This is a genomic window from Micromonospora sp. NBC_00858, from assembly GCF_045207365.1.
In the GTDB taxonomy this organism is placed as follows: domain Bacteria; phylum Actinomycetota; class Actinomycetes; order Mycobacteriales; family Micromonosporaceae; genus Micromonospora.
In genome coordinates, this window is record NZ_CP108828.1 from 280976 (window position 1) to 510667 (window position 229692).

Below are 229692 nucleotides of genomic sequence, written 5' to 3' on the forward strand. Positions count from 1 at the left end.
CCGTCACCGACGGCACCGCGGCTCGGCCCAGCGGCCAGCAGCCCAGCACGGTGCGCACCTACACCGAGCAGAACGAGAGCTACATGGGCTCCCGGGCCGGCGAGGCGCTGAAGAAGAACTCGCCCACCGGTGGGCGCACCTTCTCCGGCCCGGCCGCGGCCGCGGCGGAGACCAAGGTGACCGTCAAGACGGTGCTGGCCAAGGACCCGATCCTGCACCTGGCCCGGCGGGCCACCTTCGGGGCGACGCCCGCGGTGGTCGCCGACATCAAGAAGCTGGGCATCGACGGCTGGATCCGCGCGCAACTGGACCCGGACAAGCTCGAACCGAGCAAGGCCGAGCTGAAGCTCGCCGAGCTGCCCACCCAGAAGCTCAGCGTGCAGCAGCTGCGCGACCAGCGCGACACGCTCAACGACCAGGGCGCCCAGCCGGAGCGGGAGATGGTCGACGCCACCATCGCCCGGCAGATCTGGTCCAAGCGCCAGCTGTTCGAGGTGATGGTCGACTTCTGGAACGACTTCCTGCACGTCGCCGCCGACTTCGACGGCGGCGAGGTGTACCGCAACTCGTTCGACAAGGACGTCGTGCGGGCGCACGCGCTGGGCAGCTACCCGGAGATGCTGGTCGCCGCGAACAAGCACCCCGCGCTGCTGATCTACCTGAACCAGAAGGACTCCCGCAAGGACGCGATCAACGAGAACCTCGCCCGGGAGAACCTGGAGCTCTACTCGGTCGGCGTGGACGGCGGCTACAAGGAGCCGGACGTGCGCCAGGCGGCCCTGCTCCAGACCGGCCGCGGCGTCCAGGACGGCAAGTACGTCTTCAGGCCCGAGCAGCACTACGTCGGCAAGGTGAAGATCCTCACCTTCACGCACGCGAACAACTCGTCGGACCCGAAGAAGGCCGAAGCCGCGATCGACGCGTACATCACCTACATCGCGCTGCACCCGTCGACCGCGAAGTACGTGGCGCAGAGCCTGGCGACCCGGTTCGTCTCGGACACCCCGCCGAAGTCCCTGGTGGACCGGCTGGCCAAGACGTACTCCACCAACAACGGCATGATCAAGCCGGTGTTGATGACGCTGTTCAGCTCCTCGGAGTTCTGGGCCGCGGTGGGGCAGAAGGTGCGCCGGCCGATGGAGTACCTGGCCGCCACGTACCGCACCCTGGGCGTCTCGCCGGACGCGTCGCCGAAGCACAACAACGGTGACAGCAAGCGCACCCCGTACGCCCGCGGCCTGCGGCAGATCCACGACAAGCTGCGCGAGCTGGGCCAGTACCCGATGGGCCAGCCCACCCCGGACGGCTACCCGGACGTCTACGTCGCCTGGACCTCGGCCGGCACCATGGTCAACGGCTGGAACGAGGCCGGTGAACTCCTCGCCGGCTACCGCACCGTCTTCACGTACACCGCGCCGGAGAAGCTGGTCGCCAAGCCACCGGCCACCGCCGGGGCGTACGTGGACGCGCTCGCCCAGCGGCTGGTGAACCAGAAGTTGACCGCCCGCGAGAAGAACCTGGTCCTCGGTGTGGCCGGTGTACCGGCGAGCGCCAAGGTCGACGCCACGTTCAACGGGGCCATCACCGCCGTCGCGCGGGCGATCCTCGCTTCCCCCCAGCACCACCTCCGGTGAGGCACCCGATGGAGAAGACTGTGTACAACTCGTTCCCCCTGCACCCTGAATGCCCCGACCTGCGGCGGCTGGCCGACAACCCGGCCGAGGCGCTGCTGCGGGCGGAGGCCGACCTCGTCGCCGCCGAGAACGCCGCCGAGGCCGACCGCTACCGCACCCTGGAGGACCTGGAGGAGGCCCAGCAGGACGGTCGCGGTGTCACCCGGCGGACCTTCGTCGCCGGTGCCGCGGCCACCGCCACCGCGCTGGCCACCGCCCAGTTCGTCACCACCTCGGCGTCGTTCGCGGCGACCAAGACCGGCACCCTGATCCACGTCTTCCTCTACGGCGGGTTGGACGGGCTGAGCCTGGTCGCACCGGACGGCGACGCGGTGCTCGCCAAAGCCCGCCCCGACCTGCTGCTCGGCAACGACTCGCTGGCCCTGGGCCGCGGCTTCAAGCTGACCAGCGCGTTCAAGCCGCTGGAGCAGTGGCTCAAGGCTGGCCAGTTGGGCTTCATCCCGGCGGTCTCCGACGAGCGGCTGTCGCGCAGCCACTTCCAGGCCGCGGACGCCTGCAACCTGGGCGGGCTGCCGAACGAGACCGGCGGCCGGGGCTGGCTGGACGGCCTGGTCGACAACCTCGGCAAGGGCACCGCCTTCCGCAGCGTCGGCATCGGCAGCACGCTTCCCCGCTCGCTGGTCGGCAACAACGGCGCGCTCTCGCTGAACAACGTCGGCTCGCTGCGGCTCAACGGCGACGAGCGGTTCCGGGCCGCCACCGAAAAGGCGATCAAGGGGCTCTTCACCGGGATCAACCACCCGGTCGAGGAGGCCGTGCAGGAGGGCATGGGCGCGCTGGCCACGGCGCAGAAGCTCGCCGCCAAGCCGTACCAGCCGGCCGCGGGGGTCACGTACGAGGGCGTCGGCAACGCGTTCAAGCAGCTCGCCCAGCTGATCAAGGGTGGCGCCAACGTACGGGTCGCCACTGTCGGCATGGGTGGCTACGACACCCACGAGAACCAGGGCACCCGCGAGGGCGGCCAACTGCACCGCCGACTGAACGAGCTGGCCAGCGCCATGGCCGCGTTCTTCACCGACCTCGGCCCGCAGGCCGCCGACGTGACGATCATGGTGTCCAGCGAGTTCGGGCGCCGGGTCGGCTCCAACGGCGGCGGCACCGACCACGGGCACGGCGGGGTGGTCACCCTGCTGTCCGGCAAGAAGTTGGCCGGCTCGCTGCTCGGCACCTGGAACGGCCTGGACAAGCTGGACTCCGGTGACGTGCCCGAGTACAACAACATGTTCAACGTCTACGGCGCGGTCGCGCAGGGCCGGTTCGGGCTCACCAACGCGGAGGTGGACAAGGTCTTCCCCCGCCAGAAGTACGCCCCGATGAAGCTGTACGCGTGACGCATTCGCACACCCACGCCGCCGGCCGCCGCACCGGGACCTCGTCCCGGCACGGCGGCCGGACGGCTGAGCCCGTACCCCCGCCGATCCCGGACCGGCGCGGACCCGGCGGCCGGCGGCTGCTGGCCGTGCTGCTCCTGGTCGGCCTGCTTGCCAGCGTGCTGCCGTGGTGGCTGGGCACCCCCGCCGGCTCGTTGAAGACCACCGCGGCCACCGTGACCGCGGCCGGCCGGATCACCGGCCTGGTCGCCGGCTACCTGCTGCTGGTGCAGGTGCTGATGATGAGCCGGCTGCCGGTGCTGGAGCGGTGGATCGGCGGCGAACAACTGGCCCGCTGGCACCGCGACGTCGGTGCGACCCTGCTGGTCGCCGTGCTGGCGCACATGTCGCTGATCCTGGTCGGCTACGCGGACCTGCGTAACCACTCCGTGTTCGCCGAGGTCGGCGTACTGCTCGGCGACTACGAGGACATGGTCTCGGCGTTCGTCGCCACCGGCATCATGATGCTGGTCGGGTTCAGCAGCGTGCGGGCGATCCGCCGGGCGTTGCCCTACGAGCTGTGGCACCTGCTGCACTGGTCCAGCTATCTGATCCTGCTGCTCGGCTTCGGGCACCAGTTCAGCCACGGTGCGCAGCTGTACAAGCCCGGGCCGGTGCGTACCGGCTGGATCGCCCTCTACGTGCTGGTGGTCGCCGCCCTGCTCTGGGGTCGGGTGATCGCGCCGCTGGCGTTCAACCTGCGGTACCGGCTGCGGGTCGCCGACGTGGTCGCGGAGAGCCCGGACACCATCTCCATCTACCTCACCGGTGAGCGGCTGGGCCGGCTGGCGATGCTCGGCGGGCAGTATTTCCGCTGGCGCTTCCTCACCCGGGGCTGCTGGTGGCAGTCGCACCCGTTCTCCGTCTCCGCCGCGGCCAACGGCCGCTGGCTGCGCCTCACCGTCAAGGTGGTCGGCTCGCACACCGCCGACCTGCGCGACCTGGACCCGGGCACCCGGGTCTGGGCGCAGGGCCCGTCGGGCACCTTCACGGCGGCGCACCGGGTCGGCGACCGGGCGCTGCTGATCGCCGGCGGCAGCGGCATCACCCCGATCCGGGCCATGCTGGAGGAGTTGCCGCCGGGCGCGGCGCTGATCTACCGGGCCCGCACTCCGGCCGACGTGCTGCTCAGCCATGAGCTGGACTGGCTGGCCCAGGCCCGGGACACCTCGGTCTGGTACGTCATCGGCTCCCGCGACGACCCCGGCCCCCGCCAGTTGATGAGCCCGGACGGGCTGCGGCAACTGGTGCCCGACGTGGCCCGGCGCGACGTCTACCTGTGCGGGCCGCCTGGGCTGGTCGAGCAGTCGGTGCGCGCGTTGCGCCGGGCCGGCGTCCCCCGCCGGCAGATCCACCTGGCCACCTTCGAGTTGTAGGAAGGCATCCCCATGCGTCGCGCGTTCCTCGCGATCACCGGTCTGGCCGCCAGCACCACCGCGCTGGTGGTGCTCAAGGGCTCGCCGGGCACCTCCCAGGTCGCCCAGGACCTGCCTGCCGGCCAGTCGGTCAACCCCACCCCGCAAGGTGTCGACCCGCGCGCCGCCCCGGTGGGCGTCGCACCGACGCCGTCGGTGGCTCCCAACGCGCCGTCGTCGCCCAAGCCGAGCAAGAGCACCGCCCGCCCGTCCGGCACCCGCACCACCGCGAAGGCCCCCACCGCACCGCGGACCACCACCAAGGCGCCGCAGCCGACCACCCGCCGGGTCACCGGGCCGGGCGTGGACAACGAGTACGGGTACGTGCAGGTGCAGATCGTGGTCTCCGGCACCCGGATCATCGAGGCCATCTCGCTGTCGCTGCCCAGCGGGGGCGAGTCCGACATCCACAGCGGTGACGTCCGGGACAGGTACAACGGCACCGGTGGCGAGGTGGTGCAGAAGCAGAGCGCCAACCTCAACACCGTCTCCGGTGCCACCGAGACCAGCAATTCCTACAAGCAGTCGCTGCGAGGCGCGATCGAGGAGGCGTTCTGACGTGCCGGCGACGATGACCCGACCCGGGCTGTGCCAGGTCGAGCAGATCATGGGTACGGCCATCACCCTGGATCTCGCCGACGACCTGCCACCGGCGCGCCTGCGCGAGCTGGCCGACCAGGTCTTCGCCTGGATGCGCGAGGTGGACGCGCGGTTCAGCACGTACCGGACGGACAGCGAGGTGTGCCGCTTCGACCGGGGCGAGGTGCTGCTCTCCGAGGCGTCGGCGGACCTGCGGTTCGTGTTGGAGGCCTGCGCCGACCTGTGGGGCGCCACCGATGGGTTCTTCGACGCGTACGCCACCGGCCGGCTCGACCCGTCCGGGTTCGTCAAGGGCTGGGCGGCACAGGTCGCCTCGGACCGGCTGCTCGCCGCCGGCGCGGCGAACCACTGCGTGAACGCCGGCGGTGACGTGCGGGTACGCGGCTTCTCCCCGTCCGGCGAGCCGTGGCGGATCGGCATTCGGCACCCCTGGGACCCGATGGCGGCCTGCCTGGTGCTGGCCGGGACCGATCTGGCCGTGGCCACGTCCGGGGTCTATGAGCGGGGTCGACACGTGCTGGACCCGCGCCGGGGCGCGCTGGCCGGTGGGCTGCGATCCGTGACCGTGGTCGGCACCGACCTCGGGGTGTCCGACGCCTACGCCACCGCGGCGCTTGCCATGGGGGTCGCCGGGATCGGCTGGCTGGACCGTCTTCCCGACCACACCCACGCCGTCATCACCGACGACGCCCGCCAGTTCGTCTCCGCCGGCATGCCCCGCACGGACTAGCGGAGCGGGCGGTGGGTGCCAGCGGGACGGGAACCGGTGGGGCGGGGACGGCCGGGGCGCGAGCCGGACGGGCGGGTGCCGGCCCACCGGTGTCGTGGGTGGCTGCGCCGGGGCGGTTCGGTGCCGCCGGGATGAGGCGCTCGGTCGTCCGTGGACATCGTTCCCCCGTTCGTGGCGCGCGTTCGCGCCGTCTCACTGTCAACGAGGACCGACGCCTCGGCGACGCTGTCGGCCACCGGATGGAATCGCCCACCGGGGCCGGTTCACATGCCCCGCCGGGGCAGCGGCAGGTGACCAGGGAGCAGGTCGGGGGCGAGGGTCACCCCGGTGGCGCGCAGCGCCTCGATCAGCGTGTTCTGCACGAGGTAGGAATCCGGAAGCTGCCAGCGGGCCTGCTCCGGGGCGACCGCCCAGCGCACCGTCCCCTCTGGCAGCCGGGTGGGCGGTGCCGGGATCCACGACCCCGGCCCGTGCCGGACCACGTGGAAGCAGTGCTCCAGCTCCGGCCGGAGCGGATCGCCGGGGCGGACCAGGAACATCCACCGCCCGGTGGGGGTGACCAGCACCGGTCCGCGTACGCCGGTGCCGGCCGGGTGGGTCTGCACCGCGTCGAGCACGAGCTGGCCGAGGTGGGCGGGCACCTCCAGCACGTCGAAGGCCCGACCGGTCGGCAGCAGCACGCCGTGTGGGCGGGCCCGCCACCAGTTGGCCACCCGGGCCGGGTCGGCGCTGGCCGCCAGCTCCCAGTTCTCCAGGGCGGGATGGCAGCCCACGGTGGGGCAGCCGGCCCGGCCGCACACGAACCGGCTGCGGGCCAGACAGGCCCCCGGGGTGACCTCCCACCCGTGCGCGGCGTACCGCACGGCGACCCGGCGCAGCCGGACTCTTTCCAGCGGCGACAGTTCGGCGACGCGCGGTGCGACGTTCCCCCACATGTTTGCCATCTCCCCTCGTCGGGCCCGGCGAACGCCAGGTCGCATGTCGAGCACCGTCACTGCCGTAACCCACGATCGTTGAGGTTGACGAAACGGCTCGTGCAACTTGCACGAAAAGTACGAGGACTGGCTGTATGGCTGACGCACTAGCTGTGCGACCAGGCAAAACCTAAACATGGATGACTTTCGCCACGCCCGCGGACATCGCCCGGGCCTGATTGGCCGGGGCGGCAGGGGAGGGATGGGGAGATGGACGAGCTACCCGTAGGGCGGCGAGTGGCCTACTGGCGGGGGCGACGCAAGATGTCGCAGCAGGTCTTCGCGGACCGGTTGGGCAAGTCGAAGAGCTGGGTGGACAAGGTCGAGCGGGGCGTCCGTCGGTTGGACAAGTTCTCGGTCCTCTACGAGATCGCCGACATCCTCCAGGTGGACGTGCAGCTGCTGATGGGCAAGGACCCGGAGCGGCGTACCGATGCGCTGAACTGCATCGACCAGGTCGAGGTGCAGGAGATCCGGGCGGCGCTGGAGCGGTACGACTCGATGAGCGCGTACTTCGACGCGGCGCCGTACCCGCCGCCGCTGGACGACATGCGCAAGGCCGTCAACCACGCCTGGCTCACCTACCAGTACGGCCGCTACGGGATGCTCACCCGCGCGCTGCCGAAGCTGCTGCGCGACGCCCAGGCGGCCGACGCCAGCTACGGCGGGGAGCAGGCCGCGGAGGCGGCACACCTGCTCGGGCAGGTCTACCAGATCGCCTCCTCGGTGCTGCGCAAGCTCGGCGAGTGCGAGCTGGCCTGGCTGGCCGCGGACCGGTCGATGGCGGTGGCCCAGCGGGCCGATGACCAACTGCTGGCCGGCATCGCCACCACCCGCGTGTGCAACGCCCTGGTCGCGATGGGCCGGGCCCGCCCGGCGCTGGAGCTGAACGTCAACATCGCCAACCGGCTCGCGCCCGGAGGTGGCAACGACGCCTCCCCGGCGCGGCTCTCCGTCTACGGCATGCTGCTGCTCCAGGGCGCCATGGCCGCTTCCCGGATCGGTGACTCGGCCACCGTCGACGACCTGATCAACGGCGCCGAGGAGGCTGCCACCCTGCTCGGCGGCGACCAGAACCACTACTGGACCTCGTTCGGCCCGACCAACGTCGAGCTGCACCGGGCCGCCGCCGCGGTGGAGCTGGGCGACGGGGGTCGGGCGGTGGAGGTGCATCAGTTGCGCATCGTGGAGCCCTCCTTCAACGCGTTGCTGCCCGAACGTCGCGCGCACCACCTGCTCGACATCGCCCGCGGTTTCGCCCAGATGGGCGACGTGGCGAACGCCGGCGAGATGCTGCTGCGCGGCGACCGGCTCGCTCCGTCGGAGATCCGCTGCCGGCCGATCGCGCACGAGGTGATGTCGGACATCCTGCGTCGCACACGTGGTGCGCCGCCTTCTCCGGTAGCGGAGTTGGCTGAGCACATGGGAGTAGGGGTATGAGCGTGGAGCCGGTTTGATGGCCGGTTCACCGCACATCAGGGGGCACCGCGAGGTGCTCTATGTCATCGCCTGCGGTTCGCCGCTGGCCCGGCACGTCGGGCGCCTGGTCGACCTGGCCCAGCAGGATGGTTGGGAGGTGTGCGTGGTCGTCACACCGGACGGCGCCAAGTTCGTCGACAGGCCCGCCCTGGCCCGGCAGACCGGCCACCCGGTGCGGACGCACTACAAGAAACCCGGTGATCCGGACGTGCTGCCGCCCGCCGACGCGATGATCGTCTGCCCCGCCACCGTGAACACGGTCAACAAGTGGGCGGCCGGGATCGCCGACACGTTGGCGCTCGGGCTGCTGGTCGAGGCGCAGGGCAAGGGCCTTCCGATCGTGGCGGTGCCGTACACCAACGCCGCGATGGCCGCCCACCCGGCGTTCCGGGCCGGGATCGCCCGGCTGGCCGAGTGGGGCGTCACGGTGCTCTTCGGTGATCACGTGGTCGCCCTGCATCCGCCGGGTACCGGCGAGCAGCACCTGCACGCGTTCCCCTGGTCGATGCCGCTGACCACGCTGCGCGCCATCTCCTGGAGCGCCGCCTAGCGGTCAGACCGCCCGCCCGGCCCGCCACCCGACCGGCGCGGCCGGGCCGGGCGTCGCCGCCCGATGGCCTCCGCGCCGGTAAGCTGGCCCGCCGTGAGCGTATGCGGATCCACCCCCACGGTGACCGACGTGGTGGCCGAGCTGGAACGGCGCTACCCGCCGGTCTGGGCGGAGGAGTGGGACCGGGTGGGCCTGGTGCTCGGTGAGCCGTCCGCCCCGGTCCGTCGGGTGCTCTGCGTGGTCGATGTGGTGCCGGAGACGGTCGCCGAGGCGCTGGCCGCCGGCGTCGACATGATCGTTGCGCACCACCCGCTGCTGCTGCGCGGGGTCTCCTCGGTCGCCCCGACGACGTTCAAGGGGCGGATCATCCACCAGCTGATCCGGGCTGGGGTGGCGCTCTACGTGGCGCACACCAACGCCGACGTGGCGTCCCCGGGGGTCTCGGACGCCCTCGCCGCCCGGTTCGGGCTGACCGGCCTGCGGCCGCTGCAGCGGCCCGCGCCCGGGTCGCCCGCGCACGGCGACGACCGGGGCATCGGTCGGATCGGCGAGCTGCCCCGTCCGATGACGCTCGCCGAGCTGACCCGGCACGCCGCCGCCGTGCTCCCCGTCACGTCCTGGGGAGTTCGCGCCGCGGGGGATCCCGGGCGTATGGTTCGTACCCTCGCCGTCAGCGGCGGGTCGGGGGACAGTTTCCTCGGCGCCGCGACCGCCGCCGGGGTGGACGCGTTCCTCACCGCCGATCTGCGGCACCACCCGGCAAGCGAGCACCTCGCCGCCGACGGTCCCGCCCTGATCGACGCCGCCCACTGGGCGACCGAACGACCGTGGCTGGACGATCTGGCAGCCCTCCTGCGGGAGGCGCCGGGCGTCGAGACGCTGGTGTCCGACCTGGATACCGACCCGTGGACCGTACACGCCGCCGCACCCGCTGTGGACGACAAGGAGCCCGACCGTGAAGGCTGACCCCCAGGTGCAGCGCCGCCTGCTCGACCTCCAGGCGATCGACACCAACCTCGCCCAGCTCGCCCACCGCCGGCGTTCGCTGCCGGAGCGGGCCGAGCTGGAGGCGCAGGCCCGGGAGCTGTCGTCGCTGGAGGACGAGCGGGTCCGTGCCCAGGTGGCGGTCGACGACCTGGACCGGGACATCGCCCGGTTGGAGAAGGACGTCGAGCAGGTTCGGGCCCGCAAGGAGAAGGACCAGAACCGGCTGGCCGCGGGCACCGGCCCGGCCCGGGAGCTGGAGGCGCTCCAGCACGAGCTGGTCTCGCTGAACCGGCGCCAGGGCGACCTGGAGGACGCCGAGCTGGAGCTGATGGAGCAGCGGGAGACCGCGCAAAGCGTGCTGGACGGCGTGGAGCAGCGGCTGGCCGACACCCGGGAGAAGCGGGCCGCCACCGAGAAGCGCCGGGACGACGCGCTGGCCGAGATCGCCAAGGAGGAGGAGTTCAAGCGGGGGGCCCGTCAGCCGCTCGCCGACGACCTCCCAGGCGAACTGATCACCCTCTACGACAAGATCCGCCAGGACACCGGCCTGGGCGCGGCGCTGCTCACGGCGGGCCGCTGCGGCGGCTGCCGGTTGGAGCTCTCCGGCGCCGACCTGGCCCGGATCCGCAAGACCGCCCCGGACGACGTGGTTCGCTGCGAGGACTGCCGACGGATCATGGTCCGCACCAACGAGTCGGGTCTGTAGGTCGTGGCGCCGCGCGTGGTCGTCGTCGAGGCCGACGGCGGGTCCCGGGGCAACCCGGGCCCGGCCGGCTACGGCGCGGTGGTGCGTGACGCGGAGACCAACGAGGTGCTCGCCGAACGCTCCGAGTCGCTCGGTACGGCGACCAACAACGTCGCCGAGTACCAGGGGCTGATCGCCGGGCTGACGGCCGCCGCCGAGCTGGGTGCCGCCGAGGTGGACGTCCGGATGGACTCCAAGCTGGTGGTCGAGCAGATGTGCGGCCGGTGGCAGATCAAGCATCCCGGTCTGCGACCGCTCGCCGCCCAGGCGGCCGGGCTGGTGGGCCGGTTCGCCGCCGTCCGGTTCGCCTGGATCCCGCGCGAGCAGAACCGGCACGCCGACGCGCTGGCCAACGCCGCGATGGACGCCGCCGCCGGCCGGCCCGCGGTGGCTACCGCCGCCCCGGTCGCCGGCAGCGACCCGGCGACCGCACCGGCCTCCTGGGAGCCGCGACCGAGCTTCACCGCCACCCGGCTGATCCTGGTCCGGCACGGCGAGACCGCGTACACCGAGCAGCGGCGCTACTCCGGCCGCGGCGACGTGCCGCTCTCCGAGCGCGGCCGGGCCCAGGCCGGGGCCACCGCCGCCCGGGTGGCCGCGCTGGCCCCGTCCGTCGCGGCCGTGCTCAGCTCACCGCTGTCCCGGTGTACGCAGACCGCGGCGGCGATCGCCGGGGCGCTCGGTGACGTGCCGGTCCGCACCGAGGACGACCTGATCGAGTGCGACTTCGGGGACTGGGAGGGGCGCACCTTCGCCGAGGTGCGCCAGCAATGGCCGGGGGAGATGGACGCCTGGCTCGCCTCCCCCCGGATCGCCCCACCGGGTGGCGAGTCGTTCACCCACGTGGCCGAGCGCTGTCACCGGGTCATCGCCGGGCTGCTCCAGGCGTACCCCGCTGAGACCGTGGTGGTCGTCTCGCACGTCTCGCCGATCAAGCTGATGCTGCGCGATGCGCTCGCGGCCGGCGACGGTTTCCTGCACCGGCTCTTCCTGGACGCGGCCGGCATCTCGGTGCTCGACATGTGGCCCGACGGCGGCGTCGCGGTGCGTACGGTCAACGACACCGCACACCTCGCCACGATCGACTAATTCCCACCTGTCGGGAGGGTTTTAGCTCGGCGGCTCCAACCAGTGTGGAAACTGTTGACAGTGGATGCCGCCCGACTCAAGATCGGTTTCGTGCGAAGCGTTCATCTGACGAAGCGGGGTCACATCGACCTCCTGCGCGTCGCCAGCGCCGCCTGTCGACGCTCCATCTGACGCCGGGTTCCTCCCTTCCTCGCACGCTGCAGGCGTTTCCCTTCACCGCTGGTCTCCGGCCCCGCGGCGCGTCCGCCTGCGCGTACCTCCCGACAGGAGATCCGTCCATGTTGTCCACGAGACGTTTACCCCGGCTCACCGCGACCGTGGTGAGCGCCGCGCTGCTCGCCACCGTGGCCCTGACCGGGCCGGCGTCCGCCACCGCGCTGCCCACCGTGCCGCCGCGCGCCGTCGACCTCTCCGACGTCCGGGGCTACCCCCGGCAGAGCACCCTCCCGCTCTGGCCGGACAACCCGGCCGACGCGTCCATCCCGATCGGCGTCCTCCCGTACGACGAGATCGCGCCGAAACTGAACGCCCTCCAGCGGACCAGCGACCGGGTCTCCGCCCGGGTCGCCGGGAAGTCCGCCGGCGGCTACGACCTGTACGCGGTCACCGTGACCGCGCCGGAGAGCCGTACCGAGGCCCGGCAGCAGGAGACCTGGAAGCGGCTCATCGAGGACGAGCCGGCCCGGGCGCAGCGGGACCGGAAGCTGCTCGCCGGCTACAAGACCCCGCTCTTCGTCAACGCCAACATCCACGGCAACGAGTGGGAGGGCACCGACGCGGCGCTGCGGGTCATCGAGGACCTCGCCACCGACCGCAGCCCCGAGGTGGCCACGCTGCTGCGGCGCAACCGGCTGGTCTTCAACATCACCTCCAACCCGGACGGCCGGGTGGCCGGCACCCGGGCCAACGCGGCGGGCTACGACCTCAACCGCGACCTGACCATCGTCGCGCAGCCCGAGACCAACCTCATCCGCGACCTGATCATCGACACCAAGCCGATCATCACGCTGGACCTGCACGGGTACGTCAACCCGACCCTGCTGCACCCCAGCACCCCGCCGCACAACGTCAACAACGAGTACGACCTGTACATCAAGCACGGCCTGCCGAACGCCCTGGCGATCGAGCAGGGCCTGCGCGGTCTGGGTTACGCCGAGACCCAGCGGGCCCGGATCCCGTTCCGTGACGACGAGCCGGGCGTGTGGGACGACTTCCCGCCGATCTACGTGCCGTCGTTCGCCATGCTGCAGAGCAGCATCCCGTACACCATCGAGGCGCCGCTGAACCCGCGCGGCAGCACGCTCACCCCCGCCGAGCGGGTCCGTCGGTCCGGCATCAACACCGACGTGCACGAGGTGGCGATCCGCACCTCGCTGCGCTACATCCAGGACCACCGGGCCGAGGTGCTGCACGACCAGGCCGAGGTCTACCGCCGTGGCCTGGCCGGTGAGCCGCTGCGCGACATCCCCGACGGCTACGTGCCGGGCTGGGGCCCGGAGGACAACTACAACACCACGTTCCCCCGCTCGTACGTGATCCCGACCGGCACCGGGCAGCGCTCCGAGCCGGCCGCGGCCCGTCTGGTCGACCTACTGATCGGCAGCGGTGGCCGGGTGTGGCGGGCGAAGAAGGCGTTCACCGCCGGCGGCAAGAGCTACCAAGCCGGCTCGTACGTCGTCGACATGCACCAGCCCAAGCGCGGCCTGGTCAATTCGCTGCTCGAACCGGGCGCGGACATCACCGACCGGGTGGACGACCTCTACGCCGGCCCGGCCGCCTGGAGCCAGGGGCTGACCTGGGGCGCCACCGTGGACGTCCTGTGGAACAACCTGCCCGGGGTACGCCTGGAGCGGACCTACGACGGGCGGGCCGAGGGCACGCTGCCCGCCGGCCGGTCCGACCTGCGCCTGGACCTGCGGGACGCCGCCGACCTGCTCGCGGTGAACTCGCTGCTGGCCAAGGGCGTCGCGGTGCACCGGCTCGCGGACGGGTCGGTGGTCGTCCCCGGCACCCCGGCCAACCGCAAGCTGGCCCGCGCCGAGGTGCAGGCCCGCGCCGTCAGCTTCGAACCGGCGCCCAGGGGTTGGCGGGGCATCCCGCTGGACCGGGTCGTGGTCGGCTACCTCGGCTCGGTCGAGGAGCGGGACACCCTCGCCGACCTGGGATTCGAGGCGCGTGCGGTGACCGCCGCGACGCTGGCCGGCACGCTGACCGAGGACGTCGACGTGCTGCTGGTCGCCGACAACGTCAACCTGGCGAACCTGACCGCCGAGAACCGGGCCGCCCTGGACGGCTTCCTCGCCCGGGGCGGCGGAGTGGTCGGCCTGGGCACCGCCGGGGCGTCCTTCGGTAACGCCGCCGCGCTGCTGACCGTGACCGCCACCGCGGCGCCCAGCCTGGCCAGCGGGGTGGCCAACATCGTGAACAACGGGGGACCGGTCACCACCTCGGCCATCCCGCACGCGTTCATCAGCCAGCCCGTCTGGTTCACCAACCTCGGCGCCAACGTCGAGGTCGAGCAGTCGTACGCCGCTGACCCGCTGCTGTCCGGCTGGTGGGCCACCGACGGCGCCAACGGGCAGGCTGCGGCCGCCAACCAGGCCAGCATCGTGCGGGGCGTCTCCGCCGCCGGAAACGGCGTGGTGCTGTTCGGCACCGACCCGACGTTCCGCCTGCACCCCAAGGGCCTTCAGTCGCAACTCGGCCGGGCCCTGCTCTGGGCGGCCCGGCGGTGACCCCGACCGGGTGAGCTGACGACCGGCCGATGTGGGGCCCGGGTGCCGACCGCACCCGGGCCCCACGCCGTCGCCGGGCCCGCCAGTTCGGTCCGTCACCGGCTACTCCGGTTGATGCCGCTCGGCGCACTACGGACGCCGTTCGGCGCAGCGCTTTCCGCGCACCGATCGTGACAGCGGTCACAGGGTCGTAGCCTCCGGCCGTTACATCGCTTGTTACGACTTCCCGGAGGTGTGTCAGATGGCTGCACCCGAACCGGAGGCGACCACCACGGCGCCAACCAGGGCGAAGGACCACAGCCCCTGGAACTGGTTGCTCTTCATCCCGATCGTGGTGCCGCTGATCCCGGTCTTCTTCAATGGCGACTCACCCCGGATCTTCGGGTTCCCGCGTTTCTACTGGCTGCAGTTGGCCTGGATCCTGCTCGGCGTTTCCACCACGACGCTGGTCTACCAGTTGACAAAGAAGCGGGGTGAGCGGTGATGTGGCGTGATCATCTCACCGAGATCATCGTCTTTTCCCTGTTGTTCCTGCTGGTCAGCGCGATGGGCTTCGTGGCCGCCCGCTGGCGGGCGCCGAAGGACATGGCGCACCTCGACGAGTGGGGGCTGGGCGGGCGGAGCTTCGGTGGCTGGATCACCTGGTTCCTGGTCGGCGGTGACCTCTACACGGCGTACACCTTCGTGGCGGTCCCCGCGCTGATGTTCGGGGCCGGTGCGGCCGGGTTCTTCGCCGTGCCGTACACGATCGTCGTCTACCCGCTGGTCTTCCTGGTGCTGGTCCGGCTCTGGTCGGTCTCGCACCGGCACGGCTTCGTCACCCCGGCGGACTTCGTCCGCAAGCGCTTCGACTCCCCGGTGTTGGCGCTGCTGATCGCGATCACCGGCATCGTGGCCACGATGCCCTACATCGCGCTGCAACTGGTCGGCATCGAGGCGGTCCTCAAGACCATGGGCGTGACCGGGGAGAGCACCCTGGCCCGACACCTGCCGATCATCATCGCGTTCGCCATCCTGGCCGCGTACACCTACCAGTCGGGGCTGCGCGCGCCGGCGCTGATCGCGTTCGTCAAGGACAGCCTGATCTACATCGTGATCCTGGTGGCGGTCATCTACCTGCCCTACAAGCTCGGCGGTTGGGGAGACATCTTCGACGCGGCGGACGCGAAGTTCCAGGCGTCACCGAACCCGAACGACGGCGTCCTGCTCAACGCCAACAACCAGCTCCAGTACGTCACGCTGGCGTTTGGTTCGGCGTTGGCGCTGTTCCTGTACCCGCACAGCATCACCGGTGTGCTGGCCAGCCGGAACCGGAACGTGATCAAGCGGAACATGTCGGCGTTGCCGGCGTACAGCCTGCTGCTCGGGCTGATCGCGCTGCTCGGCTACATGGCCATCGCGGCCGGGGTGAAGCCGCTGCCGGGAGCGTCGGACGGCAGTGTGGACAACAACACCATCGTGCCGCTGCTCTTCGACCAGCAGTTCCCGGACTGGTTCGCTGGAGTCGCCTACGCGGCGATCGGCATCGGCGCGCTGGTGCCGGCGGCGATCATGTCGATCGCGGCGGCGAACCTGTTCACCCGCAACATCTACAAGGAGTACCTGAAGCGGGACGCCAGCCCGGCGCAGGAGGCGAACGTCTCGAAGATCACCTCGCTGGTGGTCAAGGTCGGCGCGGTGGCCTGCATCGTCTTCCTGGACCCGCAGTTCTCCATCGACCTCCAGCTCATCGGCGGCGTGATCATCCTCCAGACGCTGCCGGCGGTGGCGCTGGGCCTCTACACGCGCTGGTTCCACCGGACCGCGCTGATCGCCGCCTGGGCCGCCGGGATGGGGCTCGGCATGTGGATGCTCTACCAGGTGGCCAGCCCGACCCGGAAGCACTTCGGCGGCTCGGCGTTCCCGCTGGAGAAGTTCGGCTTCGACACCCCCAAGACGATCTACGTCGGCATCGTGGCGGTGTTGGTCAACCTGGCGGTCGCGGCGTTGCTGACGCTGGTCCTGAGGGCGGCCAAGGCGAACGAGGGAGTCGACGGGACCACTCCGGACGACTACTCCGCGGACGAGGGTGACCCCCGGGTCACCCCGGGTACCGAGCGCGGCGCCGACTCGGCCCGCGAACCGGTCGCCTAGCGCCCCTCGCGAAGGACGGGCCCCTCATCGACGCCAGGCGTTGATGAGGGGCCCGTCCTTTCTTGTTGGCCTGGCGCGTCTGGGGCCTGTCCCTTGTTGTCGGCCTGGCGCGTCCTGGGCCGAGCGCGTTCTGGGCCCAGCGCGTCTGGGGCCTGGCTTGCGGCGGGGCTCAGCGGGGGCGGTTGCGGGATTCCAGGGCCTCGTTGAGGCGGCGCAGCATCAGCGCCAGGGTTTCCCGGTCCTCGGTGGGCCAGTCGGCGAGCATGTCGCCGTAGAGCCGGGTCCGTGCGGCCCGCACCGCCGTCATCCGGTGCAGGCCTGTGGCGGTGGGGGAGATGACCGTGCCCCGGCCGTCGGACGGGTCCGGGCTGCGGGTGATCAGACCGTCCCGCTGTAGCGCGGACACCTGCCGGGTCACGGTCGAGCCGTCCAGGTTGAGCCGGGCGGCGAGCGCGGAGACGTTCTGCGGACCGGCGGCGTCCAGATGACGCAGGATCACGTACGCCGCCCGGTCGAGGACCCGGTGCTCGGCGGTGCCGGTGGCCCGCCGGGTCGCCTCGCCGAGGCGCAGCAGCAGGGCCACCTCGGTCTCGATCTGGCCGAGGGTGACCTCGTCGGCGTCGGCATCGCTGGCCCGGTAGGGGTCATCGCTCATAGCTGTATGATACAAGATAAGTACCTGTATCATACAGCTAGTTGAGGAGTCGGAGTGGATCGGCGTTCCGAACCGAACCGCAGTGCCATCTACGCCACCACACTGGTGGCCTTCCTCGCCATCGCCGGCATCGCCGTCGTCGACCCGATCCTGCCGGTCATCGGCGACGCGATCGGGGTCACCGCCTGGCAGGTCGAGCTGCTGTTCACCGCGTACATCGCGGTGATGGCCGTCGGCATGATCCCGGCGACGCTGGCCAGCGGCCGGTTTGGTTTCAAGCCGGTGCTGATCACCGGCGTCTCCGTGGTCGGCGTGGCCGCGATCCTCGCCTCGCTCAGCAACAACATCGTGCAGCTGTCCGTGCTGCGCGGCGTCTGGGGGCTGGGCAACGCGATGTTCTTCGCCACCGCCATGGTGGTGCTGGTCAACCTGGCCGTCGACCGGGAATGGGTGGTCGGCCTCTTCGAAACCGCCCTCGGTCTCGGCTTCGCCGTCGGACCGCTGATCGGCGGCCTGCTCGGCGAGGTCAGCTGGCGGCTGCCGTTCTTCGTCTGCGGCGTGTTCATGGTCCTGGCCCTCGGTGTGGCCGCCCGCAAGCTGCGCGAGCCGACCAACCGGCAGCCCCCGGTACGCGTCGGCCAGATCTTCTCCACCTACCGCCGGCCGGCGTTCATCGCGCTCTGCGTGGTGACCGCCGCGTACAACTTCGTCTTCTTCGTGGTGCTCGGCTACACGCCGCTCTTCCTGGGCCTGGACGTCATCCCGCTGGGGCTGGCGTTCACCGGCTGGGGCCTCGGCCTGGCCGCCGGCATCCTGGTGGTCGGCCACCGCCTGGCCCAACGGATCGGCGCGGTGCAGACCGTCGGCATCGCCATCGCCGGCCTGCTGGTCTGCATGGTCCTCTTCGCCACCTCGACCAGCACCGCCGAGGCGCTGGTGGTGCTGGTGCTCTCCGGGCTCTGCATGGGGCTGGCCAACGCCAACCTCACCGACCTGGCCCTCGGCCTCGGCTCCAGCGACCGCCGGGTGGCCACCGGCGCGTTCAACCTGATCCGCTGGGGTGCCGCCGCACCGGCGCCGATCATCTCCGGCAAGCTCGCCGAGCACTCGCTGTCCCTGCCGTACTGGGTCGGCTTCGGGGTGCTCACCGTCGGCGTGCTGGTCTACCTCGCCTTCGCGCACCTGATGGCCGCCGGCTACGGCGAGCGGGTGCTCTGGTCCCGCTGGAACCGGGCCGCCGCCGACACCGAGCACGCCCCGGAAGAGCCGGTCGGCGAGGCGTACTGATCGCCGGCAAGGGTCAGGCTGATCGCCGGCCGGGGTCAGGTCAGCGCGCGCCAGAGCAGGTAGAGCCCGATCACCGTCCCGAACACCACGATCAGCGTCTTGAGCAGCGCCGGCGGCAGCCGGCGGACCACCCGGGCGCCGGCGTACCCGCCGACCAGCGAGGCCGGGGCGACCACCGCGACGGCGGCCCAGTTCACCGGCCCGAAGAGGGCGAACACCACCAGCGTGGTGCACCCCACCACCGCCGAGAGCAGATTCTTGATCGCGCTGACCCGGGCCAGCGTCGCGTCCAGCACCAGGGCCAGCCCGGCGACCAGCATCACCCCGAGCGCCGCGCCGAAGTACCCGCCGTACACCGCACCCAGCGCGACCATCGTCTGCACCGCGACCGTCCGCTGGCGCGGCGACAGGTCCCGGGGGTGGCCGACCAGCCGGCGCAGTGGGTCCTGGAAGGCGAGCAGCGCGGTCGCGCCGAGCACCAGAAACGGTACGGCCAGCTCGAACGCGCGGGCCGGGGTGGCCAGCAGCAGCAACGCCCCGAGGATCGTGCCGACGACCGTGGTGGGCACCAGTGTGGCCAGGGCCCGACCACGCGGCAGATCCGCCCGGCTGCCCGCCACGCTGGCCAGGTACCCGGGGAATACGGCGACGGAGTTGCTGACGTTCGCCGGCACCGGAGGCAGCCCGACCGCGATCATCGCCGGAAAGGTGATAAGCGAACCGCCACCGGCCACCGCGTTGACCGTGCCAGCGGCGAGACCGGCGGCGAGCAGCAGCGCGGCGTGGGAGAGATCCATAGCCCCACGAGGCTAGCCCCCGCCTGGTCGGGCGGGCACGCCGGACTCCCCGGCCCGGCGACCTCCCCAACCGCCCCTGACCTGCGCGATCTTGCCCAGGCGGGGCGGCAATACCGGCGGACCGTTCGTCGTTAGGATGAGAGCGCGACGGACGAGTCGACCGGGCGGCCGCGTCGGCGGGCTTCGGCCCGCCGCCGAGGAACGTCCGGACTCCACAGGGCAGGGTGGTTGTTAACGGCAACCCGGGGTGACCCGCGGGACAGTGCCACAGAAAACAGACCGCCGACCCCATCGGGGACGGTAAGGGTGAAACGGTGGGGTAAGAGCCCACCAGCACCCCGGGTGACCGGGGTGGCTAGGTAAACCCCACCCGGAGCAAGGCCAAGTAAGGGCCGTCACCGCAAGATGACGACCCGCGCAGACGCTTGAGGGCTGCCCGCCCGATGTCTGCGGGTAGGCCGCTGGAGCCTGCCGGCAACGGCAGGCCGAGATGGATGGCCGCCGCCGGCGCAAACCCTTCGGGGTACGCGCCGCGCACAGAATCCGGCGTACAGGTCGACTCGTCCGTCGCCCACCAGGTCAGCCGCCCTCACATGGCGGCTGACCTGCTGTTTCTATGGGCGCTGCTGGTCATCAGCGGTCGTCGTTGGTCGGCGTTAGGCGGCCCCGGGACGGCCCGGACGGCCCCCGGACGGCCCAGGTCCGACGCGAAGTCCCGTTGCGCACCGGGTTCGACACGCCGCCGACCCGGTAATCGGACACTCACTCACCATCGTCGTGGTCCGGCAGTATGTACGCCATGGCAAACAATCCCCCGAAGCCTCGCACCCCCGGACCCGTAGCTGAGCCAGCCCTGCTGGACCGCCGATATGCGGCTTTGGTCGAGGAACTCGACGGCAACATGCAGACCGCCCTCGACGGTCTGACCACTCCCCTGAGCGATGTTCAGCGAGCTGAGCTCGAAACCATGTGGGGCCAGAAGGTCCGTCCGGCGGTGATCAAGCAACTAGACGCCCTGGTCGGTCCGGTTCGACCGGTAATCGCCGAAGCGTGCGAGGCGCTCAACATCGTTCCGACCTGGGCGCGGGGGACTGAGAAGGACTACACGCTCTGCCAGGGGGACCACGTCGCGCTGGTGCGCCGGCGCGGGAACCCGGAGACACCAGGCATCATCGAGGTGCACCACCCCGGGTGCGAGAAGCACGCGAAGCGCGGCCTGAAGTGGCTCGCGCGGGAAGAGCAAAAGCCGGGGAGGCGTCGCAAGGGCTTCCATTCGATCATGCCGCTCGGGGATGCGCGCCGCGAAATCCGTCAGCAGGAACTGGGTGGGCAGCGACCAGCCGGTGCGCTCAGCTGGCTCCGCCGAGGATGATCGGCCACCCCGACGGCATTTGCCGTCCGAGGTGCCCTGACAGCCGGAAAGACAAGCGCTTGTTGGCGAGGTTTCGCGCCCGGCCGGTTGCTGTCAGCGTTGCTGTCAGAGGCACGCCGCCGACCCTCGACGAATAGACGCGCTGGACTACGATCAACCCGTGCAGGTCGACTTAGGGGACATGCCGGCTTGGGCCGCGCTCCTCCTTTCCGCAGGATCCGCCTACGAGTCGGAACGAAGCAGGAGTGATTATTTTGGCGCCGGCCACCAACGCTCAGAAGCTTATCTTGCAGATCTTCGACGCCTGGCGTGCCGAGAGCTTTCCTAGTCTGGATGCCGGTACCGCCTTTGAAATTTTCGCATCCGAGCTGGTGCTCAGAGACTACGGCCTAAGTCTGGAAGATGTTCAATCGGGCGTTGTAGGCGGCGGCCAAGACGGTGCTATCGATTCGGTATACACCTTTTTCGACGACACGCTAGTCCGCGACGACTCGGAGATCGTGACATCCGGCACCAAGCCCAGCAGCTTCGGACAGGGCAGGACGCTGGAGCTATGGGTCATACAGACTAAGCGTTCGGCGAAGTTTGAAGAAACAGCGCTAGACAAACTGGAGAATAGCCTCCGCAGGTTCCTCGATCTCACAATAGAACTAGACGAACTTTCGGGCCTTTACAACGAAGAGGTTATTGCAAAGTTTGGGCTGTTTCGAACGTCCTGGCGGAAGTTGCTGACTCGGCGTCCGAAGATCCGCGTGAACGTCGCATATGCCACGCCCGGAAATGCACAAGGAATTAACCCTCAAGTTGAAGTCAAGGTGAACGCGCTTCGTTCGTTCATCGAAAGCGCGGTTCCTGACAACTCTGGGACGTCGGTAGAGCTTGTCGGTGCAGCCGAATTGGTAGCTCTATACAACGAGCGTCCTACATACTCTCTTCCGATGCAATATCAAGAGGCGGCAACCAGCGGAAACTCTCACGTCGCGCTGGTCAAATTGTCGGACTATTACGATCTGATCGTAGACGAGCGTGGACGATTGAGGCGGCACCTGTTCGACGACAACGTCCGCGACTACGAGGGCAACGTCTCCGTCAATCAGGACATTCGTAAGTCACTTACTAGCGAAAGCGGTCCTGAATTCTGGTGGTTGAACAACGGCGTCACGATCCTATGCAGCTCGGCTACAAGTGCCGGAAAGATCTACTCGCTGGAAAATATCCAGGTCGTCAATGGCTTGCAGACCAGCCACGAGATCTACCGAGTCCTGGCGGACGCGACCGCCATTTCACGTGACCGTATGCTTCTGGTTCGAATAATCGTCACGGATGACATCGCGACCCGGGACCAAGTAATTAAGGCAACGAATCGACAAACTGCGGTTTCTGATTCGTCGCTACGAGCAACGGACGAAATCCAGAGAAATATAGAAAACTACTTCCTAGCGAACGGCTGGTTCTACGATCGCAGGAAGAACTTCTATAAGAACGACGGAAAAGATCCATCCCGTATCATCAGCATTTCAATGCTCGGAGCCGCTATTACGGCGATGGGTCTAGCTCGGCCCGACAAGTCTCGCGGGAAGCCGTCGTCGCTACTCAAGAACAACGAGGATTACAAGAGCGTCTTCAATGACAGAATTCCGCTCGAAATCTATTATTGGGCCGCTCGGCTGCAGCGCAAGGTCGACACTTTCATTCTATCCCTGGGGGCTGAAGCGACCGTCTCTCAGAAGAGCAACCTAAAATTTCATCTCTCTATGTTGGCCGTAGAAAGGTTGAATGGAGGGTCGGTCCGCAGCCCTCAGCTTCTACGGCAACTCGCAGTGGAAGACGTTGACACGAAGGAAGACGACCTGCGGGAGCTCTTCAATAGCTTGAAGGCATGGTCAGACACATACCTGCAGGCGGAAGGGGTGATCCTTGAGCGGGCCACAAAAGCTCAACGCTTCACTGAGTATCTGCTGAATTGCGCCGCGTCGGCCCGCGTGAATAGTAATAGCGCGAGGGCTGTCCCTGAGTGAGCAGGACGGCGACTGCCATAGGCAGGAGCGACCGCGGCTGCGGCGGACCAGCGGATCAAAAGACACAGTCAGGGTCGGCCCAGACTGGAAACCTCGGCTCCCCTGGACAGCAGGTGCCCGACCTTCGGCGGTGCTGGCGGGCGGGGCTGCTGTCAGCGTTGCTGTCGACACTTGCAAGGCTCCGACATCATCGGGTGGTGCCGCTGCACAGGCCATGCCATAGGCTATGCCGCTACGATATGGCTAGTGCCTCGTCTTTGAACGTTGATCGTGTAATCCGTCGGTTCTGAGGACGTGTCGGGCAGGCTGTCTCCCAACGATTCTTGGGAGGTGGTGGCCAGTGGGTAGACGCCCGGAGGTGTTCGTCCGGCAGGTTTCGATGGCCGAGGGGCAGCGGTTGCAGCGCATCGGTCGGACGGCGAAGGATCCGGTGAAGCTGCGACGGGCGATCGTGGTGCTGATGTCCGCCCAGGGGCAGCCGGCGCCGGACATCGCCCACCTGCTCAAGGTGACCGAGGACTACGTGCGGGACGTGATCCACGCGTTCAACGAGCGGGGGTTCGACGCGCTGGACCCAAAATGGAGCGGGGGCGCACCGAGACGGATCGATGAGCAGACCCGGGACTGGATCTGCGTCATCGCCCGGTGCGACCCCCGCTTCCTCGGCCGGCCGTTCTCCTGCTGGTCACTTGCCAAGCTGCGCGACTACCTGATCGACACCGGCCGCGTGAGCACGATCAGCGTGGAGACCGTCCGGCGGATCCTGCACGAGCGCGGGGTGTCCTGGCAGGCCACGAAGACGTGGAAGGCCAGCACCGACCCCGACTTCACTACGAAGATGCGCCGCGTGTTGGACCTCTACGACCATCCACCTGCCGACGGGCGCGTGATCTGCGTCGACGAGTTCGGGCCGTTGAACCTGCAACCCCGCCCCGGCCGGGCCTGGCGACCGCAGGGCGAGCCGGTGCGGCTGCGGGCCACCTACACCCGCGACCAAGGGGTCCGGCACATGATCGCCGCCCTGGACCTGGCCACCGGCCGGCTGCATTACCGCATCCGCGACCGCAAACGGTGGCGCGAGTTCCTCAGCTTCCTCAAGACCCTGCGCCGCCGCTGGCCCGACCAGACGCTGCACGTCATCCTGGACAACTTCTCCCCGCACAAGCACCCCGAGGTCCGCGCCTGGTGCGAAGCCAACCAGGTCGAGCTGGTGTTCCTGCCGACCTACGCGTCCTGGCTGAACTGGATCGAAGCCGAGTTCGCCGCCGTGCGGTACTTCGCGCTCAACGGCACCGACCACCGGACCCACGCCGAGCAGGACGCCGCCATCGGCGACTACATCCGATGGCGCAACCAGCACGCCCGACCAAAAACCGGATATGCCACCAACTCCAAGATCCGCCACCCGGATTACCCGTTCAAGGCTGCATGACGAGGCACTAGGAGTAATAGCTTGACTCTCGCGATAGCGGTCTACGCAGCAGTTCTCTCCACTCTATCCCTTGCCTTGGCAGCCGTCTCTTTCCGGGCAGGAGGGCCCGTATTGAATTTGAGTTGGGAGTACGATCACAGCCTGCAAGAACTTATTGTGATTGTTGCAAACACTGGCCGCTCGGACGTCACGGTGGATTCTGTTGACTTACTGCTGGAGCGACGAGAGGTCTACCGTAGGGGGCGCTTTGGTGTCGCGCACCTGGAGGAGGCGGGCACCATCGCCAGGATCCCCCTGATGCAATGGGCGGATGCGGTGAGCGCCCCTTCACTTCCACTTCGAATATCTTCGAACTCGCGCGTTATGTGGCATGTGGCCCACGACGTAGTGAAATCAATGCCCTGGGAGCAGCAGTCGAGCGAACTGTCCCTAGTGTTCGAGATGGAGTCACCGCGCGGGACGGAAAGAGTCTGGTTTCAGGGCGAGTTGCTGGACGATTTTTTGCTGGCTGTCAAGCCGACGAACCCCTGACTCCCCGAGGATCTGTGGGTTGCAATATCTTCGCGTCTAGCCATCCAGATGCCGCGCATCCCTCGGTGGGTCACCCAAACCAAGTGCAGCGCAGTGATCGGCGACGGCCCAGCAGCATTCATCCAACCTGCAACAGTGAATTGATTTCGCCGACCGCTGTTGCGGCAGCAGCAGCCATTCCTCCTCAGACAGCAGTTCCGTGAGGTCGTCTAGCGCTTTCCTCTCACCCGCCGGCAATAGGTGTTCATATAGCCCTCTTGCCACAAATGCTTTACGGTAGAGAGAATGGAAGTCTCCCTTTCGTTCACTCTCTATGACGAAATGCGTGCCTTTCGCCGACCGCTTGACAGCAACATCGTGTTCATTATGCAAGTCGTCAAAGAAATGCCAGATGTCGAAGATGGTCTTTTTTAGTTCGTAGATTGCCTGACGCACTTCCTGACTTCGCGCCAATTCGAGCTGAGCGCGGCTCGCCAATTCCGCCTGACGGTACGCCGCCTTGGCGGCTCCCCGTACTTGCAGGACCGCAGCGGCAGCAGCAAAGGCCCCACCAACGACAGCTCCTACGAGAGAGGCTACGACTCCGGACCAGAAGGCATTCACGAGTGTTCATTGTGCGGCCGGAGGTCAACACCCCTTGCAACTAGCCATCCCGTCTGCCGCCGACCCGCCCTCCTGGGGAGCGGGCCGCCGCCCGGCCCGCCACGTCATCCATGAAGGAGCGGGGCCGGTCAAGGCTGGGGTTTTGACTTGCTGACGTTGTTTTGCCCGTCTTCCGGCATGGTTTTCGGGCAGGCGTGTGTGCGGCGTCGGGGTCAAGGCTGGGCCGTGGGCCCACCCCGGCAGGGGCTTGGCCTTGATGCCGGCGCCGTGGACGCCATGCTGGTGATGCCGGAAGTCGGTGTTGTGGGTGTGGTCGCGTCGCCAGGTTCCGAGCGATGCCGGAAGGGCAGGCCGAGGTTCGGCTGCCGGTCATCCATTCGCCCCGCGAGGGTTCGGGGGCATGGTGGTGTGCGACCGTGACCGGACGGGGTCAATCAAGCGGGCGGCCTCGCCGTCGGCCGACGGGGGCCAGACGTGGCACGACCACGCGTCCGGTCACGTCCGAACCTGTTCACGCCGCCGTCTGGGCCGGTGCGAGGGCACGGATGTGCCCGTCGCGCAGGCCGTAGTAGACGAGGGTGAGCAGCTTGCGGGCCACCGCGACGGTGGCGATATTGCGTCCGCGTCGCTCGGCGACGCGGGCGCGGGTGGAGGTCAGCCAGCCGGCCGTGGGCGGGACACCGTGGGCGGCCTCGACCGCGGCCCACCGCACCAGGGTGGAGCCCTGCTTGGTGATCCGTCCCCGGTGCACGACAAGGTCAGACTCCCGGTGCCGCGGGGTCAGCCCGGCCCACGAGGTCAGCTGCGCCGGTCCGCCGAACCGGTCGACCTCGCCGACCTCAGCGACGAACACCGCCGCCAGGACCGGGCCGACCCCGGGGATGGCCTGGATCGCGGTGTAACCGGCGTGCCCGGAGAGTCTGGCCCGGATCGGCCCGGCGACCGCGGCGATCTCGAAATCGACTGCGTCGATCAGCCGACACAGCGAGCTCACCCGACCCCGATACGCCCCGTCCAGCGGTGCCCGGGACAGCAACTCCCGCCCACCGACGCCGAACAGATCCGATACAGCGATGTGCACGCCCTGCTTGGCCAACACCGCGTGCACCGACGCCTTCAACCCGCTGCGCCACGCGACCAGCTTGGCTCGATACCGCACCAGCTCCCGCAACTCGCGCACCGCCGGCGGGGCCACATACGCCTCCGGCAACCTGCCCATCCGCAACAGATCCGCCAGATCCGCGGCGTCACGGGCGTCGTTCTTCACCCGCCGGTAGGCGAACCCCTTCACCCCCAACGGATGCGCCAAATGCACCCGGGCACCGCCCGCGGCCAGCACATCCGCCGCCCAGTACCAGCCATACGTGGCCTCCAGCACCACCTCCGGGTCCGGACCAGCCTTCGCGATCTCCAACCCCAACGCCACCGGGTCATTGTCAATCCGCACCGTCGCGAGCTTCTCGCCCGCCTCCGTCATCCGCACGATCACCGACCGACGGCGATGCAGATCGATACCCACGATCTGCCGACCGTCGTACTCTGCCTGCATGAGGGGCCTCCTTCGTCGTGAGACGTGAGCACCCCGAGCATCCCGCCCGGGACCCACGAGGAGCGAGGCCCCGCTCCTTCATGCCATCAAGCGGACCTTGACGGCTCGTCCGGACGCTGGCGGGCCGGGCGGTGGTTTGCTCGGCTTGCCCGGGTCGATGGCAGGCGGGATGGCCTACCGAAACCACCCCGGACCCGGCGGCTGCCGACGATCCTCGGCCATCCTGGAGCCGGAGCGCCCCCGCCGGAGGCGCAGTAACCGCAACCCCGTACCGCGCCGCAGCTCGCCGGCGTGGCCGGCTTGCGCTCCCTACGCCGCGCGAGTCCTGGCCGCGCGGCCCGGCCGGCTGCCGGCCCACCACCTCACCGTCAACGGTCTGTCGTTCTGCGGCGGCCCCTCCGGGCTTCCCAGCTTCCGAGCCAGCCGCCGGGCATCAGGCGTGGCCAGCGCGGAGCGACAGCGGAGCGCAGGGCCGCGCGCCCAGGCGGCGGCGCGTGCGGCCCCGTTCAGGGCCGCCTTGAAGACGTACAGAAACTTTGCACAACATTGCCGGCAGCCCGGCTGTCCCGTCACGGCTGATGCTTGACAGGGCGGGTTCAACCGGTGTGCGCAAGGAGCTCGGCGAGCTTTTCGGATGGTGTCATGTAGCCGAGGGTCTTGCGGGGGCGGGTGTTGAGGCTGCGGGCGAAGCGGGCGAGGTCGTCGGCGGTGTGGGCCGATAGGTCGGTTCCTTTGGGCATGTACTGGCGGAGCAGGCCGTTGGTGTTTTCGTTGGATCCGCGCTGCCATGGCTTGTGTGGGTCGCAGAAGTAGACCTGGATGCCGGTGGCGGCGGTGAATTGGGCGTGCTGGGACATCTCCTTGCCCTGATCCCAGGTGATGGTGCGGACCAGTTCGTCGGGCAGGGTGGCGATGGCCTTCCGCATCGCCTGCTCGACGCTGTGCGCGGTACGGCCGTGGGGTAGGTGCAGCAACAGCAGGAACCTGGTGCTTCGCTCGACCAGGGTGCCCACCGCGGACTTGCTGTCTTTGCCGAGGATCAGATCGCCCTCCCAGTGGCCGGGCACTGCACGATCGTCGGCCTCGGCGGGGCGTTCGCTGATCATCACCATGTCCGGGATCCGCCCGGTGTTCTCAGGCCGCTGGCGGGCACGGCGCTTGATTCGGCCGGTGCGCAGGCAGCGGGCCAGCTCTCGGCGTAGCTCACCGCGGCCCTGCACGAACAGCGCCCGATAGATGGTTTCGTGGCTCACCCGCATCAGAGGATCGCGGGGGAACTCGATTGGCAAGCGACGCGAAATCTCCTCCGGGGACCACCAGTCCTCCAGCCACTCACCGACCCTCCCGGCCAGCCGCACACAGGCCAGCTTCGGCGTCTTCGGCCGTCGGGCCCGCGCTCGCGCTCGCTGGTGAGCCCGCCAGGCACGGTAGTCATCCCGGCCACCGTTACCCGCCACTTCCCGTGACACCGTGGAGGTGGCCTTGCCGAGCCGGGCAGCGATCGCCGTAAAAGACTCGCCGCCACGAAGGCCAAGACTGATCTCCTCCCGGTCGGCAAGGGTGAGCCGCCCGGGCCCCGGCTGCCAAGAGTCGGATCGAACAGGGCGTTTCGACTCGCGGCGCACGACGGTTCGAACAATCTCATGCGAGCAGCCGACCTGGCGGCCGACCTCCCTCAACGACAGGCCCCTGGCGCTCAACCGTCGGGCCAACTGTCGTTGCTCCACCGTCAGATGGATGGTCACCAACATCTCCCTCGATCGAATCGATGCATTCTCGTCGACTCGTCGAGCGCGTTGCGCTGACCAGTTGAACCCGCCCATGCCGGCAGTCCGGTGTCGTACTTCGCTTGATGCGTTACGCGGTGGCTCCACTTGATGGGTGACACTGACGGGGAGCTGGTGGAACAGACGAGGATGCCCCGGGAAGTGGATGGGCGCCGCTAACGCTCTTCTCCCGACGCCATCTGGCGCGCTGTGTCCTGGTAGAACGACACCAGCTGCGGCAATGGAACCGCCTTCCGGGACGCTGTGGAGAGATCCTTTCCCTCCTCTGACCACGGCGGCGGCCATGCGCTGATCCCCTGATCGGCGGCGAGCGCATCGACTTCCGCTTCCCACCCCGGCCACCGCAAAGTGTCGTAGAACTCGGTCAGCGAACCATCGAGGACCGCATACAGCCAGTCGGCGTACCCCTGGTCGAGGTCCAGCCACTCAAGATCATCTGGACCGAAGTAATGGACGGTCGGCTTACCGCCAGGCTGTGCCGGCACCCACACGTACTGGCCGCCCATGACGTCGTAACCGACGACGACCCAGGGGCCTGTCGGGTCCGACTCCGTTGCTACGTCCGGCAGCCCATCGTGGCCGCTACCGAGGACGCGTAGCCAACCATGGTCCACCAGCAGTCCGCCTGTGTTGGCGACAACCGCACCAAGCCACGAACGAGTCGTGATTCCCAGCGCCGCCAGGCAGGCTTCCGCACGCGCAGGCTCGGCGGGCAGCACCTCAACCGGGTACCGGGCCTCCGTCACCGCCGCGGACACCTCAATCCATGCCGACTGCTCCACGGCCGTAGCTTGCCTGAACACAGGCATGATCGTCTAGCCGGCATTGTCACGGATCAACTGAGCGCAATCCGTCACGCATCAAGTGGAGCCCGACATTGCCGGCAGTCCAGCCGCCATTCGTGCCAACGACCGCCAGGCGCTGCGCAAGTCAGGCGGCGCTGGGCAGGAGGAGGGATCGCAGCGCGATCGCCCGAGACTCGATGAGCTGCATGCGGAGTTGCCACTCCGCGGTTGCCGTCCAGTCCGCCTGGGCGGTGATCTGGTCCGGGTGCTTCCGGTACAGCAACCCCGGTTCGTCGATGAAGTACCCGTCGGCAACTACTGAAGCTGCGAGCAGTAGGCCGGTGTCTTCGCCGCCGGGTAGGGCCATCCAGCCACCGAGCGCGAGCGAGAGGTCCCGTCGGATGCAGAGCGTTGCTGGGTGCACGGGTAGCCGGTAGCCGTTGTCGTGAGAGTAGGAAAGCACCTCGGCCCGGTCGACTCTGCCTCCCGCCGGGTCGGCATGCTGCCAACTGACCGTTGACCCGTCAGGCATTAGGTCAAGAACGCTTGAGGTTGTCCACCCAATGTCAGGGCGAGAGCTAAGAACCTCGATCTCGCGTGCGAGGGCGCCGGGTGTGAGCTGATCATCGGCATCTAGGACCCGCAGTAGCGAGCCCTGGCTCCGCGCCATCGCCATGTTGCGGGCGACTCCAGGGCCGCCAGCTTTGCCGGTCGCGCCCAGGACGCGCGAGTCTTGGGGTAAAGCGGCCGAGACCAAGCCTCTGAGCTGGGATTTCTTTGGTTGCGGTTGGCCGACCTTGGTCGCTGTTGGGCAGCCTTTGACGGCCTGGAGCCGGCCTACCGCGGTACGTCACCGGCACCGCGCCCACCTGCAGCAGCGCAACAACGTCCGAGCGGACCGTCCCGGTCAGTCGAGCACCTCCACGGTGTCACCGACGCTGACCGTGCGACCTTCGCGGGAAGGTCCGCCCGGTTCGGCCCGCACCGTCATCTGGAGACCGAAGAGGAGCTTCTGGCCGATGTTCCGCCGTGCGGCGAGCATCCATAGCGGCTCCCGCCCCCGCTCCCCGGTCTCCTGGTCGATCGTCGCGACCAGACAGCGGCCACACTCGTTGGCGCCGTGGAACACGGCCCCGCCGATCCTGATCCGCCGGCCGACCCACTCGCCCTCGGCCCACGGTGCGGCACCGCTGACCACCACGTTGGGGCGGAACTGGATCATCGGCAGCGGCCCTTCGGCGCTGCCCGACTCCAGCAGCCAGCCGTTGAACGCCTCCAGCGACGCGGTGTTGGCCAGCAGCAGCGGAGTGCCGTCGGCGAAGCTCACCTCGGCGCCGGAGCCGGCCGGAACCGGCCAGGGAACGAGGTTGCCGGTGGGGTCACCGAGCCAGACCAGCCGGGCGGTGCGCCCCAACAGCCGGTTGAGCCAGTCGTCCGCCTCGGGGCCGGCGGCGCGTACCGGTGAGGGCGGCCGCCCACGGAACACCCGGACCTGGATCGCCTCGCCGCTGGTCGGTTCGGCCAGATCGAGCGGGGCCAGGCCCGGCGCGTCCAGGGTCAGCCCGCCCGGCCGGGAAACCGCCCGCACCGTCACCAGTTCCCGGTGCTGGCGCTGGGTCAGGCCGAGCCCGTTGTCGTCCACGATCAGCCAGCGCCGGTCGCCGTCCAGGCCCCACGGCTCGACCCGCGCCGTGTCGCGGTCCATCCGGCGGCACCCCTTCACCGGGTACGTATGAATCGAGGCGACTCGCATTCGGTCAGGATGACACGACGCGGCGTGACGCCGGCACCCTCGCTCCGGTGGCCGCCCGTTACCAGGCGACCCAGGTTGTCGCCAGGTTCCGCCCCTGGCCAACGAGGGTGTAACGATCTTGGTCCGGCGTACAGGTCGACTCGTCCGTCGCCCACCAAGGCCAGCCGCCATCACATAGGGGGCGGCCCCAGCAACCTCACACCTGCTGTCAGCACGTACAGCTCTCTGCGGTCCACGGCGTCGCCCTTTTCATCTAGTTGGTAGCCGTCCAGCCAGGTCCAGCCGTGATAGGTGTGTAGATCGGTGCGGATCCTGATGAGGCGGAAGCGGATCGGCCGTACGAACTGAGGACTCGCCGCACGGGTCAGGTGCAGGACGTCACCGGCCTTCACTTCGGTTCTTCCTGTCTCGCCAAGCACGTAGGGTTTCGCCGGCAGCCCTCAGTCGAGGGCATCCGTCGTTGGAGCACTTCGAGCAGGCGTTGCGGTGATGGAAGTCGACGACGTAGCCGGCCATCTGAACCGGGAACGGCGGTTCTGGCCGCCAGTGCGGGAGCGACATGGTCACCTCTGGTTGAGGTGCTTGGCGGCGTTCCCGGAGCGCCAGAAGTCTGCTCTCGTCATCAAAGGGCGTCGTGGTGCCGGGAGTGCGGCCGCTCGACCAGCCCGCCTTCGCGGTTGACAGCCGTGTGTCGTTGGGGCCGGCGCGCCGGCTGCGCGATCGACTGTCCGGCCAGGGCTTTGGAACCAATTACATCTAGGCATGTGTAAAGAGTAAATGACTAGGGCGTGCAGATACTAGGTGTGTATCAACTTGACGCACGCCTAGTCGGCGTGTGCCTAGCGTCAGCGTCATGGGCAGGAAGCTGCGGTTGGTGGGTTCGGGCGAGATCCGAATCATGCTCGGTGGCATCTCGCGGCAGCGCGTCTACCAGATCACCAACCGGCGCGACTTCCCGGAGCCGGTTGCCTCGCTTCAGATGGGCAACGTCTGGCTTGCCGAAGATGTTGAGGCGTGGATTGCCGTCAAGCGCGGGGACCTGGACTAGCGCTAGGTAGACCGCCAAGCGAGGCGGCCTGGTCAGGGCGTACGTCCCGGCTCAATCCGACGTCCAAGTTGACTCATCCGTCGCACCCAGCCCAGAACCAACCGGCTGTCAGGCCGGCCCGGTCATCGCAGGTGTGCGCGCTCGTCGACGACCCGCCGGGGTTCGGTGAGGAAGATGCCGACGGGGACCGGGCCGTGCGCGATGTTCAACGTGTCCAGCCGGTAGTGCCAGTTACCGCTGCGATGGCCGGTGAAGCGGTAGTTGATGTGCCAGCGCGTCCACTCGCCCGGGGCGAGTCGTACGGCGGGTGGACGGCGATGGCGGCGGGGCATACCCCAGGAGGACGGGACCAGGTCGACGCGGAGCATTCCGTCGGCCAGGTCGAGGCGGACCACGTCGCGAGACGGTGGCCCGGCGCGCAGGTCGGCCTGTGGCTGGAACCCGTCCGCCTCATGCATCGTGACCTCGTGAGTGCAGGGTGCGCCGCTCTCCGGTAGGGCGAACGCGACCGGCAGACGGTTGCGGCGGACGGCCTGTTGGCCTCCGCGGGACTGCTTGGTCCACGAGGCGCGGACCCACTGGGCGACGACGTACACGGCTTGGATGTTTCAGGCTTTCCGGGCTCCTGGCAATCCGGTTACGGGCGGGGGACTGCTCGTATGGCCACGAGGCCGGGTGCGGCGTTCTAGGCTCCGAGATATGGCGGCGGCGTGCCCATCTTGAGCTGGCACATAAGTCCGGGCAGTGCCTTCACCTCATGATTCGCCTCGCGAGGCGCGAACTCAGACAGAGAGGAAGCACGCATGGCTGTCAAAACCAAGACGCGTCCAGGCACCACGGAGATTCGGCCGTTCACGGTGGAAATCCCCGAGGCGGACCTTGATGACCTGCGTAGGCGCATCGCAGCCACGCGCTGGCCGGAAAAGGAAACTGTTGACGACCAGTCGCAGGGCGTGCCGCTAGCGACGATTCAGGCCGTCGCGCGCTATTGGGAGAAGGAGTACGACTGGCGCAAGATCGAGACGAGGCTGAACGCCCTACCGCAGTTCATGACCAATATCGACGGGCTGGACATTCACTTCATCCACGTCCGCTCGAAGCACGAGGATGCGCTGCCGCTCATCGTCACGCACGGGTGGCCCGGGTCGGTGATCGAGCAAATGAAGATCATCGAGCCGCTCACCGACCCCACGGCGCACGGCGGGAGCGCGTCGGACGCTTTCCACCTGGTGATCCCATCGCTGCCCGGCCACGGCTTCTCGGGCAAGCCGACCTCGCCGGGCTGGGGTCCGGAGAAGACTGCGGCTGCCTGGATCGAACTGATGAAGCGTCTCGACTACACGCGATTCGTCGCGCAGGGTGGCGACTGGGGTGCGGTCGTGGTGGATCTGATGGGGCTGCAGGCGCCACCGGAACTGCTCGGCATTCACACCAACATGGCTGGCGCGGTGCCGCCCGAGATCGACAATCTGTTCCAGGGCGACACCACCGGAGCGAACAACGCCATGGGTTCGCTGCCGTCCAATCTGTCCGCCGACGAGATGCGTGCGGCCGAGGAGCTGGACTACGTCTGGAAGCACGTCGCCTATGCCCTCATGATGGCGACGCGCCCGCAGACGCTGACCGGCTTGGCGGATTCCCCTGTCGGCCTGGCGTCCTTCCTGCTCGACCACGATGCGGCCAGTATGGCGCTGATCGCGCGGGTCTTCGAAGGAGGCACCGAGGGCCTCACCCGCGATGACGTCCTGGACAACATCTCGCTCTACTGGCTGACGAACACGGCGATTTCCGCGTCTCGTCTCTATGCGGAGAACAAGCTGTCCTTCTTCGCCGCCAAGGGCGTCTCCATCCCGGTCGCCGTGAGCGTCTTTCCCGATGAGCTCTATGAGGCTCCGCAGAGTTGGGCCGAGCAGGCGTATCCCAACCTCATCTACTACAACAAGCTCGACAAGGGCGGGCACTTCGCGGCCTGGGAACAGCCGAAGATCTTCTCCGAAGAACTTCGCACCGCTTTCCGGTCGCTTCGCTAGATGGCGGTGTCCGACCGTCCGCACATGCCGTCGCTCGGCGGGGCGACCGGGTGGCTCAACTCCGAGCCACTCGGCCCCGCCGAGCTGGGTGGCCGTGTCGTCCTCGTGAACTTCTGGACCCTGACGTGCATCAACTGGCTCCGCCAGGAGCCGTACGTCCGCTCCTGGTCGCAGGCGTACCGAGACGACGGTCTGGTCGTCATCGGGGTGCATACGCCGGAGTTCTCGTTCGAGCACGACGTCGACTGGGTCCGCCGGGCGGTCGCGGCGCGATCAATCGACTACCCGGTCGCGGTCGACAACGACTACGCGATCTGGAGCGCCTTCGACAACCACTACTGGCCGGCGCTCTACTTCGTCGACGCGGACGGCGTCATCCGCGACGACCACTTCGGCGAGGGGCGCTACGAGCAGTCCGAGCGCGTTCTCCAGCAGCTGCTCGGCATCGAGCGCGAGCCCGTTCCCGTCGAAGGCCTCGGCCCGGAGGCAGCGGCCGACTGGGACAACCTGCGTACGCCCGAGACGTACCTCGGTTTCAGTCGCGGCGAGCACTTCGCGTCGCCGAACGGCGCCGCGCTCGACGAACGCCGCGTCTACGAGCTGCCGGAGAGCCTGGTCCTCAACCAGTGGGCCTTGGCGGGCGAGTGGACGATCGGGCCGGAGAACGTCGTGCTCGACCGGCCCGGCGGCAGCATCGCCTTCCGGTTCCACGCACGCGACGCGCATCTCGTGCTGTCTCCCGGGGCGCGACAGCCGATCCCGTTCCGGGTGCTTCTCGACGGCGAAGCACCGGGCGCGTCACACGGCGTCGACGTCGACGAAGACGGCAACGGCGTACTCCAGGACGGCCGCCTCTACCAGCTCGTACGCCAGCACGACGCGGTCCGCGAACGGAGCCTGCAGATCTCGTTCGGCGAGCCCGGCGCCGAGGCGTACGCCTTCACGTTCGGGTAGGCCCGATCAGCGACGCAGGTCGACCGTGCTGACGGTGCCTGAGAACGGTGAGATGGTACGGATCTGAGAGCCGGGGCGCAGGCGGGTGTCGGTTGCGTACCGGTCGGCGAGCGCCTTCTCCGCGGCCTCGTCGCCGTCGTCGGCGGCGAGCAGCAACGCGGCGATCTCGTCGACGAGCGTAAGGTCGGCATCGGCGAAGTCGTCGGTCATCGCGTCGAACCCGTCCCAGAGCAGCAGCTCGTCCTTCTGCCGATGGGCGAGCTCGTGCAGGACGTAGTCGTAGATGAACCACGCACCGCGGATCGGCGATTCCGGGGCCACACCGTAGACGTCGGGGTCGATCGCCCCGGCCCGGTACGCCGACCACACCCGCGCTGCCGAGTCGAAGAGCCCTGCCGCCGGGTCGATGTCGTAGCCGTCGAACCGCCAGTCGCCGGCCGGATCGATTTCCGGGTCGGCCCAGACCCAGCGTTCGCCGTTCCAGTACTCCGCCAGCACGTGATCGTGGTGCCAGCCGGGCGTGAAGTAGGAGGCGAAGCCGACCCGGCTGCGGCTGGGGATGCCGTGCTGACGGAGCACCGCGACCGAGAGCAGCGTGTGGTCCCGGCAGCAGCCGGCTACCCGGTCGGCGGTCGGACGCTCGGCGCTGAGTGGCAGGGAAAATCGGGACTGGTCGGTGTCGAGGATGCGGTCCACCCAGCGGCAGTTCACCTCGTCGAGCCGCTCGGTGGGCAGCTCGACGCCGCCGGCCCGGTAGTGGACGATCACGTTGCGGGCGGTCGCCGCCACGGTGGCGATGTCGGGGGGCACGGCGTCGAGCAGTGCGGCGTGCCGACCGGGGTCGCTGTACGGGGAGTGTCTCCGGTAGTCGTCGATGTTCATGAGACGAGTCTTCGTCCTGCCACCGTGTCAGGGTCAAGGTGCCGGGCCGGGATAGTGTCGACTGCTGTGACAGCGCCCGAGATCACCATCGCCAGCCCAGCGGACCGTGACACGGTGGTCGGCTCGCTGGTCGCCGCGTTCATCAAGGATCCCGTACTGCGGCACCTGTTCCCGGACGAGGAAACCTATCCGCGGTACGCCGCCGCCTTCTTCGGGCACCTCTTCGACAAGCGGGTGCACAAGGCGACGATCTGGACGATCGGTGGCGGTGCCTCGGTCGCCATCTGGGAGCCACCGGCAGCCGGCCACGAATCGCCGGAAGGGGATCTCGCCGCTCACTACCCCGCCGAGGTGCTAGCTCGCGTTCAGGCCTACGACGAGGCCGTGCACGCCGCACTGCCGGCGTTCCCGTTCTGGTATCTCGGCGTCCTGGGCACCCACCCCGACAGCGCCGGACGTGGTTGGGGCCGTCTCGTCATGAGGGCGGGGCTGGATCGCGCCTCCGCGGACGGCCTGCCGGCGATCCTGGAGACCAGCAACCCGGCCAACGTCGAGCTGTACCGCCGTGCCGGCTGGGAGGTGGTGCGTTCCGTGTCAGACCCGCTGCCCACCTGGATCATGCAGCAGCCGACCCGCTGACACCGGCGACTCCACGCGCACCCGACCGTTGCGGGCACCGGATGTCGGGTGGGCGGCCCGCCCCGCCGCCTAGCGTCGGTGCTCGAAAGGGAAGGAGACCCGGGTGCTGGAGCGGCTCAACGAGGCCATGGCGTACATCGAGCGGCAACTCGACCAACGGATCGAGGTGGCCGACCTGGCGCGGATCGCGCTGACGTCGGAGTACCACTTCCGACGGCTGTTCTCCGCGCTGGCCGGCATCCCGCTGTCGGAGTACATCCGTCGGCGTCGGCTCACCGTCGCCGGGGCGGACGTGCTGGCGGGGGAGCGGACGCTGCTCGACATCGCGGTGCACTACGGCTACGGCTCGGCAGAGGCGTTCGCCCGGGCGTTCCACGCCGTGCACGGCGTGGCACCCGGCGAGGCCCGGCGTACGGGGGCCGCGCTGCGCGCCCAGCCCCGGATGTCCTTCCGACTCACCGTTGAAGGGAGCGGCAGCATGGAATATCGAATCGTCAGCAAGGACGCGTTCGCCCTGGTGGGGCGCAAGGCCCGGGTTCCGCTGGTGCACGAGGGGATGAACCCGGCGATCGTCGCGTTCATCCGGAGCATCGACCGGGAGACGGCAGAGCGGATCGAGGCGCTCTCGGATCAGGAGCCGGCCGGGATCGTCAACGTCAGCGACAACCTCGCCGACAGCCGCGCGGAGGGCACCGAGTTGGACTACTGGCACGGGGTCGTCACCGCCGCCGCGCCGCCGGAGGACCTGGACGCACTGCCCGTGCAGGCCGGGACGTGGGCGGTCTTCACCACCTCCGGTGCGTTCCCGCAGGCGGTGCAGTACCTGTGGCGGGACGTGTTCACCCAGTGGTTCCCGTCCAACCCGTACCGCAGCCGGCCCGGCCCGGAGATCTCGCGGGTACGGGTGTCCGCGGACGGCGGCCAGGCGGACGCGGAGCTGTGGATTCCCGTCGAACGGGTACCCGCCCCTATGTAGAGTTCCGATACAGTGTTGGGATGCGGATCACCATTCCGGTCGCCAAGGTGCTGGCGGCGTTGCTCGCCGAGCCTGAGGCGGAGCGGTACGGGCTGGACCTGATGCGGTTGACCGGCCTGGCCAGCGGCACCCTCTATCCCGTGCTGCACCGGTTGCGGGCGGCCGGCTGGCTGGCCGCCGACTGGGAGGCGATCGATCCGGTAGCGGCGGGCCGGCCGGCCCGCCGCTACTACCGGCTCACCGCCGAAGGGGTGGCCGAAGCCCGCCGGGCGATTGCCGACCTGCGGGCCGCCATCCCCGACGTTCGTCCATCGTGGGGCGGCGCCGGGCCCACCGAGGCACCGGCATGGTGACCCGCCGCGCCGCCGAGGTGTTACTGGCGATCGCCGCGCGACGCTGGCCGGCCGACCTGCGCGACGACCTGCGCCGCGAGTGGGACGCCGAGTTGCACGTGCTCGCCGCGAGCGGTCACCGGACGAGGATGGTGGGCTTCGCCGTGAGTCTCGCCGTCAGTCGGGCCGGCGCCCCGCTCGTCGACCGCGCCATGATGCACCGGCGGGCCCGCCGTACCGCAGCCGCGTTGCTCCTGGCCCCACTCGCCTGCATCGGGATCGTGGTGGCCAGCGCGCTGGCGATGAACCCGGTCGAGACCTGGCTGATGACGATGGGAGTGAGCTGGTCGACGCGGGCGCAGAGGCCGCTCTGGGCCGCGCTCACCGTCGGGTTGGCGGTGCTGCTGGCGGTGTTCGCCGCGCGCTGGGCCCGACACACCGCGCTCGACGGCTCGCTGCGTATCGCGCTCGGCGTGGTGCTCCCCGTCGGTGCGGCCGCGGTCCTGCTCCTGTACGCCACCGACGCTGACAGCCTGGCCAGTTCCGTACCCGGTCTGCTGCTCTGGCTCGCCGGCCTGACGCTGGTCCTCTGGGCCGCGGCGGGTCTCGCCGTGCGGGACCGGGTCCGGGCCGCCTGGTGGCTGGGCGTCCTCGGCGCGCTCGTCGTCGCCGACCTCGCGGTCATCCTCGCCGTGTTGGACAGCATTCCGGGCGGCACCGGCGCCGTTGCGGGGGTCGCCGAGATGCCACCCGACACCGTCGACCGGGTCTCCGCGCCGCTGTGGCTCTTCGCCTGCTGGGCCGACTGGAACTTCGGCCTGCCCCGGCCCATCCCGTGGGAGATCTTCCTGATCACCAACGAGGTGCTGCTGGAGCCCATGGTCTACCTGGCGTGCACGCCCTACGCGCTCGCGTACACCATCCGGGCGGCCCGGTCGGCGCCCACCGCGCCGGTCGCCCTCGCGCCGGCCCCGACCTCGTCGCCGGCCTGACCCGCGCAGGCTCAGCTGGGCACGTCGTCCCACGTGGTGCCCAGCGGCAGGAAACCGGCCGACTGGTTGTCGCGCAAGGCGTAGGCGATGACCAGCAGGGCGTGCGCGTCCAGCTCGGGCAGCCGGTCCATCGGGAACCACCGGACGGCCAGCGACTCGTCGTCATTGACCCGGGCCGTGCCGGCGACGACCCGGCAGACGAAGCCGAGGTTGAGGTACTCGCAGCGGTCCCCGTTGGGGTAGGTGTGCGGGTGCGAGACGGCGCTGGACAGCCGCACCGGCACCACGTCCAGACCCGTCTCCTCCCGCACCTCGCGGACCAGCGCGGTGGCCGGCTGCTCGCCCGGCTCGACGAACCCGCTGATCACCGACCAACGCCCGTCGTCGGCGCGCTGACCGAGCAGCAGCTCACCGGCGTCGTTGCGGACCACCGCGCTGACGCTGGGCAGCCAGAGCAGGTCGTGACCGACGTGCTTGCGCATCCGCAGGATGTAGTCCGGTACCGCCATCCGGCGATCATAGGCCGCGACTCCGCGACCATCGCCGTCCCGCGACCCCGCGTCGAGTGTCAGGCCGACCAGCTGACGGTACGGCGGAAGCGCTCGTACTCCCTGGCGAGTTCGGCGTCGATCCGCTCCATTCGGGCCTCGGTGAGCACCACCGCCGGGTCCTGCCACGGTCGGCCGGTGAGCATCCGGCGGCGCAGTCCGGTCGGCGGGTGGGCGGCGAACAGCGACGCCTCGTCACGGACCGACAGTTGGCGCAGCAGCGGCAGCCGATCGGCGCTCGCGGCGCGGGCCTGGGCCAACGCCGAACGCCACCGGTCCGGGCCGTGTCCCGCCCGGGTCTCCCGGCGCACCGCCAGCGCCATCGACTCGGCGGCGAGCAGGGCGTCGAGCAGATCGGTCGCGGCGGTCGAGCCGGCCACCCGGGCGGCCAGTTCGTCGGCGAGGTACTCGGCGCGCTGGCTGTCCCGCAGCGCCACGCTCACCAGCAGCAGGTAGGCGACGAACAGAACCCGGGACACCACCCACTGGAACGCCCGGCCCAGCGCGTCGCCCACCATCTCCACCAGCCCAGCGCCGACGCTGGTTCGCACCGGCCGGAACAGGTCGGCGGCCGAGCCGAGCATGGTGAACGCGGGCTGGGTGAGCAGGCCCCGGCGCGGGTCACCGTTGACGAAGTGACCGAGCTCGTGGCCGAGCAACGCCACCCGCTCGCCGGCGGTGAGTGAGCCCCACAACGGCAGCCCGAGGCAGAGCACCTTCCGGCGGCGCAACCCGACCGCACCCGCGTACGCGTTGATGTCGCCGTCGACGCCGACCACGTCCGGCATCGGTGCCCCGATCGCCGTGGCCACCTCACCGATCAGCGCGAACAGCTCCGGCGCCCGGTCCAGGGAGAGCACCTCCAACTCGGGGTCGAGCCGGCCGAACCGGGGCCGCAGCGCGACCGCCAGGCCGACCATCGCGACCCCCGGCAGAATCGCCAGGTTGGGAAACGGGAACGCCACGATCAGCCATACGCCGGTGACCGCGAGCGCGAGTACCGCCGCGACCAGCACCAGCGACGCCACCGCGGTCACCGTCCGGGCGCCACCGGACCCGCTGGCACCCAGCGGCCGCCCGACCAGCCGGGTGAACTGCCGCCCGGTCGCCCGGAACGCCATCCGGTAGGTCCACCGGTCGACCCAGGTCCAGCCGAACTCGCGTTCGCGCCGCATCGGGTCGTACGTGTCCAGATTCCACTCGCAGTTGGGGCACCAGGGCAGCGCGTCGCGTACGGACGCCGTCGTGGCCCCACACCCCGGGCACGCCCCCGTGCCGGTCACCGTGTTGATCACGGGGACCGATCCTGCCCCGCGTCGCCGTACGCGGGAACTGGCCGTTCAGCCGACGGCCGGTGGCGGGCGAAGTGTCCCGGCCTGGGCTTTCTTTCGGTGTTCCGGCCCGGGGCGCCGTAACCGGCTCTACTGTGGAGAAGGTCGGTGACTTGCGTGATCCGGTGGCGGCCGGTCGGTTCGCGGTGCACAGTGATTCCCATGAGCGACAGCGGACGTGGTGGGCAGTTCTACTGGTGCACTCGGCACCACCGGGTTGAGACGGACGCCGACGTGTGCCCGGCGAAGCACGTCCTCGGCCCGTACGACTCGGCGGCCGACGCGGAGAACGCCCTGCAACGAGTGCAGGAGCGTAACGAGGCGTGGGAGGCCGAGGACGCTCGTTGGGCCGGGGAGGACAGGTAGACGGCGCGGGACGGCCCGCGCCGAGGTACTCAGTGCTCCGCGAGGAGACACGCGAGAGCACGTCCCCAAGGAGGGAACCGAGATGGCCGAAGCACAGCAGGCCACCACCCGCCCGGCCGCCCGGCGTACCACCGCGAAGAAGACCGCCGCGGCGGAGCGGAACACGGGAGCGAGCCGGACCACCCCCGTGCGCAAGTCCACCGCGGGTGCGGCGGCGGCGAAGGCGCCGGCCCGGAAGGCCGCCGGCGGGGCGGGGCGTGCCCCGGCCAAGAAGACCACCACGGCCGCCAAGGCCCCCGCGAAGAAGGCCACCACCAAGGCCTCCACCGCTGCCAAGAAGGCGCCAGCGAAGACCTCGACCGCCACCCGCAAGACGACCGCCACCGCGAAGCGGACCCCGGCATCCGCTGCGAAGAAGACCACCGCCGCTGCGAAGAAGACCACGGGTACGGCGAAGAAGACCACCAGCGCGGCCAAGAAGACCACCAGCGCCGCGAAGAGGACCACCGCAACGGCGGTGAAGAAGGCCACCACCGCGGCGAAGGCACCGGCGCGCAAGACCGCGACCAAGGCGTCCACCGCGAAGAAGACGGCCGCCAAGAAGGCTCCGGCGAAGAAGACGACCGCTGCGGCGAAGAAGACCACGGGTACGGCGAAGAAGACGACAGCGAAGAAGACCGCGGCCACCCGCCCTGGCGGCGGCGCACGCAAGGCCGCGGCAAAGAAGGCCCCGGCCGCGAAGCCGACCGGCACGTCGTCGACCGCCGCCCGCAAGGCGGTGGCGAAGAAGGCCCCGGCGAAGAAGACCGTCGCGGTCAAGGCGCCGGCTCGCAAGGTGACCGCCCGCAAGTCGCCGGCCCGTCCGACCGCCGCCCGGGCCACCGCCCCCCGCGGTACGCGGACCACCGCGCGGAAGGCGACCGGCTGACCGCAGGCCGTCCGGCACAGGATCGCCCGGCAGGGCCGACGCGGTTCACCGGCAGGCCGACGCGGTTCACCGGCAGGCCGACGCGGTTCACCGGCAGGCCGACGCGGTTCACCGGCAGGCCGACGCGGCTCTCCGGTGGGTCTGCCGCGGTTCGCCTGGTGCGTCGGCCGGATATCTCGGCCGGTCACCGGAAGCGGATCACCGGCGGCACTGTCAGGATTGACCCGTGGTCATCCGACGCGTACTCGCGCCCCGCATCGACTTCGGCACGCTGCGCCGCGAGCTCGGCCTGCCCGAGGGTTTCCCGGCCGCCGCGCAACACGAGGCTGACGAGGCGGCCGCCGCGCCGCCGCGACCGCCCGTCGACCGTACCGACGTACCGTTCGTCACGGTCGACCCGGCCACGTCCCGGGACCTGGACCAGGCGATGCACCTCGCCCGACGGCCGGGTGGCGGCTATCGGGTGCGGTATGCGATCGCGGACGTCGCCGCGCACGTCGGCCCGGGCGGGGCGCTGGAGGCGGAGACCTGGCGGCGAGGGCAGACCATCTACCTGCCCGACGGCCACGTGCCGTTGCACCCGCTGACGCTCAGCGAGGGCGCGGCCAGTCTGCTGCCCGACGACGACCGGGCCGCGGTGGTCTGGACCATCGACCTGGACGCCGACGGCGGCACCGTGGCCGTCGAGCTGGAACGCGCCCTGGTCCGCAGCCGGGCCAAACTCGACTACTCAGGGGTGCAGGCGGCGGCGGACGGCGGGCGGCTGCCCGACCCGATCGCGCTGCTGCCCGAGATCGGCGACCGGCTGACCGCTCGGGGACTGCGTCGTGGCGCGATCAACCTGCCCCTGCCCGAGCAGGACGTGGAACCCGACGGCGAGGGCTGGCGGCTGGTGTTGCGCGGGCCGGTGCCCATGGAGGAGCACAACGCGCAGATCTCCCTGCTGACGGGGATGGCCGCCGCCGACATCATGCTGGCCGGCCGGGTCGGCCTGCTGCGCACCATGCCGGCTCCGAAGCCGGAGGCCGTGCAGCGGCTGCGGGCCGCCGCCGCGCCGCTGGGCGTGCACTGGCCGGACGGCGTAGGCCCGGGCGAGGTGATCGTCGGGCTGGACCCCGCCCAGCCGCGCGCCGCCGCGTTCATCGACCAGGCAGCCGAGCTGATGCGCGGCGCGGCCTACACCGCGTTCGACGGGACGCCGCCGGAGCAGCCGGAGCACGGCGGGGTGGCCGCCGCGTACGCCCACGTCACGGCGCCGCTGCGGCGCCTGGCCGACCGGTACGCCACCGAGGTCTGCCTGGCCCTGCACGCGGGCCGGCCGGTGCCCGACTGGGCGCGCGCCGCGCTGCCTCGGCTGCCCGAGGTCATGGCCACGACCGACCGGACCGCCTCGGCGGCCAGCCGGGGTGCGGTCGAGCTGGCCGAAGCGGTGCTGCTGGCGGACCGGGTGGGGGAGACCTTCGACGCGGCGGTACTGGACGTGGACGCCCCGCCCAACGGCCGCTCCCGCCCCCGCCCGCCCGGCGGCACGGTCGCCCTGGACGCCCCGCCGGTACGCGGCCGCTGCCTCGGCCAACTGCCGCTCGGCGAACGAGTCCGGGTCCGGCTGGTAACCGCCGACCCGGCTACCCGCACGATCCTGTTCGAGCTGGCCTGAAGGGGTTGCCGGCGGCCCTTTTCGCGTTGGCGTAGACCGAACCGGCTACCGGCACGATCCTGTTCGAGCTGGTCTGAACGGATTGCCAGCAGCCCTTTTCGCGCTGGTGGGCCGGCTGCCGGCGGGTCCTGTTCGAGTTGGCCTGGAGCGGCAGTTCGCTCCCGGCTTGGGTCGTCGTCGGGGCGCGTAGGCGGGGTCGGCCGGTGGTGGCGTCCGGGTCGGATCCCGAGCCGACGAGTTGGCAGCGCGGCGGGCGGGCAGCGGGAATTGTCACAGCGGCTGACGCTGCTGCCGGACCGGGCGGTTTGCGAGGATGAGCCCATGGCATACGACGCGAGCACGCTGCCCGACGTGTCCGGGCTGACGGTCGGCATCATCGGTGGCACCGGCGATCAGGGGCGGGGTCTCGCCTACCGCCTCGCCCGGGCCGGGCAGACGGTGCTGATCGGCTCCCGCTCCGCGGAGCGGGCCGCCGAGTCCGCCGCCGAGATCGCCGCGCTGCCCCGGATGCCGGCCGATGTCAGTATCACCGGCGCGGCCAACGACGAGGTGGCCCGGCGCAGCGACGTCGTGATCATCGCGGTGCCGTGGGACGGGCACGCCGCTACCGTCGCCTCCCTCGCCGAGCCGCTCGCCGGCACGATCGTCATCGACTGCGTCAACCCGCTCGGCTTTGACAAGCAGGGCCCCTACGCGCTGACCGTCGCCGAGGGCAGCGCCGTGCAGCAGGCCGCCGCGCTGCTGCCCGACTCCCGGGTCTGCGCGGCGTTCAACCACGTCAGCGCCCCGCTGCTGGCCGACCCCGAGGTCGACCGGATCGACCTGGACGTGCTGATCTGCACCGAGGACCGCGAGCTGGTCGACGTGGTCGGCGCGCTCGCCGCCCGGATCCCCGGGATGCGCGGCATCTACGCTGGCCGGCTGCGCAACGCCCACCAGATCGAGGCGTTCACCGCCAACCTGATCGCCATCAACAAGCGCTACAAGGCCCACGCCGGCATCCGCGTCACCGACCTCTGAGCCTGTCTGCCGGCGTGCCTGCGCACGGGTGAGCCCGCCAGCTCTGGGCGCGCTTGCCGGTGCGCCCGCTCGTGGACCGCTGAGTCGGTCCGACCGCGAGGGCTCGTCTTCGACGGGCGGTGTCCGGAGCATTGGCCTGCGAAGGTGTGAGCGTTGCTGAACGGTTGTGCTCACGTCCGCCGGTGGTACTGGTTGCGCCTGGGGAGTCGGTCGGGATCGAGCCAGGCTGGCGGGACGAACTCCGGGTGACCGTCGCCGCCCAGAAGGACGGTCCAGTCGCCGCGATGGATGTGCCGGTGGTGGTGTGCACAGAGCAACACCGCGTTCTGCAGGCTCGTCTCGCCGCCGTTCGCCCAGTGCCGGATGTGGTGGGCGTCGCACCAGCGGGGCGGGCGGTCGCAGCCCGGGAAGGCGCAGCCGCGGTCCCGTAGGACCAGCGCGCGCCGGAGAGGCCCGGTGACGAGTCGGCGTTGCCGGCCCACGTCGAGCACCTGGCCGGCGCTGCCAAGGACGGCGGGCAGGATGGCCGCGTCGCAGGCGAGCCGGCGGACCGCCTCCGGGGTGAGCTGGAGGCCGGTGTCAAGGGCTCCGGCGTCGAGCTGCCGGAGCAGGCTGTCGAAACTGGTGGTGACGACGATCTGGGCCGGCTCGCCGCCATGCTCGGGTAGCTCCCCGGTGCGCAGGGTGAGCCGACAGAGGTCGGCGAGCGCGTCGTGTCGGCGTTGCCCGGGGCTACGCGGGTCGTCCGGGCCCGACGGTGCGGTCAACGGCTCGATCGCGGCGCGCAGCAGGCCGGCCGCCTCGGCGTCCAGGCTGCCGGTCAGCCGGAGGCGGCCATCGTGCAGCTCGGACAGGGTGACGTGACGGTCTCGGGCCGACCGGTGGGCCTCGGCCTCCAACGCGGCTTGGGCGGCAGCCTCGGCGACCTCCGGAGCGACGTGGTCGAGAATCCGCGTGCCCAGCCTGCGGAGCAGTGCCGGATCGAACTGTCCCGCCCACTCGACCAGCACGCCGACGGCCTTGTCGGCAGCCTCGGCGCCAGCGGCGGCGTGCACCGTGCTGACGGTGTCGCCGATGACCCGGGCCTGATCCAGGCTGATGTCCCCGTCGGCCAACGCGCGACGTATCCCTGGGGCGGCGGCGTCCAGAGTGCCGGCGAGGTCGACCAGCCGACGGGCGGCGGGGACGGTGAGCCGCAGTCGGTCGCGCAGCCAGACCGCCGTCGAGGACGCGCCCTGTGCGACGGCGGTGCCCCGACCGTCCAGCTCGCGCACCAGGGCCAGCTGCACCGCCGCCAGGCGCTGCTCGAGCCGGTGCGCGGCGTCGAGCGCCGCGACCAGCTCATGCTCCGCGACGGCCCAGGTGGCCACATCGAGGCACGCCGCCACCGCGCCCTCCGCCTGCGCCAACTCCTCGACCACGACTAAAGACTAGAACAGGTGTACGACAGTTCCAGTGGTGGTGATCGATCGGCGGCCCGGCAGCTTCCGCCCGTCGGCGGTGCCCGTTAGCGGTGCGGCGGCGGCGGCGGGGCCGGCCGGCCGACTGAAGCGTCGTACCGGCCGGCCCTGCCGCCGTGGACCGTCCGAGCCGCTGACCTACGCGAGCCGCGGACCTACGCGAGCCGCGGACCTACGCGAGCCGCGGACCTACGCGAGCCGCGGACCTACGCGAGCCGCGGACCGTCCGAGCCGCGGACCTACGCGAGCCGCGGACCGTCCGAGCCGCGGACCTACGCGAGCCGCGGACCGTCCTAGAAGGTGTGCTCGGCGGCTGGGAACTCGCCGCCGCGGACCTCGTCGGCGAACCGGCGGGTGGCGTCGGTGAGGGCGCCGGACAGGTCCGCGTACCGCTTCACGAAGCGTGGCGCCTTGCCGGTACGCAGGCCGGCCATGTCCTGCCAGACCAGCACCTGGGCGTCGGTGTCGGGGCCGGCCCCGATGCCCACGGTGGGGATCGACAGTTCGTGGGTGATCTGCTTGGCCACCTCACCCGGCACCATCTCCAGCACCACCGCGAACGCACCCGCCTCGGCAACCGCCCGAGCGTCGGCCAGCACCTCGGTGGCCGCGTCGCCCCGGCCCTGCACCCGGTAGCCGCCCAGGGTGTGCTCGCTCTGCGGGGTGAAGCCGATGTGCGCCATCACCGGAATGCCGGCGCCGACGATCGCGGCGATCTGCGCGGCACAGCGGCGGCCACCCTCCAGCTTCACCGCGTGGCAGCCACCTTCCTTCATGAACCGCACGGCGGTACGCAGCGCCTGCGTCGGGCCTTCCTCGTACGAGCCGAACGGCAGGTCGCCGACGATCAGCGACTGTCGGGTCGCCCGTACCACCGCCCGCACCAGCGGGAGTAACTCGTCGGCGGTGACCGGCAGGGTGGTCTCGTAGCCGAACACGTTGTTCGCGGCTGAGTCGCCGACCAGCAGCACCGGGACGCCGGCCTGGTCGAAGATCGCCGCCGTGTACTGGTCGTACGAGGTGAGCATCGGCCACCGTTCGCCGCGCTCCTTGGCGGCGATCAGGTCGCGGGTACGGACCCGTCGGGTGGCCGGGCCGCCGTACAGCGCGGTCACCTCGTTGGGCGTGGACTCCACCATCACTGTCTCCTTCCTCGAGGCCGCCTGCGCGGTCCCCGGGTTCTGTCGCGATCGTCGCATCGCAGGCAGGGATGACGGCAGGGCGCAGTGGAAGATGTCACTCCACCGCGGCGAGGGCGCCGGACCGGCCCACCGACCCGGCGCCCACCCCGGACGGCTCAGCCGTGCTCGCGCCACCGGTTGGTGATCGGCAGCCGGCGGTCCCGACCGAACGCCTTCATCGAGATCTTCGTGCCCGGCGCCGACTGCCGTCGCTTGTACTCGGCGGTATCCACCAGCCGCAGCACCTTGTCCACCACGGCCGGGTCGTGGCCCGACTCGATCAGCCCGTCCCGGCCGAGGTCGCCGTCGACGTAGCCGATCAGGATCGGGTCCAGTACGTCGTAGTCGGGCAGGGTGTCGCTGTCCAGTTGGCCCGGGCTCAGCTCGGCGCTCGGCGGTTTGCCGATCGAGTTCTCCGGGATGGGTGGGGTCGCGCCCCGCCGGGCTGCATCCGCGTTGCGCCACTTCGCCAGCCGCCAGATCAGTGTCTTCCACACGTCCTTGACCGGGTTGAAGCCGCCCACCGAGTCGCCGTACAGCGTGGAGTAGCCGACCGCCAGCTCGCTCTTGTTGCCGGTGGTCAGCACCAGGTGGCCCTCCTGGTTCGACAGCGCCATCAGGATCACGCCGCGTACCCGGGCCTGGAGGTTCTCCACCGCCACCCCGTACAGCGACAGGTTGGCCAGGAAACCGTCCACCATCGGCTGGATCGGCTCGGTGCGGTAGTCCAGCCCGGTGCGCTTGGCCAGGTCGGCGGCGTCCTCCCGGGAGTGCTCGGAGGAGTGCTGGCTGGGCAGCGACACCCCGACCACCCGGTCCGGACCGAGCGCGTCGACGGCCAGCGCGGCCACCACCGCCGAGTCGATGCCGCCGGAGAGGCCGAGCACCACCGACGGGAACCTGTTCTTGTTGACGTAGTCGCGCAGGCCGAGCACCAACGCGTGCCACACCTCGGCCTCGTCGGCCACCGGCTCGATCAGCCCGCCGGTGGCGGCCGGGCCGGACGGCGTGGGCGGGATGCCGTCCAGGGTGCTGTGCACCACCCGCATGCCGTCCGCGACGGTCTCCTCGGCCGGCGGCGCGCCGGCGGCCGGCAGTTCCACGTCGTGCACGAGCAGGTGCTCGACGAACTGCGGGGCCCGGGTGAGCAGCTCACCGTCGGCGGCCACGATCATCGAGTCGCCCTCGAAGACCAGCTCGTCCTGCCCGCCGATCATGTTGACGTACGCGATGGCGGCGCCCGCCTCGGCGGCCCGCCGGCGGACCAGCGGCAGCCGGATGTCGTCCTTGTTCAGCTCGTACGGCGAGCCGTTGATGTTGACCACCAGGCCGACCCTGGCCTGCCGGGCGGCGGCGAACGGGCCGCCGGCCTGCCACAGGTCCTCGCAGATGGTCAGCGCGACGTCCACCCCACCGATCCGCACCACGGTCAGCATGTCGCCGGACAGGAAGTAGCGGTCCTCGTCGAAGACGCCGTAGTTGGGCAGATGGTGCTTGAAGTAGCGGGCGGCCACCACGCCCCGGTGCAGCAGCGCGGCGGCGTTGCGGGCGCCCCGACCCGGCTCGGCGTGCTCGCTGACCTGGGGCGGCCCGTCGGCGTCCAGGTAGCCGACCACCACCGGCAACTCGCCGAGGCCGTCCGTGGCGAGGTCGGCGGCGAGCTGCTCCAGGGCGGCCCGGGACGCGGCGACGAAGGAACGCCGGAAGACCAGATCCTCGACCGGGTACCCGGTCAGCATCATCTCGGGGAAGAGCACCAGTTGGGCGCCGGCATCAGCGGCCTGGCGGGTCCAGCTGCGGACCAGGTCGGCGTTGCCGGCGAGGTCGCCGACGCTCGGGTTGACCTGGGACAGGGCGAGACGCAGGGTGGGCATGTCCTCATTTTGCCCCAGCCCGTCGGGGCGGACACGATGCCAACGGGAGACGGTGGCCACCCTCGCGCCGGGCCGGCCGACCGCCGGTGGGCCAGCGCTCGTGGCCAGGCCGCCGCCCGCCCGAGGGCACCTGCGGCGCTGCCGCCGCAGCAGGACGACCGCCGCAGCAGGACGACCGCCACAGCAGGACCACCGTCACAGCAGGACCACCGCCGCGGCAGGACCGTCGCCGGTCCGGCCGCCGCCGCGGCGGGCAGCCGGGACGGCAGGCGGGCGTTGGCGTAACGTCGGCGTAACCAGGCACATGAAGACTGGTCGGTCAGGCCGGGCCGGCCCGGCAGGCGATGGCAAACAGGTGTTGCGAGGGGTGGAAGTGGACCGTCAGCAGGAGTTCGTCCTCCGTACGCTGGAAGAGCGGGACATCCGGTTCGTCCGGCTGTGGTTCACCGACGTGCTGGGCACGCTCAAGAGCGTCTCGGTGGCACCCGCCGAGCTGGAGGCGGCCTTCGAGGAGGGCATCGGCTTCGACGGCTCGGCGATCGAGGGCTTCGCCCGGGTCTTCGAATCGGACATGGTGGCCATGCCCGACCCGACCACCTTCCAGGTCTTCCCGTTCGAGGGCGGGGTCAGCGGCGAGAGCGCCCGGATGTTCTGCGACATCCTGCTGCCCGACGGCGGGCCGTCCTGGGCGGATCCCCGGCACGTGCTGCGCCGCGCGCTGTCCAAGGCCGCCGAGAAGGGCTTTACCTTCTACACCCACCCCGAGATCGAGTTCTTCCTGTTAGAGAACGGCCCGCAGGACGGCTCGGTGCCCATCCCGGTGGACACCGGCGGCTACTTCGAGCACACCACCCACGCCGTCGCCCGGGACTTCCGCCGGCAAGGGGTGCTGGCGCTGGAGCGGATCGGCATCTCGGTGGAGTTCAGCCACCACGAGGTCGCCCCCGGCCAGCAGGAGATCGACCTGCGCTACGCCGACGCGCTCACCACCGCCGACAACATCATGACCTTCCGGCACGTGGTCAAGGAGGTAGCGCTCTCCACCGGCGTGCAGGCCAGCTTCATGCCGAAGCCGTTCACCGACCAGCCGGGCAGCGGCATGCACACCCACCTGTCGCTGTTCGAGGGGGAGCGCAACGCCTTCCACGACGGCGGCGACCCGATGAAGCTCTCCAAGGTGGCGAAGTCCTTCATCGCCGGCCTGCTGGTGCACGCGCGGGAGTACACGGCGGTCACCAACCAGTGGGTCAACTCGTACAAGCGGCTCTTCCCGCAGGCACTGCCCGACCGGATCACCGAGAGCCCGGCGTACGTCTGCTGGGGTCACCTGAACCGGTCCGCGCTGGTCCGGGTGCCCGCGTACGGCAAGCCCAACTCGGCCCGCGTGGAGGTCCGCTCGCTGGACTCGGCGGCCAATCCGTACCTCGCCTTCGCGGTGCTGCTCGGCGCCGGCCTGAAGGGCATCGAGGAGGGCTACGAGCTGCCGCCGGGCGCCGAGGACGACGTCTGGTCGCTGACCAGCGCCGAGCGGCGCGCGATGGGGTACGAAGCGCTGCCGGAGAACCTCGCCGAGGCGATCGACGTGATGGCCGGGTCCGAACTGGTCGCCGAGGTGCTCGGCGAGCACGTCTTCGACTTCTTCCTGCGCAACAAGCGGGCCGAGTGGGAGCAGTACCGCCGCGAGGTCACCCCGTACGAGCGGCAGCGTTACCTGGCGCTGTAACCGCGGGGCTGACGCGGTTGCGTGCTGCCGCTATCGTCTCGATCACCGCGCCGGTACCCCTCCGGGCGGAGATTCGGGAGGCAGTCGGTGCTGGAGGATCTGCTCAGCGGTGCCTGGCAGAGCGTCGTGTTCGGGATCGTCGGCGTAGGGCTGATGGCGGCTGGCTTCGTGCTGGTCGACCTGCTCACACCGGGGCGGCTGCGGGAGCTGATCTGGGTGCGCCGCAACACCAACGCGGGGCTGCTGCTGGCCGCCAACCAGCTCGGTATCGCCGGGATTGTCTTCACCGCGATCCTCACCAGCTACAGCGACTTCGGCAAGGGGCTCGCCTCCACCGTGGTGTTCGGGTTCGTCGGGCTGGCCATCATGGCGCTGGCCTTCTTCGTGCTCGATCTGCTCACCCCGGGCAAGCTCGGCGAGATCATCTGCTCGGATGAGCCGCATCCGGCGGCCCGGGTCAGCGCCGCCACCCATTTTGGAGCGGCGCTGATCGTCTGCGCCTGCATCGCCTGAGCGCGGTCGTCGTACCCCGTCCGTAGCGTGCGGGCCATGAACCGCACGGACCGCCTCTACGCCCTGGTCGAGGAGCTGCGCGCGGTCTCGCCACGCCCGCGCAGCGCCCGCTGGCTGGCCGCGCGCTTCGAGGTCAGCAGCCGGACCATCGAGCGCGACATCGGCGCGTTGCAGGAGGCCGGGGTGCCGATCTGGGCCGAGCCCGGGCGCACCGGGGGCTACGTGGTGGACCGCGCCCGCACCCTGCCCCCGGTCAACCTGACGCCCGGCGAGGCGGTGGCCATGGCCGTCGCGCTGCACCGGCTCGCCGGCACGCCGTTCGCCGCGCCGGGTGCCACCGCGCTGCGCAAGCTGGTGGCGGTGCTGCCGGCCGCCGACGCGGCCGAGGCGCACCGGCTCGCCGGCCGGGTGCACCTGATCGGCGACGGGCCGGCCACGCCCGTCCCGGCCATCGTCGCCGACGCGGTCGTCGCGCGGCGGGTGCTGCGCATCCGGTACGCCGACCGGGACGGCGCCGATTCGGTACGCGACGTCGAGCCGCTCGGCTACCTGGGCAACCCCCGACACTGGTATCTGCTCGCCTGGTGTCGGCTGCGCGACGAGCTGCGCTGCTTCCGCACCGACCGGATCCGGAGTGTCCGGGCGTTGCCCGAGGTGGTGGCCCGGGAGTTGCGCCCGGCCGACCTGGACATCCCGCGCGAGCGGGTCCGGGCGCTGAGCCTGGTCTGAAACTGGTGGTGGATCCGTCCGCACTGCCGGGGAAACACCGACAGGGCGGTGTCGCGGGCGGGGTCGAGGCTGACTCCTGACGGCGCCGCCGACCGGCCGGCGCGCGGAAACGAGAGGCCAGACATGACCACCAGCAGCGGGGTGACCTGGTTCGAGATCGGCACGGATCGGCCAGACGTGGCGCAGCGGTTCTATGGCGACCTGTTCGGGTGGAGCTTCACCGAGGAGGGCGCCGGCGGCGCGTCGTACCGGACGACCGAGGGTGGTGCCGGCGAGGGGATCGGCGGCGCGATTCGGGGCACCGGCGGGCAGGGGCCGAACTACGCGATCTTCTATGTGCAGGTGAACGACGTGGCGGGGACCTGCCAGCGGGCCGAGGCGGCCGGCGGCAAGGTGCTGGTGCCGGTGAAGGTGAACGACAACGGGCTCACCTTCGCCCACCTGCTCGACCCGGCCGGCAACCACGTCGGGGTCTTCACGCCCCCGCCGGTGCCCGCCGGATCCTGACAGTCGGGACCGGCGCCGGTTCGGCGTAATGGCGGTGTCCGGGTAACCCGGACACCGCCATGCCACCGCAACTGGTCCGGCTGGGGCGGCGCCGCCCGATGTCGGGGCGGCGCCGCCGCCGATCACTTGCCGGTCGTACCCTCGGGGTTGTCGGTGCCCTCGGGGCCGTCGGTGCCGCCAGGGCCGCCGTTGCCACCAGGGCCGCCGTTACCCGGTCCGCCGTGACCGCCCGGTCCGCGGTGACCGTCGCCACCGGGGAAGACGCCGGCCTCGACGGCCTTGGTGATCGCGTCGGCCTGCTCCTGGGTGAGCTTGCCGTCCTCGACCGCCTGGTCCAGGCGCTCCTTGAGCGCGGCCTGGCGGTCCTCGGTGGACGGCCGCTCCGGCCGCTCCGGACGGTCGGCGTCCTTCTGCTCGCGGACCTTGTCCAGCGCGGCGGTCACCTTGTCGGTGGAGACGCCCAGCTCCTTGGCGAGCGCCTCGGCGAACTCGCCCTGCCGGTCGGCCTTCGACTCCTGCTTCTCGGCAGTGCTGCTGGCACTCGGGGTCGGCGTGCCGGCGTCCGCGGCGAACGCCATCGTCGGGGCTGCGATGCCCACGCCGAGGACGCCAGCGGTGGCCAGGCCGGCCAGCAGGTGCTTCTTGCGGATGGTGCGGGACATGCTCTCCTCCAGGTGTTCGGTGGTGTTGCGATGTCGTTACCGACCGTGACCGGCTGGGCTGGGTGCAACCCGTGGCGAACCTGTCCGCAGGCTGGCAATTCGGCGGGGGAAATGGGACAAACCTGTTGCCCCGGTACGGCCGGTGGGCAAAGGTGATTGCTCGCCGTGCCCGGCTGGCCGAGCCGCGCGGGCCGGTCGACCGGGAACCCATCGACGGAAGGCAGCTCTCGTGACATCCACCGTGATCCGGGAAATCCCGCTCAGCGATCCGCAGGCCGGGCCGTACGGCATCACGACCGGCCCCGACGGGGCGCTCTGGCTGACCCTGGTCCACGCTGGCGCGCTCGCCCGGGTGGCCGCGGACGGTTCGGTGCGCCGCTGGCCGGCCGGTGGTCCGGGTAGCCGGCCGTTGATCGTCACGCCCGGCCCGGACGGCGCACTCTGGTTCACCCGCTCCGGGGACGACCGGATCGGCCGGATCACGACCGACGGAGAGCAGAGCGAGGTCGTTCTGCCGGCCGGCACCGGCCCGTGCGGCATCGCCGCGGGCCCGGACGGTGCCCTCTGGTACGCCGGCATGAGCTCCGACACCGTCGGCCGGGTGAGCACCGACGGCGTGGTCACCGAGGTGCGGCTACCGGTCTCCGGCGCGTTCGCCTCGATGGTGGCGGCCGGGCCGGACGACGCCGTCTGGTGCACGCTCAACCAGGCGAACGCGATCGCCCGGGTCGGCATGGACGGGGTGGTGCGTGTGCATCCGCTGCCCACCGAGGGTGCCGCGCCGGTCGGTATCACCGCGGGCGTGGACGGGGCGCTCTGGTTCGTGGAGATCGCCGCCGGTCAGGTCGGCCGGATCACCCCGGACGGCCGGATCGAGGAGTACCCGCTGCCGGACCGGACGGCCCGGCCGCACGCCATCGTCGCCGATCCGGCCGGCGGCGCCTGGTTCACCGAGTGGGCCGGCAACCGGATCGGCCACGTCGACCCGACCGGCCGGGTCGACACCTACGAACTGCCCACCCCGAACTCCGAGCCGCACGGCCTGACGGTCGCGTCCGACGGCACAGTCCACGCCGCGCTGGAAGTCGGCCGCCTGGCCTGCCTCACCCCCTGAGCACGTCGCCGGCCCACGGGGACCAGGGAAGTCAGACGACTGCGGGGGCCACGGTGAGGGTGCCGGCGTCGGTGTCGAGGGTGGCCGGGGTGCCGACGGGGACGGTGAGCTGGCCGGGGCCGTGGCCGATCGGCAGCCCGCCGAGCACCGGTACGCCGAGGTCGCCGAGGCGTTCGGTGAGCACGTCGGCGATCGTGGTCTCCCAGCCGTCGGCGCAGTCGGTGAACTGCCCGACCGCGACCCCGGCCAGGCCGTCCAGCGCGCCGGCCCGGCGCAGCTGGGTGAGCATCCGGTCGACCTTGTACGGGGGCTCCTGCACGTCCTCGACCAGCAGCACCGCTCCGGTCAGGTCGGGCAGGTCCGGCGTGCCGATCGACGCGGCGATCATGCACAGGTTGCCGCCGAGCAGGGTGCCGGTGGTGCGGCCCGGTACGCGTACCGGGAAGGTCTCCTCGCCGGGTACGGCGGTGACCGTCACCGGCTCGGTCGTCATCAGCGCGGCGTGCAGCGACTCGGCCGAGCGCAGCGGGGTGCGCTCGTCCCGCCAGGCCGCTCCCGGGCCGTGCACGCCGGCCAACCGGGCACCCCGCCAGAGCGCGAACTGCAGTGCGGTGATGTCGGAGAAGCCGGCCACCACCTTCGGGTCGCGGCGGACGGCGGCCATGTCGATGGCGTCCACCACCCGCTGGACGCCGTACCCGCCGCGCGTGCAGATCACCCCGCGCACCTGGGGGTCGGCGAATGCCGCGTTCAGGTCGGCGGCGCGCAGCTCGTCCGCGCCGGCCAGGTAGCCCTGCCGGGCGTACGCGTTCGGCGCCGGCACGGGCCGCAGGCCCCAGCCGGTGAGCAGCTCCATCCCGCGCGCCACCCGTTCCGGGGAGGTGGGCCCGGACGGCGACACCAGCAGCACCGTGTCACCCGGGCGCAGCACGGGCGGGCGGACGGCGGCACGGTCCTCGCTGATCACAACCGCAGAGCCTAACGACCCCGCCGTCCGGAGGGCCGCGCACGTCGGCGGCGCCCAGCGGCGCCCAGCGGCGCCCGGCGGCGCCCGGCGGCGCACGGTGCGGGACCGTGGCGGGGCGTGGCGCCGCGTGGCGCACCGGCTAGCCTCGACGAGTGGCAACTGCGCTGGTGATCGAGAACGACCCGACGGACGACCCGCGCCGACTGGGTGAGTGGCTGACCGAGGCAGGGCTGGAGCTGTGGGTGGTCCGCCCGCACGCCGGCGACGAGCTCCCCGCCGACCTGGAGGGGTACGCGGCGTTGGTGGTGCTCGGCGGCGACCAGCAGGCGTACCCGCTGCCGGACGGCTCGCCCGGCGCACCCTGGTTCCCCGCGGTGGAAGGGCTGCTCCGCAAGGCGGTCCGGTACCGGGTGCCGACCCTGGCCGTCTGCCTGGGCGCGCAACTGCTCGCCACCGCGCACGCCGGGCTGGTCGAACGCAGCCCGTCCGGGCCGGAGGTCGGCCCCGGCGTGGTCGGCAAGCGGGACGCCGCCGGAGACGATCCGCTGTTCCGGTACGTGCCGCTGATTCCGGACGTGCTCCAGTGGCACTCCGACGAGATCACCGAGCTGCCTCGGGGTGCCACCCTGCTGGCCGCATCCACCCGCTACCCGAACCAGGCGTTCCGGCTCGGCGACCGGGCCTGGGGGCTGCAGTTCCACATCGAGTGCGACACCGCGATGATCGCCGACTGGGCCGCCGACTCGACCCTCCTCGCCGACCTGGGCTACGACCCGGAGCTGGTGGTCGCGGCCTGCGCCTCGGTGATGGCGGACGTCGAGGAGGTCTGGCAACCGTTCGCCGCGCGGTTCGCCGCGCTGGCGCTCGGCGAGCTGGACGACAGCACGACGCGGCGTGGCCTGCCGCTGCTCGGGCACTGATGAGCCGGCCGACCAGGGCGCCGGGCCGGCTCGCCCGGTACGGCTTCGGCACCGCCGAGGGCGACGGTGGGGCGCGCGCCGCCGACCTGCTCGGCCCGGACGGGCTGCGGCTGTGGCGGCCGGTCGAGCAGGAGCCGGTCGACGAGTTGGCCACGGAGTTGCTGGCGGCGCTGTCCCGAGCTGCCGACCCCGACCTGGCGCTGCGTCAGCTGCACCGCATCGTGGAGGCCGAACGCCGCGCGAACGGCGGCACCGCATCGGGTGCGACCACCGCGGTGACCGCCGAGAGCGACGCCCTGGCCCGGTCGCCGCTGCTGGCGGAGCTGCACGCCGACCCCGGGTTGCGGCGGCGGCTGATCGCGGTGCTCGGCGCCTCGTCGGCGCTCGGCGACCACCTGGTGGCCCACCCCGAGCACTGCGCCGCGCTGCGCACCGCCCCGGACGGGCTCGCGCCGACCGCTGAGGGTCGGCTGGAACCGGCCGGCGACGGCAACCCGGTGGCGGTGCTGCGCGGCGCGTACCGGCTGGCCCTGTTGCGGATCGCGGCGGCGGACCTGACCGGCGGGCGCGGCCTGGAGCAGACCATGGCGGCGCTCTCCGCGCTGGCCGACGCGACGCTGGCCGCGGCGTACGAGATCGCCGTCTCGGAGCTTCCGACCGGCACCGCGCGGCCCCGGCTGGCCGTGGTGGCGATGGGCAAGTGCGGCGGCGGCGAGCTGAACTACGTCTCCGACGTGGACGTGATCTTCGTGGGCGCCGAGGACGCCGACCTGGCCGCCGGCACCACGGTGGCGACCCGGCTCATCCACATCTGCGGGCTCGTCGCGTGGCCGGTGGATGCCGCGCTGCGCCCCGAGGGCAACCGGGGCCCGCTGGTGCGGACCCTCGCCAGTCACCTGGCCTACTACCGGCGGTGGGCGCGCACCTGGGAGTTCCAGGCGCTGCTCAAGGCCCGCCCGGCCGCCGGAGACCTGCCGCTGGCCCAGGAGTGGATCGACCAGCTCGCACCGCTGGTCTGGCGGGCGGCCGAACGGCCCGAGGCGGTCGAGGACGTCCGCGCGATGCGGCGCCGGATCATCGACCACATCCCGCCGAAGGAGCTGGAGCGCGAGATCAAGCGCGGCCCCGGCGGTCTGCGCGACATCGAGTTCGCCGTCCAGCTGCTGCAACTGGTGCACGGCCGCGGCGACGAGACGCTGCGGGCACCCGGCACCATTCCGGCGCTGCGCGCGCTGGTCGCGGGCGGCTACGTCGGCCGCGCCGACGGCGAGGCGCTGCTGCGCGGCTACCGCTTCCTGCGCAGCGTCGAGCACCGGCTCCAGTTGCAGGGCCTGCGCCGGACGCACACGGTGCCCACCGAGCCGGCCGCGCTGCGCTGGCTCGCCGCCGCGCTGGACTTCACGGCCGCGCCGGGGCGCAGCGCCGTGGAGAGCTTCCGGGCCGAGTGGGTCACCCACTCCGCCGAGGTACGCCGGCTGCACGCCAAGCTGCTCTACCGGCCGCTGCTGGAGTCGGTGGCCCGGGTGCCCGCCGACGGGTTGCGGCTCACCCCGGAGGCGGCCCGGCACCGGCTGGAGATCCTCGGCTTCGCCGATCCGGCCGGGGCGCTGCGCCACCTCCAGGCCCTCACCGGCGGGGTGAGCCGCACCGCGGCCATCCAGCGGACCCTGCTGCCGGTGCTGCTCAGCGAGTTCGCCGACGCGCCGGAGCCGGACCGGGGGCTGCTCAACTACCGGAAGGTCTCCGACAAGCTGGGCAGCACCCCCTGGTACCTGCGGCTGCTGCGCGACGGCGGCCCGGTCGCCCGGCGGCTGGCCCGGGTCCTCGCCCTCTCCCGGTACGTCGCCGACCTGCTCGCCCGGGACCCGGAGGCGCTGCGGTTGCTGGCCGAGGAGAACGAGCTGGTGCCGCGTTCACCCGAGGTGCTCCGGGAGGGGTTCCTCGCGGCGGCGGGCCGGCACGCCGACCCCGTCGAGGCCACCCGGGCGGTACGCGCGCTGCGCCGCCGGGAGCTGGTCCGGGTGGCCTGCGCCGACCTGCTCTGCCGGGCCGGCTCGCTCGCACCCACCCCCACCCGTCCCGACGGCGGCACCCGGAGAGCGCCCGGGCTGGGCGACATCACCGGCGTCGGCGCGGCGCTCGCCGACGTCACCGACGCCACCCTGGCCGCCGCGCTGCGGGCCGCCCGGGCCAGCCAGCCGGCGCCGCCCGGGCTGCGGTTCGCGGTGATCGGCATGGGCCGGCTCGGCGGGTACGAGTCGAACTACCTGTCCGACGCCGACGTCCTGTTCGTCTACGACCCGCCCGCCGGAAGCAGCGAGAGCGCGGCCAGCGCCGCAGCGCACGCGATCGCCGAGGAACTGCGCCGGCTGCTCGGCGTGCCCGCGCCCGACCCGCCGCTCGGCGTCGACGCCGACCTGCGCCCGGAGGGCCGGCAGGGTCCCCTGGTGCGCAGCCTCGCCGCGTACGCGCAGTACTACGCCCGCTGGTCGCGGGTGTGGGAGGCACAGGCGCTGCTGCGCGCCCGCTTCGTCTGCGGCGACGCCGACCTGGGCGCCGAGTTCGAGGCGATGATCGATCCGGTGCGCTACCCGGCCGACGGGCTCTCCCGCGAGCAGATCGTCGAGATCCGTCGGATCAAGGCCCGGGTGGAGACCGAGCGGCTGCCTCGCGGCGCCGACCCGGCCACCCACACCAAGCTGGGCCGCGGTGGGCTGGCGGATGTGGAGTGGGCGGTGCAGCTCGTCCAGCTCCGGCACGCCGGCGCGGTCCCGGCGCTGCGCGGCACACGTACCCTCGACGCACTCGCGGCCGCCGCCGAGGCCGGCCTGGTCGAGGCCGCGGATGCCGCGGAGATGGCCGCCGGCTGGTCCCTGGCCGCGCAGGTCCGCAACGCGTTGATGCTGGTCCGGGGCCGGGCCGGCGACCAGTTGCCCCGGCACGGGGTGGAGCTGGCCGGGGTGGTCCGGCTGCTCGGCCGGGACGACCCGGGGGAGTTCCTCGACGAGTACCTGCGTACCGGCCGCCGCTCCCGTGCCGCCGCCCAGCGCGTGCTGGAGATGTAGGGGCGTCAGCTGCCGACGGTGTACTCGCCGGGGCGGGGGACGGTGACGGTGGTCCAGTCCCCGGCGCCGGCGACCGTGGCACCACCGGACGCGGCCAACCATCGACTGTGCCGGACCCGGATCGCCACCGGCCCGGCGGTCGGGGCGCGGAAGGTCACCGCCGCGCCGTCGACGCGGACCAGTTCGGCGGGGGCGGCGACCAGTGGCGTCGGATCGGCCACCGCCCAGACCCGCCAGTGCGGGCCCGACCAGACCGGCGTCAGGTACGGCAACCCGCCCTCGACCAGCTCCGCCTCGGCCCGCCCCACCCAGGACAGCGGGGCGTCCGGCAGCGCCACGTACTGCACGGCGTTCTCCGCCAGCCAGGCCCGGTAGCTCGCCGGAGTCAGCGCTACGCCGGTGCCGGCCGCCCCGGGCACGGTGGTGAAGAACAGCGGGTTGCGGTCGATGTCGGCCTGCCGCAGCCAGCCCCGGGCCAGCGGCACCTCGCCCAGCCGGGCCGCCTCCCAGTAGTTGCGGGTCGGTGGCACCTCGACCCGGCCGGTGAGCTGCTGCCCGGCCAGGAACGCGCGCAGCGGCGCGTGGTAGCCCGGCGCGCTGGTCGGGTCGCTGATGCTGCGCAGGTCGGCGGTGACCACCGGCGGCTGCCAGGCGCAGACCGCCACCAGCAGCGCGGCCAGGCCGACCGCGCCGAGCAGCCGGGCCCGCCGCGTGCCGCCGGACGGCGTGGTCCGGGCGGCGGACCGGCGGGCCAACCGGGTGGTGAGCCAGGCCGGCGGGCGGGCGGCGGCGGCCAGCACCGGCAGCGCGAACATCACCGCCAGCCGGGTCGCGTTCAACCCCACCGGGGTGTGCACCAGGGCGGCGGCGAGCACCCCGGCGGCGGAGAGCAGCGCGCCGATCCGCACCGGCCGGTACGCGACCAGCGCGGCCACCACCAGGCTGGTCAGCACCGCGCGCAGCGCGTCGGTGTCGCTGATGTTCATCCAGCCGCCGTCACCGAAGAGCAGCGCGGTCGCGGCCAGCGGCACGGCCGCCGCGATCCCGAGCGCCAGGCCCTCGGCGTACCGGCGGGTGAGCAGCAGCGCGGCGCCGGCGAGGCCGACGAAGAGGCCGGCCACCGGGCTGGTCGCGGAGGCCAGCAGCGCCCCGGCCGCGGCGAACCCGAGGCGCCATCCGAGCGAAAGCCGCCGGCCAGGGGGTACGCCTCGGGTGAGCGCGAGCAGCGCGGCCAGCCCGAACGCCACGCCGAGGGCGTAGGTGACCCGACCGGAGACCAGGTTGCCGGTCAGCGTGACCACCCCGACCAGGCTGCCCAGCAGCGGCCGGGGTACCCCGGTGCGGACCAGCAGCGCGGCCAGCGCGGCGGCCGACGCCAGCAGGGCCAGCGCGCCGGTCACCCGTACGCCGAGCAGCGCCATCACCGGCTGGGACAGCAGGCTGTAGCCGAACTGCTGCACCCCGCCGTACCAGCGCAGGTCCACCGGGGTGGGGCCGTGGGCGGCGAAGAAGTCCGCGCGTGCCACCTGCGCGGCGAGGTCCGAGCCCATCAGTGGCAGGGCCAGCCAGATCGCGCCGAGCACGGTGGCGGCACCGGTGGCCACCGCCACCACCCGACTGCGCCGCATGCCCACCTCCGTACCGCGACCACCGTACTGGCAGCATGTCCGGCGTGCCTCACCACCTCGCGCGTTGGACCGGACTGGCGGGCTCGGCGCTGCTCGCCGTCGCCGCGTTCCTCGGCGGCGCCCTGCCCGGCTCACCCCTACGCGCCACCCCGGTCAGCATCTGGCAGGGGCCGGACGGGCCGCTGGTCATCGCCCTCTGGCTGGTCGGCACCGCGCTGATGGCCGGCGCCTGGTGGGCGCTGCGCGACACGGTGCCGTCGACCCGCTGGGCGCTGGTCACCGTCGGGCTCTGGCTGTTGCCGCTGCTCATCGCGCCGCCGCTGGCGAGCCGCGACGTCTACGCGTACGCCTGCCAGGGCGCCAGCTACGCCGCCGGGATCAACCCGTACGAGCGGGGCGTATCGGCCCTGCCCTGCCCCTGGCTGGACACCATCTCCTACATCTGGCGGGACACCCCGGCGCCGTACGGGCCGCTGTTCGTGGTGCTCTCCGGCGCGGTGATCAAGGCCACCGGATCGCTCACCGCCGCGATCGTGGCCTTCCGGCTGATCGCGGTGGCCGGGGTCGCGCTCACCGCGGTCAGCCTGCCGGTGCTGGCCCGGCGAGCCGGCGTACCGGCCGGTCGGGCGGTCTGGCTGGCGCTGGCCTGCCCGCTGGTCGCCGTACACCTGGTCTCCGGCGCGCACAACGACGCCCTGATGGTCGGCCTGCTGGTCGCCGGGCTGGCGGTGGTGGCCTCCCGGCCGGGCCGCCCCGGCCCGCTGCTCGCCGGTGGCGCGCTCCTCGGACTCGCCGCTGCGATCAAGGTGACCGCGATGGTCGTGGTGCCGTTCGCCGCGCTGGCCGCGATCGTCGGCGGGTACTCGATCCGGGCGCTGATCCGGCACGGCGGCTGGGTGGTCGGCGGCGCGGTCGCCGGCGTGGTCGGGGTGACCTTCGCCGCCGGGCTGGACTTCGGCTGGGTCAGCGGGCTCGCCCGCGGCGGCGACGTGATCGCCTGGACGTCGCCGTCCACCGCCGTCGGGCAGACCGTCGGCTACCTGGCGGTGCCGTTCGGCGGGCACATCGACGCGCTGCCGGTCACCCGGGCCATCGGCATGGCGGTGCTGGCGGTGCTGCTGGTCTGGCTCTGGTGGCGGGCCCGCACCCGGGAGCCGCTGTGGCACGCCGGCCTGGCGCTGGCCGCCACGGTCGCCCTGGCGCCGCTGTTCCACCCCTGGTACTGGATCTGGCCGCTGGCCGTGCTGGCGGCGACCGCCCGGCGGACCGGATGGTTCATCGTGGTCGCCCTGGTCTCGTCGTTCCTGGTGCTGCCGGACGGCACCGGGCTGCCCCGGTTCACCAAGTCGGTCGGGGCTCCGCTGATGACGCTGTTGGTGATCGTGCTGGTCATCCGGTTGGTACGGTCGGCTCGGGCGGCCCGCGAGCCGGTCGCCGCCGACTGAGGGAAGGTGCGCCGGTGACCGATCCCGGTGCCACGCCCGCCCCACCCCGCGATCTCGCCGTGGCACCGAGCCCGCTGGCGGCGGGCGCCGCCCGGCACGCCGGCCTGGCCGGCGCGATCCTGCTCACCGTGGCCGGGTACCTCGGCGGGGCGCGGCCCGACGCCCCGCTCGGCGCGACACCGGTGTCGATCTGGCGGTCCCCGGACGGGCCGGCGACGCTGACCTGCTGGCTCGTCGGCACCGCGCTGCTGGTCGGCGCGTGGTGGTCACTGCGCGAAGGTGCCCCGTCGACCCGGTGGGCGTACGTCACCGCCGGGCTCTGGGCGTTGCCGCTGCTGATCGCGCCGCCGGTGGGCAGCCGGGACGTCTACTCGTACGCCTGCCAGGGCTGGACGTACACGCACGGCGTCGACCCGTACTCGGTGGGGGTGGCGGCGGCGGGTTGCCCGTGGCTGGACGCGGTGGCACCGATCTGGCGGGACACGCCGGCTCCGTACGGGCCGGTCTTCGTCCTGCTCGCGGCGCTCGCGGTCGAACTCGGCGGTGGGCTCACCGGCACGGTCGTGCTGCTGCGGGTGATCGCCGTGGCGGGGCTGCTGCTGGCCGCGCTCTGCCTGCCTGGGCTGGCCCGGGCGGCGGGGGTGCCGACCCGACGGGCAGCCTGGTTGGCACTGGCCGCCCCGCTGGTCGGGGTGCACCTGGTGGCCGGGGCGCACAACGATGCCGTGATGCTGGGCCTGCTGCTGTGCGGGCTGCTGGTGGTGGTCCGCCGGCCGGGGCGGCCCGCGGCGCTGCTGCTCGCCGGGGCGCTGCTCGGGCTGGCGGTCACGGTGAAGGCCAGCGCCGTGGTGGTGGTGCCGTTTGCAGCGCTGGCCGGCGTGCACGGCCGGTACACCGTACGGGCGCTGCTGCGCGACGGCGGCTGGCTGGCCGGTGGGCTGCTGGCCGTGCTGCTGGTCACCTCGGCGCTGTCCGGTCTCGGGTTCGGCTGGGTGGGTGGGCTGACCCGCAGCGGGGACTCCGAGCAGTGGACGTCCCCGCCCACCGCGGTCGGCCTGGTCGTGGACTACGCCGGCGCGTTGATCGGCCGTGACCCGGACGCGGTGCCGGTGGTCCGGGCCGTCGCCCTGCTGGTGCTTGCCGGGGTGCTGGTGGGGCTCTGGTGGCGGGCCTGGCGGGCGCTGCGCGACGTGAACGGCGTCGGCCAGCGGGTCACCCAGGCCGAGGTGACACGACCCCGGGTGGCGCTGCGTGGCGCGGCGCTGGCGCTGGTCGCCACCGTCGTCCTGTCCCCGGTCTTCCACCCCTGGTACGCGACCTGGCCGCTGGCGCTGCTCGCGCTCAGCTCCAGCCGGACAACGTGGTTCGTGCTGCCGGCCGCGGTCACGGCCTTTCTCGCCCTGCCCGACGGCACCAACCTGGCCCGCTTCACGAAGGCCCCCGGCGCCGTGGCGATGACCGCCCTGTTCCTGGCCGTGACCCTGACCCTCCTGCGCAGGCGTCCCCGGCCGGGCAGGCGTCCCCGGCCGCGCTGATCATGAGGTTGGCGGCGCTGTCGATCTCTGAAAGGGCCGCCAACCCCATGATCACCGGGGGAGGCCGGGGTGGGGCCGGGCCAGCCGGGTCCAGCGGGTGCGCAGGGCGAGCGCCAGCGGCAGCAGTGCGGGGCCGACCAGTGTCACCAGGACAGCCGTCGCGGCTAGCGCCGTCCAGCTCGGGATGAACCTGCTCGGCATGCCGTCCAGCGCCCCCGCCAGCGGTTGCAGGGCCAGCAGGCCCACCGGGGTGAGCAGGATCAGGACGGCCCAGCCGCCCCGGTGGTCGCCGCGCAGCGCCCGCCCCACGCCGAGTAGCACCACCACGCCGAGCACCACCACGGCGGCGCTTGGCAGGACCGGGACTACCGTCCAGGTGTAGTAGCTCCCGGCGAACACATGCCGGTGCAACAGATTCGTCCCCGCGAGGTTGGCGCCGATGGCGGCCACCAGCGGCATCGCTCGCAGCGGCGCCGGCAGCCCGTCGGGTGCGCCGAGTGCGACCAGGCCCAACCCGACCTGCGGTAGCAGCACGAACAGTGGCGGGCGCGGCAGGCCGGTGAGTGCGGCGGCGGGGACGAGTGCGAGCGTGAGGAGCACCGCGAGCGCGACGGCGCGCCGGGTCCACCGAGCGGGTGCCAGGGCATGCACCAGCGCGGCGAGCCCCCAGGCGGTCCATGCCACGATGCCGAGCGAGACGAACGGCCCGGCGGCTGGATCGCCGAACTCGGGCGGTGGGGGGCGTAGCTCCAGCACCGTCCAGACCCCGGCGAGCGAAGTGGCGGCCAGGAGGGCCAGGACGGCCGCGAGGCGTACGCCCTGCACCAGGTCGGCCGCGCCTGCGGCGCGCACACGCTGGCGGAGCCCGCCGCGCAGGACGTCGACGGCGTCCGCGGGCGAGGGCCAACGCCGACCTGGTGCGGCCAGGTCCAGGTAGGTGCCGACGATCTCGGCGCCACGGGCGCGCCGGTAGTCGGCGGGGTAGGCGGACAGCAGTCGCAGGTAACGGCGCTCAAGATCGGTCATGCCAGCCCTCCGGCCACGCGTGGGGTGGTCGGCCGGGCGGCGCGAGCCCGCTCGGCCAGCCGCGCGGTCGCGGCCTCGACGTTGCGACGTAGCCGCTCCGTCTCGGCGCTCAGGGTCGCGTCGCCGGCAGGGGAGAGCCGGTAGTAGCGGCGCAGCCGGCCGTCCACCACCTCCTCCCGGTCGACCTCGACGAGACCAGCGTCGACCAGCCGGTCGAGCGCCCCGTAGAGCGTCCCGGGGCGGAGGGATACGCGGTGGTCGGAGAGGGCGGCGACCTCGCCGATCAGCCCGTAGCCGTGCATTGGCTCGACGGCGAGCGCGGTGAGGATCAGGAAGGTGGGTTCGCGCAGCGGTGTGTCCACCGCCTCAATATATCGGAGACGAAGGTATATCGGGGGGCGTTATAAAGCGGCCGGGCCGGCTCCGCGATCGCGGAGCCGGCCCGGCCGGTGATGGAGCGACTGCTCAGCAGTCGTAGGCAGCTCAGCAGTCGTAATACATGGCGAACTCGTGCGGGGTCGGGCGCAGACGCACCGGGTCGACCTCGTTGGCCCGCTTCCACTCGACCCAGGTGGAGATCAGGTCCGGCGTGAAGACGCCGCCGTCGAGCAGGTAGTCGTGGTCGGCCTCCAGCGAGTCGAGCACCGCCGGCAGCGAGCCCGGGACCTGCTTGACGTCGCCCCACTCCTCCGGCGGGAGGTCGTAGAGGTCCTTGTCGATCGGCGTCGGCGGCTCGATCTTGCTCTTGATGCCGTCCAGGCCGGCCATCATCATGGCCGAGAAGGCGAGGTACACGTTGGCCGACGGGTCCGGCACCCGGAACTCGACGCGCTTGGCCTTCGGGTTGCTGCCGGTGACCGGGATGCGGGTGCAGGCGGAGCGGTTGCGCTGCGAGTAGACCAGGTTGACCGGCGCCTCGAAGCCCGGCACCAGCCGGCGGTACGAGTTGACTGTCGGGTTGGTGAAGGCCAGCAGCGACGGGGCGTGGTGCAGCAGGCCGCCGATGTACCAGCGGGCGGTGTCGGACAGGCCCGCGTAGCCGGTCTCGTCGTAGAACAGCGGCTCACCGCCCAGCCAGAGGCTCTGGTGGGTGTGCATGCCGGAACCGTTGTCGCCGAACAGCGGCTTGGGCATGAAGGTGGCGGTCTTGCCGTTCGCCCAGGCCTCGTTCTTCACGATGTACTTGAAGAGCTGAAGCTGGTCGGCGGCGTGCAGCAGGGTGGAGAACCGGTAGTTGATCTCGGACTGGCCGGCGGTGCCCACCTCGTGGTGCGAACGCTCCACAGTGAAGCCGGTGTCGACCAGCCGGCGCACGATCGAGTCGCGCAGGTCGGCGTAGTGGTCGACCGGGGGCACCGGGAAGTAGCCGCCCTTGTAGGCGGTCTTGTAGCCGCGGTTGCCGCCCGGCTCCTCGCGGCCGGAGTTCCAGGCGCCCTCGATGGAGTCGATGTAGTAGAACGACTGGTGCGCCGAGGTTTCGTGGCGGATCGAGTCGAAGATGTAGAACTCGGCCTCGGCGCCGAAGTAGGCGGTGTCGGCGATGCCGCTGGCCGCGAGGTACGCCTCGGCCTTCTTCGCGACGTTGCGCGGGTCGCGGGTGTAGGCCTCGCGGGTGAACGGGTCGTGGATGAAGAAGTTCAGGGCGAGGGTCTTCTGCGCCCGGAACGGGTCGATGAACGCGGTGGCGACGTCCGGGAGCAGGAGCATGTCCGACTCGTGGATCGCCTGGAAACCGCGGATCGACGAACCGTCGAACGCGAGGCCGTCGGTGAAGAGGTCGTCGTTGACGGACTCGACCGGCAGATTGAAGTGCTGCATCACGCCGGGCAGGTCACAGAAACGTACGTCGACGAACTTCACGTCCTCGTTCTTGAGGTATCGCAGCAGTTCCTCGGGATTGGCGAACACACGTCCTCCTGGCACGTCCACTGGGTGGCTAGGCTTCTGGCGACGCTATTCCCAAGCGGTTGCCCGGCCATGTCTCCGATGTTTCTGCCGTGTTACGTTGCTCGCGGAGCGTCAGCGACGCTCTTCCACCGCTTTCGGCCCGCCGCGAACGCCGTACCGGCTGTGCCATTGTAATGACATCTGATGCGATTAGCCCGATTAGGCACGCGGCGAGGGGCGGCACCCGGAAGCCCCGATCCCGACGCGGATACCCTTGACCGCTGTGACCAACCCGCACGCCACGGCAGCGCCCGCCACCGACCCCTCCTTCACCCCGCCGAGCCTCGGTCGGCGGTTCGGAGCGCTGATCATCGACTGGGTGCTCTGCCTGCTGGTGGCCAACATCTTCGCCGACCCGGTGCGCGACGGCTGGGCGCCGGTGCTGGTGCTGATCCTCGAGTACGGCCTCTTCCTCGGCCTGTTCGCCCAGACGCCGGGCATGTACATCACGAAGATCCGCTGCGTGAGCTGGGCCGACGGCGGGCGGATCGGGCTGTTCCAGGGGCTGCTCCGGGGCCTGCTGCTGGCCCTGGTCGTCCCCGCCCTGATCATGGACGAGCACCGCCGTGGGCTGCACGACCGCCTCACCGGTTCGGTCATCGTCGACGCACCCCGCAACTGACCCCCCGGCGCCAGGGACCGCGACCCGCAAGATCGCGCTCGATCAGGAACGCCACCGGCAAGATCGCGCTCGATCCAGGAGCTTGTCTCATCCTGTTTGGGCTGCTCAGGGATGGTTGACAGGTCGTGGTGGTGTGGTTGGGGTGCTGGTGTGCGGGTGTGGATCTTCGGTGTTGATCATCTGTCTAGCGGTTGATTTCGGTGTTGGTCAGCACGAGTAGGGCGCGTAGCAGGGTGGTGGCGTGTGGGCGCCAGCCGTGGCGTAGTCGGGTGAGGATGCGCCAGTTCTTGAGGTGAGCGTGGGCGTGTTCATTGGCCGCGCGTTCGCGGCTGAGCAGGGTGTTCACGCTGTGTTGGGCGGGGGTGAGGGGTGGTGGCGGTTGCCGCGTCGTCCGGTGATGACGGTGGGGTTCTCGGGTTGGTCGTCGAGGCGGGTGTGGATGCGGTCGCAGATGACGGCGAGGTCATGACGGCGTAGCCGGGTGGGTAGGCGTAGGCGTTTGGCTTGGGTGGCTTCGTGGGTGCGGGCGCCGGCGGCGGCGGAGATCCAGAGCAGCCGGCCGTGGTGGTCGGTGAGGGTGAGTACGCGTAGGTGGTGAGCCTTGTGTTTGCCGCACCACAGGCGTCGTTCGGCGCGGCCGCTCGGGCGGTGCACGGGCAGGCAGGTGCCGTCGAACAGCAGCGGGTCCTCACTGCTGGTGCGGGCGGTGTGGGTGAGGACTCGGTCCAGGCGGGGCGCCATCGCGGCGAGAGTGGTGATGGTTTGCCGAACCCAGCGGCGCACGCTGTGATGCGACACCCCGTAGGCGGCGGCGAGGTCGGCGGGACGCTGATCATGGCGGAGCACGGCCAGCACGATGAGGGCGACCTGCTCATCGGGCAGCTTGCGCCACCGCGAGCGCACACCACGGCGATACCGGCGGATCGCTTGAGTGATCATGGTCAGCGACTTCGTCGACAAGGGCAGATGGACCTGGTAGACCAGAGCATGGCCCTCGGTGGGCGTGTTGTCGTGTGTCACGACCTGCAACCCTCACCGAGGGCCCTGCTATGAGCCACGCGCAACACCGGAACAGATCGAACCTTCCCGAGGGCAGTCGATCATCAGCGAAGATCACCACACCCTGACCAGCGCCGCGACCCCACGACTCGTCCTGTCAACACCACCCCACCAGCCCAAACAGGATGAGACAAGCTCCAGGATGTAGTGGCATCCCTGGCGTTCCAGGCCACTACATCCTGGATCCAGCGCGATCTTGGCGCCCGCACCGGGGCCAGGGGCGGGGCGAGGGTCGGGGGACGCGGTGGGGTAACGGAAAGGAGCCGGACCTGTAGGTCCGGCTCCGTTCGGTGTACGGCGGGGGGTCAGCGGCCCCGCGACTGGCGGAAGTTGCCCGGCGGCCGCATGTTCTTCGGGATCGCGCCCTTGGGCATCTGCGGGCGGGCGGTGAGCGCCTTCAGCCGCTTGTCCAGCGAGTTGACGTCCTTGCCGGAGAGCGCGCGGGGCAGCCGCAGCAGCGTCGTCCGCAGCTTGCGGATCGGCAGCTCGCCCTCGTCCTGCCCGATCACGTAGTCGTGCAGCGGGGCGGAGCCGATCACCTTGGACAGCCGCCGCTTCTCCTGCCCGAGCAGGCCGCGCACCCGCTGCGGGTTGCCCTCGGCCAGCAGGATCACGCCCGGCCGGCCGATCACCAGGTGGACCATGTCCATCTGGGTGGTGGAGCTGACCGCCGGGGTGACCCGCCAGTCGCCGCGCATGTTCTCCATGATCTGCGCTGCCGCGCCGGGCTGGCCCTCGGCGGCGTTCATCATCGCCTTGTTGGACCGCAGGTTCAGCACGATCAGCACCGCGAGCAGGATGAACAGGATGCCGACCGGCAGCCAGATCCAGCTCCAGAGGATGACCGCGACCACGGTGACGGCGAGCGGGAGGAGCACCGCGGCGGCGACCAGCGGGGCGAACCACCGGTCCTGCTTGGCGGTGAACTTGAACACCATCCCGATCTGCTTCAGCCGCTGGCCGAACGAGACCTTCTCCTGGGGCTTTGCCATGTCGGAGAGTCTAGTGGGCGCCGTCGGCCCGGTTGATCCGCGTCCGGGTGCCGGCCGGCTGAGTACCTTACGTCGCCTCAGGCGTCTCTGGCGGGCGGGTAAGGAGGGTGGCACCGGGGAAGATCAGGCGGTGTGCCCATGCCCGGGTGGGGCCTTCGCGCGAAGAGTCATCAGCAGAAAGATGACGACGCCACGAAGGAGCCCGACATGTTCGGCAACGACGCAGAATTCCTGCTCTCCCTGCACCGTACCCACGCCGCTGAGCTGCGCGCCGAGGCGGCGGCGGAACGACTCGCCCGCTCGGTGTCACGCCCGGCCGGCCGCAGCTGGCTAGGCCGGCGCCAGGTCCGCCGCACCGGTGACGACCACCGGTGACGGCGCCCGCCCCAGCCGCCGCGCCCGTCCCGTCGCCGGCCCCGCCACTCGGTCACCGGCCGATCGGCGGGGCCGGCGGCGTGGGCCGCCATGGCATGCTCGTTCCCGTGACCGTACGTGCCGCCAGCTCCGTCCTCGTCGGCCGCCAGCGCGAGATTGCCGCGCTGCGCGGCGCGCTGGCCCGCGCCCGCACCGGGGAGCCGAGCACAGTGCTGGTCGGTGGCGAGGCGGGCGTGGGCAAGACCCGGCTGCTGGAGGAGTTCGCGGGCGGGGCCACCGACACCGGAGCCCGGGTGCTGGTCGGCCAGTGCCTGGAGTTGGGTGAGGCCGGCCTGCCGTTCGCCCCGTTCGCCGCCGCCCTGCGCGCGGTGCTGCGCGCCGACGGCGCCGAGGTCTTCGCCGGCTACGAGGCGGAGTTCGCCCGGCTGCTGCCGGAGCTGGGTCGGGTGCCGGCGGCGCTGGCCGTGCCGGCCGCCGCGCCGCTCACCGACGCCCCGCGCGGATACCTGTTCGACCTGGTCGCCGAGCTGTTCCAGCGGCTCGCCGACGCCCGGCCGCTGGTGCTGGTGATCGAGGACCTGCACTGGGCGGACCGCTCCACCCGGGACCTGATCGGCTTTCTGGTCCGGGCCGCCCGGCCGGGCCGGCTGCTGCTGGTCGGCACCTACCGCACCGACGAGTTGCAGCGTGGGCATCCGTTGCGCCCGTTCCTGGCCGAGCTGGACCGGGCCCGCGGCGTCGAGCGGGTCGAGCTGGGCCGGTTGGACCGCGACGGCACCGCCGCGATCCTCGCGGACCTGCTCGGCGCCGAGCCGACCGCCCGCGCCGTCGACGACATTCACGACCGCACCCAGGGCAATCCCTTCTTCATCGAGGAGCTGGCCGTCGCCGGCGACCCGCTCGGCTGCGCCGCGCTCCCCGAGACGCTGCGCGACCTGCTGCTGGCCCGGGTGGACCGGCTGCCCGAGCCGGCCCAGCGGGTGTTGCGGATCGCCGCGGCCGGCGGCAGCCGCTTCGCCCACCACCTGATCGCCGAGGTCGCCGCGCTGCCCGAGGCGGAGCTGGAGGACGCGCTGCGCGCCGCCGTCGCCGCCCAACTGGTGGTGGCCGACCCGGACGGCGACTACGAGTTCCGACACGCGCTGGTCCGCGAGGCCGTGCACGACGAGCTGCTGCCCGGCGAGCACGCCCGGCTGCACGCCCGCTTCGCCGCCGCGATCGTGGCCCAGCCGCACCTGGTCGCCGAGGGCCGGGCACCGGCCGAGATCGCCCACCACTGGTACGCCGCGCACGACCACCCGCGAGCCCTGGTCGCCGCCTTGGCGGCGGCCTGCGCCGCCGCCGACCGGTACGCCTACGCCGAGCAGCGCCGGCTGCTGGAACGGGCGCTGGAGCTGTGGGAGCTGGTGCCCGACGCCGCCGACCGGCTCGGCATGGACCACCTGGCGCTGCTGGAGCAGACCCTGGGCGCCGCAGTCACGGCGGGCGACTTCAGCCGTGCGATCACCCTGACCCGGGCCGGCCTGGCCGAGGTGGACGCCGACGCCGCGCCGCTGCGCGCCGCCCGCCTGCAGGACCAGCGGGGTCGACTGCTGGCCCTGCTCGGCAAGAGCGACGGCAGCAGCGAGCTGGGTGAGGCGTACCGGCTGGCGGCAGGCGGCCCGGCCGGTGTGGAGCGGGTACAACTGCTCGCCGACATCGCCGCCCACCTGGTCAAGATCGACCCTCAGCAGGCCGCCCGGGTGGCCGCCGAGGCCGCCACGGACGCCGAGGCGCTCGGCGAGGACGTGGCCCTCCTGCCCACGCGGATCGCCCTGCTGTGCCACGGCGAGCGGGACCTGGAGCGAGGGCTGGCCGAGCTGAGCCGGGCCGAGGCCGCCGCCCGTGCGTCCGGTGACGCGCCAACCCTGGTGCTCGCAATGGTGTACCGGTCGGACCTGCTCTGCGAGCTGGGCCGCTACGCCGAGTCCGCGCAGGCGGCCGAAGCCGGCGTGGCCGAGGCGCGGCGGGTGGGGATCAGCCGCTCCACCGGGGCGTACCTGTTGTCCAACCGGGCCGAGGCGCTGATCGCGCTGGGCCGGTGGGACGAGGCCGAGGCGGTGTGCGCGGAGGCCGCCCGGATCGACCTGTCCGGCGTCACCGGGCTGCACTGGCTCCAGTTGGGCGCCGGGCTGCGGCTGGCCCGGGCCCACCCAGCCGCCGACGAGCTGGTCGACCGGGCGCTGGCCTTCCTCGGCCGGCCCTACCTGTGGCCGAACCATCGGCTGCCCCTACACGAGCTGGCGATCGAGTCGGCGCTGGCCGCCGACGACAAGGTCGAGGCGGTCCGGGCGGCCCGCGTCGCGCTGGCCGATGGGAGCCTGCCGCAGCTGCCCCGCGAGGGCTGGCCGGTGCTCAGCGCCGTCGCTCGTACCGCCGCCCGGGTGGGCGACCGGGAGCTGGCCGCCGCTGTCGCGGCGCTCGCGGCCGATCTGCCCGCGCTGCATCCGGGCGCGCGGGCGCATGCCGCCCAGGTCACCGCGCTGCTCGCGGCCGGTGATCAGGCGCTGCCGGCGTGGCGTGCGGCGGTGGACGCGTGGCGCGCCGACGGGCAGCCGTACCCGCTGGGCCGGGCACTGCTGGCGCTGGCCGAGGCGGCCGCCTCGGCCGGAGAGCGGGACGAGGTGGCGGCGGCGGTCACCGAGGCCGCCGAGATCGCCCGGCGACTGGGCGCGACGCCGCTGGCCGATACGGCCGCCACGCTGGCCCGCCGGGTCGGCCTGCGCGGAGCGGGCCAGGGCGGCCCCGGCACCGATCTGCTGACCGCTCGGGAACGGGAGGTGCTGCTCCTGGTCGCCGAGGGGCACAGCAACAGCCGGATCGCCGAGCGGCTGTTCATCTCGCCGAAGACGGCCAGCGTGCACGTGTCCCGGATCATCGCCAAGCTGGGCGTGACCAACCGGGTGGAGGCCGCCGCCCTGGCGCACCGCCTGGGCCTGCTCACCGAGCCCGCCGTACCCCGCTGACAAGCGAGCCGGGGCGGCTCGGCACCCCGCTGACGAGCGAGCCGGGGCGGCTCGGCCACCCTCAGGCGTGCGGCAGGTAGATCCGCCAGCCGTCCAGGGTGACCAGGTCCAGGCTGCCCGGGGCGGCGCGCAGCCGCTCGTCGAGCCGGGTCGCCAGCGGTGAGCCGGCCGGCGCGACCCAGGCCGGTGCCGCCGCGCGCTCCACCTCCCGCCGGTACGCGGGGTAGCGGTCGAAGCCGGGGCGCAGCGTGTCGTCGACGACCGCGCAGACCACGTCCTCCCCACTGGCGAAGGTGAGCCGGTTGCAGGTCCAGTAGCCGGCGCGTACGTGCCGTACGCCGAGCTGCCGCAGGGTGGTCACCAGCTCGGCGTGCCGGGCCTCGGCGGCCCGGATCGCCGGGGCGGTCTGCGTCGCCTGCCAGGTGGCGTGGGCGGTGGTGCCCAACGTGGCAGCGAGCACGACCAGCGCGACCGGCCGGACGACGGTCCACCCGGCTCGGTGCCGGGCCGCCATCCACAGTGGCCAGAGCAGCGCCGGCAGGGAGATGAGCAGGCAGGACAGGTAGCGGGAACTCTCCACCGGGGTGAGCCCGGCGGCGCTGCTCGCGGTGTACGCGACGAGGGTGGCCACCGCGGCCAGCACGAGAGCCAGCCGCATCGCCGCCGTGACCCGGGGCGACGGGTCAGCCGGGGCGGTGGACGACCGGCGCATCGTTCGCCAGGCGGTCCCGGCGGCGACGGCCAGCAGCACCGGCAGTGCGAGCGCCCACCAGAGCTGCCAGGTGGCGCACTGCCCGGGGGCGCAGAAGCCCATGCCCAGCGGCGGGCCGAGCAGCAGCCCGCCGTGCAGCCGGTCCGCCCAGCCCGCGGTGGCGTTCGCCCCACCGGCGGCGAGTACCGCGTGCAGCGGGTTCCGGCCGGTCAGCAGGCTGTGCACCAGCAGTGGGGCCGCCCCCAGCGCGGCGGCCGCCCCGAGCAGCGCCCCGGCCGCCCCGCGCAGTTCCCGGCGGCAGAACCCGATCAGCACCGCCCCGGTGGCCAGGATGTACGGCAGCACCAGCGGGTCGACCCAGAGCATCAGGCCGGACAGGAGCCCCCACGCCGCCCAGCGGAGCAGCCGCCGCCCCGGCCGGCCGGTGGCGAGGTCCAGGGCGAGCAGGGCGAGCGCCACCCCGGCGGCATTCATCTCGGGATAGCCGCCGCCGGCAATCAGTTGGTTCTTGACGACCCGGTCGGAGCCGAGGGCGAGCAGCGCCACCACGAGCAGCCCGAACCAGCGGTCCCCGGTCAGCCGCACCGTCAACCGCCAGGCAAGCAGCAGGAACACCGCGTACAGCACCAGCGTGGGCAGCCGCAGGCCGAGCAGCGACGGCCCGCCGGCCAGAGCGAACACCGGCGCGGCCAGGTACGCCTCCAGCGTGCCCATGTACTGCTGGCCGTAGAACCAGACCGGAAAGTTCTCGCCCCGGGCGATGTGCAGCGCGGCCAACCCCATGGTGGCCTCGTCGCTGTTCGTCGGTGGCGCGGCGTGGCCCAGCAACCAGAGCCGGTAGCCCACCCCGGCGAGCAGGGCCAGCCCGGTGAGCCAGCCGACCAGTCCGGGGCGTGCGCCGGGCCGGAGGCGCGGGTTGCCCGCCCCATGCGGCTGCTGGCGTACCCCGACGGTCATCGCACGATCATGGCACCGACCGCTCGCGCGGCGTGCCGCGCCCGGCGGGTCGGGCGCGGCTCAGCCGGGCGGTGGAAGTCGGAGTGCCGGTGGTGCGGCTCAGCCGGCGGTGGCGACCGGGGTGGCGGCGCGGGCGTCGAGCGCCTGCCGGTAGAGCCGGCCGGCCCGGTACGACGAGCGCACCAGCGGCCCGCTCATCACCCCGGCGAAGCCGATCTCCTCGGCCTCCTCGCGCAGCTCCACGAACTCCTCCGGCTTGACCCAGCGGGTCACCGGGTGGTGCCGGGGGGAGGGCCGCAGGTACTGGGTGATGGTGATCAGCTCGCAGCCGGCCTCGTGCAGGTCGCGGAGCGCCTGGGAGACCTCGGCCCGCTCCTCGCCCATGCCCAGGATCAGGTTGCTCTTGGTGACCAGGCCGTCGGCGCGGGCCTGCCGGATCACGTCCAGCGAACGGTCGTAGCGGAACGCCGGCCGGATCCGCTTGAAGATCCGCGGCACGGTCTCCACGTTGTGCGCCAGCACCTCCGGGCGGGAGCCGAAGACCTCGGCCAGCTGCTCGGGGACGGCGTTGAAGTCCGGGATCAGCAGCTCGACGCCGCAGCCGGCCTGGAGGGCGTGGATCTGCCGGACGGTCTCGGCGTACAGCCAAGCGCCGCCGTCGGGCAGGTCGTCCCGGGCGACGCCGGTGATGGTGGCGTAGCGCAGCCCCATCGAGACCACCGACTCGGCGACCCGGCGGGGCTCGTCGGCGTCGAACTCGGCCGGCTTTCCGGTGTCGATCTGGCAGAAGTCACAGCGCCGGGTGCACTGGTCGCCACCGATGAGGAAGGTGGCTTCGCGGTCTTCCCAGCACTCGTAGATGTTCGGGCAGCCAGCCTCCTGGCAGACGGTGTGCAGCCCTTCGCGCGAGACGAGCCCGCGCAGTTGGGTGTACTCCGGCCCCATCTTGGCCTTGACCTTGATCCATGGCGGTTTGCGCTCGATCGGCGTCTCGGCGTTGCGCGCCTCGATCCGCAGCAGGCGACGCCCCTCGGGGGCGGCCGTTGCGGTGCGCGCTGCCTGGCCGGTCGTCGGCGCGGAGTGCTCGATCGTCACGAAAACGAGCCTACGCCCGACGGCCGTCGTCTATGTGCGTCAGGCGACCGGCATCACGCCGCAGATGTTGTGACGCCGGACACCGCCCTGCCGAAAATGGGCGTCACACCGACGGACGTCGGGTGCTACGGTCACCGCCAACAGCGACGACGGAGCCGAGTAGCGCCCCGACCCGCCAGTGCAGAGAGCCGCCGGTGCTGAGAGGCGGTCTGGCGCCGGTGCGTGAAGACCCTCCCGAGCTGCGGGAAGAACGGTTGCGGGTCGCCCCCGTGCCCAGTAGAGCCCGCCCGGCTGGCCCCGGTCATCAGGCGACGAACGAGGCTCCCGCTCCGGCGGGGGCGAAGGTGTGGTGGCACCGCGAGGTTCCCGCTCGCCCACACCTCCCTGGGGCTGATGCGACGCTTCGCCGCCCGGGAGGTGGCGAAGGCGTCGCGATTGACCGAGGAGCAGCCCACCATGCAACGCGTCCTTTCCCACCACCTGCACCTCCACCTCGGCACGACCGTGCGGATCGCCGGCTGGGTACACCGCCGCCGGCTGCTGAAGTCGGTGGCCTTCCTGATCGTGCGGGACGCCGCCGGCCTGGCCCAGGTCGTCATCACCGACCCGGCCGTCCGCGCCGACCTGGAGAAACTCACCGAGGAGACGGTCGTCGAGGTAACCGCCACGGTGGTCGCGCGGGACAGTCCCGCCGCGCCCACGGCCGATGCGGCTACGACGTCCGCCGGGGTCGAGCTGACCGACCCGACGGTACGCCCGCTCGGCCCGCCCGCCGTGCCGCCACCGTTCGACCTGTACCGGCCGGCGCTCACCGCGAGCCTGCCCACCCAGCTCGACCATGCGCCGACCGCGCTGCGGCACCCCACCCGGTCGGCCGCGCTGCGCGTCTCGGCGGCCGCGGTGGCCGGGTTCCGGGCCGCGCTCGACGCCCGGGACTTCGTGGAGATCCACACTCCGAAGGTGGTCAGCTCGTCGACCGAGAGCGGCGCGAACGTGTTCGCGCTGGACTGGTTCGGCCGGCCCGCGTACCTGGCCCAGTCGCCGCAGTTCTACAAGCAGCTGATGGTCGGCGTCTTCGAACGGGTCTACGAGGTGGGGCCGGTGTTCCGGGCCGAGCCGCACGACACCGTCCGGCACCTCGCGCAGTACACCTCGCTCGACGCGGAGCTGGGCTTCGTGGCCGACCACCGGGACGTGATGCGCGTGTTGCGTGACGTCCTGGCCGGGATGCTGGGCGCGGTGGGCGAGCGGGCCGCGGGTGCGTTGGAGACGCTCGGCGTCGAGGCGCCGGCCGTGCCGGCGGAGATCCCGGCGGTGCACTTCACTGACGCGTTGCAGATCGCCGGCGCACCCGACGACGAGCCGGACCTCGCGCCCGCCCACGAGCGGGCGCTGGGGGAGTGGGCCCGCCGCGAGTACGGGTCGGAGTTTCTCTTCGTCACCGGCTACCCGATGGCGAAGCGGCCGTTCTACACCCATCCAGACCCGGGCCGGCCGGCGTACTCCAACGGTTTTGACCTGCTCTTTCGTGGCCTGGAGCTGGTCACCGGCGGGCAGCGGCTGCACCGGCACGCCGACTACCTGGCGGCGCTGGCGGCCCGGGGCGAGCCGGTCGAGCCGTACGCCGGGTATCTGGACGCGTTCCAGCACGGCATGCCGCCGCACGGCGGCTTCGCCATCGGCCTGGAGCGCTTCGTGGCCCGCCTGGTCGGCGCGGCCAACGTCCGGGAGGTCACCGCGTTCCCGCGCGACCTGCACCGGCTGACCCCGTGACAAACAGGGGCCCCTGTCCACGCCTTCGGCGGAACAGGGGCCCCTGGGTCGTCATTCGGGCGGATCGAGCCGACGGCATCGCACCGCCGGCCGGGTGCTACACCTCGATCAGGGTGGACAGTCGGCGCTCGACGACCGGGAGCACGTCGGCGACGGTGATCGGGCGGCCCAACTCGGCGGTGAGCGAGGTGACGCCGGCGTCCCGGATGCCGCACGGCACGATCCGGTCGAAGGACGTCAGGTCGCAGTCGCAGTTGATCGAGAAGCCGTGCAGTGTGACGCCCCGGGCGACCCGGATGCCGATGGCGGCCACCTTGCGGGCCGGCCCCCGGTCGTCCTCGGGCACCCAGACACCGCTGCGGCCCTCGACCTGGCCGGCGGCCAGCCCGAACTCGGCGCAGACGTCGATCAGCAGTTTCTCGGTGCGGCGCACGTAGGCGACCACGTCCACCGGGTCGGGCAGTCGGAGGATCGGGTAGCCGACGAGCTGCCCCGGCCCGTGCCAGGTGATCTTGCCGCCGCGGTCCACGTCGACGACCGGGGTGCCGTCCGCCGGCCGGTCCCACGGCTCGGTGCGCTTGCCCGCGGTGTAGACGCTCGGGTGCTCCAGCAGCAGCACGGTGTCGCCGCGTTCGCCGGCCACCACCGACTCGTGCAGGCGGCGCTGCTCGTCCCAGGCGGCCTGGTACTCGAGCAGGCCGGCGCGGACGGCCGTCAGGCCGGAGGTCGTCGTTGTCACGCCACCGAGCCTAGTCCGGCCACCGGCTCCGATCCCTGGTGAGCCGCCTCACCACGGCCGGTCAGGCCGGCGGAACGCGCCAGACCCAGACGTCGTCGACCCGTTGCGGCTCACCGAACAGAGCGGTGGCGGTACGCCGGACCGCCTCCTCGTCAACGTCGAACTTCGCGCCGTGCACCCGGTCGGCGAGCACCACCGTCTCGATCCGCCAGTGCCGCAGGTCGGAGCGGACCTCCCGGATGGTGCCGTCGGTGACGATCGGCACCGTTCCGGTGCGGCCCGCCTGGTCCATCAGCGCGCTCAGGGTGCGCGGCACCGGCCCGATCCGGCCGCGTCCGTCCGGGCCGCCGGGGCCGAGGAAGAAGCCGCCCGGGATGGCGAACTCACCCTGCCGGTGCGACAGCGCGTACGCCTGCCAGCGCTGACCGTCCGGGTAGATGTCCACGGTCAGCGGCAGCGGGGTGAGCACCCCGCCCGGGGAGACGTACTCCCGCCAGGTCCCGGCCGTGATGAACCGGGGGATGGGCTCCCGCTCGTGGGTCAGCAGCGGGGTGGGCAGGAGCGGCAGCAGGGCCACCGCGAACCCGAGCGACCAGGCCAACTCCGTGGAGCGGTGCCGCGGCGGCGCGGCGCGCAACTGGTCGATGGTGTACGCCAGCAGCACCCCGATCACCGGCGCGACCACCAGGGCCAGCCGGGCGGGCAGCGCGGCGTTCACCACCGGCAACTGCCCGAGCAGGTCGAACGGCATCGGCAGGTCGGTGCGCCGCCCGTCGACCTGCGCCACCGGCCCGAAGGAGAGCACCGTGAAGATCAACGCGGTGGCGCCCAGAGCCCAGAGGGTGGCCCGGCGGCCGGCGTCGGCCCACCGCCAGAGCGCGACGAAGCAGACCACGGTGAGCACCAGCAGCGGAATGCCGAAGAACGAGTTCTCCTCGGTCGGGTTCGGTGCCAGCGAGGTGCCCAGCCCGGCCTCACCGGCCAGCGAGCGGCGCGGGAAGGCGGCGAACGCGGCGATGTCCTCGGAGTGGGTCACGGGGTCGAAGCCGGTGCCGTGGAACCGCTGCGGTCCGGCGAAGTGCAGCCACAGCGGGTACGACAGCAGCGCGGCGGCCACCACCGCGGTCACCCCGAGCCCGCGCAGGAAGGTGGGCAGCACGGCCCGCGCCTCGGCCCGGTGGGCCGGGTGTACCGCCCAGACGGCGACGAACACTCCGAGCGCGAGCGCGGTGAAGAACAGGCCCTCGGCGGCGATCGAGAAGGCCACCGCGACCAGGACGCCGAGGATCACCCCGTCCCGGAGCCAGTGCCCGGGCCGGCGCAGCGCGAACAGCCGCCAGATCAGCAGCGGCACCAGCCAGCCCGCGGTCCAGTTCAGGTGGGCGTTGGCGTGCGAGACCATGCCGGGGGAGCAGGCGATGAACAGGCCGCCGATCCCGGCGGCCAGCCGGCTGCGGACCAGGTGCCGGGAGAGCAGCCAGTACCAGGCCAGCGCGGTGGCGAGCAGGTTCAGGGTGAGGATCACCAGGAACGTCGCCGGCGGCCCGATCAGGTACGTGAGCGGGGCGAAGACCACCGCGTACACCGTGATCGAGGTGTTGACCGCGAGGTTGACCCCGTCCGGGACGTTGATCAGATACGTGAAGAGCGGGTTGTCCCCGTGGGTGACCGCGTGCCCGCCGAAGGCCAACAGCCACTCGAAGAGCGCCTGGTCGCTGGAGTTGACGGTGATGGTGCGCAGGTTCGGGTCCCGCCACAGCCCACTGGTCACCCAGACGGCGAGCGCGAGCGCCACCAGCACGACGATCAGGTCGGCCCGGCGGTCCCGCACGGTGTGCGGCGGTGACGCGGGTGCGGGCCCGGTGGCCAGCGACGGGGAGGACGGCACGCAGCGGACGTTACCAACCGGACCTGGACCGGCCGGTCAGACACGGAACCTTCGGGCACACATCGCGTCGCGGGACGGCCGAACCGGGAGCACATCTTGACGTCGGTGAATGTGTGAGTGTGCCCCATGTCATAGCGGCGACACATCGACGTAACGTCTCGGCAATTCGACCGTGACTCAGTTCACATTTCGCCCCGGGAGGCCGCCGTGCGCCGCTCCTCATCCCTCCTCACCCGGCTGACCGGTGTGGTCGCCGGGCTCGTCCTCGCCGCCGCCGGCGTCGTCGCCCTCGCCGCGCCTGCCCAGGCTGCCAGCCTCACCGCGGTCGCCAGCTTCGGTTCCAACCCCGGCAACCTGGCCATGTACGCGTACCGGCCGGACAACCTGCCGGCCAACCCGCCCGCCGTGGTGCTGTTGCACGGCTGCACCCAGAACGCGTCCGGCTACTTCACCAACTCCGGCTGGCGCAAGTACGCCGACCAGTGGGGGTTCGCGCTGATCGTGGCGGAGCAGAAGTCCGGCAACAACGCCAACAGCTGCTTCAACTGGTTCGAGCCGGGGGACACCGCCCGGGGTCAGGGTGAGGCGCTGTCGATCAAGCAGATGGTCGACCACGCGAAGGCGAACTTCGGGGTGGACGGTGCCCGGGTCTTCGTCAGCGGCCTGTCCGCGGGTGCGGCGATGAGCTCGGTCATGCTCGCCACGTATCCGGACGTCTTCGCCGCCGGATCGATCATCGCGGGCATTCCGTACCGCTGCGCCACCAGCATGGTCAACGCGTTCAGCTGCATGAACCCGGGCGCGGACAAGAGCCCGGCGGCCTGGGGCGACCTGGTCCGCGGCGCGTACTCCGGCTACACCGGCCAGCGGCCCAGGGTGGCCATCTGGCACGGCACCTCGGACACGACCGTCGCCCCGCTCAACGGCACCGAGTCGCGTGACCAGTGGACCAACGTGCGCGGCGTCTCGCAGACCCCGAGCAGCACCTCGTCGCTGCCCGCCGGCACCAGCCTGGAGGTGTACGGCAACGACGACGTGCGGCTCTACCGGGTATCCGGAATGGGTCACGGCACCCCGGTCGACCCGGGCTCCGGCGCCGATCAGTGCGGCACCGCCGCCGCGTACTTCCTGGACACGATCTGCTCGACGTACCGCGACGCGCTCTTCTTCGGCCTGAACGGCGGCGGAACCACCCCGACCCCCACCCCGACGGCCACCCCAACCCCCACGCCGACCCCCACCACGCCCCCGACCTGCGTGACCGCCAGCAACTACGCGCACGTGGCCGCCGGCCGCGCGTACCACTCCGGCGGCTACGCCTACGCGAACGGCTCCAACCAGCGAATGGGCCTCTACAACACCTTCTACACCAGCGCCCTCAAGCAGACCGCCCCCAACCACTGGGTAATAGGCTGCTGACCCCCCCACCCCACCCCCCGGGCGCTGACCCCCGTCGATCATGAAGTTGTTGCCACGACACGCCGAGGTGGCTGGCAATAACTTCATGATCGACGGCGGTGGGGTTACTCGGTGAGGGCGGCGTGCAGGGCGGTGCGGAGGTCTGGGTGGTGGTACGGGTAGCCGGCCCGGGTGAGCACGGCGGGTAGGACGCGGGTGCTGGTGAGGGCCTCGTGGGCGAAGCCGCCGAGGACCACCTTGAGTGCCAGCGCGGGGATCGGGATGATCGCCGGCCGGTGCAGTTGTCGGGCCAGCTCCCGGGTGAACTCGGCGTTGGTGACCGGGTTCGGTCCCACCACGTTCACCGGGCCGGCGATGTCGGCGCGGTCCAGCAGGAAGCGGATCGCGTCCAACCAGTCGGCCATCGAGATCCACGGCAGCCACTGACGGCCGCTGCCCAGGCGGCCGGCGATGCCCAGCTTGAACGGCAGCAGCTGCGGCTTGAGCAGCCCACCGTCGCGGTGCAGCGGCAGGCCGGTGCGCAGCCGCACCACCCGTACCCCGGCGTCCTCCGCCGGCCGGGTCGCGGCCTCCCAGACCCGGCAGACGTCGGCGAGGAAGCCCTCGCCGGCCGGGGCGTCCTCCTCGACGACCCGGTCGCCGGTGTTGCCGTACCAGCCCACCGCCGAGGAGTTCAACAGCACCTGCGGCCGGTCGGTGGCCGGCAGCCCGGCGATGGTGGTCGCCAGGGTGCTGGTGCTGTCCACCCGGCTGGTACGGATCAACCGCCGGTAGTCGTCGTTCCAGCGCTTGTCGCCGACCCCCGCGCCGGCCAGGTTGACCACCGCGTCCGACTCGGCGACGGTCGCCGGGTCGAGCTGCCCGGCGGCCGGATCCCACCGCCGCTCCCGCGGGTCGCGCGCCGGCCGGCGAACCAGCCGGGTGACCTGGTGGCCGTCGGCCGAGAGCCGGTCGACCAGCCGGGTGCCGAGGAAGCCGGACGCGCCGGCCAGAAGGATCCGCATGCCCCTCATCTTCGCCCAGAACGCCGTCGGTGGATGCGTCGGGCGGCCGACGTCACCGGCTGCGGAGCGACCCGGCGAAGAAATCTGCGCGGATCCACCGGGCGGCGTGGAAAACGCAGGTCAACGGGCGTTCCAGGCGCCGAAAAAGGCTGTCGCGCGCATTCGGCGGTCGGCGTGTTTCCGCAGGTCAGAGCGAACGTGAATGCAATGTTCGCGATTGCTTCCGGCGTCGATCTGACTGACCATGAGCCATCCGAGTGCACCCCCGAATGGCGGGGTTGGCGCACCATGCCCGCCGTCGGGCAACCCGTGAGGAGGAACCATGCCGATCCTGGTGACCGGAGCGACCGGGACCGTCGGAGGCAGCCTGGTCCGGCAACTGGTGGCCGCCGGCCACGAGGTACGCGCTCTGACGCGTGACCCCGCCTCGCCGGGGGCCGCCGCCCTGCCCCGCCGGGTGGAGGTGGTGGCGGGTGACTTCGCCAGGCCGCACACGCTGGCCCCGGCGCTGCGCGGCGTGACGCGCATGCACCTGGTCGCGATGGACGGGTACGGGCCGCTGACCACCGGTGCGGAGATCCTGGAGCTGGCCCGGCAGGCCGGCGTCCGCCGGATCACCCACCTCGGTCACAACGATCCGAGCCGGGCGGACGACGACCCGATCGAGGCACCCCACCGGCCCCTGCACCGGGCCGTCGAGAACTCGGGCCTGGAGTGGACGCATGTCTTCCCCGGCGAGTTCATGGCGAACACCCGGGACTGGGCGGCCGGCATCCGGACCGAGGGGGTGGTGCGGGCGCCGTTCGGGGACTGGAACAGCGCGTTGGTCCACGAGGCGGACATCGCCGCGGTCATCCTGGCCGCGCTCACCGACGATGGCCACGCCGGCCGGGTGTACCAGCCGACCGGGCCGGAGCCGGTCCGCCGCCGGGACGCGGTCCGGATGATCGGCGAGGCGATCGGCCGTCCGGTGCGGTTCGACGAGCTGACCCCGGAGCAGGCCCGGGAGCACTGGAAGGATGACTACCCCGCCGAGGTGATCGAGTGGTTCCTGGAGATGGGGCGGTATCCCGACGGCAACGGCTGGGTCGCCCCGGACGTCGAGCAGGTGACCGGACGCCCCGGGCGCACGTTCCGGCAGTGGGCCGCCGAACACGCGGACGACTTCCGCTGACGGCGCCCGGGGCGTGGACCCGGTGGTCAGGCCGCGTGGGCCGGACGCAGGTCGGCGAGCAGTCGCTCCACCTCGGCGTACGCCTCGGCGCTCAGCGGGCCGAGCGCCAGGGTGGCCAGGTTCTCCTCGGCCTGGGCCACCGTGCGCAGGCCGGGGATCGGCACGGTGCGCGGGCTGCGCGCCAGCAGCCAGCCGAGCGCCCCCTGGACCAGGGTGCGCCCGTCGGCGGTGAGCGCCGCCCGGACCTGTTCGACCCGGGCCGCCCAGCGCGGCGTCGGGCGTCCGTCGGTGAACCACTCCAGCCACTCCGGTGCCCGGCCGCGCACGTCGTCCCCGCCGACCGCCCGGGTCGACCCGGTGAGCAGCCCCATCGCCAGCGGCCCACGGTTGAGGCTGGCCAGGTCGTAGCTGTCGCAGACCGCCAGCACCGCTGCGTTGTCCCGCAGCACCGACTCGTCGTGCTGGATGGCGGCGCAGTGTGCGCCCGCCGCCGCGAAAGCCTCCGCCGAGGCCGGGTCGTCGGTGCTCCACCCGTACGCCCGGATCTTGCCCTGGCCGACCAGGTCCTCCAGGGTGCCGACCAGGTCGAGCGCGGCGGGCACCGGCAGCTCGTTGATGTGCAGTTGGTAGAGGTCGACGTGGTCGGTGCCGAGCCGGCGCAGCGAGTCCTCCAGGCTGCGTACCGCGAAGGCGGGGCTGGCGTCGGTGCCGAGCGCCCGCCGGGTGGCCTCGTCGCTGACGTTGCCGAACTTGGTGGCGATCACCGCACTGTCCCGCCGCCCGGCCAGAGCCCGGCCGAGGATTCGCTCGCTGTGCCCGGCGCCGTAGTTGCTGGCCGTGTCGAACAGGGTCACCCCGAGGTCGAGCGCGCGGTGGATGGTGCGGATCGACTCGTCATCGTCCACCTCGCCCCAGCCGAACGGCTGCCCGTCGTCACCCCAGAGCGGGCCGCCGATCGCCCAGCACCCCATCCCGATCGCGCTCACCTCGATGCCGCTGCGTCCCAGCGTCCGTGTCGTCGTCATGCGGACCAGCCTCCAACCTGGAGTGCACTCCAGGTCAAGCACTACCCTCTCGGGACATGAGTGGTTACGCCCCCGCGGAGGCTGCCCGCCGCAGCGGCTTCAGCCTGGACACCCTGCGGTACTACGAGAAGATCGGCCTGCTCGCCGACGTGGGCCGGACGGCGGGCGGCCGGCGGGTCTTCACCGACGACGACCTGAGCTGGTTGGTGCTGTTCCGCTGCCTGCGCGACACCGGGATGCCGATCGCCCAGATGTGCCGCTACGCGCAGCTGGCCCGGGAGGGTGAGCACACCACCGACGAGCGGCGGGCGCTGCTGGAACGGCACGCGGTGCGGGTCGAGGACCAGATGCGCCTGCTCCAGCGCCAGTACGACCACCTCCGGGAGAAGATCCGCTTCTACGAGCGGCTGCCCGGCCCGGGGCCGGAGACGGGGCAGCCGTCGGCAGCCGCCCGCCCCGGCTCGTAGGCGGCTCGGGCGGCGAACAGCCGTCAGTCGGCGGGTTGCGGCGCGGTCAGGCCGAGGAGTTCCTCGGCCGTCCCGGGTTGGCCGGTGAGCGCGTTCAGCGCGTTGACCAGCCTCTTCTCCTCGTACCGGAAGTGCGACTCCAGTAGCGCGGCCAGCCCGTCCAGCTCGCCGCGCAGTTGGGCCGCCGGCGTCGCCGTAACATCGCCCAGCAGGTCCTCGACCCGCTCCAGGATCCCGGCCACCACCTCGTGGTCGGTGATCAGGTTGGCGATGACGGGGCGTAGCTCGGGGACCTGGTCGGCCAGCAGCCGGAAGGCGCCGGCGTCCTCCCCGGTGTGGTGCCGGCCGAGGGCGGCGCAGAAGGTGAGGCAGTGGGCCCGCAGGTCCCGCGATGGGCGGACCTCGCCGGGGGAGGCGGGGTCGAGGCTCGCCCGGAGGCGGGCCAGCTCCGCGCTGAGCCAGAGGTGGATCTCGATCATCTGATTGCCGACGGCGGCGAGCCGGCCGGCCGGTGAACTGGTTGGGTGCACGTTTGTCCCATGCTGTCCCCGCGCCTCCATGCCCACGGCGGCCTTCGTGCCGGGTGCACCGCGACGCTGGGCCGGATCCTATCCCGAGGGGTCAGGGCGTGGTGGGGTCGTCCGGCTCCCTGAGGTCGTGCCAGCGGGCCCGCCAGGCGGCCTCGTTGGCCTCGTGGGTGGTCCGCTCCTGGAAGACGACGGCCCGCAGCGCGTGCCGGGAGCTGGCCATCACCATCACCTCCACGGCCACCAGTCCGACACAGATCACGGTCGCGAGGGTGAGCGCACCCAGCGCCGGCAGGTGCTGACCGATCGGGAGGGTCAGCGTGAGCACCACGATGACGCCGACGCGGGTCCAGCTGACGGTGTGCAGGGTGCGGAGCTGGAACAGGATGTTGGTGGCGAAGTAGCAGATCAACCCGCCGAAGAGCATCGGCACCGCCGGTCCCTCGACCTTTTCGGCGATCCCGCCGGCCGAGTCAGTGATCTTGTGCAGGACCTGCTCGTTGCCGATGGAGAAGAGGATCACACCGGCGATCATCGGCAGGTAGAGGTACGCGTACGCGTCGCGGGCCATCGCCACCCGGGGGCCACCCTCCGCCGCGTGCAGGGCGATCCGGGCGGCTGGCCCGATGAAGTCGAAGTGCGCCCACCAGAGGGCAGCGGTGACCACGATGCCGAGCGCGGCGGCCGCCACCGCCGGCCAGGTGACCGGCTTGCCGAGCAGGTTGCCGCCCACCCCTGTGGAGATCACCGATTCGCCCAGAGCGATGATCAGGATGAGGTCGTAGCGCTCTGTCCAGTGCTCGGCGCTGGTCACCCCCCAGCCCCAGGTGCCGACGATGAAGCCGGTGGCGTACTGCACCACCACCACAGCGATCCACAGCCCGTCGCGAACCATGGCGGCCCGGTCGGGGTCGGTGATCTGCGGCGGGATGAGCGCGGCGGCCAGCAGCAGCACGATGCTCACCGCAAGCTCCGGGGCGAACCGCCGCAGTTGCCGCCGCTCCTGCGGGCTGTCCCGCACCACATGCTGATACAGGATCATGTGAACGGCCCGGACCACGACGTAGCTGATGGCCACCAGCATCGGGCCGGAGGCGCTTCCCTTCGGGTCGCTGAACGCCTGCGGCAGCCCCAGCGCGAACGCGAACAGGGCGACCATCGCGATCACCATGAGCACCGGGACGTAGCCCTCGCCGAGCCGGACCCGGGTGGCGACCAGGCTGTGCACCACCCAGATCCACCAGAGCACGGCGAGGACCAGGCCGGCGTGCAGCAGTTGCCGGCCGGAGATGTTCGCGGCGGTCGCGCGGGTGATGATGAAGAACGAGAAGACGAAGACCAGGTCGAAGAAGACCTCGAACTTGTCCACCCGTGCGCCGGGGGCGATCGGGACGGCCGGCCCCAGTTGCCCACGCCGCCGGAAGCCACCCACGAACCCACTCTGGCAGCGCCCAGCCTGGGCGGAGGCCGGAACGGGTCAGCCCGCTCGCCGGTGCCGCAAGCCGTCCATCAGTAGGTCGAGCAGCCGGTCGGCCTGGGCACGCTCACCGGCGGCCAGGGAGATCCCGCTCAGGCTTACCAGCACGTCGCCGGTTTCCACGTCCGCCCGGACGATGCCAGCCGCGACGCCCGCGGCCAGCAGCCGGCCCAGCGCCTCCAGCAGCCGGTCCCGGCTCTGCGCGTACGGGTTGGCGCCGGCGGCGATCACCAGGCGCAGGGCGTCGGCCATCCCGCGCTTGGTGGCGAGGTAGTCGATGAACCGGGACATCCAGTCGCGTAGCGCCCGATCCGGCGGCAACCGGTCGAGCAGTTCAGGCGCGGCCTCGCAGAGCTTGCCGAGCTCGTTGCGGTACGCCGCCTCGACCAGCGCCTCGCGGGTGGGGAAGTGGCGGTAGAGGGTGCCGATGCCCACCCCGGCCTCCCGGGCGATGGCGTCGAGCGTTACCTCCGGCCCGGGGCGGGAAAACGCCTGGACCGCGGCCTCCAGCAGCCGCTCCCGGTTGCGCAACGCGTCTGCCCGTAGCGGGCGGGGGCCGGTCTCCGGCACGTCTCCTCCTTGGCTGGTAGGGCCGACGGGTGCACCCCGCAGTGGTATCCGGAGGAAACTCCGGTTAGTCTCGACCGTAGCGGAGGATCCTCCGCTTCCATCGTAGTGGCGGGCCGGTCGGTCCGCCCCACCCGGACAAGGATGGATCATGACGACGAGCACCCCGATCACCACACCGTTCACCCATGACTCCACCGCCATGGACGTGATCCAGGGCGTGGACCTCGGCGGGCGGCGGGCGATCGTCACCGGCGGGTCGTCGGGCATCGGCGTGGAGACCGCCCGCGCCCTGGCCAGCGCCGGCGCGCAGGTCACCCTGGCCGTCCGCAACACCGACGCCGGGCAGCGCGTCGCCGACGACATCACCGCCACGACCGGTAACGACCGGATTCTGGTCGCCCCGCTCGACCTCGCCGACCAGGACTCGGTCGCCGACTTCGTGGCCAACTGGGACGGCCCGGTGCACATCCTGGTCGACAACGCCGGCATCATGGCCGCGCCGCTGAGCCGGACCCCCCAGGGCTGGGAGATGCAGTTCGCCACCAACCACCTGGGGCACTTCGCGCTCGCCACCGGACTGCGCCCGGCTCTGGCCGCCGCCGACGGGGCCCGGATCGTCTCGGTCAGCTCCGCCGCGCACCTGCGCTCGCCGGTGGTCTTCGAGGACATCCAGTACGACCGCCGGGCGTACGAGCCGTGGCAGGCGTACGGGCAGTCCAAGACGGCCAACGTGCTCTTCGCCGTCGAGGCGACCCGGCGCTGGGCCGACGACGGCATCGTGGCCAACTCGCTGATGCCCGGGGCGATCCGGACCAACCTCCAGCGCTACGTCAGCGACGAGGAACTCGACCGGTTGCGCGCGGGCAACGCGGCTGCCTGGAAGACCCCCGAGCAGGGTGCCGCCACCTCGGTGCTGGTCGCCGCGTCGCCGCTGCTCGACGGGGTCGGCGGGCGGTACTTCGAGGACAGCCAGGAGGCCGGCCCGGCCAAGCCCGGCGATCGTCGCGGCGTCGCGGAGTACGCGCTGGACCCGGAGGCCGCCGAGCGGCTCTGGGAGGTCTCGACCCAGCTGCTCAAGGGCTGAGCCCTCCGGCACCGGCCCGGTTCCGACCCGGCCGGCGCTTGCCCACCACGAACGACGAAAGGGCGCCCCGGTCGACGACCGGGGCGCCCTTTCGGTTGGCTCGGAATCAGGCCAGGCCCAGCTCCGACTCGAAGTTGCCGGCCTCCAGCCGCTCCTTGACCGCGGCCAGGAAGCGGGCCGCGTCGGCGCCGTCGATCAGCCGGTGGTCGTAGGACAGGGCCAGGTAGACCATCGACCGGACCGCCACGACCTCGCCCAGATCCGGGTCGTTGACCACGACCGGCCGCTTGACCACGGCACCGGTGCCGAGCATCGCCGACTGCGGCGACGGCACGATCGGGGTGTCGAAGAGAGCGCCCCGGCTGCCCGTGTTGGTCAGCGTGAAGGTCGCCCCGGCGATCTCGTCCGGGCTGATCTTGTTGGTCCGGGTCCGCTCGGCCAGGTCCGCGACCCGCTTGGCGATGCCGCCCAGGTTGAGGTCGCCGGCGTTGTGGATGACCGGAACCAGCAGGCCCCGCTCGGTGTCCACGGCGATGCCGAGGTGCTCCGCCTCCGGGTAGGTGATCGTGCCGCCCGCCAGGTCCATCCGGGCGTTGACGATCGGGTACGTCTGCAGCGCCTCGACGGCGGCGAGAGCGAAGAACGGCAGGAAGGACAGCTTCACGCCGTGCCGCTGCTGGAAGGAGTCCTTCGCCTGCGTCCGCAGCTTGGCGATCCGGGTGACGTCCACCTCGATCACCGTGGTGAGCTGCGCCATCTCGTGCAGCGACTCCTGCATCCGCGTGGCGATGGCCTTACGGATCCGGGTGAGCTTCTCCGTGGTGCCCCGCTTGCCGCTCGGCTGCGGCTTCGCGACCGGCTTGGCCGGGGCCGCGGCGGCGGCCGGCTGCGGCGCGGCGGGAGCGGCCTTGGCCGCCTTCGCCTTCTCGGCCGCCTCCAGCACGTCCTGCTTGCGGATCCGACCACCCACGCCGGTGCCGTTGAGCGAGGACAGGTCGACGCCGTGCTCGCTGGCCAGCTTGCGCACCAGCGGGGTGACGTAACCGGCGGCCTCCTCGCCGCCACCCTGCGCCGGAGCGGACGGGCGCTGCGGCGTCGGGGTCGGCGCGGACGGCCGCGCGGCCTGCTCGGCCTTCGCCGGCTGCGCCGAGGTCTCGGCCGCCGCGGCGGGCTCGCTGTACGACGTGCCGGGGGTCGGCTCCTCGACCTTCGGCTCGGCCTTGGGCGCCGGCTTGGCCTCCGCCTGCGGCTCGGGCTTCGGCTCCGGCTTCGCCGGCGCGGGGGCCGCACCGGCAACGCCGATGATCGCCAGGTCGGCGCCGACCGCCGCGGTCTCGTCCTCGGGGACCTTGATCTCCAGCACCGTGCCGGCGACCGGCGACGGGATCTCCGTGTCCACCTTGTCGGTGGAGACCTCCAGCAGCGGCTCGTCCACCTCGATGGTGTCGCCGACCTGCTTGAGCCAGCGGGTGACCGTACCCTCGGTGACGCTCTCGCCCAGGGCCGGCATCTTCACCGCGGTGCCCTCGCCCGAAGGCGCGGCGGCCGGAGCCGGCGCCTCGTCCTGGGCCACCTCGGCGGTGGTGCCCTCGGCGGCGGCCGTCGGCTCGGCGGCCGGCTCGACCGGGGCCTGCTGCTGCTCCTGCGGGGCGGCCTCGCCGCCACCCGCCGACTCGCCCTCACCGGCGATGACGGCCAGCTCGCTGCCAACCTCGGCGGTCTCGTCCTCGCCGACCACGATGCGGCTCAGCACGCCCGCCGCAGGCGACGGGATCTCGGTGTCGACCTTGTCGGTCGAGACCTCGAGCAGGGGCTCGTCGACCTCGACCGTGTCGCCCTCCTGCTTGAGCCAGCGAGTGACGGTGCCCTCGGTGACGCTCTCGCCGAGCCGGGGCATGGTGACCGATACCGGCATTTTCTGAGACTCCTTCATTCCCCTGGTGGGATCTTCGCCCGTCGCCGGACGCCGCGGGTTGTCGTGGTCAGGCGTGCGCGTGCAGCGGCTTGCCGGCGAGGGCCAGGTGCGCCTCGCCCAGGGCCTCGTTCTGGGTCGGGTGGGCGTGCACGAGCTGGGCGACCTCGGCCGGGTAGGCCTCCCAGTTGTAGATGAGCTGCGCCTCGCCGACCAGCTCACCCACCCGGGCGCCGACCATGTGCACGCCGACCACCGGGCCGTCGTCCACCCGGACCAGCTTCACGAAGCCGGCGGTCTTGAGGATCTGGCTCTTGCCGTTGCCACCCAGGTTGTAGTTGTACGTCTTCACCTTGTCGGCGCCGTACTGCTCCTTGGCCTTCGCCTCGGTCAGGCCGACCGATGCCAGCTCCGGGTCGGAGTAGGTGACCCGCGGGATGCCGACCTCGTCGATCACGGCCGGGGTCTGGCCGGCGATCTCCTCGGCGACGAAGATGCCCTGCTGGAAGCCGCGGTGCGCGAGCTGGAGGCCGGGCACGATGTCGCCGACCGCGTAGACGTTCGGCACGCTGGTGCGCAGCCGCTCGTCGGTCAGCACGTAGCCGCGGTCCATCTTGACGCCCTGCTCCTCGTACCCGAGGTTGGCGGTGTTCGGGCCGCGACCGACGGCGACGAGCAGCAGTTCGGCCTCGACGGTCTCGCCGCCCTGGATGGTCAGCTTGACGCCGTTCTCGGTCTTCTCGACCTTCTCGAACGGCTTGCCGACCTTGAAGTTGATCTTCCGCTTACGGAACGCCCGCTCCAGCGCCTTCGACGACTCCTCGTCCTCGGCGGCCACCAGGCGGGGCAGCGCCTCGACGATCGTCACGTCCACCCCGAAGGACTTCCACACGCTGGCGAACTCGACGCCGATCACACCGCCACCGAGCACGATCGCGGAGGCGGGGATCCGGTCCAGAACCAGGGCGTGGTCACTGGTCAGGATCCGCTCGCCGTCGACCTCCAGGCCGGGCAGGCTCTTGGCGTACGAGCCGGAGGCCAGCACCACGTTGCGGCCGGTGTAGCGCTTGCCGTCCACCTCGACGGTGTTCGGCGCGACCAGCGTGCCGCGCCCCTCGACGATGGTGATCGACTTGTTGCCCTTGAGCATGCCCTGCAGGCCCTTGTACAGGCGGGAGACCACCCCGTCCTTGTACGCGTTGACCCCGGCCATGTCGATCCCGACCAGCTCGGCCTTCACACCGAACTGCTCCGACTCGCGGGTCTGGTCGGCGATCTCCGCCGCGTGCAGCAGCGCCTTGGTCGGAATGCAGCCGTTGTGCAGGCAGGTGCCGCCGAGCTTGCCCTTCTCGACCAGGGCGACCGTCAGGCCCAGTTGGACGGCACGCAGGGCGGTCGCGTAGCCGCCGCTGCCACCTCCGAGGATGACGATGTCGAAGGTTGCGTCGTTCGGCTCGCTCACGTCCAACTCCCAGGTCGCGTCACTGCATCGGGGGTCACAGAGGTGTAACAGGGACACACCCCACCTCGGTCATCTTGTCACCACTGGGCACAGGGTGCGTACCGAGGTGCCCAACGACACGTCGGTGACACGTACCCTTGGCACCGTTATCGATGACAAACGTGGGGGAGAGGTCCGGTGGGATTGTTCCGCCGCCGTAAACAGGCGCGTGTGTCGAGCCACGACCGCGCGGCCGATCGTGGCGACCTCGACCATCTGGAGAACTTTGTCCGGAGCCGGCGTGGCGTCGAGGCGTACATCGAGCCGCGGACGACGGTGACCGAGACCACGGTCATCCTGATCGCCGACGACGGGGAGTGGACCCGCCGGCGCGTCGACGGCCCGGACGGCGCCCGGCGCTTCGCGTACCGGATGGGCATCCCGGTGTACGACGTCCGGCTGATGGGCTACCCGCAGCGCATGCGCGACTTCAACGAGCGCCGCAAGCGCCGCCCCGAGCGGTACTGAACGCGACCGGGGCGCCCCCGTGCGGGGGCGCCCCGGTCGTCGGTCTTCTGACGGTCAGCCGTTGACGGCGACGTCCTCGACCAGCTGCACCAGGGTGCGGACCGGCACGCCGGTGCCGCCCTTGGTCCAGTAGCCGGTCGGCTCGCCGGAGTGGTAGCCCGGCCCGGCGATGTCGATGTGCGCCCACGCCACGTCGTCGGTCACGAACTCGCGCAGGAACACGCCGCCCTGCAGCATGTGACCGGCCCGGTCCATCCCGGCGTTGACCTGCGAGATGTCCGCCACGTCGGAGTCCATGCCCTTGCGCACGTCGTCCGGCAGCGGCATCGGCCAGGCCGGCTCGCCGACCGCGTCGCCGACCGTCCGGACCCGCTCGCACAGCTCGGGGGTGCCCATCACGCCGGCCATCCGCTTGCCGAGCGCGATGACCTGGCCGCCGGTCAGGGTGGAGGTCTCGAACAGGTAGTCGGTGCCGTCCTCGCAGGCGCGGGCGATCGCGTCGGCCAGGATCATCCGGCCCTCGGCGTCGGTGTTGAGCACCTCCACCTTCTTGCCGCTGTACATGCTGATCACGTCGCCCGGCCGGTAGCTGGTGCCCGACGGCATGTTCTCCGCCATCGGCAGGTAGGCGCTGACCGCCACCGCCGGCTTGAGCCCGGCGATCGCCAGCATGGCGGCGCCCACCGCGGCGGCGCCCGCCATGTCGGACTTCATCTCCCACATGCCCTGCGCCGGCTTGATCGAGATGCCGCCGGTGTCGAACGTGATCCCCTTGCCGACCAGCGCGACCCGCTTGCCGTTGCCGCCATCCTGCGGGGTGTAGGTCAGCTTCACCAGCCGCGGCGGAGCCTCCGAACCCTGCCCGACCGCGACGATGCCGCCGTACCCGCCAGCGACCAGCGCCGCCTCGTCCAGCACCTCGACGCCGAGGCCCGCGGCACGGGCGGCGTCGGCCACGGCGTCGGCGAACGACGGCGGGCGCAGCTCGTTCGGCGCGGTGTTCACCCAGTCCCGGCTGAGCCGGACCGCGCCGGCCACCACCTGCGCCCGGCTGATCTCGGCCTGGGCGCCCTCGTCACCGGCGTCCGGCACCGCGACCAGCACCTCGGCCACCGGCTCCCGCCGGGCCGGCTGCGGCCGGGTCTTGTAGCCGGCGAACCGGTACCCGCCGAGCAGCGCGCCCTCCGCGACCGCGCGCAGGGCGGCCGGCGCGTCGGCGTCGTCCGGCAGCGGCATGGCCAGGGCCACCTTCGGTGCGCCGGCCAGGGCCCGGATCGCCGCGCCGGTCGCCCGGCGCAGCGTCTCCGGTGCCGGGGCGGCACCCGACGGCTCCGGGCCGAGCCCGACCGCGGCGACCACCGGGGCGGTGATCGTGCCCAGCGTGGCCAGCTTGATCACCTCGCCCGGGCCACCGGTCGCGCCGAGCAGCGCCAGGGTCTCGGTCAGCTTGCCGTCGAACGCGGCGGCGATGCTCTCCGCGCCGCTGGCGAGCAGCAGGGTGCCGGTGCGGCCGCTGGTGGCGTCCTGCTCTCCGGGCTGGCTGTGCACGCCGATCACGATCGCGTCGACGGCGAGTTCCGCCGGGTCGGTGTCGACCAGGCTCAGGGTGGTGGTGCGGGGTGATGTCACTGAAGCTACTCCGGGCGGGCCGGGCCGGCCGCGTCGTCGCGTACCGGCGATGAAGGTCTCCGGCGGAACCTACCCGCCGGACGTCAGGGCTGTCCCGTCGATGGCGCTGACAGGGTCCCGCCGATGCTAACCAGCGGCGTTGCCCCCGGTAAGTTGCCACCCATGACCGACGTGACCTCCTCCGCCGCCGAGACCCGGCTGCGCCGTTCCCCGCTGCACGAGCGGCACACCGCTCTCGGTGCCAAGTTCGCCCCCTTCGGGGGCTGGGAGATGCCGCTGGAGTACGCCGGCGGCGGGGTGCTCAAGGAGCACGCCGCGGTGCGTACGGCGGTGGGGGTCTTCGACGTGTCGCACCTGGGCAAGGCCCGGGTGAGCGGCCCCGGCGCGGCCGAGTTCGTCAACGCCTGCCTCAGCAACGACCTGGGCCGGATCGGTCCGGGTCGGGCGCAGTACACGCTCTGCTGCGACGACGCGACCGGCGGCGTGGTGGACGACATCATCGCCTACCTGTACGCCGACGACCACGTCTTCCTCATCCCGAACGCCGCGAACACCGCCGAGGTCGTGCGCCGGCTGCGCGCCGCCGCGCCGAAGCAGATCACCGTCACCGACGAGCACCAGGCGTACGCGGTGCTGGCCGTGCAGGGCCCGCGCTCGGCGGAGCTGCTGGCCGCCCTCGGCCTGCCCACCGAGCACGGCTACATGAGCTTCTCCGCCGCCAGCCTGGCCGGGGTGGAGCTGACGGTCTGCCGCACCGGCTACACCGGCGAGCTGGGCTACGAGCTGGTGGTGCCGGCGGAGCACGCGGTCCCGGTCTGGGATGCGCTCTTCGCGGCCGGCGAGAGCTTCGAGCTGCGTGCCTGCGGGTTGGCCGCTCGGGACACGCTGCGTACCGAGATGGGCTACCCGCTGCACGGGCAGGACCTGTCCCTGGAGATCACCCCGGTGCAGGCCCGCTCCGGGTGGGCGGTTGGCTGGGACAAGCCGGCCTTCTGGGGCCGCGACGCCCTGCTCGCCGAGAAGGCCGCCGGCCCTCGCCGTACGCTGCGCGGCCTGGTGGCCGTCGACCGGGCCATTCCGCGGCCCGGGATGACCCTGCACGTCGGCGACGCGCAGGTCGGCACGGTGACCAGCGGCACCTTCTCACCGACCCGCAAGCAGGGCATCGCGCTGGCCCTGCTGGACACCGACGCCAAGCTCGCCGACGGCGACCTCGTCGAGATCGAGATCCGCGGCCGCCGGGCCCCCATGCAGGTGACCCGCCCCCCGTTCGTCAACCCCTCAGTCAAATAACCGCTGCCCACCTCTGGCCCCGGGAGGGGTCAGGGGGTGGGGGTCGGGGGTTCGCCGGAGTCGAGGACGGCCTGGGTCCAGCCGCCCTCGATGACGCCGGTGGCGTCCAGCACCGCCCAGTCGACCACGTCGGTCGCCTCCACCACGACCGGGACGCCGATTCGCACCGAGGGGTCGGTGGCCGCGTCGCTGGCGCTGACGCCCACGATCCGCTCCGGGGCTTCCCACGACGTGACGCCCGCCCAGACGTACTCCGGACCGTCGTCACCGGGCAGGCCGTACTTGACCACCAGCTGTGACTCCGCCGGCAGGTGACCGGCGACGAACCGGGTCCGGGCGTCGCCCAGCGCGGCCCGGGCAGTGGCGACCGCCCGGCTCATCGCGTCGCCGGAGCGCGCGTAGCGCACGTCCGGCTGGATCCCGGCGAACAGCGTCGCGCAGGCGGCCGCGTAGTAGCGCCCGTCCGGACCGGGATGCCCGGGCGGCGGGCGCAGGCTGAGGAACGAGTCGGCCTCCGGGTCGGTCGCCGGGTCCAACTCAAGGCGCAGCAGCACCGGGGCGGTCGCCCCGTGCTGGTCCGGGTTGCCGTACGCCACCGCGATGTCATGCCCGGTCACCGTGGCCAGCACCGGCAACTGCACGAACGCCGGCACCTCCTCGCCGTTGAGCCCGTCGGTCCAGTCCCGCAGCAGTCGTCGCGCCGCCCCGGTCATCACCGCGCCCCAGGCCCGGGTGAGGTGGTCGGGCACCCCCTGGGTCTGCAACTCCAGCAGCCCGAAGCGGCGCAGCCCCTTGGTGGTGAACCACAGACCCTCCACATCCGAGGAGTACGGCACCAGCACCCAGTCCACCAACCGGATCCGGCCCTGCTCATCGGGGAGCGAGCGCAGCGCGGTCGCCGGGTCGAGGAACTGCAGGCCGAAGACGTCCACCACGTCGCCGTCGACGGATTCCGCCACGGCAGCCGCGACCGCGCGGGCCGCCCACTCGTGCGCGGGCGGCCAGCCGGGCCGGTACTCGGCCTGCACCACCACCAGGTGACTCGCCGCGGCGAGCCGCGCCAGTTGCGCCTCGGTGGCGCCGAACGCGGTGAGCAGGTCCGGTGGTAGCTCGGGGAACTCCGCGATCGGCCGGGTGTCCACGCTCATCAGCGGGCTGTCCAGCATCTGCCGGGCCAACCCGTGCACCGGCTCGGCCAGCCGGCCGGTCAGCGCCGCCACAGCGGTCTTCGCGCTGACCTTCGGTAGCCCCGCCATCGGCACCAGGTAGGTCGCGCTGAGCGACTCCGGGACCGGTACGGGCAGGAAGTCGTCCGTGATGAGCATTCTTTGTCCCCCGGTGGCCGCGCCGGTGCTGTCGAGGCGAACGCTACCCGGCCCGCCTCGACGGGTTCAGCCGGACAGCACCAGACCGACGTAGACCAGCGTGGTGACCACCTCGACGGTCGCGCCGAGCACGTCGCCGGTGATCCCGCCGAGCCGGTGTACCACGTGGGTGAGCAGCGGCACCGCGACGGCGAGTGCGACGGCGACGGCCAGCGGCCCCTGCCAGGGCCGGTCCGGCACCGCGGGCACCGCCAGCAGCACGACGGCGACCGCGCCGGCGGCCAGCGCGGCCGGGCCGATCGTGCCGGCCACCATGGCGCCCAGCCCGTCCGGCCGGGCAGCCGGTACGCCCCGCCGGCAGGCCACCGTCACGCCGAGCCGCCCGGCGGCGGTCGCCGCGACCACCGCCGCGAGGCAGGCCGGCCAGGACCGCCCGGCCAGCTCGGCGAGTGCCGCCGCCTGCACCAGCAGGACGACCACCAGGGCGACCACCCCGAACGGGCCGACGTCCGGCTTCTTCATGATCTCCAGCGCCGCCGCGCCCCGCCGGTACGAGCCGAGCGCGTCCACGGTGTCGGCCAGCCCGTCCAGGTGCAGCCCTCGGGTGAGCAGGGCTGCGGCGCCCACGGTCACACCGGCGGCCACCAGCGGGGGAGCAAGCGCGCCGGCCAGCAGCAGTACGCCAGCCAGCAGTACGCCGAGCAGCGCGCCGACCGCCGGGGCTAGCGCCATCGCGGTGCCGGCCACCGGGCGGTCGATCCGCCCGGCCCGTATCGGCAGGGTGGTGAACGTGGTGACCGCCAGCCGGGCCCCCGCGACGAGCCGCGACTCAGCCGGCACGCCAGCCCGACGCCGGCTGCTCGTCCGCCCCGGTGCTGGCCGGGCCCGGTCCGTCCGGCTCCGGCTCGATGAACTCCGGATCGGTGTACTCCCGGTCGGCGTACTCCGGATCGGTGTACTCCGGCTCCTCGGGGGCCGGCTCCGGCTCTCCGCCGCCGAGCGACGGGTGGACCGGCAGCGCGGCGGCCAGCGCCAGCACCGAACGCAGCAGCGGGAGCGCGACCAGTGCGTTCGCCCCCTCGCCGAGGTCCAGTCGCAGGTCGAGCAGCGGGGTGAGGCCGAGCACGTCGGCGGCCAGCCGCACCGCCGGGTGCCCGCCGTGGTCGGCGAGCAGGCACCAGTGCCGTGCCTGCCCGGCCAGATCGCGGCTGACCATGCCGGCGGCCAGCCCGACCGGCCCGTCCAGCAGCACCGGCACCCGGCGGGCGGTGGCGCCGAGCAGCACGCCGGTGGCCACGGCAACGTCGCCGCCGCCCAGCTCGGCCAGCACGTCCTTGGCGGTACGCGGCGAGCGACGGGTGCGGTGCAGCGCGTCGCGTACCGCCGCGCAGCGGATCATCCAGGCCGCGTCGTCGATTTCGCCGGAGTCGGTGATCACCCGGCTGAGCACGGCCTGCGGCTCCGCGCCCGCAGTGGCCGCCAGCACCGCCGCGGCGGCCGCCTCGGTGCCAGCGCCGCACGCGCCCAGCACGAGCAGCTGTACGCCGGCGTCGGCGGCCTGCTCGGCCAACCTCCAGCCGTAGCGCAGCGCCGACTCCACCTGCTCCGGAGCGAGCGCCGGCTGGTCCTCCATCGGCGCTGCGGCCGGAGTGTCCACCACCTGCAGGCTGGCGCCGCTCTCGGCGGCCAGCCGGGCCAACGCGCCCCGGCCGGCGCGGGCCTGCACGGCCCGGCGTGCCGAATCGCCGGCGACGGTGCCGGCGGACGCCCCGCCAGCGTGGTCGCCGTGCAACAGCAGCACCCGCACCGAGCCCCAGGCGACCGGGGTCGAGGTGCCCTGGGTGGCGGCGGCGAAGCCGACCACCCGGTCCAGCACACCCAGCCCGGCACCGGGAACGTCCAGCGTGGCCAGCCGGTCCACCGCCTGCGGGCCGGTGTACTCGTCGGGCATCGGCAGCTCCATGCCCGGCTGGATGACCAGCCCGGTGGCCACCATCGGCAGCGCCATGGTGGGCGCGGCCCAGGGGTTGCCCGGCTCCTGGTTGGGGGCGACCGGCGGCGCGTGGGTCAGCACGTCCGGTAGCTGCACCTCGGGGGTCGGCTCGGTGTCGGCCAGGCTGACGACGACCGGCGCGGAGACGACCGCCCGGGAGCCGGCCGGCTCGGTCACGGTCGCGGCGCTCGCGGGCGCGACGGCCGGCTTCAGCCAGGCCGGCTGGCCGGCGACCACCAGCACCACCGCGTCGCAGGCGTCGGCGACCGCGCGGTTGGCCGCGCCGAGCGCGTCGGTGAACGCCCGGGCCAGCGGTGTGGTCGGCACCAGTGACAGCCCCACCTCGGGGCTGACCAGGACCACCCGCGCCGAGCAGGTGCGGATCGCCTCGGCCAGCTCGGCGATCGTCGCCACGTCGTCGGCGGGCTGGTGATCCGGGTCGAGTAGCACCGTCACCCAGCCGCCCAGGTCGTCCACGAGCAGCGTCTCGTTGGGCTGGGCGGACGCGAGCACGTCGGCCAGACGCCGTGGCTCGGCCGCCGTCTCCTCGGTGGTCCAGCTGCCCGGCCGCCGTGCGCGGTGCGCGGCGAGCCGGGTCGCCCACTCGGTGTCGTCCGGGTCACCCTCGGGCGCGGTGGCGAGGTAGCGGACCACCGGTGCGTCGGTGACCAGGGACTCGGCGAACTCGGACTTGCCGGACCGGATACCGCCGAGCACCAGGACCGTGTTCCACCCGTCTACGGACATGCCCGTACCTTAAGGCCGCCCGGCGTCCCGCTGCCTGCCGGCCCGGCGCTCGCGGTTGGTCAGTCGCAGTGTTCGAACCCGCTGCCGTAGCTGACCCCGCCGGTTGCGCCACCCCATTTCACACACTTCCCGGCGGCGCTGGCCCGCACCGGCCCGGCGTAGTAGTCGAAGGACCCGCTGTCGGTGCTGCGGGCCCGGCCCTGGACCTCCAGGTACGCCGACGCCGCCGACGGCGTGCCGACCGCGGTGTCCTTGAGGGTGACCACGCAGTTGTTGCCGTTGCCCGAGTGGTAGAGCAGGTAGACCCTCCCCCGGCGACGGCCGTCACCGCCGGTCAGCGTCGCCGAGTCGATCACCTGGTAGCCGCTGCCGCACGCCTGCGCCGCCGTGTACGGGTTGGGCCGGCCCGCCGGGCTGCCGCTGGACGTCGGCTGGCCGCTGGCCCCCCCGGTCGGCGTGGTCCCCGGCGCCGTGGTGCGTGGGGCCGGGGCACCGCTGCCCGGCGCGCCGGGCTGGCCGCTGGCGCCGGTCGGTGCGGCGGTCGCGGTCCGGCTGGCGCCCGGCGTGCCGCTGGGCAGGGGCCCCGGGCTGGTCGCGTCCCCGCTCGGCAGCGGGACCTCCGCGGCCGACACCGATTCGCCGGCCAGTGCCGGCGGACCGTCTGTTCCACCAGGGTCGGAGCCGGGCCGCAGTGCCGCCACGGCCCCGGCGACCAGCGCGACGAGGACGACCGCACCGACCCCGACCAGCAGTGGCCCGCGCCGCCGGGCCGACCCGGTCCGGAACGGGTCCTCCCGGGTCTGCCCGGTCCCCATCGGTTCGGTCCCGAAGGCCGCTCGGGGCCGCGGGTCCGTGGGCGGGGCCGATGGCGTCGGCGCCGGGGTCGGGACGGCCTGCGGGGTGGGTCTCAGGACGGGCGGTGGGGTGGGGCTCGGGACGGGCGGCGCGACGGCCGGCGGGGTGGGGCTCGGGGCGGGCGGCGCGACGGCCGGCGGGGTCGGGCCCGGGACGGATGGGGTGGGGGCGGCCAGCGCCCACGGTGGGCGGGCGGCGAGCGGGATGCTGGCCAGGGTTGCGTCGCGGGCGTCGGCGGCGGCGCCGGCCAGCTCGGCGGCGCTGGTGTAGCGGTCCGCGGGGCGCTTGGCCAGCGCGCGGGCGACCACCGCCGCCACCGCTGGCGGGGTGTCCGACGGAAGCGGCGCCGGTTCCTCCTGGGCGTGCCGCAGCGCCACCGCGAGGGGGTTGTCGCCGTCGAACGGCGGCTGCCCGGCCAGGCAGAAGTACGCCACCGCGCCAAGCGCGTAGACGTCGGTGGCGGGGGAGACCCGCTGCCCGGTGGCCTGCTCGGGGGACATGTACGAGGCGGTGCCGAGCACCATGTTCGCGGCGGTGAGCCCGGCCATGGTGCTCGAGCGGGCGATGCCGAAGTCGACCAGCACCACCCGGCCGTCGGCCTTGACCAGCAGGTTGCCCGGCTTCACGTCCCGGTGCACGATGCCGGCGAGGTGGGCGGTGTGCAGCGCGTCCGCCGCCTGCGCCAGCACCGACATGGTGGTGGCCGGGTCCAGTCGACCCGCCCCGCGCACCCGGGCGCTCAACGGCTCGCCCTCGACGTACTCCATCACCAGGTAGTCGACCCGGCTGCCGTCGGCGAGGGCGGTCTGCCCGACGTCGTGCACGGCGACCACGCCGGGATGCCGCAGCGCCGCCAGCATCCGCGCCTCGGCCCGGAACCGGGCGGTGAACTCCGGGTCGGCGACCAGCGACGGCAGCAGCACCTTCACCGCCACCTCGCGCTCCAGCATCACGTCGGTGCCGCGCCAGACCGCGCCCATCCCGCCCGTCGCCACCCGCTCTCCCAGCCGGTACCGGTCGCCGAGCAGCACTCCCCGTGTCAGCACTGGGCCACCGTACCGGCCGGCCCCGACGGGGATCGATCAACCCATGGGTCGCGGTCGAAGGCGAGCGAGCGGTCGTTCCACGCCGGGCCGACTACGCTGGCGAGGGTTCGTCCCACGGGGACTTCAGCGGCGAGGGGAGACGCGGCATGGCGTGGAGCTGGCGGTACGAGGGCACGGACGGCCAGACGGTCGAGGGACCGGCGGAGTCGTTCGGCAGCCAGGCCGACGCCGAATCCTGGATCGGTCAGACCTGGCGGGAGCTCGCGGCGTCCGGCGTCACCTCGGTCGCGCTCGTGGAGGACGACCGGGTGGACTACCGGATGAGCCTGCTGCCCACGGCCGAGTGATGGGCTACGACCGGCCGGGTGGGGAGCGGCTGGTGCTCGGGGTGCCGCGGGAGGCGTTCCGGCCCAGCCCGATTTTCCTCGGCCTGGTCGCCCTCTTCGCGGTCAGCGGGGTGCTGACCTGGAACGGGTACGGCAATGTCCGGTTCGACGTGTTCCTCTTCGTGGTTTCCGGGTGGCTGGTCTCGCTCTGCCTGCACGAGTACGCCCACGCGGTGGTGGCCTACCGCGCCGGCGACCGGGACATCGCCCACCGCGGCTACCTGACGCTCAACCCGTTGAAGTACACCAACCCGCTGCTGTCGATCGTGCTGCCGGTGGCGGTGGTGCTGCTCGGCGGCATCGGCCTGCCCGGCGGTGCGGTGTGGGTGGACCGGCACGCCATCCCGGGCCGGCTGCGGCACACCCTGGTCAGCCTCGCCGGCCCGGCGACCAACGTGCTGTTCACGCTGGTGCTGGTGGCGGCGATACGGTTCGGCACCCAGGCGGGCGGCCCGGTGGAGTTCTGGGCCGGCGTGGCGCTGCTGGCGTTCCTCCAGCTCACCGCGAGCGTGCTGAACCTGCTGCCGGTCCCCGGCCTGGACGGCGGCAACATGATCCAGCCGTGGCTCAACCCGCAGTGGCGCCGGATGTACGACCTGTTCGCCCCGTTCGGCTTCCTGCTGCTCTTCGCGCTGCTGTGGAACCCGCGCATCGGTGGCTGGTTCTTCGACGCGGTCTTCGCAGTGGGGGACCTGCTCGGCCTGCCCTCCTGGCTCTACGCCACCGGCCTCGAGCTGATCCGCTTCTGGCAGGGCTGATCGTCTCGGGCTGACCGACCCGGTCCGGTCGGCGCGGATCCGCGCCGACCGGACCGGACTGGCGTCAGGGCCGCTGAGCGGGGGACACGGTCTTCGCCGGGTCGCGCTCGGTGACCGGCTCGACGATCTCGTCGATCGCCTTGAGCAGTTCGGCGTCGAGCTTCACCCCGGCCGCCTTCACGTTGTCGTGCACCTGCTCCGGGCGGGACGCGCCGATGATCGCCGAGGAGACGTTCGGGTTCTGCAACACCCACGCCACGGCGAGCTGGGCCATGCTCAGCCCGGCCTGCTCGGCCAGTGGCTTGAGCTGCTGGACCCGGGTCAGCACCTCGTCGGTCATGAACCGGGAGATGAAGCCGGCGCCGGACTTCTCGTCGGTGGCCCGGGAACCGGCCGGCGGCGGTTGCCCCGGCAGGTACTTGCCGGACAGGACGCCCTGCGCCATCGGCGACCAGACGATCTGGCCGATGCCCAGCTCCTCGCTGGCCGGTACGACCTCGGCCTCGATGACCCGCCAGAGCATCGAGTACTGCGGCTGGTTGGAGACCAGCGGGATGTGCAGCTCCCGGGCGAGCGGGTGAGCGGCGCGCAGCTGCTCCGCGCTCCACTCGGAGACGCCGATGTAGTGCGCCTTGCCGGAGTGCACGACGTCGGCGAACGCCTCCATCGTCTCTTCCAGCGGCGTGCTGTGGTCGTACCGGTGGGCCTGGTACAGGTCCACGTAGTCGGTGCGCAGCCGGCGCAGCGAGCCGTTGATCGACTCCATGATGTGCTTGCGGGACAGGCTGCGGTCGTTGCGGCCGGGCCCGGTCGGCCAGTACACCTTGGTGAAGATTTCGAGGCCCTCGCGGCGCTCGTTCTGCAACGCCCGGCCGAGCACGTCCTCGGCCCGGGTGCCGGCGTACACGTCGGCGGTGTCGAAGGTGGTGATGCCCGTGTCGAGGGCGGCCCGGACGCAGGCGAACGCCGCGTCCTCCTCGACCTGCGAGCCGTGGGTGATCCAGTTGCCGTACGAGATCTCGCTGACCATCAGGCCGGAGCGGCCCAGGTGTCGGAATTCCATGACTGGACCCTAGCCCTGCTGGTTTACGGGACTCTGAACGGCCGATCAGAGCACCGGGTTGGCGTCGGTGAGCAGCCGGTCGATCTCGGCCAGCACCGCGTCACGATCGCGGTGTACAGGGTCGATCAGCGGCTCGCCACGCCGGTCGAGCGCACCCCACCGCCCGGTGCTGCTGCCGACCAGGAACGCCACCGGGTGGATGACCAGCATCGGGTGCGCCGGCGGGACCAGTACCGTGCCGTTGCGGTCCACCACGCCGCGTCGGCCGGCCACGTCGACCACGGCGAGGCCCTCGTCGGTGAAGCCGTCGACCTGCTGGCCGTCGGCCAGTTCGGTGGCGAAGCCGTGGTGGCGGGTCGGCACCACCATCCGGCCGGTCCGGTCGACCGCACCCCACCCCTCGCGCCGTACCGCGGCCACCCCACGGCGGAACGGTCGTACGTCGGCGAAACCGGGCGGAACCCGCACCTCGCCGGTCGCGTCGATCGCCAGCCAGCCGTTCGCGTTGTCCGCCACCCAGGCCAGGCCGTCGCTGAACGGGCGCGCCGCGCGGTAGGTCGGCGGGATCACCGTCGTACCGAGCAGGTTGATCAGCGACCACCGGTCGGTGTCCGGCCGGCGGACCCAGGCCAACCCGTCGTGGAACGGCTGCGCCTCGGCGTACCGGGCGGGGATGACCAGGTCACCGTCCGCGTCGGTGTACCCCCACAGCGGTCCGTCCCGCCCCGGCAGCGGGGGCCGGTCGCGGTCGAGTACCTCGTCCCGACCCCGGGGGTACGGCCCGAAGCCATCCGCCGCGGCCCGGGTGGTGACCGCGTCGAGGCCCACCCGGATCCGGTCCAGCAGGTCGGCGTCGCCGGCGCCGCGCAGGTCGAGCGCCTGCTCGAAGTGCTGGCAGGCCTCCATCAGCCGACCCTGGTCGTAGCAGGACCGACCGGCGTGTTCGTGCAGCGCGGCCCGCAGCCGGTCGGGCAGTTCGACGGAGTTGGCCTGGGCGAAGAGTTGGTCGGCCTCGGGGAAGTCCCCGCGCCAGCGCAGCACGTGGGCCAGCCGGGCCTGGGCCAGCGCGGTCCGGCGCAGCTCGCCGGTGGCCTCGGCGTAGGTGAGGGCGAGCCGGCCGTCGGCCAGCGCGTCGTCCAGGTCGCCGAGGATCCGGGAGGCCACCGCCCGAAGACTGAGCAGCCGGGCGCGGGACCGGTTGTCGGTGGCCGAGCCCAACTTCTCGGTCAGTCGCCGCCGGATCGCCCGTAGGTCGTCCGGCTCCGTCAGATCCTCGCGCAGGGTGACCGGGTCCAGTCGCCAGCGGTACGCCGCAAGGACCTGCTCCGGGTCGCCCTGGTCGGCCAGCGTCCGGCGGGGTGCCGCTGGTGGCGCCGTGTCGGGTGGCGCGGATACCGGCATGCTCTCCTCGGCTGACCCGTTCCGCGGCTCGGGAACGGTTGTGGCCGGCGGCCCGGAGACCGGCGGCCCGGAGACCGGCGGCCCGGAGACCGGCGTGGCGGACATCGGCGGCGCGGAGACGGGTACCGCGGAGATCGGCGGTGCGGACACCGGCGCTGCCGGCGGAGCGGAGACGGATGCTGCGGGCGGTGCCGAGACCGGCGGTAGGGGCAGGTCGGAGACGGACGTCGCGGGTGGAGCGGAGACGGGCGACGCGGAGACGGGTGGGGCGGAGACGGGTGGGGCGGAGACGGGCGGCGCCGGAACGGGGTGCTCCGCGTCGTGGTCGGTCGGCGCCGGTCGGGCCGGCGGCGCATCGGCAGCGGCCCAGTCGTCGGGATGTGAACCGGCCGCCGGTCCGGCGGTGTTCGGACCGCCCGGCACGTCCGACTGCGGGTCGGGCGGCGCGGCGGTCGCTTCGCCTGCCGGGTCGCGTTCGATCGGGTCGGTGTCCGCTCCGGGGGGTGCGGAGACCGGTCGGTCCACCTGCGCGTCGATCGGCGCCGGCGGCGCCGATGTCGGCCGGTCCAGCGGCTCGGGGTCGGCGAAGCGATCGCCCTCCCAGTCGGCAGGTGTGTCGGAGGTGGGCGTGCTCGGCGTGCCGGGGAACTGGTGGTCGGCCTCGGCGGCGGGTTCGGTCTGGAAGTGCCGCGTTCCGTCGCTCGGAGCAGCGGAGACCGGCCGGGAGGCTTCGGTCGGTGTCGGCTCGTCGGCTGGCTGTGCGTCGTCGAGCAGGTCGTCCGCCCAGGTGCGGGGTGCACCGGAGACCGGGCGGACCGGCGGTGCCGAAACCGGGTGGATCGGCGGTCCGGAGACCGGGCGGGCCGGTGGCGCGGAAACCGGTCCGGTCGCCTCGGTCGGTATCCACCCGACCGCGGACTCCCGGTCGGCGCCGATGTCGTCGGTCCAGGGGTCACGGTCGCCGGAGACCGGTTCGGCCGGCGGTGCGGAGACGGGTCGCGCGGGCGGTGCGGAGACCGGTCGCGCAGGCGGTGCGGAGACTGGTCGCGCAGGCGGTGCGGAGACGGGTCGCGCGGGCGGTGCGGAGACCGGTTGGGCCTGCGTTGCCGGTGCCGCGATGGCCGGCTCGACCGTCGCATCGGGGCGCGGGTCGGTCGCCCAGCCGTCGGCGGGCGGTTCGGCTACCGCTGTCGACGGGTCGCGCTCCGCTCTGGTGGGTGTCGAGGAGCCGGCCGGGCCGTCGGCCGCAGGCCGATCGTCGGTCGGTCGGCGGTCCGTCGCCGGCTCGTCCTGGTCGGACTCCGCCGCTTGGGCGGGGCTGAACCAGGCGGCCGGTCCACCGGTGACCGGAGCCTGGACCGGCTCCGGAGCGGGCGCCACCGGCGGTTCTGACGACGGCGGGGGTGGCACGTAGCGGCGCGGCCGGCCGGGAGCTATCGGAAGCACCGGATCGGCGTCCGCCGTGGGTGCCGGGTCGGCGGGTGCGGATGCCTGGGCCGTGGGTGCCGGGGTCGGCCGGGTGGCCGGCGGTTCCGGGGCCTGCCAGGTGGGCGGCGGCGCGACCGGCGGGCGCGCGTCCCCCGACGGGGCAGACCGCTCCGGCGGTGTCGGGCGGCGGTCCGTGGTCGGCTCCCCGCCGGGCCGCTGGTCGGCCGGGCGGTCGCCGGTGCCCGGACCGGGGTAACGCGGCGGCGCGGTGGGCCGTGCGCCGGCCGTCGGTGCCGGTTCGGTCGGCGTCCGGTGCTCGGGAGGCAGCGGGCCGGGGCGCTCGTCGGGCAGCGGCGGGTCCACCGGCGCGGGCAGGTACTCCAGCCGCAGCCGGGCGGCCGGCGGACCCGAGACGGGTACGTCCGTCGCCGGGGAGACCGGGGCCGCCGACACCGGCCGGTCCCGATCCGGGCGACCGGGCGGGGTGTGGTCCGCCGGTCGACGCTCGTGCTCACTCGGCGCGGGAGAGATCGGGGCGGCCGAGATGGGCCGGTCCCGGCCGGGCACGGCGGGGGAGACGGGTGCCGGCGACACCGGTCGCTCCGGGGAGACCGGGGCGGCCCGGCCGGAGGTGGCCGGTGCGGGCGGAGCCGTGGCGGCGGGGCGTGCCGGCCGGTCGTCGTACCGGGACGGCGCGCTCGGTGGCCTCTCGGGCCGGGTGGCCGGCCGCGACGCGAGGCCTGAGTCGGCGGTGCGCTGCGGTTCGGCGGTCTGGTGCGGCTCGGCGCGGTAGCCCGCCTCGCGCGTGCGGTCCGGGCGTACCGGACCCGGCGGTGGCCAGGGCAGGCCGCCGTCCGGTCGCTGCCCCGGCTGCGACCGGGGCTCGCGGTAGGCCTCCTCGCGGTAGGCCTCCGGCCGGGTCTCCTCGCGGGGGCGCCGGTCCGGGTACGCCTCGGCGCGGGCCGCCGCGTCGCGGGGCTGCTGCCGGTGCGGGTCGGCGTCGGGTCGACGCCGCTCGTCGTCCCGGCGTGGTTGACCAGGCGTCTCCTGTTCGGGCTGGCGGCGGCGTCCACCGTCGGGTGTCTGCGGCGCGCTGACCCGCTCGTCGGGCTGGTACCGCCGCTCGCTGGGCGCGCCGACTCCGGCGTCCGTGCGGGCTCGCGCCGCCGGCCGCGCGTCGTCGGAAGCCCGGTCGGGGCGGCGCGCGTCGTCCGTACTCCGCTCGGGGCGGCGGGCGTCCTCGGCGGCCCGGTCGGGGTACCGGTCGTCGCGGTAGAGCGAGCGACCGTCCACAGGCGCCCACTGGCCGGCCCCGTCGGCGGCCCAGCCGTCGGCCGTCCGGCCGTCGCGGCCCCGGTTGGGCCGGTTGCCGTACCCGTCGTCGGGGTGCCGGTCGTATCCGGCGGCCGGTCGCTCCTGCGGGCCGCGCCGACGTGGCGCCTCCTCCGGCTCCGGCACCCAGCCCGGCTGGGTCCGCGGTGCGGGGGACACCGGTGGCGCCGACGAGTGCCCCCGGTCCCGGTCGGCCGGCTCGTGCCGGGGTCGGCGGGTGTCGTACCGCTCGGCGGGCTGGTCCCGGTGCCAGGCGGCCTCCCGGGCCGGTCCCCGGTCGTCACTGGGGCGCCGGTCGGACCAGGCGGTCCGCCGGTCGGACTCGGGGGAACGGCGATCGTCGCGCCGAGGCGGCTCGGGCAACGGCCGGCGGTACGGCTCGTGGTCGTAACGCGGGGCCTCCGCCTCGGGCCGGCCGTAGGCGGAGGCGTCGGCCGGCCGCTCGTCCCCCCGGGACCGGCCGTAGGCCGGCGTCTCGGCCGGCTCCTCGTCGGCCCAGGACCGGCCGAGGTAGGTGCCGTCCGGGCGGGTGGGTGCGAGCGGCGGCACCTCGGTACGGCCGACCACGGTCGCCCGGCCGCGCGGCGGCGGGGGCGGCTGGTGGGAAAGGCCGATGTCGCCGGGGTAGCGCTGGCCGGGAAACTGGGGATGCCACTCGGTGGTCGGTTCAACCACCCAGGACGGTTCGTTCGGGTCCCGCCACCGGTCGGTGTAGCGGCCGTTCATCCGCCGAACCCGTCGCCAAGCCCGGCCGGTCGGCCGATCTTCAGAGGAGGCGGGCCGTCCGCGTGCGCGCTCCGGTGACCGCGGGGCGTCCGGTCGCCGCCTGCCACGCCCCGGTGGCCGGCTCGCGTCCGCTCGCTCACGGCGTTGTCACCTCGTTGCAAATTGTCGCGCTGGGGCCCCGCGTGCCGGTCAAGTCGCCCATTCCGGCAGGGCGTGGCTGCGGATGGAGGGTAACGGCGTGGGCTCGCTCACCGCCACTGTGGTACTGCCCACGGGCGCAAACGTTATCCTACTGTTTCGGACATTTGGGCCGATAACCGAATCTGGTTCCGACGATACCCACCCGCCGGTGGAGCGGCCCGGGCGGGACCGGCCGCGCTCGATCAGGGGTGTTCCATGACGAGTACGGCGAAGGTGCCGGGAACCAACGCCTCGTAGGCGTGCGGGGCGTCGCCGGGGAACGTCGCGTAGTCGCCTGGGCCGAGGTCGACCGTGCCCTCCTTGGGGCCCACCCGCAGGCGGCCGGCGGCGACCACCACGTGCTCGACGCTGCGGGGGGTGTGCCCTTCCGCGGCCCGGACGGCGCCCGGCTCCAACTCGATCAGGTAGATGTCCCGGCGCAGGTGCGCCGCTCCAGCGCTGAGCAGCGTGCCGGTGAAGTCGGCCTGCTCGGAGCGGACTCGTGGCCCGTCTCCGGCCCGGATCACCCGGATGCCGTCGTCGGCCGGCTCAACCAGCCGGCTGAACGGCACGCCGAGCGCCACGCCGAGCGCCCAGAGCGTCTCCACGCTCGGGTTCCCGGTCCCCGACTCCAGTTGGGAGAGGGTGGACTTGGCGACTCCCGCCCGGCGGGCGAGCTCGGTCAGCGAGATGCCGACTCGGTCCCGTTCCCGGCGTAGAGCGGCGGCGATGGTGGCCAGGGGAGCGGCCGGTTCGGGAGGCATGCGTTCGCTCCATCGGATCTACGTTCGGTTTGACGAACACCGGTCATCTGTTCACCATGGTGAACCATGCGTACGGTACAACGAACAGCCGACGCCCGGATGCTTCGCGACGTGCTTGCTCTCGGTGCGGCCATGATCGCGGTGGGTGCCTCGTTCGGGGCGGTGGCGGTCGCCGCCGGGCTACCCGTGTGGGCCACCCTGACCATGTCCGCGGTCCTCTACGCCGGCGGCGCGCAGTTCATGGCGGTCGGCCTGGTGGCCGCCGGCAGCCCACTGGCCGCCGTGCTGGCCGGGCTGCTGCTCAACGCCCGGCACCTGCCGTTCGGCCTCGCCCTCGGTGACAGCGTCGGCCCCCGGCTGCGGCACCGGCTGCTCGGCAGTCACCTGATGACCGACGAGACGACCGCGCTCACCCTGGCCCAACCGGCCGGCCACGCTCGACGGCGAGCGTTCTGGCTGGCCGGCACGCTGCTCTTCCTGGCCTGGAACGTCGGCACCCTGCTCGGCGTGCTCGCCGGCGACGCGATCGGCGACCCGGCCGCGCTGGGCCTGGACGCCGCCTTCCCCGCCGGATTGATCGCGCTGCTGCTGCCGTCCCTGCGTGACCGGGACACCCGGCAGGCGGCGTTGGCCGGGGCCGCGCTGGCGGTCGTGGCCACGCCGGTGCTGCCGGCCGGGCTGCCGGTGCTGCTCGCGCTCGCCGGCCCGGCTGCCATCGCCTTCCGCCGTCGGCCGCCCCCGACCGGCGACGCCAACCCCGCCCCGCTCGCGCCCGGCGGGGTCGAGCAGACCGTGGAGGGGCCGCGCCCGGCCGCGCCCGCACCTGTGGGCGTCGAACAGGCCCGCCCGGCCGCGTCCGCACCTCTCGGCGTGGAGCGCACCGGGGAGGTGCCGTGCTGATCGCGGTGATCCTGGCGTTGGCCGCCGGAACCTATGGCTTCCGGCTGGCCGGTGTGCTGCTGCGGGACCGGCTGGAACTTCCGGAGTGGGCCCGGCGACTGTTGCCGGTGGGTGCCGCCGCGCTGCTGGCCGCGCTGGCCGCCACCGCGGCGCTGACCGAGGCCGGCCGGTTCGCCGGCTGGGCGCGCCCGGCCGGGGTGCTGGTCGGCGTGCTGCTCGCCTGGCGGCGGGTGCCGTTCGTGCTGGTGGTGGTCGGCGCGGCCGCCACCACGGCGGTGCTGCGTCTGCTCGGGGTGGCCTGAGCCGGGGTCAGACCTTGTCGCCGAGCTTGACCTGGGGGGCCGGGGCGCGCATCCGCCGGAAGGTGATCGAGCGCATGATCGCGTAGAGGTAGAGCGAACCCATCCGCTGGCCGGTCTTCGGGAAGCGCTCCCGGATCAGCTTGCGGATCTTGCGGCAGATGAGCACCGAGTCGACGACCACGCCCAGCGCCAGCGCGCCCCAGAGCACGTTGGAGATCAGCCGGACCAGCGGCGGCATCGCCGCGTTCGACCCGATCAGCACGATCAGTGCGCCGCCGAAGAACCAGGTGCCGACCGTACGCCGGGAGTCGACCACGTTGCGGGCCAGCAGCCGCTCCGGGCCGCGGTCGCGGGGGCCGCCCTCGCGGCGGAACTCCGACGCGGCCTCGGCACGCAACTGACGGCGGCGCTCCCGCTCCTCCTGCTTGTTCAGGGGGCGGGTGGGGCCGGCCGGGCGACGGCCGACGGTCGGCCGCTTCGGCGTCTCCCGACCCTTGGCCGGGGTGTAGCCCCGGGACCGCTCGGCGGTTTCCTCGGGGGTCACCGAGGTGACGGCCTCGTCGACGAGGTCGGTGGACTTGCGGCGAAAGAGCGACGGCACGCGGCAAGGGTAGCCAACGGTTCGCGCCCGGTGCACATCGCGGTGCACCGGGCGCGAACGGAAGGTGTTCGAGGTTACGGACGCTCGGCGTGCGCGCCGAGGTCGGCGAGCTTCGCCTCGAAGTCCTCGTAGCCCCGGTTGATCAGGTCGACGCCGTACACCCGGGAGGTGCCCTCGGCCGCGAGCGCCGCGATCAGGTGGCTGAAGCCGGCCCGCAGGTCCGGGATGACCAGGTCGGCGGCGTGCAGCTTGCTCGGCCCGGCGATGACCGCCGAGTGCTTGAAGTTGCGCCGGCCGAAGCGGCACGGGGTGCCGCCGAGGCAGTCCCGGTAGACCTGGATGTTGGCGCCCATCGAGTTCAGCGCCTCGGTGTAGCCCAACCGCTGCTCGTAGACCGTCTCGTGGACGATCGACAGCCCGCGGGCCTGGGTGAGCGCCACGACCAACGGCTGCTGCCAGTCGGTCATGAAGCCGGGGTGCACGTCGGTCTCCAGCGCCACCGCGTTCAGCTCGCCGCCCGGGTGCCAGAACCTGATGCCACCCTCCTGGCCGAGATCGCCCAGCTTCGGCGGCCGGGCGTCGGTGACCTCGTACTCGCCACCGACCGACCGGAAGATGTTCAGGAAGGTCATCATGTCGGCCTGCTGCGCGCCGAGCACCTCGACGTGACCGCGGGTGGCCAGAGCCGCCGCGGCCCAGCTCGCCGCCTCGATCCGGTCCGGGATCGGCCGGTGGGTGTAGCCGTGCAGCTTCGGTACGCCCTGGATCTCGATCACCCGGTCGGTGTGCACCTTGATGATCGCGCCCATCTTCTGCAGGATGCAGATGAGGTCGATGATCTCCGGCTCCACCGCGGCGTTGCGCAGCTCGGTCACGCCCTCGGCCATCACCGCGGTCAGCAGCACCTGCTCGGTGGCGCCGACACTCGGGTACGGCAGGGCGAACTTCGTCCCGTGCAGTCCGTTCGGCGCGGACAGGTGCAGCCCCTCGGGCCGCTTGTCGACCGTTGCGCCGAACTCGCGCAGCGCCTGCAGGTGGAAGTCGATCGGGCGCGGGCCGATGTGGCAGCCGCCCAGGTCCGGGATGAACGCGTGCCCGAGCCGGTGCAGCAGCGGGCCGCAGAACAGGATCGGGATCCGGCTGGAGCCGGCGTGCACGTTGATCTGGTCGGTGCTGGCGCTCTCCACGTTCGCGGGATCGAAGACGAGCTCGCCGTCCTCGTCGCCGTCGGTCACCTTGACGCCGTGCAGGCCGAGCAGACCCCGGACCACCTCGACGTCACGGATCTTCGGCACGTCGAACAGCCGGCTCGGGCTGTCGCCGAGCAGCGCGGCGACCATCGCCTTCGAAACCAGGTTTTTCGCGCCTCGCACGCGGATCCGCCCTTCAAGCGGAGTGCCTCCGTGCACGACCAGGACGTCGTCGGTCAACGCAACCTCCAGCATGTCGGTGCTGCCGTGTTGATGGTGGGGAGTCTGAACACTGTCGCTACCCCGGATGCGGCCATATCGAAACGGCCCGCTTGCGTCGTCGCTCCGGCAGCATAGCCCTCGGTGACGAAAAACGACTCGGTCACATCGGCGTGTGTGGCATTAATCGGTGATCAGGCACTTTTGCGTACCAACGGCGCTACGGATAGTGATCAGCTCGCGGTCGGCGGCGGGGTGTCCGCGCCGGGCAGGGCGAGCATCTGATCCAGCGCCACCCGCGCGTGGTACGCGGTGTCGGGGTCCACCGTGATCTGGTTGGCCACCCGGCCCGCGACCAGCTCCTCCAGCGCCCAGACCAGGTGCGGCAGGTCGATCCGGTTCATCGTCGAGCAGTAGCAGACCGCCTTGTCCAGGAACATGATCTGCTTGTCCGGGTGCGCCAGCGCCAGCCGGCGGACCAGGTTCAGCTCGGTGCCGAGCGCCCACGCCGAGCCGGTCGGAGCCGCCTCGATGGTCTTGATGATGTACTCAGTCGAGCCGACGTAGTCGGCGGCCGTGACCACCTCGTGCCGGCACTCCGGGTGGACCAGCACGTTGACCCCGGGCACCCGCTCCCGTACGTCGTTGACGCTCTCCAGGGTGAAGCGGCCGTGCACCGAGCAGTGCCCCCGCCAGAGGATCATCTTGGCGTCCCGCAGCTGCTCGGCGGTGAGCCCGCCGCCCGGCTTGTGCGGGTCGTAGAGGACGCAGTCGTCCAGCGACAGGCCCATCTCCAGCACCGCCGTGTTGCGGCCCAGGTGCTGGTCGGGCAGGAAGAGCACCTTCGACCCCTGCTCGTACGCCCAGTCCAGGGCGCGCTTGGCGTTGGAGGAGGTGCAGACCACGCCACCGTTTCGGCCGACGAAGCCCTTGATGTCGGCCGAGGAGTTCATGTACGTCACCGGCACGGTCTCGCCGGCGATGCCCAGTTCGGTCAGCGTGTCCCAGGCGGCCTCGACCTGGCCCAGCACGGCCATGTCCGCCATCGAGCAGCCCGCCGCCAGGTCGGGCAGGATCACCCGCTGGGCGTCGGTGGTGAGGATGTCGGCGCTCTCGGCCATGAAGTGCACACCGCAGAACACGATGTACTCCGCGTCCGGACGGGCCGCGGCCTCCCGGGCCAGCTTGAACGAGTCGCCGGTCACGTCCGCGAACTGGATCACCTCGTCGCGCTGGTAGTGGTGCCCCAGCACGAAGACCTTGCTGCCCAGCTTCGCCTTCGCCGCCGTGGCGCGGGCCACCAGATCGGGGTCGCTGGGCGCCGGCAGGTCGCCCGGACACTCGACGCCGCGCTCAGTGTCGGGGTCGCTGCCCCGACCGAGCAGCAGCAGAGCCGTCGCCGTGTTGGAGGGTTCCACCCAGGTCGAAGTCACGTGGTCCATGGTCCCACAGCGCGAGCGCGACGCGGCTTCCGTCGGTGTGGGCTGCCACACTGCTCGGCATGCGTGTGCTGCTCTGTCCGGACAAGTTCGCCGGCACCCTGCCCGCACCGGAGGTGGCCGCCGCGGTGGCCGCCGGCTGGCGCACCGTCGCCGCCGGCGACGACCTGCTGATCCGGCCACTCGCCGACGGTGGGCCGGGCTTCGTGGAGGTGCTCGCCGAGGCCATCGGTGGCCGGCGGGTGCCGGTGCGGACGGTCGACCCACTGGGCCGGCCGGCGGCCGGTGAGATCCTGCTCACCGCCGACGGCGCGACCGCCTACCTGGAGAGCGCCCAGGCGTGCGGGCTGCACCTGCTCGCCACCACCGAACGTGACCCGAAGGCCACCACGTCGTACGGCCTGGGCCTGCTGGTGGCCGCCGCGGTGGAGAGCGGCGCCCGGACGGTGGTGATCGGGCTGGGCGGCTCCGGCACCAACGACGGTGGCGCCGGGATGCTCACGGCGCTCGGCGTCACCCCGCTGGATGAGGCAGGCCGCGCCCTGCCGTACGGCGGAGCAGCGCTGGCCGCGGTCGCCGCGCTGGACGGCGCGCCCCGGCTGCGCGGCACCCGGTTGATCGCCGCCACCGACGTGGACAACCCGCTGCTCGGCCTGCACGGCGCCAGCAGTGTGTTCGGCCCGCAGAAGGGTGCCGACCGGGCCGATGTGCTGCTGCTCGACGCCGCCCTGGAGCGCTTCGCGGCGGTGCTGGAGCGGGACCTGCCCGGCTGCCCGCCGGGGCTCGGCGGACTGCCCGGTGGCGGAGCCGCCGGCGGCATCGGCGCGGCCCTGCTCGCCCTGGGCGGTGGCTGCGAGTCGGGCATCGGCCTGGTCACCAGGGCCACCGGGCTGGACGCCGCACTGGACACCGCCGACCTCGTGATCACCGGTGAGGGGTCCTTCGACCACCAGTCGCTACGCGGGAAGGTGGTCGCCGGGGTGGCGGGCGCCGCCCGGGACCGGGGGGTCCCCTGCGTGGTGGTGGCCGGGCAGGTGAGCACCGGCCGGCGGGAGGCCGCCTCGGCGGGGGTGACCGACGCGTACAGCCTGGTCGACCACTTCGGCGGGGAGGAGGGTGGCGGGCTGGCCGCCGCGATGAGCCGGCCCAGCGACGGGCTGCGCGAGCTGGGTGCCCGACTGGCCCGGCAGTGGAGCCGCTGAGCGCTCAGGCCGCGCGCCCGACCCGGCTGCGACCGGGACTACCTGCGGCGGGGGTCACGCCACGCGGGTGAGTCCGGCCGGCGCGGCGTACGATCGGAAAAGGACCACAACCGGGAATCACTGGACGGCGTGCGGCGTTGGCCAGTGCGTCCGGACCCATACCGCGCAGGGAGACTTCCACGTGACCACGCCAGCGCAGACCGAGTCGACCGAGGCCCAGGCCGCCCCTACTTCCGTCGTCCTCACCGACGTCGCGGCGCAGAAGGTCAAGGCCCTGATCGAGCAGGAGGGCCGCGACGACCTGCGGCTCCGGGTCGCGGTGCAGCCGGGCGGCTGCTCCGGCCTGCGGTACCAGCTCTTCTTCGACGAGCGTTCGCTCGACGGTGACGTCGTCACCGATTTCGGTGGTGTTGAGGTCGTCGTCGACCGGATGAGCGCCCCGTACCTTTCCGGCGCGACGATCGACTTCGCTGACCGGATCGACGCCCAGGGCTTCACCATCGACAACCCCAACGCGGGCAACTCCTGCGCCTGCGGCGACTCGTTCAACTGAGTCGCGCCATACGCACCAACACGACGGGGCCGTCCTTCGGGACGGCCCCGTCGTCGTTGTGGGAGTGGTGACCGGCGGGGGTGGGAGCGGTCTCGGGACGGCGCCCGCCGGGCGGTTACCGGGCGGTTGCCGTTGTCCGACCGAGCGGACACCGCCGGATGGCCGGGCCGGTAGGCTGACCGCGCCCTGCTCCCGACCCCGAGGGTTGACATGAAGATCGCCGTCACTGGCTCGATCGCCACCGATCACCTGATGAGCTTCCCCGGTCGGTTCGCCGACCAGCTCCTCGCCGATCAACTGCACAAGGTTTCCCTCTCCTTCCTGGTGGATGACCTGGTGCTCCGCCGCGGCGGCGTGGCGGCGAACATCTCCTTCGGCATGGGACAGCTCGGGCTGCGCCCGGTGCTGCTCGGTGCGGTGGGCGCCGACTTCGCCGACTACCGCTCCTGGCTGGAACGGCACGGAGTGGACTGCGACTCCGTGCACATCAGCGAGGTGGCCCACACCGCACGGTTCGTCTGCACCACCGACACCGACATGTGCCAGATCGCGTCGTTCTACGCCGGCGCGATGAGTGAGGCACGCAACATCGAGCTGGCCCCGGTCGCCGACCGGCTCGGCGGGCTGGACCTGGTGCTGGTCAGCGCCAACGACCCGGAGGCGATGCTGCGCCACTCGGCCGAGTGCCGCACCCGGGGGTACGCGTTCGCCGCCGACCCCTCCCAGCAGCTCGCCCGGATGCCCGGCGAGGACGTGGTGGCGCTGATCGAGGGCGCCGAGTACCTGATGACCAACGACTACGAGAAGTCGCTGCTGCAGAGCAAGGCCGGGCTGAGCGACGACCAGCTGCTCGACCTGGTCAAGGTGCGGGTCACCACGCTGGGCAAGCACGGCGTGGAGATCGCCGGGCGCGGCATCGACCCGATCCACGTGCCGATCGCGCGGGAGATCCGGGCGGTCGACCCGACCGGGGTGGGCGACGGCTTCCGCGCCGGCTTCTTCACCGCGCTCTCCTGGGGGCTCGGCCTTGAGCGGGCCGCCCAGGTTGGCTCGCTGCTGGCCACGCTGGTCCTGGAGACCGTCGGCACCCAGGAGTACGAGGTCCGCCGCGACCTGTTCGTGAAGCGCCTCGCCGAGTCCTACGGCGACACCGCCGCCGACGAGATCCGCCCCCACCTCCTGCCCTGACCCGTACACCCGCACTCCGTGGTCTTGCACGTTGTGACGCCGATCCGCGCTTCAGGTGCGTTTCGCCGGGCGGAACTGCGAGATCGCGGGGTGCGGCGGGTCAGTGGGCGCGGCGGATGTCGTAGGCGGGGCCGTCGGGGCCGGTGATGGCGGCGAGGAACTCCTGACCGCGCATCCGGCACCAGGCGGGGATGTCCACCGCGGCGGCTGGATCGTCGGCGAGCACCCGGACCACAGTGCCGACCGGCACCTGGGGCATCCGTCGGGCCGCCGCGATCACCGGCAGCGGACAGCGCTGGCCCCGGCAGTCGAGGACCTCGTCCGGCATCGTCACCCCCCCATTCTCCCGTTCCCACGCCGTGCCGTCCCGCCCGTGGCCGTCCCGCCCGTGGCCCGCCCGCGCGGCGCCGGGGGAGCGGTAGCGGTCACAGCCCCACCACCCCGGCCTCGGCGCGCAGGTCGGCGACGATCCCGGGCAGTTCGGCGAGGAATCTCTCGACGTCCGCCTCGGTCGTCTCCCGGTGCAGGCTGACCCGGACGTTGCCGTGCGAGAGCACCCCCATCGCCTCCAGCACGTGCGACGGGCGCAGCGTGGACGAGGTGCAGGACGAGCCGGACGACACGGCGAAGCCGCGCCGGTCCAGCGCGTGCAGCAGCGCCTCGCCGTCGACGTACAGGCAGGAGAAGGTCACCAGGTGGGGGAGCCGGAGCACCGGGTCACCGACCACCTCGACGTCGGGCACCTCCGCCGGCACCCGCGCCCGGATCCGATCCACCAGCGCCGCCAGCCGGCTCTCCTCGGCCGCGGCGTCGGCCGCCGCCGCGCGCAGGCTCGCCGCCGCCGCCACCACCGCGGGCAGGTTCACCGAGCCGGGGGTACGTCCGCCCTCCCGCTCGTCGGCTGGCCAGGGTGACTCCCAGCGGGTGCCCTTGCGGACCGCCAGCAACCCCACCCCGGGCGGGCCGCCCCACTTGTGTGCGCTGGCGCTGAGCACCGACCAGCCCGCCGGCAGGGGTACCCGGCCGACCGACTGCGCGGCGTCGACGTACAGCGGCACCCCGGCGTCGGCGCACGCGGCGGCCGCCTCGGCCACCGGTTGCACGGTGCCCACCTCGTGACTGGCGGTGATCAGTGCGGCCAGCGCGACGCCGGGGGCCTGGACCGCGTCCGACCAGGCGGTCAGGTCCAGCCGGCCCAGCCGGTCGACCGGCACCGGGTTGGCGCTGCCGCCAGCTGCCACGTGCCGCTCCGCGGCGTGCAGCACGGCGGAGTGCTCGATCGCCGAGTGCACCAGCGTGGACCCGACCCGGTGCCGCCCGGCCAGGCCACCGAGCACAGCGCCGTGGGCGGCCGTCGTACCGCTGGGGGTGAAGGACACTTCGTCGGCGCGGACGCCGAGCGTCTGCGCGGTGGCCTCGCGGGCGGCGTCGAGCAGTTGCCGGGCCCGACGGGCCTGGGTGTAGAGCTTGCCGGGGTCGGCCCAGCCGTCGTCGAGGGCGGCCATCAGCGCCTGCCGGGCGACCGGGTGCAGCGGCGCGGCGGTCGCCGCGTCCAGGTAGACCGAGGGTGCACTCACTGATCCGCCTTTTGTTCGCGACTGTGGGGCTCGCAACCCCGGCTACTCCTCGCACTCACGGATCCAAACGCTATCGCGGCGGTATGCCCAGGATCCCCCCGATGGGGGCGGACAGTGACCCCACCACGGTCGAGTCCGTCATGGTCGAGTAATCTGCGACCGTCGGTGACGCCTTTGCCGCCGGTGCTGAGGAAAGACGCACCGCGGCGCGCTAGGGAGGCAGGACCAGGTGGTTGCAAGGAGTTCGGAGGTACGGCCGTCGGCCGTACGGCACAGCGCTTCCCGAGGGGTCGGTGGACGCCGACGGCGTGGTGCTGGTCGGGTGGCCGGGCTCGGTCTCGGTGGCGTCGCGCTGCTGGTCCTGCTCACGGGCTGTGACGTTGGCAGGGCGTTCGACGGCTTCGGCTGGCCGCAGGGCGGCATCTCGGCCGAGTCCCGGCGGATGTACGACCTGTGGATAGCCTCCTGCATCGCAGCCCTCGCGGTCGGCATCTTCGTGTGGGGCCTGATCTTCTGGTGTGTCGTGCGCTACCGCAAGCGTGGCAACGCGCTGCCGGTGCAGACCCGCTACAACATGCCGATGGAGTTCCTCTACACCATCGCGCCGATCTTGATCGTCTCCGTGCTCTTCTACTACACGGCGATCGTGCAGACCGGCGTGGACAAGTTGACGAAGAACCCCGACGTCACGGTCGAGGTCGTCGCCTTCAAGTGGAACTGGCAGTTCAACTACCGCGACGGGCAGGGCCCGGACGCCAAGACCACCGCGTCGACGCTCGGCACCAGCGAGGTCATCCCGGTGTTGGTGCTCCCGACCAACCGGTCCATCCGGTTCGAGGAGACCAGCCGCGACGTCATCCACTCCTTCTGGGTGCCGGAGCTGCTGTTCAAGCGGGACGTCATGCCGGGCAAGATCCGCAACGTGTTCGAGGTCTCCAGCCTGGAGACCGAGGGCGCCTACGTCGGCCGCTGCGCCGAGCTGTGCGGCAGCTACCACGCGTTCATGAACTTCGAGCTGCGGGTGGTTTCGCCGGAGCAGTACGACCAGTTCCTGGCGGCCAAGCAGGGTGGCAAGTCCACCCAGGACGCACTGATCCAGATCGGTGAGAAGCCGTACGCGGAGACCACCGAGCCGTTCGACACCCGGCGGACGCACAGCAACTTCAACCCGGACAACGCTCCGGCCGGCACGGGAAGCTGAGGCAGCGGGATGAAGACCGAGTGGCGCATCTTCCTGATCATTGCCACGTTCCTGGGCGGAGCGACCATCCTCTACGGTGCCTGGACGGCCGGTGAGGCCGGTGGCGTCGAGTGGGTGGGCACGGTGGCCCTGCTGCTGTCCTTCCTGCTCTGCACGATGTGCGGTGGCTTCTTCTGGTTCGTTTCCCGCCGGATCGACCTGCGCCCCGAGGACCGGCCGGACGCCGAGATCGCTGACGGCGCCGGTGAGGTCGGCTTCTTCAGCCCGGGCAGCTACTGGCCGTTCGGCCTGGCGCTGGCCGCCGCGACGGCAGGCATGGGCCTGGTGTTCTGGCAGTTCTGGCTGGTCGGCGCCGGTCTGCTGGCGGTCATCTTCGCCGCCTGCGGGCTGCTGTTCGAGTACTACACCGGCACCCGGCGTACCGCCGAGCACTGATTCACCCGGTCGCCGTAGCAGCGACCCGTACTGCCAAGAAGGCCCGTTCCCCGGTGGGGGAGCGGGCCTTCGTCGTGCTCGAGCCCGGCGGGCTCGGGTGATCAACTCCACGTCCCCGACCCGGGGGTGACAGCGCTGCCGGATACCGCACCCACGCCGACACCGAGTCGATCGAGCCGTGGCGGGGTCAGGCGGCGTGGCGGGTGGGCTGGCGGTGTCGGCGGTCGGCCAGCCGGGTGACGCGGAAGGTGAAGGTGGCGATCACCACAGCGGTGCCGCAGCGGGTGCAGATCAGCTCGGGACAGTCGGTGCCGTGGCCGTCGACGCAGGGCGGCACCTCGAACGGCGCCACGCCCTCGCAGACGTCGCAGTAGAGCTCGCGGTCCGACGACACGGGCGTCTCCTCTCACTTCGGGCGGCTCGCCCCCGGCGCGACAGCAACGCATAAACGGAAGCGGAGAACTACTCGGCTGTAGTTTCCCACGCGGGTCCGACAAATCCCCACCGCGGGGCGAGTCAGGCGGTGGTGGCGGTCTCGATCCACCGGTCGAGGGTGGCGGCCGCCGCGCCGGAGTCGATCGACTCGGCCGCGCGGTCCAGACCGGCGCGCAGCGCCTCGGTCAGGTCGCCGTCGAGCGGGCCCTGAGTGGCCAGCGCCGCCGCCGCGTTGACCAGCACCGCGTCCCGGACCGGGCCGGTCTCGCCGGCCAGCAGGCGACGGGCCACGCCGGCGTTGTACGGGGCGTCAGCACCGCGCAGATCCGCGAGGGTGGACCGGGGTACCCCCAGGTCCGTCGCGTCCAGCACGGCCTCGCGTACGGTGCCGCCCTGGGCCGCCCAGACCCGGGTCGGTGCGGCAGTGGTGAACTCGTCCAGCCCGTCCTCGCCGCGCATCACCAGCACCGAGTCGCCGCGAGCGGCGAACACGCCGGCCATCACCGGGGCCATCCGCGGGTCGAAGCAGCCGACAGCGCCGGCGCGGGGCCGGGCCGGGTTGGTCAGCGGGCCGAGGAAGTTGAACACGGTGGGCACGCCCAGCTCTCGCCGGATCGGCCCGGTGTGCCGCATGCCCGGGTGGAACCGGGCCGCGAAGCAGAACCCGATGCCCGCCTCGGTGACGCAGCGGACAATCGCGTCCGGGTCGAGGTCGAGCGGAACGCCGAGGAACTCCAACAGGTCGGCGGTGCCGCAGGAGGACGACGCGGCACGGTTGCCGTGCTTGACCACCCGGACGCCGGCGCCCGCCACCACCAGCGCTGCCATGGTGGAGATGTTGACCGTGTGGGCGAGGTCACCGCCGGTGCCCACCACGTCCAGCGCGGTGGAACGCAGCTCCTCGGGGAGGTCGACCGGGACCGCCCGGCTCAGCATCGTCTCGACCAGCCCGGCCAGCTCGGCCGAGGTCTCGCCCTTGGCCCGCAGCGCCACCGCGAAGCCGGCGACCTGCGCGGCGCCCGCCGAGCCGGCCATGATCTCGCCCATCGCCCAGGCGGTGTCGGCGGTGGACAGCTCGTCGCCGCGCAGCAGCGCGTTGAGCAGGTGCGGCCAGGTCCGATCGCCCATGGCGGGCCTCCCGAGCATGCGAAGTGCGGGTGGGCTGGAACCGGCGCCGATTCTTCCGGCGCCGTGGCGGTGCCGGAGAGCGGGGACGTCAGGCGGGTGCGTGCGTCCGCAGCAGCTCAGCCACCGTGCTGCCGGTGGTCACCGGGTCGAGCGGGTGCACCAGCGTCGCGTCGACCTCGGCGTACGCGGCGAGCCATCGGTCGGCAGCGCGGGCGATCACCAGGCAGGTCGGGGGAGCGTCGTCCCGGTCGTCCTTGATCTGTCGGGCGATGCCCATACCGCCGCCCGGGCTCGCCTCACCGTCGAGCAGCAGGAGGTCGATCTCGTAGTCGTCGACGAGCCGGATGGTCTCGGCGTAGGTCGACGCGTCGACGAACTCGATCTGCAGCCCGGGTGCGGGCCGGGTGCCGACGGCCATCCGCATCCGGTCACGGACCTGCGGGTCGTCGCTGTAGAGCAGGACGGTGCAAAGACGATCGCTCATGGCTGGACTGGCTCCCACCTCGTAGCTGCCCGCCGATCGTACCGGTCCACGTGACGCAGTCGACATCCCGCCCGTCGCCGGCCGTCTGGCGTACCGTCGCCGCAGCTCAGGCCGGGGTGCCGGCGGCGCGTTCGCGGGCCTCCTGGCGGTCTAGGTCGCGGTCGATCCGGCGGGCCTCGCGTTCGGACTGCTTGACCCACTGCACCACCAGGACCGCGAGCATGGTGACGCTGACGAACTCACCGCCGGCCCACAGGATGCCGCCGGCGACCACCTGGTCGTCCCAGGGGTCGGACCAGCTCAGGTTGAGCGACGGGTACCAGTCGCCGCCGAAGAGCGTGCTGCTCTGCATGATGGTGAGCCCGAGCACGGTGTGGAACGGCACGGAGAGCAGCATCAGCAGCGCCCGTGCCGGGTACGGCCAGCGGCCCGGCAGCGGGTCGAGACCGAGCAGCGGCCAGAAGAACACGCAGCCGGTCAGGATGAAGTGCGCGTGCACCAGCTCGTGCGCCCAGGCGTGTTCGAGGGTGAAGCGGTACAGGTCGCTGAAGTACAGCGCGAACGGGTTGACCACGAAGATGGCGAACGCCACCAGCGGGAAGCTGTAGACCCGGGCGACGCGGCTGTGCACGATCGCCAGCAGGCGCTTGCGCGCTCCGACCGGCAGGGTCCGCAGCGCCAGCGTCATCGGTGCGCCGAGTGCCAGGAAGATCGGCGCCACCATGGACAGCACCATGTGCTGGACCATGTGCACCGACAGCAGGGCGGTGTCGTACGCGTGCAGCCCGCTGACCGTGACCAGCGCGATGCCGCCCAGGCCGGGGCCGAGGAAGAAGACGGTACGGGAGACCGGCCAGCGGTCGCCACGGATGCGCAGCCGGTGCACCCCATAGAGGTAGAGGCCGGCGGCGAGCACCAGGCCGAGCGCCAGCCAGCTGTCCAACCGGGTCTCGGTCAGCACCGTGCCGACGGTGAACGGGGGAGGGGTCGCCTCGCCCCCGGCGGCCAGCGCCGGGCCCGCCGGGGTGGCCGCGAGCACTGCGGCCGGGACGGCCGAGGTGGCGGCGAAGATCGGATCGACGTGCAGCACGCTTTTCAGGCTAGGCCAGGCGAACCGGACCCCGACGCTCGGGCCACGGAAGGCGTGGGTTTGCCACCCCGCTGATCGCCGGCCCCGGTCAGGGGCAATAATGACGGCGTGACTGCGGCCCCAGCCATTGACAAGAGCCGGATCCACTCTCTGACCCGACCGAACATGGTCAGCGTCGGGACGATCGTGTGGCTCTCCAGCGAACTTATGTTCTTCGCGGCGCTGTTCGCGATGTACTTCTCGATCCGCGCGGCTGCGCCGGAGCAGTGGGAGAAGCACACCGAGCACCTCAACATCCCGTACGCGACCACGTTCACGGTGATCCTGGTGCTCTCGTCGGTGACCTGCCAGCTCGGCGTCTTCGCGGCGGAAAAGGGTGACGTGCACGCGCTGCGGCGCTGGTTCACCGTCACCTTCGTGATGGGTCTGATCTTCGTGCTCGGCCAGCTGAACGAGTACCGCGAGCTGGTGCACGAGGGCGTCAAGATCAACGGAGACGGCTACGGCTCGGTGTTCTACCTGACCACCGGCTTCCACGGCCTGCACGTGACCGGCGGCCTGATCGCCTTCATCATCTTCATGGTCCGTACGACCATGGGCCGGTTCACACCGGCGCAGGCGACCTCGGCGATCGTCGTGTCGTACTACTGGCACTTCGTCGACGTCGTGTGGATCGGGCTGTACGCCATGATCTACTGGCTTCAGTGATCTTGGCGCGTCACGAACCGCGCCGCTGCTCCGTCCCCTGAGACAAGGTCCAACCGGTTAAGGACACAGCTCATGACTTCTGACAACGACCGCCGACGCGGTCTGCTCGCGCGCCTGCGCGGGCGGCCCGCCGCGCGCAGCAGGGGCCGCCGCCGGCTGGGTGCCGCGGTTCGGCTGTTCGCCGCGCTGATGCTCGCCGGCGGCGCCTACACCGTCTTCGCCCCCGGTGTGCAGGCGCAGGACAACCCGCCGATGACCGGCGCCGCCGCCGAGGGCAAGGCGCTGTTCGACGTGAGCTGTGTGACCTGCCACGGACGCAACGCCCAGGGCGTCGAGGGCCGCGGACCGAGCCTGGTCGGCGTCGGCGCTGCCTCGGTCGAGTTCCAGGTCAGCTCCGGCCGGATGCCGATGGCCCGGCAGGAGGCCCAGGCACACCGCAAGCCCCCGCTCTTCACCGACGAGCAGACCCGCCAGCTGGCTCAGTACATCCAGGAGCTCGGTGGCGGCCCGATCGTGCCGGAGGGTGACCTCGCCCAGGACGCCAACGTCGCGGCCGGTGGTGAGCTGTTCCGGATCAACTGCTCGCAGTGCCACGCCTTCGGCGGCGGCGGTGGCGCGCTCTCCTCGGGCAAGTTCGCTCCGAGCCTGCACCCGGCGACCGACCGGCAGATCTACGCGGCGATGCTGAGCGGCCCGCAGAACATGCCGGTGTTCGGTGACAACCAGCTCCGCCCGGAGCAGAAGGCCGACATCATCGCCTACATCCAGGAGACGCTGAAGCACGACCAGGACCCGGGTGGGTTCAACCTCGGCCGGTACGGGCCGTCCACCGAGGGCCTGGCGATCTTCCTGGTTGGCATCGTGGCGCTCGTCTTCGCTAGCCTGTGGATTGCGGGCAAGTCGTGACCGAGCGGATCATCCGATTCAGTGCTGTGGTGCCGCTCGGCGCCACCCGTAGCGAGGTGACGGCATGAGCACGCACACCGAGCACCAGGCCCCGCAGGGCCAGGAGCCGCTCGACCTGAACGCGCCCGGGGTGACCCGGTTCGACGTCGTCCGTGAGGGCGCGCGCCGGGACGACATCGAGATCGTCCACTACGAGCCGCAGGTGCTGCCCGGCACCAAGGCCGAGCGCCGGCTGACCCGGGTGGTGGCAGGGTTCTTCCTGATCACCGGCCTGGCGGCGACCGCGTTCCTGGCCATCTACATCTGGTGGCCGTGGCAGTACGAGCCGGGCCGTGGCGGCGACAAGTTCTACACCCCGCTGCTCGGCGCCACCCTCGGCGTGGCCCTGCTCGCCGTCGGCTTCGGCATCCTGACCTGGGGCAAGAAGTTGCTGCCCAAGGAGGTCTCGATCCAGGACCGGCACGAGGGCGCGGTGGACGAGGAAAGCCGCACCATCACCGGCCAGACCATGCTCTACATGGCCGACGAGTTGGGCGTGAAGCGTCGCCCGCTGCTCGGCATCTCGCTGCTGGCCGGTCTCGCGCCGGTCGGCGCGGTGGTCGCGGCGCCGCTGGTCGGCGGTCTGATCTCCCAGCCGCACAAGAACAACCAGATGTTCACCACCGGGTTCGGCTCGGCCGAGGGTGGCCAGCGGATCCGGCTGGTTCGCGAGGACGGCCGGCCGATCCGCCCGGCCGACATCAGCGCCGGTGGTCAGTTGACCGTCTTCCCGGGCATTGACCACGGCGTGAGCAACAAGCACGCCGACTCGCCGACGCTGCTGATCCACCTGCGGGACTCCGACGCGATGACCTCGCGCCAGGCCAACGAGCGGGTCGGCCACGGCGACTACATGTGGGGCAACTACGCGGCGTTCTCCAAGATCTGCACGCACGCCGGTTGCCCGGCCAGCCTGTACGAGCAGCAGACCAACCGGCTGCTCTGCCCGTGCCACCAGTCCCAGTTCCTCATCACCGACAACGCCCGGCCCGTCTTCGGCCCCGCCAGCCGGCGGCTGCCGCAGTTGCCGATCGAGGTGGACTCCGAGGGCTTCTTCGTGGCGAAGTCCGACTACACCGAGACCGTCGGGCCTGATTTCTGGGAGCGGCCATGAAGCGTCGAAAGCTTGACCTTGCGGCGACGCCGGGTAAGGCCGCGGTGGGAGTGGATGACCGCTTCCAGGTGGCCACCCCGCTTCGCCGGCTGCTGAACAAGGTCTTCCCGGACCACTGGTCCTTCCTCCTCGGCGAGATCGCGCTGTTCTCGTTCGTGGTGCTGCTGCTGACCGGTGTGTTCCTGACCTTCTTCTTCGAGCCGGCGATGACCGAGGTGGTCTACGACGGTAGCTACGCCCCGTTGCAGGGCACGCCGATGTCCGCCGCGTACGCCTCCAGCCTGGACATCTCGTTCGACGTCCGTGGCGGTCTGGTGATGCGGCAGATGCACCACTGGGCTGCGCTGCTGTTCATGGCCGCGATCGTCGTGCACATGCTGCGGGTCTTCTTCACCGGTGCCTTCCGCAAGCCGCGGGAGACCAACTGGATCATCGGCTCGCTGCTGTTCTGGGTCGGCTTCCTGGCCGGCTTCACCGGCTACTCGCTGCCGGACGACGGCCTGTCCGGCACCGGCCTGCGGATCGCCTCGGCGATCATGCTGTCGATCCCGGTGATCGGCTCCTGGGTCACCTCGTCGATCTTCGGCGGGGAGTTCCCTGGCACGATCATCATCAGCCGGTTCTTCATCGCCCACGTGCTGCTCATCCCGGGTCTGCTGGTCGCGCTGATCAGCGTCCACCTGGGCCTGGTCTTCAAGCAGAAGCACACCCAGTGGCCCGGCCCCGGTCGGACCAACGGCAACGTGGTCGGCGAGCGGATGTTCCCGCGGTACGCGCTGAAGCAGGGCGGCTTCTTCATGGTCGTCTTCGGCGTCATCGCGCTGATGGGCGGTCTGTTCCAGATCAACCCGATCTGGCTGTTCGGCCCGTACGAGGCGTGGGTGGTCTCGGCCGCCAGCCAGCCCGACTGGTACGTCATGTTCCTCGACGGCTCGACGCGGCTCATGCCAGCGTGGGAGATCAACATCCCGCTCGGTGACGGGTACGTCATTCCGCCGCTGTTCTGGCCGACGGTGGTGCTGCCCGGCATCCTGGTGGGCCTGTCGACGATGTACCCGTTCCTGGAGGCGCGGCACCTCAAGGACCGCAAGAGCCACAACCTGCTCCAGCGGCCCCGTGACGTTCCGGCCCGGACCGCGGTCGGCGCCATGGCGGTGTCGTTCTACATCGTGCTGACGCTCTCCGGCGCCAACGACGTTATCGCCGACAAGTTCCAGATCAGCCTGAACGCGATGACCTGGGCGGGCCGGGTCGGCCTGCTGCTGGTCCCGCCGGTGGCGTACTACGTCACCTACCGGCTCTGCCTGGGCCTGCAGCAGCACGACCGGGAGGTGCTCGCGCACGGCGTGGAGACCGGCATCATCCGGCGTTTGCCGGACGGCCGGTTCGTCGAGGTGCACCAGCCGCTCAGTGCGGCGGACGGGCACGACGGCCACGGCGAGTTGGAGTACGTCGGCTGGGTGGTGCCCAAGAAGATGAACCGGCTCGGGGCCCTCGGCCCGGCGATCCGGGGCTTCTTCTACCCGATCGAGAAGCCGGTCGAGGCACCGGTCTCGCCGGGGCACCCGCCGGTCGAGGCCCGACCCGAGCGCGAGGAGATCAGCAGCGGCGAGAGCCGCCGCTGACCCCCCGACCGCAGCGTTACGTGGCGCCCGCCGGAATTCCGGCGGGCGCCACGCCGTATCGGCGTCCACCACCCATCCGGTCAGGAGTCGGACGGCCACGGCGGGACCGGTCGACCCCGCGCGACGGGCGATCGCAGGAATAACCCCCGTGAGCCGGGTATCCGTGCGGTCCAACGTCTCAAGGGGGGGAAGCATGTTGGGTATCAAACGCCTCGGCCTGTTGGCCGCGCTGGTACTGGTCGGCGTAGCGCCGGCAGCGGCCGCGCAGGCCGCGGCACAGCCGTCGACGCAGGACACCCAGTATCTGCAGGCGGTGCACCAGGTCAACCTGTTCGAAATCACCGCTGGTGACCTGGCCCAGCAGAAGGGCCAGGACCAGGGGGTCAAGGACCTGGGCGCGATGTTGAAGACCGACCACACCCAGCTGGACCAGACGGTGCAGCAGACCGCGTCCCAGCTCGGGGTGGAACTGCCGAACGAGCCCAGCGCCGATCAGCAGGCCGTCATCGACCAGCTGAACAACGCCAGCGGCGCGGAGTTCGACCGGCTCTGGGTGACCAGTGAGCTGGCCGGTCACGTCCAGGCCATCCAGGCCACCCAGACGGAGATTTCGCAGGGCTCCGAGCAGTCGGTGGTCCAGTTGGCCCAGACCGCCCTGCCGATCCTGCAGACGCACTACGACGAGTTGGTCCAGCTCGCCAACCAGCTGGGCATTCCGGTCCCGCAAACCAGCGCCAGCGGTACGCCCAGCCCGGGCGGCACCTCGACGCCGGCTCCGGGCGGCACCACTGAGTCCCCGGCTCCGGGCGGCACGACCGAGTCGCCGGCTCCGGGCGGTGGCACCACCGAGACGCCGGCTCCGAGCGAGAGCTGACGTAACGGCAGCAGACGGCCGGTCCACCCGCGGGGTGGACCGGCCGCCGTGCGTCCGGCGCGGCCGACACGGCGGTCGGCGGGGTCAGTCGGCGCTGGCCAGGCCGATCGCGAACGCCTCCTCCAGGTCATGCTGGGAGTACGCCCGGAACGCGATGTGCGACTCGGTGTTGAGCACGCCCGGCACCTTGGAGATGCTGCCCGCGATGACCTGGGCGATCTGGTCGAACTCGCGGACCCGGACGATGGCGATGAGGTCGACGTGCCCGGCCACCGAGTAGACCTCGCTGACGCCGGGGAGGTTGGCCAGGTTCTCCGCCACCTCGGGGATCGCGTCGGTGGCGCAGTCGATCAGCACGATCGCGGTGATCACGGGGCATTTCTCCGTTCGTCGGCGTCGTCGCCCATGCTAGATGTTTCCGCCCGGGCCCGGAGGCGGGAGCCGTCGGGGCTCAGCCCTGCGCGCAGGCCGGCACGGTGCAGCCGTCCCCGGCCCGGATCGCGTCGCGTAGCCGTTCGTCGGCGCGTACCGTCGCGCCCGGCCAGACCACCGTGCGCCGTACGTCGCCGTGCACCCGTGCACCGGCGCCGACCACCGACTCCACGCAACGGCCGGTTACCGTGGCCGACGGGTCGACCAGGGTGCCGCCCGCCGCCGCGTGCAGGTTGGCGGCCAGGTAGTCGGCGGGGGTGCCGGTGTCGTAGAAGGTGCCCGGGTAGGGCACCACCTCCAGCGCGCCGGCCGCCTCGGCCGGCCGCCAGACGGCGCGTACGAGGTCGGAGAAGATCACCGGCAGGTCGCGGACAAGCCGCCAGGGCAGCAGCGAGAAGCCGGTGAAGCAGTGCCCGGCGAAGGTGCCCGGCTCCGTCGGGTTCGCGGCGGGCTGACCGAGCAGGCGTACCCGGTGCCCGTCCCAGCCGTCGAGCAGGGCGGCCACGTCCGTGCCCGGGGGAGCCGCCGGGTCGGCGAGGTACGCGTCGGCGTTGCCGACCAGCACCGGCCGGCCGTCGATCCAGTCCCGCAGGTTGGCCACCCCGCCCGCCGTGCCGAGCGGGTCGCCGGGCTCCACCGACAGGTGAGCACGGTCGCCGACGTGCGCGACCACCTGGTCGGCGAGGTAGCAGGCGTTCACCGCGACCCGTCCGGGACCGGTCAGACCGAGCCCGGCCAGCCGGGCCAGCGCCCGCTCCAGCAGCGGCACGTTGCCCACCGGGCAGAGCGCCTTGGGCACCCGTTCGGTGAGCGGTCGCAGCCGGGTGCCCTCGCCCGCGGCCAGCACCACGGCGCACACCTCCGCCCGCCGGTCGCCCGGCCGGCCGTCGGTCGCCGGCACGCCGGCCGCTGCGGTCACGGCATCGTGTCGGGTACCGGTGGCGGGAACTGCCCGGCCAGCGGCCCGATGTCGTAGTAGGCGAGCAGCCGGGCCGTCGGCCAGGTCAGCTTGGGCAGATCGTCGAGCGGGTGCCAGGCGGCCTCGAAGACCTCACCGCCGTCGACCACCAGCTCGGTGTCGGAGGCCGGCACCTCCGTCTCGAAGACCACATCCACCCAGCCCTTGGCGTGCACGACCGCGTTCGGCACCGCGGGGCGCAGCCGGGACGGTGGGAGCCGGATGCCGCTCTCCTCGAACAGCTCGCGGGCCGCGCCCACCACCGGGGCCTCGCCCCGATCCAGCAGGCCGGCGGGCAACGACCACCCCTTGCCGGGCGGCTGGCGCAGCAGCAGCAACCGCCCCGCACCCGTCGCCTCGGCGTCGCGGACCAGGGTGACCGCGCCGACGATGTACTTGGGCACGGCCAGCCGGACCAGGCGCCGGCGCACCGGCAGGGGCAGCCGGTAGAAAGCCTGGTAGAAGATGGCCCGACCGGTGGCGCGGGAGCGGGGGATCATGACTCCAGGCTAGTGGTCACGAATGTCGTTCGGACGCGCTGGGGCCCGGTGGGTCACTGCCGATGGTCGACCAGGTCGATGAGCTGGCGGACCACGGTGTCCGGTTCGATCACCCGGTCGAAGACCGCGACCAGCAGGGTCTCCAGGTCGGGGTAGCCCAGCTCCTCGGAGAGGCGCAGCAGCGGCAGGTCACTGGCGAGGCCACGGTTGTGCTGGCGCAGGGCGAGCCCGATGGTGGCCCGGCCGAGGCGGACCTTGTCGCTGATCGTGATGCCCGGCTCGGTGTGCTCCGCGAACCACCGGTTGATCTGCATCTGCGCGTGCGGCGACTTGACGAAGTCGAGCCACTCCCGGCGCGGGCCGCGCGGCGCCACCCCGGCCTCGAAGCCGTTGTCCCCGTCGTTCTCGGTGAAGATCTCGACCACGTCGCCCTCGTCCAGCTCGGAGCTCAGCGGCGCGAGCCGGCCGTTGATCCGGGCGGCGAGGCAGTGGTCGCCCCGCTGGCTGCCCAGCTCGTAGGCAAGGTCGACGGGCGTGGCACCGGCCGGCAGTACGACCTGCCGCCCGTCAGAGAAGACCTGGATCTGCCCCTCGGCGAGGTCGCAGCGCAGCGACTCGAGGAACTGCGCCGGGTCGGCGGCGTCCGGCTCCCAGTCGAGCACCCGCCGCAGCCAGTCCAGCTGCTCGGCGCGGGCCGCCGCGCTGCCGCTGCTCGTGCGTGGAAAGCGGAAGTCGGCGGCGATGCCGTACTCGGCCGAGCGGTGCATCTCCTCGGTGCGGATCAGCACCTCCACCGTGCGGTCCTGCGGGCCGCAGACGCTGGTGTGCAGCGAGCGGTAGAGGTTGTTCTTCGGCGAGGCGATGAAGTCCTTGAATCGGCCGGGGACCGGTCGCCAGGTGCCGTGGATGGCGCCGAGCGCGGCGTAACAGTCGGTGGCCGGGCCGTCGACCACCACCGAGATGCGCGGCAGGTCGTACGGCGCGGCGTGGCTGCCGGCGATGGTGTCCTTCCAGATCGAGTAGAGGTGCCGGGGCCGAGGGCTCACCTCGGCGTCGACCCGGCTGCGACGTAACGCCACCCGGGCACGGGTGACCACCGACTCGAGGTACGCGTCCCAGCCCGGCCGGTCGTGCACGTGCCGGGCAAGCCGGGCGTGCTCGTCGGGCTCCAGGTGCAGCAGCACCACGTCGTCCAGCTCGCGCTTGAGGGTCTGGATGCCCAGCCGGTCGCAGAGCGGGACCAGCACCTCCTGGGTCTTGCGGGCGATCCGTTCCCGCGACGCCGCGGAGCGCACACCGAGGGTGCGCATGTTGTGCAGCCGGTCGGCCAGCTTGATGATCAGCACCCGGACGTCCTTGGCAGCTGCCACGATCATCTTGCGGATCGTCTCCGCCTCGGCGGCCTTGCCGTAGAACGCCTTGTCGAACTTGGTCACCCCGTCGACCAGGTGGGCTACCTCGCCACCGAAGTCCTCGGAGAGCGCCTGGAGCGTGTAGCGGGTGTCCTCCACCGTGTCGTGCAGCAGCGCCGCCACCAGGGTGATGGTGTCCATCCCCAGCTCGGCGCAGATCTGCGCCACCGCGAGGGGGTGGGTGATGTAGGGCTCACCGCTCTTGCGGAACTGCCCGCGGTGCATGTTTTCCGCGATGGTGTACGCCCGGCGCAGCACTGCGGGATCGGTGCCGGCGTGGATGCCCCGATGGGTCCGGACAAGCTGCGTGACCGGGTCGGAGTCGGCGGTCGGCCAGGTGAGCAGCGACCGCAGCCGGCGGGCCAGCGGCAGCTCACCCGACTGGGTCGGCAGGGCGCCCCCCAGGGCGGCGCCGTGTCCGGCGTCGACGTCCACGAGGGACACCTCCTCACCCCGGCTCCGCGGCCGCCGAAACCCGGCGGTCGGGAGCAGGCCCACGAATCGGGCAGGACTGCACTTCTCCAACAGCCTAAGGGAGTCGACGTAGTCCGATCGGTCACTTGGTCATGAGCGTTCGGTCGAGAGTTGGTGGGACCCTCCGTTTTCGGCCTTCGCCAGGAGGTCGCGGAACCGGCCCGCACCACCAACCGGCGAGGACCAACCGGAGGACATTTCCACCAGCCGGGTCTCCGGTCGTTCCAACCAGGACAGGATGCGCTCGGACTCCTCGGCGGTGGCCGCCGGCACCGGCCCGTGCCCGCCCGGCACCGTCTCGGCGGTCGCCCGGATGGCGTTCAGCGTGGGTCGCGGGTGGACGCTCGGCGGGGACACCCCCGCGCCGGCCAGCCGGCCGTGCCGGACCAGGGCCAGCTCCCAGCCGCCACGGGCGGCCGGCCGGGCCGCGGCCAGCTCGACGATCCCGGTCAGCGCGGCCAGCCGCTGCATCCGCACGGTGGCGCGCAGGACCGCGGCCAGCCGGGACCGCACCACCGCGGCCTCCTCGTAGCGCTGGTCGCGGGAGAGCACGTCGATCCGGGCCAGCAGTGCGTCCACCACCGGCTGCGGGTCGCTGGCGGTGGCGGTGCGGAACGGCGCGGCGGCGCGGTCGTCGTACTCCTCGGGGGTGATCTTGTGCTCGCAGGGTGCCGGGCAGCGACCCAGCTCGGCCAGCGCGCAGGCCGGCGTGACGGTCCGCAGCGAGAGCCGGTGCGTGCACTGGCGCAGCGGCACGGCGTCGTGGAAGCCCGCGGCGGCCAGCTCCGCGGCCCGTCGGGAGGTGAACGGCCCGAGGTAGGCGGTGTCGGTGGGGGAGAGGCCGCGGACCACCGACAACCGGGGGTACGGGCCGTCGGTCAGCTTGAGCCAGACCATCCGCTCCGGGTATTTCGACCGCCGGTTGTACGGCGGGGCGTGCGCGGCGATCAGCCGCAGCTCGCGGACCTCGGCCTCCAGCGAGTGCGCGCACTCGACCGCCTCGACCCGCTCGGCCGCCGCCAGCATCTCGGAGATCCGGGCCCGCTTCTCACCGGCGGTGAAGTAGCTGCGCACCCGGGTGGCGATGTCGCCGGAGGTGCCGACGTAGAGCGGCCGGTCGTCGGCGGCCCGGAAGATGTAGACCCCGGGGACCTTGGGCAGCCCCTCGGCCAGGTGCCGCTTGCGGCGCTGGGTCGGGGTGACCGCCCGGGCGAACTCGATGGCGTCGCCGACGGTGTCCACCCGGTGCCCGCCGAGCCGGCCGATCAGCCCGTGCAGCACGTCGACGGTGGCCTTCGCGTCGTCCAGCGCCCGGTGGGTGGGCTGGGTGGCGGTGCGGAAGTAGGCGGCCAGGGTGCCCAGCTTGCGGTTGGGCACCTCGTCGCGGGTCAGCACCCGGCGGGCCAGCGCCGCGGTGTCCAGCACCCGCGGGTTGGGCCACCGGTAGCCGTGCTTGGCGCAGGCGGCCTTGAGGAAGCCCACGTCGTAGGGGGCGTTGTGGGCCACCAGCACCGCGTCGGCGATGAACTCCAGGAAGCTCGGCAGCACCTGCTCGATCGGCGGCGCCGGCACCAGCATGGCCTGGGTGATCCCGGTCAGCACGGTGATGAACGGCGGGATCGGCTGCCCCGGGTTGACGAGGGTGGCCAGCACGCCGAGCTGCTCGCCGCCACGCACCTTGACCGCGCCGATCTCGGTGATGCCGCCGCCGTCCGGTGCGCCGCCGGTGGTCTCCAGGTCGACCACCACGAAGGTGGTCGCGTAGAGCGGCAGTGCCGGGTCCACCCCGCCCATCGCCGGGTCGAGACCGGCCAGTGACTCCTGGACGTACTCCGACTGTGCCATCGGCGGTACGCTAGCGCCCCGGTCCGACACTCCCGTCACAACGGTCCCAGGAGTCAGCACGGGGGCTAGGATGAGAGATCGGCTCACTCACCGGGCGGTGGGCCCGGTCGCGGTGGGAGACTTGTTACATGCCCCTCACCGAGCCGTCCGACGACCACCTCCCGCAGGAGGATCCGGTCGCGCTCGACGGGGCCCTGGGCAACCCGGACGACAACGTAGTCAGCGAGACATCCGGCCCATCCGGCCCGACGACGGCGGGCGACGGGTCGGCTGTCGAGCCGGAGCCGACCCTGCCCGAGCCGGTCCGGCAGCGGATCGTGGCGCTGACCGCCGCGGTGCTGCCCGGGCTGCCCTCCGACGAGGTGCCGGTGCCGCTGCGCCGGGTGGCCAAGTTCGCCCCGAACCGGCGGGCCCGGCTCGGCGCGCCGGCCATCGCCGCCCAGCTCGCCGGCGACCCGCTGTTCCGGCAGCGGGTCACCGCCCGAGTGCTGGCCGACGCCGGTGACCTTGGCGCAGCCGTGGTCGAGGGCACCGCGCCGGCCGCCGCCGACCCGGTCGAGGTGGCCGCGCTGGCCTACCTGGCCCGGCCGCGTGGCTGGCGCGAGCTGATCGACGCCAGCGGCGCGGCGGTCCGCGCCGAGGCCGACAGCGCGGTCGTCGCCGAGTTGGTTCGCGAGGCCGAGCAGCGGGCCACCCGGGCCGAGCACGACCGGGCGGTGGCTCGGGTGGAGGCGGAGAAGCTCCGCGACGAGCTGGCCCGGGTCCGGGAGGAGTTGGGCCAGCTCCGCGAGGAGTCCCGCCAGCTGGCCCGTACGCTGCGGGAGACCCAGGCCCGCGAGCGCAAGGCCACCGAGGTGCTGGCCACCGAGCGTGGCCGGGCCGCGCGGGCGAGCGCCGACGTGGACGCCGAGCTGCGTCGGGCCCGCGCCCGGCTGGCCGAGGCGGAGGCCGCGGCCGGCGTGGCCCGGGCCAGCGCCAAGGAAGCCCGCTCGGTCGACGACGCCCGGCTCTGGCTGCTGCTGGAGACCATCGGTCAGGCCGCCGTCGGGCTGCGCCGGGAGCTGGCGCTCGACCCGGTGGACAAACTCCCCGCCGACTTCGTGGCCGACGCGTTCGCCGAGCAGCCGGGCACCGCGCCGGCCGGCCCGTCCGCCCGCGCCCGGGACACCGACGACCCGGCCCGACTGGACCAACTGCTCGCCCTGCCCCGGGCACACCTCGTGGTGGACGGCTACAACGTCACCAAGCGCGGCTTCGGCGAGATGTCGCTGGAGCAGCAGCGCAAGCGCCTCATCACCGGGCTGGGCGGGATCGCCGCGCAGACCGGCGACGAGGTCACCGTGGTCTTCGACGGCGCGGAGCGGATGCATGGGCTGCCGCCGGCGCCGCGCGGCGTACGGGTGCTCTTCTCCCGCAAGGGCGAGACCGCCGACGAGCTGATCCGGCGGCTGGTCCGCGCCGAGCCGGCGGGGCGTCCGGTGGTCGTGGTCTCGTCCGACCGCGAGGTCGCCGACGGGGTACGCCGACACGGGGCCTACCCGCTCGGGGCCGACTCGCTACTGCGGCGGCTGGCCCGCTCCTGACCGCATCCGCCGGCGGCCAATCTCTGCGTGATCGACACGAGGTCGGTGATGTTGGGGTGTCCGGCGGTCGGGATACCCCGATATCGCTGACCTGGAGTCGATCTCGCCCTCAAACGGCCGGTCGAGGTGGTTGTCCGGGTTTCTGTCATACCCGGTGGCTAGCGTCGATGTGACCGACGGTGCTCGGGTGGCGACGACAGTGCGCCCGGCCGCGCATCGCGAGCCGATCAGGAGGCGTGATGCTCATCGACTGCGAAGGGTGCCCGACCCAGGGGGGCGGTTGTTCCGGCTGCCTGGTGGCCGCCCTGTTCGACGAGTCGTCCCCGGCGGCCGGGCTGGCCGCCGCAGAGGTCCAGGCGATCGAGGTGTTCGCCCGGGCCGGCTTCGACGTGGAGGTGCTGGCGGCGCCCGCGCGTCCCGGCACCGCTCGTCGCCGCGCCTCCCGCCGGGTCGCCTGACCGCCACACCGCGCCCGGAGCGGGCTTTTCGCGGACCATAGGATGGGCGGTCACGGCGGGAGGAGCGGCGGGATGAGCGGGGTACGACGCGACGACGGCGGGCCCGCCGGCAGAGGCGAGAAAGTCCGCCGCGCGGTGCGCACGGTGGTGCGCCGGTGAGCCCGCGTGGCTGGGCGCTGCTGACCCTGGCCGGGTTGACCGTCGCGCTGGTGGTGACCGCCGCGCTGCTTATACCGTGGCACCGACCGCCGGCGCCCCGGGCCGACCAGCTCGCGGCGCTGCGTGACCTGCCGGCCGACCAGGTGGCCCGGGGGCGGGAGTTCCGCGCCGCGCTGCGCCCCGGTGGTTACTCCGCGCTCGCCGTCGGGCTGCTGGTCGCCCTCGCACTCGGGCTCACCCCGCTGGGCAGCCGCCTGGTCGAGCTGGTGGGCCGGCCGTTCGGCGGGCACTGGGCCGCGCAGGCGGTGCTCGGCGGGCTGGCTGTGGTGCTCGTCGCCGACCTGCTCACCCTTCCGTTCTCCGCCTGGCGGCAGAGCGTGCTCACCCGCTACGGACTGAGCACCAACGGCTGGAGCGGTTGGGCGGTCGACCTGCTCAAGTCGTACGCCGTCAGTGCGGTGATCGGCGCGGTGGTGCTGTTCGGCTTCTACGCGGTCATCCGGCTCGCCCCGCGCTGGTGGTGGGCTTTCGGCGCGGCCGGTGCGGCCCTGCTGGTGGTGCTGCTGTCGTTCGTGCTACCGGTGCTGGTGGAGCCGGTGTTCAACCGGTTCACCCCGCTGGAGCAGGGCCCGCTGCGCACCGAGCTGGTCAGCATGGCGGCCCGCGACGGGGTGCCGGTACGCGACGTGCTGGTGTCCGACGCCTCCCGGCGCACCAAGGCGGTCAACGCGTACGTCTCCGGTCTCGGGCCGACCCGGCGGGTGGTCGTCTACGACACGCTGCTGCGCGAGGCGACCCCGGCCGAGGTGACCGCCGTGGTGGCGCACGAGCTGGGGCACGCAAAGGACCGGGACGTGGCGGTCGGCACGCTGACCGGCGCGCTGGGCGCTGCCGCCGCGGTGGTGGCGCTCTACCTGCTCGGCTCGTGGGGGCCGCTGCTGCGGCTGGCCGGTGTCGACTCGGTCGCCCAACCGAGCGCGTTCCCGTTACTGGTCGCCCTGGTCACGGTGGTGGGGCTGCTCGCCGCGCCGGTGCAGGCGCTGATGTCCCGGCGGGTGGAGGCGCGGGCCGACGCGCACGCGCTCGCGCTGACCGGTGACCCGGCTGCCTTCGAGTCGATGCAGCGCCGGCTCGGCTCGGTCAACCTCGGCGACCCCGACCCACCGCGCTGGGAATACCTCTACTCGGCCACACATCCGTCCACCGTGGAGCGGATGGCCGCTGCCCGCGCGTACGCCCGGGAGGCAGGCCGATGAGCCGCACGCTGCTGATCACCAACGACTTCCCGCCCCGTCCCGGTGGGATCCAGTCCTTCGTGCACAACCTCGCGGTGCATCAGCCAGCCGGCTCGGTGGTGGTGTACGCGTCGAGCTGGCGCGGGGCGGCGAAGTTCGACGCCGACCAGCCGTTCGAGGTGATCCGGGAACGCACCCGGGTGCTGCTGCCCACCCCGCTGATCGCCCGGCGGGCTGCGCGGCTGGCCCGCGCATACGACTGCGACACGGTGTGGTTCGGCGCGGCAGCCCCGCTCGGGCTGCTCGCCGCGGGCCTGCGCCGACGGGCCGGGGTGCGCCGGGTGGTGGCGCAGACCCACGGCCACGAGGTCGGTTGGGCGGCGCTGCCCGCCGCACGGCCGGCGTTGCGGCGCATCGGTCGAGGCGTCGACGTCACCACCTACCTCGGCGAGTACACCCGCAGCCGGCTGGCCCGGGTGCTGGACGGGGTGACCGAGCTGCGTCGGCTGGCGCCCGGGGTGGACGTGGACACCTACCACCCGACTGTGGACGGCGAGCCGGTGCGGGCTCGGCTGGGGCTGGCCGACCGGCCGGTGGTGGTCTGCGTGTCCCGGCTGGTGCCGCGCAAGGGGCAGGACATGCTGATCCGGGCGCTGCCGGAGATCCGCCGTCGGGTGCCCGACGCGGCGCTGCTAATCGTTGGCGGCGGCCCGTACCGGGCGACCCTGGAGAAGCTGGCCCGGCAGGCCGGCGTGGAGCGGGACGTGGTCTTCACCGGCTCGGTGCCGGCGGCCGAACTGCCGGCGCACTACGCGGCCGGCGACGTCTACGCGATGCCCTGCCGCACCCGCAACCGGGGGCTGGACGTGGAGGGGCTGGGCATCGTCTACCTGGAGGCGTCCGCGACCGGCCTGCCGGTGGTGGCCGGTGACTCCGGGGGCGCGCCGGACGCGGTCCGCGAGGGCGAGACCGGCTACGTGGTGCGGGGCCGGGACGTCGCCCAGCTCGCCGACCGGGTAGCCCGGCTGCTCGCCGACCGGGACCTGGCCCGCCAGTTGGGCGCGGCCGGCCGGGCGTGGGTGGAGCGGGAGTGGCGCTGGGAGGCGCAGGCGCAGCGGATGGCAGCCCTGCTCGCCGGCTGACCGCCACCCGCGCTCAGCTGGGGCTCGACCGGGGCGGTGCGTAGCGGGGCACGTACTCCTGGCCGGTGAGCCGCTGGATCGCCGCCATCACCTCGTCGGTGACCGTCCGGATGTCGCGTGGCTCGTTGATCCGGCCGGCGACCGGGATCGGCGGGCCGAAGCGCAGGGTGATCGGGTGTCGGCGGGGCAGCCGCGCGTCGACCGGCAGCACCTCGGCGGTGCCGAGCACGCCGACCGGGATGATCGGCACCTCGGCATCGCGGGCCAGCCGGGTCATTCCGACGCGGCCCCGGTAGAGCCGCCCGTCCGGGGAGCGGGTGCCCTCCGGGTAGACGGCGACCAGGCCGCCGGAGCGCAGCACCGGCACGGCGGCGTCGAGGGCGCTGAGGGCGGCCCGGCCGCCGCCGCGCTCCACCCGGATGGCGCCCATGCCGGCGACGATCCGCCGGTTGAGCCAGCCGCCCGGGCCGCGGCCGGTGAAGTACTCGGCCTTCGCCCAGAAGGTGACGTGCCGGGGCGTCGCGCAGACCAGGAACAGCTCGTCGGCGACGGAGAGGTGGTTGCCGGCGAGGATCGCGCCGCCGTGCCGGGGCAGGTGCTCCAGCCCTTCCACGCGTGGCCGCCAGCCCAGCCGCAGCGTCGTGCCGACGGTCAGTTTGGTGAGGTCGTACAGCAGGGGCACGTGTCCTCCGGGGTGCGGGGGTGGATGGTTCAGGCCGGGGCGGGGCCGAGGTGAGCGTCCAGCGTGGCGCGCAGCAGGGCTTCGTCATCCTTGGCGCCGGTGGCCAGCGGCAGGCTGCCCCAGGCCCAGAGCTGGGCGATGCCGTGCAGGTTGGCCCAGAGCGCGCCGGCCAGCACCGGGGCTGGCGCGTCGGTCGGCCGGCGCAGTTGGGCCACCAGGTCGGTCACGACGGCGAACAGGGGCAGGCTCGTCTCGCGTAGCCGGAGCCGGCCGCTGCCCAGCAGGTCGTGCCGGAACATCAGCTCGAACATGCCGCCGTGGGCCGCCGCGAAGTCCAGGTACGTCCGGCTCAGCGCGGTCAGCCGGGCGCGCGGGTCGGGGCCGGCGTCGCGTGTCGTCTCCTCGACCCGGGCTTCGAGGTCGGCGAAGCCCTCGCGGGCGATGGCGGAGAGCAGGTCGACGTGGGTGGGGAAGTAGCGGCGTGGTGCGCCGTGCGAGACCCCGGCCTGGCGGGCGATCTCCCGCAGCGACACCGCCGACTGGCCCTCGCGCAGCACCAGGTCCACCCCGGCGGCCACCAGCCGCGCCCGGACACTCGCCTCCTCGCTCATAGACACTGTCTACCAGCCGGGCGTAGACACTGTCTACCCAACCCTCGCTGCCAACGTCTCCGCAGCATGAGACGAGGGCCGTGTCCGGGCGTGGCCACCGGCGAGCCCAAGGGCGGCCTCGCCGCATTGAGCGTGATACCTCAGAGTCATAAAAATACCTCTGAGGTATCGTCGTCCGCGCAGTCCGCGCGCCGTCGAGTGACGCGACATCCGCGCCGTCCGCGCACCGTCGAGTGGCGCGCCATCCGCGCGGTTGAGTGGCGCGCCGGGCGGTCAGCGGATGCGGGCCAGGATCCGGTCGGCGGGGGCCGGCCGGCCGAAGTGCCAGCCCTGGGCGGCGTCGCAGCCGATCGCCCGCAGCCGCTCGGCTTGCCCGGCGGTCTCCACACCCTCGGCGGTCACCGTCAGGTCCAGCGCGTGCGCCAGCGAGACCAGCGAGGCGAGGATCCGCTCGTCGGTGCGTCCGACCGCCGGCGACTGCAACCCCGCGACGAACTCCCCGGCCACCTTCAGCTCGGTCACCGGCAGGTCCCGCAGGTACGCCAGGTTGCTGTAGCCGGTGCCGAAGTCGTCGATGGCGATCCGCACCCCGAGGTCGGCCAGCACCCGCAGGGCGCGTACCGGCTCCTCAGCGGTGCTCATCATCGTGCTCTCGGTGATCTCCAACTGGAGTCGCTCCGGCGGCAGGCCGGTCTGCCCCAGCAGGGCGCGGACCTCCTGCACCAGCCCGGGCCGGTGCACCTGCCGGACCGCCAGGTTGACGCTCACGAACGGCGCCGCCGCGCCACCGGCCGACCAGGCCTTCGCCTCCCGGCACGCCTCGGCCAGCACCCACCCGCCCAGTTGCACGATCAGGCCGGTCTCCTCGGCCAGCCCGATGAAGCTGTCCGGCCGCAGCACCCCCAGCTCCGGGTGGCGCCAGCGGACCAACGCCTCCACGCCGATCAGCCGGCCGTCGCGCAGCGAGGTCAGCGGCTGGTAGTCGAGGTAGAACTCGCCCCGCTCCAAGGCAGCCGGGATGGCCGCGGAGAGCGCGTACCGGGCCAGCTCGCGCCGGTTGCGCTCGGCGTCGTAGAGCGCCCAGCGCGCACCGCCGGCCGACTTCGCCCAGTGCAGGGTGCTGTCGGCGGCCCGCATCAGGTCACTGGGGTTGGCACCGGCCACCTGCCGCTCGACGATGCCCAGGCTCGCCGAGACCTGAAGCTCGTGCCCGTCGACCACCGCCGGTGTCCGGACCGCCTCCAGCGCGGCCTCGGCCACCTTCACCATGTCGTCGGTGCCAGCAGTGTGTTCCACCAGGATGACGAACTCGTCCCCACCGAGCCGGGCCACCAGGTGCTCACCCAGGGCCTGGCACAGCCGCTCGGCCACCGTGGTCAGCAGCCGGTCGCCGATCTGGTGCCCGAGGGTGTCGTTGACGACCTTGAACCGATCCAGGTCGAGGAAGCACACCCCGACCCGCTGCGCCCCCCGGCCCGGCTCGTTCAGCGCGGCGGTGAGCCGCTCGGTGAACAGCGTCCGGTTGGGCAGGCCGGTGAGCGGGTCGTGGGTGGCCTGGTGGCGGAACCGCGCCTCACTGGCCCGCAACGCCCGCTCGGCGTGCGTCCGGGCCATCATGGCGGCCCGGCGGATCGACTCCTGCTCGTCGAGCGTCCGGTCCCGCAGCGCGCGGGCATAGCCGGTCGCCACGGCAGCCAGCAGCCGCGCCATCCGGTCCTCGACGTCCTCGGCAACCAGCCCCAGGTCGCGCACCAGCCGAAGCTGGATGACCTCGACGGTACGGCCCAGCCCCTCCGCGGAGGCGATGTGCGCCGCGACCAGTTCAGCGCCGACCCGGTGCCCGGTGCGCAGGTCGAACGGCTCGGCGAGCAGTGCACCGGCCAGTTGCCCGGTGAGCCGGTGCAGCAGGGTCTCGAGCTGGGCCTGGGTCATCGGCAGGTAGCTGGTGCCGGAGACCGCCTTGGCCCAGGCCCGGGCGAAGCTGCCCGGGTAGGAGGTCGCCTCTGGCGACTCAGCCACCGAGCCGCCCGACGCCGCCCATGAAGACCGCACGTTCGGCGTCCTCCGCGCTCTCCGGGGTGTCCGGCCGCCACTCTGGCACCCAGACCACGCCCGGGTCGACCAGCTCGAACCCGTCGAAGAGCGCGGTCAGCTCGGCCCGGCTGCGGACCCAGAGCGGGTTGTCGGTACGCCGGTAGACCCGTTCCGCCTCGGCCCGTTCGTCCCGGCTGCGCCCGTCGTCGCTGGCCTGTGACAGCACCAGGTAGCTGCCGGGGGCCAACGCGTCGCGCAGGGTCCGCAGCAGCTCCGCCGGTCGGTCGTCATCGGGGACGAAGTGCAGCACGGCCACGATCATCACGGCCACCGGTTGCCCGAAATCGAGCAGCCCCCGCACGCTCGGGTGGGCCAGGATCTTCTCCGGGTGCCGCAGGTCCTCCTGCACCACCACCGCGCGGTCGTTGCCGGCCAGGATCTCGCGGCTGTGCGCCACCGCCACCGGGTCGACGTCCACATAGACCACCCGCGACTCCGGGTCGATCCGCTGGGCGATCTCGTGCACGTTGCCGACGGTGGGGATCCCCGAGCCGATGTCCAGGAACTGCCGGATCCCGGCCTCGGCGAGGTGGTGCACCGCTCGGCGGAGGAACGCTCGGTTGGCCTGGGCCATCAGCGGCGCCTCCGGCACCGCGGCCACCATCGCCTGGGCCGCGGCCCGGTCGGCGGCGAAGTTGTGCGAGCCGCCGAGGTAGTAGTCGTACATCCGCGCGACGCTTGGGCGCTCGATGTCGATGGTGTCGGGTGCCCAGTCCGGCCGCTGCATGCGCTTCACCCCTAGTCCGCGACGCGGGCGTCGTCGCCCGCGCGGGTATTGTGCCCCCGCTGTGCCCGCCAGACCATAGCGTGCCGCCCATGTTGCCGCCGACCTCGGTCGATACGCGAAGGTCCGCGCCGGCCGGGGAGGCTGGCGCGGACCTTCGGTCACGGCGTCCCGCTCGACGAGCGGGGGCAGATCAGAACTTCGGGGCGTCCGGCGCCTCGAGCAGGCCGAGCCGGAGCGCGGTCATCAGCGCCTGCGCCCGGTTGGCAGCCCCGAGCTTCTCGTAGAGCTTGGAGATGTGGGTCTTGGCCGTGGACTCGCTGACGAACAGCTGCTTGGCGATGCCGGCCACGCTCATCCCGTCGGCGAGCAGCCGCAGCACCTGACCCTCCCGGGGCGAGAGCTGCGGACCGGACGGGGCGAGCCGGCGCTTCATCGCCTCGGCAAGGTCGGCCGCGGTGAACGCGCTGGGGGAGGAGGCGGCGTGCCGGGCGGCGGCCACCACCTCGTCGGCCGGCGCGGTCTTCGGCACGAAGGCACTCGCGCCAGCCTCCAGAGCGCCGAAGAGCTGATCGTCGCCGGCGTACATGGTCAGTACCACGATGCCCATCGTCGCGCTGGACTTGCGCAGCGCGCGGGTGGCCTCCAGGCCGCTGCCGTCAGGCAGCCGCAGATCCATGATCACCACGTCCGGCTGCAGGGCGCCCGCCTGACGTACCCCCTCCGCCGCCGTGGCGGCCTCACCGACGACCTCGAACTGACGGTCGCGCTCGAAGGCGTGTCGCAGGCCCTTGCGAATAAGGTCGTGATCGTCGACAAGGAGGACCTTGGTACGGGTGGCCGGTGTCGGACTTGTGGTCATCCTCGGGTTACTCCCCTTCTGGTGCTGCGCTACCGCGCACGTTATCGCGCCGGGACGAGGTGCCGAGAACTACCGCCACGGTCGTGCCGCTCGGCTGCCGCGGCCTGATCTCCAACCGGCCCCGGATACGTTCCGCCCTCTCGGCCATGATCGCAAGACCGTACCGCCCGTCGGGGCGCTGGTCAGCCATCCCCTGACCGTCATCCGACACTTCAATTTGCGCGTACGGGGGGTCCACCTCGCAGGTGACCCAGAGATTCGAGGCTCCAGCGTGCTTGCGCGCGTTGGTCACCGCCTCCTGCGCGATGCGCAGCAACTCGGCCTCGGTGGCCGCCGGCAGCCGTGCGGTGGACTCGTCCAACGACAGGTGCACCCGCAGCCCGCCGGACGCGCCCACGGTCCGCGCGTACTCGGCGATCGCCGCGGCCAGCCCGCCCTGCCGGTCCACCTCGCTGCGCAGCTCGAAGAGGCTCAGCCGCAGCTCCTGAATCACCCGGGTCACCTCGCCGCGCAGCGTACGCAGCGCCTCGGCGGTCTCGTCGGCGTCGTCGAAGACGGTGGCCAGGGCGTTGTCGATGCCGTAGCCGACCATCACCAGCTCCTGCGCCACCCCGTCGTGGATCTCCCGGGCCAGCCGCTGCCGTTCCTCGTTGGTGGCCAGCGAGCGGACCTCGTCGAAGAGCAGCGCCGCCTCCAGCCGCAGCGCGGCCGGCCGGGTCAGCGCGGTCACCCGGGACACCACGGGCAGCGGGTACGCGTGTGCGGCGTCCGCCTCCAGCACCACCAGCCCCACCGTGCGCACACCGGCGACCAGCGGGACGATCAGCGCGGAGACGTCGCCGCCGCGGTGTGAGCGGGACTGTGAGCGGGCAGCGGTCTGCGCCTGCTGGCTGGCCCAGGCGTCGGCGATCGCCGAGTCCGCGTCCAGCGTCGTCTCCCAGTCCACCCGGTCCACCCCGGCCTGGGCGAGCACCACGAGCCGGCCGCCGCCGCTGGCCGACAGCACCGCCGCCCGGTCGGCCCGCGCCACCGTGCGCAGCTCGTCCAGCAGGTGCTCGGAGATGCCGCCCGGGTCCAGGGTCGCCCCGGGCAGTTGGCGGGCCACCGTGCGCAGCTGGGTCAGCAGCCGGGTCGCCTCGGCGTACGGCTGGGGCTTGCCCTCACCGCGTACCGCCATCACCCGGTGCAGGGTGCTGGCGGCGTAGAGCCCCAGCGCGGCCAGGATCAGCCACTGCGCGCAGACGGCCAGGTAGCCCGGCTGGCCGAGCTGACGCCCTCCGCCGACCTCGGTCAGCGCGCCGCTGACCAGGAGGGTTGCGGCGGTGACCGCGAGCAGGGCGGCGCCCTCCCGGAACCGGCGGCGCAGCGCGGTGACGGTCACCGGCACCGCCAGGTAGGGCAGCATCGCCGAGGCGCCGAGCCCGTCCACCGTCCCGCCGATCGACGCGACCGTGGCCACCTGGCTCGCGGCCAGCCCCAGCACGACCACCTCGGCCACCCTGCTGAGCGGGCCGATCAGCCGGTGCTGGGGGGCCAGCGACGCGGGCAGCCCGGCGACCGCCAGCAGCGCGATCCACCACAGCTGGCTGACGTCGTGGGTGGCGAACAGGGTCAGGACGGCGACCAGCGCCAGCATCACCAGGCGGGCGGCCGCGGCGAGGGGATGCGGGTGCGGTGCGACGGATGTGGATACGGGCACGTGACGGATGGTAGTCAGCCCCGGTAGATATCGGCGATCTCCGCCGCGTACGTCTTGTGGACGACCTGGCGCTTGACCTTGAGCGACGGGGTCAACTCGCCGGTGGCCTCGGTGAAGTCGCGGGGCAGGACGCGGAACACCTTGATCGCCTCAGCCTTGGAGACGGCCTGGTTCGCGGTGTCGATCGCGGACTGGATCTCCGCGCGCAGACCCTCGTGCCCGCGCAGCTCCTCGACCCGGGTGTCGGCGGGCAACTCGGCGCTCTCCAGCCACTTCGGCAGCGCCTCCTCGTCGACGGTGACCAGCGCCGCGATGAACGGCTGCCGGTCGCCGACGACGACGCACTGGCTGATCAACGGGTGTGCCCGGACCAGGTCCTCCAGCACCGCCGGGGCGACGTTCTTGCCGGCGGCGGTGACGATCAGCTCCTTCTTCCGGCCGGTGATGCTGAGGTAGCCGTCGTTGTCGAGCTGGCCCAGGTCGCCGGTGCGGAACCAGCCGTCGGCGCTGAGGACCTCGGCGGTCGCCGACTCGTTGTGCCAGTAGCCCTGGAAGATCAGGTCGCCGGAGAGCAGGATCTCGCCGTCGTCGTCGATCCGCACGGTCACGCCGGGCAGCGGGCGGCCGACGGTGCCGATCCGGGTGCCGGTGGGCAGGTTCGCCGCGGCGGCGGGTGAGGTCTCGGTCAGGCCGTAGCCCTCCAGGATCGTCACCCCGATGCCGCGGAAGAAGTGACCGAGCCGGGCGCCGAGCGGTGCACCGCCGGAGATGGCGTCCCGGCACCGGCCGCCGAGCGCGGCGCGCAGCTTGCGGTAGACCAGCCGGTCGAAGAGGGCGTGCTGCGCGCGGAGCGCCAGGCTGGGCCCCCGCGAGGTCTCCAGCGACTCGCTGTACGCGATGGCGACCTGCTCGGCGCGGGCGAAGATGGCGCCCTTGCCGTCGGCCTCGGCCTTCTGCTTCGCCGCGTTGTAGACCTTCTCGAACACCCGGGGTACGGAGAGCACGAAGGTCGGTTTGAACCCCTGCAGCTCGGCGACCAGGTTCTTGGTGTCCGCGCAGTGGCCCATGGTGGCCCGGGCCTGCACCACGCCGATCTGGATCAGCCGGGCGAAGGCGTGCGCCAGCGGCAGGAAGAGCAGGGTGGCCGCGCCGGCGTTGAACAGGTTCGGCAGCACCGGCACCGCGTTGGCGATGTCGGCGTACATGTTGCGGTGGGTCAGCATGCAGCCCTTGGGCCGGCCGGTGGTGCCACTGGTGTAGATGATGGTGGCCAGGTCGCCGGAGCGGACCGCCTCGCGTCGCCGGTCCACCTCGGTCAGCTCGACCGCGGCACCGGTGGTGACCAGCTCATCGACCGCGCCGAGGTCGAACTGCCAGACCTGGTTCAGCTCGGGCAGTCGGTCCCGGACGCCGGCCACCAGGGCGGCGTGGTCGGCGGTCTCCACCACCGCGGCGACCGCGCCGGAGTCGGAGAGGATCCAGGCGGCCTGCTCGGCGCTGGAGGTCTCGTAGATCGGCACAGTGACCGCGCCGGCCGCCCAGATCGCGTAGTCCAGCAGCGTCCACTCGTAGCGGGTCCGGCTCATCAGGGCGACCCGCTCGCCCGGCTGGATCCCGGCGGCGATCAGGCCGCGGGCCACCGCGACCACCTCGTCACGGAACTGAAGGCAGGTCACGTCGGACCAGCTGGTGCCGGTGCCGTCGGCGGCCGGGGTGGCGCGGGCAAACTGGACGGCGTCCGGCGCGACCTCGGCGTTTTTCCAGACCGGATCGGTGAGGTTGGCCGCGTCGCCGACGGTGACGATCGGCGGAACGGAGAACTCGCGCACCTGCACTCCCTCGTGCTCACACTGGCCGGACCGGCCGCCACCGTGGGCGTCGGCTTTGTCGAAACCTACCCGGCCGCCGGGGCGGGTGTAGTAGGCAGGCTGCCCAGTACGGTCGTGGCGCGGTGGTCCGGCGCGCGGCGGGGGCGGTGCGGCGCGTGCGCGATGCCCGCCGGGTAGCCTCCCCCCATGGCGGACTCCTCCACCCAGTCGATCATCATCGGCGCCGCACCGGACCGGGTGGCGGCGGTCATCTGCGACTTCGCCCGCTACCCCGAGTGGACCGAGGCGGTGCGCCACGCTGAGGTCATCGAGGAGTACGAGGACGGCTACGCCAGCCAGGTGCGCTTCACCATCGACGCTAGCGTGATGGCCGACGAGTACGTGCTCGCCTACGAATACGCCGAGGACCTGTCCCGGATCGAGTGGCACCTGGTCGCCCCCTCGAAGATGCAGAAGAGCCAGCGCGGTTCGTACGACCTGGTGGGTAACGCGGACGGCGGCACCACGGTGACCTACACCCTGGAGGTCGAGCTGTCCGTGGGAATGCTCGGCATGTTTCGGCGCAAAGCCGAGAAGATGATCATGGACGCCGCGTTGAAGCAGCTCAAGCGCCGGGTAGAAGCACCCGGTGCGGCGCACTGACGCGTCCGGCGGCACGGTAGAGGAGCCGACCATGGGCGGAACGGATCCGGGTTCGGCCCGGGAAGAGGCGGAGCGGCTGGTCGCCACCCTGCTCGCGGGGGCGCGGCTGGCCTCGGCCGGGTCGGCGGGCGGCGCGTGGGGCCCGCTGGGCGGGCTGGTGGCCGGTGTCCTCGGTCACAGTGCCGCCCCGGACGGTCGGTCCGGTGCCGGCGGCGGTTTCGCCACCGGCACGGCTGAATGCTGCATCTGCCCGGTCTGTAGGGGCATCGCCGCATTGCGTGACCCGAGTCCGGAATTCGCCGAACGGCTGGCCACCGGCGCCGGTGACCTCGCGGCGGGCGTCGCCAGTCTGCTGCGCGCGTTCGCCCCGGCCGAGCCGCCCGCCGCCAGCCCACCGGCGCCGCCCGCCCCACCCCGGCCGGCGTCCGACCCGACCGCCGGCCCGAGCACCGGCACCGAGGTCCCGAAGCCCGCCCCGGCCGAACGTTCCGCCGGAGCCGACGACGATCACGTGTGGCGCGATGCCACCCGCACCGGGCATGATTCTCAGCCGGCGCCGGAGCGGGATGTCTGGTCGGCCGCCACCCGGACGGCGGACCCATCCGCCCCGGCCGCCGCACCACCCGTCGACGAGGCCGGGCCGGTGTCCGCACCGGCACCGACCAATCGACCCGTGGTGCCCGCCTCGCGGGTGCCCGACGACACCGACGCGCACGAGCCGGGCGACCGCGCCTGAGCGCGGGAACCTACGACCCGGACCGGCGTGCCGTCGGTGCGCGGGCCGGACAGCACAGCAGAGGGGAGCGGCAGCGGTGACGCTGACCATCGGAGTCGACGTCGGTGGCACGAAGGTGGCCGGCGGTGTCGTGGACGACACCGGCGAGGTCCTCGTGCAGACCCGACGGGACACTCCCGCCGATGACGTCGGCAAGACCCGTGACGTCATCATCGAGCTGGTCGGCGAGTTGGCTGCCGGGCGGACGATCGAGGCGGTCGGCATCGGCGCGGCCGGCTGGATCGACGCCACCCGCTCGACGGTGCTCTTCGCCCCCAACCTGGCCTGGCGGGACGAGCCGCTGCGCGAGTACGTCAGCGCGGCGGTCGGCCTGCCGGTGATCGTGGAGAACGACGCCAACGTGGCCGCCTGGGCCGAGTTCCGGTACGGCGCTGCCCGGGCCGCCGACGACTCGATGATCATGTTCACCATCGGCACCGGTGTCGGTGGCGGCATCGTGCTCGGCGGTGAGCTGATGCGCGGCGCGCACGGCGTCGCCGCGGAGCTGGGCCACATGCTGGCCGTGCCGGACGGACACCAGTGCGGCTGCGGTCGGCTGGGCTGCATCGAGCAGTACGCCAGCGGCAGCGCTCTCGTCCGCTTCGCCCGGGCCGGCGCCCGGCAGGAACCGCACCGGGCCACCGCGCTGCTGGAGCTGGCCGGCGGGGAGGCCGAGGCGATCACCGGCCCGATGGTGACCACCGCCGCGCAGGGCGGTGACCCGGTCTCCGCCGAGGCGTTCGCGCAGATCGGCCGGTGGCTGGGCACCAGCCTCGCCGACATGGCGCAGATCCTCGACCCGCAGACCCTGGTGGTCGGCGGCGGCGTGATCGACGCCGGTGACCTGCTGCTCGGCCCGACGCGCCGCTCGTACCTCGACGCGCTCTCCCAGCGGGGACGGCTGCCGGTGGCCGACGTGCTGCCGGCTGAGTTGGGCAACAGCGCCGGGGTGATCGGCGCCGCCGACCTGGCCCGACGGATCTGAGGCGGGCCGGGATGGGCCAGGGTGCCGGCGTACCGCTGCGCGTGGTGTCGTACAACATCCACAGCCAGCGCGACGACACCGCCGCGCTGGCGGCGGTGGTCCGGGCCGCGACGCCGGACGTGGTGATCGTGCAGGAAGGGCCGCGCCGGTTCCGGTGGCGGCAGAAGTCCGCCACGCTGGCCGAGTCCTTCGGCCTGGTGGTGGCCGCCGGCGGGCTGCCCGCGCTGGGCAACCTGGTGCTGACGAGCCTGCGGGTCCAGGTGCGGGCCACCCGCTGCCAGCGCTTCCCGCTCACCCCCGGCCGGCACCTGCGCGGCGCCGCGTACGCCGACTGCCGGGTCGGCGACGCCCGGTTCACCCTCGCCGGTTCGCACCTGTCCACCGACCCGGCCGAGCGTCCCGGGCAGGCCGCCGAGTTCAAGCGTGGGCTGGACGCGGCGAGCGGCCCGGTGGTGGCCGGAGCCGACCTCAACGAGGGCCCGGACGGGCCGGCCTGGGCCACCGTGGCGAGCGGGCTGACCGACGCCGCGGTGGCGGCCGACCAGGCGGACCGGCTCACCTACTCCTGCGCCGACCCGCGCCGCCGCATCGACGCGCTCTTCGTCGACCCGCGGATCACCGTGGTCGACTACGACGTGGTGGACACCCCCCAGACCCGGCGGGCCAGCGACCACTTCCCGGTCCTGGTCGACCTGCTGTTGCCCACCACCGACTGACCCCGCACCGGCCCGACCCGTCGATCCGGCCCGCGCCGGGGCTGGACATCCGGCTCCGTTGTGGAGAGGATTTCGCGGCGACCGGCACGTGTGCCGCACAAAAGGAGATGTCCCGGTGTCCACCTCCACCGACCATGGCCGGCCCGACCCGGAGGCGACCCCGTCCGCGCTGAGCCGCGACGATCGCCCGGTCTCCGACCGGGGCGACACGGTCTGCGTCATCGGCGCCGGGGCCAGCGGCCTGACCGCCATCAAGAATCTGCGCGAGCACGGGTTCGGCGTGGACTGCTACGAGCGGGAGACCGGCATCGGCGGCGCCTGGAACTGGCGGCACGACCGCAGCCCGGTGTACGCCAGCACCCACCTGCTGTCGTCGAAGCCGTTCACCCAGTTCCCCGACTTCCCGATGCCGGACTCCTGGCCGGACTACCCGCACCACAGTGAGCTGCTCTCGTACTTCGAGCGGTACGCCGACCACTTCGACCTGCGCTCGCACATCTGGTTCGGCACCGAGGTGATCCGGGTCGAGCCGGCTGCGGGGGACCGCTGGAACGTGACCACCCGCTCCACCGGCGGGTACGGGCCGGAGCGCACCTCCCAGTACGCCGCCGTGGTGATCGCCAACGGCCACAACTGGTCACCCAAGCTGCCCCGCTACGAGGGGCTGGAGCAGTTCCGGGGCGGGATCATGCACGCCTCGTCCTACAAGGACCCGGCGCAGCTGCGCGGCAAGCGGGTGCTGGTGGTCGGCGCCGGCAACACCGGCTGCGACATCGCCGTCGAGGCCGCCCAGCAGGCGTCGCGCTGCTGGCACTCCACCCGGCGCGGCTACTGGTACGCGCCGAAGTACGTGCTCGGCCGCCCCGCCGACCAGGTCAACGACACCCTGCTGGCGCTGCGGGTGCCGCTGCGGGTGCGCCAGTGGCTCTACCACTGGACGCTGCGGCTGACCGTCGGCGACCTGACCCGCTTCGGCCTGCCCAAGCCCGACCACCGGGTGTACGAGACGCACCCGATCGCGAACAGCCAGCTCGTCTACTACGTGGGCCACGGCGCGATCGGCCCGGTGCCCGACGTCGCCCGGTTCCACCCGTACGCCGTGGAGCTGGCCGACGGCCGTGAGATCGACCCTGAGCTGGTCATCTTCGCCACCGGCTACCTGCCGCGCTTCGAGTTCCTCGACGCGTCGGTGTTCGGCGACAGCGCCGGCGCCGGCCGGCCGACGCTGTGGCTCAACGCGTTCACCCCCGGGCATCCGACGCTGGCGGTGGCTGGCCTGGTCCAACCGGACTCCGGGATGTTCACCCTGTCGCACTGGCAGACGGTGCTCTTCGCCCGGCTGCTCCAGGCCCGCCGGGACCGCCCGGAGCGGGCCGCGGCGTTCGCGCAGCGGGTGCGCGACCGGGCCGGGGAACGCTACTCCGGCCAGGTCAAGGAGAGCAGCCGGCACTGGTTCGAGGTTGGTCACGCCGACTACCTGCGCGCCGTCGAGCGCGCCCTCCACGACCTGGAGGGCAAGTGAGCGCGAGGAGTGAGCTTGCGAGCCCCGCAGTCGCGAACGAAAGGTCGGCCCGATGAGTGAGCTGCGGATCATGCGGGGCCGGGAGTGGTCCCGTCCGGTTCGGCCGGCCCGGCGCGAGGTGCTCAGCGCTACCCCCGAGCTGGAGGAGGGGCGCCCGCCGCTGCTCTTCGTCCCCGGGTTCGGGCACGGCGCGTGGGCGTTCGCCGAGCACTGGCTGGGGCACGCGGCGTCGCGGGGGTTCCCGGCGTACGCGATGAGCCTGCGCGGGCACGGCGGCAGCGAGCCGGCGCCGGAGGCGACGCTGCGCGCGTACGCCCATGATGTGGTCCAGGTGGCCGCGGGCCTGCCGCGCCAGGCGGTGCTGGTGGGGCACGGCGCCGGGGCGCTGGTGGTGGCGCACGCGTTGGCCCGCTACCCGGCCCGGGGCGCGGTGCTGGTGGCGCCGGTCTTCGGCGGCTGGGGAGTGCTGGGCGCCGCACTGCGCCGCAATCCGGCCGGCACGCTGCCGGCGGTGTTCGGCGGCCCGTTGCGGCTCAGCCGCGGCCAGCTGTTCAGCCGCGAGCTCCCCGACGAGGAGGCCCGGCGGCACGTCGCCCGGCTCGGTCGGGCCGGGCGGCGGGCACAGTGGGCGCTGCTGGGTGCGCCGGACGCCGAACCGGCCGTGGGTGCGCCGCCGGTGCTGGTGCTGGGCAGCCCGGATGACCGGGTGGTGCCGACGTCGGCGTTGACCGGGGTGGCAAGGCACTACGGGTCGGCCCCGTTGCTGTTCCCGGGGATGGGGCATGACCTGATGCTGGACGCGCGCTGGGCGGAGCCGATCGACGCGATCCTGGACTGGTTGGAGAAGGAGCCCGCGGCGCACTGAGCGACCTGACCGGCTGGGCAGGCGCGCGCCGGTCAGCCGCCGGCGCGGTGCGTGGCCGGGGTGGCCCGGCTCGTCGGCAGTGGCACCCGGGCGGCCTCGTCCGGGTTGCCGTCGGTGCTGGTCAGGCGGCCGACCACGGCACCTTTCTCGTCCAGCGCGCTGAGGTAGGAGCGGGCCCAGGCCCGGATGTCGTGCTGGTGCAGGTAGGCGCGCATGGCACGTATCCGTTCCGTGACGTCGGCCGGGCTGGCCCGCAGTGCCGCGCACAACCCCTGCTTGAGCCCCTCCAGGTCGTGTGGGTTGACCAGGTACGCCTGGGGCAGCTCGGCGGCGGTGCCGGCGAACTCGCTGAGCAGCAGCGCGCCGGAGTCGTCCACCCGGGCGGCGACGTACTCCTTGGCGACCAGGTTCATCCCGTCGCGCAGCGGGGTCACCGCCATCACGTCGGCGACCCGGTAGAGCGCGGCCAGCTCGGCCCGGTCGAAGGGCTGGGTGAGGTAGTGGATGGCCGGCTCGCCGACCCGGCCGAATTCGCCGTTGATCCGGCCCACCTCGCGCTCGATCCGTTCGCGCAGGATCTGGTACTGGCCGACGCGTTCCCGGCTCGGCATGGCGACCTGCACCAGCACCGTGTCGCGGACCTTGACGTCGCCGCTGGCGAGCAGCTCGCTGTATGCCTTGAGTCGCTGCTCGATGCCCTTGGTGTAGTCCATCCGGTCCACGCTGAGGATGACCTGCCGGGGGTCGCCGAGGTCCTGGCGCAGCCGGCGGGCACGGGCGGCCACGTCGGGACGGGCGGCGAGCGCGGCCATCTCGGCGGTGTCGATGGAGACCGGGAACGCGCCGATGCGCACCACCCGGTCGTCGACTCCGATCCGCCGGTCGGTGGCCGGCAGCTCCAGCACCTTCGTGACCAGCTGGGCGAAGTTGTGCGCCGCCTGGGCGCGCTGGAAGCCGACCAGGTCGGCGCCGAGCATGCCGCGCAGCAGCTCGGCCCGGCGGGGCAGCTGCATGAACAACTCCGGCGGCGGGAACGGCACGTGCAGGAAGAACCCGATGCGCAGGTCCGGTCGGAGCGTGCGGAGCGCGCCGGGGACCAGTTGCAGGTGGTAGTCCTGCACCCAGACCACCGCGCCCTGCTCGGCCACCTCGGCGGTCGCCTCGGCGAAGCGCTGGTTGACCCGCTGGTACGCCTCCCACCAGCGGCGGTGGTGCTGTGGCTGCTCGACGGCGTCGTGGTAGAGCGGCCAGAGGGTGGCGTTGGCGAACCCCTCGTAGTGGTCGCGCAGGTCCTCGTGGCTGAGCGCGACGCTGTGCATCCGGACGCCGTCCACGTCCGGTAGTGCGGGGGCCGGCCCGGTGCCGCCGGCCCAGCCGACCCACGTCGCCGGTGTGTGCCGTAGCAGGGGGTGCAGCGCGCTGACCAGCCCTCCCGGGCTGCGCCGCCATTCGCAGGCCCCGTCGGGCGCCACGCTGTCGTCGATGGGGAGGCGGTTGGCCACCACCACGAGGGAACTCTGTCGCATCTCGGGCATTCCGATCAGCAGAGGGCTGACCGCCGCGAGCAAGGAAAAACCGGTCAGTCAGCGGGGGAAGTGACGTACAGCGGTATTCCTACTGACAGTAAGTTACACCACTGTTACGCCCGGGGCGGGGCGTCGTCGTCCCGGGATGCGGTCGGCGGTGGCCCGCCGGAGTCAGACGACCGCGCCGTTGTCCGGGTCGTCGTCGTCCTCGTCACCGGGGCGCAGCCGCCAGATCAGGGTGACGAAACCGGCCAGGATGCCGGTGAACCCGAACAGCGTGACCGCCGAGCGGTCCACCGGGAGCAGCGACGGGAAGAGGAAGAGCACGAACCCGACGACCACCGCGAGCACGCCGACCACCGCGTACTTGGAGAACCGGGGCAGCGGCGGTGGCGGGGGCGGGTGGTAACCCTCGTCCTCGTCCTCGTCGTCGGGCAGGTCGGCACCGAAGGTGTCCAGCCCGTCCAGCAGCGACGGCTCGTCCGGGCGGGTGCCACGCCCGATCGAGATCCCGGAGATGTCGGTGGCGGACGGCAGCCGGCGGACGTCGGTCGCGGTCGGGCCGGCCTCGTCGGTGCCGGAACGGGCCAGCGGACCGGCGGCGGGCTCGTCCCGCTCCTCCACGTCCTCCGCGGCTGGCCACGGGCGCTCGCCGACCGTGTCGGTGCTGTGGAAGCCGGCCACGATCCGGGTCCACTCGGCGTCGATGTCCGGCTCGTCGCGGGCCGGCGGCTGCTCGGGGGCGGTCTCGTCGGAGAGCTGGGTGAGGTAGTCGCGTGCGGTGGTCAGGTGCGAGCGGTCGACGTAGAGCCGGTCGACCGGGCGGGCCGGCACGGTGGTGGTGCGGGTGACCGGGTTGAGGTCGGCGGAGGGTTGCAGGTAGGCGGCGATCCCACCGGCGGCCAGCACGTCGAGCAGGTGCTCACCGACGCGCGGATCGACGTCGCCCACGACGGCGTACTCACTCGCGTCGAGCCCGTTGTCCCGCCGTCCCCGGCGGGCCCCACCCGCTGACACCCGGACATCCTCCCTCAACGCGCCTTCGGCGCGGCCGCCCCAGCCCCCTCGACGTCCGTCCGCACGCCGTGCTCTGAATCGTGACACGTCAGGGGCCGGTTCCGGGAGTGCGTTGTGTCGCGTCTTCCAAAGTCAGAGCCGGTGCCGCAGGTCGCGGCAGGGATCCTTTGTCCGTTCTTGCGCGACAAGTGCTATCTCGATGATCGTTGGCGCCTGGGTAACTCGACACGCCGATCGCTGCCCTGCTGAACTGCCAGCGATCGGGCCGTCTGCACGAACACTGGAGGGGCGCACGTGGCTGCCGCGACCTCTCGCCAGGTCTGACCGATCGCGCTCGCCACCCTGCTGACCGCGGCCAACGCGCTGTGGTGGTGAGGACCCGGCCCGGTCCGGTGCGTCAGCCCCGACCTTCGTCCGTTGTGGTCGGGGCGTGTGCTTCGTAGGCTCGACGGCGACGGCGGCGTTCCCGGGCTTGGCGCTGTCGCGGGCACATCACGGGAAAGGACGCCGGTGCTCTACTGGCTACTGAAGTACGTCATCCTCGGTCCGTTGCTCAAGCTGATCTTCCGCCCGCAGGTGGAGGGCCTGCACAACGTGCCGGCGACCGGTCCAGTGATCCTGGCCAGCAACCACCTCTCCTTTTCCGACTCGATCTTCACGCCGCTGATCACCGCCCGGAAGGTCACCTTCGTGGCCAAGGCCGAGTACTTCACCGGCAAGGGGATCAAGGGCTGGCTGACCAAGATGTTCTTCGTCGGCACCGGCACCATCCCGGTCGACCGTTCCGGCGGCCGGGCCGCCCGCGCCGCGCTGGACACCCAGTTGCAGGTGCTGCGGGCCGGGGGAGTGGCCGGCATCTACCCGGAGGGGACTCGCTCCCCGGACGGGCGGCTCTACCGGGGCAAGACCGGCGTGGCCCGGCTCGCGCTGGAGAGCGGCGCGGTGGTGGTGCCGGTGGTGATGCTCAACGCTGACGAGATCCAGCCGCCGGGCAAGCTCATCCCCAAGGTCGCCCGGGTGAAGATCCGCTTCGGTGCCCCGCTGGACTTCTCCCGCTACGCCGGTCTGTCCGGTGACCGGTTCGTCGAGCGCGCGGTCACCGACGAGATCATGTACGAGCTGATGGAGCTCTCCGGCCGGGAGTACGTCGACATCTACGCGCAGAAGCTCAAGCAGCCCGTCCCCGTGCCGGCTGCCGCCTGACCCGGCTTCAGCAGGCCACCGCGGGCCCGGTCGGGCTGATCGGTCGGCCGGCGAGCGCGAGCAGCCCGGGGGCGTCGTTGCGCAGCGCGAAGGTGCGTACCTCGGCGCGCGGCACCCGGGCGGCCGCCGGGTCGCCGGCCCGGGTCAGCTCCGCCGCCGCGAACGCCAGCGCCAGCACCCGGTCGCTGGCGTCCGGGATCCGGCCGTAGGTCTCGGCGGCGGCCAGGTGCAGCTCGGCCGAGCGCCGGTGATCGCCGTCGGCCGCGGCCAGGGCGGCCGTCACGGTCCGCAGCGCCGCCTCCGACCACGGGGTACGGTGGCCGACCCGGTCCAGCATCGCCCGGACCCGCACCGCGGCGGTCCGGCCGGCCAGGGCGGCGGCGTACGCGGCAGCGGCGATCCACTCCCCGCTGGCCAGCGCCGGCACCGCCGACCAGGACCGGTCCAACTCCTCGATCAGCTCCGCCGCCTCGTCGGCGCGGTCCTGCAGCGCCCGGCACAGCGCCGCCATGCCCAGCATCGTCCAGTGCAGGCGGTGGAACCCACTGCGCCGTGCGGTGTCCAGGGCGGCGGCCACGTCGTCCGGGTCCTCGTCGTCGCGCAGCACCAGCAGGCAGCAACGCAGCCCCCGTACCTGCATGTCCCAGCTGCCGGTCGGAGTGTCCACGAATGCTTCCGCCGCGGCGAGCAGCCGGCCGAAGTCGCCGTCGAACCAGGCGAGCATCGCCTCCGCCGAGTAGCTGGTGGTCAGGGTCTGGCCGCTGGCGGTGCGGGCCGGCGCGGCCGAGAGCAGGGCGTTGGAGCGCAGCCAGTCGCCCTCCTCCCTGATCGCCCAGGCGAGGTTCTGGGTGGCCCGGGGCAGCGCGAGCAGCTGGTTGGCGCGGCTGAACTCGACGATCGCGTGCAACTCGTCCAGGCCCACCCGGTCGCCGGACTGGTAGCGGGCGGTGGCCGCGGTGATCCGGGCGTTGGTGCGGGTCTCGGTCAGGCCCAGCCGCTCGGCGATCTCGGCCGCGGTGTCCGCCGCCGCCACGGCCGGGTCCCGCTCGTAGTTGAGCATGTGCAACCGGGCCAGCTCGGCGTACGCGTCGGCCTTCTGCGGGGTGTCCGGCAGCGGCTCGAACAGCTGCACCGCGCGGTCCAGACAGGCCAGCGCGTCGCTCCGGTCGGCGCGCAGCCAGGCGGCCTGGCCGAGCAGCGTCCACGCTCGGGCGGCGCACGCGTCGTCGCCGTGTGCCAGCAGCCGGTCGGCGAGCGCGTGCACCTGCTCCGGCCCACCGCCGGAGAGGAACCCGTTGCCGTCCCGGTAGAAAGAGATCTCGGTGCTCAGCAGCTCCAGCTGGAGCCGGCCCAGCGGGTCACTGTCGTCGGCCAGGCCCAGCGCCCGGCCCGCGTGGCTGGCCGCCGCGTCCAACCCGTGCAGCGCGTACGCCCGGCGGGCCGCCCGGTGCAGCGCCTGCCGCGCCGGCCCGGCGTACCGGCGGACCTGCATGCCGAGCGAGCGGGCGATCTCGTGGGCCGCCCAGCGGTGGTGGGCGAGCACCTCGGCCAGATCGGTGTCGCGGCTGTGCGACAGCGCGTCGAGCCAGTCCGCGGCCCGCTCGTGCCGGGCCACCCGCTCGGTGCGCGGCAGCCGCTGGTAGCAGACGTCGCGCACCAGCACGTGCCGGAACCGGAACTCCGCCTGCCCGGCCATCGTCGACGCCGCCTGCTCGTGCACGAAGTCGCGCTGCTCCAGCCGGCGCAGCGAGCGTTCGACCGACTCGACCGGCTGCCCCAGCGCGGCGGCCACCGCGCCAGGCCAGAACTGCACCCCGACCACCGAGGCGGCCAGCAGCACGGCGCGGTCCTTGGCGTCCAGCAGGTCCACCCGGTTGGCGATCACCGCGTGCACGCTCTCCGGCATGGTCAGTTCGAGCTGCTTGTCCAGCGACCAGCCCCGTCCGGACTGGCGCAGCGCGCCCTGCTCGATCAGCATCCGGACGTACTCGTGGGCGTAGAGCGGGTTGCCGCCGGCCACCTCGATGAGCGGGCTCAGCATGTCGGCGGAGAACGCCGCCTGGCCGAACATGTGCGCGTACAGCGCGGCGATGCCGGTGTCGCGCAGCGGCGGCAGGGTGATGGTCACCGAGCCGGTGATGGTGCCGGCCCAGCTCGGGTCCCGGTCGACCAGCTCCGGCCGGGCGGTGCAGAGCAGCAGCAGCGGCACCTCGCGGGCCGCCGCGCCGAGCAGCTCCACGAAGCGCAGCATCGCGTCGTCGGCCCAGTGCAGGTCCTCGAAGACCAGCACGGTGGGGCGGCGGGCGGCCAACGCCAGCAGGAAGCGCCGCCACGCCGACTCCGCCTCCTCGGCCGGCAACGGTGTGCCGGGCAGCCCGACCAGCGGTCGCAGCGCGTCCACCACCCGGCCCCGTTCGCCCGGGCCGATCAGCTCGCCGACCGCCGCGGTCAGCCGCTGCGCCGCGCTGCTGGCCGCGTCGGTGTCCAGGATGCCGGCCTCGGACTTCACGATGTCGGCCAGCGCGGCGAACGTGACGTTCTCCCCGAACGGCGGGCACCGCCCGGTCCGCCAGGTCAGCGGCTCGTCGACCAGCCGACCGGTGTGCCGGTAGAGCTCCCGCAGCAGCCGGCTCTTGCCGATGCCGGCCCGGCCGAAGATGGTCACCACCTGCGGCAGCCTGTCGCGCAGTGACCGGTGCAGGGCGTTGACCAGCATGCCCAGCTCGTGTTCCCGGTCGACCAGCGGCGTGGTGTCCGGCTCCCGGTCGGTGGGCTGGCGGCGCAGCGGGGACAGGGCGAGCCACACCTCGGTCGGCGACGACCGCCCGCGCAGCGTGACCGGGGGCTGCTCCTCGTAGCGGATCGCGTCCTTGGTCAGCGCGTGCGTGCTGCCGCAGACCAGCACCCCGCCCGGCGGCGCGACCGACTGCATCCGGGAGGCCGTGTTGACCACGTCTCCGGCCACGATCGCCTGCCCGCCGTCGCGGGCGGCGGCCACGTCGACCAGCGCCTCGCCGGTGGCCACCCCGACCCGGAACCGCAGCTCCGTGCTGCCGGTGGGGGCGAACCGGGTGAGCACCCGTTGCAGCTCCAGCCCAGCCCGTACGCAGCGCAACGCGTCGGTCTCGGTGGCGATCGGGGCGCCGAAGAGCGCCATCACCGCGTCGCCGATGTACTTCTCCACCACCCCGCCGTACTGGCCGACGACCCGGCGGGCGGCGGAGAAGAACCCGGTCTGCATGCCGCGGACCTGCTCCGGGTCGGCCCGTTCGACGTACGGGGTGAAGTCGATCAGGTCGACGAAGAGCACGCTCACCCGGCGGCGGTCCTCCTGCGGGGTGACCGCGGCCGGTCGGTCCGCGCCCGGCTTGGGCGACCCGCACGAGGTGCAGAAGGTGACGTCCGAGGCGAGCGGACGCAGACAGTGCGGGCAGACGGCGCCCAGTTCGGCACCGCAGCCACCGCAGAAGCGGTCGCCGTCGGCGGCCGTGCGTCCACAGCGCCCACACTGCGCGGCGATGACATCCTCCACTGACGAACAGGCGGACGCGCACCGCGTCCCGTCAGTGGAAGTATCACCGCCGACGCGGCTGTCGGGTACCGGCCTGTTGGCTTGTGGACAGTCCACCCGGGCATTCACGGACTAGATTCAGGCAGCCACATGTCGTTCAGCGAGCACAGGGGGACAGGTCAATGGTGTACGTCAAGTTGGAGAGCGACTGGACCGACGGCAACGGGGTCAGCCACTCCGCGGGTGAGTCGGTGGACGTCGACGCCGCCACCCTCGCCACCCTGCAGGCCGAGGGCATCGTCATCGAGCAGTCCCACGGGGCGGGCGGCGACGGCAAGGGCCCGGACAAGTGGGCCGGTCCCGGCAGCTCCGGGGTCTGACTCAGCGCTGGTGAAGCGACGACGCGGCCGGGTCACCCACGGGTGACCCGGCCGCATCGTGTCCGTTTCGGTGCGTCGCCCGTCGGGCGGGATCAGCGATCGTTCATGCCGGCGCGTCGACGCAGCGCGGCCACGTCGGTCACCACGATCCGGCGCCCCTCGGTGCGCAGCCAACCACGACTGGCGAACGACCCGATCGCCTGGTTGACGCTCTGCCGGGAGCCGCCGGCCATCTCGGCCAGCTGGCTCTGGTTGAGCTCGATGGTGATCATCGGCGCCTGGCTCTCGCCGGCCAGCCGGACCAGCGTCTTGGCCACCCGACCGGGCAGGTCGAGGAAGACGTGGTCGGCGTTCTGCTCGGTGAGCCGGCGGATCAGCCCGCCCAGCGAGCGCATCACCGCGTCCAGGATGCGCGGGTTGGAGTGCACCAGCTCCATGAACGCCCCCCGGGACAGCGCGAGCGCCGCGCAGTCCTCAATGGCCTCGGCCGAGGCCGACCGGGTGGAGGCGTCGAGCAGGGAGACCTCGCCGAGCACGTCCGGTGGACGGATCACCGACAGCACGGCCCGCTCGCCGGTGGGTGCGGTGCGGAAGACGGCCACCGCGCCCCGGCGGAGCACGATCAACGACTCGCCCGGGTCGTTCTCCACGAAGAGCAACTGACCCTTGCGGTAGGTGCGCGGGACGGCGGCGGCGATGACCCGCTGCCGCACCTCGGGCTCCAGCCCGGCGAACATCTCGACACCCGTGAGCGCGTCACCCGGCTCCGGCAGGCGAACCTCCACGGGCCAACCCCTCCCCGGTAAAGGACCACAACTCGCTCACCGGGCGAACCTGATGGCCCCGACAAGGTGAACTGACACCGGTTCGGCGTCCGGTAGCGGTACACATCAGATCATGACGGTCCGGTCGCTTGCTGTACACCCCTCGAAGCACTTCCGTGACCGTCCCGAGCTGCGGCGTACCGCTTTCTGGGGTGCAGATCCAGGCCGGCGGCACGGGTCTTCGCCGGCGCGGCCCGCGGCCGTCCGCCGGCCCCGCCGGTCAGCGCCGCGTGGCGGTGGGCGAGGATGGCCGGAATGGTCTACCGCTACTTCTACGACTGCGAGTTCATCGAGGACGGCCAGACCGTCGACCTCGTCTCGATCGGTGTCGTCGACGAGTACGGCCGCGAGTTCTACGCGGTCTCCACCGAGTTCGACGACTCCCGCGCCGTGCCCTGGGTCCGGCGCAACGTGCTGGACAAGCTGCCGTCGCCGGCCGACCGGGCCTGGCGCTCGCGGGAGCGCATCCGCGACGACCTGTACGACTTCCTGGTCGAACCGGTCCGGGACCGGCCGGGGGAGCAGCTGGAGCTGTGGGCCTGGTTCGCCGCGTACGACCACGTGGTGCTCGCCCAGCTCTGGGGTGCGATGCCGGCGTTGCCCCGGGAGATCCCCCGGTTCACCAAGGAGTTGCGGCAGCTCTGGGACGACCGTGGCCGGCCAACCCTGCCGGACGCGGATGCGGCCCGGCACGACGCCCTGGTCGACGCCCGGCACAACCTGGCCCGCTGGCGGGCGATGACGGCCCGCTGAGCGGCGACCGGTGACGGCCGCACCGGCGGAGGTTTGACCGGTTCTGTCCAGGGCGCCGGTTCGACGAGTCGAGTCGAGGGAGAGTGCCATGAGCAACGAGTCGACCAGCGCCGCCGAGGCCCGGGCCCGAGTCACCGAGCTGGCCCGGGCCGCGCGGGTCTGCATGTTCACCACGATCGCCCTGGACGGGCGGCAGGTGAGCCGGCCGATGGGCCTGCAGGAGGCCGAGTTCGACGGCGACCTGTGGTTCTTCGCCTCCGCGGACTCGGCCAAGGTCCGCCAGATCCGGGTGAACCCGGAGGTCAACGTCGCCTTCTCCGACCAGAGGCACAACGCCTGGGTGTCGATCTCCGGCACCGCCAACGAGGGGTTCGACCGGTCCCGCGCGGACCGGCTCTGGAGCCCGGTGCTCAAGGCCTGGTTTCCGGACGGGCTGGACACCCCCGGCCTGACGATGATCAAGGTGCACGCCAGCTCCGCCGAGTACTGGAACTCGCCCAGCAGCACCGTGGTCAACCTGCTCGGCTTCGCCAGGGCCGCCGTCACGGGCCGGCCGCCGGAGGCCGGCGAGAACTACGAGGTGACGTTCTGACCCGCGAGAGGCGGCCGGTCGACCCGGGGCGCGCTGTCACCGCACAGGCAGGCCGACTACAGTGCGCAGTGACGGCCCGCCCCGGGCCGGCAACGGCGCCGATGGTCTGACCTGACACATATCCTGGGGCATATCGGGCTTTACCTGATGCTCCAGGAGGATGAGCGGATCATGCGTATCGGCGTGCTCACCGGCGGCGGCGACTGCCCAGGTCTCAACGCGGTCATCCGGGCGGTCGTCCGCAAGGGCGTCGCCACTTACGGTCACGAGTTCGTAGGCTTCCGGGACGGCTGGAAGGGCCCGCTGGAGGGTCTGTCCCGGCCGCTCGACATCGCCGACGTCCGCGGCATCCTGCCCCGCGGCGGCACCATCCTCGGCTCGTCCCGGACCAACCCGTTCAAGATCGAGAACGGCGTCGAGCGGATCAAGGACAACCTCGCGGAGCAGGGCGTGGACGCCCTGATCGCGATCGGCGGCGAGGACACCCTCGGCGTGGCCACCAAGCTCTACGAGCTGGGCGTGCACGTGGTCGGCGTACCGAAGACGATCGACAACGACCTGGGCGCCACCGACTACACCTTCGGCTTCGACACCGCGGTCAACATCGCGATGGAGGCCATCGACCGGCTGCACACCACCGCGGAGAGCCACCACCGCACTCTGGTCGTCGAGGTGATGGGCCGGCACGCCGGCTGGATCGCCCTGCACGCCGGCCTGGCCGGTGGCGCCAACGTGATCCTCCTGCCGGAGCGGCAGTTCGACGTCGAGCAGGTGGCCGGCTACGTCGAGAAGCGCTTCCAGCACCAGTACGCCCCGATCGTGGTGGTCGCCGAGGGCGCCCAGCCGCTGGACGGCCAGATGGTGCTGGCCAACCAGGAGCTGGACTCGTTCGGTCACGTCCGCCTCGGCGGCATCGGCCAGTGGCTGGCCGAGCAGTTGGAGGCCAAGACCGGCAAGGAGGCCCGCACCGTGGTGCTGGGTCACATCCAGCGCGGTGGCACCCCGACCGCCTTCGACCGGGTGCTCGCCACCCGGCTTGGCCTGCAGGCCATCGACGCGGTGCACGAGGGTGACTGGGGCAAGATGGTCGCGATGCAGAGCACCGACATCGTCCGGGTGCCGCTGGCCGAGGCCACCCGCGAGCTGAAGACCGTGCCGCTGGAGCGGTACGCCGAGGCTGAGGTCTTCTTCGGCAGCTGATCGACGTCGGCGGCGCGGCGGGCCTGCGGGCCCGCCGCGCCGCGACCCGACACGAGGGGGTACGACCGAGATGTCCGCCGGTGTGCACACGGTCGCGGTGATCGGCGCAGGCAAGATCGGTGAGCTGATGCTCTCCGGGCTGCTGCGCTCGGGATGGCCGGTCGACCGGCTGTTGGCCACCGCCCGCCGACCGGCACGCGCCGAGGAGCTGACCGCCCGCTACGGCGTCCGAGTGGTCGACAACCTGGCCGCGGTGGACGAGGCGGCGGTGCTCGCGGTCTCGGTCAAGCCGCAGGACGCCGCCGCGCTGCTGGACGAGATCGGCCCCAAGGTGCCCGCCGACAAGCTGGTCATCTCGCTCTGCGCCGGGCTGCCCACCAGCTTCTTCAATCGCCGGCTGCCCGAGGGCACCCCGGTGGTCCGGGTGATGACCAACACGCCGGCACTGGTCGACGAGGCGATGACGGCGATCTCGGCGGGCGCGTACGCCACCGGGACGCACCTGGCCCTCGCGGAGGAGATGTTCAAGCCCCTCGGCCAGACGATCCGGGTGCCCGAGTCGCAGCAGGACGCGGTCACCGCGCTCTCCGGCTCCGGTCCGGCCTACTTCTACCTGCTGGTCGAGGCCATGATCGACGCCGGGATCCTGCTCGGGCTGCCCCGGCAGGTGGCGCACGAGCTGATCGTGCAGACCGCGATCGGCTCCGCGGTGATGCTGCGCGACTCCGGCGAGCACCCGGTCAAGCTGCGCGAGGCGGTCACCTCGCCGGCCGGCACCACCATCTCCGCCATCCGCGAGCTGGAGAAGCACGGCGTCCGGGCGGCCATGCTGGCGGCGCTGGAGGCTGCCCGGGACCGCGCCCGCGAGCTGGCCGCCCAGGCCGACTGAGACTGTCGCCCGTCGCGGGGCCCTGCACGCCCCGGTGGGTGCCGCATACTGGCCCGGTGTTCACACTCGCCCAGGCCCGGCACCTGGTGGCCACCCTGCAGCCGCGTGTCGACGAGTTGATCCGGCTGCGGGCCGACCTGGCCGAGCTGCGCGCCGACCTCACCGACCACGGCGTCAGCGCGCTCGGCGGGTTGGCCGAGGTGAAAGGGCTGGAGGCCCGGTTGCACGGCGTCGTCGACGAGCTGCACCAGCACGACATCCAGGTCAAGGGCATCGCACCGGTGCTGCTCGACTTCCCCGGCGAGCGGGCCGGCCGCGCCGTGCTCTGGTGCTGGCTGGAGGGGGACTCCGACGTGCGCTGGTACCACCGGGCCGAGTGCGGCTTCGCCGGCCGCCGCCCGGTCTGAGTGCGCTCTGGCCAGGGCCGGCGACCGAGTGCTCAACCCGCGGCGGAGCCCGGCAGCACCGGGCCGGCGGCGTCGGTCACCGCGAACACCACCACGTTGTCCCGGTAGTGCCCGCGCCGCCGGTCGAAGTCGCCGCCGCAGGTGACCAGGCGTAGCTCCGCGCCGGGCGTCGGGCCGTAGACCACGGCGGTGGGGAACTGGTCCTTGCGCGTGCGCAGCGACCCGGTCACCCGGAACGACAGTCGCTGCCCGCCACGCCACACCTCCACCCGGTCGCCCGGACGCAGCTCGCCGAGCCGGGCGAACACCGCCGGGCCGCGCCGCGAGTCCAGGTGGCCGGCGAGCACGGCCGGGCCGGTGTCGCCGGGGGCCGGGCCGCCGCCGTACCAGCCGGCGGTCTCGAAGTCGGTCGGCGGGATCAGCGCGCCGGTGTGGTCCAGGCCCAGCACGGTGAGCGCCGAGTCGACGCCGATCCGCGGCACGCGTACCCGAGTAGGTGGGCCCTGCGGCGCGGGCACGGCGGCGGGCGACGGGCAGTCGTCGGCGCAGCCCGGCTGCCAGCTCGCCGACGGCGGTGGCAGCGCCGGGGCGGTCGTGGCGAGCCCGACCCCGGTGCCGGTGGCCAGGCAGACCGCCGCGCCGGCCGCGACCAGCGCGGCCAGCGGCACCCGGCGGTCGCGGTGCCGTCGGATCGCGAGGTCGGGCCCGGTGCTCACCAGGTCGTGCGCCGCCGCCGGCGCCACAGCAGCAGGCTCACCGCGACGGCCGCCGCGGCCAGCCCGCCGGCCACCAGGGGGTACGCGCCACGCCCGGTCCCGGCGGTGCCGCCGGCGCCGGTGTCCACGCCACCGGCCGGTACGACGGTGCCGCCCTCAGCGTCGCGGCGCAGCTCGGCGGTGAGCCCGCCCTGCTTCGCGTCGAGCACCAGCAGCGAGTAGACCGCGCCTCGGGTCAGCTGCACCTCGGTGTCGGTGCTCGGCCCACCGGCGCCGGTCAGCTTCAGCCGCCAGCTACCCGGCTCGACCTGCTGGTAGGCGGTGGTGGTGGCGAACTGGACGCCGCTGGCGATCATCGGACCGTCGGCAGCGGCCACATCGAGCACCGGAGTCCGCACCGACGCCTGCACGACGCGCACCTTGGCCCGGCCCTGGGCGGGCGCGCTGAGGTCGTCGTTGAGCACCCGCAGCCCGAGGTCGGCGTGCCGACCGACGCCGGCCACCGTGAACGCGTCGCCACTGGTCACTGCGACCTCGGTGGTGAGCACCGGGGGATCGCTGGCGGGGGCGCCGGCCTCGCGCATCGCCACCGCGTACCGGCCGGGCGGCAGCTCCAGGTAGTCGGAGACCACGCCATAGCCGACCCCGGGGAAGACCTGCGGCTTCGCGGCGGCGGGGGCGGCCAGGTAGACGTCCACCGCCGGGGTGTCGGGGGAGAGATGGGCGAGCCGGACGTATCCGACGGTGTCCGCGCCGGTCGCGGCGCTGACCGACATCGGGGTGCCGGCGGCGGCGAGGGTGGTGCCGAGCAGGAGCGCGCCAGCGCCAGCCAGCAGCCGGCGGGGCACGGTACGGAGCGTGTGCATGTCGCCTCCGGGGCACGTTCGGTGAGCGGGCGGCAACCCACGGACAGAGTCCCGTGTACGGGACCATCACGCAAGTTGTCCCGGGGATGTCGCCGGATTTTTGTCACCCGTGCCGAGTGCGTGACGGGCCGGTCAGTCCTTGACGGCCAGGAAAGCGAGCAGATCCGGGACGCCACCCGGGCCCGCCTCGGCGATCCGGACCAGCCGTAGGCCGGCGGCCATGGTTGCGTTGAGCAGGTCGGCGAGTGGCACGTGCCAGGCGCCCACCCGCACCCGGACACCGCTGGTGTTCCAACTGGCGAAGCTGCGTGACCGGTCGGCGTACCGCTCGTCCACGACGACGCTCGGCCGCTGGCTCCAGTCCGCGAACGCCCCCACGAAGCAGGGGTGCACGCCCACGTGCACGAACCGCCCGCCAGGGCGTAGCACCCGGGCGACCTCGCGCAGCACGGCCGGGTAGTCGGGTACGTCCGTGCTGGACAGCACGCACATCGCCGCGGGCAGCGACGCGTCGGCGATCGGCAGCGCGACAGCGTCGGCCCGGGTCACCGGCAGCCGCCCGGAGGCGTGCCGCAACTGCCCGCCGGACAGGTCCACGCCCACCGGTGTCCAACCCAGACTCGCCGGCACGGCGGCGTGCGCGCCGGTGCCGCAGCAGATGTCCAGGCAGGAGCCTTCGCCCGCGCCCAGCAGGTCCGCCACCGTCGTGTGCACCCGCCGGAGATATCCACCCCCGGCCGAGATGAAGTCCTCGTACCAGTCCGCGTGGGCGTCGTACGCGGGTGTGCTCGTCGCTCCCATCAGCCGATGCTAGGGATCGGGACGCGCCGCGCGGCATCCGTTCTCCCGAGGGCAGACGCGGCGCTGGCGGGCCTCCGCCGGTCGTCGCGGTCCCTTATTCTCGGTCGATGCGGGATCGCCGGGTGGCGCTGGCGTGGGCGGCCTTCGTGGTCGTCGCGCTGGTGTCCTGCGTGCTCGTGCTGCGGCGCGAGGACCGCCTCTCCGACCTGCACATCTACTACGGGGCGCTGTCCGACCTGCACTCCGGCCGGCCGCTGTACGGGTACGTGGCGGAGAACGGCGGCCCGTTCACCTATCCGCCGTTCGCCGCGCTCGTGCTGGGGCCGATCACCGCCGTCAGCGAGGGCGTACTGCAGGGGATCTGGCTGGTCGCGACGTGCGCGGCGGTCGTCGCCATCGCCGGGACGGTCGGCGTCGCGCTGACCGCCCGACGGTCCCGGCGCCCGCTCGTCGTGGCGGTGGCGGCCACGGTGCTGATGCTCTCCGCGCCGGTGCAGAGCAACCTGCGCTTCGGCCAGGTCAGCATCTTCATCGTGCTGATGGCACTGCTCGACGGGATGGGCGTCGTCCCACCCCGACTGCGCGGGGTGCTGGTCGGCATGGCCGCGGCGATCAAGCTGACCCCGCTGCTGTTCGTGGTGTACTTCCTCGCCACCGGCCGCTACCGCGACGCCGGCCGTGCGGCGGCGACGTTCGTGGCCTGCGCCGGGCTCGCCGCGATCGTGCTACCCCGGGAGAGTTGGACCTACTGGACCGAGTCCGTGCGGCAGACCTCCCGGATCGGCAACCTGGCGTCGCTGGGCAACCAGTCCCTGCACGGAATGCTGCTGCGCGTCGGTGTCGACGAGGCGTCCCTGCCCCTGCTCTGGGCCGGCCTGGTGGCGCTCATCTGCGCGGCGGCGCTGCTGCGGGCCCGGCAGTTGACGGCGCAGGGCCGCTCCGCACACGGCGCGGTACTCGTCGGCTGCGCCACCGTGGCCGCGTCCCCGGTGTCCTGGACCCACCACCAGGTGTGGCCGGTGCTCGCCGCGATGCTGTTGATCGGCGCGTCCGGCGTCACCCAGCGGGCCGCTGGCGCCGCGTTGCTCGGCACGATGGTCGTCTCGTTGGGTGCGGCCCTCAGCCCGGTGTCGACGCGGCCGGGCGTGCAGTTCCTGTTCGAGAACGCCCGCGCCGTCGGGGTGTGCCTGCTGTGCCTGGCCGGCTTCGGGGGCGTCGCGGTCGCCGCCGCCCGGACGAACCGGCGGCCGGCCACCGGGCGAGCCTGGTGGCGGGTGGGCATCGCGGCCACGGTGGCGGTCGCGTTCTTCGCCGTCCAACCCCTGCCCGCCGGAGCGGACCCGACCTTCAAGGCGTACAACCTCGACGACGTGGTCAACCCGCGGTACTTCTTCGTCTGCCGGGGCCCGGCCGAGTGCGCCGCCTACCGCACCGACGCGCCGGTCACCTTCGGCACCCGCGCCGATAAGACCAAGGTACGGGTCAATGGCGTGGTCTCCCCGCAGGTGGCCCGATTGGAGTACTACTCCGCGCCAGGCGGGGCGCCCCGGGCCATCCCCCTGCTCGACGCGTATCCGGGGACCCGGACGTTCTCGTTCCGGTCGGCGAGCATGGCGCAGGGACGGCTCATCGCGTACGCCTCGGACGGCCAGCCGATCGCCAACTACGACGACGAACTCGCCGCCGCCCTCCGCACGACCACCCGATAGGGGAGGCTGCGCCAGGCGGGGCGGGCCGCCGAGCACGGCGGCGCGCCCGGCGGTGGCGGTCAGCGGGTGGCGGCGGCCAGGGCGGTGCGCAGCTTCTCGGCGTCGCTCTGGGCCGGGTGCTCCCAGTCGGTCGGGTCGGCGGAGTAGATGGTCCCGTAGGCCGGGGTGTCCGGCTGGTAGCGCCACCCCTCGGCCAGCGACCCGGCATCCACCGCGTCGTAGCCGATCCGGTCCAGGAAGGCGGTCACCTCGGCCTTCGCGGCGGCGTCGTCGCCGGCGATCGCGAGGGCGCTGCGGTCGGCCGCGCCGGCGGGCCGGGGCAGCGCGGCCAGGTGCTTGAAGAAGATGTTGTTGAAGACCTTCACCACCCGGGACTCCGGCAGGTGCTGCTGGAGCAGTTCGCTGCTGGTGATCTCGCCGGAGTCCAGCTCCGGGAAGTTCCCGTCGCGCTGCGGGTAGTAGTTGTTGGTGTCGATGACGACCTTGCCGGCCAGCGGCTCCACCGGCACCGCCCGGTACGCCTTCAGCGGAACGCTGACCACCACCAGATCGCCCACCTGCGCCGCGTCCTGTGCCGTGCCGGCGCTGGCATGCTTGCCCAACTCCTCGACCAGGTCGGTGAGCGTCTCCGGCCCGCGCGAGTTGCTCAGCACCACGTCGTACCCGGCGGCCACCGCCAGCCGGGCCACGTTGCCACCGATGTGGCCACTGCCGATCAGTCCCACAGTTGTCATGCTCGTTCCCAACTCCGTCCACCCGCGACACATTCCCGACTGGTGCGGTGGGTTATTCCGGTTGCCGGCGTGCCGACCGGTGCGCAGAATCCCGTCCGTGCAGTGTCTGACCGAGGATCTCGCGACCTTCACCGCCGCAGCCGACGCCTGGCTGCGCCGCGAGCCTGTCCTGCACAACGTACTGCTCACGCTGGTCGCGGACCGGCTCTCCGGGGACGTGCCACTCTCCGGTGACGAGCAGTTCGTCCGAGTGGTCGACGGCGGCGCGACGGTGGGCGCGGCGGTGCACACCCCGCCGCGCGGGCCGCTGCTCGGCGCGGTGTCGGTGGCCGCCGCGCGAGCGCTGGCCGACCACTTCGTCCGGGCGGCGCCGTCGCTGGCCGAGGTGCACGGCCCGGTTCCGGCCGTCGGGGAGTTCGCCGAGCGGTACGCCGAGTGCGCCCACCTGGTGGCCGTACCCGGCACGGCGCAGCGGATCTTCGAGCTGGACGCGGTCCGGTCGCCGGTCGGCGTACCCGGGCGGGCTCGACCCGCCACCACCGCGGACCGGGACCTGCTGATCACCTGGGCCGCCGCGTTCCTCGCCGAGACGGCGCCCGGCGGGCCGCCGGTGGACCCCGCCCGGCAGATCGACGCCCGGCTGCCGCACGGCGACCTGCTCTGGCTGTGGGAACAGGCCGGTACGCCGGTCGCGACGGCCTGGCTGAGCCGGCCGGTGGCGGGGGTGGTCCGGGTCAGCGGCGTGTACACCCCGCCAAAGTGGCGGGGGCACGGCTTCGCCAGCGCCTGTGTCGCGCACGTCAGCCGGTACGCGCTGAATACCGGCGCCGCCGCCTGCACGCTCTACACCGACCGCGCCAACCCCACCAGCAACCGGATCTACCAGCTGCTCGGCTACCGCCCGAAGGTCGACGTGCCCCAGTGGCGCTTCGTCGCGCGCTAACGCCCCTCCCACGGTCGATCATGGAGTTGTGGCGGGGGACGAATCCGGCGAACCATGACGCGTCGGGCACCACAAGTCCATGATCGGCCCGTGGGTCGGGTTGTGGCCCGGGGTGGGGGTTAGGGGGTGGGGGGAAGCAGCTTCTCGATGGCGGCGTGTAGCTCGTCGGCACCGGGCTCGACGGTGGGGGCGAACCGAGCGGCGGCCGTGCCGTCCGGGGCCACCAGGAACTTCTCGAAGTTCCACCGGACGTCCCCGGTGTGCCCATCGGCGTCCGGGGTGTCCACCAGCGCGGCGTAGAGCGGGTGCCGGTTGGGGCCGTTGACGTCGACCTTCTCGGTCAGCGGGAACGTGACCCCGTAGTTGACCTGGCAGAAGTCGCTGATCTCGGCAGCGCTGCCCGGCTCCTGTCCGGCGAACTGGTTGCAGGGCACGCCGAGCACCACCAGGCCGCGGTCGGCGTAGGAGTCCGCGAGGGCCTGCAGGCCGGCGTACTGGGGGGTCAGGCCGCAGCGGGAGGCGACGTTGACGACCAGCAGCGCCTTGCCGCGGTAGCGGGCCAGGTCGGCGGGGCCGCCGCTGAGAGCGTCGATCGGGATGTCGAAGACGGTCATGGTTCGAGGCTACTTGCCGGCCGGCGGGGCGCCGGTGACGGGTGGAGCAGGTGCACTCCACGCGCCAGGAGAAATCGATACATGCACATCTTGACGAAGTGATGACGCGCTGAGTACCGTCTCACCATCTCTTTTGGAAAGTTTCCTAACAGTTCGGGAGACGCCTCATGAAAAGATCGCTCCGCCGGGCCCTCTGGGCCGGTGCCGTGGTCGCCTTGACCCTCACCGCGGTGCCGATGACCACCGCGTTCGGCGCCGGCACCGTCACCGCCACGTTCGCCAAGGCACAGGACTGGGGGACCGGTCACGAGACGAGGGTGACTGTCACCAACGGGTCGAGCGCCACGGTCAGCACCTGGCGCATCGAGTTCGACCTACCGTCGGGCACCACCATCAGCAGCGCCTGGGACGCCGACGTGACCAGCAGCGGCAACCACTACGTCGCGGTCAAGAAGAGCTGGGCGGGCGGTCTCGCCCCGGGCGCCTCATTCAGCTGGGGCTACAACGGCACCGGCGCCTACAAGGCGCCGTTGAACTGCACCGTCAACGGCGCCGCGTGCGGCGGAGGCACCGCCCCGCCGACCACCCCGCCGCCGACCACGCCCCCGCCGACCACCCCGCCGCCGACGACGCCCCCACCGACCACGCCGCCGCCGACCACGCCCCCGCCGAACCCGGGTGGCAAGAAGGTCGTCGGCTACTTCGCCGAGTGGGGCGTCTACGCCCGCAACTACCACGTCAAGAACATCCAGACCAGCGGCTCGGCCGCCAAGCTGACCCACATCCTGTACGCCTTCGGCAACACCACCGGCGGCCGCTGCTCCATCGGCGACAGCTACGCCGACTACGAGAAGGCGTACACCGCGGCGGACAGTGTCGACGGCGTCGCCGACACCTGGGACCAGCCGCTGCGCGGCAGCTTCAACCAGCTGCGCAAGCTCAAGCAGTTGAACCCGCACCTGAAGGTGATCTGGTCCTTCGGCGGCTGGACCTGGTCCGGCGGCTTCACGCAGGCCGCGCAGAACCCGGCCGCCTTCGCCGAGAGCTGCTACAACCTGGTCGAGGACCCGCGCTGGGCGGACGTGTTCGACGGCATCGACGTCGACTGGGAGTACCCGAACGCCTGCGGCCTGACCTGTGACAGCAGCGGTCCGAACGCGTTCAAGAACGTGGTCGGCGCGCTGCGGACCAAGTTCGGGTCCAACGCCCTGGTCACCGCCGCGATCACCGCGGACGGCAGCAACGGCGGCAAGATCGACGCCACCGACTACGCCGGGGCCATGGGCAGCCTCAACTGGCTGATGCCGATGACGTACGACTACTTCGGCGCGTTCAACGCCCAGGGCCCGACCGCCCCGCACTCGCCGCTCACCTCGTACACCGGCATCCCGCAGCAGGGGTTCAACTCCGACGCGGCGATCCAGAAGCTCAAGAGCAAGGGCGTACCGGCCAACAAGCTGCTGCTCGGCGTCGGCTTCTATGGTCGGGGCTGGACCGGCGTCACCCAGGCCGCCCCGGGCGGCAGCGCCACCGGTGCGGCACCGGGCACCTACGAGGCGGGCATCGAGGACTACAAGGTCCTCAAGAACACCTGCCCGGCCACCGGCACGGTTGCCGGCACCGCGTACGCCAAGTGCGGCAACAACTGGTGGAGCTACGACACCCCGTCGACCATCAACGGCAAGATGACGTACGCGAACAACCAGGGCCTCGGTGGCGCGTTCTTCTGGGAGCTCTCCGGTGACACCGGCAACGGCGAGCTCATCGGCGCCATCAAGGGCGGTCTCGGCTGAGCCGAGGGCCGACGCACCACCCACACGGCGGGGAGGGGCCGCACCGTCCCTCCCCGCCCGTGACGGACCGGCCCGGTCGACGCACAGCGTCGGCCGGGCCGCTGGCGTTGGGCGGGCCGGCCCCGATGTGGCAGACTCGCGGCTCGGCAGTCTCGATGTCCCCGTCGACGGAGGTGATCATGCGCTCGACCCACCGCAGGCTGGCCGCGACCGCCGCTGGGCTGGTGCTGCTGCCGGTCGCCCTGGTCGGCTGTGGGATCGGCGGCGGCGGCGATGAGCCGGCCGCCAAGCCTGAGCGTGCCCCCGCCGAGGAGGCCGCAACCCGGTCCCGTGAGCGGGTGCAGGCGTACCTCGACGCGATGACCGCCAAGGATGTCGCGGCCGGCCGCAGCCAGCTCTGCGCGCTGCTGCACGAGGGCTTCGACCTGGGTGCCACCGGCCCCAACGGCGACTTCGCGGACCATTTCGAGGTGCCCGAGGCGGCCATCACCGATGTCCGGTCCGGTCCGCGCGGCCAGGAGGTCAGCGTCTCGGTCTCGGTCACCGCCGGCACGCGCAAGGTCACCCGACCGCTGGTGTTCACCGTCACCCGCGACGGCGGCGACTGGTGCATCGCGGGGGAGGCGCCGGGTGGCGTCCCGGCCGCCGCGACGCCGACCGGCGTCGCCCCCTCGCCCGCGTCCTGACCTGCGCCCGCTGGGATTGATCTCCCAACAGCCGGAACCGTCCCCCTCGCCGCCCGGGCACCCCGACGGCCGCCGTAGGCTTTCTGTCATGCGCCATGAGTGGCATCAGCTGAGCCATCCCGGGGTGGGCAGCCCGGGCCTGCAGACCAGCCGACCGACCGTCGACTCCGCCGAGGACGCGGCCCTCGGCCTGGACCGATGGCGGGAGTTGCCCCGCGAGCAGACCCCGCCGTGGTCCGACCCGGCCACGGTCGCCGAGGTCTGCAAGGTGCTCGACACCGTTCCGTCGGTCGTCGCGCCCTACGAGGTGGATCAGCTCCGGCAGAAGCTGGCCCTGGTCTGCGAGGGCAAGGCTTTCCTGCTCCAGGGCGGCGACTGCGCCGAGACCTTCGCCGACAACACCGAGAGTCACCTGCTGGCCAACGCCCGGACCCTGCTCCAGATGGCGATCGTGCTCACCTACGGCGCGTCGCTGCCGGTGGTCAAGGTGGCCCGGGTCGCTGGGCAGTACACCAAGCCCCGCTCGCTGCCCACCGACGCGCGCGGCCTGCCCGCGTACCGCGGCGACATGATCAATTCGCTGGAGGCCGACCCGGCCGCCCGTGTCGCCGACCCGCAGCGCATGATCCGGGCGTACGCCAACTCGGCGGCGGCGATGAACATGCTCCGGGCGTACCTCGCCGGTGGGCTCGCCGACCTGCACGCCGTGCACGACTGGAACAAGGGCTTCGTGAAGAACTCCCCGGCCGGGGAGCGCTACGAGGCGATCGCCCGGGAGATCGACCGGGCGCTGGCCTTCATCCAGGCCTGCGGGATGACCGACGACGAGGCGCTGCGCACCGTCACCCTCTACTGCTCCCACGAGGCTCTGGCCCTGGAGTACGACCGGGCGCTCACCCGGGTCTCCGACCGCCGGGCGTACGGGCTCTCCGGGCACTTCCTCTGGATCGGCGAGCGGACGCGGCAGATCACCGGTGCGCACATCGACTTCATCTCCCGGATCGCCAACCCGATCGGCGTCAAGCTCGGCCCGACCACCTCACCCGACGAGGCGATCGAGCTGTGCGAGAAGCTCAACCCGGACAATGTCCCCGGCCGGCTCACTCTGATCAGCCGGATGGGCAACCACCGGGTGCGAGACGCCCTGCCGCCGATCGTGGCCAAGGTCACCGCCGCCGGCGCCAAGGTGGTCTGGCAGTGCGACCCGATGCACGGCAACACGCACGAGTCGTCCAACGGCTACAAGACCCGGCACTTCGACCGCATCGTTGACGAGGTGCTCGGCTACTTCGAGGTGCACCGGGGGCTGGACAGCCACCCCGGTGGCCTGCACGTCGAGTTGACCGGCGAGGACGTCACCGAGTGTCTCGGCGGCGCCCAGGGCATCGAGGACCTCGACCTGCCCGACCGGTACGAAACCGCCTGCGACCCGCGACTGAACACCCAGCAGTCGTTGGAGCTGGCCTTCCTGGTAGCGGAGATGCTCCGTGGCTGACGCGAGGAGTGAGCTTGCGAGCCCCGCAGTCGGCAGCCGAAAGAGGATGACTGTGGCTGACATGTTCGTGGATTTGCGCTCCGACACGGTGACCCGGCCGACCGCCGGTATGCGGGAGGCGATGGCCACCGCCGAGGTCGGTGACGACGTCTACGGCGAGGACCCGACCGTCAACGCGCTGGAGGCCGAGGTCGCCGCGCTGTTCGGGCACGAGGCGGCGCTGTTCGCCCCGAGCGGGTCGATGGCCAATCAGATCGCCCTGCAACTGCTGGTCTCGCCCGGCGACGAGCTGCTCTGCGACGCCGACGCGCACGTGGTCACGTACGAGATCGGTGCCGCGGCCGCGTACGGCGGGATCTCCTCGCGGACTTGGCCTGCGGTCGGCGCGGACATCGACCCGGAGACGGTCGCCGGGATGATCCGGCCGGACGGCTACTTCGCCGTCCCCACCCGCGCGATCGCCGTCGAGCAGACCCACAACCGGGGCGGCGGCGGGGTGATCCCGCTGTCCACCCTCCGGGCGCTGCGTCGGGTCGCCGACGACGCGGGGGTGGCGCTGCACTGCGACGGCGCCCGGATCTGGCACGCGCACGTCGCCGACGGGGTGCCTCTGATCGAGTACGGCCGGCTCTTCGACACGATGTCGGTCTGCCTCTCCAAGGGCCTCGGTGCGCCGGTCGGCTCGCTGGTGGTGGGCAGCGCGGAGAAGATCGAACGCGCCCGGCTGATCCGCAAGCGGATGGGTGGCGGCATGCGTCAGGCCGGCATCCTCGCCGCCGCCGGCCGGTACGCGCTCGCGCACCACGTCGACCGGCTGGCCGAGGACCACGCCAGGGCGGCCCGGCTCGCCGAGGCGGTCGCGCCGTTCGGCGTGCTCGCCACTGCGGTCCGCACCAACCTGGTCCCGCTGGACCTGACCAAGCACGCGCTGGACGCCCGCGCCCTGGCCGCCGCCGCGCGGGCCGAGGGCGTACTGATCTCCGTGCTCGGCCCCCGTACCGCCCGCCTGGTGACCCACCTGGGCCTCGACGACACGGACATCAGCCGCGCCACCACCGTCCTCACCAGCGTCCTGTCCGCCTGACCCCACCCTGCGGTCCCCGCTGTTGATCAAGAGGTTTGCGTCAGATTCCGGCCTCCGGATGACGCAAACCTCTTGATCAACAGGTTGGGGCGGGGTGGGGTGGGGGTTAGGGGTGGAGGCGGGTGAGGGTGGTGATGTCGGCGGCGTGGCCGATCTGCTTCTCACTGGGGGTCTCCACGACGACCGGGACGCCGGCGGTGGCCGGGTGGGCCATCAGCTCGGCGAAGGCCGGCTCGCCGATGGTGCCCTTGCCGATGTTCTCGTGCCGGTCCCGGGTGGAACCGCACAGATCCTTCGAGTCGTTGGCGTGCACCAGCCGCAGCCGGTCCGCCCCCACCGTGGCCACCAGCGTGTCCAGGGTCGCCGTCATCCCGCCCTCGACGGCCAGGTCGTGCCCGGCGGCCCAGGCGTGACAGGTGTCGAAGCAGACCCCCAGCATGGGGTGCCGGTCCACCGCGTCCAGGTAGGGCCCGAGCTGCTCCACCCGGGAGGCGAGCGACCGCCCGCCGCCCGCGCTCGGCTCCACCAGCAGCATCGGCCCGCCGGCCTCGGCGGCCCAGTCGAGCAGCGGCAGTAGCTCCTGGCGGACCTGTCGCATCGCCGCCTCGGCGTGCCCCTCGTCGACCGAACTGCCGGCGTGGAACACCACCGCCTGAGCGCCGATCGCAACCCCCCGGCGCAGCGCGTGCGCCAGCGTCTGGGCCGACCGTTCGACCGTGGCCGGGGTGGGCGAGCCCAGGTTGACCAGCAGCGAGGCGTGGATGAAGGTCGGGATGCCCCGCTCGGCGCAGCCGTCGCGGAACAGCACGTCCTGCGTCGGGTCACCGGCGGGCAGCGCCCAGCCCCGCGAGTTGGAGACGTACACCTGCACCACCTCGGCGCCGGTCGCGTCGACGTACGGCAGGGCGGCCTTGGCCAGCCCACCGGAGGTGGGGGTGTGTGCGCCGACCGGTCGGGAGCGGGTCACCGGCATCTCAGAAACATCCGATGGTGACCTGGGTGCCCGGCGGCACCTGCGAGTTCTCGCCCGGGTTCTGGAACCGGACCACGGCGTTCGGGTTGAACTGGATCGCCACCGGGAAGCCCTGGCTCTCCAGCACCTGCTTGGCCTGCGGGCAGGGCAGGTCGATCACGCGGGGTACGACCACCGCCGGCGGGCCCTTGCTGACCTCCAGTTTGACCTGGGTGCCCTTCTCCACGCCGGCGCCGTCGGCCGGGCTCTGACCCAGGATCTCGTCCTTGGGCTTGTCGGAGTCCTTGTAGGTCTCCACCGGCACCAGGTTGAGTTGGGCCAGGGTGGTCCGGGCCTCGGTCAGGCTCTTGCCGACCAGGTTCGGCACCGACACCGGCGCCCGGCCCCGGCTCAGGATGAGGGTGATCTTCGCGCCCGGTTTGACCTCGGCGCCCACCTTGGGGGAGCTGTCCACCACGACCCCGGCCGGCAGGCTGTCGTCGTAGCGGGCGGTGCCCTTGGCCACCACCAGCTTCGCGTTGACCAGGTCCGCCTCGGCCAGCTCGAACTCCTTGCCGATCACGTCCGGGACCGGGAAGCGCTCCGGGCCGAGGGAGAGGGTCAGGGTGATCGTGCCACCCTTGACGATCTTGGTGGTCGACGCCGGGCGCTGCCCCAGCACGCTGTCCTTCGGGGCCTTCTCGTCGTAGCGCGGCTCGCCGTACGCCAGGGTGAGCCCGGCGCGCTCGGCCCGCGCCTGCGCGTCGGCGTTGCTCAGGCTGACCAACTGCGGGGCGGCCGTGTAGCGACCGACGCCGAACCACCAGCCGCCGACGGCGGCCACCAGACCCAGCACCACCACCACGGCCGCGACGGCCAGCCGGCCCCGCGGGTTGCCCATCACCGTGCTGCGCAGCTCGGCGAGCCGGGACCACAGCCCCTCCGCCGGCTCGGGGGCGGCCCGCCGCCGGCCCGGCCCCTGGTTGCCGCCCTCGGGCAGCCGGGCCCAGGCAGGGCGCTCAGCCGGGCGGACCGTGGCGACCATCATGGTCGGCTGGGAGACCGGCGGCTCGTCGGTCACCCGGCGTAGCACGGTGGTACGGCTGTTGGCGTCGCCCAGGGCGTCCCGGGCCACCTGCACCTCGGCCAGCAGCACGCCAGCGTCGGCTGGCCGGGCACCCGGATCGCGCCGGGTGGCCCGCTGAACCAGGTCGTCGAGGATCGACGGCAGGCCGGGCACCAGCGTCGAGGGTGCCGGCACGTCCCGGTCGACGTGTTGCCAGGCGACGTCCACCGGACGGTCCCCGTCGTAGGGCACCCGACCGGTGAGCATCTCGAACAGCACGATGCCGGCCGAGTAGACGTCGGTACGCGGGTCGGCCCGACCCTCGGTGACCAGCTCCGGGGCGACGTACGCCACGGTGGCCATCAGCTGGTTGCCCTGCTCCTCGTCGGCGCTCGCCTCGACCGCTCGGGCCAGCCCGAAGTCGGCCACCTTGACGACGCTGTCCACCAGGTTGGCCACGCCGCCGGTGGGCGCCTCGGCGACCAGCACGTTCTCCGGCTTGACGTCGCGGTGCACCAGGCCGGCCCGGTGCGCGGCGGCGATCGCGGCGAGCATCTGCTCGGAGATGGCCAGCACCTCGTCCGGGTTGAGCCGGCGTCGCTCGGCCAGCACGTCGCGCAGCGTGCGGCCGCGGACGTACTCCATCACCAGGTACGGCAGACCGGCATGGGTGCCCTGGTCGTAGACCGCCACCACGTTCGGATGGGTCAGCCGGGCGATGGTCTTCGCCTCGTCGGTGAACCGGGTCACGAAGTTCGCGATCCGGGCACGGGCTTCGGGGGCCTGGGTCGGATGAATGATCTTTACAGCGACGGTGCGCTCGAGGCGTTCGTCGGTGGCGGTGTACACGGTCGCCATGCCGCCACGGGCCACGCGACCGCGAATGCGGTAGCGCCCGTCGATAAGCGAGCCCAGCAACGTGTCGGCGACCTGTGTGTCCATCGGCAGGGAGTCTATGTGTCCAAGGGGCGAAGTTTGAACAGGATGCTACAGGCCGGGGCTGGGCCTGGTCCGTCCCGCCGCGTTCGCCGCCCCCGTCCCGACGGGTTGGTGCCGGTCATCCGGGGTGCCGGTGGCTCGTCCGGGCAGTGGCGTGGCAGGGTGATCGGGTGACCGAACCCATACCCGACCAGGCCGTACCCGGCCTCGCGCTCGCCGGACCCGCCGACCTGGCCGACTGGCTCACCCTGCCCGACGTCGCCGAGCGCCTCGACGTGTCGATCAGCAAGGTGCATCAGATGATCCGCGACCGGGAGTTGCTGGCGGTCCGCCGCGACGGCATCCGGCGGATCCCGGCGGATCTGGTGGCCAACCAGACCGTGCTCAAGCACCTGCCCGGTGTGCTCAACCTGCTCTCCGACAACGGCTACGACGACGAGGCCGCGCTGCGCTGGCTCTACGAGCCGGACGAGACTCTCCCCGGAGCCACCCCCGCCGCGGCCCTCTCCGGCGACCAGGCCCGCGAAGTCAAACGCCGAGCCCAAGCCCTCGGCTTCTAACCCCGCCCCCCGCACTCCGCCCCCCGCGCCTCCCCGCGCTCCGCGCCCCGCGTTCCCCCGCGTCGATCATGAAGTTAGCGGCGTCCGCACCGGCGAGTCGTGCCGCTAACTTCATGATCGACCGGGGCGGGAGGCCCGGGCCGGGAGGGGGGAGGGAGGGGGTTAGTCGGCGCGGCGGGTGGCGGCTATGGCTAGGTCGACCAGGGCCTGGCGGGCCTCGGTGTCCAGGTCTACGGCGGCCAGCGCCGCCAGCGCGCTGTCGGTGAGCGTGACGATCCGCTGCTCGGTGCGGGCCAGCGCGCCGCTCGCGGAGATCAGCTCACGCAGCCGGGCCACCCCCTGCTCGTCCAGCTCCGGGTCGCCGAGCCGGCCGAGCAGCAGCTCCCTGCCGGCGTCGTCGGTGGCCTCCACGGCCGCCGCGACCAGGTACGTGCGCTTGCCCTCGCGCAGATCGTCCCCGGCGGGCTTGCCGGTCTGCGCCGGGTCGCCGAAGACCCCCAGCACGTCGTCGCGGAGCTGGAACGCCTCGCCCAGCGGCAGCCCGTACGCCGAATAGGCCGTCCGCACGTCGGCCGTCGCGTCGGCCAGTGCGGCGCCGAGCAGCAGCGGACGTTCGACCGTGTACTTCGCCGACTTGTACCGGGCGACCTTGCTGGCCCGCTCCACCGAGGTGTCCCCGGTGGCCTGGGTCAGCACGTCGAGGTACTGCCCGACGGTGACCTCGGTGCGCATCTCGTCGAAGACGGGCCGGGCGCGGGCCACCGCCCGTAGGTCCAGCCCGGCGGAGTGCAGCAGCTCGTCGGACCAGACCAGGCAGAGATCGCCGAGCAGGAGCGCCGCGGCGTCACCGAACCCGTCCGGGTCGCCGCCCCAGCCAGCCGCCCGGTGTCGGGCGGCGAACCGCCGGTGCACCGCCGGCTCACCGCGCCGGGTGTCGGAGCGGTCCATCAGGTCGTCGTGGATCAGGGCGCTGGCCTGCACGAACTCCAGCGCGGCCAGGGCGGTGAGCACCTGGTCGGAGTCCACCCCGCCGGCGCCCCGGAAGCCCCAGTACGCGAAGGCCGGACGCAGCCGCTTGCCGCCGCCGAGCACGAACGCCTCGATCGCCTCCGCCACCGGGACCAGGGCGTCGTCCACCCGGGTCAACCGGGCCCGCTGGCCGGCCAGGAACTCGGTGAGGGCCTTGTCGACCCGCTGTCGCAGGCCGGCGCGGTCGACGGGAGACACGGGAGCAGCGTGGGTCACGCCACGACGCTAGCCGGTCGTCATGGCCCGCGCTCCACCGCCACGCGTAGTCCCGCCGGCCCGCCCGGCGGCGCGGCCCGGACCCGTCCGCCCGGCCGGCCGCGCGCTGGCCACGGTTGCCCGCCCCGGCCCGCCGACCCGCGTCGGGCCTGCTCGCCGGGTGCTCGCGGCGGCCTCGGCGAGCACCACCAGCGGTACGTCCAGCACGATGGCGAGCCAGCCGAGCCAGAACCCTCCGGGGACACGCCGCTGCCGTTCCCACCGGGACACCTCGTGCCGGCTCAGCGTCGGCACCTCTGCGGCGGTACACAACTCGGCGGCGGTGCGCTGCTGACTCCAGCCCAGAGCCGACCGGCGCAGGGCGAGCAGCGGCCCGAGCTGCGGCGGGCGCGGTGGTGGGGACGGGGTCATCGGTCCTCCCGGCGGGGGTCGGTGCGGTGACGACCCGCCCGCCTGAGCGGACGGGACCGGCGTCACCGGTCGGCTGCTGACCCCCGCGCGTGCCCCCGGGCCGCCCCCGCCGCCCTCCCGCGCCACCCATTCCTACCCCGTGGGTACGACGGCTTCGCGCCCGCCGGGCCGGGCGGACGGGCCCCCGCCGGGCCGGGCGGACGGGCCCGGATACGCCCACACGGACCCGTCGATCCGTATACCGGCGTGGGAAGCGTCTGGGTGGCGGTGGCGCCGCCCGCTAGAGTCGAGTCGTGGCGCTCGGTCTTCCCTCGGTACTCCCCAATCCGCAGCCGGCGATCGGGGAGCTCATTCGTGACCGCCAGCCGACCTTCTCGTTCGAGTTCTTCCCGCCCAAGACCGAGGCGGGGGAGCGGCTGCTCTGGCAGGCGATCCGCGAGCTGGAGTCGCTGCGCCCGTCGTTCGTGTCGATCACCTACGGCGCGGGCGGCTCCACCCGGGACACCACCGTGGCGGTGACCGAGCGGATCGCCACCGAAACCACCCTGCTGCCGATGGCCCACCTGACCGCGGTCAACCACTCCGTCGCCGAGCTACGGCACGTGATCGGCCGGCTCGCCGGGGTGGGCGTCCGCAACGTGCTGGCGGTGCGCGGTGACCCGCCGGGCGATCCGGGCGGCGAATGGGTGCGCCACCCCGAGGGCGTGGACTACGCCGAGGACCTGGTCCGCCTGGTGCGCGACTCCGGTGACTTCAGCGTGGGTGTGGCGGCCTTCCCGTACAAGCACCCCCGCTCAGCCGACGTGGCCAGCGACACCGCGCACTTTGTCCGCAAGTGTCGGGCCGGCGCCGAGTTCGCGGTCACCCAGATGTTCTTCGACGCCGACGACTACCTGCGGCTGCGCGACCGGGTCGCCGCCGCCGGCTGCGACACCCCGATCCTGGCCGGTGTGATGCCGGTGACCCAGATCGGCACCATCGAGCGGTCCGTGCAGCTGTCCGGGGCGCCCTTTCCGCCGGCGCTGGCGACGCGCTTCGAGCGGGTCGCCGACGACCCCGAGGCGGTCCGCCAGCTCGGCATCGAGCAGGCCAGCGAGATGTGCCGCCGACTGCTGGACGAGGGCGTGCCGGGGATCCACTTCATCACCCTCAACCGGTCCACCGCGACCCGCGAGGTCTGGCAGAACCTCAAGGCCGGCGCGCGGGTGTGACCAGGAAGTCCGCGACACCTGATGACCGGCACGACGGTTGATCCGTGGTGGGCACACAGCTGAACTGGGACCAGTACGCCACGGCGTGGGCGCGGCTGCACGGCGGGTTTGACCCCCGGACCGCCGCGCCGGTGGTGCGTGCCTGGCTGCGGTTCTCGTACCACGTCGGGTACGTGCTGGGCCGGCTGCGGGTCACCCCCACCCCGGTCACCGTGGCCGGGGTGCTGCTCTGCTTCTGCGTACCGTTGCTGGCGACCCGGCCGGGGGACGGGCCGTTCCTCGGCGCGCTGTTCGTGCTGCTCGCCTCGGTGGCCGACAGCGTGGACGGGGCGGTGGCGGTGGCCACCGGCCGCACCACCCGGCTCGGCTACGTCTACGACTCGCTGGCCGACCGGCTCGGTGAGGTGGCCTGGCTGCTGGCGTTCTGGCTGGTCGGCGCGCCGGGCGCGCTGGTCGTCGCGGGCGGCGCGCTGTCCTGGCTGCACGAGTACGTCCGGTCCCGAGCGATCTCCGCCGGCATGCGCGAGATCGGCGCGGTGACCGTGGGCGAACGCCCCACCCGGGTCTCGGTGGCGCTGGTCGGGTTGCTGGTCGCCGGGTTGGCCGGGCTGATCGAGCCGGACCTGGCCGCCGGCACCATCACCATGGCGACCGCGGTGTGGGTGCTGCTGGCCGGCTTCGGCCTGGGGCAACTGCTCTCCACCGTCCGCCGCGCGCTGCTCGACGCCGGCTGACTGCCGCGCTGCTCGACGCCGACTGACCGCCGCGCTGTCCGCAGGCGTCAACAACGTCCCTACCAGGCCGGGCCGATCTCGTCGGCGACGATCTGCGCGGAGAGGGTCACCATCGGCAGCCCGCCACCGGGGTGGCTGGAGCCGCCCACCAGCCACAGTCCGTGCGCCGGGCCCCGGTTGGCCGGGCGGAGCAGCCCACCGGCGGTGCCGTAGATCGAGCCGCCCGGCGCGCCGGTCGCCACGTCCAGGTCGGCCGGGGTGCGGACCTCGCGGAACAGCAACCGGTCGCGCACGTCGACGCCACGCTGCGCCAGCACGTCCAGGATCCGGTCGGCGTACGCGTCGGCCAGCCCCGGGCGTCGCCAGTCGACCGCGCCCGCTGCGGTGCCCTGCCGGGCGGCGTTGACCAGCACGAACCACGCCTCGTGCCCGGCCGGGCGGACCATCGGGTCGTCGGCCACGGTGACGAACACAGTCGGGTCGGCCGCCGGCCGGGCCCGTACGCCGCGTCCCGGGTCGCCGAAGACCGCGTCGAACTCCGCGTCGTAGTCGCGCGGGAAGAAGACGTTGTGGTGCGCCAGCCCGGTGCTGCCGGAGACGCCGAGCAGCAGCACGAAACCGGCCAGGCTGCGGTCGGCCAGCCCGGCCAACCGGCGCGGATGCGGCAGCAGGTCGCGATAGACGGTGAGCGCATCCACGTTGGCCACCACCACGTCGGCGGGCACCGGCGCGGCGACGCCGGCGAGGCGTACCCCGTGCACCCGGCCGCCGGTGGCGTCGATCCGGGTCACCGCGGCGCCGGTCTGCACGACCACGCCGAGGTCCAGGCAGCGCGTCAGCAGCGCGTCGGCGAGCGTGCCCAGCCCGCCGCGCAGGTACCAGCCGCCGAAGGTCAGCTCGGCGTAGGGGACCGCGGCCAGCGCCGCCGGTGCCCGGCGCGGGTCGGCGCCGGTGTAGGTGGCGTACCGGTCCAGCAGCATCCGCAGCCGCGGGTCGGACAGGTGCCGGCGGCCCAGCCCGCGCAGGGTGCGGCCCGGGGCGATGGCGGCCAGGTCGCCGACGCGCCAGGCCAGCGACGCGAGGTCGCGGGGGGAGTCGACGGTACGGCGCAGGATGTCCCGCGAGGAGGCATGCCACACCCGTGCGGCCCGGCGCCACAGCCGCTGCCAGTCGGCCGCTGCCCGATCACCGAAGGCGGCCCCGATCCGGGCGGCGAACTCCACCGGGTCGGTGCAGGAGTCCAGCGCCGGGCCGCCGTCGGGGAAGACGTGCCGGACGATCGGGTCCAGCGGGGCCAGGTCCAGGTATTCGTCGAGCTTCGCCCCGGTCGCCTCGAACAGGTCGTGAAAGACCTCGGGCAGGGTGAGCAGGCTCGGCCCGGTGTCGAAGTGGAACGACCCGGCCGGGGTGTCGTGCGTGTACCGACCGAGCTTGCCGCCGACCGTGTCGGCCCGCTCGAAGACGGTCACCTGGTGCCCGGTGGCGGCCAGCCGGGCGGCGGTGGCGAGGCCACCCACCCCGGCGCCGACGACCACGATCCGCGCCATGTCGCGCCCTCCTAGCTGACCGGGCGGCCCCGCCAGGTCAGGCGGCGACGCTTTCGCAGATGGTACGACCGCAGGGTCAGCCAACCGAGGACCACGACCGACACGGGGTGTGCGAGCGCGTCGGGCCACCACCGTCCCCCGGTCGCCCGGGCGGTGAGCACCCGTCCGGCCGCTCCGAGCAGGTAGCCGGCCAGACCCACGGCGGCCACCACCGGAGCGCCGGCCGCCACGCCGGCCAGCGCGACCAGCGGCGGCGCGGTGTAGAGCAGGAGCAGCAGCGCCACCACGGCGGCCGCTGCGCCCGGGTGCCCGAACGACGCCCAGAGCGACTTCGAGTACCCGTCGCGCAGCTGCGGCCAGTCGTCGTACATCCGGCAGGTGGCCAGCCGGGAGCCGTCGGCCAGGGCGATGCGCCCGCCGGCCCGTTTGACCGCCCGGGCCAGCTCGATGTCCTCCAGGATCTTGTCGGCGACCGCGGCGTGCCCGCCGGCGGCGGTGTAGCCGGCCCGGTCCACCACCAGGAACTGCCCGCCCGCCGCGGCCAGCGACGGCCGCGGCGAGCGTTCCATCGCGCGCAACGGCAGGAAGGTCAGCCAGAGCCACTGCAACAGCGGCTGCACCAGCCGGTCGGCCGCCGTCGTCACCACGATCCGGGGGTACGGCGACAGCAGCGTCGCGCGGGCGGCGCGCAGTTCGGTGACGGCCGCCGCCACGGCGTGCGGGGCGAGCACCACGTCGGCGTCGACGAAGACCAGCGCGGTGGCCGCCGGGTCGGCCCGGGTGGCCAGTTGCCAGCAGGCGTGCGGCTTGCCCAGCCAGCCCGGCGGCGGGGCGACCCCGGTGAGGAGGGTGACCCGAGGGTCGTCGCCGGCCACCGCACGGACCACCTCGGCGGTGCCGTCGGTGGACTCGTCGTCGAGGACCACGACGCGCAGCCCGGGCACGCCGCGCTGGGCGAGTAGGGCGCGCAGGCATCCGGTGACGCGGGCGGCCTCGTCGCGCAGCGGCAGCAGTACGGCGACCAGCTCACCGACCTCGTCCGGTCGGTCGGTGGGCCGGCGCAGCCAGCGGGCGGCGTTGAGCCAGGTGTGCCCGGTCAGCGCGGCGACGGCGAGCAGCAGGGCGAGCAGGACGGTCATCGGGTCGCGTCGACGCCGGGCCGGTGCGGTTGGTGATCCACCCGGTGGTTGTCGCGGGCCTGGCGGGCGCGCAGCAGGGTCACCGCCAGCGGCACGGCGATCACCGACATGCCGGCCGCGCCCCAGAGCGCCGAGGCGGGCAGGTCGAGGAAGACCGCGTGGGCCAGGATGCTGGAGAAGTACGTCCACAGGTAGAGCGCGATCATCGGGTGATCCCGCTGGTCGGTGTGCTCGGCGGTCGGGCCGGCCAGCGGGCGCAGCGCGCTCATCAGCAGCACTGCGAAGAGCAGCCAGCCCAGGTAGTTGCTGACCGGGATGCCGGGCAGGCCGGGCAGCGCCGGGGTGGCGTTCCGCCAGGTCCAGTAGCCCTCGGCCACCATCTGCGGATCGAGGAAGAGGTCCCAGGCGGCCAACCCCAGTGCGGCCAGCGCGACCCGCCGGACCCGCCGGCCAGCCGTCGACCCGCTGCCACCAGCCGTCGACCCGTTGCCGCCGGTCAGCCGGACCGCCGCCAGCCAGGCCGGCCAGGCCATCCAGGTCCAGGCCAGCGGGATGATCAGCGGCACCCCGGCCAGCTTGGGACCGAGCTCCCCGGAGTAGTCGTAGCTGCCGAACGGCACGCCGGTGGCCACCCCGATCGCCTCGATCGCGAACCCGCCGCCGGTGGCCACCGCGACCAGCGCCGCCGCGGCCCGGAGGCCCCGGCTGAGCAGCGCGTGGCCGACCGAGAGCAGCCAACCGAGCACGACGGTGGCCACGGTGAGCCCGGCCCGCGTGGCGCCGCTGGTGAGCGGGTAGCAGATCTGGGCGAGCACCAGGACCGCGAGCAGCGTCCAGGAGACCCGCCGGGTCATGACGCCGGTGGCTCGAGCGGCAGGTCCCGACCGAGTACGCCGAACGGTCGCTCGTCGCCGGGGAAGTGGAAGTCGCGCAGCACGTCGACGAAGCCGAACCGCCGGTACAGCCGCCAGGCCCGCGAGGTCTGCTCCTCGGCCTCCGGGGTGGACAGCAGCGTGGTGTCGCCCTCGGCCATGGTGAGCAGCGCGCGCAGCTGGCCGGCGCCCAGGCCGTGCCCCTGCGCGGGCGGCCGGACGTGCAGCTCGACCACCTCGAAGCAGTGGGTGAGCCAGCGCTGCCGGGTCGGGACGTCCAGTGCCCGGTGCACCTGGTCGTGCCACCACTGGCCGGGGCCGCCCAGGTAGCCGTAGCCGAAGCCGGCGAGGTGCCCCTCGCTGGTCAGGCTGGCCACGGCCCGGAACCCGGGTCGGCGGACGTGGGTGGCGATGTAGCCGCGCCGGGCCTCCAGCAGGTCGGTGCGGTAACCCATCGCCTCGCCGTAGACGGTCACCACGTCGTCCAGCCGCCGGACGAGATCGTCCGGCGTCCAGCGCACCAACCTCATGCCCGTCCACCCTTCACCGTTCCCGGGTCGCCGTCGGCGACCCATCCGAGCACCGTCCGGTCGCCGACCACGTCGCGCACCTCGAACCGCGCGAACAACTCCTCGGCGTACCAGCCCGCGGTGGGAGTTCGCATGATCGCCGCCCGGTGCTCCGGGTGACGGTACGCGAACGCCACCAGGTCCGTCGGGTCGCGCCACACGCTCACCGTGCCCTGCCAACCCAGTGGCGCCTCGCCGACGCCGAACCGGGCCAGCAGCCCGGGAGCGTCGCGCAGGGCGGCGGCCACCGGGGGGATCGCCCGCCAGAAGGTGGCCGCCCGGCGGGCCCGCAGCCGGGCCCGGGTCAGCGCCAGCACCGGCCCGGTGACCCGGCCGCCCGACGGCTCGCCGAACGGCCGCTGCCCGGACCACTCACCCCGGCTGCTCAGTGGGCGCAGGTCGACCCGGGCGTGGGCGCGGGCGATCCGCGCCCAGGCGCGCCCGACCGGCGAGTCGTCGAAGCCGGCCGCCGCGGCAGGGGAGTCCCAGACGGTCAGCGCCGCCCACCGGGTCAGGTCGGCGTCACCCGGGCCGAAGCCGGTGCCGGTCCCGGTGCCCAGCAGCTTGCCGAACCGGACGCCCGGGAGGGCACGCAGTCGGCCCGGGTCCACCGCCATCCGGGTCAGCGCCCGGGGCAGCGCGCCGCGGGACGTCCGCCACACGTGCAGGGTGACCAGCTCTCCGACGCTGCTCACGCCACCGCTTCGCGGCGTCGCGAGCGCCTCGCTGCTGTGCCTGCTGGTTCGCTTGCTTCGCTCGCTCACGCCACCTCGGTCGGGGTGCCGGCGGTGACCCGCAGCAGCTCGGCGTAGGTGGTCGGGAAGACCGCCTGCGGTACGCCGCCCGCAGCCCAGACCTCCGGGTACGCCGCCAGCGCGGTGTCCACCAGGGTGCGCAGTACGCGCGGGTGCCCGAGCGGAGCGACCCCGCCGATCGGCTGCCCGGTGTGCGTCCGGACGAACTCCGGGGTGGCCCGGCGCAGCCGGGTGACCCCGATCGACGCGGCCAGACCGGCGGTGTCCACCCGGTGCGCGCCGGAGGTGAGCACGAGCAGCGGCGCGTCGTCCGCGTCGAAGATCAGCGAGTTGGCGATCTGGCCGACCTGGACGCCGAGCGCTTCGGCGGCTGCCGCGGCGGTGTGCACCGCGTCGGGCAGCAGGCGGACCGTGCTGGGCTGGCCAGCGCCGTCGAGTGCGCCGGCGTCGGTGAGCGCGTCCTGCACCGCCCGTACGTTCGGGTGTGGCTGCATCCCGCCATTCTTCCCGGTCCGCGGTGCCGGGTTCACTCTGGTGCACCGGCCGGCGCGTCACACGTTGCATTTTCGTCGGAGGGGAGGTGTACTGTCAGCAGCAGTTAGAACGAGTGTTCGATTGCCTCGAACGCCCGTTCCAACCAGCCGGAGCGCGGTGTTTCGCGGCACCACCTCCGGGCGGTGTGGCTCCGCGGGCCGCACCTGGGTTTCCGGGCAGTCGCGAGCCCGGTCCCATCAGGCAGGAGCGTCGCTCGCCGCCCACGACCCCCGGGCGGCGGGCGACGAACCCGCCGGTACGCCGGCCGGGTGTGGTGTGGGGAAGCATCCACACCCGGCCGGCCACACCCGGTGCGTCTTCCTCCGCACCACCCGACCTCGGCGTCTCATCGGCGGCATCAGTGCGCCGGCCGACGCCCCGGCCACGTGGAGGAGACAGTCCATGCCGACCAACCCGGCTCAGGCACCGACGGTGCCGGCGCACGTGCTGCCGCACCGCACCCCCGCCCAACTCCTCACGTTGGCCCGGCGCGGGCTGATCGAAGCCGGCCAGACCCGACCCGACGGTTTGCGCTACGCGGCCGCCCACCTGGCGGCGCTGCGCGCGGCGGCCGCCCTGCTCGCCGCCCGCGCCCGACCCGCGCCGAGCCGGCGCAACCGGATCACCAGCGTCTGGGTCCTGCTCTGCGCCGTCGCCCCCGAGCTCGACGAGTGGGCCCGGTTCTTCGCCGCCGGTGCCGGCAAGCGGGCCGCCGCCGAGGCCGGCATCCCCCGGGTGGTCAGCGCCCGGGAGGCCGACGACCTGCTCCGCGCGGCCGAACAGTTCGTCACGGTGGTGGAGACCGCGCTCGGTGTGGCTCACCAACCGGCCCTGGACGGCCTCGCCGCATGACCCCGCCGTGACGCCGGCCGCCCGATGGGGGGAGCCGGGCGGCCGGCGTCACCGGCGTGCCGGTCCTGATCTGATCCACAGCAACGACGGGGGGTTGGTCCGATGGCGGGCCGCATGGTGGTCGGTTCCGCCGCACTGGCCGATCTGGTACGCCCGGCGAGCGCACCCGATCCGGAGGGCGGCCACCGGGTGCTGCCGGTGGTGCCCGAGCTGACCGGCCTGCTGCCCAACCGGGGCCTGCGTCGGGGCAGCACCATCGCGGTCGCCGTCGGTCAACCTCGGCGCAGTGGCGGCACCTCGCTGGTGCTGGCCCTGCTCGCCGAGGCGTCCCGCGCCGGCTCGTGGTGCGCCGTGGTCGGGGTGCCGACGTTCGGCGCGGGCGCGGCCGCCGAGCTGGGCATCGCCCTGGACCGGCTGGCCCTGGTGCCGAATCCCGGCCCCGAGTGGGCCACCGTGGTCGCCGCGCTGATCGACGGGGTGGATGTCGTGGTCACCGCCGTGCCGGCTGCGGTCTCCGCCTCGGTCGCCACCCGACTGGCCGCCCGGGCCCGGCAGCGCGGCAGCGTGCTCGTCCCGTACGGCCGGTGGGACGGCGCGGACGTGACGTTGCAGGTGGTCCGTGGGGTCTGGGAAGGGCTCGGGGCGGGCCGGGGCCGGCTGCGCCGCCGGGAGGTCACCGTCTCGGCGCGCGGGCGTGGGGCGGCCGCCCGACCCAAGGAGATCAAGGTCTGGCTCCCCGGTGACGAGCTCACCCGGGTGATCCCTCGTACGGTGCTGTCGCCCGTGGGCCGACCGGCCGTGCCGTTCGCCGGCCGGCCCCGCCCGGTGCCGCCGGCCGGTGACCGGGTCCGCGCCGACACCGCCCGGCAGGGCGCCCTCACCCTGGTCAGTCCGGCGTGACCGGGGTCGCGGAGCGCGGTGCCGTTCCGGCCGAGCCTGGCCCGGGAGGTCCGGGGTGACCGGCTCACCGGTACGGACCCTGCTGCTGTGGTGCCCAGATTGGCCGGTGCTCGCCGCCGAGATCGTCGACGGGGTGCCGGCCACCGGCCCGGTCGCCGTGCTGCACGCCAACCGGGTGGTCGCCTGCTCCGAGCGGGCCCGCGCCGAGGGGGTGCGCCGGGGGCTGCGCAAGCGGGAGGCGCAGGGCCGCTGCCCGCAGCTCACCGTCGTGGAGTACGACCCCGGCCGGGACGCCCGGGCGTTCGAGCCGGTGGTCGCCGCAGTGGAGGAGTTGGTCGCCGGCGTCGAGGTGGTTCGCCCGGGCGCCTGCGCGGTGGCCGCCCGGGGCCCGAGCCGTTACCTCGGCGGCGAGGAGGCGGCCGCCGAGCGGATCATCGAGCACATCGCCCAGTCGTGTCTGGTGGAGAGTCAGATCGGCGTCGCCGACGGGGTCTTCGCTGCGGGGCTGGCCGCCCGCGCCGGCCGGGTGGTGGCGCCGGGCGGGACGCCGGAGTTCCTGGCCGGGTTGCCGGTCGAGGCGCTCGCCCGGCCGGCGCTGGCCGACCTGCTGCGTCGGCTGGGGGTGCGGACCCTCGGCGACTTCGCCGCGTTGCCGGCCGGTGACGTGCTGGCCCGGTTCGGGTTCGACGGCGCGCTGGCCCACCGGCTGGCCGCCGGGCGGGACCACCGCCCGCTCGCCGTCCGGCAGCCGCCGGCCGACCTGACGGTGACCGCCGAGTACGACGAGCCGATCGACCGGGTCGATGCGGCGGCGTTCGCCGCCCGTGCGCTGGCCGAGCAACTGCACGACCGGCTGGCCGGGCACGGGCTGGCCTGCACCCGGCTCGGCATCGAGGCGGTCACCGAGCACGGGCAGGAGCTGCACCGGGTGTGGCGGCACGACGGCCTGCTCACCGCCGCGGCCATCGCCGACCGGGTGCGCTGGCAGCTCGACGGGTGGCTCTCCGGCAGCAACGGCCGGGCCGGTGCCCGACCGGCCCGGCCGACGGCCGGCATCATCCGGCTGCGGCTGATCCCGGACGGGGTGATCGCCCAGGCCGGCCTGCAGTCCGGCCTCTGGGGGGAGACCGGCGAGGAGCGGGAGCGGGCCCACCGGGCGTTGAGTCGGGTGCAGGGCATCCTCGGCCCGGAAGCGGTGGTCACCGCGGTGCTCGGCGGCGGGCGCTCCCCGGCCGACCAGGTGCGACTGGTGCCCTGGGGCGACGAACGCGTCCCCACCCGTCCCGGCCCGCCGGCGCCGGGCAGCCCGGCGTATCCGGGCGGGTCGGCGTCCCCCGGTGGGCTGGCGGTCTCGGGCCGGTCGGCGGACCTGGGCGGATCGGGCGGTGGCGCGGCGCGGGCCGGGGCCCGGGTGGCGGGGGGTGCCCCGCCCTGGCCCGGCCAGCTCCCACCGCCCGCACCGGCGGTGGTGCTGCCGAGCCCGCTCGCGGCGACCGTGCACGACGCCGCCGGGGAGCCGGTGGTGATCAGCGCGCGGTTGGCGGTGAGCGCCCCGCCCGCCCTGCTGGTGGTTGGTACCGGCCGGCCCGCGGAGATCGTCGGCTGGGCGGGGCCGTGGCCGGTGGACGAGCGCTGGTGGGCGCCGGCGGAAGCCCGCCGTCGGGCCCGGTTTCAGGTTGGCCTCGCCGACGGCACCGCCCTGCTGCTCGCCGTCGAGGCCGGGCAGTGGCTGGTGGAGGCGATCTATGACTGAGTGTTCAGCCGGATGAGCTTCCACAACCCGAAGATGCCCTGGTCGGAGCTGGAGGGGGTGCTCTCCGGGCGGCCCGACGGCAACCGGGGGAGCAGGGGCGAGCGGCACCTGCACGTGGTGGACCCGCTCGCCGTGGACGCCGACGGTGGTGACTCCCCGGCCTGGAGTCGCAAGCGCCAGCACTACGAGGCGCCCGAGCTGCCCCGCCCCGACGACGCCGTGCCCTACGCGGAGCTGCACGCGCATACCAACTTCAGCTTCCTCGACGGCGCCAGCCACCCCGAGGAGTTGGCCGAGGAGGCGGCCCGGCTGGGGCTCACCGCGCTCGCCGTCACCGACCACGACGGCTTCTACGGGGTGGTCCGCTTCGCCGAGGCGGCCCGCGCGCTGGACCTGCCGACCATCTTCGGTGCGGAGCTGTCCCTCGGGCTGCCCGGCCCGCAGAACGGCGAGCCCGACCCGCACGGCGCGCACCTGCTGGTGCTCGCGCACGGCCACGAGGGGTACGCCCGGCTGGCCACCACCATCGCCCGCGCCCAGCTACGCGGCGGGGAGAAGGGCCGCCCGGTCTACGGGGAGCTGGAGGAGGTCGCCGCCGAGCTGCGCGACCACGTGCTGGTGCTGACCGGCTGCCGAAAGGGGCACGTGCCGGCGGCGCTGCTCACCGAGGGGGTGGACGCGGCGGCCCGCGAGCTGGACCGGCTGACCGCGCTCTTCGGCGCGGAGACGGTGGCGGTGGAGCTGACCGACCACGGCCACCCCGTCGACGCCGACCGCAACGACGCGCTCGCCGAGTTGGCAGCCGCGGCCGGGCTGCCGACGGTGGCCAGCAACAACGTGCACTACGCCAGCCCCGGCCGGCGTCGGCTGGCCACCACCGTCGCCGCCGTCCGGGCCCGACGCAGCCTGGACGAGATCGACGGCTGGCTGCCCGCGGCTGCCACCGCCCACCTGCGCAGCGGCGCGGAGATGGCGGCCCGGTTCGCCGCGTACCCGGGTGCGGTGGCCCGGGCAGCCGAGTTCGGCGCCGAGCTGGCCTTCGACCTCCAACTGGTCGCGCCGCAGCTGCCGGCGTACCCGGTGCCGCCAGGGCACACCGAGATGAGCTGGCTGCGGAAGCTGACCGCCGACGGGGCTCGGGAGCGCTACGGACCCCCGCAGGCGCACCCGACGGCGTACGCGCAGCTCGACCACGAGCTGAACATGATCGAGGAGCTGGGTTTCCCGGGCTACTTCCTGGTGGTCTACGACATCGTGACGTTCTGCCGTGAGCAGGACATCTACTGCCAGGGCCGGGGCTCGGCGGCCAACTCGGCGGTCTGCTACGCGCTGCGGATCACCAACGTGGACGCCGTCCGGCACCGGCTGCTCTTCGAGCGTTTCCTCGCCCCGGAGCGGGACGGCCCGCCGGACATCGACGTGGACATCGAATCCGACCGCCGGGAGGAGGTGATCCAGCACGTCTACACCCGCTACGGCCGGGAGCACGCCGCCCAGGTCGCCAACGTCATCTCCTACCGGCCCCGGTCGGCGGTGCGGGACGTGGCCAAGGCGTTCGGCTTCTCACCCGGCCAGCAGGACGCCTGGAGCAAACAGATCGACCGGTGGGGCTCGGTCGCCACGGTCGACGTCGAGGACATCCCGGAGCAGGTGGTGGAGTACGCCAACGAGCTGCAGACGTTCCCCCGGCACCTGGGCATCCACTCCGGCGGCATGGTGATCTGCGACCGGCCGGTGATCGAGGTCTGCCCGGTGGAGTGGGGGCGGATGCCCGGGCGCAGCGTGCTCCAGTGGGACAAGGACGACTGCGCCGCGGTCGGTCTGGTCAAGTTCGACCTGCTCGGCCTCGGCATGCTCTCCGCGCTGCACTACGGCTACGACATGATCGGGTCCCGACTCGACCTCGGCGACATGACGCTGGACGACCCGGAGGTCTACGACATGCTCTGCCGGGCCGACTCGGTCGGGGTGTTCCAGGTGGAGAGTCGCGCACAGATGGCCACCCTGCCCCGGCTCAAGCCCCGCGAGTTCTACGACCTGGTGGTCGAGGTGGCGCTGATCCGGCCCGGCCCGATCCAGGGCGGCTCGGTGCACCCGTTCATCCGGCGCAAGAACGGCCTGGAGCCGGTGACGTTCGCGCACCCGTTGATGCGCAACGCGCTGGAGAAGACCCTCGGCGTGCCGCTGTTCCAGGAGCAGTTGATGCAGCTCGCCATCGACCTGGCCGGCTTCGACGCGGCCGAGGCCGACCAACTGCGCCGGGCCATGGGCGCCAAACGCTCGGTCGAGCGGATGACCCGCATCGCCGACCGGCTCTACGCCGGGATGGCCGAGCGGGGCATCACCGGTGAGCTGGCCGACGACGTCTACCGCAAGCTCACCGCGTTCGCCAGCTACGGCTTCCCGGAGAGCCACGCGATGAGCTTCGCCTACCTGGTCTACGCCAGCTCCTGGCTCAAGCGCTACCACCCGGCCCCGTTCCTCGCCGCGCTGCTCAACGCCCAGCCGATGGGCTTCTACTCGCCGCAGACCCTGGTCGACGACGCCCGCCGGCACGGGGTGGAGGTACGCCGGCCGGACATCAACGCCAGCGGGGCCAAGGCGGTGCTGGAGTCCACCCCCGACACCCGGTGGGGCAGCGGGCCGGGGGAGCCGCCGCACGCCTGGGGGCTGGACGGTCCGGCGGTCCGGCTCGGGCTGTCCAGCGTGCGTACCCTCGGCGCCGAGGTGGCCGAGCGGATCGAGGCCGACCGGAGCGCGCACGGGCCGTACCGCGACATGCCGGACCTGGCCCGGCGGGTCGGTCTCACCGCCGCGCAACTGGAGGCTCTGGCCACCGCGGACGCCTTCGCCTGTTTCGGGCTGACCCGACGGCAGGCGCTCTGGGCCGCCGGCGCGGCGGCCCAGGACCGGCCGGGCCGGCTGCCCGGCACGGTGACCGGCGCGGCGGCGCCGACGCTGCCCGGGATGGAGGCGGTGGACCGGCTGGTCGCCGACGTGTGGGCCACCGGGCTGTCACCGGAGAGCCATCCGGCCCGGTTCATCCGGGGTCAGCTCGACGTGCTCGGCGCGGTGCCGATCGCCCGGCTCGGTCGGGTGGAGCCCGGGCAGCGGATCCGGGTCGGCGGCATCGTCACCCACCGGCAGCGCCCGGCGACCGCGGGCGGGGTCACCTTCCTCAACCTGGAGGACGAGACCGGCATGCTCAATGTCACCTGCTCGCCGGGGCTGTGGCAGCGCTACCGGCGGGTGGCCCGGACCAGCGCCGCGCTGGTGGTCCGGGGGCGGCTGGAGCGGCATGAGGGGGTGACCAACCTGGTCGCCGACCGGCTGGACGCCATCGAGCCACCGGTCAGTCCCGCGTCCCGTGACTTCCGCTGATCGAGTGATCCACATTACGGTTTCCGGTGCCGCCGAGCGGGAGACTCGTGCTGAGCGGGCAGAGCGGCCCGTGATCCATGAGGGGAAAGAACAGTGATGGGGAATCACACGTACACCGGCGGAATCGCCAACTCCCGACGGACCCGGCTCGGCGCCGGTTGGATGCCGTCGCACCTCGCCGACCCTCGCGAGTACGAGGTGACCAACGGTCCGGTCGCCAACGAGCGGCGGTCCCGCGCGGAGGACGAGGTCGAGGGCGTCGAGTCCTGACCGGCCGCGTCACCGCGTCCCGACCCGGCGGGTCGGTGCGCCTGCCACACGATCGCCCTGCTGATGGACCGGGTGACTAGGCTCGACCGGGTGGAGCAGACCCGAGGCCGGTTCGCCGGGCCGCCGCTGACCCCCCGTACCGCCGTGATCTGGTCGGTGCTCCGCGCCGAACTGGACCGGCGCGGCGACACCGAGCTCACCGTGCTGGACGTGGGCGGCGGCACCGGCGGCTTCGCTGTGCCGCTGGCCCGGGCCGGGCACCGCGTCACCGTGGTCGACGCCAGCCCCGACGCGCTGGCCGCGCTCACCCGCCGGGCCGCCGAGGCCGGGGTGGCCGACCGGATCGCCGCCGTGCAGGGCGACGGCGACGCCCTGACCGGGCTGGTCGAGCCGGCCGGCGTCGACCTGGTGCTCTGCCACGCCGTGCTGGAGGTGGTCGACGACCCGACGCCGGTGGTGACCGCGCTGGCCACCGCACTGCGCCCCGGCGGCGCGGCGAGCGTGCTGGTGGCCGGCCGGGCCGCCGCCGTGCTGGGCCGGGCGATGAACGGCCACCTGGAGGTCGCGGCCGCGCTGGCCGCCGACCCGGCCGGCACCGCCGGGCCGCGGGACACCCTGCGCCGCCGCTACGACGCCGACGGCGCCGCCGCGCTGCTCACCGCCGCCGGGCTGGTGGTCGAGGAGATCCACGGGGTACGCGTACTGGCCGACCTGCTGCCGGCCGCGGTCGCCGACGGGCAGTCGGCCGCCCTGGTCGAGCTGGAACGGACGCTGGCCGCCCAGCCCCCGTACCGGGATCTGGCCGCCCAACTGCACCTGTTCGCCCGCCGGCCGGCATGACCGCCCCGCCGGGTGGTGGGCCGGCGCCGCTGGCGGTCCTCGGGCCGGAACACGGCGGCGGCCGCCTCACCGATGTGCTGCCCAGCGCGCTCGCCGTGCTGGGCGTCCCCGGGTCGGCCGACCCGCTCGGGCTCGTCCCCGCGCTGGCCGGCGTACGCCGAATCGCCGTGCTGCTGGTCGACGGCCTCGGCTGGTACCAGCTGCCGACCGCCGCGCCGTACGCGCCGACCCTCGCGGGGCTCGCCGCAACGGTGGCCCGGCCGCTCATCGCGGGTTTCCCGTCCACCACCCCGACCAGCCTGGTGTCGCTGGGCACCGGCGTCGCGCCGGGCGCGCACGGGGTGCTCGGCTTCACCGTGCGGATGCCCGGCACCGACCGGGTGCTCACCCACACCGACTGGGCCGCCGACCCGTCGCCGCTGCGCTGGCAGCCGGTGCCCACCCAGCTGGAGCGGGCCCGCGCCGCCGGGGTGGCGGTGAGCGTGGTGAGCCGGCCGGAGTTCGGTGGCAGCGGGTTGACCCTGGCCGCCAACCGGGGCGGCGACTTCCGGGGCGCGATCGGCGCGGACGCGGTGTCCGCCACCATGCTGGCCGCGCTGTCCGCCGGCCACGGACCCACCCTGGTCTCCGGCTACCACGCCGACCTGGACCGGCACGGCCACCTCAGCGGGGTCGACTCGGCACCCTGGCGGATCGCCGCCAACGAGGTGGACGCGCTGCTCGCCCGCCTGGTCGACGGGCTGCCGCCGGACGCCGCGCTGCTGGTGACGGCCGACCACGGGCAGCTCAACGTGCCGGCCACGCACCGTTTCGACCTGGACACCGATCCGCGGCTGCGCGGCGGTGTGCGGCTGGTGGCCGGTGAGGCACGGGTGCGCTACCTGCACGTCGCGCCGGGCGCGGCCGACGACGTGGTGGCCGCCTGGTCGGCGGTGCTCGGCGACGCGGCGCGGGTGCGTACCCGCGACGAGGTGGTGGCCACCGGCTGGTTCGGGCCGGTGCCCGAGGAGCACCTGGGGCGCATCGGCGACGTGGTGGTGACCTGCAACGACACGTACGCGGTGCTGGCCACCCGCACCGAGCGGCCGATGGCGTCCCGGTTGGTGGCGTACCACGGGTCGGACACGGCCACCGAGCTGACGGTGCCGCTGCTGGTCGTCCGCGGCTGAACGGTGGTCCGGCCCGGCGGTCGCTGGTGGTGTCGTACCCCCGGGTTAACCTGCCGGGATGGGCCGCAGCCAGTCGTTGCCCCGGGGCGTCGATCCGCGCTTCGGGCCGGACGCCGACGACTCCGACAGCCCGATCCTGCACGTCGACATGGACGCCTTCTTCGCCGCCGTCGAGGTGCGTCGCCGGCCCGAGCTGCGCGGCCGGCCGGTGGTCGTCGGCGGTGTCGGGCCGCGCGGCGTGGTGAGTTCCGCCAGCTATGAGGCCCGCCGCTACGGCGTACGCAGCGCGATGCCGACCAGCCAGGCCCGGGCCCGCTGCCCGCACGCCGTCTACCTGCCACCGGATTTCACCGCCTACACCACCGCCTCCCGCGCGGTGATGCAGATCTTCCGGGACGTCACCCCGCTGGTCGAGCCGCTCTCCCTCGACGAGGCGTTCCTCGACGTGACCGGCGCCCGCCGGCTGTTCGGGGCCCCGGCCACCATCGCCGGGCTGATCCGCCGCCGGGTCGCCGAGGAACAGGCGCTGACCTGCTCAGTCGGGGTGGCGCCGAGCAAGTTCGTGGCCAAGCTGGGTTCCACCCGGGCCAAGCCGGACGGCCTGCTGGTCGTGCCCCCCGGGCAGGTGCTCGACTTCCTGCACCCACTGCCAGTGGACGCGCTCTGGGGGGTGGGGGAGCGGGCCGCCGAGGCGCTGCGTCGGCTCGGCCTGGCCACCGTCGGCGACCTCGCCGAGGCCCCGTTGGGCATGCTCCGCCGGGCGGTCGGCGCCGCGTCGGCGGCGCACCTGCACGAGTTGGCCTGGGGGCGAGACCCGCGCCGGGTCAGCCCCGAGCACGTCGACAAGTCGATCGGCGCCGAGGTGACCTTCGACGTCGACGTGGCCGACCCGCTGGAGATCCGCCGCGCCCTGCTCGCGCTCAGCGCGAAGGTCGGCGTCCGGTTGCGCGGCTCCGGACAGGTGGGGCGCACCGTGTCGCTCAAGGTGCGCTTGGCCGACTTCCGCACCGTCAACCGCTCCCGCACTCTCGGCGTGCCCACCGACACGGCACGCGAGATGTTCGACACGGTCTGGGCGCTCTACACCGCCCTGGACCCGGGCGAGCGGATCCGGCTCGTCGGTGTCCGGGTGGAGGGGCTCGCCCCGGCGGAGGGTGCGCCCCGGCAACTCACCCTCGGCGCGCCCGAGCGTGGTTGGCGGGAGGCGGAAGCTGCCGCGGACGCTGCCGCTGCCCGATTCGGGCGATCCGTCATAGGTCCAGCCAGTCTGTTAGGCGACCGTGATCCCCGCCGAAACGAAAATCCACCCCACCCATAGGTCGTCCCGCTTTCCGACGCGCGACCCCCCTCGTAGACTTGCGGGTAAGCAGCCGGTTGGCTGCCACGGTCTGTCGGCCCGAGTGGGCCTGACCAACGTGACCGGGGAGGAGTGCCGTGCCGCTCTCGGAGCACGAGCAGCGGCTGTTCGAGCAGATCGAGCGGTCGCTTGCCGAGGACCCCAAATTCGCCTCGGCCGTGCGCGCCAGCGATCCGCGCTTCCACGCGCGGCGTCGCCTGCTCGTCGCTGCCGGCGTGATCATCGCTGGCTTGGCTCTACTGGTCTATGGCGCGGTGATCAAGACTCCACCGCTGGCGGTGGCGGGCTTTGTCGTCATGCTGGCCTCGGCCGCGTTCGCGGTGCAGTCGCACCGGCGTGCGCAGTCACCCGACCTGCACGTGGTGGGCGGCACGACCAGTCGTCGTCGTCCCCGTGGCGGTGGCCGATCCGGTCGCCGGTCGTCGATCCTGGATCGCATGGAGGACAGGTGGCGGCAGCGCCCGGAGGGGCACCGCTGAGCCCGTCCCGCCGCTGAGGCGGGCCGTACACCGCGACGAGCGGGTCGCCGGGAACAGCCCGGCGACCACTGTCGTATCCGCGCGCCCTCGTACCCGCGCGTTGCACCGCGCCCTCGTACCCGCGCCCTCGTGCCGCGCGCCGCTGCCCAGCATCACTTGATGCTGGGCATTCCCATCCGGCTTCTCGTGACTGCTCACCATCAAGGGATCAACGGCGGCCCGGGGCACCGCAGCGACTGCAGGTGGTTGAGCAGGGGAGCGCCGACGGGATGCGTCACAGCCGGGCGGGGCGACGGCCAATGGACCGCCGCCCCGAGCCGGACGGGAACGTCCCTCAGCGGGCCGCCCGGTCGGCCAGCAGCCGACGCGGATTCCAGCGCAGCAGCCGGTACCGGGCCCGCCCGGTCAGTGCCACCAACCGGCCGGACGAGTCCGCCAGGCCGAGCCGCCAGCGCAGCAGCACCGACGGCGGCAGCACGGCGGCCAGCAGCCGGGTCCGCCGGTCCGCCCGTGCGGCCAGCGCGCGCCGGACCGCGCGCAGCGCCGGCAGCAGCCGCTCACCGGTCAGCGGGTCCCGGGCGTAACGCGCCCGTTCCTCCGCCCGGCCGAGCAGCCGCGCCGCGCCGACCGCCGCGGTGTCATCGGTGAAGGTGTCCCGGACCAGCCGGTCCGCGGTCGCCCGGGGCGTCTCGGTCCGGTCGACCCGGACCTTGAAGTCCACCAGCGTGTCGAGCAACTCCGCCCAGGCGGCATGCGCGTCCGCGCGGGCCGCGTTGGCGTCCACCCCGACCACCATCACAGGTGCCCCGTCGCCCGGGGCGGCATCGTCCGCGGTGGCGGCCACCGCGGCGCCCTCCGCCCGGCCACCCCGCCGTCGGCGCAGCGCCAGCCGACGCAGCGCCGGCACCGCCAGCAGTGCCATCAGGGCCAGCAGACCTGCCGTCCACCATGGCCACACCGGTGCCTGCTCGGCCGGTGTCTGACCGCTGAGGGAGAGCCCGCTGTCGGTGTCCCGGTCGGCGTTGTCCGGTCCGGCCGGTCCGGCCGACGCGTCGGGGCCGACCGGGGTGTCCGTGGTGCCGGTGCCCGGGCTGGACGGCTCCGGCGCGTCAGTGTCCGGCGCCCACGCCGACCGGGTGGAGCCCGGCACCCCGTACGTCGGGGTGGCGTCGAACGGCACCCAGCCGACCCCGTTGAAGTAGACCTCGGTCCAGGCGTGCAGGTTGAGGTTGGTCAACGTGTAGGTGTCGCCGTCCCGCTTGCTGCCGTTGGTGAACCCGAACGCCACCCGGGCCGGGATGCCGGCCGCGCGGACCAGCCAGGCCATCGCTGCCGCGTACTGCTGGCAGTAGCCGACCTTGTTGGTCAGGAAGTTGACGATGTCCTGGCCACTGCTGCCGCTCTCGGTGCTGAGCCGGTAGCTGAACCCGTTGTCCGCCGAGAAGTGCTGGTAGATGGACAGCACGCGATCGTAATCGGTGCGCTGCCCCTGGATCAGCCCCTTGACCAGCTCCTCCACCTCGGGCACCGGCCCCGGGGTGGCGGTCAGCTGCCGGCGGACCGGGTGGTCGGTCGGCAGCGGCTGCGCGGCGCGCAGCGCCGCCGGGGTGTACGTCGAGCGGATGTAGTCGAAGGAGTACTTCTTGCTCCGGGAGTTTTCCCGGTTGGAGAAGACGACCTGCTGGTTGGGGTCGTAGAGCCAGTTGCCGTTGAGGTCCTCGGTGCCCACCGGCTCCGCGTACACCGGCAGCAGGGACATGCTCAGGCTCTTGGTGACCTCGACGGTGGCCCGGTACGGGGTCTGCTGCACCCCTCGGCCGGCCCGCTCGCCGGGATCCGGGAGATCCCGGTTGGCCGGCCGACCACTCGGGCTGCGCGCCTGGAAGCCGCTCGGACGCAGCTCGTCGGCGACCGCGTAGCGGAGGTAGAACGGGGTCGGCTCAGACGTGGTCACCTTGACCAGGTCGCTCACCTCGGACTGGTTGAGCTGGCCGGCGAGCGACGCGAACAGGTCGATGCGGCCGGACGAGCCCGCCCCCGCCCGGCCGTTGCCGTTGCCGTTGCCCGCCCCGCCGCCGAGCGTGTCCAGCAGCCCGCCGGTCATGCCCGGCACGGCCAGCGGCAGCACCACGGCCAGGGCAACCCCGACCACCGCGAGCCGGCGGCCGGCGGCGGCCAGGGGCGAGGCCTCCCACACGTCGACGTCGCGGCCGTCGCCGGTGAACCGGCGTCCGAACCGGCGTACCCGGTCGACGTTGTCGGTGACCAGCAGCCAGAGGTACCCGGCGGCGCCCACCACGAACGGCACCGCGGGAACGCTGTCCACGTCGACGGCGACCGGCACCGAGTAGATGGCGAGCATCGGCAGCCCGGCCAGCGCGGGCCGGCGCAGCGCCACCGCCAGCACGTCCACCAGCACGGCCACCCCGCCGACGCCGAGCACGGTGATGAACAGCAGCGGGTCAGTGTCCGGCACCTCGATGCCGTACGAGCGCATGTCCTGCATCGAGCCGGTGAACAGGTCGGCGAAGTGCCCGAACGTGGTCGGCGTGGGCAGGAAGGTGAGAAACTCCGCGCCGCTGGGGAACAGCCAGGTCAGGGCGAGCACCAGGGCGGCCAGCATGCCGAGCACCTGACCCCACAGGGGTGCCCGGACGAGTCGGGTCAGCGCAGCCACCCCGGCCACCACGGCGACCGCGATCGCGGACTGGATCAGCCACGTCCAGGTCTCGAAGATGGCCGACAGCGGGGCGGCCGCGAGCAGCGTGGCCGCGGCCGCCACCGCGCCGATGTTCCGACTGGCGATCATGAGGGGAACCTTCCGTTCATCGCACGCCGCCGGCCACCGTCTCGGCCAGCGCGGCGCGCAGGGCGAAGCCCTGGGAACCCCGGCCCGCCTGCGGCCAGAGTGCCGGCAGCCGGCTGCCGTGGTCGACGCCGACCACCCGCCAACCGCTCTGCAACATCGTGAGCGCGGCGGCGCCGTGCGCGTGCTCAGCCTCGGCCCGGGCCTTCTCCGGCAGGCTCAGCCAGGTGGAGCTGTCCAACAGGAAGCCGACGCAGGTGGCGCCATTGCCCCGCAGCCCGGCCAGCAGCTCGGCCTCGGCCACACTCACCGCGCCGAACAACCCGATGATCAGACCGCCGTCAGCGCGTTGCCGGACCCGCTGCACCAGGCCGGTCACCTCGGCCCGCTGGTCCAGCCGGACCTCGGCGAGGTGGTCGAGCAGTGCCCCGTCGCCGCCGGCTTCCGAGGCGTCCACGTCCGCCCCCGAACCGGTGACCAGGCGCAGCTTGTAGCCGGCCTGACGCAGGTGCACGGCGATGCTCGCGGCGGCGGAGACCGCCCACTCGAAACTCGCCGTCGGCCCGTCGCCGCGGTGACCGTACGCGCGGGTGTCCAGCACGACCGTGGCCCGGCTCTCCCACGGCTGTTCCTCGCGGCGCACCATCAGCTCGCCGGTGCGCGCGGTGGACTTCCAGTGCACCCGGCGCAGGTCGTCGCCGCGCCGGTACTCCCGGGTCGCCGCGTCGTCCTCACCGTGCACCGCCACCGACCGGGCCCGGCTGTCGCCGCTGCCCGCGTACTCCCCGGGGAGCCGGACCGACGGCAGTGGGGTGACCTGCGGGATGACCGTCAGGTGGTCGGTGCTGGGGAACGCCCGGCTGAGCTCGCAGAGCCCGAACGGGTCGCTCATCCGCACCACCAGCGGGCCCACGTCGTAGCGGCCCCGCACGTCGGCCCGGACGGTGTACGCCACAGAGCTGGCCTGCTGCGCGCCGAGCCGCTCCAGCACCACCCGGGGCCGGCTGCCCAGGGCGTAGGGCAGCCGGTCCTCCAGTAGCAGGGTGCCGGTCGGCAGCCGGGAGAGGTTCTGCAGCCGCAGCACCACCCGGGAGTTGGCGCCGACCGGGACCCGGTGCGGGTCCAGTGAACGGTTGCAGGCCAGCTTGTAGCGGCTGCGCCCGACGTAGGCGGCGGCCAGCAGCGGCAGGACGGCCAGCAGCACGGCGACCCGGAGCAGGTCCTTCTCGCCGAGGATGCCGGCCGAGATCGCCGCCGCGACCGCGGCGGCGAGGAACGAGCGCCCGCGGGTGGTCAGCCCGCGCAGCCCTGCACGCACGTCACGGCCTCCGCGGCTCGTAGGGCGCGCGACCGTTGCCGGTGGCGGGCCGGGTGTCGTACGGGGAGCGCTGCCGGTCGTGCGGCAACGGCAGTCGGTGCACCAGCTCGGAGACGATCGCGTCGGTGGTGCGTCGGGCGAGCTGCGCGTCGGCGGTCGGGATGATCCGGTGCGCCATTACCGGCACCGCGAGGGCCTGCAGGTCGTCGGGGAGGACGTAGTCGCGCCCCTCCAAAGCGGCGACCGCCCGGGCGGTGCGCAGCAGCTGCAGGGTTGCCCGGGGGGAGGCGCCCAGACGCAGGTCGGGGGCCTCGCGGGTCGCGGTGACCAGGTCGATGGCGTACTGCTTGACCGCGTCGGCGACGTGCACCTGCCGGACGGTGGCGATGAGCTGCCGGACGATGTCCGCGTCGGAGACCGGGCGCAGCTCGTTCAGCGGGTCGGTGCCGCCGTGCCCGTCCAGCATGGCCAGCTCGGCGCCAGCGTCCGGGTAGCCCATCGCGATCCGAGCGGTGAACCGGTCGCGCTGCGCCTCGGGCAGCGGGTAGGTCCCCTCCATCTCGATCGGGTTCTGGGTGGCGATGACCATGAACGGAGTCTGCAGCTGGTACGTCACGCCGTCGACGGTGACCTGCCGCTCCTCCATGCACTCCAGCAGCGCCGACTGGGTCTTCGGCGAGGCGCGGTTGATTTCGTCGCCGACGACCAGGTTGGCGAAGACGGCGCCCGGACGGAACTCGAAGTCGTGCGTCTCCTGGTTGTAGACGCTGACCCCGGTGACGTCGCTGGGCAGCAGGTCGGGGGTGAACTGGATCCGCCGCACCGTGCAGTCGATGGACCGCGCCAAGGCCTTGGCCAGCTTGGTCTTGCCGACGCCGGGGACGTCTTCGATGAGGAGGTGACCCTCGGCGAGCAGGACGGCAAGGGCCAGCCGCACGGTGGCGGTCTTACCCTCGATGACCTGCTCGATGTTGGCCACGATGGCCTCGCTGGCGGCGCGGAACTCGTCGTGCGGCAACAGTCCGCCGACCTCGTCCCAGGTCTGTTGTGTCACGGGCCTCCTCCTCGTCGCCGTCACGGCAGCTCTGTATAGAGCACCTGGACCCGCCGTTGGGTTCGCGACGTCGAGCCTCGTTTGCCGCAGAATTCTCACTGGCCTCTCAGGCTAACCATGTTTGTCGTTATCGCCGACCCCCGCAGGCAGTCCGTCGGTTACGCACCGATATTCGCCGGGTTGGGGGACTGGCCCCGCCGACCCCGGCCCGAACCGGCGGCGAGGTACACTGCCGGACATGGCCGGAGTCTTCCTGCTTCTTATCGGGCCGTGCTGATGCGCTGAACGCGCGACAGCACGGCGGCCCCTCCTGCGTGAGGGGCATTTTTGTGCCCGTCGCCGGTCCGGCCCGGCGGTGCCGAGACGAAGCGAAGCGAAGCGAGGAGAGACGATGAGTGAGGCAGCCGCACCGGCGGGCGACATTCCCCCGTTCCGGTACACCGCGGCCCTGGCCGACGAGATCGAAAATCGTTGGCAGGACATCTGGGCGCGCGAGGGCACCTTCCACGCCCCGAACCCGACCGGCCCGCTGGCCGACCCGGACCACCCCCGGGCCGGTGCGGAAAAGCTGTACGTGCTGGACATGTTCCCCTACCCGTCCGGCGCCGGCCTGCACGTCGGCCACCCCCTGGGCTACATCGGCACCGACTGCTTCGCCCGCTACCAGCGGATGGCGGGGCGCAACGTGCTGCACGCCATGGGCTTCGACGCGTTCGGCCTGCCCGCCGAGCAGTACGCGGTGCAGACCGGCACCCACCCACGGACCACCACGGTGGCGAACATCGAGCGGTACAAGGCGCAGCTGCGCCGGCTGGGGCTGGCGCACGACGAGCGCCGTTCGGTGGCGACCATCGACACTGACTTCTACCGCTGGACCCAATGGATCTTCCTGCAGATCTTCAACTCCTGGTACGACCGGGACGCCGGGCGGGCCCGGCCGATCGCCGAGCTGATCGCCGAGTTCGAGGGCGGTAACCGGGCGACCCCGGACGGCCGGTCCTGGGCCGAGCTGAGCGTCGCCGAGCGCCGCCAGGTCGTCGACGACCACCGCCTGGCGTACGTCTCGCAGGCCCCGGTGAACTGGTGCCCAGGGCTGGGCACCGTGCTGGCCAACGAGGAGGTCACCGCCGACGGCCGCTCCGACCGGGGCAACTTCCCGGTCTTCAAGCGCAACCTGAAGCAGTGGATGATGCGGATCACCGCGTACGGTGACCGGCTGATCGAGGACCTGGACAGCCTGGACTGGCCCGAGCCGATCAAGATGATGCAGCGCAACTGGATCGGCCGGTCCACCGGTGCGCACATCGACTTCCCCACCGAGCTGGAGCCGATCCGGGTGTTCACCACCCGGCCGGACACCATCTTCGGGGCCACGTACATGGTGCTGGCGCCCGAGCACGAGCTGGTCGACACGCTGGTGCCGGCCGCCTGGCCGGAGGGGACGAGGGACGCCTGGACCGGCGGGCACGCCAGCCCCCGGGCGGCCGTCGAGGCGTACCGCAAGGCGGCGGCGGCCAAGACCGACATCGAGCGGCAGGCCGAGAGCAAGGAGAAGACCGGCGTCTTCATCGGCGCGTACGCCACCAACCCGGTCACCGGCGGGCAGATCCCGATCTTCATCGCAGACTACGTGCTGGCCGGCTACGGCACCGGCGCGATCATGGCGGTGCCGGCACAGGACGAGCGGGACTGGGCGTTCGCCGAGGTCTTCGAGCTGCCCATCGTGCGTACCGTGCAGCCGGCGGAGGGCTTCGACGGCAAGGCGTACACCGGGGACGGCCCGGCGATCAACAGCGCCGCGCCCGAGCGCGGCCTGGACCTGGACGGCCTGGGGGTCGCCGATGCCAAGGCGGCGATCATCGCCTGGCTGGAGGCGAACGGGTACGGCGCCGGCGCGGTGACCTACCGGCTGCGCGACTGGCTGTTCTCCCGGCAGCGCTACTGGGGCGAGCCGTTCCCGATCGTCTACGACGAGACCGGCGCGGCGATCGCCCTGCCCGAGGAGATGCTGCCGGTCGAGCTGCCGGAGGTGGACGACTTCTCGCCGAAGACGTTCGACCCGAACGACGGCGACTCGAACCCGGAGACCCCGCTGTCGCGTCGCCGCGACTGGGTCGAGGTGGAGCTGGACCTGGGTGACGGGCCGAAGCGGTACACCCGGGAGACCAACGTGATGCCGCAGTGGGCCGGCTCCTGCTGGTACGAGCTGCGCTACCTGGACCCGACCAACAGCGAGCGGTTCGTCGACGCGGAGAACGAGCGGTACTGGATGGGCCCGCGCGGCGAGGGCGACTGCGGGGGTACCGACCTGTACGTCGGCGGCGCCGAGCACGCCGTGCTGCACCTGCTGTACGCGCGGTTCTGGCACAAGGTGCTGTTCGACCTGGGGCACGTGTCGTCGTTCGAGCCGTTCCGCAAGCTGTTCAACCAGGGCATGATCCAGGCGTACGCGTACACCGACTCGCGCGGCAGTTACGTGCAGGCCGAGGACGTCATCGAGCGCGAAGGCGGCTGGTACCTGGGCGACGACGAGGTGCGCCGCGAGTACGGCAAGATGGGCAAGTCGCTGAAGAACGTGGTGACCCCCGACGACATGTGCGCCGCGTACGGCGCGGACACCTTCCGGGTGTACGAGATGTCGATGGGCCCGCTGGAGGTGTCCCGTCCCTGGGAGACCCGGGCGGTCGTCGGGTCGTACCGGTTCCTGCAGCGGGTCTGGCGGGCCGTGGTCGACGAGGAGACCGGTGCGCTGCGGGTCAGTGAGGCCCCGGCCGACGAGGCAACCCGCCGGCTGCTGCACAAGGTGATCGACGGGGTCCGTGGCGACATGGACGGCATCCGGTTCAACACGGCGATCGCGAAGCTGATCGAGCTGACCAACGGGCTGACCCAGCTGTCGGCGACGCCGCGCGAGGTGGCCGAGCCGCTGGTGCTCATGGTGGCGCCGTTCGCCCCGCACGTTGCCGAGGAACTGTGGCGCCGGCTGGGCCACCAGACCTCGCTGACGTACGCGGACTTCCCGACGGCTGATCCGGCACTGCTGGTGGCGGACACGGTGACCTATCCGGTGCAGGTCAACGGCAAGGTCCGTGGCCGCATCGAGGTTCCCACCGACGCATCCGAGGAGTCGGTCCGTGCCGCGGCCCTGGACGCGGTGGCCGCCACCCTGGCCGGCAAGGAACCCCGCAAGGTCATCGTGGTGCCGGGCCGGATGGTCTCCGTCGTCGCCTGACCCGACCCCGGTCTCGGCCCGGGTCCCGCTGGTGTAGCGGGGCTGGCGTCGCGATCCGGGCATCCCGGGCGGGGCTTCGCGGTCTGGCCGCCCGGCTCTGCCGGCACGGAGCGTGACGCCTGTGGGGGCGGACACCGTGACGAGCGTGATGACTCAGAGGCATATTTATACCTCTGAGTCATCACGCTCATTGGCGCATCCGTCGCCCGGGCGCGACACGCCGGCCCGAGGGCGGGCCAGGTCGCAGCCCCGGGAAGGGCGGTCAGGCCGGCATGGAGCGGCGGTGCCGCTCGGCGCGCCACCACTGGTGGATGAGCACCACGCTGGCGATCAGGCCGAGGCTGGCGGGGGCGGCGGCGTACCAGTTGATGCGGCCGGGGGAGCTGACCGCCGCGCCGATCGCGGCGTAGCCGAAGGCAGTCGGCGCGGAGGCGATCACGCTGCCGGCCAGGAACGGCAGTACCCGGGCCCCGGTGGTGCCGTAGCCGTAGCTGACCAGCCCGAAGCCGGCGATCGGCAGCAGCCGGACGGTGACCACGCCGAGCACGCTCTGCCGGGTGAACCAGCCGTCGAGGCGGGCCAGCCGGCCACGGACCCGCTCGGCCACGAACTCCCGGCCGAGCAGCCGGCCGACCGTGAACCCGATCGCCGCCGCCAGCAGCGCGGCGCCCAGGGCGTACGCGGCGCCCTCCAGCGGGCCGAAGATGGCGCCCGAGGCGAGTGTGATGAAGGTCCGGGGTACCAACGCGACCAGCAGCAGCGCGCCGCCGAGGACCGCCGCCACCGGGGCGAGATGGCCGAGGTGGTTGGCCAGCCGGGGCAACTGCTCCGGGTCCGGTCGGGGCGCCAGGAGCAGCAGCAGCGCGCAGCCGCCGATCAGCAGCACGAGCAGGGCGAACCGGGCGGCCGACGGCTGCCGGAGCAGCCGCCGGACGGCGGGGATCATGCCCGGGCGGCGGCCACCGCAGCGCGGCGCTCGCTCCGAAGCCGGTCCGACCAGGTGTCGTCCAGCGGCGGGAGCTGGTGCGCCCCGGTGGCCCAGCGCAGCAGAAGGTCGGCCAGGGCCGGATTGCGGGCCAGCGCGGGGCCGTGCGAATAGGTGCCGAGCAGCTTGCCCCGCCAGGCACCCTCGGTGGTGCCGTCGTTGCCCACCCCGGTGCTCACCCGTGCCAGCGGGGAGACCTCCGGGCCGAGGTGGGTGCGGCCGCCGTGGTTCTCGAAGCCGGTCAGTGCGGGCAGGCCCAGGCGGGGGTCGATCTCGCCGGCCAGCTCGCCGACGGCTCGGCTCGGGCCCCGGTCGGACTGCAGGTCGAGCAGCTCCAGGCCGCGGCACTGCACACCCTTGGCGAAGAAGGACATGCCGAGCAGCTGGTAGCCGGCGCAGACGCCGAACACCACCGAGCCCTGGGCGACCGCCCGGTGCAGGCCACCGTCGGCGATCAGCCGCTGCGCGCCCAGCGCCTGCGGACCGTCCTCACCGCCGCCGACCAGGTAGATGTCGGCGGTCGCGGGCAGCCGCTGGTCGGAGCGGACCTCCATGACCTCGACCGGCATACCGCGCTGGCGGGCCCGCCGGGCGAGGATCAGCGCGTTGCCCCGATCGCCGTAGGTGGAGAGGAGGTCGGGGTAGATCCAGACGATGCGCAGGCTCTCAGTTGACACGGTCCAACTCCGCTCGGATGTCCTGGAACGCGGTGTAGTTCGCGATGACCTCCAGCCGCCCCGGCGGGACCGACCGGATCGCGTCCTCGAACGTGCGCACGTGCTGGAACGACACGTCGTTGACGTCCAGGCGGACCGCCAGGTCGTACGCCCGGTCGCCGGTGATCAGCACCTGTCGGCCGCGCAGCGGCGCGAAGTCGACGTCGAAGAGCCAGGAGGTGTCCAGCCCGTCGGGGTCGCGCGCGTTGATGGAGAGCAGGGTCGGCGCCTCGTCGGCCATGTCGAAGGCCTCCAGCCAACTGGCCGGATTCTTGGCCAGCAGCAGCCGGATGTTGCGCCCGTCCTTGTCCACCTGCGCGTAGCGGCCGGCCACCGAGGTGACGATGCCGAGGCGGGACACCGCGTCGACCGGGCGGACGCCGAACTCGGCGGCCACGGCCAGCGCCGTCGCCGCGTTGCCCAGGTTGACCTTGCCGGGTAGCTGGAGGGAGACCTTGTGCCAGGCGCCGGTGGGGTCGAGCACGCCCTCGTCCTCGACGACCCACTGCGGCTCCGGCCGGCGCAGCGGGCAGCCGGTGCACCACCACTGGTCGCCGTTGCGCTGAATGGTGGAGCCGCACTCCGGGCAGACCCAGGAGTCGTCGTGCCAGCGCTGGCCGGCGCTGAACCAGGTCACGTGCGGCGGGTTGATGCCGCGGGCGGGGTCGCCCGGCGGGGTGGCGGCCCAGACCACCATCGGGTCGTCGGCGTTGGCCACCACCCGCACATCGGTGTGCCGGACCAGCGCCGCGCGCCAGAGCTGCGCCATCATGGCGACCTCCTTGGCCCGGTCGAGCTGGTCGCGGGAGAGGTTCAGCAGGGCGACCACGTGCGGCTCGGTCGCCTCCAGCACCTGGGCGAGGTAGTGCTCGTCGACCTCCAGCACGGCGTACGGGGTGCTGCCGGCCTTGGCCAGCGCCGAGGTGTGGCCGCTGGGCATGTTGGCGCCGAAGGAGTTGGTGGCGACCCGCCCGAGCACGCCGACCGCGGCGGCGGTCAACCGGGTGGTGGTGGTCTTGCCGTTGGTGCCGGAGACGAGCGCGATGGCGCGCCCGGCCGACAGGTGGGCCAGCAGGTCCGGGTCGATCTTCAGGCCGATCCACCCGCCGATCACCGAACCGTCGCCACGGCCGGCCGCCCGGGAGAGCGCGGCGGCGGTCCGTGACACGGAGCTGGCCACCTTGGCCCGTAGGGGCATTTTCGCGTCCGTCACGCGAGCGAGGTTACCGGACCGCCCGCCCCACCAGATCGCCGCCGACCGCGAACCGTTCGGCCGTGGTGCCCACGCGGGCGGCTGGTTCGGCTTCATCCGGACGGAGTCGATCTATGTCGGAAAGCGGACCACGCCGGACCGCCGCCGTGGCCCTCCACTCCGCTCCACCCCTTGTGACGTGCGGTTTTGCCTGCGCATCGAGCGCGCCACGCGGGCGAATCTGGTTGCAGGTGGAGGGAAGTGGAGTAGAGTGGGGACCAATGGTGAGGCCGGGAGGGCTCACCGGCCCGGGGGGTCAGCGGCGCCGCGAACGCCGTTCAAGGGCGAGGGGGTAGGGCCGATGTTCCTCGGCACCCACACTCCGCGCCTGGACGACAAAGGCCGGTTGATCCTTCCGGCCAAGTTCCGGGACGAGCTGGCAGGGGGTGTCGTGGTCACTAAAGGGCAGGAGCGCTGCCTCTACGTCTTTCCGACACCCGAGTTCCAGCGGATCGCGGAGCAGTTGCGCGCGCAACCAATGACGCACAAGGCGGCCCGGGCCTACAGCCGGGTCTTCTTCGCCAGCGCGCACGACGAGGTTCCGGACAAGCAGGGTCGGGTGACCATCCCGGCCCACCTGCGGGCGTACGCCGCACTGGATCGCGACCTGGTCGTGATCGGCGCGAGCACGCGGGTGGAGATCTGGGACCGGGTCGCCTGGGAGACCTACCTCGCCGAGAGCGAAGACGACTTCGCCGACATCGAGGAGGGGGTGCTGCCCGGCGGTCTGTAGGGCGGAACGGCGCCCGACGTACTGCGAGATCTCCAGCCGCTTTCGAGTTCCTGGCACCCCTTCCCCGGTGCCAGGCGCACGATCCAGTCATCGGGCGGAGCCCGGTGCCCGGCGGGAGCGGATGGGGATCTGGCGGTACGGCGGCAGCGCCGTCCGACGACGGGCGCACGAGGAGAACGGACGTTTCAACCAGTGGGGGTCATCATGGGGGAGTTGCGCGGCACGCACGTGCCGGTGCTGCTCGAGCGGTGTCTCGAGCTGCTGGCCCCCGCGCTGGGTCGAAGCGGCCGGACGGTGCACGTCGACGCGACGCTCGGCCTGGGCGGGCACGCGGAGGCGGTACTCGAGGCGCATCCGGAGACGGTCCTGATCGGGCTGGACCGGGACACCGAGGCACTCGCCCACGCGCGGGTTCGGCTGGCCCGGTTCGCCGATCGGGTGCACCTGGAGCACGCCGTCTACGACGAGCTGCCCGAGGTGCTCGACCGGCTGGGCTATCCGGGCATCGACGGCATCCTGTTCGACCTGGGTGTCTCGTCGCTGCAACTCGACGCGCCCGACCGCGGGTTCGCGTACGCCCAGGACGCGCCACTGGACATGCGGATGGACCAGACCCGGGGGGTGACCGCCGAGGAGGTGGTCAACACCTACGCGCACCCGGACCTGGCCCGGGTGCTTCGGGTCTACGGCGAGGAGAAGTTCGCCGGCCGGATCGCCTCGGCGATCATCCGGGAGCGGGAACGCGTCCGGATCACGTCGTCCGCGCGGCTGGCGGAGCTGGTCCGGGACTCCATTCCGGCGCCAGCTCGACGAACGGGCGGACACCCGGCAAAGAGAACGTTTCAGGCTTTACGGATCGAGGTAAACAAAGAGCTGGCAGCGCTGGAGACGGCGCTGCCGTCCGCGCTCGACGCACTGACCGTGGGCGGTCGCATGGTGGTCCTGTCCTACCACTCGCTGGAGGACCGGCTCACCAAGGTGGCGCTCGCGGACCGGGTCCGCAGTAAGGGCCCGATCGACCTCCCGGTCGAACTGCCCGGGTCCGGTCCGACGTTCCGGCTGCTCAGCCGGGGTGCCGAACTGGCCGGGGAAGCGGAGGTCGCCGCCAACCCGCGAGCCGCCTCGGTGCGGCTGCGGGCGGCGGAGCGACTCGACCCGAACGCGGCACAGCAAGGGCGGACCGACCGCGAACGGTCCCGCCGAAGGGTGAAGGGGATGCACCAACCGGGGACGGGGACTGCGTGATCCGTGGGGGATCCGTGGCTCCGGTCCGGTAGAGGGACGGACGTTGAGGGGGAGGGGACATGAGCATTGACAAGCGCGACCGCCGGGACATCACCGGCGGCGGGCAGCGCACACCACGGTCGGGGGGCCGGACCGTGGCGGAGCGGGCGACGCGCGTGGGGAACGGTACGCCACGCATCGATCGAGTGAAGCGGCAGGGGGAGGCTCGTGCCCGGGGGGCGCGCGAGTTCCCCACCCAGGGCAGTGCCGCGCTGCGGCCGGCCGAGAAGGCCGGCGTCGCCGCCAGCGCTCGCCCGCCGCGGCTGCGGGTGGCGCCGCCGCCGCCGATGTCGGTGCCGCGCGCACCGTTCGCGGCGCTGATCGTGCTGCTGGTGCTCGGTGGGGTGCTGGGCATCCTGACGGTCAACACCAAGATCAACGAGAATGCCCTGCGGCTGGAGAAGCTGGAGCAGCAGCAGGGCCGGCTGGACCTGGAGAAGCAGCAGCTGGACAAGCAGATCGCCGACGCCAAGGCGCCAGGCAACCTGACCGCCGAGGCGCGCCGGCTGGGCCTGGTGGACGCCGGTGAGCCGGCGTACATCCGGCTGCCGGACGGCAAGACCATCGGTGTGCCGAAGCCGGCGACCGGCGAGCCGTCGGTGACCAGCCAGCAGGGTGCGGGAGGCTGACCGGTGCCATCGAGGTCGGACGAGCCGCGCCGGGATCCCAAGGGGTCCCGGCGCGGCTCTTCCCGTGACACCAACCCCACGGACGGGGAGCCGCGCGCCGGGGAGCCGGGCATGGGAGGCATCTCGGGCGCTCGGGCGTACACCCCTCGGGGCCGGACGATCCGGGAGGAGCGCGGCTCGCCGGCGCGTAGCGGGGGCGCCGAGCAGCGGCGTACCCCGCGCAGCACCCGGTCCGGCGACCCGTTCCGGCCCGCGTTGCAGGTGCTCGACGGCGGCCGGGCCGCTGCCCGGACCGGCCGGCGGGACGCGCCGGCGGCGGGACGCGGCGGGGTGGTGCGCACCGTCGCGCCGCGCACCCCGCGCGGCCCGGCCGGCGACGAGCCGCCGCCGCGCCGCCGGACCACGCCGCGCGCGCCGCGCCGCGGCGACCGCCCGGCTGCCCGCCGGCCGTCCCGCAAGCCACCGCGCCCGCCGAAGCTGGCCGACTCACGGCTGCGGCTGAGGCTGGGCACCGCGCTCACTCTGGCGCTGTTCGCCGTCATCGGGATCCGGCTGATCTTCCTCCAGGCGGTGGACACCCCGGCGTACGCCGGCGGCGGCGTCGCCGACCGGACCCGCAAGGTCGAGCTGCCCGCCCCGCGCGGCGCGATCTACGACCGCACCGGCGCCCCGCTGGCACACAGCGTCGAGGCGCGGTACGTGTACGCCGACCCGACCGAGATCGAGGACCCGGCCGGCACCGCGAAGGCGCTCTCCCCCCTTCTCGGCATCCCGGCGTCGAAGCTCACCGAGCTGATGAAGCCCCGCAAGCTGGAGAACGGCATCCTGTCCCAGTTCGTGTACCTGGCCCGGGGGGTGGAGATCTCGACCGCCAAGCGGGTGCAGACGCTGGAGTTGCCCGGCATCGGGGTGCACCGCGACGAGCGCCGCGAGGTGCCCGGCGGCGACCTGGCGGCCAACCTGATCGGCTTCACCAGCCAGGACATGGTCGGGCTGGAGGGGCTGGAGGCCCGCTACGACGATCTGCTCGCCGGGCAGGACGGCAAGCGGGTGTACGAGGCCGGCCTCGGTAACCTGGACGCGCCGATCCCGGGCGGCTACAGCAAGACCACCCCGGCCAAGCCGGGCACCTCCATGACCCTCACCATCGACCGTGACCTGCAGTTCCGCGCCCAGCAGATCCTCAGTGCGGCGATGGCGCAGCACCGCGGCGGCACCGCCGCAGCGGTGATCATCGACATTCCTTCTGGTGAGGTGCTGGCCCAGGTCAGCAATCCCACCTACGACGCGGCGAAGCCGGTGGACAGCGACCCGGTCGCCCGGGAGGACGCGGCGACCAGCTTCGTGGTCGACCCCGGTTCGGTGCACAAGGCGATCACCTTCGGGGCGGCACTGCAGGAGGGGGTGATCACCCCGGACACCACGCTGCCCATCGCGAACAGCATCAAGAAGGGCGACACCTGGTTCGCCGACACCCACCCGGCGAACGGCAAGCGGATGAGCGTGCCGGGGATGCTCGCCTACTCGTCGAACGTCGGCACCATCACCATCGCCGACCGGCTCGGCCGGGAACGGTTGATCGACTACCAGAAGCGGTTCGGGCTCGGCCAGCCCACCGGCGAGGGGATGCCCGGCGAGGCCCGCGGACGGCTGCTGCCGGCCGACGAGTGGAGCGAGTCGTCGGCCGGGTCGGTGCCGATCGGGCACAGCGTCGACGCCACGCCGCTGCAGATGGCCGCCGCGTACGCCACCATCGCCAACGACGGCACCTACGTGCAGCCACACCTGGTCAAGGAGACGACCGGCCCGGACGGTAAGCACACTGCCGCGCCGGCCCCGGTGACGCGTTCGGTGCTCAGCCCGCAGAACGCGGCGGCGCTGCGCACCATGCTGGAGGCGGTCACCACGGTCGATCGCGCCACCGGCGAGGCCGCCGCGGTCCCCGGCTACCGGATCGCCGGCAAGACCGGCACCGGCTGGCGGCTGGTGGACGGCAAGAAGCAGCCCGGCGAGGTGTCCTCCTTCATCGGGATGGCCCCCGCGGAGAAGCCCCGTTACGTCGTCGCGGTGTTCGTGTACAGCCCTGGTGGCGGTGGCGCCAAGGCGGCAACAGAATCCTTCCGCGAAGTGATGAGCTTCACTCTGCGTCATTCACGAGTCCCTCCTACGGGAACGTCGAGTCCACGTTTTGTCGTCTTCCCTGGTTAGCAACGGATGGCGTCTTCGGCGGAGGCACGCAGACCGCGTTGAAGCAGGTGCAGGCTGCGGTCGGTGTGACCGCTGACGGTGTCTACGGCCCGAACACGCGGAACGCCATGAAGTGGATCCACGCGGAGATTTAATTGCAGTCGGGCGCGGATACGGGTTGGAAATAATCCGTGTCCGCGCCTCATTTTCTGGTTTCTGGTGAAGGCGGCTGAGCCGGCAGGGAACTGTGCTCCCCTGCGGTGCTCTCGCAACCGGCTCGGACCCCTGCACCAGCGTCGCCACAGCCGCTCCACGGGCCGCCCGACGCCACGCCGGACGTTCGGCGACTCCCGAGACGGATATTCAGGCGCGGTGTGCGGCCGGAACCGGACGACCGGGTAGGGTCTGACGCCGTGCCCGGCAATCCACGTCCACGTACCGTGACCGGAGTCCGGCTCGGCGATCTCGCCGTCCGGCTCGCTGTCGACCTCCCGGCGGACGCCGCTGGAGTGGTCGTTACCGGGGCCACCCACGCCAGCCAGGAGGTCCGTCCCGGCGACCTGTATGCGGCCCTGCCCGGTGCCCGCCGGCACGGCGCGGAGTTCGCGGCCGGCGCTGCCGAGGCCGGCGCGGTGGCGCTGCTGACCGACCCGGCCGGCGCCGAACTGGCGGCGGGGTCCGGCCTGCCCGCCCTGGTGGTGTCCGACCCCCGTGCGGTGCTCGGCGAGGTGGCCTCGGCCGTCTACGGCGACCCGACCGCCGGGCTCACCGTGATCGGCGTGACCGGCACCGCCGGCAAGACCTCCACCGCCTACCTGATCGAGTCGGGCCTGCGCGCCGCCGGGCACACCACCGGGCTGATCGGCACCGTGGAGACCCGGCTCGGTGACCTGGTGATCGACAGCGTGCGCACCACCCCCGAGGCGACCGATCTGCACGCCATGCTGGCCACCGCCCGCGAGCGCGGGGTCACCGCCGTGGTCATGGAGGTCTCCAGCCACGCGCTGGCCATGGGCCGGGTGGGCGGCGTCCGGTTCGCCGTCGGCGGCTACACCAACTTCGGCTCCGACCACCTGGACTTCCACGCCGACAGCGCCGACTACTTCGCCGCCAAGGCGCAGCTCTTCGACGGCCGGTGCGCCGTCGAGGTGCTCAATCACGACGACCCGGCCCTCAAGTCGCTGTACAAGCCGGCGACGGTCAGCTACTCGGCGGCCGGCGACCCGGACGCGACGTGGTGGGCCGACGGCGTCGGTGGTGAGGGGTACGCCCAGCGGTTCACCGCGCACGGCCCGGACGGGCTGGCCCTGCCCACCGGGGTGGCGCTGCCCGGCCGGCACAACGTGGCCAACGCGCTGCTGGCCATCGCAGCGCTGGTGGGTGCCGGGGTGGACCCGGCGACCGCGGCGGCCGGCGTGGCGGCCTGCGGCGGCGTACCGGGCCGGCTGCAGCTGGTCGACGTCGCGGGGCCGGTGCGCGGGGTGGTCGACTACGCGCACAAGTCGGACGCGATCGTGGCCGCGCTGGCCGCGCTGCGCGAGCTGAGCGCGGGCCGGTTGATCTGCGTGATCGGTGCCGGTGGGGACCGGGACCGGGGCAAGCGGCCGGTGATGGGCGCCGCCGCGGCGGAGGGAGCCGACGTGGTGCTGGTGACCGACGACAACCCGCGCACCGAGGATCCGGCGGAGATCCGCGCCGAGGTCCTCGCCGGGGCGTACCGGGCCGGCACGGCCGCACGGATCATCGAGGTGGACGGCCGGCGGGCCGCCATCGACGAGGCGGTCCGGCTGGCCGAGCCGGGCGACGTGATCGCGCTGCTCGGCAAGGGCCACGAGCGGGGCCAGGAGGTGGGCGGCGAGGTGTTCCCGTTCGACGACAGCACCGAGCTGGCCGACGCGCTGCGGGCCCGCTTCGGGGACCTGGCGGGTCAGCGGTGATCGCGCTGACCCTGGCCGAGGTGGCCGCCGCGGTCGACGGGCGACTGGTCGCCGCCGACCCGGCCGTCACCGTGACCGGCACGGTCGAGTTCGACTCGCGCAAGGTGGCCCCCGGCGCGCTCTTCGTGGCCTTCCCGGGGGAGAAGGTCGACGGGCACGACTACGCGGCCGGCGCGATGGAGTCCGGCGCGGTGGCGGTGCTCGGCACCCGCGAGGTGCCCGGAGTGCCGATGGTGCTGGTCGACGACGCGCTGACCGCGATGGGCCGGCTGGCCCGCGCGGTGGTGGACCGGCTGCCCGGGCTGACCGTGGTCGGGCTGACCGGCTCCTCCGGCAAGACCACCACCAAGGACCTGATCGGCCAGCTCACCGTCCGGCTCGGCACCACGGTGGCGCCACCCGGGTCGTTCAACAACGAGCTGGGGCACCCGTACACGGCGTTGCAGGCCGGGCCGGACACCCGCTACCTCGTGCTGGAGAAGGGCTCGCGCGGGGTGGGGCACGTGCGCTACCTGTGCGAGATCGTGCCGCCGAGGATCTCCGTGGTGCTCAACGTCGGGACCTCACACATCGGTGAGTTCGGCTCGCAGGAGACCATCGCCCTGGCCAAGGGCGAGCTGGTCGAGGCGCTGCCGTCCGACGGCCTGGCCGTCCTGAACGCCGACGACCCACGGGTGGACGCGATGGCGAGCCGTACCAGCGCCCGGGTGGTCCGCTACGGCGAGGCCCCGGACGCCGACGTGCGGGCCGAGGACGTCACGCTGGACGATCGGGGACGCGCGTCGTACACCCTGGTCACCCCGGAGGGGAGGGTGCCGGTACGGCTCGGGCTGACCGGACGCCACCAGGTCTCCAACACCCTCGCCGCGGCGGCGGTGGCCCGGGAGCTGGGCATGCCACTGGCCGAGCTGGCCACGGCGCTCGGCGAGCTGGGGCTGGTCTCCACCCGACGGATGGACGTCTTCGACCGCCCCGACGGGGTGACCGTCATCGACGACTCGTACAACGCCAACCCGGCCTCGATGTCGGCCGCGCTGAAGGCGCTCGCCACGCTCGGCCGGGGTCGGCGTACCGTCGCGGTGCTCGGCTACATGGCCGAGCTCGGCCCGTTCGAGCGGGACGGCCACGCTGAGGTCGGCCAACTCGCGGCCGAGCTGGGTGTCGACCGGCTGCTCGTGGTGGGCGAGCCGGCTGCGCCGATCCACGAAGGCGCGACAGCGGTAGCGAACTGGGGAGGAGAGTCGGTGCTGCTCACCGATCAGGCAGCGGCCGTCGAGGTGCTGCGGGGCGAGCTACGGCCGGGCGACGTCGTCCTGGTCAAGGGCTCCCGGTACCGGACCTGGGAGGTGGCCGACGCCCTGCGCGCCGACGCCACCTCTGAGAATGGAGCTACCGCGTGAGGGCGGTCATCGTCGCCGTCGGGGTGGCCTTCCTCGTCTCGCTCTTCTGCACCCCGATCGCGATCAAGGTGTTCACCCGGCTCAAGGCCGGCCAGCCGATCCGGGCCGAGGGCCCGGCCATGCACCAGACCAAGAAGGGCACGCCCACGATGGGCGGCGTGGTCTTCATCCTGGCCACGGTGATCGCGTACGTGGCCGGGCACCTGGCTCTGACCACCCTGCCGGACGCGCAGATCGCCCAGGTGGAGCCGACCATCACCGCCCTGGTGCTGCTGGGGCTGATGGTGTTCTCCGGTGCGGTGGGCTTCCTCGACGACTTCCTCAAGGTGCGCAAGCGCAACAGCGCCGGGCTGAACAAGCGCGGCAAGCTGCTCGGCCAGATCCTGGTCGGCGCGGTCTTCGGTGTGGTCGCGCTGTACTTCCCGAGCACGATGACCGACGCGTCGGGCGCGGTGACCAACACCGAGACGGTGGGCAGCACCACGCTGAGCTTCATCCGGGACATCGACGCCCTGGAAGTCAGCAAGATCGGCGCGATCATCATCTTCATCTTCGTGGTGATGGGTGCCACGAACGGGGTGAACCTCACCGACGGCCTGGACGGTCTGGCCACCGGCGCCTCGGTGATGGTGCTCGCCGCGTACGCGTTGATCGCGTTCTGGCAGTACCGGCACTGGTGCGCCGACCCGAGCTACACCCAGTCGTACTGCTACGCCGTCCGCGACCCGTTGGAGATCGCGCTGATAGCCGGGGCGGCGGCCGGGGCCTGTGTCGGCTTCCTGTGGTGGAACACGTCCCCCGCACGGATCTTCATGGGTGACACCGGTGCGCTGGGGCTGGGCGGCCTCATCGCCGGCATGGCGATGTCCACCCGGACCATCCTGCTGCTGCCGATCATCGGCGGGCTCTTCGTGATCATCACGATGTCCGTGGTGATCCAGATCATCTCCTTCCGGACCACCGGCAAACGTGTGTTCCGGATGTCGCCGCTGCAGCACCACTTCGAGTTGGCCGGCTGGAGCGAGGTCAACATCGTGGTCCGGTTCTGGATCATCGCCGGCATCGGGGTGGCCATCGCGCTGGGCCTGTTCTACAGCGAGTTCCTGGCCAACATGACCTGACCCGGCGCACACCGGCCAGCACACCTCGGCCCCCGGTTCCGCTCGCGGCGGACCACCGGGGGCCGTGGCGTGTCCATCCGACACGCCGGGGGTGCCGTTGTGGGCGTGCGCGGCGCGCGGAGCGGTGATGATGTCCGGGTGGGGGAGGAACCAGACACCGAGGACAGGACAGCCGGCCGGTCGCGGCGGTCACCGGGCGCGGGGCGTAACGCGTCGCCGCGCGGCCCGGACGACAAGCGTGGGCCGGACGACAAGCGTGCACCGGACGACAAGCGTGGACCGGACGGCCCGCGCGGGTCGGATGGCTCGCGTGGGCCGGCAGCGGGGGCCGTGGCGCGGGAGCCGGAGCCGGCCGCGCCGGCGCCGCTGCGTGGGCTGGACGCCGCTGGTGGGCTGGCGGCGCTGCGCGGTCTGCTGGACCGGCCGCTGGCCTCCTACTACCTGCTGCTGTCCAGCGCCGGCCTGCTGCTGCTGATCGGGCTGACCATGGTCTTCTCGGCGACCAGCGTGCGGGACTTCGCCGAGGACGGCAACGCCTCGGCCTCGGTGACCAAGCAGGCGATCTTCGCGGTGATCGGCATCGGGGCGTTCTGGGCCTGCCAGCGGCTGCCCGCCACCACCTACCGGTCGCTGGGCCGACCGCTGCTGATCACCTCGGTGGGGCTGCTGCTGGTGCTCAACCTGCTGCTCGCCTACGCCCGGCTGGCCGGCAAGGAGTCGGCCCAGCTCGGCCCGTTGAAAGCCGAGCTGCTCTGGCTGTTCGTCGGCGGGATCCAGCTCCAGCCCTCCGAGCTGGCCAAGTTCGCGTTGGTGCTGTGGGGCGCACACGTGATCGCCCGCAAGGGTGCCGCGCTGGGCTGGTGGCGGGAGCTGGCCACCCCGCTCTTCCCGGTGATCGGGCTGCTCTTCGTCCTGGTCGGCTACAACGACGTCGGCACCATGCTCTGCCTGCTGGCCCTGGTCGTCGGCCTGCTCTGGGCGGCCGGGGTGCGGATGCGGGTCTTCGGCGCGCTCTCGGTGGCCGGCCTGGCCGGGATCGGCCTGCTCATCGCGGTGGCCTCGCTGGGTGCCGGCTCCGGCGAAAAGGGTAAGGAGAACTACCGCTTCGCCCGGCTCACCTACTTCCTCAACCCGCCGCCGCCGCAGGAGTGCGGCGACCCCTGCTACCAGATCTACCAGGGCCGGCTGGCCATCGAGCACGGCGGCTGGTTCGGCGTCGGGCTGGGTAAGAGCAGCCTCAAGTGGGACTGGCTGCCCGCGGCGCACAACGACTTCATCTTCGCGATCATCGCCGAGGAGTTGGGCGTGATCGGCTGCGTGGTGGTGCTCGCCCTCTTCGCGGTGCTCGCGTACACCGGGCTGCGGATCGCCCGGCGGGTCGACGACCCGTTCCGCCGGCTCGCCGCCGCCGCGGTGACCACCTGGCTGGTCAGCCAGGCCGTGATCAATATCGGTGGGGTGGTCGGGCTGCTGCCGATCACCGGCCTGCCCCTGCCGTTCATCTCAGACGGCGGAAGTGCCCTGGTCGTGACGCTGGCCGCGATCGGAATGCTGGCGTCCTTCGCGCGCGCCGAACCCGATGCGGCCAGAGCACTGCATGCCCGTCCGCCGGCCCGGTGGGTCCGACTACTCTGGGCCCCGTTGCCGCCGCTTCCCGGCCGGCGTCGCCGGCCGGCGACGCCGTCGGCTGGCCGAGGGTCCGTGCCCCGGTCCCGCGCGCGGCGACAGGACGACCAGGCCGTACCGCGCGGCGTCCGGCAGGACCGGAGTCGCGCGAGTTCGGCGAGCGAGAGGAGACGCTGATGGGTCCGCTGCGTTCGGTAGTGCTCGCGGGAGGTGGCACCGGGGGGCACATCTACCCGTTGCTCGCCTTCGCCGACTGCCTGCGCCGACACGACCCGGGCGTCCGGATCACCTGCCTCGGCACACCCAAGGGCATGGAGAACGAGCTGATCCCGCCGCAGGGCTACGACCTGCGGCAGATCCCGGCGTACCAGCTGCCCCGGTCGGTGAACATGAACCTGGTCCGCACGCCGGGCCGGATGTGGACCGCGGCCCGCGCGGCGGGCAAGATCATCGACGAGGTGCGCGCCGACGCGGTGGTCGGCTTCGGTGGGTACGTCTCGGTGCCGGCCTACCTCGCCGCCTGGCGCCGGGAGCTGCCCATGGTGATCCACGAGGTGAACGTGCCGCCGGGGGTGGCCAACCGGCTGGGCATGAAGTTCACCAAGAACATCGCGGTCGGCTTCCCGCACCAGCCGAGCCAGGCCGAGTCGCTGCGCGACGCCCGCGTGGTCGGGGTGCCGCTGCGCCGCAGCATCGCCACGCTGGACCGGTACGCGCTGCGCAACGCCGCCCGCGCCCACTTCGGGCTCCGTCCGGACCTGCCGGTGCTCTTCGTCGCTGGCGGCTCCTCGGGCGCCCGCTCGATCAACCTCGCGGTCTCCGGGGCGGCCAAGGAGCTGGCCCGCAACGGCGTGCAGGTGCTGCACGTGATGGGCGCCCGCAACGAGCCGGTGCCGATCCCCACCGACCTGCCGGTGCCGTACGTGACCCTGCCCTACCTGTCCGAGATGGAGCTGGGTTACGCCGCCGCCGACCTGATGCTGGGTCGGGGCGGTGCGATGACCGTCGCCGAGGTGGCCGCGATCGGGCTGCCCACGATCTACGTGCCGTACCCGCACAGCAACCAGGAGCAGAGGCGCAACGCGCTGCCCGTGGTGGAGGCCGGCGGCGGGATGCTGGTCGACGACGCGGAGCTGACCCCGGACTGGCTGGAGCGCACCATCATCCCGCTGATCCGTGACCCGCAGCGGTTGTACACCATGGGCGCGGCGGCAGCGGCGTACGGGCGCCGCGACGGCGACGAGGCGCTACGCTCGTACGTCATCGAGGCGGTGGCCCGATGACCGCGCAGTTCACCCCGGCCGGCACGCTCACGGCCGAGGACCTGGGCACCATCCACCTGATCGGGGTGGGTGGGGTCGGCATGAGCGGGCTCGCCCGGCTCTTCCTCACCCGGGGCATCCCGGTCTCCGGCAGTGAACTGCGCGAGTGGCCGTCGCTGGCCGGCCTGCGGGCGCTGGGTGGGACGATCCACATGAGCCACGAGGCGACCAACCTCGATGGCGTGGACACCGTCGTCTACTCCTCGGCCATTCCACAGGACCACCTGGAGATGGTCGAGGCGCGCCGGCGTGGCCTGCGGGTGCTGCACCGCTCCGAGGCGCTCGCCGCGGCGATGACCGGCCGCCGCGCGGTGGCGGTGGCCGGCACCCACGGCAAGACCACCACCACCTCGATGGTGACCATGGTGCTTCAGCAGGCCGGGGTCGATCCGTCCTTCGTGATCGGCGGGGAGATCTCCGAGGTCGGCTCGGGCGCCCACCACGGCAGCGGCGAGTACTTCGTGGTCGAGGCGGACGAGAGCGACCGCTCGTTCCTCATCTACCGCCCGTACGTCTCGATCATCACCAACGTCGAGGCGGACCACCTCAACACCTACGGCGACTACGCGACGCTGGAGGCGGCGTTCGTCGAGTTCGCCCAGCTCACCGACCCGGACGGGTTCATCATCACCTGCGCCGACGACCCGGGCGGGCGGCGGCTGGCCGAGAGCCTGCGCGCCGAGGGGCGGCGGGTGTACACGTACGGCGAGGCGGCCGACGCCGACCTGCGACTGACCGACATCGTCTCGTCCGCGCGCGGGGTGCGGTACCTGGCCGCGATCGACGGGCGGTCGCTGGGCGAGTTCCGGCTGCCGGTGCCGGGGCGGCACATGGGCCTGAACAGCGCCTCCGCGGTGCTGACCGCGTACCTGCTGGACCTGCCCCTGCCGGCCGCGGAGGCCGCGCTGGCGGTCTTCCCGGGGGTGCGGCGGCGCTTCGAGCGCAAGGGCGTCGCGGACGGCGTGCTGGTCTACGACGAGTACGCCTACCACCCGACCTCGATGACGCTGGCGTTGCAGACGCTGCGCGAGGTGGCCGGGGAGGGGCGGCTGATCGTCGTCTTCCAGCCGTACCGGCTGTACCGCACCCGCGATTCGCAGGCGGAGATCGCCGAGGCGCTGGCCATCGCCGACGAGGTGGTGCTGCTGGAGGTCTTCGGGCCGGGTGAGCTGCGTCAGCCCGGCGAGGGCTCGGCGGCGCTGATCGAGGCGGTGGCGCTGCCCGCCGAACGGAAGGTCTTCGTCGACTCCTGGGAGGCGGCGCCGGTCGAGGTGGTCCGCCGGGCCCGCCCGGGGGACGTGGTGGTGACCATGGGCGCCCCGCCGATCTCGCTGATGGGCGACGAGTTGCTGGCCGGCCTTCTCGCGCGTACCGCGGGCTCCGCGCCGACGGCGACCGTCGACCCGGTGGCCACCGCTCCGGCGGTCGGTCATCCGGTGGCCGGCGGCTCCACCGCCGGCGGCGACGGGGCGGCCCTCGGTGGCACCGCCGCACCGGACGGCGCGGCGCCCACGGCCGGATGAGCCCCGGCCCGGCCCGAGGACGGACGAGCGGCGCCGACGGCGGCGCTCCGCGACGCGGTCCGGTCCGGCGCTGGCAGCTGGTCCGGGCGGGCAGCGACGCGGTGCCGGCGTCGACCCGCCGGTTCATGGCCCGCGCCCGGCAGCGCCGGATGCGCGCGGCGCTGCCCTGGGCGGCGACCGCCGGGGTGCTCGCCCTGGTCGGGCTGGTCGCCTGGACGGTGCTCGGCACCGGGTTGTTCGGGGTCCGCGAGGTGAAGGTGGAGGGTGCCAGCCTGGTCACCCCGGTACAGGTGCGTGACGCGGTCGGGGTGGCCGACGGGGTGCCGCTGGCCCGGGTGGACCTGGCTGCCGCCGCCCGCCGGGTCGGCACGCTGGCGCCGGTGGAGCGGGCCACGGTGTCCCGGGACTGGCCCGGCGCGCTGGTGGTCCGGGTGACCGAGCGGACCCCGGTGGCGGTGGTGCCGCAGGGTGAGGCGTTCGCCCTGGTCGACCGGACCGGGGTGGCGTTCCGGACGGTGCCCCGGCGCCCCGCGGAGCTGCCGCTGGTGCGGGTGGCCCGGCCGGCCGTCGACGATCCGGGTACCCGGGCCGCGCTGGAGGTGCTCGTCGCGTTGACCCCGGAACTGCGCGCCGAGTTGGTGGACGTGAGCGTGGAGGGGCTGGCGCGGATCAGCCTGCGGTTGCGCGGGGACCGGACGGTGGTCTGGGGTGACGCGACGCGGGGTACGGACAAGGCCCGGGTGGCCACCGCACTGCTCGGCGAGGACACCGACCGGATCGACGTGAGCGCGCCGGACGTGGTGACCTTCCGCTGAGCGGGGGGCGTGCCGCGGGGTGCGAGGACGTGACTCATCGCGCTCTGGGCGGCGACACGCCGGTCGGGTCCTTGGCCGATCGCGCGGCGGCGCTTACGTTGCCCCGAAGAGGATCAGTGGTTGACATAACTGTAAGCCTCTAGTAGAGGGTGAGGGTTCACCTCTGATCCTCGGTGGTTACAGCTGTCGTCGGCCGCTGGGCAGGCCACGCCGTACCCGGTCGGCCGAAGCCAATCTCGAAGGGAAAGGACCGGAGATGACACCTCCGCACAACTACCTGGCGGTCATCAAGGTCGTCGGCATCGGGGGCGGCGGCGTCAACGCCGTCAACCGGATGATCGAGGTTGGGCTCAAGGGCGTCGAGTTCATCGCGATCAACACCGATGCCCAGGCGCTGCTGATGAGTGACGCCGACGTCAAGCTCGACGTCGGCCGGGAGCTGACCCGCGGCTTGGGCGCCGGGGCCAACCCGGATGTCGGCAAGAACGCCGCCGAGGACCACCGCGACGAGATCGAGGAGGTGCTCAAGGGCGCCGACATGGTCTTCGTGACCTGCGGCGAGGGCGGCGGCACCGGCACCGGCGGGGCGCCCGTGGTGGCGAACATCGCCCGCAAGCTCGGCGCGCTGACCATCGGCGTGGTGACCCGGCCGTTCTCCTTCGAGGGAAAGCGCCGCCAGGTGCAGGCCGAGACCGGAATAGACGAACTGCGCAACCAGTGCGACACCCTGATCGTCATCCCGAACGACCGGCTGCTGGCACTCGGCGACCGCGGCATCAGCATGATGGACGCGTTCCGCACCGCCGACCAGGTGCTGCTCTCCGGTGTGCAGGGCATCACCGACCTGATCACCACCCCGGGTCTGATCAACCTGGACTTCGCCGATGTCAAGAGCGTCATGAGCGGTGCCGGCAGCGCGCTGATGGGCATCGGCAGCGCCCGCGGCGAGAACCGCGCGGTCGAGGCGGCCGAGGCGGCCATCTCGAGCCCGCTGCTGGAGCAGAGCATGGACGGCGCGCGCGGCGTGCTGCTCTCCATCGCCGGCGGCTCCGACCTGGGCCTGTTCGAGATCAACGACGCGGCGCAACTGGTCACCGACGCGGCCCACCCGGACGCCAACATCATCTTCGGCGCGGTGATCGACGACGCGCTCGGCGACGAGGTGCGGGTGACGGTCATCGCGGCGGGCTTCGACGGCGGCACGCCGGCGTACAAGGCGGCCGAGCCGTCCCGCAAGACCAACACCAACCAGCCGGCGCCGCAGAGCGCTCCGGTCCCGGCGCCGGTCACCATGCCGGCCCCGACCCAGTCGCCGCGTCGGGTGCTCTTCGACGACGTGGACGTGCCCGACTTCCTCAAGAACGGGTCCTGAGCACCGCCGATGACCGACAGCCCAGCCGCGGTACGACCGGAGCGGCGTGCCGAACTCGCGGCCGGCCTGGCCCAGGTCCGGGCCCGGATCGCCGACGCGTGCGCGGACGCCGGCCGGGACCGTTCCGAGGTCACGATGATCGCGGTGACCAAGACCTACCCGGCCGACGACGTACTGGCGCTGGCCGGGCTCGGGGTGACCGACGTGGGGGAGAACCGCGACCAGGAGGCGGCCGGTAAGGCCGCCGAGGTGGCCGCGGCCGGGGTGAGCCCGCGCTGGCACTTCATCGGCCAGCTACAGCGCAACAAGGCCCGTTCGGTGGTCCGGTACGCCGACGTGGTGCACTCCGTCGACAGTGTCCGGCTGGCCCGGGCGCTGGCCACCGCGGCGGCCGACCGGGAGCGACCGTTGGCCGCCCTGGTGCAGGTGAGCATCGACGGCGATCCGGCCCGGGGTGGCGCGCTGCCCGATTCGGCCGACCCGAGCGTCGGGCTGGAGGCGGTGGCCGAGGCGCTGGCCGGTGCGTCGGCCCTGCGGCTGGCCGGCCTGATGGCGGTGGCGCCGCTGGGCTGGGCGCCGGAGCGGGCTTTCGCCCGGCTGGCCGAGGTGGCCGAGGCGTTTCGCGCGGTCCACCCGGGAGCGAGCGCGTTGTCCGCTGGAATGAGCGGCGACCTGGAAATCGCGATCCGATACGGCGCGACACATGTCCGCGTCGGTAGCGCGTTGCTCGGAATGCGCCCCACGCTGCGGTAGCCTGACCGCGAAAGAAGCAAATTACATCAGTGTTGTTTCAGGGACGGCGTCTCCTTGTCGGGGGTCGTGGCGTGCGACGCGAATCGCGCGCCAGGGGATTGCCGTTCCGGTCCGATGGGCATGGTTGTCCACTCGCGACGAGCGACATGGCACGGGGGCGCGTGCCGCACGGCGGACGGAAGGGCGCGGGATGGGTGCACTGCGCAAGGCGGGGGTCTGGCTCGGTCTGGTCGAAGAGGACGACGAGCGGGCCTACGATGACGGTGGCTACGACAAGGGTGGCTACCGTGACTCGCGGTACCGGCAGAGCCGGTACGCCGAGGAGTTCGCTGACGAGGACGACGACGACACCGAGGAGCCGCCGGCTCCCCGGCCGCGGGCCAGTGAGCGGGGTCGGCTCTCCGACCGGGCGAACGGGCGCGTCAGCGACTCCGACCGGGGCGACGGCGAGCGTCCGGAGCGGGTCGAGCGGTCCAGCGTCCGGTCGATCACCCGGTCGTCTGCCGGCGAGACCTCCGGTGCGCTGACCTACCACACCCGGGACAACCTTGCCCTCGCGCCGCAGGCCAGCCTGCGTGAGCGGGCGGTGCCCGAGGAGGAGCAGCGCTACCAGATCACCACGCTGCACCCGACCACCTACCGGGAGGCGCGCACCATCGGTGAGCACTTCCGCGACGGGGTGCCGGTGATCATCAACCTCACCGAGATGGATGAGGCCGATGCCCGCCGTCTGGTTGACTTCGCCGCCGGTCTGGCGTTCGGGCTGCGCGGTACGATCGAGCGCGTGACCAATCGGGTGTTCCTGCTCTCACCGGCCAATGTCCAGGTCACCGCGGAGGACAAGGCCAAGATCGCTGAGGGCGGTTTTTTCAGTCTGAGTTGATCCCGCCCGACCCGAGGGACGTCGCTGACCGTGTTGTCGATCTTGCTGCAAGTGTTGTACCTGATCCTTTATGTCTTCCTGCTCCTTCTTCTGTCCAGGTTTGTGCTGAGCGCCGTCCTGCAGTACGGCCGTCGGTGGCAACCGGGGCGTGGAGCATCGGCAGGATTGGAATCCGTGTGGAGCGTCACTGATCCCCCTCTCAACGCGTTGAG

At 72.6% G+C, this 229692-nt stretch carries 205 protein-coding genes, 1 other RNA gene and 2 pseudogenes (2 of these 208 only partly in view); 116 read left to right on the top strand and 92 right to left on the bottom strand.

All coding sequences use genetic code 11. The features are described from left to right. The 5 genes in view from OG990_RS01380 to OG990_RS01400 are tightly spaced (at most 49 nt apart) and all read left to right on the top strand, a layout consistent with a single transcriptional unit that may run on beyond the window. Positions 1 to 1634, top strand: partial view of a DUF1800 family protein gene (locus tag OG990_RS01380; RefSeq protein ID WP_406078700.1) — the 3' portion only. The gene continues 457 nt to the left of window position 1, outside the view; 1634 of the gene's 2091 nt are visible here — the last part of the coding sequence; its start codon lies off the left edge, out of view; its stop codon occupies positions 1632 to 1634. 8 nt (positions 1635 to 1642) lie between these two features. Then, positions 1643 to 3025 (top strand): DUF1501 domain-containing protein, encoded by a 1383-nt coding sequence (locus OG990_RS01385; RefSeq protein WP_328419042.1) that lies wholly within the window; start codon positions 1643 to 1645, stop codon positions 3023 to 3025. Further along, on the top strand, positions 3022 to 4440 hold the full coding sequence (locus tag OG990_RS01390; RefSeq protein WP_386984232.1) for a ferric reductase-like transmembrane domain-containing protein: 1419 nt from the start codon (positions 3022 to 3024) through the stop codon (positions 4438 to 4440). The genes OG990_RS01385 and OG990_RS01390 overlap by 4 nt, the downstream gene beginning before the upstream one ends. A gap of 12 nt (positions 4441 to 4452) precedes the next feature. Next, entirely contained in the window at positions 4453 to 5037 is a 585-nt protein-coding gene (locus OG990_RS01395) for an FMN-binding protein (protein WP_406078703.1), read from the top strand. 49 nt (positions 5038 to 5086) lie between these two features. After that, entirely contained in the window at positions 5087 to 5809 is a 723-nt protein-coding gene (locus tag OG990_RS01400) for an FAD:protein FMN transferase (protein ID WP_406081619.1), read from the top strand. 263 nt (positions 5810 to 6072) lie between these two features. On the opposite strand, the gene OG990_RS01405 is transcribed toward OG990_RS01400, so the two are convergent. Beyond that, positions 6073 to 6744 (bottom strand): bifunctional DNA primase/polymerase, encoded by a 672-nt coding sequence (locus OG990_RS01405; protein WP_328426819.1) that lies wholly within the window; start codon positions 6742 to 6744, stop codon positions 6073 to 6075. A 249-nt stretch (positions 6745 to 6993) separates the two neighbouring features. Between OG990_RS01405 and OG990_RS01410 the strand changes: the two genes are divergently transcribed. The 9 genes from OG990_RS01410 to mctP all read left to right on the top strand — a co-directional run bounded on the left by OG990_RS01410 (position 6994) and on the right by mctP (position 16501). Next, complete coding sequence (locus OG990_RS01410) at positions 6994 to 8223, top strand: helix-turn-helix domain-containing protein (protein ID WP_328419039.1); 1230 nt, start codon at positions 6994 to 6996, stop codon at positions 8221 to 8223. A gap of 16 nt (positions 8224 to 8239) precedes the next feature. Beyond that, complete coding sequence (locus OG990_RS01415) at positions 8240 to 8812, top strand: flavoprotein (protein WP_406078705.1); 573 nt, start codon at positions 8240 to 8242, stop codon at positions 8810 to 8812. Positions 8813 to 8941: 129 nt separating this feature from the next. Beyond that, complete coding sequence (locus OG990_RS01420; protein ID WP_328426817.1) at positions 8942 to 9778, top strand: Nif3-like dinuclear metal center hexameric protein; 837 nt, start codon at positions 8942 to 8944, stop codon at positions 9776 to 9778. Beyond that, positions 9768 to 10505, top strand: coding sequence for a C4-type zinc ribbon domain-containing protein (locus tag OG990_RS01425; RefSeq protein ID WP_328419037.1), 738 nt, complete (start codon positions 9768 to 9770; stop codon positions 10503 to 10505). Before OG990_RS01420 ends, OG990_RS01425 begins: the two co-directional genes overlap by 11 nt. 3 nt (positions 10506 to 10508) lie before the next feature. Further along, positions 10509 to 11633, top strand: coding sequence for a bifunctional RNase H/acid phosphatase (locus OG990_RS01430; protein ID WP_328419036.1), 1125 nt, complete (start codon positions 10509 to 10511; stop codon positions 11631 to 11633). Positions 11634 to 11723: 90 nt separating this feature from the next. Next, positions 11724 to 11804: a putative leader peptide gene (locus OG990_RS01435; protein ID WP_350874228.1), complete on the top strand. Its 81-nt coding sequence runs from the start codon at positions 11724 to 11726 to the stop codon at positions 11802 to 11804. Positions 11805 to 11911: 107 nt separating this feature from the next. After that, positions 11912 to 14368, top strand: coding sequence for a M14 family zinc carboxypeptidase (locus OG990_RS01440; RefSeq protein WP_406078707.1), 2457 nt, complete (start codon positions 11912 to 11914; stop codon positions 14366 to 14368). Between the two features lie 241 nt (positions 14369 to 14609). After that, positions 14610 to 14852 (top strand): DUF3311 domain-containing protein, encoded by a 243-nt coding sequence (locus tag OG990_RS01445; RefSeq protein WP_328419034.1) that lies wholly within the window; start codon positions 14610 to 14612, stop codon positions 14850 to 14852. After that, positions 14852 to 16501, top strand: a complete 1650-nt coding sequence (gene mctP, locus OG990_RS01450; protein WP_406078710.1) for a monocarboxylate uptake permease MctP — start codon at positions 14852 to 14854, stop codon at positions 16499 to 16501. The genes OG990_RS01445 and mctP overlap by 1 nt, the downstream gene beginning before the upstream one ends. Before the next feature lie 169 nt (positions 16502 to 16670). On the opposite strand, the gene OG990_RS01455 is transcribed toward mctP, so the two are convergent. Beyond that, positions 16671 to 17156, bottom strand: a complete 486-nt coding sequence (locus OG990_RS01455) for a MarR family winged helix-turn-helix transcriptional regulator (RefSeq protein WP_386984221.1) — start codon at positions 17154 to 17156, stop codon at positions 16671 to 16673. A 54-nt stretch (positions 17157 to 17210) separates the two neighbouring features. Here OG990_RS01455 and OG990_RS01460 point away from each other — a divergent pair, with 54 nt between their 5' ends. Further along, entirely contained in the window at positions 17211 to 18443 is a 1233-nt protein-coding gene (locus tag OG990_RS01460) for an MFS transporter (RefSeq protein ID WP_406078712.1), read from the top strand. A 35-nt stretch (positions 18444 to 18478) separates the two neighbouring features. Here the strand turns inward: OG990_RS01460 and OG990_RS01465 are convergent, their stop codons facing one another. Next, entirely contained in the window at positions 18479 to 19240 is a 762-nt protein-coding gene (locus OG990_RS01465; RefSeq protein WP_406078714.1) for a sulfite exporter TauE/SafE family protein, read from the bottom strand. Between the two features lie 152 nt (positions 19241 to 19392). On the opposite strand from OG990_RS01465, the gene rnpB reads away from it, so the two are divergent. The 5 genes from rnpB to OG990_RS01490 all read left to right on the top strand — a co-directional run bounded on the left by rnpB (position 19393) and on the right by OG990_RS01490 (position 24593). Next, positions 19393 to 19807, top strand: an RNA gene (gene rnpB, locus OG990_RS01470) — RNase P RNA component class A. A gap of 232 nt (positions 19808 to 20039) precedes the next feature. Continuing rightward, a complete protein-coding gene (locus OG990_RS01475; RefSeq protein ID WP_406078716.1) occupies positions 20040 to 20612 on the top strand; it encodes a hypothetical protein in 573 nt (190 codons plus the stop codon). Positions 20613 to 20899: 287 nt separating this feature from the next. Continuing rightward, positions 20900 to 22630, top strand: a complete 1731-nt coding sequence (locus OG990_RS01480; RefSeq protein WP_406078718.1) for an AIPR family protein — start codon at positions 20900 to 20902, stop codon at positions 22628 to 22630. A 340-nt stretch (positions 22631 to 22970) separates the two neighbouring features. Further along, positions 22971 to 24062 (top strand): IS630 family transposase, encoded by a 1092-nt coding sequence (locus OG990_RS01485; protein WP_406077147.1) that lies wholly within the window; start codon positions 22971 to 22973, stop codon positions 24060 to 24062. 21 nt (positions 24063 to 24083) lie between these two features. Beyond that, the gene (locus OG990_RS01490) at positions 24084 to 24593 is read left to right on the top strand and encodes a hypothetical protein (RefSeq protein ID WP_406078720.1); all 510 of its coding nucleotides are present in this window, start codon (positions 24084 to 24086) and stop codon (positions 24591 to 24593) included. A gap of 36 nt (positions 24594 to 24629) precedes the next feature. Here OG990_RS01490 and OG990_RS01495 read toward each other — a convergent pair whose 3' ends face one another. The 8 genes and pseudogenes from OG990_RS01495 to OG990_RS01530 form a co-directional block, all read right to left on the bottom strand. Then, positions 24630 to 25196, bottom strand: a complete 567-nt coding sequence (locus tag OG990_RS01495) for a hypothetical protein (protein ID WP_406078722.1) — start codon at positions 25194 to 25196, stop codon at positions 24630 to 24632. Between the two features lie 511 nt (positions 25197 to 25707). After that, positions 25708 to 26745, bottom strand: a complete 1038-nt coding sequence (locus tag OG990_RS01500; protein WP_406078725.1) for an IS110 family transposase — start codon at positions 26743 to 26745, stop codon at positions 25708 to 25710. A gap of 596 nt (positions 26746 to 27341) precedes the next feature. Next, a complete protein-coding gene (locus tag OG990_RS01505) occupies positions 27342 to 28496 on the bottom strand; it encodes an IS30 family transposase (RefSeq protein ID WP_406078727.1) in 1155 nt (384 codons plus the stop codon). A gap of 191 nt (positions 28497 to 28687) precedes the next feature. Further along, positions 28688 to 29314, bottom strand: coding sequence for a DUF2625 family protein (locus tag OG990_RS01510; RefSeq protein WP_406078729.1), 627 nt, complete (start codon positions 29312 to 29314; stop codon positions 28688 to 28690). A 148-nt stretch (positions 29315 to 29462) separates the two neighbouring features. Then, a complete protein-coding gene (locus OG990_RS01515; protein ID WP_406081990.1) occupies positions 29463 to 29780 on the bottom strand; it encodes a hypothetical protein in 318 nt (105 codons plus the stop codon). Between the two features lie 114 nt (positions 29781 to 29894). Then, a pseudogene (locus OG990_RS01520) lies at positions 29895 to 30074 on the bottom strand (glycosyltransferase); the annotation flags it as partial. 150 nt (positions 30075 to 30224) lie between these two features. Further along, positions 30225 to 31070 carry an MOSC domain-containing protein gene (locus OG990_RS01525; protein ID WP_406078731.1) on the bottom strand — a complete coding sequence of 282 codons (846 nt, stop codon included), beginning with the start codon at positions 31068 to 31070 and terminating at the stop codon, positions 30225 to 30227. A 170-nt stretch (positions 31071 to 31240) separates the two neighbouring features. Continuing rightward, entirely contained in the window at positions 31241 to 31462 is a 222-nt protein-coding gene (locus OG990_RS01530; RefSeq protein ID WP_406078733.1) for a hypothetical protein, read from the bottom strand. Between the two features lie 461 nt (positions 31463 to 31923). On the opposite strand from OG990_RS01530, the gene OG990_RS01535 reads away from it, so the two are divergent. After that, on the top strand, positions 31924 to 32118 hold the full coding sequence (locus OG990_RS01535; protein ID WP_406078735.1) for a DNA-binding protein: 195 nt from the start codon (positions 31924 to 31926) through the stop codon (positions 32116 to 32118). Between the two features lie 122 nt (positions 32119 to 32240). Here the strand turns inward: OG990_RS01535 and OG990_RS01540 are convergent, their stop codons facing one another. Next, positions 32241 to 32714 carry a hypothetical protein gene (locus OG990_RS01540; protein WP_406078737.1) on the bottom strand — a complete coding sequence of 158 codons (474 nt, stop codon included), beginning with the start codon at positions 32712 to 32714 and terminating at the stop codon, positions 32241 to 32243. Positions 32715 to 32921: 207 nt separating this feature from the next. Between OG990_RS01540 and OG990_RS01545 the strand changes: the two genes are divergently transcribed. Together OG990_RS01545 and OG990_RS01550 are read left to right on the top strand one after the other, a co-directional pair. Next, positions 32922 to 34148 (top strand): epoxide hydrolase family protein, encoded by a 1227-nt coding sequence (locus OG990_RS01545; RefSeq protein ID WP_406078739.1) that lies wholly within the window; start codon positions 32922 to 32924, stop codon positions 34146 to 34148. Then, positions 34149 to 35102, top strand: coding sequence for a redoxin family protein (locus OG990_RS01550; protein WP_406078740.1), 954 nt, complete (start codon positions 34149 to 34151; stop codon positions 35100 to 35102). Positions 35103 to 35108: 6 nt separating this feature from the next. Here the strand turns inward: OG990_RS01550 and OG990_RS01555 are convergent, their stop codons facing one another. Further along, positions 35109 to 35984 carry a transglutaminase domain-containing protein gene (locus tag OG990_RS01555; protein ID WP_406078742.1) on the bottom strand — a complete coding sequence of 292 codons (876 nt, stop codon included), beginning with the start codon at positions 35982 to 35984 and terminating at the stop codon, positions 35109 to 35111. A 66-nt stretch (positions 35985 to 36050) separates the two neighbouring features. Here OG990_RS01555 and OG990_RS01560 point away from each other — a divergent pair, with 66 nt between their 5' ends. From OG990_RS01560 to OG990_RS01575, 4 genes are all read left to right on the top strand, one after another. Beyond that, positions 36051 to 36623, top strand: coding sequence for a GNAT family N-acetyltransferase (locus OG990_RS01560; RefSeq protein WP_406078744.1), 573 nt, complete (start codon positions 36051 to 36053; stop codon positions 36621 to 36623). A 103-nt stretch (positions 36624 to 36726) separates the two neighbouring features. Next, positions 36727 to 37599, top strand: a complete 873-nt coding sequence (locus OG990_RS01565; protein ID WP_406078746.1) for a GyrI-like domain-containing protein — start codon at positions 36727 to 36729, stop codon at positions 37597 to 37599. Between the two features lie 20 nt (positions 37600 to 37619). Then, a complete protein-coding gene (locus tag OG990_RS01570; RefSeq protein WP_328419023.1) occupies positions 37620 to 37952 on the top strand; it encodes a helix-turn-helix transcriptional regulator in 333 nt (110 codons plus the stop codon). Beyond that, entirely contained in the window at positions 37946 to 38923 is a 978-nt protein-coding gene (locus tag OG990_RS01575; protein WP_406078749.1) for a hypothetical protein, read from the top strand. The genes OG990_RS01570 and OG990_RS01575 overlap by 7 nt, the downstream gene beginning before the upstream one ends. 11 nt (positions 38924 to 38934) lie before the next feature. On the opposite strand, the gene OG990_RS01580 is transcribed toward OG990_RS01575, so the two are convergent. Continuing rightward, positions 38935 to 39432 carry an NUDIX domain-containing protein gene (locus OG990_RS01580; RefSeq protein WP_355611158.1) on the bottom strand — a complete coding sequence of 166 codons (498 nt, stop codon included), beginning with the start codon at positions 39430 to 39432 and terminating at the stop codon, positions 38935 to 38937. Positions 39433 to 39491: 59 nt separating this feature from the next. Beyond that, positions 39492 to 40766 (bottom strand): M48 family metalloprotease, encoded by a 1275-nt coding sequence (locus OG990_RS01585; RefSeq protein WP_406078751.1) that lies wholly within the window; start codon positions 40764 to 40766, stop codon positions 39492 to 39494. Positions 40767 to 40964: 198 nt separating this feature from the next. Between OG990_RS01585 and OG990_RS01590 the strand changes: the two genes are divergently transcribed. The 4 genes from OG990_RS01590 (at position 40965) to npdG (ending at position 44773) form a co-directional block, all read left to right on the top strand. Then, complete coding sequence (locus OG990_RS01590; RefSeq protein WP_252417750.1) at positions 40965 to 41168, top strand: hypothetical protein; 204 nt, start codon at positions 40965 to 40967, stop codon at positions 41166 to 41168. An 82-nt stretch (positions 41169 to 41250) separates the two neighbouring features. After that, on the top strand, positions 41251 to 42096 hold the full coding sequence (locus OG990_RS01595) for a histone (protein ID WP_406078753.1): 846 nt from the start codon (positions 41251 to 41253) through the stop codon (positions 42094 to 42096). Positions 42097 to 42322: 226 nt separating this feature from the next. Further along, positions 42323 to 43753, top strand: a complete 1431-nt coding sequence (locus OG990_RS01600) for an RNB domain-containing ribonuclease (protein WP_328419018.1) — start codon at positions 42323 to 42325, stop codon at positions 43751 to 43753. A 321-nt stretch (positions 43754 to 44074) separates the two neighbouring features. After that, the gene (gene npdG, locus OG990_RS01605) at positions 44075 to 44773 is read left to right on the top strand and encodes an NADPH-dependent F420 reductase (RefSeq protein WP_406078756.1); all 699 of its coding nucleotides are present in this window, start codon (positions 44075 to 44077) and stop codon (positions 44771 to 44773) included. A gap of 170 nt (positions 44774 to 44943) precedes the next feature. Here the strand turns inward: npdG and OG990_RS01610 are convergent, their stop codons facing one another. The 3 genes from OG990_RS01610 to OG990_RS01620 all read right to left on the bottom strand — a co-directional run bounded on the left by OG990_RS01610 (position 44944) and on the right by OG990_RS01620 (position 49288). Further along, entirely contained in the window at positions 44944 to 46194 is a 1251-nt protein-coding gene (locus OG990_RS01610; protein WP_406078757.1) for a DUF222 domain-containing protein, read from the bottom strand. Between the two features lie 332 nt (positions 46195 to 46526). Then, complete coding sequence (gene panB, locus OG990_RS01615) at positions 46527 to 47372, bottom strand: 3-methyl-2-oxobutanoate hydroxymethyltransferase (protein WP_328419015.1); 846 nt, start codon at positions 47370 to 47372, stop codon at positions 46527 to 46529. 158 nt (positions 47373 to 47530) lie between these two features. Further along, positions 47531 to 49288, bottom strand: a complete 1758-nt coding sequence (locus OG990_RS01620) for an NAD+ synthase (RefSeq protein ID WP_406078760.1) — start codon at positions 49286 to 49288, stop codon at positions 47531 to 47533. Between the two features lie 373 nt (positions 49289 to 49661). Between OG990_RS01620 and glnA (OG990_RS01625) the strand changes: the two genes are divergently transcribed. From glnA (OG990_RS01625) to OG990_RS01640, 4 genes are all read left to right on the top strand, one after another. Further along, entirely contained in the window at positions 49662 to 51011 is a 1350-nt protein-coding gene (glnA, locus tag OG990_RS01625) for a type I glutamate--ammonia ligase (protein WP_328419013.1), read from the top strand. An 87-nt stretch (positions 51012 to 51098) separates the two neighbouring features. Continuing rightward, entirely contained in the window at positions 51099 to 51524 is a 426-nt protein-coding gene (locus OG990_RS01630) for a DUF350 domain-containing protein (protein WP_406078762.1), read from the top strand. Positions 51525 to 51560: 36 nt separating this feature from the next. Further along, positions 51561 to 52253 (top strand): helix-turn-helix transcriptional regulator, encoded by a 693-nt coding sequence (locus OG990_RS01635; RefSeq protein ID WP_406078764.1) that lies wholly within the window; start codon positions 51561 to 51563, stop codon positions 52251 to 52253. A gap of 123 nt (positions 52254 to 52376) precedes the next feature. Continuing rightward, a complete protein-coding gene (locus tag OG990_RS01640) occupies positions 52377 to 52760 on the top strand; it encodes a VOC family protein (protein WP_355611182.1) in 384 nt (127 codons plus the stop codon). Between the two features lie 122 nt (positions 52761 to 52882). Here OG990_RS01640 and OG990_RS01645 read toward each other — a convergent pair whose 3' ends face one another. After that, a complete protein-coding gene (locus tag OG990_RS01645; protein WP_406078766.1) occupies positions 52883 to 53422 on the bottom strand; it encodes a hypothetical protein in 540 nt (179 codons plus the stop codon). Positions 53423 to 53651: 229 nt separating this feature from the next. Here OG990_RS01645 and OG990_RS01650 point away from each other — a divergent pair, with 229 nt between their 5' ends. Next, positions 53652 to 54536 carry a virginiamycin B lyase gene (locus OG990_RS01650; protein WP_406078768.1) on the top strand — a complete coding sequence of 295 codons (885 nt, stop codon included), beginning with the start codon at positions 53652 to 53654 and terminating at the stop codon, positions 54534 to 54536. Positions 54537 to 54567: 31 nt separating this feature from the next. Here the strand turns inward: OG990_RS01650 and OG990_RS01655 are convergent, their stop codons facing one another. Continuing rightward, positions 54568 to 55503 carry an LD-carboxypeptidase gene (locus OG990_RS01655; RefSeq protein ID WP_406078770.1) on the bottom strand — a complete coding sequence of 312 codons (936 nt, stop codon included), beginning with the start codon at positions 55501 to 55503 and terminating at the stop codon, positions 54568 to 54570. 152 nt (positions 55504 to 55655) lie between these two features. On the opposite strand from OG990_RS01655, the gene OG990_RS01660 reads away from it, so the two are divergent. Further along, entirely contained in the window at positions 55656 to 56423 is a 768-nt protein-coding gene (locus OG990_RS01660) for a type 1 glutamine amidotransferase (RefSeq protein WP_328419006.1), read from the top strand. Beyond that, the gene (locus OG990_RS01665) at positions 56423 to 59488 is read left to right on the top strand and encodes a bifunctional [glutamine synthetase] adenylyltransferase/[glutamine synthetase]-adenylyl-L-tyrosine phosphorylase (RefSeq protein ID WP_406078772.1); all 3066 of its coding nucleotides are present in this window, start codon (positions 56423 to 56425) and stop codon (positions 59486 to 59488) included. The genes OG990_RS01660 and OG990_RS01665 overlap by 1 nt, the downstream gene beginning before the upstream one ends. Before the next feature lie 5 nt (positions 59489 to 59493). Here the strand turns inward: OG990_RS01665 and OG990_RS01670 are convergent, their stop codons facing one another. Beyond that, the gene (locus OG990_RS01670) at positions 59494 to 61116 is read right to left on the bottom strand and encodes a hypothetical protein (RefSeq protein ID WP_406078774.1); all 1623 of its coding nucleotides are present in this window, start codon (positions 61114 to 61116) and stop codon (positions 59494 to 59496) included. A gap of 44 nt (positions 61117 to 61160) precedes the next feature. Here OG990_RS01670 and mptB (OG990_RS01675) point away from each other — a divergent pair, with 44 nt between their 5' ends. Then, positions 61161 to 62561: a polyprenol phosphomannose-dependent alpha 1,6 mannosyltransferase MptB gene (gene mptB / locus OG990_RS01675; protein WP_406078776.1), complete on the top strand. Its 1401-nt coding sequence runs from the start codon at positions 61161 to 61163 to the stop codon at positions 62559 to 62561. Between the two features lie 14 nt (positions 62562 to 62575). Further along, positions 62576 to 64096, top strand: a complete 1521-nt coding sequence (mptB, locus tag OG990_RS01680) for a polyprenol phosphomannose-dependent alpha 1,6 mannosyltransferase MptB (RefSeq protein WP_406078778.1) — start codon at positions 62576 to 62578, stop codon at positions 64094 to 64096. A gap of 51 nt (positions 64097 to 64147) precedes the next feature. Here the strand turns inward: mptB (OG990_RS01680) and OG990_RS01685 are convergent, their stop codons facing one another. From OG990_RS01685 to glnA (OG990_RS01695), 3 genes are all read right to left on the bottom strand, one after another. Beyond that, positions 64148 to 65122 (bottom strand): hypothetical protein, encoded by a 975-nt coding sequence (locus tag OG990_RS01685; RefSeq protein WP_406078780.1) that lies wholly within the window; start codon positions 65120 to 65122, stop codon positions 64148 to 64150. Then, entirely contained in the window at positions 65119 to 65484 is a 366-nt protein-coding gene (locus OG990_RS01690) for a PadR family transcriptional regulator (RefSeq protein ID WP_328419001.1), read from the bottom strand. Before OG990_RS01690 ends, OG990_RS01685 begins: the two co-directional genes overlap by 4 nt. A gap of 121 nt (positions 65485 to 65605) precedes the next feature. Further along, positions 65606 to 67030, bottom strand: coding sequence for a type I glutamate--ammonia ligase (glnA, locus tag OG990_RS01695; protein WP_355604792.1), 1425 nt, complete (start codon positions 67028 to 67030; stop codon positions 65606 to 65608). 262 nt (positions 67031 to 67292) lie between these two features. Between glnA (OG990_RS01695) and OG990_RS01700 the strand changes: the two genes are divergently transcribed. Further along, a complete protein-coding gene (locus OG990_RS01700) occupies positions 67293 to 67691 on the top strand; it encodes an RDD family protein (RefSeq protein WP_355604795.1) in 399 nt (132 codons plus the stop codon). Positions 67692 to 67875: 184 nt separating this feature from the next. On the opposite strand, the gene OG990_RS01705 is transcribed toward OG990_RS01700, so the two are convergent. The 3 genes from OG990_RS01705 to OG990_RS01715 all read right to left on the bottom strand — a co-directional run bounded on the left by OG990_RS01705 (position 67876) and on the right by OG990_RS01715 (position 69742). Then, a complete protein-coding gene (locus OG990_RS01705) occupies positions 67876 to 68037 on the bottom strand; it encodes a hypothetical protein (protein ID WP_406076958.1) in 162 nt (53 codons plus the stop codon). Next, positions 68034 to 68711, bottom strand: a complete 678-nt coding sequence (locus OG990_RS01710) for a hypothetical protein (RefSeq protein ID WP_406076957.1) — start codon at positions 68709 to 68711, stop codon at positions 68034 to 68036. Before OG990_RS01710 ends, OG990_RS01705 begins: the two co-directional genes overlap by 4 nt. A 344-nt stretch (positions 68712 to 69055) precedes the next feature. Beyond that, entirely contained in the window at positions 69056 to 69742 is a 687-nt protein-coding gene (locus OG990_RS01715; RefSeq protein WP_328418998.1) for a DUF4191 domain-containing protein, read from the bottom strand. 207 nt (positions 69743 to 69949) lie between these two features. Between OG990_RS01715 and OG990_RS01720 the strand changes: the two genes are divergently transcribed. Together OG990_RS01720 and OG990_RS01725 are read left to right on the top strand one after the other, a co-directional pair. Then, the gene (locus OG990_RS01720; RefSeq protein WP_328418997.1) at positions 69950 to 70117 is read left to right on the top strand and encodes a hypothetical protein; all 168 of its coding nucleotides are present in this window, start codon (positions 69950 to 69952) and stop codon (positions 70115 to 70117) included. 107 nt (positions 70118 to 70224) lie between these two features. Next, the gene (locus tag OG990_RS01725; protein WP_328418996.1) at positions 70225 to 73122 is read left to right on the top strand and encodes an AAA family ATPase; all 2898 of its coding nucleotides are present in this window, start codon (positions 70225 to 70227) and stop codon (positions 73120 to 73122) included. Between the two features lie 61 nt (positions 73123 to 73183). On the opposite strand, the gene OG990_RS01730 is transcribed toward OG990_RS01725, so the two are convergent. Then, entirely contained in the window at positions 73184 to 74791 is a 1608-nt protein-coding gene (locus OG990_RS01730) for a hypothetical protein (protein WP_406078785.1), read from the bottom strand. Positions 74792 to 74890: 99 nt separating this feature from the next. Continuing rightward, complete coding sequence (gene lipA / locus OG990_RS01735; protein ID WP_328418994.1) at positions 74891 to 75886, bottom strand: lipoyl synthase; 996 nt, start codon at positions 75884 to 75886, stop codon at positions 74891 to 74893. A 456-nt stretch (positions 75887 to 76342) separates the two neighbouring features. On the opposite strand from lipA, the gene aspS reads away from it, so the two are divergent. Further along, positions 76343 to 77659 (top strand): aspartate--tRNA(Asn) ligase, encoded by a 1317-nt coding sequence (gene aspS, locus OG990_RS01740; RefSeq protein WP_406081622.1) that lies wholly within the window; start codon positions 76343 to 76345, stop codon positions 77657 to 77659. 97 nt (positions 77660 to 77756) lie between these two features. On the opposite strand, the gene lipB is transcribed toward aspS, so the two are convergent. Both lipB and OG990_RS01750 read right to left on the bottom strand, forming a co-directional pair. Then, positions 77757 to 78398: a lipoyl(octanoyl) transferase LipB gene (lipB, locus tag OG990_RS01745; protein WP_328418993.1), complete on the bottom strand. Its 642-nt coding sequence runs from the start codon at positions 78396 to 78398 to the stop codon at positions 77757 to 77759. A 61-nt stretch (positions 78399 to 78459) separates the two neighbouring features. Further along, positions 78460 to 80286 (bottom strand): DUF2079 domain-containing protein, encoded by a 1827-nt coding sequence (locus OG990_RS01750; protein ID WP_406078788.1) that lies wholly within the window; start codon positions 80284 to 80286, stop codon positions 78460 to 78462. 207 nt (positions 80287 to 80493) lie between these two features. Between OG990_RS01750 and OG990_RS01755 the strand changes: the two genes are divergently transcribed. Then, the gene (locus OG990_RS01755) at positions 80494 to 81705 is read left to right on the top strand and encodes a PHB depolymerase family esterase (RefSeq protein ID WP_406078790.1); all 1212 of its coding nucleotides are present in this window, start codon (positions 80494 to 80496) and stop codon (positions 81703 to 81705) included. Positions 81706 to 81809: 104 nt separating this feature from the next. Here OG990_RS01755 and OG990_RS01760 read toward each other — a convergent pair whose 3' ends face one another. Next, complete coding sequence (locus OG990_RS01760) at positions 81810 to 82709, bottom strand: TIGR01777 family oxidoreductase (RefSeq protein ID WP_406078792.1); 900 nt, start codon at positions 82707 to 82709, stop codon at positions 81810 to 81812. A 322-nt stretch (positions 82710 to 83031) separates the two neighbouring features. Here OG990_RS01760 and OG990_RS01765 point away from each other — a divergent pair, with 322 nt between their 5' ends. Beyond that, positions 83032 to 83883: an NAD(P)H-binding protein gene (locus OG990_RS01765; protein ID WP_406078793.1), complete on the top strand. Its 852-nt coding sequence runs from the start codon at positions 83032 to 83034 to the stop codon at positions 83881 to 83883. Between the two features lie 26 nt (positions 83884 to 83909). On the opposite strand, the gene OG990_RS01770 is transcribed toward OG990_RS01765, so the two are convergent. Beyond that, the gene (locus OG990_RS01770; protein WP_406078795.1) at positions 83910 to 84908 is read right to left on the bottom strand and encodes an aldo/keto reductase; all 999 of its coding nucleotides are present in this window, start codon (positions 84906 to 84908) and stop codon (positions 83910 to 83912) included. A 56-nt stretch (positions 84909 to 84964) separates the two neighbouring features. Between OG990_RS01770 and OG990_RS01775 the strand changes: the two genes are divergently transcribed. Then, positions 84965 to 85375: a MerR family transcriptional regulator gene (locus OG990_RS01775; RefSeq protein WP_328418987.1), complete on the top strand. Its 411-nt coding sequence runs from the start codon at positions 84965 to 84967 to the stop codon at positions 85373 to 85375. Positions 85376 to 85398: 23 nt separating this feature from the next. Here OG990_RS01775 and OG990_RS01780 read toward each other — a convergent pair whose 3' ends face one another. The 3 genes from OG990_RS01780 to OG990_RS01790 form a co-directional block, all read right to left on the bottom strand. Continuing rightward, complete coding sequence (locus OG990_RS01780; protein ID WP_328418986.1) at positions 85399 to 85905, bottom strand: hemerythrin domain-containing protein; 507 nt, start codon at positions 85903 to 85905, stop codon at positions 85399 to 85401. 91 nt (positions 85906 to 85996) lie between these two features. Then, positions 85997 to 87334: a low temperature requirement protein A gene (locus OG990_RS01785; protein ID WP_406078797.1), complete on the bottom strand. Its 1338-nt coding sequence runs from the start codon at positions 87332 to 87334 to the stop codon at positions 85997 to 85999. Between the two features lie 45 nt (positions 87335 to 87379). After that, positions 87380 to 87949, bottom strand: a complete 570-nt coding sequence (locus OG990_RS01790; protein WP_406078798.1) for a TetR/AcrR family transcriptional regulator — start codon at positions 87947 to 87949, stop codon at positions 87380 to 87382. A gap of 148 nt (positions 87950 to 88097) precedes the next feature. On the opposite strand from OG990_RS01790, the gene OG990_RS01795 reads away from it, so the two are divergent. Further along, positions 88098 to 89033, top strand: a complete 936-nt coding sequence (locus OG990_RS01795; RefSeq protein ID WP_328418983.1) for an SDR family NAD(P)-dependent oxidoreductase — start codon at positions 88098 to 88100, stop codon at positions 89031 to 89033. 106 nt (positions 89034 to 89139) lie between these two features. Here the strand turns inward: OG990_RS01795 and sucB are convergent, their stop codons facing one another. Beyond that, a complete protein-coding gene (gene sucB, locus OG990_RS01800; RefSeq protein WP_406078799.1) occupies positions 89140 to 90948 on the bottom strand; it encodes a 2-oxoglutarate dehydrogenase, E2 component, dihydrolipoamide succinyltransferase in 1809 nt (602 codons plus the stop codon). Between the two features lie 67 nt (positions 90949 to 91015). Continuing rightward, the gene (gene lpdA / locus OG990_RS01805; RefSeq protein ID WP_328418981.1) at positions 91016 to 92407 is read right to left on the bottom strand and encodes a dihydrolipoyl dehydrogenase; all 1392 of its coding nucleotides are present in this window, start codon (positions 92405 to 92407) and stop codon (positions 91016 to 91018) included. Positions 92408 to 92584: 177 nt separating this feature from the next. Here lpdA and OG990_RS01810 point away from each other — a divergent pair, with 177 nt between their 5' ends. Next, complete coding sequence (locus tag OG990_RS01810; protein ID WP_406078801.1) at positions 92585 to 92914, top strand: hypothetical protein; 330 nt, start codon at positions 92585 to 92587, stop codon at positions 92912 to 92914. Positions 92915 to 92968: 54 nt separating this feature from the next. On the opposite strand, the gene OG990_RS01815 is transcribed toward OG990_RS01810, so the two are convergent. Beyond that, on the bottom strand, positions 92969 to 94543 hold the full coding sequence (locus OG990_RS01815; RefSeq protein ID WP_406078802.1) for a leucyl aminopeptidase: 1575 nt from the start codon (positions 94541 to 94543) through the stop codon (positions 92969 to 92971). A gap of 162 nt (positions 94544 to 94705) precedes the next feature. On the opposite strand from OG990_RS01815, the gene gcvT reads away from it, so the two are divergent. Continuing rightward, complete coding sequence (gene gcvT, locus OG990_RS01820; RefSeq protein WP_355604839.1) at positions 94706 to 95836, top strand: glycine cleavage system aminomethyltransferase GcvT; 1131 nt, start codon at positions 94706 to 94708, stop codon at positions 95834 to 95836. Between the two features lie 29 nt (positions 95837 to 95865). On the opposite strand, the gene OG990_RS01825 is transcribed toward gcvT, so the two are convergent. The 4 genes from OG990_RS01825 to OG990_RS01840 all read right to left on the bottom strand — a co-directional run bounded on the left by OG990_RS01825 (position 95866) and on the right by OG990_RS01840 (position 101802). Next, positions 95866 to 97161: a DUF2314 domain-containing protein gene (locus tag OG990_RS01825; RefSeq protein ID WP_355604842.1), complete on the bottom strand. Its 1296-nt coding sequence runs from the start codon at positions 97159 to 97161 to the stop codon at positions 95866 to 95868. A 66-nt stretch (positions 97162 to 97227) separates the two neighbouring features. After that, positions 97228 to 98001 carry an adenosylcobinamide-GDP ribazoletransferase gene (locus tag OG990_RS01830; protein ID WP_406078804.1) on the bottom strand — a complete coding sequence of 258 codons (774 nt, stop codon included), beginning with the start codon at positions 97999 to 98001 and terminating at the stop codon, positions 97228 to 97230. Next, the gene (locus OG990_RS01835; RefSeq protein WP_406078805.1) at positions 97991 to 99901 is read right to left on the bottom strand and encodes a bifunctional adenosylcobinamide kinase/adenosylcobinamide-phosphate guanylyltransferase; all 1911 of its coding nucleotides are present in this window, start codon (positions 99899 to 99901) and stop codon (positions 97991 to 97993) included. The genes OG990_RS01830 and OG990_RS01835 overlap by 11 nt, the downstream gene beginning before the upstream one ends. Before the next feature lie 59 nt (positions 99902 to 99960). Continuing rightward, complete coding sequence (locus OG990_RS01840) at positions 99961 to 101802, bottom strand: protein kinase domain-containing protein (protein WP_406078806.1); 1842 nt, start codon at positions 101800 to 101802, stop codon at positions 99961 to 99963. A gap of 146 nt (positions 101803 to 101948) precedes the next feature. Between OG990_RS01840 and OG990_RS01845 the strand changes: the two genes are divergently transcribed. Both OG990_RS01845 and OG990_RS01850 read left to right on the top strand, forming a co-directional pair. Further along, positions 101949 to 102149, top strand: a complete 201-nt coding sequence (locus OG990_RS01845; RefSeq protein WP_007463228.1) for a hypothetical protein — start codon at positions 101949 to 101951, stop codon at positions 102147 to 102149. Continuing rightward, a complete protein-coding gene (locus OG990_RS01850; RefSeq protein WP_406078808.1) occupies positions 102149 to 102946 on the top strand; it encodes a site-2 protease family protein in 798 nt (265 codons plus the stop codon). The genes OG990_RS01845 and OG990_RS01850 overlap by 1 nt, the downstream gene beginning before the upstream one ends. Positions 102947 to 103010: 64 nt before the next feature. On the opposite strand, the gene OG990_RS01855 is transcribed toward OG990_RS01850, so the two are convergent. The 3 genes from OG990_RS01855 to OG990_RS01865 form a co-directional block, all read right to left on the bottom strand. Beyond that, positions 103011 to 104009 carry an aldo/keto reductase family protein gene (locus OG990_RS01855; protein ID WP_406078809.1) on the bottom strand — a complete coding sequence of 333 codons (999 nt, stop codon included), beginning with the start codon at positions 104007 to 104009 and terminating at the stop codon, positions 103011 to 103013. Between the two features lie 45 nt (positions 104010 to 104054). Next, positions 104055 to 108896, bottom strand: coding sequence for a WG repeat-containing protein (locus tag OG990_RS01860; RefSeq protein WP_406078810.1), 4842 nt, complete (start codon positions 108894 to 108896; stop codon positions 104055 to 104057). A 383-nt stretch (positions 108897 to 109279) separates the two neighbouring features. Then, positions 109280 to 109840: an XRE family transcriptional regulator gene (locus tag OG990_RS01865; RefSeq protein WP_328418971.1), complete on the bottom strand. Its 561-nt coding sequence runs from the start codon at positions 109838 to 109840 to the stop codon at positions 109280 to 109282. 66 nt (positions 109841 to 109906) lie between these two features. Here OG990_RS01865 and OG990_RS01870 point away from each other — a divergent pair, with 66 nt between their 5' ends. Both OG990_RS01870 and OG990_RS01875 read left to right on the top strand, forming a co-directional pair. After that, positions 109907 to 110740, top strand: a complete 834-nt coding sequence (locus tag OG990_RS01870; protein WP_406078811.1) for an AzlC family ABC transporter permease — start codon at positions 109907 to 109909, stop codon at positions 110738 to 110740. Beyond that, positions 110734 to 111042 (top strand): AzlD domain-containing protein, encoded by a 309-nt coding sequence (locus OG990_RS01875; protein ID WP_328418969.1) that lies wholly within the window; start codon positions 110734 to 110736, stop codon positions 111040 to 111042. Before OG990_RS01870 ends, OG990_RS01875 begins: the two co-directional genes overlap by 7 nt. A gap of 7 nt (positions 111043 to 111049) precedes the next feature. Here OG990_RS01875 and OG990_RS01880 read toward each other — a convergent pair whose 3' ends face one another. The 3 genes from OG990_RS01880 to nadA all read right to left on the bottom strand — a co-directional run bounded on the left by OG990_RS01880 (position 111050) and on the right by nadA (position 114485). Continuing rightward, complete coding sequence (locus OG990_RS01880) at positions 111050 to 111643, bottom strand: DUF3043 domain-containing protein (protein ID WP_328418968.1); 594 nt, start codon at positions 111641 to 111643, stop codon at positions 111050 to 111052. Between the two features lie 74 nt (positions 111644 to 111717). Further along, positions 111718 to 113073: a UDP-N-acetylglucosamine 1-carboxyvinyltransferase gene (murA, locus tag OG990_RS01885; protein WP_328418967.1), complete on the bottom strand. Its 1356-nt coding sequence runs from the start codon at positions 113071 to 113073 to the stop codon at positions 111718 to 111720. Between the two features lie 212 nt (positions 113074 to 113285). Beyond that, on the bottom strand, positions 113286 to 114485 hold the full coding sequence (gene nadA / locus OG990_RS01890; RefSeq protein WP_355604865.1) for a quinolinate synthase NadA: 1200 nt from the start codon (positions 114483 to 114485) through the stop codon (positions 113286 to 113288). Between the two features lie 68 nt (positions 114486 to 114553). Between nadA and OG990_RS01895 the strand changes: the two genes are divergently transcribed. From OG990_RS01895 to OG990_RS01905, 3 genes are all read left to right on the top strand, one after another. Beyond that, positions 114554 to 115693, top strand: a complete 1140-nt coding sequence (locus OG990_RS01895; protein WP_406078813.1) for a glycerate kinase — start codon at positions 114554 to 114556, stop codon at positions 115691 to 115693. 181 nt (positions 115694 to 115874) lie between these two features. After that, on the top strand, positions 115875 to 116246 hold the full coding sequence (erpA, locus tag OG990_RS01900; protein WP_328418964.1) for an iron-sulfur cluster insertion protein ErpA: 372 nt from the start codon (positions 115875 to 115877) through the stop codon (positions 116244 to 116246). Positions 116247 to 116456: 210 nt separating this feature from the next. Next, positions 116457 to 117434: a carbohydrate kinase family protein gene (locus tag OG990_RS01905; RefSeq protein ID WP_328418963.1), complete on the top strand. Its 978-nt coding sequence runs from the start codon at positions 116457 to 116459 to the stop codon at positions 117432 to 117434. A gap of 100 nt (positions 117435 to 117534) precedes the next feature. On the opposite strand, the gene OG990_RS01910 is transcribed toward OG990_RS01905, so the two are convergent. Beyond that, positions 117535 to 117768, bottom strand: coding sequence for a sulfurtransferase TusA family protein (locus OG990_RS01910; RefSeq protein WP_328418962.1), 234 nt, complete (start codon positions 117766 to 117768; stop codon positions 117535 to 117537). Positions 117769 to 117859: 91 nt separating this feature from the next. Then, positions 117860 to 119011: a cysteine desulfurase family protein gene (locus OG990_RS01915; protein ID WP_406078814.1), complete on the bottom strand. Its 1152-nt coding sequence runs from the start codon at positions 119009 to 119011 to the stop codon at positions 117860 to 117862. A gap of 229 nt (positions 119012 to 119240) precedes the next feature. Between OG990_RS01915 and coxB the strand changes: the two genes are divergently transcribed. Next, complete coding sequence (coxB, locus tag OG990_RS01920) at positions 119241 to 120212, top strand: cytochrome c oxidase subunit II (protein ID WP_406078815.1); 972 nt, start codon at positions 119241 to 119243, stop codon at positions 120210 to 120212. A gap of 9 nt (positions 120213 to 120221) precedes the next feature. Next, positions 120222 to 120647 carry a cytochrome c oxidase subunit 4 gene (locus tag OG990_RS01925; RefSeq protein ID WP_328418959.1) on the top strand — a complete coding sequence of 142 codons (426 nt, stop codon included), beginning with the start codon at positions 120222 to 120224 and terminating at the stop codon, positions 120645 to 120647. Between the two features lie 187 nt (positions 120648 to 120834). Here the strand turns inward: OG990_RS01925 and OG990_RS01930 are convergent, their stop codons facing one another. The 4 genes from OG990_RS01930 to OG990_RS01945 all read right to left on the bottom strand — a co-directional run bounded on the left by OG990_RS01930 (position 120835) and on the right by OG990_RS01945 (position 123784). Next, on the bottom strand, positions 120835 to 121041 hold the full coding sequence (locus OG990_RS01930) for a hypothetical protein (protein WP_328418958.1): 207 nt from the start codon (positions 121039 to 121041) through the stop codon (positions 120835 to 120837). Between the two features lie 122 nt (positions 121042 to 121163). Next, positions 121164 to 122210 (bottom strand): anthranilate phosphoribosyltransferase, encoded by a 1047-nt coding sequence (trpD, locus tag OG990_RS01935; protein ID WP_406078816.1) that lies wholly within the window; start codon positions 122208 to 122210, stop codon positions 121164 to 121166. Positions 122211 to 122298: 88 nt separating this feature from the next. After that, positions 122299 to 122694 carry a hypothetical protein gene (locus OG990_RS01940; protein WP_355604881.1) on the bottom strand — a complete coding sequence of 132 codons (396 nt, stop codon included), beginning with the start codon at positions 122692 to 122694 and terminating at the stop codon, positions 122299 to 122301. A gap of 106 nt (positions 122695 to 122800) precedes the next feature. Next, complete coding sequence (locus tag OG990_RS01945; protein ID WP_328418955.1) at positions 122801 to 123784, bottom strand: cytochrome c oxidase assembly protein; 984 nt, start codon at positions 123782 to 123784, stop codon at positions 122801 to 122803. Between the two features lie 108 nt (positions 123785 to 123892). Between OG990_RS01945 and OG990_RS01950 the strand changes: the two genes are divergently transcribed. The 5 genes from OG990_RS01950 (at position 123893) to OG990_RS01970 (ending at position 129050) form a co-directional block, all read left to right on the top strand. Then, entirely contained in the window at positions 123893 to 124492 is a 600-nt protein-coding gene (locus OG990_RS01950) for a heme-copper oxidase subunit III (protein ID WP_355604885.1), read from the top strand. Positions 124493 to 124564: 72 nt separating this feature from the next. Continuing rightward, positions 124565 to 125398: a cytochrome c gene (locus OG990_RS01955; RefSeq protein WP_355604888.1), complete on the top strand. Its 834-nt coding sequence runs from the start codon at positions 124565 to 124567 to the stop codon at positions 125396 to 125398. 64 nt (positions 125399 to 125462) lie between these two features. Continuing rightward, positions 125463 to 126551 carry a ubiquinol-cytochrome c reductase iron-sulfur subunit gene (locus OG990_RS01960; RefSeq protein ID WP_386984117.1) on the top strand — a complete coding sequence of 363 codons (1089 nt, stop codon included), beginning with the start codon at positions 125463 to 125465 and terminating at the stop codon, positions 126549 to 126551. Then, on the top strand, positions 126548 to 128176 hold the full coding sequence (locus tag OG990_RS01965; RefSeq protein ID WP_355604891.1) for a cytochrome b N-terminal domain-containing protein: 1629 nt from the start codon (positions 126548 to 126550) through the stop codon (positions 128174 to 128176). Before OG990_RS01960 ends, OG990_RS01965 begins: the two co-directional genes overlap by 4 nt. A gap of 193 nt (positions 128177 to 128369) precedes the next feature. Further along, a complete protein-coding gene (locus OG990_RS01970; RefSeq protein ID WP_328418950.1) occupies positions 128370 to 129050 on the top strand; it encodes a DUF4142 domain-containing protein in 681 nt (226 codons plus the stop codon). An 84-nt stretch (positions 129051 to 129134) separates the two neighbouring features. Here the strand turns inward: OG990_RS01970 and OG990_RS01975 are convergent, their stop codons facing one another. From OG990_RS01975 to OG990_RS01995, 5 genes are all read right to left on the bottom strand, one after another. Then, complete coding sequence (locus OG990_RS01975; protein ID WP_074313163.1) at positions 129135 to 129422, bottom strand: Lrp/AsnC family transcriptional regulator; 288 nt, start codon at positions 129420 to 129422, stop codon at positions 129135 to 129137. Between the two features lie 79 nt (positions 129423 to 129501). Next, positions 129502 to 130401: a sugar phosphate nucleotidyltransferase gene (locus OG990_RS01980; RefSeq protein WP_406078817.1), complete on the bottom strand. Its 900-nt coding sequence runs from the start codon at positions 130399 to 130401 to the stop codon at positions 129502 to 129504. Then, entirely contained in the window at positions 130398 to 130940 is a 543-nt protein-coding gene (locus OG990_RS01985) for an NUDIX domain-containing protein (RefSeq protein WP_328418949.1), read from the bottom strand. Before OG990_RS01985 ends, OG990_RS01980 begins: the two co-directional genes overlap by 4 nt. A gap of 53 nt (positions 130941 to 130993) precedes the next feature. Then, a complete protein-coding gene (locus OG990_RS01990) occupies positions 130994 to 132787 on the bottom strand; it encodes a RelA/SpoT family protein (RefSeq protein WP_386984680.1) in 1794 nt (597 codons plus the stop codon). 129 nt (positions 132788 to 132916) lie between these two features. After that, positions 132917 to 134671 carry a DEDD exonuclease domain-containing protein gene (locus OG990_RS01995; protein ID WP_328418948.1) on the bottom strand — a complete coding sequence of 585 codons (1755 nt, stop codon included), beginning with the start codon at positions 134669 to 134671 and terminating at the stop codon, positions 132917 to 132919. Positions 134672 to 134799: 128 nt separating this feature from the next. Here OG990_RS01995 and OG990_RS02000 point away from each other — a divergent pair, with 128 nt between their 5' ends. The 4 genes from OG990_RS02000 (at position 134800) to OG990_RS02015 (ending at position 139248) form a co-directional block, all read left to right on the top strand. Continuing rightward, a complete protein-coding gene (locus OG990_RS02000; protein WP_406078818.1) occupies positions 134800 to 136254 on the top strand; it encodes an NYN domain-containing protein in 1455 nt (484 codons plus the stop codon). A gap of 239 nt (positions 136255 to 136493) precedes the next feature. Continuing rightward, positions 136494 to 136712, top strand: coding sequence for a hypothetical protein (locus OG990_RS02005; RefSeq protein WP_328418946.1), 219 nt, complete (start codon positions 136494 to 136496; stop codon positions 136710 to 136712). Positions 136713 to 136867: 155 nt separating this feature from the next. Beyond that, positions 136868 to 138127 (top strand): M48 family metallopeptidase, encoded by a 1260-nt coding sequence (locus OG990_RS02010; protein WP_406078819.1) that lies wholly within the window; start codon positions 136868 to 136870, stop codon positions 138125 to 138127. Further along, positions 138124 to 139248 (top strand): glycosyltransferase family 4 protein, encoded by a 1125-nt coding sequence (locus tag OG990_RS02015; RefSeq protein ID WP_406078820.1) that lies wholly within the window; start codon positions 138124 to 138126, stop codon positions 139246 to 139248. Before OG990_RS02010 ends, OG990_RS02015 begins: the two co-directional genes overlap by 4 nt. 13 nt (positions 139249 to 139261) lie before the next feature. On the opposite strand, the gene OG990_RS02020 is transcribed toward OG990_RS02015, so the two are convergent. The 7 genes from OG990_RS02020 to OG990_RS02050 all read right to left on the bottom strand — a co-directional run bounded on the left by OG990_RS02020 (position 139262) and on the right by OG990_RS02050 (position 147749). Beyond that, positions 139262 to 139930 (bottom strand): lysophospholipid acyltransferase family protein, encoded by a 669-nt coding sequence (locus tag OG990_RS02020; protein WP_406078821.1) that lies wholly within the window; start codon positions 139928 to 139930, stop codon positions 139262 to 139264. Between the two features lie 29 nt (positions 139931 to 139959). Then, a complete protein-coding gene (locus tag OG990_RS02025; protein ID WP_406078822.1) occupies positions 139960 to 140541 on the bottom strand; it encodes a TetR/AcrR family transcriptional regulator in 582 nt (193 codons plus the stop codon). A 273-nt stretch (positions 140542 to 140814) separates the two neighbouring features. Further along, positions 140815 to 142473: a bifunctional diguanylate cyclase/phosphodiesterase gene (locus OG990_RS02030; RefSeq protein WP_328426808.1), complete on the bottom strand. Its 1659-nt coding sequence runs from the start codon at positions 142471 to 142473 to the stop codon at positions 140815 to 140817. A gap of 79 nt (positions 142474 to 142552) precedes the next feature. Beyond that, positions 142553 to 143362 (bottom strand): SAM-dependent methyltransferase, encoded by an 810-nt coding sequence (locus OG990_RS02035; protein WP_406078823.1) that lies wholly within the window; start codon positions 143360 to 143362, stop codon positions 142553 to 142555. A gap of 190 nt (positions 143363 to 143552) precedes the next feature. Beyond that, positions 143553 to 144221, bottom strand: a complete 669-nt coding sequence (locus OG990_RS02040; RefSeq protein ID WP_088972416.1) for a response regulator transcription factor — start codon at positions 144219 to 144221, stop codon at positions 143553 to 143555. A 7-nt stretch (positions 144222 to 144228) separates the two neighbouring features. Then, positions 144229 to 145920 carry a GAF domain-containing sensor histidine kinase gene (locus OG990_RS02045; protein WP_406078824.1) on the bottom strand — a complete coding sequence of 564 codons (1692 nt, stop codon included), beginning with the start codon at positions 145918 to 145920 and terminating at the stop codon, positions 144229 to 144231. A gap of 14 nt (positions 145921 to 145934) precedes the next feature. Then, positions 145935 to 147749 carry an AMP-dependent synthetase/ligase gene (locus OG990_RS02050; protein WP_406078825.1) on the bottom strand — a complete coding sequence of 605 codons (1815 nt, stop codon included), beginning with the start codon at positions 147747 to 147749 and terminating at the stop codon, positions 145935 to 145937. Between the two features lie 186 nt (positions 147750 to 147935). On the opposite strand from OG990_RS02050, the gene OG990_RS02055 reads away from it, so the two are divergent. From OG990_RS02055 to OG990_RS02080, 6 genes are all read left to right on the top strand, one after another. Beyond that, positions 147936 to 148391 carry an SRPBCC family protein gene (locus OG990_RS02055; protein ID WP_406078826.1) on the top strand — a complete coding sequence of 152 codons (456 nt, stop codon included), beginning with the start codon at positions 147936 to 147938 and terminating at the stop codon, positions 148389 to 148391. Positions 148392 to 148422: 31 nt separating this feature from the next. After that, positions 148423 to 149127: a hypothetical protein gene (locus tag OG990_RS02060; protein ID WP_406078827.1), complete on the top strand. Its 705-nt coding sequence runs from the start codon at positions 148423 to 148425 to the stop codon at positions 149125 to 149127. A 76-nt stretch (positions 149128 to 149203) separates the two neighbouring features. Then, positions 149204 to 150151, top strand: a complete 948-nt coding sequence (locus tag OG990_RS02065; protein WP_328418936.1) for an ROK family glucokinase — start codon at positions 149204 to 149206, stop codon at positions 150149 to 150151. A gap of 11 nt (positions 150152 to 150162) precedes the next feature. Beyond that, the gene (locus OG990_RS02070; RefSeq protein WP_386984099.1) at positions 150163 to 150867 is read left to right on the top strand and encodes an endonuclease/exonuclease/phosphatase family protein; all 705 of its coding nucleotides are present in this window, start codon (positions 150163 to 150165) and stop codon (positions 150865 to 150867) included. 115 nt (positions 150868 to 150982) lie between these two features. Beyond that, positions 150983 to 152389: a flavin-containing monooxygenase gene (locus OG990_RS02075; protein ID WP_406078828.1), complete on the top strand. Its 1407-nt coding sequence runs from the start codon at positions 150983 to 150985 to the stop codon at positions 152387 to 152389. A 52-nt stretch (positions 152390 to 152441) separates the two neighbouring features. Further along, the gene (locus tag OG990_RS02080; RefSeq protein WP_386984097.1) at positions 152442 to 153254 is read left to right on the top strand and encodes an alpha/beta hydrolase; all 813 of its coding nucleotides are present in this window, start codon (positions 152442 to 152444) and stop codon (positions 153252 to 153254) included. 32 nt (positions 153255 to 153286) lie between these two features. Here OG990_RS02080 and OG990_RS02085 read toward each other — a convergent pair whose 3' ends face one another. After that, complete coding sequence (locus tag OG990_RS02085) at positions 153287 to 154780, bottom strand: trehalose-6-phosphate synthase (protein ID WP_406078829.1); 1494 nt, start codon at positions 154778 to 154780, stop codon at positions 153287 to 153289. Positions 154781 to 154951: 171 nt separating this feature from the next. Then, positions 154952 to 155797 (bottom strand): DUF308 domain-containing protein, encoded by an 846-nt coding sequence (locus tag OG990_RS02090; RefSeq protein ID WP_406078830.1) that lies wholly within the window; start codon positions 155795 to 155797, stop codon positions 154952 to 154954. Positions 155798 to 156307: 510 nt separating this feature from the next. Between OG990_RS02090 and OG990_RS02095 the strand changes: the two genes are divergently transcribed. Beyond that, complete coding sequence (locus OG990_RS02095) at positions 156308 to 157000, top strand: lysophospholipid acyltransferase family protein (protein ID WP_386984093.1); 693 nt, start codon at positions 156308 to 156310, stop codon at positions 156998 to 157000. A 7-nt stretch (positions 157001 to 157007) separates the two neighbouring features. Here the strand turns inward: OG990_RS02095 and OG990_RS02100 are convergent, their stop codons facing one another. After that, the gene (locus tag OG990_RS02100) at positions 157008 to 160532 is read right to left on the bottom strand and encodes an adenylate/guanylate cyclase domain-containing protein (protein WP_406078831.1); all 3525 of its coding nucleotides are present in this window, start codon (positions 160530 to 160532) and stop codon (positions 157008 to 157010) included. A 161-nt stretch (positions 160533 to 160693) separates the two neighbouring features. On the opposite strand from OG990_RS02100, the gene OG990_RS02105 reads away from it, so the two are divergent. Then, positions 160694 to 160891, top strand: coding sequence for a hypothetical protein (locus OG990_RS02105; RefSeq protein WP_328418927.1), 198 nt, complete (start codon positions 160694 to 160696; stop codon positions 160889 to 160891). Positions 160892 to 160983: 92 nt separating this feature from the next. Here the strand turns inward: OG990_RS02105 and OG990_RS02110 are convergent, their stop codons facing one another. Further along, positions 160984 to 161676: a Crp/Fnr family transcriptional regulator gene (locus OG990_RS02110; RefSeq protein WP_030337710.1), complete on the bottom strand. Its 693-nt coding sequence runs from the start codon at positions 161674 to 161676 to the stop codon at positions 160984 to 160986. Between the two features lie 294 nt (positions 161677 to 161970). Between OG990_RS02110 and OG990_RS02115 the strand changes: the two genes are divergently transcribed. From OG990_RS02115 to OG990_RS02135, 5 genes are all read left to right on the top strand, one after another. Next, complete coding sequence (locus tag OG990_RS02115) at positions 161971 to 162468, top strand: polyadenylate-specific 3'-exoribonuclease AS (protein WP_328426804.1); 498 nt, start codon at positions 161971 to 161973, stop codon at positions 162466 to 162468. A gap of 88 nt (positions 162469 to 162556) precedes the next feature. Next, on the top strand, positions 162557 to 163060 hold the full coding sequence (locus OG990_RS02120; protein WP_406078832.1) for a pyridoxamine 5'-phosphate oxidase family protein: 504 nt from the start codon (positions 162557 to 162559) through the stop codon (positions 163058 to 163060). A gap of 171 nt (positions 163061 to 163231) precedes the next feature. Then, a complete protein-coding gene (locus OG990_RS02125; protein WP_328426802.1) occupies positions 163232 to 164260 on the top strand; it encodes a 6-phosphofructokinase in 1029 nt (342 codons plus the stop codon). Positions 164261 to 164330: 70 nt separating this feature from the next. Next, a complete protein-coding gene (gene proC / locus OG990_RS02130) occupies positions 164331 to 165149 on the top strand; it encodes a pyrroline-5-carboxylate reductase (protein WP_328418925.1) in 819 nt (272 codons plus the stop codon). 56 nt (positions 165150 to 165205) lie between these two features. Further along, the gene (locus OG990_RS02135; protein WP_328418924.1) at positions 165206 to 165556 is read left to right on the top strand and encodes a DUF2203 domain-containing protein; all 351 of its coding nucleotides are present in this window, start codon (positions 165206 to 165208) and stop codon (positions 165554 to 165556) included. A 32-nt stretch (positions 165557 to 165588) separates the two neighbouring features. On the opposite strand, the gene OG990_RS02140 is transcribed toward OG990_RS02135, so the two are convergent. The 3 genes from OG990_RS02140 to OG990_RS02150 all read right to left on the bottom strand — a co-directional run bounded on the left by OG990_RS02140 (position 165589) and on the right by OG990_RS02150 (position 167939). Further along, positions 165589 to 166299 (bottom strand): class F sortase, encoded by a 711-nt coding sequence (locus tag OG990_RS02140; protein ID WP_406078833.1) that lies wholly within the window; start codon positions 166297 to 166299, stop codon positions 165589 to 165591. Beyond that, entirely contained in the window at positions 166269 to 167138 is an 870-nt protein-coding gene (locus tag OG990_RS02145; RefSeq protein WP_406078834.1) for a DUF4397 domain-containing protein, read from the bottom strand. Before OG990_RS02145 ends, OG990_RS02140 begins: the two co-directional genes overlap by 31 nt. Before the next feature lie 132 nt (positions 167139 to 167270). Beyond that, positions 167271 to 167939: a class I SAM-dependent methyltransferase gene (locus OG990_RS02150; protein WP_406078835.1), complete on the bottom strand. Its 669-nt coding sequence runs from the start codon at positions 167937 to 167939 to the stop codon at positions 167271 to 167273. 107 nt (positions 167940 to 168046) lie between these two features. On the opposite strand from OG990_RS02150, the gene OG990_RS02155 reads away from it, so the two are divergent. Continuing rightward, positions 168047 to 169648, top strand: coding sequence for a glycosyltransferase 87 family protein (locus tag OG990_RS02155; protein WP_406078836.1), 1602 nt, complete (start codon positions 168047 to 168049; stop codon positions 169646 to 169648). Between the two features lie 59 nt (positions 169649 to 169707). Here the strand turns inward: OG990_RS02155 and OG990_RS02160 are convergent, their stop codons facing one another. Continuing rightward, positions 169708 to 170382 (bottom strand): NADPH-dependent F420 reductase, encoded by a 675-nt coding sequence (locus OG990_RS02160; protein WP_406078837.1) that lies wholly within the window; start codon positions 170380 to 170382, stop codon positions 169708 to 169710. Positions 170383 to 170479: 97 nt separating this feature from the next. Here OG990_RS02160 and OG990_RS02165 point away from each other — a divergent pair, with 97 nt between their 5' ends. After that, positions 170480 to 171325, top strand: a complete 846-nt coding sequence (locus tag OG990_RS02165) for a GNAT family N-acetyltransferase (RefSeq protein ID WP_406078838.1) — start codon at positions 170480 to 170482, stop codon at positions 171323 to 171325. Positions 171326 to 171444: 119 nt separating this feature from the next. Here the strand turns inward: OG990_RS02165 and OG990_RS02170 are convergent, their stop codons facing one another. Then, on the bottom strand, positions 171445 to 171939 hold the full coding sequence (locus OG990_RS02170; protein ID WP_328418916.1) for a glutathione peroxidase: 495 nt from the start codon (positions 171937 to 171939) through the stop codon (positions 171445 to 171447). 167 nt (positions 171940 to 172106) lie between these two features. On the opposite strand from OG990_RS02170, the gene OG990_RS02175 reads away from it, so the two are divergent. From OG990_RS02175 to OG990_RS02190, 4 genes are all read left to right on the top strand, one after another. Next, complete coding sequence (locus OG990_RS02175; RefSeq protein WP_406078840.1) at positions 172107 to 173732, top strand: glycosyl hydrolase family 18 protein; 1626 nt, start codon at positions 172107 to 172109, stop codon at positions 173730 to 173732. Positions 173733 to 173911: 179 nt separating this feature from the next. Then, entirely contained in the window at positions 173912 to 174418 is a 507-nt protein-coding gene (locus OG990_RS02180) for a nuclear transport factor 2 family protein (RefSeq protein WP_355604973.1), read from the top strand. An 88-nt stretch (positions 174419 to 174506) separates the two neighbouring features. Further along, positions 174507 to 175913 (top strand): class II 3-deoxy-7-phosphoheptulonate synthase, encoded by a 1407-nt coding sequence (locus tag OG990_RS02185; RefSeq protein WP_406078841.1) that lies wholly within the window; start codon positions 174507 to 174509, stop codon positions 175911 to 175913. Between the two features lie 52 nt (positions 175914 to 175965). Next, positions 175966 to 176997: a GntG family PLP-dependent aldolase gene (locus tag OG990_RS02190; RefSeq protein ID WP_328418912.1), complete on the top strand. Its 1032-nt coding sequence runs from the start codon at positions 175966 to 175968 to the stop codon at positions 176995 to 176997. Between the two features lie 106 nt (positions 176998 to 177103). Here the strand turns inward: OG990_RS02190 and OG990_RS02195 are convergent, their stop codons facing one another. Both OG990_RS02195 and pknB read right to left on the bottom strand, forming a co-directional pair. Then, on the bottom strand, positions 177104 to 177970 hold the full coding sequence (locus tag OG990_RS02195) for a deoxyribonuclease IV (RefSeq protein ID WP_406078842.1): 867 nt from the start codon (positions 177968 to 177970) through the stop codon (positions 177104 to 177106). Position 177971: 1 nt separating this feature from the next. Next, on the bottom strand, positions 177972 to 179957 hold the full coding sequence (pknB, locus tag OG990_RS02200; protein WP_406078843.1) for a Stk1 family PASTA domain-containing Ser/Thr kinase: 1986 nt from the start codon (positions 179955 to 179957) through the stop codon (positions 177972 to 177974). 179 nt (positions 179958 to 180136) lie between these two features. On the opposite strand from pknB, the gene OG990_RS02205 reads away from it, so the two are divergent. Then, positions 180137 to 180514: an Rv2175c family DNA-binding protein gene (locus tag OG990_RS02205; RefSeq protein ID WP_328426800.1), complete on the top strand. Its 378-nt coding sequence runs from the start codon at positions 180137 to 180139 to the stop codon at positions 180512 to 180514. 162 nt (positions 180515 to 180676) lie between these two features. On the opposite strand, the gene OG990_RS02210 is transcribed toward OG990_RS02205, so the two are convergent. Both OG990_RS02210 and OG990_RS02215 read right to left on the bottom strand, forming a co-directional pair. After that, positions 180677 to 181759: a polyprenyl synthetase family protein gene (locus OG990_RS02210; protein WP_386984071.1), complete on the bottom strand. Its 1083-nt coding sequence runs from the start codon at positions 181757 to 181759 to the stop codon at positions 180677 to 180679. Between the two features lie 9 nt (positions 181760 to 181768). Continuing rightward, the gene (locus OG990_RS02215) at positions 181769 to 182170 is read right to left on the bottom strand and encodes a helix-turn-helix domain-containing protein (protein ID WP_406078844.1); all 402 of its coding nucleotides are present in this window, start codon (positions 182168 to 182170) and stop codon (positions 181769 to 181771) included. Between the two features lie 293 nt (positions 182171 to 182463). On the opposite strand from OG990_RS02215, the gene metF reads away from it, so the two are divergent. After that, the gene (metF, locus tag OG990_RS02220) at positions 182464 to 183381 is read left to right on the top strand and encodes a methylenetetrahydrofolate reductase [NAD(P)H] (RefSeq protein ID WP_406078845.1); all 918 of its coding nucleotides are present in this window, start codon (positions 182464 to 182466) and stop codon (positions 183379 to 183381) included. Positions 183382 to 183425: 44 nt separating this feature from the next. Then, on the top strand, positions 183426 to 184115 hold the full coding sequence (locus tag OG990_RS02225; protein ID WP_328418906.1) for a CDP-alcohol phosphatidyltransferase family protein: 690 nt from the start codon (positions 183426 to 183428) through the stop codon (positions 184113 to 184115). Positions 184116 to 184174: 59 nt separating this feature from the next. Here the strand turns inward: OG990_RS02225 and OG990_RS02230 are convergent, their stop codons facing one another. The 6 genes from OG990_RS02230 to OG990_RS02255 all read right to left on the bottom strand — a co-directional run bounded on the left by OG990_RS02230 (position 184175) and on the right by OG990_RS02255 (position 189491). Beyond that, on the bottom strand, positions 184175 to 185662 hold the full coding sequence (locus tag OG990_RS02230) for a phytoene desaturase family protein (protein ID WP_406078846.1): 1488 nt from the start codon (positions 185660 to 185662) through the stop codon (positions 184175 to 184177). Positions 185663 to 185673: 11 nt separating this feature from the next. After that, the gene (locus OG990_RS02235; protein ID WP_406078847.1) at positions 185674 to 186801 is read right to left on the bottom strand and encodes a glycosyltransferase; all 1128 of its coding nucleotides are present in this window, start codon (positions 186799 to 186801) and stop codon (positions 185674 to 185676) included. After that, positions 186798 to 187655, bottom strand: a complete 858-nt coding sequence (locus tag OG990_RS02240; RefSeq protein WP_406078848.1) for a carotenoid biosynthesis protein — start codon at positions 187653 to 187655, stop codon at positions 186798 to 186800. The genes OG990_RS02235 and OG990_RS02240 overlap by 4 nt, the downstream gene beginning before the upstream one ends. Further along, the gene (locus OG990_RS02245) at positions 187652 to 188203 is read right to left on the bottom strand and encodes a GNAT family N-acetyltransferase (RefSeq protein WP_328418902.1); all 552 of its coding nucleotides are present in this window, start codon (positions 188201 to 188203) and stop codon (positions 187652 to 187654) included. The genes OG990_RS02240 and OG990_RS02245 overlap by 4 nt, the downstream gene beginning before the upstream one ends. Further along, positions 188200 to 188937 (bottom strand): monooxygenase, encoded by a 738-nt coding sequence (locus OG990_RS02250; protein WP_386984062.1) that lies wholly within the window; start codon positions 188935 to 188937, stop codon positions 188200 to 188202. Before OG990_RS02250 ends, OG990_RS02245 begins: the two co-directional genes overlap by 4 nt. Positions 188938 to 189002: 65 nt before the next feature. After that, complete coding sequence (locus OG990_RS02255; RefSeq protein WP_328418900.1) at positions 189003 to 189491, bottom strand: YbaK/EbsC family protein; 489 nt, start codon at positions 189489 to 189491, stop codon at positions 189003 to 189005. A gap of 442 nt (positions 189492 to 189933) precedes the next feature. Between OG990_RS02255 and OG990_RS02260 the strand changes: the two genes are divergently transcribed. The 9 genes from OG990_RS02260 (at position 189934) to OG990_RS02300 (ending at position 200532) form a co-directional block, all read left to right on the top strand. Next, positions 189934 to 190383, top strand: a complete 450-nt coding sequence (locus OG990_RS02260; protein WP_328418899.1) for an SAV_6107 family HEPN domain-containing protein — start codon at positions 189934 to 189936, stop codon at positions 190381 to 190383. A 102-nt stretch (positions 190384 to 190485) separates the two neighbouring features. Then, positions 190486 to 191283: a hypothetical protein gene (locus tag OG990_RS02265; RefSeq protein WP_328418898.1), complete on the top strand. Its 798-nt coding sequence runs from the start codon at positions 190486 to 190488 to the stop codon at positions 191281 to 191283. A gap of 55 nt (positions 191284 to 191338) precedes the next feature. Beyond that, entirely contained in the window at positions 191339 to 193036 is a 1698-nt protein-coding gene (locus tag OG990_RS02270; protein ID WP_355605007.1) for a DNA polymerase Y family protein, read from the top strand. A gap of 12 nt (positions 193037 to 193048) precedes the next feature. After that, positions 193049 to 196417, top strand: coding sequence for an error-prone DNA polymerase (locus tag OG990_RS02275; protein WP_406078851.1), 3369 nt, complete (start codon positions 193049 to 193051; stop codon positions 196415 to 196417). Positions 196418 to 196513: 96 nt separating this feature from the next. Continuing rightward, complete coding sequence (locus OG990_RS02280) at positions 196514 to 196687, top strand: hypothetical protein (protein ID WP_328426867.1); 174 nt, start codon at positions 196514 to 196516, stop codon at positions 196685 to 196687. Positions 196688 to 196750: 63 nt separating this feature from the next. After that, positions 196751 to 197527, top strand: coding sequence for a methyltransferase domain-containing protein (locus OG990_RS02285; protein WP_386984053.1), 777 nt, complete (start codon positions 196751 to 196753; stop codon positions 197525 to 197527). Next, complete coding sequence (locus OG990_RS02290; protein WP_406078853.1) at positions 197524 to 198696, top strand: alkaline phosphatase family protein; 1173 nt, start codon at positions 197524 to 197526, stop codon at positions 198694 to 198696. Before OG990_RS02285 ends, OG990_RS02290 begins: the two co-directional genes overlap by 4 nt. 58 nt (positions 198697 to 198754) lie before the next feature. Continuing rightward, positions 198755 to 200014: a DNA polymerase IV gene (locus OG990_RS02295; RefSeq protein ID WP_406078854.1), complete on the top strand. Its 1260-nt coding sequence runs from the start codon at positions 198755 to 198757 to the stop codon at positions 200012 to 200014. A gap of 116 nt (positions 200015 to 200130) precedes the next feature. Further along, a complete protein-coding gene (locus OG990_RS02300) occupies positions 200131 to 200532 on the top strand; it encodes a DUF3040 domain-containing protein (protein WP_124817678.1) in 402 nt (133 codons plus the stop codon). Positions 200533 to 200866: 334 nt separating this feature from the next. On the opposite strand, the gene OG990_RS02305 is transcribed toward OG990_RS02300, so the two are convergent. The 3 genes from OG990_RS02305 to OG990_RS02315 are packed head-to-tail and all read right to left on the bottom strand — an operon-like array spanning position 200867 to position 205710. Further along, positions 200867 to 203341 carry a transglutaminaseTgpA domain-containing protein gene (locus tag OG990_RS02305; RefSeq protein ID WP_406078855.1) on the bottom strand — a complete coding sequence of 825 codons (2475 nt, stop codon included), beginning with the start codon at positions 203339 to 203341 and terminating at the stop codon, positions 200867 to 200869. A 16-nt stretch (positions 203342 to 203357) separates the two neighbouring features. Next, the gene (locus tag OG990_RS02310) at positions 203358 to 204656 is read right to left on the bottom strand and encodes a DUF58 domain-containing protein (RefSeq protein WP_406078856.1); all 1299 of its coding nucleotides are present in this window, start codon (positions 204654 to 204656) and stop codon (positions 203358 to 203360) included. Between the two features lies 1 nt (position 204657). After that, positions 204658 to 205710, bottom strand: a complete 1053-nt coding sequence (locus tag OG990_RS02315) for a MoxR family ATPase (RefSeq protein WP_328418890.1) — start codon at positions 205708 to 205710, stop codon at positions 204658 to 204660. Between the two features lie 391 nt (positions 205711 to 206101). Here OG990_RS02315 and leuS point away from each other — a divergent pair, with 391 nt between their 5' ends. Next, a complete protein-coding gene (gene leuS, locus OG990_RS02320) occupies positions 206102 to 208942 on the top strand; it encodes a leucine--tRNA ligase (protein ID WP_406078857.1) in 2841 nt (946 codons plus the stop codon). 262 nt (positions 208943 to 209204) lie between these two features. Here leuS and OG990_RS02325 read toward each other — a convergent pair whose 3' ends face one another. From OG990_RS02325 to OG990_RS02335, 3 genes are read right to left on the bottom strand one after another with little or no spacing between them, the layout of a single operon-like run. Continuing rightward, positions 209205 to 209888 (bottom strand): TVP38/TMEM64 family protein, encoded by a 684-nt coding sequence (locus OG990_RS02325; RefSeq protein WP_406078858.1) that lies wholly within the window; start codon positions 209886 to 209888, stop codon positions 209205 to 209207. Beyond that, complete coding sequence (locus OG990_RS02330) at positions 209885 to 210604, bottom strand: glutamine amidotransferase (RefSeq protein WP_328418887.1); 720 nt, start codon at positions 210602 to 210604, stop codon at positions 209885 to 209887. Before OG990_RS02330 ends, OG990_RS02325 begins: the two co-directional genes overlap by 4 nt. Continuing rightward, positions 210594 to 211841, bottom strand: a complete 1248-nt coding sequence (locus tag OG990_RS02335) for a MurT ligase domain-containing protein (RefSeq protein WP_328426798.1) — start codon at positions 211839 to 211841, stop codon at positions 210594 to 210596. The genes OG990_RS02330 and OG990_RS02335 overlap by 11 nt, the downstream gene beginning before the upstream one ends. Before the next feature lie 355 nt (positions 211842 to 212196). Here OG990_RS02335 and mraZ point away from each other — a divergent pair, with 355 nt between their 5' ends. From mraZ to OG990_RS02415, 16 genes and pseudogenes are all read left to right on the top strand, one after another. Then, positions 212197 to 212628: a division/cell wall cluster transcriptional repressor MraZ gene (gene mraZ, locus OG990_RS02340; protein WP_328418886.1), complete on the top strand. Its 432-nt coding sequence runs from the start codon at positions 212197 to 212199 to the stop codon at positions 212626 to 212628. Between the two features lie 204 nt (positions 212629 to 212832). After that, positions 212833 to 213870, top strand: a pseudogene (rsmH, locus tag OG990_RS02345) (16S rRNA (cytosine(1402)-N(4))-methyltransferase RsmH); the annotation flags it as partial. A gap of 62 nt (positions 213871 to 213932) precedes the next feature. Then, the gene (locus tag OG990_RS02350; protein ID WP_328418885.1) at positions 213933 to 214541 is read left to right on the top strand and encodes a hypothetical protein; all 609 of its coding nucleotides are present in this window, start codon (positions 213933 to 213935) and stop codon (positions 214539 to 214541) included. Positions 214542 to 214544: 3 nt separating this feature from the next. Beyond that, a complete protein-coding gene (locus OG990_RS02355; RefSeq protein ID WP_406078859.1) occupies positions 214545 to 216749 on the top strand; it encodes a penicillin-binding transpeptidase domain-containing protein in 2205 nt (734 codons plus the stop codon). Next, positions 216656 to 216883, top strand: coding sequence for a peptidoglycan-binding protein (locus tag OG990_RS02360; protein WP_406081623.1), 228 nt, complete (start codon positions 216656 to 216658; stop codon positions 216881 to 216883). Before OG990_RS02355 ends, OG990_RS02360 begins: the two co-directional genes overlap by 94 nt. A gap of 219 nt (positions 216884 to 217102) precedes the next feature. Then, positions 217103 to 218665, top strand: coding sequence for a UDP-N-acetylmuramoyl-L-alanyl-D-glutamate--2,6-diaminopimelate ligase (locus OG990_RS02365; RefSeq protein ID WP_406078860.1), 1563 nt, complete (start codon positions 217103 to 217105; stop codon positions 218663 to 218665). Then, entirely contained in the window at positions 218662 to 220065 is a 1404-nt protein-coding gene (gene murF / locus OG990_RS02370; RefSeq protein ID WP_406078861.1) for a UDP-N-acetylmuramoyl-tripeptide--D-alanyl-D-alanine ligase, read from the top strand. The genes OG990_RS02365 and murF overlap by 4 nt, the downstream gene beginning before the upstream one ends. Continuing rightward, positions 220062 to 221186, top strand: coding sequence for a phospho-N-acetylmuramoyl-pentapeptide-transferase (gene mraY / locus OG990_RS02375; protein ID WP_328418881.1), 1125 nt, complete (start codon positions 220062 to 220064; stop codon positions 221184 to 221186). Before murF ends, mraY begins: the two co-directional genes overlap by 4 nt. Before the next feature lie 330 nt (positions 221187 to 221516). Further along, on the top strand, positions 221517 to 222989 hold the full coding sequence (locus OG990_RS02380; protein WP_406081624.1) for an FtsW/RodA/SpoVE family cell cycle protein: 1473 nt from the start codon (positions 221517 to 221519) through the stop codon (positions 222987 to 222989). Beyond that, positions 222989 to 224095 carry an undecaprenyldiphospho-muramoylpentapeptide beta-N-acetylglucosaminyltransferase gene (murG, locus tag OG990_RS02385; RefSeq protein WP_328418880.1) on the top strand — a complete coding sequence of 369 codons (1107 nt, stop codon included), beginning with the start codon at positions 222989 to 222991 and terminating at the stop codon, positions 224093 to 224095. The genes OG990_RS02380 and murG overlap by 1 nt, the downstream gene beginning before the upstream one ends. Beyond that, complete coding sequence (gene murC, locus OG990_RS02390; protein ID WP_328418879.1) at positions 224092 to 225657, top strand: UDP-N-acetylmuramate--L-alanine ligase; 1566 nt, start codon at positions 224092 to 224094, stop codon at positions 225655 to 225657. The genes murG and murC overlap by 4 nt, the downstream gene beginning before the upstream one ends. Beyond that, positions 225654 to 226472, top strand: a complete 819-nt coding sequence (locus OG990_RS02395; protein WP_328418878.1) for an FtsQ-type POTRA domain-containing protein — start codon at positions 225654 to 225656, stop codon at positions 226470 to 226472. The genes murC and OG990_RS02395 overlap by 4 nt, the downstream gene beginning before the upstream one ends. A 256-nt stretch (positions 226473 to 226728) precedes the next feature. Next, a complete protein-coding gene (gene ftsZ / locus OG990_RS02400; RefSeq protein ID WP_328418877.1) occupies positions 226729 to 227844 on the top strand; it encodes a cell division protein FtsZ in 1116 nt (371 codons plus the stop codon). Between the two features lie 9 nt (positions 227845 to 227853). Continuing rightward, positions 227854 to 228597, top strand: coding sequence for a YggS family pyridoxal phosphate-dependent enzyme (locus tag OG990_RS02405; protein ID WP_406078862.1), 744 nt, complete (start codon positions 227854 to 227856; stop codon positions 228595 to 228597). Between the two features lie 190 nt (positions 228598 to 228787). After that, entirely contained in the window at positions 228788 to 229480 is a 693-nt protein-coding gene (locus OG990_RS02410) for a cell division protein SepF (RefSeq protein ID WP_328418875.1), read from the top strand. A gap of 30 nt (positions 229481 to 229510) precedes the next feature. Continuing rightward, positions 229511 to 229692, top strand: partial view of a YggT family protein gene (locus OG990_RS02415; RefSeq protein WP_030334503.1) — the 5' portion only. The gene runs 124 nt beyond the window's last position; only the first 182 of its 306 coding nucleotides appear in the window; it begins with the start codon at positions 229511 to 229513; its stop codon lies beyond the right edge, outside the window.

What these genes read in the sequence shown, in the direction of transcription:
- OG990_RS01770 (WP_406078795.1), bottom strand. Translation starts at nt 84,908, where the DNA reads ATGACGACGACACGGACGCTGGGACGCAGCGGCATCGAGGTGAGCGCG.
- OG990_RS01715 (WP_328418998.1), bottom strand. Translation starts at nt 69,742, where the DNA reads ATGGCAAAGCCCCAGGAGAAGGTCTCGTTCGGCCAGCGGCTGAAGCAG.
- OG990_RS02245 (WP_328418902.1), bottom strand. Translation starts at nt 188,203, where the DNA reads ATGAGGTTGGTGCGCTGGACGCCGGACGATCTCGTCCGGCGGCTGGAC.
- OG990_RS02395 (WP_328418878.1), top strand. Translation starts at nt 225,654, where the DNA reads ATGAGCCCCGGCCCGGCCCGAGGACGGACGAGCGGCGCCGACGGCGGC.
- OG990_RS02350 (WP_328418885.1), top strand. Translation starts at nt 213,933, where the DNA reads ATGAGCATTGACAAGCGCGACCGCCGGGACATCACCGGCGGCGGGCAG.
- OG990_RS01455 (WP_386984221.1), bottom strand. Translation starts at nt 17,156, where the DNA reads ATGAGCGATGACCCCTACCGGGCCAGCGATGCCGACGCCGACGAGGTC.
- OG990_RS02175 (WP_406078840.1), top strand. Translation starts at nt 172,107, where the DNA reads ATGAAAAGATCGCTCCGCCGGGCCCTCTGGGCCGGTGCCGTGGTCGCC.
- OG990_RS02280 (WP_328426867.1), top strand. Translation starts at nt 196,514, where the DNA reads ATGGGGAATCACACGTACACCGGCGGAATCGCCAACTCCCGACGGACC.
- OG990_RS01640 (WP_355611182.1), top strand. Translation starts at nt 52,377, where the DNA reads ATGACCACCAGCAGCGGGGTGACCTGGTTCGAGATCGGCACGGATCGG.
- sucB (WP_406078799.1), bottom strand. Translation starts at nt 90,948, where the DNA reads ATGCCGGTATCGGTCACCATGCCCCGGCTCGGCGAGAGCGTCACCGAG.
- mraZ (WP_328418886.1), top strand. Translation starts at nt 212,197, where the DNA reads ATGTTCCTCGGCACCCACACTCCGCGCCTGGACGACAAAGGCCGGTTG.
- OG990_RS02325 (WP_406078858.1), bottom strand. Translation starts at nt 209,888, where the DNA reads ATGATCCCCGCCGTCCGGCGGCTGCTCCGGCAGCCGTCGGCCGCCCGG.
- OG990_RS01395 (WP_406078703.1), top strand. Translation starts at nt 4,453, where the DNA reads ATGCGTCGCGCGTTCCTCGCGATCACCGGTCTGGCCGCCAGCACCACC.
- OG990_RS01850 (WP_406078808.1), top strand. Translation starts at nt 102,149, where the DNA reads ATGGGCTACGACCGGCCGGGTGGGGAGCGGCTGGTGCTCGGGGTGCCG.
- OG990_RS01415 (WP_406078705.1), top strand. Translation starts at nt 8,240, where the DNA reads ATGGCCGGTTCACCGCACATCAGGGGGCACCGCGAGGTGCTCTATGTC.
- OG990_RS02410 (WP_328418875.1), top strand. Translation starts at nt 228,788, where the DNA reads ATGGGTGCACTGCGCAAGGCGGGGGTCTGGCTCGGTCTGGTCGAAGAG.
- OG990_RS01765 (WP_406078793.1), top strand. Translation starts at nt 83,032, where the DNA reads ATGCCGATCCTGGTGACCGGAGCGACCGGGACCGTCGGAGGCAGCCTG.
- OG990_RS01685 (WP_406078780.1), bottom strand. Translation starts at nt 65,122, where the DNA reads ATGACCGATCTTGAGCGCCGTTACCTGCGACTGCTGTCCGCCTACCCC.
- OG990_RS02055 (WP_406078826.1), top strand. Translation starts at nt 147,936, where the DNA reads ATGGCGGACTCCTCCACCCAGTCGATCATCATCGGCGCCGCACCGGAC.
- OG990_RS02405 (WP_406078862.1), top strand. Translation starts at nt 227,854, where the DNA reads ATGACCGACAGCCCAGCCGCGGTACGACCGGAGCGGCGTGCCGAACTC.
- OG990_RS02035 (WP_406078823.1), bottom strand. Translation starts at nt 143,362, where the DNA reads ATGCAGCGGCCGGACTGGGCACCCGACACCATCGACATCGAGCGCCCA.
- gcvT (WP_355604839.1), top strand. Translation starts at nt 94,706, where the DNA reads ATGACCGACGTGACCTCCTCCGCCGCCGAGACCCGGCTGCGCCGTTCC.
- OG990_RS01555 (WP_406078742.1), bottom strand. Translation starts at nt 35,984, where the DNA reads ATGAACATCGACGACTACCGGAGACACTCCCCGTACAGCGACCCCGGT.
- OG990_RS01475 (WP_406078716.1), top strand. Translation starts at nt 20,040, where the DNA reads ATGGCAAACAATCCCCCGAAGCCTCGCACCCCCGGACCCGTAGCTGAG.
- OG990_RS01535 (WP_406078735.1), top strand. Translation starts at nt 31,924, where the DNA reads ATGGGCAGGAAGCTGCGGTTGGTGGGTTCGGGCGAGATCCGAATCATG.
- OG990_RS01760 (WP_406078792.1), bottom strand. Translation starts at nt 82,709, where the DNA reads ATGCGGATCCTTCTGGCCGGCGCGTCCGGCTTCCTCGGCACCCGGCTG.
- OG990_RS01960 (WP_386984117.1), top strand. Translation starts at nt 125,463, where the DNA reads ATGAGCACGCACACCGAGCACCAGGCCCCGCAGGGCCAGGAGCCGCTC.
- OG990_RS01720 (WP_328418997.1), top strand. Translation starts at nt 69,950, where the DNA reads ATGTTCGGCAACGACGCAGAATTCCTGCTCTCCCTGCACCGTACCCAC.
- OG990_RS02000 (WP_406078818.1), top strand. Translation starts at nt 134,800, where the DNA reads ATGCCCCTCACCGAGCCGTCCGACGACCACCTCCCGCAGGAGGATCCG.
- OG990_RS01635 (WP_406078764.1), top strand. Translation starts at nt 51,561, where the DNA reads ATGAACCGCACGGACCGCCTCTACGCCCTGGTCGAGGAGCTGCGCGCG.
- OG990_RS02125 (WP_328426802.1), top strand. Translation starts at nt 163,232, where the DNA reads ATGCGTATCGGCGTGCTCACCGGCGGCGGCGACTGCCCAGGTCTCAAC.
- trpD (WP_406078816.1), bottom strand. Translation starts at nt 122,210, where the DNA reads ATGGGCGATCGGACCTGGCCGCACCTGCTCAACGCGCTGCTGCGCGGC.
- OG990_RS02105 (WP_328418927.1), top strand. Translation starts at nt 160,694, where the DNA reads ATGGTGTACGTCAAGTTGGAGAGCGACTGGACCGACGGCAACGGGGTC.
- OG990_RS02150 (WP_406078835.1), bottom strand. Translation starts at nt 167,939, where the DNA reads ATGGGAGCGACGAGCACACCCGCGTACGACGCCCACGCGGACTGGTAC.
- proC (WP_328418925.1), top strand. Translation starts at nt 164,331, where the DNA reads ATGTCCGCCGGTGTGCACACGGTCGCGGTGATCGGCGCAGGCAAGATC.
- OG990_RS02255 (WP_328418900.1), bottom strand. Translation starts at nt 189,491, where the DNA reads ATGCAGCCACACCCGAACGTACGGGCGGTGCAGGACGCGCTCACCGAC.
- OG990_RS01825 (WP_355604842.1), bottom strand. Translation starts at nt 97,161, where the DNA reads ATGCTCATCACGGACGACTTCCTGCCCGTACCGGTCCCGGAGTCGCTC.
- OG990_RS02070 (WP_386984099.1), top strand. Translation starts at nt 150,163, where the DNA reads ATGGGCCAGGGTGCCGGCGTACCGCTGCGCGTGGTGTCGTACAACATC.
- mctP (WP_406078710.1), top strand. Translation starts at nt 14,852, where the DNA reads ATGTGGCGTGATCATCTCACCGAGATCATCGTCTTTTCCCTGTTGTTC.
- OG990_RS02005 (WP_328418946.1), top strand. Translation starts at nt 136,494, where the DNA reads ATGCTCATCGACTGCGAAGGGTGCCCGACCCAGGGGGGCGGTTGTTCC.
- OG990_RS01795 (WP_328418983.1), top strand. Translation starts at nt 88,098, where the DNA reads ATGACGACGAGCACCCCGATCACCACACCGTTCACCCATGACTCCACC.
- OG990_RS02145 (WP_406078834.1), bottom strand. Translation starts at nt 167,138, where the DNA reads ATGCACACGCTCCGTACCGTGCCCCGCCGGCTGCTGGCTGGCGCTGGC.
- OG990_RS01835 (WP_406078805.1), bottom strand. Translation starts at nt 99,901, where the DNA reads ATGTCCGTAGACGGGTGGAACACGGTCCTGGTGCTCGGCGGTATCCGG.
- OG990_RS01865 (WP_328418971.1), bottom strand. Translation starts at nt 109,840, where the DNA reads ATGCCTCCCGAACCGGCCGCTCCCCTGGCCACCATCGCCGCCGCTCTA.
- OG990_RS02185 (WP_406078841.1), top strand. Translation starts at nt 174,507, where the DNA reads ATGCGCCATGAGTGGCATCAGCTGAGCCATCCCGGGGTGGGCAGCCCG.
- OG990_RS01405 (WP_328426819.1), bottom strand. Translation starts at nt 6,744, where the DNA reads ATGTGGGGGAACGTCGCACCGCGCGTCGCCGAACTGTCGCCGCTGGAA.
- OG990_RS01570 (WP_328419023.1), top strand. Translation starts at nt 37,620, where the DNA reads ATGCGGATCACCATTCCGGTCGCCAAGGTGCTGGCGGCGTTGCTCGCC.
- OG990_RS02295 (WP_406078854.1), top strand. Translation starts at nt 198,755, where the DNA reads ATGGGCCGCAGCCAGTCGTTGCCCCGGGGCGTCGATCCGCGCTTCGGG.
- OG990_RS01400 (WP_406081619.1), top strand. Translation starts at nt 5,087, where the DNA reads ATGGGTACGGCCATCACCCTGGATCTCGCCGACGACCTGCCACCGGCG.
- OG990_RS01775 (WP_328418987.1), top strand. Translation starts at nt 84,965, where the DNA reads ATGAGTGGTTACGCCCCCGCGGAGGCTGCCCGCCGCAGCGGCTTCAGC.
- OG990_RS02030 (WP_328426808.1), bottom strand. Translation starts at nt 142,473, where the DNA reads ATGACCCAGGCCCAGCTCGAGACCCTGCTGCACCGGCTCACCGGGCAA.
- OG990_RS02085 (WP_406078829.1), bottom strand. Translation starts at nt 154,780, where the DNA reads ATGCGACAGAGTTCCCTCGTGGTGGTGGCCAACCGCCTCCCCATCGAC.
- OG990_RS01860 (WP_406078810.1), bottom strand. Translation starts at nt 108,896, where the DNA reads ATGAACGGCCGCTACACCGACCGGTGGCGGGACCCGAACGAACCGTCC.
- panB (WP_328419015.1), bottom strand. Translation starts at nt 47,372, where the DNA reads ATGGTGGAGTCCACGCCCAACGAGGTGACCGCGCTGTACGGCGGCCCG.
- OG990_RS01620 (WP_406078760.1), bottom strand. Translation starts at nt 49,288, where the DNA reads ATGCCCACCCTGCGTCTCGCCCTGTCCCAGGTCAACCCGAGCGTCGGC.
- OG990_RS02260 (WP_328418899.1), top strand. Translation starts at nt 189,934, where the DNA reads ATGCCGACCAACCCGGCTCAGGCACCGACGGTGCCGGCGCACGTGCTG.
- OG990_RS01545 (WP_406078739.1), top strand. Translation starts at nt 32,922, where the DNA reads ATGGCTGTCAAAACCAAGACGCGTCCAGGCACCACGGAGATTCGGCCG.
- OG990_RS01465 (WP_406078714.1), bottom strand. Translation starts at nt 19,240, where the DNA reads ATGGATCTCTCCCACGCCGCGCTGCTGCTCGCCGCCGGTCTCGCCGCT.
- OG990_RS01730 (WP_406078785.1), bottom strand. Translation starts at nt 74,791, where the DNA reads ATGACCGTCGGGGTACGCCAGCAGCCGCATGGGGCGGGCAACCCGCGC.
- murC (WP_328418879.1), top strand. Translation starts at nt 224,092, where the DNA reads ATGACCGCGCAGTTCACCCCGGCCGGCACGCTCACGGCCGAGGACCTG.
- OG990_RS02195 (WP_406078842.1), bottom strand. Translation starts at nt 177,970, where the DNA reads ATGCCGGTGACCCGCTCCCGACCGGTCGGCGCACACACCCCCACCTCC.
- OG990_RS01410 (WP_328419039.1), top strand. Translation starts at nt 6,994, where the DNA reads ATGGACGAGCTACCCGTAGGGCGGCGAGTGGCCTACTGGCGGGGGCGA.
- OG990_RS01500 (WP_406078725.1), bottom strand. Translation starts at nt 26,745, where the DNA reads ATGCAGGCAGAGTACGACGGTCGGCAGATCGTGGGTATCGATCTGCAT.
- OG990_RS02230 (WP_406078846.1), bottom strand. Translation starts at nt 185,662, where the DNA reads ATGGCGCGGATCGTGGTCGTCGGCGCCGGGGTGGGTGGCCTCGCCACC.
- OG990_RS01905 (WP_328418963.1), top strand. Translation starts at nt 116,457, where the DNA reads ATGAAGATCGCCGTCACTGGCTCGATCGCCACCGATCACCTGATGAGC.
- leuS (WP_406078857.1), top strand. Translation starts at nt 206,102, where the DNA reads ATGAGTGAGGCAGCCGCACCGGCGGGCGACATTCCCCCGTTCCGGTAC.
- OG990_RS01525 (WP_406078731.1), bottom strand. Translation starts at nt 31,070, where the DNA reads ATGCGAGTCGCCTCGATTCATACGTACCCGGTGAAGGGGTGCCGCCGG.
- OG990_RS01580 (WP_355611158.1), bottom strand. Translation starts at nt 39,432, where the DNA reads ATGGCGGTACCGGACTACATCCTGCGGATGCGCAAGCACGTCGGTCAC.
- OG990_RS02215 (WP_406078844.1), bottom strand. Translation starts at nt 182,170, where the DNA reads ATGACCCCGTCCCCACCACCGCGCCCGCCGCAGCTCGGGCCGCTGCTC.
- OG990_RS02180 (WP_355604973.1), top strand. Translation starts at nt 173,912, where the DNA reads ATGCGCTCGACCCACCGCAGGCTGGCCGCGACCGCCGCTGGGCTGGTG.
- pknB (WP_406078843.1), bottom strand. Translation starts at nt 179,957, where the DNA reads ATGGACACACAGGTCGCCGACACGTTGCTGGGCTCGCTTATCGACGGG.
- OG990_RS01505 (WP_406078727.1), bottom strand. Translation starts at nt 28,496, where the DNA reads ATGTTGGTGACCATCCATCTGACGGTGGAGCAACGACAGTTGGCCCGA.
- OG990_RS02060 (WP_406078827.1), top strand. Translation starts at nt 148,423, where the DNA reads ATGGGCGGAACGGATCCGGGTTCGGCCCGGGAAGAGGCGGAGCGGCTG.
- OG990_RS02120 (WP_406078832.1), top strand. Translation starts at nt 162,557, where the DNA reads ATGAGCAACGAGTCGACCAGCGCCGCCGAGGCCCGGGCCCGAGTCACC.
- OG990_RS01895 (WP_406078813.1), top strand. Translation starts at nt 114,554, where the DNA reads ATGCGTGTGCTGCTCTGTCCGGACAAGTTCGCCGGCACCCTGCCCGCA.
- OG990_RS02285 (WP_386984053.1), top strand. Translation starts at nt 196,751, where the DNA reads ATGGACCGGGTGACTAGGCTCGACCGGGTGGAGCAGACCCGAGGCCGG.
- OG990_RS02080 (WP_386984097.1), top strand. Translation starts at nt 152,442, where the DNA reads ATGAGTGAGCTGCGGATCATGCGGGGCCGGGAGTGGTCCCGTCCGGTT.
- npdG (WP_406078756.1), top strand. Translation starts at nt 44,075, where the DNA reads ATGGCATACGACGCGAGCACGCTGCCCGACGTGTCCGGGCTGACGGTC.
- OG990_RS02235 (WP_406078847.1), bottom strand. Translation starts at nt 186,801, where the DNA reads ATGACCGTCCTGCTCGCCCTGCTGCTCGCCGTCGCCGCGCTGACCGGG.
- OG990_RS01965 (WP_355604891.1), top strand. Translation starts at nt 126,548, where the DNA reads ATGAAGCGTCGAAAGCTTGACCTTGCGGCGACGCCGGGTAAGGCCGCG.
- OG990_RS02015 (WP_406078820.1), top strand. Translation starts at nt 138,124, where the DNA reads ATGAGCCGCACGCTGCTGATCACCAACGACTTCCCGCCCCGTCCCGGT.
- OG990_RS01940 (WP_355604881.1), bottom strand. Translation starts at nt 122,694, where the DNA reads ATGAGCGATCGTCTTTGCACCGTCCTGCTCTACAGCGACGACCCGCAG.
- OG990_RS01985 (WP_328418949.1), bottom strand. Translation starts at nt 130,940, where the DNA reads ATGATCCCCCGCTCCCGCGCCACCGGTCGGGCCATCTTCTACCAGGCT.
- OG990_RS01595 (WP_406078753.1), top strand. Translation starts at nt 41,251, where the DNA reads ATGGCCGAAGCACAGCAGGCCACCACCCGCCCGGCCGCCCGGCGTACC.
- OG990_RS01550 (WP_406078740.1), top strand. Translation starts at nt 34,149, where the DNA reads ATGGCGGTGTCCGACCGTCCGCACATGCCGTCGCTCGGCGGGGCGACC.
- OG990_RS01665 (WP_406078772.1), top strand. Translation starts at nt 56,423, where the DNA reads ATGAGCCGGCCGACCAGGGCGCCGGGCCGGCTCGCCCGGTACGGCTTC.
- OG990_RS01870 (WP_406078811.1), top strand. Translation starts at nt 109,907, where the DNA reads ATGCGTACGGTACAACGAACAGCCGACGCCCGGATGCTTCGCGACGTG.
- OG990_RS01445 (WP_328419034.1), top strand. Translation starts at nt 14,610, where the DNA reads ATGGCTGCACCCGAACCGGAGGCGACCACCACGGCGCCAACCAGGGCG.
- OG990_RS02240 (WP_406078848.1), bottom strand. Translation starts at nt 187,655, where the DNA reads ATGACCCGGCGGGTCTCCTGGACGCTGCTCGCGGTCCTGGTGCTCGCC.
- OG990_RS02170 (WP_328418916.1), bottom strand. Translation starts at nt 171,939, where the DNA reads ATGACCGTCTTCGACATCCCGATCGACGCTCTCAGCGGCGGCCCCGCC.
- aspS (WP_406081622.1), top strand. Translation starts at nt 76,343, where the DNA reads ATGCAACGCGTCCTTTCCCACCACCTGCACCTCCACCTCGGCACGACC.
- OG990_RS01855 (WP_406078809.1), bottom strand. Translation starts at nt 104,009, where the DNA reads ATGGAATTCCGACACCTGGGCCGCTCCGGCCTGATGGTCAGCGAGATC.
- OG990_RS02265 (WP_328418898.1), top strand. Translation starts at nt 190,486, where the DNA reads ATGGCGGGCCGCATGGTGGTCGGTTCCGCCGCACTGGCCGATCTGGTA.
- OG990_RS01590 (WP_252417750.1), top strand. Translation starts at nt 40,965, where the DNA reads ATGAGCGACAGCGGACGTGGTGGGCAGTTCTACTGGTGCACTCGGCAC.
- OG990_RS02275 (WP_406078851.1), top strand. Translation starts at nt 193,049, where the DNA reads ATGAGCTTCCACAACCCGAAGATGCCCTGGTCGGAGCTGGAGGGGGTG.
- OG990_RS02305 (WP_406078855.1), bottom strand. Translation starts at nt 203,341, where the DNA reads ATGATCGCCAGTCGGAACATCGGCGCGGTGGCGGCCGCGGCCACGCTG.
- OG990_RS02040 (WP_088972416.1), bottom strand. Translation starts at nt 144,221, where the DNA reads ATGACCACAAGTCCGACACCGGCCACCCGTACCAAGGTCCTCCTTGTC.
- OG990_RS01670 (WP_406078774.1), bottom strand. Translation starts at nt 61,116, where the DNA reads ATGCGGCGCAGTCGGGTGGTGGCGGTGGCCACCGGTGCCGCCACCGTG.
- OG990_RS01645 (WP_406078766.1), bottom strand. Translation starts at nt 53,422, where the DNA reads ATGTCCCGCACCATCCGCAAGAAGCACCTGCTGGCCGGCCTGGCCACC.
- ftsZ (WP_328418877.1), top strand. Translation starts at nt 226,729, where the DNA reads ATGACACCTCCGCACAACTACCTGGCGGTCATCAAGGTCGTCGGCATC.
- OG990_RS01955 (WP_355604888.1), top strand. Translation starts at nt 124,565, where the DNA reads ATGACTTCTGACAACGACCGCCGACGCGGTCTGCTCGCGCGCCTGCGC.
- OG990_RS01845 (WP_007463228.1), top strand. Translation starts at nt 101,949, where the DNA reads ATGGCGTGGAGCTGGCGGTACGAGGGCACGGACGGCCAGACGGTCGAG.
- OG990_RS01995 (WP_328418948.1), bottom strand. Translation starts at nt 134,671, where the DNA reads ATGGCACAGTCGGAGTACGTCCAGGAGTCACTGGCCGGTCTCGACCCG.
- OG990_RS01970 (WP_328418950.1), top strand. Translation starts at nt 128,370, where the DNA reads ATGTTGGGTATCAAACGCCTCGGCCTGTTGGCCGCGCTGGTACTGGTC.
- OG990_RS01440 (WP_406078707.1), top strand. Translation starts at nt 11,912, where the DNA reads ATGTTGTCCACGAGACGTTTACCCCGGCTCACCGCGACCGTGGTGAGC.
- OG990_RS02155 (WP_406078836.1), top strand. Translation starts at nt 168,047, where the DNA reads ATGCGGGATCGCCGGGTGGCGCTGGCGTGGGCGGCCTTCGTGGTCGTC.
- OG990_RS01925 (WP_328418959.1), top strand. Translation starts at nt 120,222, where the DNA reads ATGAAGACCGAGTGGCGCATCTTCCTGATCATTGCCACGTTCCTGGGC.
- OG990_RS02290 (WP_406078853.1), top strand. Translation starts at nt 197,524, where the DNA reads ATGACCGCCCCGCCGGGTGGTGGGCCGGCGCCGCTGGCGGTCCTCGGG.
- OG990_RS02025 (WP_406078822.1), bottom strand. Translation starts at nt 140,541, where the DNA reads ATGAGCGAGGAGGCGAGTGTCCGGGCGCGGCTGGTGGCCGCCGGGGTG.
- OG990_RS01575 (WP_406078749.1), top strand. Translation starts at nt 37,946, where the DNA reads ATGGTGACCCGCCGCGCCGCCGAGGTGTTACTGGCGATCGCCGCGCGA.
- OG990_RS02160 (WP_406078837.1), bottom strand. Translation starts at nt 170,382, where the DNA reads ATGACAACTGTGGGACTGATCGGCAGTGGCCACATCGGTGGCAACGTG.
- OG990_RS01385 (WP_328419042.1), top strand. Translation starts at nt 1,643, where the DNA reads ATGGAGAAGACTGTGTACAACTCGTTCCCCCTGCACCCTGAATGCCCC.
- murG (WP_328418880.1), top strand. Translation starts at nt 222,989, where the DNA reads ATGGGTCCGCTGCGTTCGGTAGTGCTCGCGGGAGGTGGCACCGGGGGG.
- OG990_RS02335 (WP_328426798.1), bottom strand. Translation starts at nt 211,841, where the DNA reads ATGCCCCTACGGGCCAAGGTGGCCAGCTCCGTGTCACGGACCGCCGCC.
- OG990_RS02115 (WP_328426804.1), top strand. Translation starts at nt 161,971, where the DNA reads ATGGTCTACCGCTACTTCTACGACTGCGAGTTCATCGAGGACGGCCAG.